This window comes from Pseudomonas sp. LAP_36 (genome assembly GCF_019456785.1).
Lineage (GTDB): Bacteria > Pseudomonadota > Gammaproteobacteria > Pseudomonadales > Pseudomonadaceae > Aquipseudomonas > Aquipseudomonas tritici.
Window position 1 is genome coordinate 1 of sequence record NZ_JAHZMS010000009.1, and the last position, 216,354, is coordinate 216,354.

196 protein-coding genes, 2 tRNA genes and 1 other RNA gene are annotated in these 216,354 nt (G+C 59.4%); 87 read left to right on the forward strand and 112 right to left on the reverse strand.

What is annotated here, in order from left to right; all coding sequences use genetic code 11:
- Window positions 1-90: 90 nt before the first annotated feature.
- The 9 genes from msrQ to mrcB form a co-directional block, all read right to left on the reverse strand.
- Window positions 91-711: a protein-methionine-sulfoxide reductase heme-binding subunit MsrQ gene (gene msrQ, locus JBO08_RS23485; RefSeq protein WP_065881619.1), complete on the reverse strand. Its 621-nt coding sequence runs from the start codon at window positions 709-711 to the stop codon at window positions 91-93.
- Window positions 711-1,724 carry a protein-methionine-sulfoxide reductase catalytic subunit MsrP gene (gene msrP, locus JBO08_RS23490; RefSeq protein WP_065875698.1) on the reverse strand — a complete coding sequence of 338 codons (1,014 nt, stop codon included), beginning with the start codon at window positions 1,722-1,724 and terminating at the stop codon, window positions 711-713. Before msrP ends, msrQ begins: the two co-directional genes overlap by 1 nt.
- Window positions 1,725-1,787: 63 nt before the next feature.
- Window positions 1,788-2,645 carry a CDP-diacylglycerol--serine O-phosphatidyltransferase gene (gene pssA, locus JBO08_RS23495; RefSeq protein ID WP_049711521.1) on the reverse strand — a complete coding sequence of 286 codons (858 nt, stop codon included), beginning with the start codon at window positions 2,643-2,645 and terminating at the stop codon, window positions 1,788-1,790.
- 143 nt (window positions 2,646-2,788) lie between these two features.
- Complete coding sequence (ilvC, locus tag JBO08_RS23500; protein ID WP_065875697.1) at window positions 2,789-3,805, reverse strand: ketol-acid reductoisomerase; 1,017 nt, start codon at window positions 3,803-3,805, stop codon at window positions 2,789-2,791.
- Between the two features lie 47 nt (window positions 3,806-3,852).
- Window positions 3,853-4,344 carry an acetolactate synthase small subunit gene (gene ilvN / locus JBO08_RS23505; RefSeq protein ID WP_003176102.1) on the reverse strand — a complete coding sequence of 164 codons (492 nt, stop codon included), beginning with the start codon at window positions 4,342-4,344 and terminating at the stop codon, window positions 3,853-3,855.
- Between the two features lie 2 nt (window positions 4,345-4,346).
- Window positions 4,347-6,071 carry an acetolactate synthase 3 large subunit gene (locus tag JBO08_RS23510; protein ID WP_065875700.1) on the reverse strand — a complete coding sequence of 575 codons (1,725 nt, stop codon included), beginning with the start codon at window positions 6,069-6,071 and terminating at the stop codon, window positions 4,347-4,349.
- A gap of 431 nt (window positions 6,072-6,502) precedes the next feature.
- A complete protein-coding gene (locus tag JBO08_RS23515; protein ID WP_065875696.1) occupies window positions 6,503-6,832 on the reverse strand; it encodes a YqcC family protein in 330 nt (109 codons plus the stop codon).
- On the reverse strand, window positions 6,832-7,566 hold the full coding sequence (locus tag JBO08_RS23520) for a tetratricopeptide repeat protein (protein WP_065881620.1): 735 nt from the start codon (window positions 7,564-7,566) through the stop codon (window positions 6,832-6,834). The genes JBO08_RS23515 and JBO08_RS23520 overlap by 1 nt, the downstream gene beginning before the upstream one ends.
- 16 nt (window positions 7,567-7,582) lie before the next feature.
- Window positions 7,583-9,907: a penicillin-binding protein 1B gene (mrcB, locus tag JBO08_RS23525; RefSeq protein ID WP_065881622.1), complete on the reverse strand. Its 2,325-nt coding sequence runs from the start codon at window positions 9,905-9,907 to the stop codon at window positions 7,583-7,585.
- A gap of 118 nt (window positions 9,908-10,025) precedes the next feature.
- Here mrcB and JBO08_RS23530 point away from each other — a divergent pair, with 118 nt between their 5' ends.
- From JBO08_RS23530 to JBO08_RS23540, 3 genes are all read left to right on the forward strand, one after another.
- A complete protein-coding gene (locus JBO08_RS23530) occupies window positions 10,026-11,582 on the forward strand; it encodes a bifunctional aminoglycoside phosphotransferase/ATP-binding protein (protein WP_220075005.1) in 1,557 nt (518 codons plus the stop codon).
- A gap of 92 nt (window positions 11,583-11,674) precedes the next feature.
- Entirely contained in the window at window positions 11,675-12,019 is a 345-nt protein-coding gene (locus tag JBO08_RS23535; RefSeq protein WP_065875692.1) for a pentapeptide repeat-containing protein, read from the forward strand.
- Window positions 12,020-12,212: 193 nt separating this feature from the next.
- The gene (locus JBO08_RS23540) at window positions 12,213-12,485 is read left to right on the forward strand and encodes a TfoX/Sxy family protein (RefSeq protein ID WP_010206563.1); all 273 of its coding nucleotides are present in this window, start codon (window positions 12,213-12,215) and stop codon (window positions 12,483-12,485) included.
- Between the two features lie 237 nt (window positions 12,486-12,722).
- On the opposite strand, the gene JBO08_RS23545 is transcribed toward JBO08_RS23540, so the two are convergent.
- From JBO08_RS23545 to JBO08_RS23555, 3 genes are read right to left on the reverse strand one after another with little or no spacing between them, the layout of a single operon-like run.
- Window positions 12,723-13,490 (reverse strand): heme ABC transporter ATP-binding protein, encoded by a 768-nt coding sequence (locus JBO08_RS23545; RefSeq protein WP_220075006.1) that lies wholly within the window; start codon window positions 13,488-13,490, stop codon window positions 12,723-12,725.
- Complete coding sequence (locus JBO08_RS23550) at window positions 13,490-14,527, reverse strand: iron ABC transporter permease (RefSeq protein WP_065875690.1); 1,038 nt, start codon at window positions 14,525-14,527, stop codon at window positions 13,490-13,492. Before JBO08_RS23550 ends, JBO08_RS23545 begins: the two co-directional genes overlap by 1 nt.
- Complete coding sequence (locus JBO08_RS23555; protein ID WP_220075007.1) at window positions 14,524-15,402, reverse strand: hemin ABC transporter substrate-binding protein; 879 nt, start codon at window positions 15,400-15,402, stop codon at window positions 14,524-14,526. The genes JBO08_RS23550 and JBO08_RS23555 overlap by 4 nt, the downstream gene beginning before the upstream one ends.
- A 156-nt stretch (window positions 15,403-15,558) precedes the next feature.
- Here JBO08_RS23555 and JBO08_RS23560 point away from each other — a divergent pair, with 156 nt between their 5' ends.
- On the forward strand, window positions 15,559-15,876 hold the full coding sequence (locus tag JBO08_RS23560) for a Rieske 2Fe-2S domain-containing protein (RefSeq protein WP_065875688.1): 318 nt from the start codon (window positions 15,559-15,561) through the stop codon (window positions 15,874-15,876).
- Here JBO08_RS23560 and sfsA read toward each other — a convergent pair.
- Both sfsA and JBO08_RS23570 read right to left on the reverse strand, forming a co-directional pair.
- The gene (gene sfsA / locus JBO08_RS23565; protein WP_065891111.1) at window positions 15,873-16,583 is read right to left on the reverse strand and encodes a DNA/RNA nuclease SfsA; all 711 of its coding nucleotides are present in this window, start codon (window positions 16,581-16,583) and stop codon (window positions 15,873-15,875) included. The genes JBO08_RS23560 and sfsA overlap by 4 nt on opposite strands.
- Entirely contained in the window at window positions 16,583-17,755 is a 1,173-nt protein-coding gene (locus tag JBO08_RS23570) for a pyridoxal phosphate-dependent aminotransferase (RefSeq protein ID WP_186753110.1), read from the reverse strand. Before JBO08_RS23570 ends, sfsA begins: the two co-directional genes overlap by 1 nt.
- Window positions 17,756-18,074: 319 nt before the next feature.
- Here JBO08_RS23570 and dksA point away from each other — a divergent pair, with 319 nt between their 5' ends.
- From dksA to JBO08_RS23640, 14 genes are all read left to right on the forward strand, one after another.
- Window positions 18,075-18,518: an RNA polymerase-binding protein DksA gene (gene dksA / locus JBO08_RS23575; RefSeq protein ID WP_025857127.1), complete on the forward strand. Its 444-nt coding sequence runs from the start codon at window positions 18,075-18,077 to the stop codon at window positions 18,516-18,518.
- An 83-nt stretch (window positions 18,519-18,601) separates the two neighbouring features.
- Entirely contained in the window at window positions 18,602-19,489 is an 888-nt protein-coding gene (gene gluQRS, locus JBO08_RS23580; RefSeq protein WP_065881637.1) for a tRNA glutamyl-Q(34) synthetase GluQRS, read from the forward strand.
- Window positions 19,490-19,551: 62 nt separating this feature from the next.
- Window positions 19,552-19,728 carry a hypothetical protein gene (locus JBO08_RS23585; protein WP_003176118.1) on the forward strand — a complete coding sequence of 59 codons (177 nt, stop codon included), beginning with the start codon at window positions 19,552-19,554 and terminating at the stop codon, window positions 19,726-19,728.
- Window positions 19,712-22,666, forward strand: coding sequence for a sensor histidine kinase (locus JBO08_RS23590; protein ID WP_175402993.1), 2,955 nt, complete (start codon window positions 19,712-19,714; stop codon window positions 22,664-22,666). Before JBO08_RS23585 ends, JBO08_RS23590 begins: the two co-directional genes overlap by 17 nt.
- A 22-nt stretch (window positions 22,667-22,688) precedes the next feature.
- Complete coding sequence (locus JBO08_RS23595; RefSeq protein WP_065875683.1) at window positions 22,689-24,119, forward strand: sigma-54 dependent transcriptional regulator; 1,431 nt, start codon at window positions 22,689-22,691, stop codon at window positions 24,117-24,119.
- A gap of 708 nt (window positions 24,120-24,827) precedes the next feature.
- Window positions 24,828-26,231, forward strand: a complete 1,404-nt coding sequence (locus JBO08_RS23600; RefSeq protein WP_065875682.1) for a polynucleotide adenylyltransferase PcnB — start codon at window positions 24,828-24,830, stop codon at window positions 26,229-26,231.
- 2 nt (window positions 26,232-26,233) lie between these two features.
- Window positions 26,234-26,719 carry a 2-amino-4-hydroxy-6-hydroxymethyldihydropteridine diphosphokinase gene (gene folK, locus JBO08_RS23605; RefSeq protein ID WP_065875681.1) on the forward strand — a complete coding sequence of 162 codons (486 nt, stop codon included), beginning with the start codon at window positions 26,234-26,236 and terminating at the stop codon, window positions 26,717-26,719.
- A gap of 365 nt (window positions 26,720-27,084) precedes the next feature.
- Window positions 27,085-27,885, forward strand: coding sequence for a 3-methyl-2-oxobutanoate hydroxymethyltransferase (panB, locus tag JBO08_RS23610; RefSeq protein ID WP_049711503.1), 801 nt, complete (start codon window positions 27,085-27,087; stop codon window positions 27,883-27,885).
- Window positions 27,882-28,733 (forward strand): pantoate--beta-alanine ligase, encoded by an 852-nt coding sequence (panC, locus tag JBO08_RS23615; RefSeq protein WP_065881639.1) that lies wholly within the window; start codon window positions 27,882-27,884, stop codon window positions 28,731-28,733. The genes panB and panC overlap by 4 nt, the downstream gene beginning before the upstream one ends.
- Before the next feature lie 225 nt (window positions 28,734-28,958).
- On the forward strand, window positions 28,959-30,623 hold the full coding sequence (pgi, locus tag JBO08_RS23620) for a glucose-6-phosphate isomerase (protein ID WP_065875678.1): 1,665 nt from the start codon (window positions 28,959-28,961) through the stop codon (window positions 30,621-30,623).
- 105 nt (window positions 30,624-30,728) lie between these two features.
- Complete coding sequence (gene acs / locus JBO08_RS23625; RefSeq protein ID WP_220075008.1) at window positions 30,729-32,666, forward strand: acetate--CoA ligase; 1,938 nt, start codon at window positions 30,729-30,731, stop codon at window positions 32,664-32,666.
- Between the two features lie 16 nt (window positions 32,667-32,682).
- Window positions 32,683-33,552 (forward strand): oxygenase MpaB family protein, encoded by an 870-nt coding sequence (locus JBO08_RS23630; protein WP_065875676.1) that lies wholly within the window; start codon window positions 32,683-32,685, stop codon window positions 33,550-33,552.
- A gap of 57 nt (window positions 33,553-33,609) precedes the next feature.
- The gene (locus JBO08_RS23635) at window positions 33,610-34,626 is read left to right on the forward strand and encodes a class I SAM-dependent rRNA methyltransferase (RefSeq protein ID WP_065875675.1); all 1,017 of its coding nucleotides are present in this window, start codon (window positions 33,610-33,612) and stop codon (window positions 34,624-34,626) included.
- An 87-nt stretch (window positions 34,627-34,713) separates the two neighbouring features.
- Window positions 34,714-37,644 (forward strand): DUF748 domain-containing protein, encoded by a 2,931-nt coding sequence (locus JBO08_RS23640; RefSeq protein WP_065875674.1) that lies wholly within the window; start codon window positions 34,714-34,716, stop codon window positions 37,642-37,644.
- A gap of 294 nt (window positions 37,645-37,938) precedes the next feature.
- Here the strand turns inward: JBO08_RS23640 and JBO08_RS23645 are convergent, their stop codons facing one another.
- The 16 genes from JBO08_RS23645 to rlmE all read right to left on the reverse strand — a co-directional run bounded on the left by JBO08_RS23645 (window position 37,939) and on the right by rlmE (window position 54,150).
- On the reverse strand, window positions 37,939-38,562 hold the full coding sequence (locus JBO08_RS23645; RefSeq protein WP_049711496.1) for a BON domain-containing protein: 624 nt from the start codon (window positions 38,560-38,562) through the stop codon (window positions 37,939-37,941).
- A 295-nt stretch (window positions 38,563-38,857) separates the two neighbouring features.
- Window positions 38,858-40,963 (reverse strand): polyribonucleotide nucleotidyltransferase, encoded by a 2,106-nt coding sequence (gene pnp, locus JBO08_RS23650; protein WP_057725022.1) that lies wholly within the window; start codon window positions 40,961-40,963, stop codon window positions 38,858-38,860.
- Window positions 40,964-41,157: 194 nt separating this feature from the next.
- Entirely contained in the window at window positions 41,158-41,427 is a 270-nt protein-coding gene (rpsO, locus tag JBO08_RS23655) for a 30S ribosomal protein S15 (RefSeq protein ID WP_003176135.1), read from the reverse strand.
- 115 nt (window positions 41,428-41,542) lie between these two features.
- Window positions 41,543-42,460: a tRNA pseudouridine(55) synthase TruB gene (truB, locus tag JBO08_RS23660; protein ID WP_016976825.1), complete on the reverse strand. Its 918-nt coding sequence runs from the start codon at window positions 42,458-42,460 to the stop codon at window positions 41,543-41,545.
- Between the two features lie 3 nt (window positions 42,461-42,463).
- Window positions 42,464-42,859 carry a 30S ribosome-binding factor RbfA gene (gene rbfA, locus JBO08_RS23665; protein ID WP_065875288.1) on the reverse strand — a complete coding sequence of 132 codons (396 nt, stop codon included), beginning with the start codon at window positions 42,857-42,859 and terminating at the stop codon, window positions 42,464-42,466.
- 159 nt (window positions 42,860-43,018) lie between these two features.
- Window positions 43,019-45,529 carry a translation initiation factor IF-2 gene (gene infB, locus JBO08_RS23670; protein WP_065881646.1) on the reverse strand — a complete coding sequence of 837 codons (2,511 nt, stop codon included), beginning with the start codon at window positions 45,527-45,529 and terminating at the stop codon, window positions 43,019-43,021.
- Between the two features lie 27 nt (window positions 45,530-45,556).
- Window positions 45,557-47,038 carry a transcription termination factor NusA gene (nusA, locus tag JBO08_RS23675; RefSeq protein WP_049711491.1) on the reverse strand — a complete coding sequence of 494 codons (1,482 nt, stop codon included), beginning with the start codon at window positions 47,036-47,038 and terminating at the stop codon, window positions 45,557-45,559.
- Window positions 47,039-47,085: 47 nt separating this feature from the next.
- Window positions 47,086-47,544 (reverse strand): ribosome maturation factor RimP, encoded by a 459-nt coding sequence (gene rimP / locus JBO08_RS23680; RefSeq protein ID WP_049713475.1) that lies wholly within the window; start codon window positions 47,542-47,544, stop codon window positions 47,086-47,088.
- A 140-nt stretch (window positions 47,545-47,684) separates the two neighbouring features.
- Window positions 47,685-47,761: transfer RNA gene (locus JBO08_RS23685), tRNA-Met, on the reverse strand.
- 96 nt (window positions 47,762-47,857) lie between these two features.
- Window positions 47,858-47,943 (reverse strand) — tRNA-Leu (locus tag JBO08_RS23690).
- A 21-nt stretch (window positions 47,944-47,964) separates the two neighbouring features.
- Complete coding sequence (gene secG, locus JBO08_RS23695; protein ID WP_083207073.1) at window positions 47,965-48,348, reverse strand: preprotein translocase subunit SecG; 384 nt, start codon at window positions 48,346-48,348, stop codon at window positions 47,965-47,967.
- Between the two features lie 4 nt (window positions 48,349-48,352).
- Window positions 48,353-49,108 (reverse strand): triose-phosphate isomerase, encoded by a 756-nt coding sequence (gene tpiA / locus JBO08_RS23700; RefSeq protein ID WP_003194193.1) that lies wholly within the window; start codon window positions 49,106-49,108, stop codon window positions 48,353-48,355.
- Window positions 49,109-49,174: 66 nt separating this feature from the next.
- The gene (gene glmM / locus JBO08_RS23705) at window positions 49,175-50,512 is read right to left on the reverse strand and encodes a phosphoglucosamine mutase (RefSeq protein ID WP_065875290.1); all 1,338 of its coding nucleotides are present in this window, start codon (window positions 50,510-50,512) and stop codon (window positions 49,175-49,177) included.
- Window positions 50,513-50,528: 16 nt separating this feature from the next.
- On the reverse strand, window positions 50,529-51,380 hold the full coding sequence (folP, locus tag JBO08_RS23710; RefSeq protein ID WP_065875291.1) for a dihydropteroate synthase: 852 nt from the start codon (window positions 51,378-51,380) through the stop codon (window positions 50,529-50,531).
- Between the two features lie 8 nt (window positions 51,381-51,388).
- A complete protein-coding gene (gene ftsH, locus JBO08_RS23715; protein ID WP_065875292.1) occupies window positions 51,389-53,299 on the reverse strand; it encodes an ATP-dependent zinc metalloprotease FtsH in 1,911 nt (636 codons plus the stop codon).
- Between the two features lie 200 nt (window positions 53,300-53,499).
- Complete coding sequence (gene rlmE, locus JBO08_RS23720; protein ID WP_032862906.1) at window positions 53,500-54,150, reverse strand: 23S rRNA (uridine(2552)-2'-O)-methyltransferase RlmE; 651 nt, start codon at window positions 54,148-54,150, stop codon at window positions 53,500-53,502.
- A 105-nt stretch (window positions 54,151-54,255) separates the two neighbouring features.
- Here rlmE and JBO08_RS23725 point away from each other — a divergent pair, with 105 nt between their 5' ends.
- Window positions 54,256-54,564: a YhbY family RNA-binding protein gene (locus JBO08_RS23725; protein ID WP_049711487.1), complete on the forward strand. Its 309-nt coding sequence runs from the start codon at window positions 54,256-54,258 to the stop codon at window positions 54,562-54,564.
- 10 nt (window positions 54,565-54,574) lie between these two features.
- Here JBO08_RS23725 and JBO08_RS23730 read toward each other — a convergent pair whose 3' ends face one another.
- The 8 genes from JBO08_RS23730 to grpE all read right to left on the reverse strand — a co-directional run bounded on the left by JBO08_RS23730 (window position 54,575) and on the right by grpE (window position 65,040).
- Complete coding sequence (locus JBO08_RS23730; protein ID WP_065875293.1) at window positions 54,575-54,979, reverse strand: MFS transporter; 405 nt, start codon at window positions 54,977-54,979, stop codon at window positions 54,575-54,577.
- Window positions 54,980-55,007: 28 nt separating this feature from the next.
- Window positions 55,008-55,484, reverse strand: coding sequence for a transcription elongation factor GreA (gene greA, locus JBO08_RS23735; RefSeq protein ID WP_049711485.1), 477 nt, complete (start codon window positions 55,482-55,484; stop codon window positions 55,008-55,010).
- On the reverse strand, window positions 55,481-58,702 hold the full coding sequence (gene carB / locus JBO08_RS23740; protein WP_045060049.1) for a carbamoyl-phosphate synthase large subunit: 3,222 nt from the start codon (window positions 58,700-58,702) through the stop codon (window positions 55,481-55,483). Before carB ends, greA begins: the two co-directional genes overlap by 4 nt.
- A gap of 105 nt (window positions 58,703-58,807) precedes the next feature.
- The gene (gene carA / locus JBO08_RS23745; protein WP_065881648.1) at window positions 58,808-59,944 is read right to left on the reverse strand and encodes a glutamine-hydrolyzing carbamoyl-phosphate synthase small subunit; all 1,137 of its coding nucleotides are present in this window, start codon (window positions 59,942-59,944) and stop codon (window positions 58,808-58,810) included.
- Between the two features lie 257 nt (window positions 59,945-60,201).
- Window positions 60,202-61,008, reverse strand: a complete 807-nt coding sequence (gene dapB / locus JBO08_RS23750; RefSeq protein ID WP_065875295.1) for a 4-hydroxy-tetrahydrodipicolinate reductase — start codon at window positions 61,006-61,008, stop codon at window positions 60,202-60,204.
- Between the two features lie 10 nt (window positions 61,009-61,018).
- Window positions 61,019-62,143 carry a molecular chaperone DnaJ gene (gene dnaJ, locus JBO08_RS23755; protein ID WP_049711482.1) on the reverse strand — a complete coding sequence of 375 codons (1,125 nt, stop codon included), beginning with the start codon at window positions 62,141-62,143 and terminating at the stop codon, window positions 61,019-61,021.
- A gap of 317 nt (window positions 62,144-62,460) precedes the next feature.
- Window positions 62,461-64,377 (reverse strand): molecular chaperone DnaK, encoded by a 1,917-nt coding sequence (dnaK, locus tag JBO08_RS23760; protein ID WP_065881650.1) that lies wholly within the window; start codon window positions 64,375-64,377, stop codon window positions 62,461-62,463.
- Window positions 64,378-64,479: 102 nt separating this feature from the next.
- Window positions 64,480-65,040, reverse strand: coding sequence for a nucleotide exchange factor GrpE (gene grpE, locus JBO08_RS23765; protein ID WP_049711480.1), 561 nt, complete (start codon window positions 65,038-65,040; stop codon window positions 64,480-64,482).
- A 254-nt stretch (window positions 65,041-65,294) separates the two neighbouring features.
- On the opposite strand from grpE, the gene recN reads away from it, so the two are divergent.
- Window positions 65,295-66,968, forward strand: a complete 1,674-nt coding sequence (gene recN / locus JBO08_RS23770) for a DNA repair protein RecN (RefSeq protein WP_065875297.1) — start codon at window positions 65,295-65,297, stop codon at window positions 66,966-66,968.
- Between the two features lie 86 nt (window positions 66,969-67,054).
- On the opposite strand, the gene fur is transcribed toward recN, so the two are convergent.
- Complete coding sequence (gene fur, locus JBO08_RS23775) at window positions 67,055-67,459, reverse strand: ferric iron uptake transcriptional regulator (RefSeq protein ID WP_003194220.1); 405 nt, start codon at window positions 67,457-67,459, stop codon at window positions 67,055-67,057.
- Between the two features lie 98 nt (window positions 67,460-67,557).
- On the opposite strand from fur, the gene JBO08_RS23780 reads away from it, so the two are divergent.
- On the forward strand, window positions 67,558-68,085 hold the full coding sequence (locus tag JBO08_RS23780; protein WP_065875298.1) for an outer membrane protein assembly factor BamE: 528 nt from the start codon (window positions 67,558-67,560) through the stop codon (window positions 68,083-68,085).
- 63 nt (window positions 68,086-68,148) lie between these two features.
- On the opposite strand, the gene JBO08_RS23785 is transcribed toward JBO08_RS23780, so the two are convergent.
- Window positions 68,149-68,451 (reverse strand): RnfH family protein, encoded by a 303-nt coding sequence (locus JBO08_RS23785; protein ID WP_220075009.1) that lies wholly within the window; start codon window positions 68,449-68,451, stop codon window positions 68,149-68,151.
- Window positions 68,444-68,878, reverse strand: coding sequence for a type II toxin-antitoxin system RatA family toxin (locus JBO08_RS23790; RefSeq protein WP_049711477.1), 435 nt, complete (start codon window positions 68,876-68,878; stop codon window positions 68,444-68,446). Before JBO08_RS23790 ends, JBO08_RS23785 begins: the two co-directional genes overlap by 8 nt.
- 168 nt (window positions 68,879-69,046) lie before the next feature.
- Between JBO08_RS23790 and smpB the strand changes: the two genes are divergently transcribed.
- Window positions 69,047-69,529, forward strand: a complete 483-nt coding sequence (gene smpB / locus JBO08_RS23795) for an SsrA-binding protein SmpB (protein ID WP_049711476.1) — start codon at window positions 69,047-69,049, stop codon at window positions 69,527-69,529.
- Between the two features lie 36 nt (window positions 69,530-69,565).
- On the opposite strand, the gene JBO08_RS23800 is transcribed toward smpB, so the two are convergent.
- Window positions 69,566-70,333, reverse strand: coding sequence for an FCD domain-containing protein (locus tag JBO08_RS23800; protein ID WP_049711475.1), 768 nt, complete (start codon window positions 70,331-70,333; stop codon window positions 69,566-69,568).
- Between the two features lie 251 nt (window positions 70,334-70,584).
- On the opposite strand from JBO08_RS23800, the gene JBO08_RS23805 reads away from it, so the two are divergent.
- The 5 genes from JBO08_RS23805 (at window position 70,585) to JBO08_RS23825 (ending at window position 76,828) form a co-directional block, all read left to right on the forward strand.
- The gene (locus JBO08_RS23805) at window positions 70,585-72,279 is read left to right on the forward strand and encodes a lactate permease LctP family transporter (protein ID WP_220075010.1); all 1,695 of its coding nucleotides are present in this window, start codon (window positions 70,585-70,587) and stop codon (window positions 72,277-72,279) included.
- Between the two features lie 70 nt (window positions 72,280-72,349).
- On the forward strand, window positions 72,350-75,160 hold the full coding sequence (locus JBO08_RS23810; RefSeq protein ID WP_220075011.1) for an FAD-binding and (Fe-S)-binding domain-containing protein: 2,811 nt from the start codon (window positions 72,350-72,352) through the stop codon (window positions 75,158-75,160).
- Window positions 75,161-75,311: 151 nt separating this feature from the next.
- Complete coding sequence (locus tag JBO08_RS23815) at window positions 75,312-75,590, forward strand: hypothetical protein (protein WP_033898249.1); 279 nt, start codon at window positions 75,312-75,314, stop codon at window positions 75,588-75,590.
- A 104-nt stretch (window positions 75,591-75,694) separates the two neighbouring features.
- Window positions 75,695-76,091, forward strand: a transfer-messenger RNA (tmRNA) gene (gene ssrA, locus JBO08_RS23820).
- 173 nt (window positions 76,092-76,264) lie between these two features.
- The gene (locus JBO08_RS23825; protein WP_258407162.1) at window positions 76,265-76,828 is read left to right on the forward strand and encodes an integrase arm-type DNA-binding domain-containing protein; all 564 of its coding nucleotides are present in this window, start codon (window positions 76,265-76,267) and stop codon (window positions 76,826-76,828) included.
- A gap of 720 nt (window positions 76,829-77,548) precedes the next feature.
- Here JBO08_RS23825 and mobI read toward each other — a convergent pair.
- Window positions 77,549-78,010, reverse strand: coding sequence for a conjugative transfer protein MobI(A/C) (gene mobI, locus JBO08_RS23830; RefSeq protein ID WP_220075012.1), 462 nt, complete (start codon window positions 78,008-78,010; stop codon window positions 77,549-77,551).
- Window positions 78,011-78,719: 709 nt separating this feature from the next.
- On the opposite strand from mobI, the gene JBO08_RS23835 reads away from it, so the two are divergent.
- The 4 genes from JBO08_RS23835 to JBO08_RS23850 all read left to right on the forward strand — a co-directional run bounded on the left by JBO08_RS23835 (window position 78,720) and on the right by JBO08_RS23850 (window position 80,907).
- On the forward strand, window positions 78,720-79,130 hold the full coding sequence (locus JBO08_RS23835; protein WP_220075013.1) for a hypothetical protein: 411 nt from the start codon (window positions 78,720-78,722) through the stop codon (window positions 79,128-79,130).
- 16 nt (window positions 79,131-79,146) lie between these two features.
- A complete protein-coding gene (locus tag JBO08_RS23840) occupies window positions 79,147-79,665 on the forward strand; it encodes a hypothetical protein (RefSeq protein WP_220075014.1) in 519 nt (172 codons plus the stop codon).
- A gap of 461 nt (window positions 79,666-80,126) precedes the next feature.
- Entirely contained in the window at window positions 80,127-80,378 is a 252-nt protein-coding gene (locus tag JBO08_RS23845) for a hypothetical protein (protein WP_220075015.1), read from the forward strand.
- A 205-nt stretch (window positions 80,379-80,583) separates the two neighbouring features.
- Window positions 80,584-80,907 (forward strand): low molecular weight protein tyrosine phosphatase family protein, encoded by a 324-nt coding sequence (locus tag JBO08_RS23850; protein WP_045792100.1) that lies wholly within the window; start codon window positions 80,584-80,586, stop codon window positions 80,905-80,907.
- A 709-nt stretch (window positions 80,908-81,616) separates the two neighbouring features.
- Here JBO08_RS23850 and JBO08_RS23855 read toward each other — a convergent pair.
- The 4 genes from JBO08_RS23855 to JBO08_RS23870 form a co-directional block, all read right to left on the reverse strand.
- A complete protein-coding gene (locus JBO08_RS23855; RefSeq protein WP_220075016.1) occupies window positions 81,617-82,075 on the reverse strand; it encodes a hypothetical protein in 459 nt (152 codons plus the stop codon).
- Window positions 82,068-82,370, reverse strand: coding sequence for a hypothetical protein (locus JBO08_RS23860; RefSeq protein WP_093121147.1), 303 nt, complete (start codon window positions 82,368-82,370; stop codon window positions 82,068-82,070). The genes JBO08_RS23855 and JBO08_RS23860 overlap by 8 nt, the downstream gene beginning before the upstream one ends.
- 224 nt (window positions 82,371-82,594) lie before the next feature.
- Entirely contained in the window at window positions 82,595-83,317 is a 723-nt protein-coding gene (locus JBO08_RS23865; protein ID WP_220075017.1) for a leucine-rich repeat domain-containing protein, read from the reverse strand.
- A gap of 154 nt (window positions 83,318-83,471) precedes the next feature.
- Window positions 83,472-83,852 (reverse strand): hypothetical protein, encoded by a 381-nt coding sequence (locus JBO08_RS23870; RefSeq protein WP_220075018.1) that lies wholly within the window; start codon window positions 83,850-83,852, stop codon window positions 83,472-83,474.
- 114 nt (window positions 83,853-83,966) lie between these two features.
- Between JBO08_RS23870 and JBO08_RS23875 the strand changes: the two genes are divergently transcribed.
- From JBO08_RS23875 to JBO08_RS23900, 6 genes are all read left to right on the forward strand, one after another.
- Entirely contained in the window at window positions 83,967-85,532 is a 1,566-nt protein-coding gene (locus JBO08_RS23875) for a recombinase family protein (RefSeq protein ID WP_220075019.1), read from the forward strand.
- Window positions 85,529-86,443, forward strand: a complete 915-nt coding sequence (locus JBO08_RS23880; protein ID WP_220075020.1) for a plasmid partitioning protein RepB C-terminal domain-containing protein — start codon at window positions 85,529-85,531, stop codon at window positions 86,441-86,443. The genes JBO08_RS23875 and JBO08_RS23880 overlap by 4 nt, the downstream gene beginning before the upstream one ends.
- Before the next feature lies 1 nt (window position 86,444).
- A complete protein-coding gene (locus tag JBO08_RS23885; protein ID WP_122681720.1) occupies window positions 86,445-87,350 on the forward strand; it encodes a plasmid partitioning protein RepB C-terminal domain-containing protein in 906 nt (301 codons plus the stop codon).
- A gap of 1,245 nt (window positions 87,351-88,595) precedes the next feature.
- Window positions 88,596-88,856: a DUF6124 family protein gene (locus JBO08_RS23890; RefSeq protein ID WP_065875326.1), complete on the forward strand. Its 261-nt coding sequence runs from the start codon at window positions 88,596-88,598 to the stop codon at window positions 88,854-88,856.
- A gap of 347 nt (window positions 88,857-89,203) precedes the next feature.
- A complete protein-coding gene (locus JBO08_RS23895) occupies window positions 89,204-89,713 on the forward strand; it encodes a hypothetical protein (RefSeq protein ID WP_220075021.1) in 510 nt (169 codons plus the stop codon).
- Between the two features lie 135 nt (window positions 89,714-89,848).
- On the forward strand, window positions 89,849-91,282 hold the full coding sequence (locus tag JBO08_RS23900) for a glycosyltransferase family 39 protein (protein WP_220075022.1): 1,434 nt from the start codon (window positions 89,849-89,851) through the stop codon (window positions 91,280-91,282).
- A gap of 14 nt (window positions 91,283-91,296) precedes the next feature.
- Here the strand turns inward: JBO08_RS23900 and JBO08_RS23905 are convergent, their stop codons facing one another.
- On the reverse strand, window positions 91,297-91,785 hold the full coding sequence (locus tag JBO08_RS23905; RefSeq protein ID WP_049711466.1) for a TIGR00645 family protein: 489 nt from the start codon (window positions 91,783-91,785) through the stop codon (window positions 91,297-91,299).
- A 165-nt stretch (window positions 91,786-91,950) separates the two neighbouring features.
- Between JBO08_RS23905 and JBO08_RS23910 the strand changes: the two genes are divergently transcribed.
- Entirely contained in the window at window positions 91,951-93,774 is a 1,824-nt protein-coding gene (locus tag JBO08_RS23910) for a hypothetical protein (protein ID WP_220075023.1), read from the forward strand.
- 3 nt (window positions 93,775-93,777) lie between these two features.
- Here JBO08_RS23910 and JBO08_RS23915 read toward each other — a convergent pair whose 3' ends face one another.
- A complete protein-coding gene (locus JBO08_RS23915; protein ID WP_049711465.1) occupies window positions 93,778-94,086 on the reverse strand; it encodes a hypothetical protein in 309 nt (102 codons plus the stop codon).
- 413 nt (window positions 94,087-94,499) lie between these two features.
- Window positions 94,500-96,938 carry a Lon protease family protein gene (locus tag JBO08_RS23920; RefSeq protein WP_065875329.1) on the reverse strand — a complete coding sequence of 813 codons (2,439 nt, stop codon included), beginning with the start codon at window positions 96,936-96,938 and terminating at the stop codon, window positions 94,500-94,502.
- 267 nt (window positions 96,939-97,205) lie between these two features.
- On the opposite strand from JBO08_RS23920, the gene JBO08_RS23925 reads away from it, so the two are divergent.
- The 4 genes from JBO08_RS23925 to JBO08_RS23940 all read left to right on the forward strand — a co-directional run bounded on the left by JBO08_RS23925 (window position 97,206) and on the right by JBO08_RS23940 (window position 100,812).
- Window positions 97,206-97,694 (forward strand): DUF3015 domain-containing protein, encoded by a 489-nt coding sequence (locus JBO08_RS23925; RefSeq protein WP_010206666.1) that lies wholly within the window; start codon window positions 97,206-97,208, stop codon window positions 97,692-97,694.
- A 92-nt stretch (window positions 97,695-97,786) separates the two neighbouring features.
- On the forward strand, window positions 97,787-99,640 hold the full coding sequence (locus JBO08_RS23930) for a DUF4105 domain-containing protein (protein ID WP_065881660.1): 1,854 nt from the start codon (window positions 97,787-97,789) through the stop codon (window positions 99,638-99,640).
- Between the two features lie 247 nt (window positions 99,641-99,887).
- On the forward strand, window positions 99,888-100,244 hold the full coding sequence (locus tag JBO08_RS23935; RefSeq protein WP_065875333.1) for a hypothetical protein: 357 nt from the start codon (window positions 99,888-99,890) through the stop codon (window positions 100,242-100,244).
- A 70-nt stretch (window positions 100,245-100,314) separates the two neighbouring features.
- Window positions 100,315-100,812, forward strand: coding sequence for a GreA/GreB family elongation factor (locus JBO08_RS23940; protein WP_065875334.1), 498 nt, complete (start codon window positions 100,315-100,317; stop codon window positions 100,810-100,812).
- Here the strand turns inward: JBO08_RS23940 and gdhA are convergent.
- Both gdhA and ettA read right to left on the reverse strand, forming a co-directional pair.
- The gene (gene gdhA, locus JBO08_RS23945) at window positions 100,809-102,146 is read right to left on the reverse strand and encodes an NADP-specific glutamate dehydrogenase (protein ID WP_220075024.1); all 1,338 of its coding nucleotides are present in this window, start codon (window positions 102,144-102,146) and stop codon (window positions 100,809-100,811) included. The two genes, JBO08_RS23940 and gdhA, sit on opposite strands and share 4 nt — an antisense overlap.
- Window positions 102,147-102,494: 348 nt before the next feature.
- Window positions 102,495-104,159, reverse strand: coding sequence for an energy-dependent translational throttle protein EttA (ettA, locus tag JBO08_RS23950; protein WP_049711458.1), 1,665 nt, complete (start codon window positions 104,157-104,159; stop codon window positions 102,495-102,497).
- Between the two features lie 160 nt (window positions 104,160-104,319).
- On the opposite strand from ettA, the gene JBO08_RS23955 reads away from it, so the two are divergent.
- The 3 genes from JBO08_RS23955 to glyA all read left to right on the forward strand — a co-directional run bounded on the left by JBO08_RS23955 (window position 104,320) and on the right by glyA (window position 110,383).
- Window positions 104,320-104,925 carry a LysE family translocator gene (locus tag JBO08_RS23955; RefSeq protein ID WP_065875336.1) on the forward strand — a complete coding sequence of 202 codons (606 nt, stop codon included), beginning with the start codon at window positions 104,320-104,322 and terminating at the stop codon, window positions 104,923-104,925.
- Window positions 104,926-105,046: 121 nt separating this feature from the next.
- Window positions 105,047-108,898: a bifunctional diguanylate cyclase/phosphodiesterase gene (locus tag JBO08_RS23960; protein ID WP_065891138.1), complete on the forward strand. Its 3,852-nt coding sequence runs from the start codon at window positions 105,047-105,049 to the stop codon at window positions 108,896-108,898.
- A gap of 231 nt (window positions 108,899-109,129) precedes the next feature.
- Entirely contained in the window at window positions 109,130-110,383 is a 1,254-nt protein-coding gene (glyA, locus tag JBO08_RS23965) for a serine hydroxymethyltransferase (protein ID WP_049711455.1), read from the forward strand.
- Between the two features lie 123 nt (window positions 110,384-110,506).
- Here the strand turns inward: glyA and yjiA are convergent, their stop codons facing one another.
- The 3 genes from yjiA to JBO08_RS23980 form a co-directional block, all read right to left on the reverse strand.
- Window positions 110,507-111,466 (reverse strand): GTPase, encoded by a 960-nt coding sequence (gene yjiA / locus JBO08_RS23970; RefSeq protein ID WP_065875338.1) that lies wholly within the window; start codon window positions 111,464-111,466, stop codon window positions 110,507-110,509.
- A 180-nt stretch (window positions 111,467-111,646) separates the two neighbouring features.
- Entirely contained in the window at window positions 111,647-111,844 is a 198-nt protein-coding gene (locus JBO08_RS23975) for a YbdD/YjiX family protein (RefSeq protein ID WP_003176208.1), read from the reverse strand.
- A 15-nt stretch (window positions 111,845-111,859) separates the two neighbouring features.
- Window positions 111,860-113,926, reverse strand: a complete 2,067-nt coding sequence (locus JBO08_RS23980; protein WP_057024512.1) for a carbon starvation CstA family protein — start codon at window positions 113,924-113,926, stop codon at window positions 111,860-111,862.
- Between the two features lie 174 nt (window positions 113,927-114,100).
- On the opposite strand from JBO08_RS23980, the gene JBO08_RS23985 reads away from it, so the two are divergent.
- Both JBO08_RS23985 and JBO08_RS23990 read left to right on the forward strand, forming a co-directional pair.
- Window positions 114,101-114,469 carry a PilZ domain-containing protein gene (locus tag JBO08_RS23985; RefSeq protein WP_065875339.1) on the forward strand — a complete coding sequence of 123 codons (369 nt, stop codon included), beginning with the start codon at window positions 114,101-114,103 and terminating at the stop codon, window positions 114,467-114,469.
- Between the two features lie 9 nt (window positions 114,470-114,478).
- On the forward strand, window positions 114,479-115,225 hold the full coding sequence (locus JBO08_RS23990; RefSeq protein ID WP_064053086.1) for a sulfite exporter TauE/SafE family protein: 747 nt from the start codon (window positions 114,479-114,481) through the stop codon (window positions 115,223-115,225).
- 27 nt (window positions 115,226-115,252) lie between these two features.
- Here the strand turns inward: JBO08_RS23990 and JBO08_RS23995 are convergent, their stop codons facing one another.
- The 4 genes from JBO08_RS23995 to katB are packed head-to-tail and all read right to left on the reverse strand — an operon-like array spanning window position 115,253 to window position 119,546.
- Complete coding sequence (locus tag JBO08_RS23995) at window positions 115,253-115,987, reverse strand: hypothetical protein (protein WP_065891140.1); 735 nt, start codon at window positions 115,985-115,987, stop codon at window positions 115,253-115,255.
- 16 nt (window positions 115,988-116,003) lie between these two features.
- On the reverse strand, window positions 116,004-117,371 hold the full coding sequence (radA, locus tag JBO08_RS24000) for a DNA repair protein RadA (protein WP_220075025.1): 1,368 nt from the start codon (window positions 117,369-117,371) through the stop codon (window positions 116,004-116,006).
- A gap of 35 nt (window positions 117,372-117,406) precedes the next feature.
- Complete coding sequence (locus JBO08_RS24005; RefSeq protein WP_065875342.1) at window positions 117,407-117,946, reverse strand: ankyrin repeat domain-containing protein; 540 nt, start codon at window positions 117,944-117,946, stop codon at window positions 117,407-117,409.
- Between the two features lie 58 nt (window positions 117,947-118,004).
- Window positions 118,005-119,546 carry a catalase KatB gene (gene katB / locus JBO08_RS24010; protein WP_065875343.1) on the reverse strand — a complete coding sequence of 514 codons (1,542 nt, stop codon included), beginning with the start codon at window positions 119,544-119,546 and terminating at the stop codon, window positions 118,005-118,007.
- A 287-nt stretch (window positions 119,547-119,833) separates the two neighbouring features.
- Here katB and mscL point away from each other — a divergent pair, with 287 nt between their 5' ends.
- Window positions 119,834-120,253, forward strand: a complete 420-nt coding sequence (mscL, locus tag JBO08_RS24015) for a large-conductance mechanosensitive channel protein MscL (RefSeq protein ID WP_065875344.1) — start codon at window positions 119,834-119,836, stop codon at window positions 120,251-120,253.
- 44 nt (window positions 120,254-120,297) lie between these two features.
- On the opposite strand, the gene JBO08_RS24020 is transcribed toward mscL, so the two are convergent.
- Complete coding sequence (locus JBO08_RS24020; RefSeq protein ID WP_065875345.1) at window positions 120,298-121,074, reverse strand: ferredoxin--NADP reductase; 777 nt, start codon at window positions 121,072-121,074, stop codon at window positions 120,298-120,300.
- Window positions 121,075-121,457: 383 nt separating this feature from the next.
- Between JBO08_RS24020 and JBO08_RS24025 the strand changes: the two genes are divergently transcribed.
- A complete protein-coding gene (locus JBO08_RS24025; RefSeq protein WP_065909825.1) occupies window positions 121,458-122,168 on the forward strand; it encodes a LuxR family transcriptional regulator in 711 nt (236 codons plus the stop codon).
- Between the two features lie 161 nt (window positions 122,169-122,329).
- Window positions 122,330-123,454 carry a methyltransferase gene (locus JBO08_RS24030; protein ID WP_065875347.1) on the forward strand — a complete coding sequence of 375 codons (1,125 nt, stop codon included), beginning with the start codon at window positions 122,330-122,332 and terminating at the stop codon, window positions 123,452-123,454.
- Window positions 123,455-123,522: 68 nt separating this feature from the next.
- Here the strand turns inward: JBO08_RS24030 and JBO08_RS24035 are convergent, their stop codons facing one another.
- Genes JBO08_RS24035 through JBO08_RS24045 form a run of 3 tightly spaced genes read right to left on the reverse strand, consistent with a single transcriptional unit; the run spans window position 123,523 to window position 126,151 of the window.
- On the reverse strand, window positions 123,523-123,690 hold the full coding sequence (locus tag JBO08_RS24035) for a DUF2474 domain-containing protein (RefSeq protein WP_010562540.1): 168 nt from the start codon (window positions 123,688-123,690) through the stop codon (window positions 123,523-123,525).
- Window positions 123,691-123,702: 12 nt separating this feature from the next.
- The gene (cydB, locus tag JBO08_RS24040; protein ID WP_065891144.1) at window positions 123,703-124,710 is read right to left on the reverse strand and encodes a cytochrome d ubiquinol oxidase subunit II; all 1,008 of its coding nucleotides are present in this window, start codon (window positions 124,708-124,710) and stop codon (window positions 123,703-123,705) included.
- Between the two features lies 1 nt (window position 124,711).
- Complete coding sequence (locus JBO08_RS24045) at window positions 124,712-126,151, reverse strand: cytochrome ubiquinol oxidase subunit I (protein ID WP_065880430.1); 1,440 nt, start codon at window positions 126,149-126,151, stop codon at window positions 124,712-124,714.
- 321 nt (window positions 126,152-126,472) lie between these two features.
- Between JBO08_RS24045 and JBO08_RS24050 the strand changes: the two genes are divergently transcribed.
- Window positions 126,473-127,711, forward strand: coding sequence for an MFS transporter (locus JBO08_RS24050; RefSeq protein WP_049711440.1), 1,239 nt, complete (start codon window positions 126,473-126,475; stop codon window positions 127,709-127,711).
- Window positions 127,712-127,785: 74 nt separating this feature from the next.
- On the opposite strand, the gene JBO08_RS24055 is transcribed toward JBO08_RS24050, so the two are convergent.
- The 4 genes from JBO08_RS24055 to JBO08_RS24070 form a co-directional block, all read right to left on the reverse strand.
- A complete protein-coding gene (locus JBO08_RS24055) occupies window positions 127,786-129,969 on the reverse strand; it encodes a xanthine dehydrogenase family protein molybdopterin-binding subunit (RefSeq protein ID WP_065945490.1) in 2,184 nt (727 codons plus the stop codon).
- On the reverse strand, window positions 129,966-130,955 hold the full coding sequence (locus tag JBO08_RS24060) for a xanthine dehydrogenase family protein subunit M (RefSeq protein WP_065880431.1): 990 nt from the start codon (window positions 130,953-130,955) through the stop codon (window positions 129,966-129,968). Before JBO08_RS24060 ends, JBO08_RS24055 begins: the two co-directional genes overlap by 4 nt.
- On the reverse strand, window positions 130,952-131,458 hold the full coding sequence (locus JBO08_RS24065) for a (2Fe-2S)-binding protein (RefSeq protein ID WP_065875353.1): 507 nt from the start codon (window positions 131,456-131,458) through the stop codon (window positions 130,952-130,954). Before JBO08_RS24065 ends, JBO08_RS24060 begins: the two co-directional genes overlap by 4 nt.
- 95 nt (window positions 131,459-131,553) lie before the next feature.
- A complete protein-coding gene (locus tag JBO08_RS24070; RefSeq protein ID WP_065875354.1) occupies window positions 131,554-132,000 on the reverse strand; it encodes a DUF4879 domain-containing protein in 447 nt (148 codons plus the stop codon).
- Between the two features lie 173 nt (window positions 132,001-132,173).
- Between JBO08_RS24070 and JBO08_RS24075 the strand changes: the two genes are divergently transcribed.
- Together JBO08_RS24075 and trmA are read left to right on the forward strand one after the other, a co-directional pair.
- Complete coding sequence (locus JBO08_RS24075) at window positions 132,174-133,469, forward strand: NCS2 family permease (RefSeq protein ID WP_034117796.1); 1,296 nt, start codon at window positions 132,174-132,176, stop codon at window positions 133,467-133,469.
- Window positions 133,466-134,545, forward strand: a complete 1,080-nt coding sequence (trmA, locus tag JBO08_RS24080) for a tRNA (uridine(54)-C5)-methyltransferase TrmA (protein ID WP_065875355.1) — start codon at window positions 133,466-133,468, stop codon at window positions 134,543-134,545. The genes JBO08_RS24075 and trmA overlap by 4 nt, the downstream gene beginning before the upstream one ends.
- Here the strand turns inward: trmA and JBO08_RS24085 are convergent.
- From JBO08_RS24085 to JBO08_RS24125, 9 genes are all read right to left on the reverse strand, one after another.
- Window positions 134,528-134,998, reverse strand: coding sequence for a DUF2442 domain-containing protein (locus JBO08_RS24085; RefSeq protein WP_065875356.1), 471 nt, complete (start codon window positions 134,996-134,998; stop codon window positions 134,528-134,530). The two genes, trmA and JBO08_RS24085, sit on opposite strands and share 18 nt — an antisense overlap.
- The gene (locus JBO08_RS24090) at window positions 134,995-135,423 is read right to left on the reverse strand and encodes a DUF4160 domain-containing protein (RefSeq protein WP_065945491.1); all 429 of its coding nucleotides are present in this window, start codon (window positions 135,421-135,423) and stop codon (window positions 134,995-134,997) included. Before JBO08_RS24090 ends, JBO08_RS24085 begins: the two co-directional genes overlap by 4 nt.
- A 135-nt stretch (window positions 135,424-135,558) precedes the next feature.
- Window positions 135,559-136,875: a TolC family outer membrane protein gene (locus tag JBO08_RS24095; protein WP_220075026.1), complete on the reverse strand. Its 1,317-nt coding sequence runs from the start codon at window positions 136,873-136,875 to the stop codon at window positions 135,559-135,561.
- Complete coding sequence (locus JBO08_RS24100) at window positions 136,872-138,197, reverse strand: HlyD family type I secretion periplasmic adaptor subunit (RefSeq protein WP_065945493.1); 1,326 nt, start codon at window positions 138,195-138,197, stop codon at window positions 136,872-136,874. Before JBO08_RS24100 ends, JBO08_RS24095 begins: the two co-directional genes overlap by 4 nt.
- Entirely contained in the window at window positions 138,194-139,930 is a 1,737-nt protein-coding gene (locus JBO08_RS24105; protein ID WP_065875360.1) for a type I secretion system permease/ATPase, read from the reverse strand. Before JBO08_RS24105 ends, JBO08_RS24100 begins: the two co-directional genes overlap by 4 nt.
- 173 nt (window positions 139,931-140,103) lie before the next feature.
- Window positions 140,104-140,727: a heme acquisition protein HasA gene (locus tag JBO08_RS24110; RefSeq protein WP_065875361.1), complete on the reverse strand. Its 624-nt coding sequence runs from the start codon at window positions 140,725-140,727 to the stop codon at window positions 140,104-140,106.
- 104 nt (window positions 140,728-140,831) lie between these two features.
- Entirely contained in the window at window positions 140,832-143,591 is a 2,760-nt protein-coding gene (locus tag JBO08_RS24115) for a TonB-dependent receptor (RefSeq protein WP_065880435.1), read from the reverse strand.
- 150 nt (window positions 143,592-143,741) lie between these two features.
- Window positions 143,742-144,740: a FecR family protein gene (locus tag JBO08_RS24120; RefSeq protein ID WP_220075027.1), complete on the reverse strand. Its 999-nt coding sequence runs from the start codon at window positions 144,738-144,740 to the stop codon at window positions 143,742-143,744.
- Window positions 144,741-144,803: 63 nt separating this feature from the next.
- The gene (locus JBO08_RS24125) at window positions 144,804-145,325 is read right to left on the reverse strand and encodes an RNA polymerase sigma factor (RefSeq protein WP_049711425.1); all 522 of its coding nucleotides are present in this window, start codon (window positions 145,323-145,325) and stop codon (window positions 144,804-144,806) included.
- A 206-nt stretch (window positions 145,326-145,531) separates the two neighbouring features.
- On the opposite strand from JBO08_RS24125, the gene aroQ reads away from it, so the two are divergent.
- Complete coding sequence (gene aroQ, locus JBO08_RS24130; RefSeq protein WP_065891154.1) at window positions 145,532-145,981, forward strand: type II 3-dehydroquinate dehydratase; 450 nt, start codon at window positions 145,532-145,534, stop codon at window positions 145,979-145,981.
- Window positions 145,978-146,832 carry a shikimate dehydrogenase gene (locus JBO08_RS24135; RefSeq protein WP_065891155.1) on the forward strand — a complete coding sequence of 285 codons (855 nt, stop codon included), beginning with the start codon at window positions 145,978-145,980 and terminating at the stop codon, window positions 146,830-146,832. The genes aroQ and JBO08_RS24135 overlap by 4 nt, the downstream gene beginning before the upstream one ends.
- Before the next feature lie 138 nt (window positions 146,833-146,970).
- On the opposite strand, the gene JBO08_RS24140 is transcribed toward JBO08_RS24135, so the two are convergent.
- Window positions 146,971-147,612, reverse strand: a complete 642-nt coding sequence (locus JBO08_RS24140) for a TetR/AcrR family transcriptional regulator (RefSeq protein ID WP_049711422.1) — start codon at window positions 147,610-147,612, stop codon at window positions 146,971-146,973.
- A gap of 77 nt (window positions 147,613-147,689) precedes the next feature.
- Window positions 147,690-149,591 carry a 3-dehydroshikimate dehydratase QuiC gene (gene quiC, locus JBO08_RS24145; RefSeq protein WP_220075028.1) on the reverse strand — a complete coding sequence of 634 codons (1,902 nt, stop codon included), beginning with the start codon at window positions 149,589-149,591 and terminating at the stop codon, window positions 147,690-147,692.
- A 210-nt stretch (window positions 149,592-149,801) separates the two neighbouring features.
- Between quiC and JBO08_RS24150 the strand changes: the two genes are divergently transcribed.
- On the forward strand, window positions 149,802-151,136 hold the full coding sequence (locus tag JBO08_RS24150; protein WP_065880390.1) for an MFS transporter: 1,335 nt from the start codon (window positions 149,802-149,804) through the stop codon (window positions 151,134-151,136).
- A gap of 1 nt (window position 151,137) precedes the next feature.
- On the opposite strand, the gene JBO08_RS24155 is transcribed toward JBO08_RS24150, so the two are convergent.
- On the reverse strand, window positions 151,138-152,016 hold the full coding sequence (locus JBO08_RS24155) for a DMT family transporter (protein WP_220075029.1): 879 nt from the start codon (window positions 152,014-152,016) through the stop codon (window positions 151,138-151,140).
- Window positions 152,017-152,215: 199 nt separating this feature from the next.
- Here JBO08_RS24155 and JBO08_RS24160 point away from each other — a divergent pair, with 199 nt between their 5' ends.
- The 3 genes from JBO08_RS24160 to JBO08_RS24170 are packed head-to-tail and all read left to right on the forward strand — an operon-like array spanning window position 152,216 to window position 154,537.
- Window positions 152,216-152,629, forward strand: a complete 414-nt coding sequence (locus tag JBO08_RS24160; RefSeq protein ID WP_220075030.1) for a membrane lipoprotein lipid attachment site-containing protein — start codon at window positions 152,216-152,218, stop codon at window positions 152,627-152,629.
- A gap of 45 nt (window positions 152,630-152,674) precedes the next feature.
- Window positions 152,675-153,562, forward strand: coding sequence for a neutral zinc metallopeptidase (locus JBO08_RS24165; RefSeq protein WP_220075031.1), 888 nt, complete (start codon window positions 152,675-152,677; stop codon window positions 153,560-153,562).
- Window positions 153,563-154,537 (forward strand): alpha/beta hydrolase, encoded by a 975-nt coding sequence (locus JBO08_RS24170; RefSeq protein ID WP_220075032.1) that lies wholly within the window; start codon window positions 153,563-153,565, stop codon window positions 154,535-154,537.
- 29 nt (window positions 154,538-154,566) lie between these two features.
- On the opposite strand, the gene JBO08_RS24175 is transcribed toward JBO08_RS24170, so the two are convergent.
- From JBO08_RS24175 to JBO08_RS24185, 3 genes are read right to left on the reverse strand one after another with little or no spacing between them, the layout of a single operon-like run.
- On the reverse strand, window positions 154,567-155,166 hold the full coding sequence (locus JBO08_RS24175) for an HAD family hydrolase (protein ID WP_065873647.1): 600 nt from the start codon (window positions 155,164-155,166) through the stop codon (window positions 154,567-154,569).
- Window positions 155,163-156,032 (reverse strand): acyl-CoA thioesterase II, encoded by an 870-nt coding sequence (tesB, locus tag JBO08_RS24180; RefSeq protein WP_065873648.1) that lies wholly within the window; start codon window positions 156,030-156,032, stop codon window positions 155,163-155,165. The genes JBO08_RS24175 and tesB overlap by 4 nt, the downstream gene beginning before the upstream one ends.
- A 41-nt stretch (window positions 156,033-156,073) precedes the next feature.
- Window positions 156,074-156,643 (reverse strand): GNAT family N-acetyltransferase, encoded by a 570-nt coding sequence (locus JBO08_RS24185; protein ID WP_065873649.1) that lies wholly within the window; start codon window positions 156,641-156,643, stop codon window positions 156,074-156,076.
- Window positions 156,644-156,718: 75 nt separating this feature from the next.
- Between JBO08_RS24185 and JBO08_RS24190 the strand changes: the two genes are divergently transcribed.
- Window positions 156,719-157,639 carry a histone deacetylase gene (locus JBO08_RS24190; protein WP_049711412.1) on the forward strand — a complete coding sequence of 307 codons (921 nt, stop codon included), beginning with the start codon at window positions 156,719-156,721 and terminating at the stop codon, window positions 157,637-157,639.
- Window positions 157,640-157,809: 170 nt separating this feature from the next.
- Entirely contained in the window at window positions 157,810-159,036 is a 1,227-nt protein-coding gene (locus JBO08_RS24195) for a TIGR03862 family flavoprotein (RefSeq protein WP_220075033.1), read from the forward strand.
- A gap of 121 nt (window positions 159,037-159,157) precedes the next feature.
- Here JBO08_RS24195 and JBO08_RS24200 read toward each other — a convergent pair whose 3' ends face one another.
- The gene (locus JBO08_RS24200; RefSeq protein ID WP_220075034.1) at window positions 159,158-160,492 is read right to left on the reverse strand and encodes a DEAD/DEAH box helicase; all 1,335 of its coding nucleotides are present in this window, start codon (window positions 160,490-160,492) and stop codon (window positions 159,158-159,160) included.
- Between the two features lie 48 nt (window positions 160,493-160,540).
- Complete coding sequence (gene yedA, locus JBO08_RS24205; protein WP_065945965.1) at window positions 160,541-161,437, reverse strand: drug/metabolite exporter YedA; 897 nt, start codon at window positions 161,435-161,437, stop codon at window positions 160,541-160,543.
- Between the two features lie 160 nt (window positions 161,438-161,597).
- Here yedA and JBO08_RS24210 point away from each other — a divergent pair, with 160 nt between their 5' ends.
- Window positions 161,598-162,059, forward strand: a complete 462-nt coding sequence (locus JBO08_RS24210; RefSeq protein ID WP_065880398.1) for an Lrp/AsnC family transcriptional regulator — start codon at window positions 161,598-161,600, stop codon at window positions 162,057-162,059.
- A 221-nt stretch (window positions 162,060-162,280) separates the two neighbouring features.
- Here JBO08_RS24210 and JBO08_RS24215 read toward each other — a convergent pair whose 3' ends face one another.
- From JBO08_RS24215 to JBO08_RS24225, 3 genes are all read right to left on the reverse strand, one after another.
- Complete coding sequence (locus tag JBO08_RS24215; RefSeq protein WP_065873654.1) at window positions 162,281-162,892, reverse strand: PolC-type DNA polymerase III; 612 nt, start codon at window positions 162,890-162,892, stop codon at window positions 162,281-162,283.
- Between the two features lie 41 nt (window positions 162,893-162,933).
- Window positions 162,934-163,410, reverse strand: a complete 477-nt coding sequence (locus JBO08_RS24220) for an NYN domain-containing protein (RefSeq protein ID WP_065873655.1) — start codon at window positions 163,408-163,410, stop codon at window positions 162,934-162,936.
- 117 nt (window positions 163,411-163,527) lie between these two features.
- A complete protein-coding gene (locus tag JBO08_RS24225) occupies window positions 163,528-164,295 on the reverse strand; it encodes a DUF2076 domain-containing protein (RefSeq protein WP_220075035.1) in 768 nt (255 codons plus the stop codon).
- A 178-nt stretch (window positions 164,296-164,473) separates the two neighbouring features.
- Between JBO08_RS24225 and JBO08_RS24230 the strand changes: the two genes are divergently transcribed.
- Together JBO08_RS24230 and JBO08_RS24235 are read left to right on the forward strand one after the other, a co-directional pair.
- Window positions 164,474-165,133 (forward strand): YciC family protein, encoded by a 660-nt coding sequence (locus tag JBO08_RS24230; protein WP_065873734.1) that lies wholly within the window; start codon window positions 164,474-164,476, stop codon window positions 165,131-165,133.
- A 40-nt stretch (window positions 165,134-165,173) separates the two neighbouring features.
- A complete protein-coding gene (locus JBO08_RS24235) occupies window positions 165,174-166,262 on the forward strand; it encodes an endonuclease/exonuclease/phosphatase family protein (RefSeq protein ID WP_065873657.1) in 1,089 nt (362 codons plus the stop codon).
- A gap of 27 nt (window positions 166,263-166,289) precedes the next feature.
- Here the strand turns inward: JBO08_RS24235 and hrpB are convergent, their stop codons facing one another.
- A complete protein-coding gene (gene hrpB, locus JBO08_RS24240) occupies window positions 166,290-168,797 on the reverse strand; it encodes an ATP-dependent helicase HrpB (protein ID WP_065880400.1) in 2,508 nt (835 codons plus the stop codon).
- Window positions 168,798-169,051: 254 nt separating this feature from the next.
- Here hrpB and JBO08_RS24245 point away from each other — a divergent pair, with 254 nt between their 5' ends.
- Window positions 169,052-169,471 carry a polyribonucleotide nucleotidyltransferase gene (locus JBO08_RS24245; RefSeq protein ID WP_065908926.1) on the forward strand — a complete coding sequence of 140 codons (420 nt, stop codon included), beginning with the start codon at window positions 169,052-169,054 and terminating at the stop codon, window positions 169,469-169,471.
- A gap of 15 nt (window positions 169,472-169,486) precedes the next feature.
- On the forward strand, window positions 169,487-170,380 hold the full coding sequence (locus JBO08_RS24250; protein WP_065873660.1) for a cation diffusion facilitator family transporter: 894 nt from the start codon (window positions 169,487-169,489) through the stop codon (window positions 170,378-170,380).
- Here JBO08_RS24250 and JBO08_RS24255 read toward each other — a convergent pair.
- Window positions 170,377-171,417, reverse strand: a complete 1,041-nt coding sequence (locus JBO08_RS24255) for a DUF6515 family protein (protein ID WP_065873661.1) — start codon at window positions 171,415-171,417, stop codon at window positions 170,377-170,379. The genes JBO08_RS24250 and JBO08_RS24255 overlap by 4 nt on opposite strands.
- Before the next feature lie 397 nt (window positions 171,418-171,814).
- On the opposite strand from JBO08_RS24255, the gene JBO08_RS24260 reads away from it, so the two are divergent.
- Window positions 171,815-172,294 carry an Lrp/AsnC family transcriptional regulator gene (locus tag JBO08_RS24260; protein WP_017735654.1) on the forward strand — a complete coding sequence of 160 codons (480 nt, stop codon included), beginning with the start codon at window positions 171,815-171,817 and terminating at the stop codon, window positions 172,292-172,294.
- Between the two features lie 107 nt (window positions 172,295-172,401).
- Window positions 172,402-172,611: a DUF2788 domain-containing protein gene (locus JBO08_RS24265; protein ID WP_025858220.1), complete on the forward strand. Its 210-nt coding sequence runs from the start codon at window positions 172,402-172,404 to the stop codon at window positions 172,609-172,611.
- On the opposite strand, the gene JBO08_RS24270 is transcribed toward JBO08_RS24265, so the two are convergent.
- The 4 genes from JBO08_RS24270 to JBO08_RS24285 all read right to left on the reverse strand — a co-directional run bounded on the left by JBO08_RS24270 (window position 172,606) and on the right by JBO08_RS24285 (window position 179,080).
- Complete coding sequence (locus JBO08_RS24270; protein WP_065880401.1) at window positions 172,606-173,241, reverse strand: pseudouridine synthase; 636 nt, start codon at window positions 173,239-173,241, stop codon at window positions 172,606-172,608. The two genes, JBO08_RS24265 and JBO08_RS24270, sit on opposite strands and share 6 nt — an antisense overlap.
- A 71-nt stretch (window positions 173,242-173,312) precedes the next feature.
- Window positions 173,313-174,785: an AMP nucleosidase gene (amn, locus tag JBO08_RS24275; RefSeq protein ID WP_175403026.1), complete on the reverse strand. Its 1,473-nt coding sequence runs from the start codon at window positions 174,783-174,785 to the stop codon at window positions 173,313-173,315.
- Window positions 174,786-174,966: 181 nt separating this feature from the next.
- Window positions 174,967-176,622 carry an acyl-CoA dehydrogenase family protein gene (locus JBO08_RS24280; RefSeq protein ID WP_220075036.1) on the reverse strand — a complete coding sequence of 552 codons (1,656 nt, stop codon included), beginning with the start codon at window positions 176,620-176,622 and terminating at the stop codon, window positions 174,967-174,969.
- A 67-nt stretch (window positions 176,623-176,689) separates the two neighbouring features.
- Window positions 176,690-179,080: a hybrid sensor histidine kinase/response regulator gene (locus JBO08_RS24285; protein WP_220075037.1), complete on the reverse strand. Its 2,391-nt coding sequence runs from the start codon at window positions 179,078-179,080 to the stop codon at window positions 176,690-176,692.
- A gap of 287 nt (window positions 179,081-179,367) precedes the next feature.
- Between JBO08_RS24285 and JBO08_RS24290 the strand changes: the two genes are divergently transcribed.
- From JBO08_RS24290 to JBO08_RS24305, 4 genes are all read left to right on the forward strand, one after another.
- Window positions 179,368-180,165: a hydroxymethylpyrimidine/phosphomethylpyrimidine kinase gene (locus JBO08_RS24290; RefSeq protein WP_065873665.1), complete on the forward strand. Its 798-nt coding sequence runs from the start codon at window positions 179,368-179,370 to the stop codon at window positions 180,163-180,165.
- A gap of 18 nt (window positions 180,166-180,183) precedes the next feature.
- A complete protein-coding gene (gene thiE, locus JBO08_RS24295) occupies window positions 180,184-180,807 on the forward strand; it encodes a thiamine phosphate synthase (RefSeq protein WP_065873666.1) in 624 nt (207 codons plus the stop codon).
- Between the two features lie 17 nt (window positions 180,808-180,824).
- The gene (gene hemL, locus JBO08_RS24300) at window positions 180,825-182,108 is read left to right on the forward strand and encodes a glutamate-1-semialdehyde 2,1-aminomutase (protein WP_049711390.1); all 1,284 of its coding nucleotides are present in this window, start codon (window positions 180,825-180,827) and stop codon (window positions 182,106-182,108) included.
- Window positions 182,109-182,333: 225 nt separating this feature from the next.
- Window positions 182,334-182,888: a tetratricopeptide repeat protein gene (locus JBO08_RS24305; RefSeq protein ID WP_049711389.1), complete on the forward strand. Its 555-nt coding sequence runs from the start codon at window positions 182,334-182,336 to the stop codon at window positions 182,886-182,888.
- 66 nt (window positions 182,889-182,954) lie between these two features.
- Here the strand turns inward: JBO08_RS24305 and JBO08_RS24310 are convergent, their stop codons facing one another.
- Window positions 182,955-183,281 carry a DUF1820 family protein gene (locus tag JBO08_RS24310; RefSeq protein ID WP_003236992.1) on the reverse strand — a complete coding sequence of 109 codons (327 nt, stop codon included), beginning with the start codon at window positions 183,279-183,281 and terminating at the stop codon, window positions 182,955-182,957.
- Between the two features lie 131 nt (window positions 183,282-183,412).
- On the opposite strand from JBO08_RS24310, the gene miaB reads away from it, so the two are divergent.
- From miaB to lnt, 5 genes are all read left to right on the forward strand, one after another.
- Entirely contained in the window at window positions 183,413-184,741 is a 1,329-nt protein-coding gene (miaB, locus tag JBO08_RS24315) for a tRNA (N6-isopentenyl adenosine(37)-C2)-methylthiotransferase MiaB (RefSeq protein WP_065873667.1), read from the forward strand.
- Window positions 184,742-184,972: 231 nt separating this feature from the next.
- Entirely contained in the window at window positions 184,973-185,977 is a 1,005-nt protein-coding gene (locus tag JBO08_RS24320; RefSeq protein ID WP_065873668.1) for a PhoH family protein, read from the forward strand.
- Window positions 185,970-186,428, forward strand: a complete 459-nt coding sequence (ybeY, locus tag JBO08_RS24325; protein ID WP_065873669.1) for an rRNA maturation RNase YbeY — start codon at window positions 185,970-185,972, stop codon at window positions 186,426-186,428. Before JBO08_RS24320 ends, ybeY begins: the two co-directional genes overlap by 8 nt.
- 41 nt (window positions 186,429-186,469) lie before the next feature.
- Entirely contained in the window at window positions 186,470-187,309 is an 840-nt protein-coding gene (locus JBO08_RS24330) for an HlyC/CorC family transporter (protein WP_065873670.1), read from the forward strand.
- Window positions 187,310-187,317: 8 nt separating this feature from the next.
- The gene (gene lnt, locus JBO08_RS24335) at window positions 187,318-188,841 is read left to right on the forward strand and encodes an apolipoprotein N-acyltransferase (RefSeq protein ID WP_220075038.1); all 1,524 of its coding nucleotides are present in this window, start codon (window positions 187,318-187,320) and stop codon (window positions 188,839-188,841) included.
- 67 nt (window positions 188,842-188,908) lie between these two features.
- Here the strand turns inward: lnt and JBO08_RS24340 are convergent, their stop codons facing one another.
- Together JBO08_RS24340 and JBO08_RS24345 are read right to left on the reverse strand one after the other, a co-directional pair.
- Window positions 188,909-189,670 (reverse strand): YdcF family protein, encoded by a 762-nt coding sequence (locus JBO08_RS24340; RefSeq protein WP_065880409.1) that lies wholly within the window; start codon window positions 189,668-189,670, stop codon window positions 188,909-188,911.
- 95 nt (window positions 189,671-189,765) lie between these two features.
- Window positions 189,766-190,083 carry a hypothetical protein gene (locus JBO08_RS24345; protein ID WP_220075039.1) on the reverse strand — a complete coding sequence of 106 codons (318 nt, stop codon included), beginning with the start codon at window positions 190,081-190,083 and terminating at the stop codon, window positions 189,766-189,768.
- Between the two features lie 262 nt (window positions 190,084-190,345).
- Here JBO08_RS24345 and leuS point away from each other — a divergent pair, with 262 nt between their 5' ends.
- From leuS to JBO08_RS24370, 5 genes are all read left to right on the forward strand, one after another.
- Entirely contained in the window at window positions 190,346-192,952 is a 2,607-nt protein-coding gene (leuS, locus tag JBO08_RS24350) for a leucine--tRNA ligase (protein WP_220075040.1), read from the forward strand.
- Between the two features lie 88 nt (window positions 192,953-193,040).
- The gene (gene lptE / locus JBO08_RS24355) at window positions 193,041-193,646 is read left to right on the forward strand and encodes an LPS assembly lipoprotein LptE (RefSeq protein WP_065873675.1); all 606 of its coding nucleotides are present in this window, start codon (window positions 193,041-193,043) and stop codon (window positions 193,644-193,646) included.
- A 39-nt stretch (window positions 193,647-193,685) separates the two neighbouring features.
- Window positions 193,686-194,723, forward strand: coding sequence for a DNA polymerase III subunit delta (holA, locus tag JBO08_RS24360; RefSeq protein WP_049711379.1), 1,038 nt, complete (start codon window positions 193,686-193,688; stop codon window positions 194,721-194,723).
- Between the two features lie 249 nt (window positions 194,724-194,972).
- The gene (gene arfA, locus JBO08_RS24365; protein ID WP_003176285.1) at window positions 194,973-195,137 is read left to right on the forward strand and encodes an alternative ribosome rescue factor ArfA; all 165 of its coding nucleotides are present in this window, start codon (window positions 194,973-194,975) and stop codon (window positions 195,135-195,137) included.
- Between the two features lie 61 nt (window positions 195,138-195,198).
- A complete protein-coding gene (locus JBO08_RS24370) occupies window positions 195,199-196,524 on the forward strand; it encodes a lytic murein transglycosylase (protein ID WP_065873676.1) in 1,326 nt (441 codons plus the stop codon).
- 125 nt (window positions 196,525-196,649) lie between these two features.
- Here the strand turns inward: JBO08_RS24370 and JBO08_RS24375 are convergent, their stop codons facing one another.
- The 13 genes from JBO08_RS24375 to JBO08_RS24435 all read right to left on the reverse strand — a co-directional run bounded on the left by JBO08_RS24375 (window position 196,650) and on the right by JBO08_RS24435 (window position 209,122).
- A complete protein-coding gene (locus tag JBO08_RS24375; RefSeq protein WP_065873677.1) occupies window positions 196,650-197,567 on the reverse strand; it encodes an LD-carboxypeptidase in 918 nt (305 codons plus the stop codon).
- Window positions 197,568-197,718: 151 nt separating this feature from the next.
- Window positions 197,719-198,720 (reverse strand): lipoyl synthase, encoded by a 1,002-nt coding sequence (gene lipA / locus JBO08_RS24380; protein ID WP_162490596.1) that lies wholly within the window; start codon window positions 198,718-198,720, stop codon window positions 197,719-197,721.
- Window positions 198,721-198,746: 26 nt separating this feature from the next.
- The gene (gene lipB / locus JBO08_RS24385) at window positions 198,747-199,394 is read right to left on the reverse strand and encodes a lipoyl(octanoyl) transferase LipB (protein ID WP_065891171.1); all 648 of its coding nucleotides are present in this window, start codon (window positions 199,392-199,394) and stop codon (window positions 198,747-198,749) included.
- Window positions 199,394-199,669, reverse strand: a complete 276-nt coding sequence (locus tag JBO08_RS24390; RefSeq protein ID WP_065880412.1) for a DUF493 domain-containing protein — start codon at window positions 199,667-199,669, stop codon at window positions 199,394-199,396. Before JBO08_RS24390 ends, lipB begins: the two co-directional genes overlap by 1 nt.
- Window positions 199,670-199,752: 83 nt before the next feature.
- Entirely contained in the window at window positions 199,753-200,910 is a 1,158-nt protein-coding gene (locus JBO08_RS24395; RefSeq protein ID WP_065873680.1) for a D-alanyl-D-alanine carboxypeptidase family protein, read from the reverse strand.
- 180 nt (window positions 200,911-201,090) lie between these two features.
- Entirely contained in the window at window positions 201,091-202,095 is a 1,005-nt protein-coding gene (locus JBO08_RS24400; RefSeq protein ID WP_065873681.1) for a septal ring lytic transglycosylase RlpA family protein, read from the reverse strand.
- Window positions 202,095-203,105 (reverse strand): lytic murein transglycosylase B, encoded by a 1,011-nt coding sequence (gene mltB, locus JBO08_RS24405; RefSeq protein ID WP_065880414.1) that lies wholly within the window; start codon window positions 203,103-203,105, stop codon window positions 202,095-202,097. The genes JBO08_RS24400 and mltB overlap by 1 nt, the downstream gene beginning before the upstream one ends.
- Before the next feature lie 17 nt (window positions 203,106-203,122).
- Window positions 203,123-204,226, reverse strand: a complete 1,104-nt coding sequence (gene rodA / locus JBO08_RS24410; protein ID WP_049713470.1) for a rod shape-determining protein RodA — start codon at window positions 204,224-204,226, stop codon at window positions 203,123-203,125.
- Window positions 204,227-204,257: 31 nt separating this feature from the next.
- Entirely contained in the window at window positions 204,258-206,156 is a 1,899-nt protein-coding gene (mrdA, locus tag JBO08_RS24415) for a penicillin-binding protein 2 (protein ID WP_065873683.1), read from the reverse strand.
- Between the two features lie 15 nt (window positions 206,157-206,171).
- The gene (rlmH, locus tag JBO08_RS24420; protein ID WP_003176297.1) at window positions 206,172-206,639 is read right to left on the reverse strand and encodes a 23S rRNA (pseudouridine(1915)-N(3))-methyltransferase RlmH; all 468 of its coding nucleotides are present in this window, start codon (window positions 206,637-206,639) and stop codon (window positions 206,172-206,174) included.
- A 9-nt stretch (window positions 206,640-206,648) separates the two neighbouring features.
- A complete protein-coding gene (gene rsfS, locus JBO08_RS24425) occupies window positions 206,649-207,143 on the reverse strand; it encodes a ribosome silencing factor (protein WP_003237041.1) in 495 nt (164 codons plus the stop codon).
- A 69-nt stretch (window positions 207,144-207,212) separates the two neighbouring features.
- On the reverse strand, window positions 207,213-207,857 hold the full coding sequence (gene nadD / locus JBO08_RS24430; RefSeq protein WP_049711370.1) for a nicotinate-nucleotide adenylyltransferase: 645 nt from the start codon (window positions 207,855-207,857) through the stop codon (window positions 207,213-207,215).
- Window positions 207,857-209,122 (reverse strand): glutamate-5-semialdehyde dehydrogenase, encoded by a 1,266-nt coding sequence (locus tag JBO08_RS24435; protein ID WP_065880415.1) that lies wholly within the window; start codon window positions 209,120-209,122, stop codon window positions 207,857-207,859. The genes nadD and JBO08_RS24435 overlap by 1 nt, the downstream gene beginning before the upstream one ends.
- A 174-nt stretch (window positions 209,123-209,296) precedes the next feature.
- Between JBO08_RS24435 and JBO08_RS24440 the strand changes: the two genes are divergently transcribed.
- Entirely contained in the window at window positions 209,297-209,983 is a 687-nt protein-coding gene (locus tag JBO08_RS24440) for a DNA-3-methyladenine glycosylase (RefSeq protein WP_065873735.1), read from the forward strand.
- 171 nt (window positions 209,984-210,154) lie between these two features.
- Window positions 210,155-211,471, forward strand: coding sequence for a bifunctional DedA family/phosphatase PAP2 family protein (locus JBO08_RS24445; protein WP_065873685.1), 1,317 nt, complete (start codon window positions 210,155-210,157; stop codon window positions 211,469-211,471).
- Here JBO08_RS24445 and JBO08_RS24450 read toward each other — a convergent pair.
- The 3 genes from JBO08_RS24450 to JBO08_RS24460 are packed head-to-tail and all read right to left on the reverse strand — an operon-like array spanning window position 211,468 to window position 213,147.
- Window positions 211,468-212,058 (reverse strand): LON peptidase substrate-binding domain-containing protein, encoded by a 591-nt coding sequence (locus JBO08_RS24450; RefSeq protein ID WP_065880416.1) that lies wholly within the window; start codon window positions 212,056-212,058, stop codon window positions 211,468-211,470. The two genes, JBO08_RS24445 and JBO08_RS24450, sit on opposite strands and share 4 nt — an antisense overlap.
- Before the next feature lie 22 nt (window positions 212,059-212,080).
- Complete coding sequence (locus JBO08_RS24455; protein ID WP_065873687.1) at window positions 212,081-212,797, reverse strand: LrgB family protein; 717 nt, start codon at window positions 212,795-212,797, stop codon at window positions 212,081-212,083.
- Window positions 212,794-213,147: a CidA/LrgA family protein gene (locus JBO08_RS24460; protein ID WP_065873688.1), complete on the reverse strand. Its 354-nt coding sequence runs from the start codon at window positions 213,145-213,147 to the stop codon at window positions 212,794-212,796. Before JBO08_RS24460 ends, JBO08_RS24455 begins: the two co-directional genes overlap by 4 nt.
- A 160-nt stretch (window positions 213,148-213,307) precedes the next feature.
- Between JBO08_RS24460 and JBO08_RS24465 the strand changes: the two genes are divergently transcribed.
- The 3 genes from JBO08_RS24465 (at window position 213,308) to JBO08_RS24475 (ending at window position 216,257) form a co-directional block, all read left to right on the forward strand.
- Entirely contained in the window at window positions 213,308-213,763 is a 456-nt protein-coding gene (locus JBO08_RS24465; protein WP_049711364.1) for a MaoC family dehydratase, read from the forward strand.
- A gap of 104 nt (window positions 213,764-213,867) precedes the next feature.
- Entirely contained in the window at window positions 213,868-215,586 is a 1,719-nt protein-coding gene (locus tag JBO08_RS24470) for a C13 family peptidase (protein ID WP_220075041.1), read from the forward strand.
- A gap of 29 nt (window positions 215,587-215,615) precedes the next feature.
- Window positions 215,616-216,257, forward strand: a complete 642-nt coding sequence (locus tag JBO08_RS24475; protein ID WP_049711362.1) for an oxidoreductase — start codon at window positions 215,616-215,618, stop codon at window positions 216,255-216,257.
- Window positions 216,258-216,354 lie beyond the last annotated feature (97 nt).

Genomic DNA, 216,354 nt, shown 5'->3' on the forward strand with positions numbered 1-216,354 from the left:
TAACTCTTTGTTTACCAAGGAGTTTTCCGTTTCGACTGCGCCGGAAGTGGGGCGAATTATAGACTTCCAGAATCTGCCGTCAACCCTTAATTACGCTTTTGTTGCAGAAAATGGTTTTTTCGCAATAAGGCGGGGGATCCGGCGCATTACAGGCGGTATTCGCAGCACTAAGAGCAACACACCTATAGAAGCATAGATAGCCCACTCCTTCAGATCAGCCCGCACAATCCACAGCATATGCAGCAAGCCGAGGCCAAGAATCACATACACCAGGCGATGCAGCTTCTTCCAACGACTCCCCAGCCGACGCTGACTATAACGATTCGACGTCACCGCCAATACCAACAGCAACAGGAACCCCAACGCCCCCACAATGATGTAAGGCCGCTTGCGCAATTCCACGCCCAACTGCGTCCAATCCAACCCCAGTACAAACACACAATAAGCAGCCAGATGGAGCACCACATAGGCAAAGCACCACAAACCCAACTGCCTCCGCACTGCTATCCACCCCGCCCAACCGCTAAGCTTCTGCAGCGGGGTCATCCCCAGCGTGATCAGCAACAAGATCAACGTACCCAGCCCCAGTCGATCGACCAGAACCTTGCCCGGATCAGGCCCGAGGGCGAAACCCCACGCCTCATACAGCCAATACAACGGCCATATCGCCGCAGCTATAAAGACGCCAATGCGCCAAACTGGATAGCGCATCAGTAGTTCTTCCGCAAATCCAGACCGGTATAAAGAGAAGCCACCTCATCGGAGTAGCCGTTGAACATCTGCGTTTCACGCACATTCGGACTGAACAGGCCGCTCGGCAGACGACGCTCCCGCGCCTGAGTCCAGCGAGGGTGGTCGACCGTTGGGTTCACATTCGCATAGAACCCATACTCATCCGCAGCGATGCTCTGCCAAGTGGTTTTCGGTTGCTCGCTCACGAGACTGATCCGCACAATGGACTTCACACTCTTGAAGCCATACTTCCAAGGCACAACCAAGCGTAGCGGCGCGCCGTTCTGGTTGGGCAATTCACGCCCATACATGCCAACAGCCAGGATCGCCAGCGGGTTCATCGCCTCATCCAGGCGCAACCCTTCTATATAAGGCCAATCGATCAAGCCGAAACTCGAACGCTGGCCCGGCATACTCTTGGAATCCTGAAGAGTTTCAAAGCGGATGTACTTGGCCTTGGAGGTTGGCTCAACCTGCTTGAGCAAGGCCGAGATCGGAAAGCCGATCCAGGGGATGACCATCGACCACGCCTCGACGCAGCGCAGACGGTAGATCCGTTCTTCCAATTGATACGGCTTCATAAAGTCTTCCAGGGCATATCGCCCCGGCTTGGCGACTTCGCCATCAATCACCACACTCCAGGGCTCGGTCTTGAGCGAGCCCGCATTCGCTGCGGGATCACCCTTGTCCGTACCAAACTCATAGAAGTTGTTGTAGTGAGTCGCATCCTTGAACGGCGTGATCGCTTCGTCCTTTACCGTAACTGCCTGCCATTGGGTACTCGGCAGCTTCTCGGCAAACCAGCTCGGCGCCCTGCCCGCTTCAACATCAGCATAACGTGAGGCTTCCTCAGCATTGGCCCAACGCGGCAAACTGCTGGCTGCGATGCCGGCAAGCGCACCACCAAGCAAGCTGCGGCGAGAAAGATAGAAAGATTCAGGAGTGACATCCGATTCATGGCAATCGGACGCTTTAGGCAACTTGATTAACATGGCAACTCCGCAGCGTTGGAGAACTGATGCACCAATAGACTGCGGAGTATGGGGGAAATTACATTAAGGCAATGTTTTGTCGCGGCGCAGATGCAACAGATACTGAACCGGGCCCGAAGCGGCGTAGACCAGGAACGCCAGCAACAGAATACGCGGAGGATCACTGAACACCACGGCGAACACCAGCACCACTGCCAGGATTGCCACGAAAGGCACGCGCCCCTTGAGGTCCAGCTCCTTGAAGCTGTTGTACTTGATGTTGCTGACCATCAGCATGCCGGCAGCAGCTACCATCAACGCCACCAGGAACGACATTTTCGAACCCTGAATGCCGTAATCACTGAACGCCCAGACAATACCTGCCACCACCCCCGCAGCCGCCGGGCTGGCAAGACCGATGAAATACCGCTTGTCAGCAGTCCCCACCTGAGTATTGAAGCGCGCCAGACGCAAAGCAGCGCCCGCAACATAGATGAAGGCGACCATCCAGCCAACCTTACCCATATCACCCAGCGCCCAGGCAAATGCCAGCAACGCGGGGGCTACACCAAACGCGACCATATCCGACAACGAGTCGTACTCGGCACCGAAGGCGCTTTGCGTGTTAGTCATGCGTGCCACACGACCATCAAGGCCGTCGAGCACCATGGCAACGAAAATGGCAATGGCAGCAAAACCGAAATACTTACTGGCACTCACCGCATCACCCGCCGCCAGCGCACTTTGGGCGCTCATGGAGTTGATGATGGAATAGAAGCCGGCAAACAGGTTTGCCGTAGTGAACAGGTTCGGCAAAAGATAGATGCCACGATGCCGGACCTTGCGACCTTCGGCGTCATGCCCTTCTTCGACATGCTCATCGATCGGCAGCAGGCTTTCGGCGTCAGAAGCCTGGTGTGGCTCTTCGGGACGTTCGCTCATGGACTTTACCTTGCAACGGTGTGAAAAAATTCGACAAATACTTGCGGCGAGTGTTCGCCCGCAAACGATGCAGCTTTATACCAGAACCAGCCCACAAACGAAAAAACGCGGCCTAGGCCGCGTTTTCCGTTGATGCGTACGACTTAGTTTTTGGCTTTGTCGACGATCTTGTTGGCACCGATCCACGGCATCATGGAGCGCAGTTGCTCGCCGATGATTTCGATACCGTGAGCGGCGTTGTTACGACGCTTGGCGGTCATCGAAGGGTAGCCGGTAGCGCCTTCGCTGATGAACATTTTGGCGTATTCGCCGTCCTGAATACGTTTCAGGGCGTTGCGCATGGCCTGACGGGACTCGGCGTTGATCACTTCCGGGCCAGTCACATACTCGCCGTACTCGGCGTTGTTGGAGATCGAGTAGTTCATGTTGGCGATACCGCCTTCGTACATGAGGTCAACGATCAGTTTCAGTTCGTGCAGGCATTCGAAGTAGGCCATTTCCGGAGCGTAGCCAGCTTCAACCAGGGTTTCGAAACCGGCTTTTACCAGTTCAACGGTACCGCCGCACAGAACAGCTTGTTCGCCGAACAGGTCGGTTTCAGTCTCGTCTTTGAAAGTGGTTTCGATGATGCCGGTACGACCACCGCCAACACCGGCAGCGTAGGACAGCGCAACGTCCTTGGCATTGCCCGAGGCGTCCTGGTAGATCGCGATCAGGTCAGGAATACCGCCGCCTTTGACGAACTCGGAACGCACGGTGTGGCCCGGGGCTTTCGGCGCGATCATGATCACGTCGAGGTCAGCGCGTGGCACTACCTGGTTGTAGTGAATCGCGAAGCCGTGGGAGAAGGCCAGGGTGGCGCCCTTCTTGATGTTCGGCTCGATTTCGTTCTTGTACAGCGCGGACTGGAACTCGTCCGGGGTCAGGATCATGACCAGGTCGGCAGCAGCAACGGCGGAAGCAACGTCAGTCACTTTCAGGCCATGGGCTTCAGCCTTGGCAACAGTGGCCGAGCCTTTGCGCAGGCCAACAGTCACGTCAACGCCGGAATCTTTCAGGTTGCACGCTTGTGCGTGACCCTGGGAGCCGTAGCCGATGATGGCGACTTTCTTGCCCTGGATGATCGACAGGTCACAATCTTTTTCGTAATAAACTTTCATGAGGTTCCTCTATATATCCAGGCCGTAAGGCCATTCACTAATTTGGGTTAAATGCTGAGTACTTTGTCGCCACGGGCAATCCCGGTGACACCACTGCGTACTGTTTCCAGAATCGAGGCCGTCCCGATCGATTGGATGAAGCTGTCCAGCTTGTCGCTTGTACCGGTCAGTTGAACGGTATAAACGCTGGCGCTCACATCGACGATCTGCCCGCGATAAATATCGGTAGTGCGCTTGATCTCGGCACGCTGGGCGCCGGTGGCCTTGACCTTGACCAGCATCAGCTCGCGCTCGATGTGGGCACTCTCCGACAGGTCGACCAGCTTGACCACTTCGATCAGCTTGTTGAGGTTCTTGGTGATCTGCTCGATCACCTCATCGTGGCCCACGGTGGTCAACGTCAGGCGCGACAGGGTCGGGTCTTCGGTCGGGGCCACGGTCAGGCTTTCGATGTTGTAGTTGCGTTGCGAAAACAGGCCGACAACACGAGACAGAGCGCCGGGTTCGTTCTCCAGAAGCAGGGAGATAATATGCCGCATGATTAAGTACGCTCCGTCTTGTTCAGCCACATGTCGCGCATAGAGCCGTCCTTGATCTGCATCGGGTAGACGTGCTCGCTGGTATCCACCTGAATATCGATGAACACCAGGCGGTCCTTCATGGCGAACGCCTCTTCCATCTTCGGCTTCAGATCTTTCAAGTCGGTGATGCGGATGCCAACGTGGCCATAGGCCTCAACCAATTTGACGAAATCTGGCAGCGACTCCATGTAGGAATGAGAGTGACGGCTACCGTAGCTCATGTCCTGCCACTGGCGAACCATGCCCAGCACACCGTTGTTCAAGCACACGATCTTCACCGGAAGGCCGTACTGCAGGCATGTCGACAGTTCCTGGATATTCATCTGGATGCTGCCTTCACCGGTGACGCATGCAACGTCAGCGTCCGGGAAACTCAGTTTCACGCCCATGGCCGCAGGGAAACCAAAGCCCATCGTGCCCAGGCCGCCGGAGTTGATCCAGCGGTTAGGCTTATCGAACTTGTAGTACTGCGCAGCGAACATCTGGTGCTGGCCCACGTCGGAGGTCACAAAGGCGTCGCCCTTGGTCACTTCGCACAGGGTCTCGATCACGGTTTGTGGCTTGATGATGCTGCCGTCGCCCTTGTCGTAAGGGAACAGGCCGCGATCACCGCGCCATTCGTCAATCTGCTTCCACCAACTGGCGACGGATTCCTTGTTCGGCGCTTCGCCGATGTCCTTGAGCGCGGCAACCATCTCGGTCAATACGCTTTCAACAGGACCTACGATCGGCACGTCGGCCTTGATGGTCTTGGAGATGGACGCCGGGTCGATGTCGATATGGATGATCTTGGCGTTCGGGCAGAATTTGCTCGCGCCGTTGATTACCCGGTCATCGAAACGTGCACCCACTGCAAGGATCACATCGGCATGGTGCATCGCCAGGTTGGCGGTGTAGCTGCCATGCATGCCGAGCATGCCGACGAACTGGCGATCCGTACCCGGGAATGCGCCGAGGCCCATCAAGGTGTTGGTCACCGGCAGGTTGAGCAGCTTGGCCAGTTCGGTCAGCGGTGCGGAACCGCCGCCCAGAATCACACCACCACCCGAGTACAACACGGGACGCTTGGCCGCCAGGAGCATTTCTGCTGCCTTGCGAATTTGCCCCGAGTGCCCACGAACGGCCGGGCTGTAGGAACGCAGCTTGGCTTTTTTCGGGAAGATATATTCGAATTTTTCCGCCGGATTGGTCATGTCCTTCGGGATATCGACCACGACAGGCCCCGGGCGACCGGACTGTGCGAGGTAGAAAGCCTTCTTCATGATTTCCGGAATTTCCGACGCATGCTTGATCATGAAGCTGTGTTTCACGATCGGCCGGGAGATACCGATCATGTCGGTTTCCTGGAATGCATCGGTACCGACCATGGTGCTTGCCACCTGGCCAGAAATGATCACCATCGGGATGGAGTCCATATAGGCAGTCGCGATGCCGGTAATGGCATTGGTTGCGCCTGGGCCGGATGTTACCAGTACCACGCCGGCTTTACCGGTGGCACGGGCATAACCGTCAGCCATATGGGTCGCGGCCTGTTCGTGGCGAACCAGGATGTGGGTAACAGCCGGCTCCTTGAACAGTGCGTCGTAGACATGCAGCAGAGCACCACCTGGGTACCCGTAGATATAGTCGACGCCTTCGTCACGCAAAAAGCGGACGAGCATCTCACCGCCAGATAAAAGCTCCACGTTGTTCACCTCTAAAACGCCAGAATACCGTCCGTTGAAAACCGACGGGTCTTAATAGGTTTACTTCTCAACAGAGCATGAGCGACGGTGGTCGCCGACTACGTCAGCACTGACTGAGCAAGTATTGGGATCGTCCCAAGTGTTGCGGGCTTTTCCCACCCAGCGCGAGGTAACGCGTTGCGGGTGTAACAGGTCGGCGCGGATGTGCGCCTCATGATCTGCTGAGCGGGCCTGCTTCTGGCAGTCCCGATACAGCGGACTTTGGATTCTTCTGTTTCAGCCCCTTCAAGTCAAGCAATAATTGCGCTTTTTTCCAACTAAGCGCATGAGAACGTAGGAGAAAGGGGTTTGAGGAGGGATAAAACTCGCCTGAATGTCGTCAAGCGGTAGAAATGTGCGCAAGACTGCCGGAAAACCCGGCAGTCAGGCAATTAACGAGCGTCGGCGATCAGTTGATCGAACTTTTTCAGCGCATTGCGCAAGCCGAGGCTTTCCAGCGGGCGGTCCGCGTAGACCATCTCCGCCATCTCCATGATCCCTGAAGCATTTGGCAATGGCAGGTCCTGCTCGAGGATCTGCTTCATGCGCACCAGGAAGATCCATTGCAGCCACTGGTGAAAGTCCAGGGTGTCTACCGAAAAGGGCTCAACGCTGCTGAGTGCCTCGACGCTGGGGGACATCTCGTCCCACCAGCCCTGCACGCGCAATTCGCGCTCAATCAGCAATAACTGTTCGGCAATTGCGGGAAAGCGTGCATCCATCAGAGGCTGACCTTGGCTTTCTGGCGAGCCTGGGCCGCGCCGGCTGCGTCACCTTGTGCGGCACGCGCGTCACCAATCAAGGCCCACAGACTGGCTTGCAGGTCTGGACGACCGTTAGCCAGGGTCAGGCCCCGACGGGCAAACTGCTCGGCTTGCGGTGCGTCGCCCTGGGCCATGCGTACTTGCGCCAGACGGTACAACACTTGAGGCTCGCGAGGTGCAACACGCTGGGCACGCTCAAGGCTGGACGACGCGCCATTCAAATCCCCCCCGGCCTGCTGTTGCTGGGCAGTGGTCAGCAGCGCCAGCACCGGGCCGTCCAATTGCTCATCAGCCGACAGGCCGCCACCGCTGGAGGATGACGGAATACCACTTGGCGTCGACGGCATGTTGTAGGTGCCTTGATTGATCGGCGCCGCTTGGACCGGCGTGGAGTCAATCGGGCCCGAGGTGCTTGGGCCCGGCGTCCAGGGCTCAGCACTGATCGGCGCCGATGCCGCTGCGCCGCCGCCTGGCACCATCACCACCACGCCGGAATCCTGTGGCATTGCCTGGGTCGTTGCCTGCGCAGGGCGCTGGGTCACGGTTTGACGGAACCCGCCATTGGCCGAAATCCGGTCGTTATTGGAGACGGCTGTGCTGGAGTCCACCACGGGAATGGAGCCGCGTTGGACGCTGGAGCAACCGCTGAGCAAAGCCAGAGCTGTAATAGCTGGAAACAACCATTTGTTCACTTGAAACCCTCTTTGCTTAATTCATCCAGCCCTTGACCCAATCCATCACCGATTCCGCGTCAGCAGGGGCACTGCCACCGCACGCGGCACCGGGTGGCGGTTCGCTGCCGCGAATATACGGCATCTGCACCGCGCCCGGACAATTGGCATCGGAGCCTTGACCCGTGTGCGGATCAATCCAGGCCTGCACGATGTTATCCGGCTGCGGCATGTTCAACGGCAGCGGGTCGGCCTTGCGCATGAAACTGGTCCAGACCTGCAGCGCACCGGTAGCACCGGTGAACGGGGTCTTGCCGTTATCGTCACGCCCCAGCCACACCACCGCCAGCACGTCCTGGCCGAAGCCGGCGAACCAACTGTCGCGCGAATCGTTACTGGTACCGGTCTTGCCCGCCAGCGTCAGGTTCGATGGCAGGACCTTATAGACAGAACTACCGGTACCTTCACGCATCACGCGCTGCATGGCGTTCTGAATCAGATAGATGGAGCCCGCATCAAAACGTTGCTGAATCTGGAACGGGTAACGCTTGAGCGGCTCGCCTTCGGCAGTCAACACGCTGCGGATCCCGCGCATCGGTGTATTGAAACCACCGTTGGCTAGGGTCTGGTACATGGTTGCGACTTCCATCGGGGTCATCGCGCCAGCGCCCAGCAGGATCGACGGAAAGGCCGGGAATTCACGGGTGACACCCAGTCGCGCGATGGTCTTGAGGACGTTCGGCACGCCGACTTCAAGGCCGAGGCGGGAAGTGGAGATGTTGTAGGAGTGCGCGATGCCTTGGTATAGGAACACCGTACCGTGGGAGCGACGGTCGAAGTTCTGTGGCGTCCACACCTGGCCATCAGCCCCCTTGACCGACAATGGATCATCCGACAGCCAACTGGTCAGCGTGTATTTGCTCGGCTTTTCCAAGGCGGTCAGGTAAACCGCAGGCTTGACCAGCGAACCGATTGGCCGTACCGCATCCAGCGCGCGGTTGAAACCGGCGAAGCTGGCCTGGCGACTGCCGATCATGGCCTGCACTTCACCGGTTTCCGGGTTGGTCACGACCATTGCCGCTTCGACTTCATCGGAGCCTTTACGCCCCGTGAGGCGCTTGAAGGTGTCATTGACGGACGCTTCGGCTTTCATCTGCAGGATCGGGTCGAAACTGGTGAAGATCCGCAGGCCCTCTTCGGTCAAGTCTTCGTCGCGGTAATCTTCACGCAGTTGGCGTTTGACCAGATCGATAAAGCCTGGGAAGGAGCTGTCCGCCAGCTTGCCGCGGGTTGTTACACCCAGTGGCATTTTCTTCGCCGCGGCGACTTGGTCCGCCGTCGCAACGCCCTGTTGCTCAAGCACATCGAGCACCAGGTTACGACGTTCCAGTGCGCGCTCAGGGTTACGACGCGGGTTGTAGTAGGAAGGCCCCTTGACCATGCCCACCAGCAGCGCAACCTGATGCAGCTTCAATTCGGAAAGCGGCTGGCCAAAGAAGAACTGGCTGGCCAAGCCAAAACCATGCACGGCGCGCTGGCCGTCTTGGCCGACGAACACCTCATTGAGGTACGCCTCTAGGATTTCCTGCTTGCTGTAGTGCAGCTCCAGCAACATCGCCATCATGGCTTCGGTGAGCTTGCGCGTCAGGCTGCGCTCATTGGTCAGGTAGAAGTTCTTGACCAATTGTTGCGTGAGCGTGCTGCCGCCCTGGGTCATCTTACCGCCAGAGGTGTTCACCCAAACCGCGCGGGCAATCGACTTCGGCGAGACGCCCCAGTGGTGGTAAAAATCGCGGTCTTCGACGGCAACCAGGGTTTCCAGCAGGTACGGCGGCACCTGATCAAGCTTGATCAGGATGCGATCTTCAAGGTTTTTCGGGTAAATGCCGCCGATCATCAGCGGTTCCAGTCGAACCACGGGCAGCTTCGAGCCATTGAGCGACGACAACTCGGCAACGTAATCGCCGGAAAAGCGCACGCGCACCGGCTGGGCTTTTTCCAGGCCTTCGTAGAACTGGAAGCCGCGGGTATTCAGGTCGACGGTGTTACCCGTGACGGCGGCCGCACCCGGACCGTTGCTCACGGGTTCGCGGCGGTAGCCCAAGGCATCGAGCTCGGTCAGGAAGTCATCCTTGCTCAGCTTCTGGCCGGTGAACAGTTCCAGTGGGCGCGCGTACACCTTGGCCGGAATGGTCCAGCGCTTGCCGGAGAATTTCTCCTGGACCACAGCGTCGAGGTACACCGCAAAGCCGGCGAGCACCACAAGGCCTACCAAGCCAAGCTTGAGCGCCCAGCCCAGCCAAGGGCGAAGGCCACGGGAGGGAGGTTTTTTACGGGAACGGGGAGATCGGGTTCGAGTCATGGCGGCGGATTATACGCACTTTATTGAGGATCAACATGAGCCGGACAGCGGTTTGCACGACCGGCCGCAGCAGCCATAATGCCCGCCATGTTTTTCCCCAGACTCTGAAGGATCGCCCGTGAGCCAGTCCCTGATCGCCGCCCTGCAAAACCCGGCTTTATACCCCCATCCGGTTGAAGCGTTCCAAGTCATCGAGACCCATATTTCCTGGGTCGTACTGACCGGTTCCTACGCTTATAAACTGAAGAAGCCGATGAACTTCGGCTTTCTGGATTTCACCGACCTGGAAAAGCGCGGCCACTTCTGCCGGGAAGAACTGCGCCTTAACCAGCGCCTGACAGACGATTTGTATCTTGAAGTGTTGCCGATCACCGGCACTGCCGAAGCCCCGCAACTGGGTGGCGATGGCCCGGTGATCGAGTACGCGCTGAAAATGCGTCAGTTCCCACAAAGCCAATTGCTCAGTACCCTGCAAGCCAACGGCGAACTGACCAGCGCGCACATTGATGAGATGGCCAAGCAGATCGCGCACTTCCACCTCACCGCGCCGACAGTCCCGCAAGAACACCCTGCCGGCACCCCGGACGAAGTGATGGCACCGGTTCGCCAGAACTTCGATCAGATCCGCCCGTTCCTCAGCGACAAGGCTGACCTGGCTCAACTGGACGCGCTGCACGCCTGGGCCGAAAGCAGCTTCGAGCGCCTCAAGCCGCTGTTCGCCCAGCGCAAGCTGGAGGGTTTTACCCGCGAATGCCACGGTGATATTCACTTGGGTAACGCAACCCTGATCGATGGCCACGTGGTGATCTTCGACTGCATCGAGTTCAACGAGCCTTTCCGCTTTACCGACGTGTACGCCGACACCGCCTTCCTGGCCATGGACTTGGAAGACCGTGGCCTCAAGTCCCTGGCGCGTCGCTTCATCAGCCAGTACCTGGAGCTGACCGGTGATTATCACGGCCTGGAAGTCCTGAACTTCTATAAAGCCTACCGAGCGCTGGTACGCGCCAAGGTTTCACTGTTCAGCATGCCGAGCGAAGCCAGCCCAGTGCAGCGCGCGACGACCCTGCGCCAATACCGCAACTATGCCAACCTGGCGGAAAGCTACAGCACCATTCCGTCGCGCTTCCTGGCAATTACCCATGGTGTTTCGGCCGTAGGCAAAAGCCATGTTGCCATGCGCCTGGTCGAAGCCTTGGGCGCTGTGCGCCTGCGTTCGGATGTGGAGCGCAAGCGCCTGTTCGGCGAGCAACATGTGGAAAACACGCCTCAGGCCGGCATCTATGCAGCCGATGCCAGCGCGGCGACCTACGCGCGCTTGAATGAAATCGCCGACACCGTCCTTCGCGCAGGTTACCCAGTGGTGCTGGATGCGACCTTCCTTAAGCGCGAACAACGTGATGCAGCTGCCAAGATTGCTGAAGCCACCGGTGCACCCTTCCTGATCCTGGATTGCAATGCGCCTCAGGCCGTTATCTCAAACTGGTTGGCGCAACGTCAGGCAGATAAAAACGATCCTTCCGACGCGACATTGACGGTTATCGAAGAACAGCACGCCAATCGCGACCCGCTGACAGCCGAGGAACTGCTCCTCAGCAAACGCGTCGAAACCAACGAAAGCGGGACCCTGGATGCCTTGGTCGCGCATATTCGCCAACACTTGCCAGGCTTGTAAGAAAAATTTCTTGGTCGTGTCGTCTGCCAAGTCGCACGACCAAGCAATAGTGGCACTATAATGGCGTCATAAATCCAACAGGAGTCGCCTTCATGAGTCAGCCCAAGCTTCTTGATACTCCGCTTTACTCGCTCCTGCATAAAGATGATGTCCGAGGATTTAACGAGGAACGCCCAAAAGACGGGGTCATCGATATGCGCGGTGGCGACTTCCGTGGGTTGGACCTGCGTGAGCTTAACGCCGCTGGCGTGGATTTTACCGACGCGTATTTCCGCTCCGCCGATTTGCGTGGCCTGGACTTGCGTGACTGCCCACTGGAAGGAGCGAGCCTGGCCCATGCGCAGATTTCCGGTACTTACTTCCCGCCAGAACTCACTGCCGATGAGATCCTCATGTCGGTCAATTTCGGCACCCGCCTACGCTACCGCACCCGCTAAAACCCGCTGCCTCTACCCCGGTTTCGCATAGTCGAACCGGGGACTTCCCGCCTGCATGATCTAGTCATTCTCATACGTCTTTAGGCCGTTTCCGACTAAAGAACTACGCTTTTCCTACTGAGCGCTACACTCCTGCTCAGGCTTGCCTGGTCACGATACCCACCGAACCATTCGGCCGTCGCAAGGAGGCTTGATGAACGATGAGCTGCAACACCTGAAAAACCTCGGCAAGACGTCAGCACAGTGGCTGCACGCAGTGGGCATCCACAGTGCGTCCGACTTGCGTCGCCTGGGTGCGGTCGATGCTTACCGAGCCGTGCGGACGCGCGGGTTCCGCGCGTCAAAAGTGCTGCTGTATGCCATCGAAGGGGCATTGATGGATGTGCACTGGAACGACATTCCTGCGGAGCGCAAGGAAGCATTGAACCGTCAATTGGATGCTCTGTCGGCACGCCAGAAAAATTAGCTCGACCACAAAACCCAACATTTACAGGCATTGCGAACATACGTTTGAGAAAACGCGGAAGACATGCAAAAACAAATGTTGACTCTCAAATGAGAATCGTTATGATTATCACAACTGGTCGCGAGATCAGCCGATAACTGAAAGACCATTGGTTCGGACTCTCAGATTATCTCCTCATCAGGCTAATCACGGTTATTTGACCCGGCTCTTGCCGGGTCTTTTTTTGCCTGTCAAAACCTAGCGCGCAATAATCAACGGATGCCCACGTTCCGGATGGGGTTGCACGAGCACATCCAGACCAAACACCGCTTTCAGCGGCTCAGGCTGCATCACCTGCGCCGGTGTATCCAAGGCATGGGGACGCCCCGCCTCGAGCAACAGAATTCGATCACAGTAACGCGCCGCCAGGTTCAGGTCATGAAGGATCACCAGCACCGCAACCCCTCGATCGGCAAAGGTCCGAATGGCCTGCAAGGTCGTATGTTGGTGCAAAGGGTCGAGCATTGACGTCGGCTCATCCAGCAGCAACGTCTGCCCTGCTTCACCTGGCCATAACTGCGCTAGCACGCGCGCCAGGTGCACGCGTTGACGCTCACCGCCAGACAACGCCAGGTAGCTGCGACCGCTCAAGTGTCCGACATCTGCCGCCTGCAAGGCTGCCTCGATAATCTGGTCGTCGCGCACTCGGCCAGTTTGATGTGGCAAGCGCCCCATGCCGACAACCTCTTCGACGCGGAACGCAAAGTCCAGCGTCGAAGCCTGCGGCAATACCGCCAGGCGCTGCGCCCGCTGCGCGCCACTCCATTCGCTCAACGGGCGTTGATCCAGCCACACCTTGCCCTGATCGGGATGCAGTTCACCGCACAACGCGCCTAGCAACGTGCTTTTACCCGCGCCATTTGGGCCCAATACGCCAAGCACCTCGCCCGGCAATAAATCGAGGGTGACATCCGCCAACACAATTTTACGCCCGCGACAGATCTGCAAGTCTTCCACACGCAGCATCAGGCACGCCCCCGCAACAACAGGTAAAGAAAAAACGGAGCGCCGATAAACGCAGTGACGATGCCGATCGGCAGTTCAGCCGGCGCCAAGGCAAGGCGCGCTACCAGATCGGCAAACAGCAGCAAGCTTGCACCCGCCAATACGGAAGCTGGCAACAGCACCCGATGATCCGGCCCCGCCAGCAATCGCACCAAATGCGGCACCACCAGGCCCACGAAGCCAATCATGCCTGCTGCGGCCACCGCAGCGCCCACCCCCAAAGCCGTGCAGAAGACCAGCTCACGCTTAAGCCTTTCCACATCAATCCCAAGGTGATTGGCTTCTGACTCGCCGAGCAGCAATGCATTCAGCGCCTTCGCTCGGCGCGGCAACCACAGCGCCACACCCGCGCTCACCAGCAACAGCGGCCATAACCTGGAATAGCTGGCGCCGTTAAGGCTCCCTAGGTTCCAGAATGTCAGGGTGCGCAAGGTGGCGTCATCGGCCAGGTAGGTAAACAGGCCCACCGCAGAGCCGGCGAGGGCTGTAAGGGCAATGCCGGCAAGCAGCATCGTCGCGACATTGGTTTGGCCGTTGCGCCGCCCCAGTCGATAGACCAATGCGGTGACGCCCAGCCCGCCGAGGAATGCGCACAGCGATAACAAGTACGGCCCGAATGCATCCGGCAAACCGCCAAAAAACGAAGCACCGACAATCGCCACTGCAGCCCCCAACGCCGCACCGCTGGAAACCCCGACTAATCCAGGATCAGCCAGAGGGTTGCGGAACAATCCCTGCATCGCCACTCCCGACAAAGCCAACACGCCGCCGACCGCCAACCCCAGCAGCGTACGCGGCAAACGGATCTGCCCCAGGATCAGCTCAGCCTGCTCCAGCCCCTGTGCCTCAATAGGCAGCCCCATCAGTCGCAACGCGGCGTTGAGCGTATCCAGCAATGGCAAGCTGACCGGCCCCAATGCCAGCGAGAGCCAGATAGCCAATACACACAACAGCGCCAGCCCAATAAAGAGCGTCTTCGGTTTAACCAACGTGGTCATGGGGCAGGCTTAGCATGGGACGGATAAAACCCGGCAGACAGCTCTGCCAGGCTTTTCGGCAGGCGCGGCCCAAGCCCGCCGACCAGCAAGGTGGTGTCCACCTCAAACACCCGCCCACTCTTAGCCGCCGGAGTGGAAGCCAGGATCGGATTCTCTTTGAATAGCGCCGCACGCGCCGCATCACCACTCAGGGCACGGTCAGCAAATACCAGCACATCCGGGCTCAACCCCGCCAACGACTCCACCGAAAAAGGTTTGTAACCACTATGGGTCGCCAGATTGCGCCCGCCCGCCTGTTGCAACATCCAATCAGCCGCCGTGTCTTTGCCCGCGATCAGCGGCTTGCCGCCTGCATGCCCGAGCAGCAGCAATACACCTGGCGCGTTTTGGGTGGACTGAGCCTTGGCGACCCAACGCTTTTGCTGGTTCAGCGCCTGCTCATATCCGGCAAACAATTCGGAGGCCTTGGCGTCATTACCCAACAACTTGCCCAAGTGCTGAAGATTGCCTTTTAACGCAAGCAAGTCAGGCTGCGCCGAGAACATCTCCACCTGCACGCCCGCGCTACGAATCTGCGCCAGCACGGGCGGTGGGCCCATTTCTTCAGTCCCCACCAGCACCTGCGGGCGCAAACTCAGGATGCCTTCAGCCGACAACTGTCGCTGGTAGCCAATGCTCGGCAACGCCCTGAGGGACTCGGGATGTTGACTGGTGGTATCGACCCCCACCAGTTTTGCCTCACCGCCCAGGGCCGTCACCCATTCCGACAGCGCCCCACCGGCACTTACCCAGCGTTGTGGCAGTTCAGAGGCTTGGGCCCCATGGTTGACCAGCAGTCCGACAACAAGCGCGATAGCGCTGGCACTCAGGCGCATAACAGGGTTTCCTTCCAGGGGCAGGGCCGCTCAAGCACTCATCAATGTGACAGAAAACGCTTGCCCACCATCGTAATGAGCGCCCGTACAGCAAACGGGCGAAGCCGGCATTTGATAATTGTTTGCATTTGAACGTCAAGGCACTTAAGGACTGAAATGAAGTTTCTCTGCTCCTCCGACACCCTCGCGCCAGACAGCAGCCTCGGTTTTGACATCGACGGCTGCAAGCTGTTGGCCGTGCGCCGAGACGGCGTGCCCTACTTCTATATCAACCGCTGCCCCCATCGCGGCGTTCCACTGGAATGGCAACCCGATCAGTTTCTCGACTCCAGCGCCAGCCTGATCCAATGCGCCACCCACGGCGCTCTGTTCCTGATCGAAAGCGGCGAGTGCATCGCCGGCCCTTGCGCCGGCCAAAGCCTCACCCCCCTGCCTGGCCGCGAAGACGCCCAGGGCCTTTGGGTGGAACTCTAGTCGAGCAGCACGTCCAACCGTCGGTCTACACAGATTTCTTCTGATGTAACCCGCACGCCATAGGCCAGCACTTCCACCCCCGCCGCCTTGGCTTCACGTAGCGCAGAGGCGTAACCGGCGTCGATCTCCACGGCCGGGCGCACTGCATCAATCCCCGAGAGATTGACGCAATACAACTGCACTGCCCGCACGCCCTCGCGCGCCAGATGGGCCAGTTCGCGCAAATGCTTGGCGCCGCGCTGGGTCACCGCATCGGGAAAAGCGGCAACCGAGGAACCATCAAAGCCCAGGGTCACGCTTTTGACTTCAACGTAGGCCGCGCCGTCGGCATACTCCAGGCGAAAGTCGATACGGCTTTTCTCCTGACCGTAGGGTACTTCGCGCTTCAAGGCGGTGAAGCCATTGAGTTCGGTAATTACCCCTGCACGCAATGCCTCCTCGACCAACTGATTAGCGCGTGCCGTGTTCACGCACGCCAGACGGCCCTGGGGTGTCTCGGCGATTTCCCAGGTGCCGGGCAACTTGCGTTTAGGGTCATTGGAGCGACTGAACCAGACCTGCCCGCCTTCGACCATGCAATTGAGCATCGAGCCGGTGTTAGGGCAGTGAATGGTCAGCAACTCGCCGCTAACGGTTTCGATATCGGTGAGAAAACGCTTGTAGCGGCGAATCAGCCGCGCTTCTTCGAGGGGAGGATTAAAGCGCATCAGCCTTGCCAACTCCGCAAGCCACGTGCGATCCGTTCCACTGCTTCCTGTAGCCGATCGAGGTTTTGCGTGTAGGCAAAGCGCACATGGTGGCCGGCCTGGTAGCGGCCAAAATCCAAGCCTGGCGTAAACGCCACATGCTCGGTTTCGAGGAAGTGGCGACAGAATGCGAAGGCATCACCGCCGAACGCGCTGATATCGGCATACAAATAGAATGCGCCTTCCGGCTCGACGGCAATACCAAATCCCAGCTCGCGTAACGCTGGCAGCAAGAAGTCGCGACGGCGACCAAATTCGGCCCGGCGCTCTTCCAGAATGTTCAGGGTTTGTGGGGTGAAGCAGGCCAGCGCCGCGTGCTGCGCCATGCTTGGCGCACTGATGTAGAGGTTTTGCGCCAGTTTCTCCAATTCACCCACAGCGTCGGGCGGCGCAACCAACCAACCCAGGCGCCAGCCGGTCATGCCGAAATACTTCGAAAAACTATTCAGGACGAAAGCATCATCGTCGACTTCCAGCACGCTGGCTGCGTCCGTGCCGTAGGTCAGGCCATGGTAAATCTCATCCACCACCAGATGGCCGTTGCGCGCTTTGATTGCGCCGGAAAGGCCGGCCAATTCGTCGCGGGTCAGGATCGTGCCGGTCGGGTTGGCTGGCGACGCTACCAGCGCGCCCACACTGTCCTGGTCCCAGTGCTTGGCTACCAAGTCGGCGGTCAACTGATAGCGCAACTCGGGGCCAACCGGCACCAGTTGCGCCGCGCCCTCCACCAATCGCAGGAAGTGGCGATTGCAGGGGTAGCCTGGGTCTGCGAGCAACCAATGCTTGCCCGGGTCCACCAAAAGGCTGCTGGCCAGCAACAAGGCGCCGGAACCACCAGGGGTGATCAAAATGCGCTGGGGGTCAACGTTCAGCCCATAGCGCAGCTGATAGAAACCGCTGATGGCTTCGCGCAGTTCCGGCAGGCCGCGTGCCGCGGTGTAGCGGGTCTTGCCATTGGCCAATGCTGCCTGGCCGGCCTGGATGATCGGCTCGGCGGTGGTGAAGTCCGGCTCGCCGATTTCCAAGTGAATCACGTCATGCCCGGCGGCTTGCAGCTCATTGGCCCGCGCCAGCAATGCCATGACATGAAAAGGTTCGATGGCGCGACTGCGCGCACTGTAGGGCTGAGCCATTAGCCTTCCTTAACGGTAGGGACAAAATCTGGATTTTACCGAACCCACGCCGTAAAACATGTTCTATTGCCTGCCCGGCGGCCTGTACGGATCGGGCAAGCGCCTGCAAAACGACTAAAATCAACATTCGAGGCAACCCATGCCCAGCAATGGCGGGCTGATGTAGTTTGCAACCCCTTTGCCATGGGCCTCGACAACCGGGAGTGGCGCACCCCGAATCTATCTGGTAAGTTCGCCCGCTTGCAGCCGCAGGGCCGGCAGGTGTCGGTGACGTTGCAATCCTGCGCAATGGATTAGAAGAGTGAGAGGCGGTCTATTCATGTCCACCCAAGCAAAGCAACAGCAGACTCAAGGCCTCAACGGCTTCGAACCTTACGTAGAGAAGAAAGGTGAGGAGTACATGGGCGAGCCCATGCGCGAGCACTTCACCAAAATCCTGAACAAGTGGAAACAGGACTTGATGCAGGAGGTCGACCGCACCGTTGACCATATGAAGGACGAAGCAGCCAACTTCCCTGATCCGGCCGACCGTGCGAGCCAGGAAGAAGAATTCGCCCTTGAACTGCGCGCCCGTGATCGCGAGCGCAAATTGATCAAGAAGATCGACAAGACGCTGCAGCTGATCAAGGACGAAGAATACGGCTGGTGCGAATCCTGCGGTGTCGAGATCGGTATCCGTCGCCTGGAAGCCCGCCCAACCGCGGACCTCTGCGTAGACTGCAAGACCTTGGCCGAAATCAAGGAAAAACAGGTCGGCAAGTAATCCCGCCGAGCTGAACGAATGGGGCGTGCAAACGCCCCATTTTTGTTTCTGGCGTTTACCGAATTTCCAGTAGTATCCGGCCCATGACAGCCTCTACTTATATCGGGCGTTTCGCCCCCACGCCCAGTGGCCATTTGCATTTCGGCTCGCTGGTCGCTGCTCTCGCCTCCTACCTTGATGCCCGCGCCAATAACGGCCGCTGGTTGATGCGTATGGAAGACCTCGACCCTCCCCGTGAAGAGCCCGGCGCCCAAGCCGCGATCCTGCACGCCCTGGAAAGCTACGGCTTTGAATGGGACGGTGAACAGGTCCGGCAAAGCGAGCGGCACGAAGCCTACGCCAAAGTGCTGAACGACATGTTCAACCACGGCCTGGCCTACGCCTGCACCTGCTCACGCAAACAACTGGAACCCTACAACGGGATCTACCCAGGCCTGTGTCGCAATGCCGGCCACGATCAGCAGGACGCCGCCATCCGCTTGCGTGTCCCTGAGCTTGCGTACCACTTTACCGACCGCGTTCAGGGCGAATTCCGACAGCACCTGGGACGCGATGTAGGCGACTTCGTCATCCGTCGCCGTGACGGCCTTTATGCCTATCAACTCGCCGTGGTGCTCGACGATGCCTGGCAAGGTGTTACCGACATCGTGCGCGGCGCTGACCTGCTCGACTCCACGCCACGCCAACTCTACTTGCAAGAGTTGCTCGGCCTGCGCCAACCGCGCTACCTGCACGTGCCGCTGATCATCCAGCCGGACGGTAACAAGCTGGGCAAATCCTATCGTTCCCCACCGTTGACGCCCGACCAGGCCACGCCTTTGCTACTGAGAGCCCTGCGCGCCCTCGGCCAGCAACCCGGCGCCGAACTGCTGCACGCCAGCCCACGGGAACTGCTGGATTGGGGCATTTCACACTGGGATGCGACAAAGATCCCGCGCACACTCACGCTGGCCGAAGCGCAATTGAGCTGAAGGCGCTTGCAGCTTGCCAAGCATCCGTTACCATCGCCGCAGTTTTTCAATCAGAGGCCAACATGTACATCTATCGATTGGTCCTGCTGCTGGTCGTCGGGATCTACCTGTTTTCTCCCGCCATCATGGATTGGTGGATCGACGCCACGGGCGCCTGGTATCGCCCTTATTTGCTGTGGCTGATTCTGATCGTCGTGACTTTCATCCTGCAGAGCCAAAAAGATGCCGATGAGCTTTAGCCTCACCCAGATGCTGCTGATCAGCGCCGCCTATCTGGCCGCGTTGTTCGGCGTCGCCTGGATCAGTGAGCGCGGAATGATTCCGCGGGCGATCATTCGCCATCCATTGACCTACACCTTGTCCCTGGGCGTGTATGCCAGTGCCTGGGCGTTTTACGGCACCGTCGGCCTGGCTTATCAATACGGTTATGGCTTTCTTTCCAGCTATCTCGGGGTGTCCGGCGCGTTTCTGCTGGCGCCGGTGTTGCTGTACCCGATCCTGAAGATCACCCGCACTTATCAGTTGTCATCCCTGGCCGACCTGTTCGCCTTCCGCTTTCGCAGCACCTGGGCCGGCGCGCTGACCACCATCTTCATGTTGATCGGTGTATTGCCGTTGCTGGCCCTGCAAATCCAGGCCGTGGCCGATTCCATCAGCATCCTCACCCGCGAGCCTGTGCAACATAGAGTCGCCCTGGCGTTCTGCGCGCTGATCAGCCTGTTCACGATTTTCTTCGGCTCGCGCCATATTGCCACCCGTGAGAAACACGAAGGCCTTGTGTTTGCGATTGCCTTCGAGTCGGTGATCAAGCTGATCGCCATTGGCGGCGTAGGCCTCTATGCGCTGTACGGTGTGTTCGACGGCCCGCAACAGTTGGAGTTGTGGCTGCTGCAAAACCAGACCGCCCTCGCCGCCCTGCACACGCCCCTGCAGGAAGGCCCATGGCGCACGCTGCTGCTGGTGTTCTTCGCCTCGGCGATCGTGATGCCGCACATGTACCACATGACCTTCACCGAAAACCTCAACCCGCGCTCGCTGGTCAGCGCCAGCTGGGGTTTGCCGCTGTTCCTGCTGTTGATGAGCCTGGCAGTGCCGCTGATCCTGTGGGCGGGTCTGAAACTGGGGGCAACTACCAACCCGGAATACTTCACCCTCGGCATCGGCATTGCCGCCAACAGCCCGGCGTTGGCACTGTTGGCTTATGTCGGCGGTTTGTCAGCGGCCAGCGGGTTGATCATCGTCACGACCCTGGCGCTTTCGGGCATGGCACTCAACCATTTGGTATTGCCGCTTTACCAGCCGCCGGCCGAAGGCAACATCTACCGCTGGCTGAAATGGACGCGCCGCGCGCTGATTGTTGCGATCATCATGGCCGGATACGGTTTCTACCTGCTGCTGGGCGCCGGGCAAGACCTGGCCAACCTGGGTATCGTTGCATTTGTCGCCACCTTGCAGTTCCTGCCGGGTGTGCTGTCGGTACTGTACTGGCCGACCGCCAATCGCCGTGGGTTTATCGCCGGCTTGTTGGCGGGGATCCTGGTGTGGGTCGTGACCATGCTGCTACCGCTGGTCGGCAACCTGCAGGGCTTCTACATCCCGCTGCTCAACATGATTTACGTGCTGGATGACACCAGTTGGCACATGGCGGCGATTGCGTCCTTGGCCGCCAACGTCTTGATGTTCACCCTGATCTCGCTGTTCACCAACGCCAGCCCGGAAGAAACCAGCGCCGCCGAAGCCTGTGCGGTGGATAACGTGCGTCGCCCGCAACGGCGTGAATTGCATGCGGCCTCGCCCCAGGAGTTCGCCACGCAACTGGCCAAGCCGTTGGGCGCCAAGGCGGCGCAAAAGGAAGTCGAACAGGCGCTGCGCGATCTCTACCTGCCGTTCGACGAACGCCGCCCCTACGCGCTGCGTCGTTTACGTGATCGCATCGAAGCCAACCTGTCGGGGCTGATGGGGCCGAGCGTGGCTCAGGACATGGTGGAAACCTTCCTGCCCTATAAGGCTGGCGGCGAAAACTATGTCACCGAAGACATCCATTTCATCGAGAGCCGACTGGAGGATTACCACTCCCGCCTCACCGGTCTCGCCGCCGAACTCGACGCCCTGCGCCGCTACCACCGCCAGACCCTGCAGGAACTGCCGATGGGCGTGTGTTCCCTGGCCAAGGATCAAGAGATCCTGATGTGGAACAAGGCCATGGAAGAGCTCACGGGCATCCCTGCACAACGCGTCGTCGGTTCACGCCTCAATACCCTGGGCGAGCCCTGGAAAGAACTGCTGCAAGGCTTCATCAATCTGCCCGACGAACACTTGCACAAGCAGCACTTGGCCCTCGACGGCCAGACACGCTGGCTCAACCTGCACAAGGCCGCCATCGACGAACCCCTCGCCCCCGGTAACAGCGGCCTGGTGTTGCTGGTGGAAGACCTGACCGAAACCCAGATGCTCGAAGACAAGCTGGTGCACTCCGAGCGCCTGGCCAGTATTGGTCGACTGGCAGCGGGGGTGGCCCATGAAATCGGTAATCCGATCACCGGTATCGCGTGCCTGGCGCAGAACCTGCGGGAAGAGCGCGAAGAAGACGGCGAAATTACCGAGATCAGCGGGCAAATCCTCGAACAGACCAAGCGCGTCTCGCGGATCGTGCAGTCGCTGATGAGCTTCGCCCACGCGGGCGGCCATCAGAACCAGGACGAAGCCGTGTGCCTGGCCGAGGTGGCGCAGGATGCCATAGGCTTGCTCGCCTTGAACCGGCGTAATTTCGAAGTACAGTTTTTCAACTTGTGCGACCCGGACCACTGGGTAGACGGCGACTCACAACGCCTGGCCCAAGTGCTGATCAACCTGCTGTCCAACGCCCGCGATGCGACCCCAGCCGGCAGCGCGGTACGCGTCAAGACCGAGGCTTTCGAACATACGGTCGATCTGATCGTCGAAGATGAAGGTAGCGGTATTCCACAGAACATCATGGACCGATTGTTCGAACCCTTCTTCACCACCAAGGACCCAGGTGAAGGTACCGGTCTGGGCCTTGCACTGGTCTATTCCATCGTTGAAGAGCATTATGGACAAATCACCATCGACAGCCCGGCTGACACAGAAAGCCAACGCGGCACCCGTATTCGGGTGACCTTGCCGCGTCATGTCGAAGCGACGTCCGCTGTGAACTGAGACCGTCGAGAGAATTGAATCAATGCCGCACATTTTGATCGTCGAAGACGAAACCATTATCCGCTCTGCCTTGCGTCGCCTGCTTGAACGAAATCAGTACCAGGTCAGCGAAGCCGGCTCGGTGCAGGAAGCCCAGGAGCGATTCAGCATTCCCACGTTCGACCTGATTGTCAGTGACCTGCGCCTGCCTGGCGCACCTGGCACCGAGTTGATCAAGCTCGGCCAAGGCACCCCGGTGCTGATCATGACCAGCTACGCCAGCCTGCGTTCGGCGGTGGACTCCATGAAGATGGGCGCGGTGGACTACATCGCCAAGCCGTTCGACCATGACGAAATGCTTCAGGCGGTGGCGCGTATCTTGCGCGACCGTCAGTCGGTCAGCAGCGCGCCTGCCGAACAGCGTCCCGCCGGCAAAGCTGCCGACAAGCCAGGGGTTGATAACAGCAATGGCGAAATCGGCATCATCGGTTCGTGCCCGCCCATGCAGGATCTGTACAGCAAGATCCGCAAAGTCGCGCCGACTGACTCCAATGTATTGATCCAAGGCGAATCAGGCACCGGTAAAGAACTGGTGGCCCGCGCCCTGCACAATCTGTCCAAGCGTGCCAAGGCGCCGATGATTTCGGTGAACTGCGCGGCGATCCCCGAATCCCTGATCGAGTCCGAACTGTTCGGTCACGAGAAAGGCGCGTTCACCGGCGCCAGCGCCGGGCGTGCGGGCCTGGTGGAAGCGGCGGACGGTGGCACCTTGTTCCTCGATGAAATCGGCGAACTGCCATTGGAAGCCCAGGCGCGTTTGCTGCGCGTGCTACAGGAAGGTGAGATTCGCCGTGTTGGTTCGGTGCAATCGCAAAAGGTCGACGTGCGCCTGATTGCGGCCACCCACCGTGACCTGAAAAGCCTGGCCAAGATCGGCCAGTTCCGTGAAGACCTGTATTACCGCCTGCACGTGATCGCCCTCAAGCTGCCGGCCCTGCGTGAACGCGGCGCCGACGTCAACGAGATCGCCAGCGCGTTCCTGCTGCGCCAGAGCGCACGCATCAACCGTACCGACCTGAAGTTTGCGCCGGATGCCGAGCAGGCGATTCGGCATTACTCGTGGCCGGGTAACGTGCGGGAACTGGAAAATGCGGTCGAGCGCGCGGTTATTCTGTCGGAAAGCCCGGAAATTTCCGCTGAGCTGCTGGGCATCGATATCGAGCTGAGCGACTTGGAAGACGACGATTTCATCGGCCTGGCCCCGCAACAGGGCGGCGGTAGCAATACCAGCCATGAGCCGACGGAAGATTTGTCACTGGAAGATTACTTCCAGCATTTTGTCCTCGAGCATCAGGACCATATGACCGAGACCGAGCTGGCACGCAAACTGGGCGTGAGCCGCAAGTGCCTGTGGGAACGCCGCCAGCGCCTGGGCATTCCACGGCGCAAGACCGGTGTGGCCAGCGAGAGTTGAGGGTGCGCCCCCACAGGTAACACCCTCAGATGTGAAAAAACTGTTACCGCGGATATTTCCCGTAACAAAAGCCGGGGCTTACGGTAACGAAGCCCCGGCTTTTTTTGGTCCGTCAAAAGCCCGAAACCACCTCAACCCCCCGGTTTTGCTAGGCGGCGCAAAAGTTGGCACGCACCCTGCTATATGCTTAGTACAAAAACAATAACAAGCTTAGTACAAGACAATAAAAATAAGACGAATCGACTCACGCATAACAAAAACAACACGGCGGAGGCGCAGCTAACTGATTCTTTTGGAGAGGCGTTGCATTTGGGGCTTGCCCCGCAACCAGGCCGAGAACAACAAAAACTGCCCTAAGGCAGAGCCTGAACTGGTTGGATCGTAGATCAGCAACACAGCGACCAAAGCAATCCGTTTGCTCTTGACTCCCGATTGGGAGTGTCATGAAGGTGAAGCTTCATGGCGAGGGCGATCAACAAAAACAAGAAGCCCGCAACCAATAATAAAAATAGAGCACGCAACTACTTCTGGGGGAGCTTCGGCTCCCCTTGTAGTTTCTGCGAATTGGCCTTCCAGCAACCTCTTGAAGCTTTTGGCTTGGGGCTTGCAGCTTGTTCCTACACCATCCCCTGACTAAATGCTAGAATCCCGGCCCATCATGCGGTCATTCTTCGTTATGGCCGAACATTCCTTCAAACAGTGCATCCCATGCTGAAGAAGTTGTTCCAGTCATTCCGTTCTCCCTTGCGTCGTACGCAACACATTCGCAGCACGCCTGAAGTGCTTAACAGCAATCAGCATTCATTGCAGCGCGCTCAATTCAGCCGTTATGCAGTGAACATCGTCGAACGTTTGCAGAACGCCGGCTACCAGGCTTATCTGGTGGGTGGCTGCGTACGTGACATGCTGCTCAATATCACGCCGAAAGACTTCGACGTCGCCACCAGCGCCACGCCTGAGCAAGTGCGTGCCGAATTCCGCAACGCGCGGATCATCGGCCGGCGCTTCAAGCTGGTGCATATCCACTTCGGTCGCGAAATCATCGAAGTGGCGACGTTCCGTGCAGGCCACCCGCAAAACGATGAAGAGGAAGACACCAATCAATCTTCCCGCAACGAAAGCGGGCGCATCTTGCGCGACAACGTCTATGGCACCCTGGAAGAAGACGCGCAGCGCCGCGACTTCACCATCAACGCCTTGTATTACGACCCGGTCAGCGAGCGCATCCTCGATTACGCCAATGGCGTACACGATATTCGCAATAACCTGATCCGCCTGATCGGCGACCCGGTGCAACGCTACCAGGAAGACCCGGTGCGCATGCTGCGGGCCGTGCGTTTCGCCGCCAAGCTGAACTTCGGCATCGAGAAACACACCGCCGCGCCGATTCGCGAACTGGCACCGATGCTGCGGGAGATTCCCTCGGCACGCCTGTTCGAGGAAGTGCTCAAGCTGTTCCTCTCGGGCTACGCCGCCGACACCTTTGAAATGCTGGTGGACCTGCAGTTGTTCGACCCATTGTTCCCGGCCAGCGCCGAGGCTTTGGAACACAACCCGACGTACACCCACACCTTGATCAGCGAAGCGCTGATCAACACCGACCTGCGTATCAAACAGAACAAGCCGGTCACACCGGCGTTCCTGTTTGCCGCCTTGCTGTGGCCAGCCCTGCCAAAACGCGTACTGCGCCTGCAGGACCGTGGCATGCCGCCGATTCCAGCCATGCAGGAAGCCGCGCATGAGTTGATCGTCGAGCAGTGCCAACGCATCGCCATCCCCAAACGCTTCACCCTGCCGATCCGCGAGATCTGGGACATGCAGGAGCGCCTGCCACGTCGCAGCGGCAAACGCGCCGATCTGTTGCTGGATAACCCGCGCTTCCGCGCCGGCTACGACTTCCTGCTGCTGCGCGAAAGCGCCGGCGAGCAGACCGACGGCCTGGGCGAATGGTGGACCGACTACCAGGACGCCAATGACAGCGAGCGCCGCGACATGATTCGTGACCTCGGCAGCAAAGGCGATGGCGAAGGCGCTGGCCCTAAGAAGCGTCGCCGCAGCAGTACCAAACGCAAGCGCAGTTCGGCTGACGCCTCGGGCGCTGCGGGCGAATAAACGTGGAACGTATCTACATCGGCATGGGCAGCAATCTGGCTGCCCCGGATCAGCAATTGCGCAGCGCTATCGAAGCGCTGGCACAATTGCCAGGCACCACCGTTGCTGGCGTCTCCGCCTTTTATCAAAGTGACTCCCTGCTCCCAGGCCAACCGCGCTACACCAATGCCGTTGCTGCCTTGGACAGCAGCCTTGCGCCCCTCGAACTGCTGGATGCGCTGCAAGCCATCGAGAACGATCAAGGCCGCGAACGCCGTGAGCGTTGGGGCCCGCGCACGCTCGACCTGGACATCCTGCTGTTTGGCGATCGCCTGATCGACGAGCCGCGCCTCAAGGTGCCGCACTATCAAATGCACCTGCGGGCGTTTGTGCTGTATCCACTGGCCGAACTCGCGCCCGCCGAATTGCAGTTACCCAACGGCCAGACGCTCAGCGACTTGCTGGCAGCCTGCCCGTTTGTCGGCCTGGAACGCCTGCCCCAAGACTGACGCGGTCAATGTGGGAGCTGGCTTGCCTGCGATAGCATCACCTCGGTTTCACTGAAAGAACGAGGCGTCTGCATCGCAGGCAAGCCAGCTCCCACATTTTGATCTCATGTAGCTTGAAAACGTCTCTCCACTTGCTGAATCGCGTCAGTAACAGCGGTAACACAGCCATCGTAACAATGCGGTAACACATCCAATTGACTTCCCGTGCCCTCCTCACGACTATAGGCGTCCCGCTGCCGCCAACCCGGCGCTAAAGGGCGCAATCCAGGCCTTATAAGCACTGCTCTCAAGACAGTGCGCCTGAATAAACGAAGACTCACGCGCGTTACTCGCTGTTTCCAAGCGCCTGAACGAGGACCCTTTTCATGCCAGACATTACCCTGACCACCTTGCAGAGCCTCAAGCTCAAGGGTGAAAAAATCACCATGCTGACCTGCTATGACGCCACATTCGCCCACGCCAGCTGCCAGGCCGGGGTTGAAGTGTTGCTGGTGGGCGACTCCCTGGGCATGGTTCTTCAAGGGAATGACAGCACCCTGCCCGTCACCACCGATGAATTGGCGTACCACACGGCCAGCGTCAAGCGCGGCAACGACGGCGCGTTTATCATCGCCGACCTGCCGTTCATGGGTTACGCGACGCTCGAACAGACTTTCCAGAATGCCGGCAAGTTGATGCAAGCCGGTGCGCACATGATCAAAGTTGAAGGTGCGGTGTGGCTTGCCGAATCGATCCGCCTACTGGCAGAGCGTGGTGTGCCGGTGTGCGCACACATGGGCCTGACCCCACAGTCGGTGAACCTCCTCGGCGGTTACAAGGTACAGGGCCGCAATGAGGCGCAGGCACGGCAGATGCGTGCCGATGCAATCGCCCTGGAACAAGCAGGCGCGGCAATGATCCTGCTCGAGTGCGTGCCGAGCGAACTGGCCGCCGAAATCACCCAGGCCGTCAAAGTGCCAGTCATCGGTATCGGCGCGGGCTCCGCAACCGATGGCCAGGTGCTGGTGTTACACGACATGCTCGGCCTGTCGATCACCGGCCGCGTGCCGAAATTCGTTAAGAATTTCATGATTGGCCAGGCCAGTATCCACGACGCGTTGAGCGCCTATGTTGCTGAAGTCAAAGGCGTGACGTTCCCTGGCGCCGAACACGGATTCTCTGCATGAACACCGTAAAAACCGTACGCGAATTGCGTGCTGCCGTGACTCACGCACGCAGCGCCGGCAAGCGCATAGGCTTCGTGCCGACCATGGGCAACTTGCACAGCGGTCACGCCACCCTGGTGACCAAGGCAGCCCAGCAGGCGGACTTCGTGGTCGCCAGCATCTTCGTCAACCCGCTGCAATTCGGCGCCGGTGAAGACCTGGACAAATACCCGCGCACCTTGGCTGCCGACCAGGAAAAGCTGCTGCAAGCTGGCTGCAATCTATTGTTCGCACCTACCGTCGAAGAAATGTACCCCGGCGGCATGACCGGCCAAACTCGCGTCAGCGTGCCGCAACTGTCCGAAGGCCTGTGCGGCGCCAGCCGCCCGGGGCATTTCGAAGGTGTAGCGACGGTGGTCAGCAAACTGTTCAACATGGTCCAGCCGGATATGGCCGTATTTGGCCAGAAGGATTACCAGCAACTCGCCGTAATCCGCGCCATGGTCCATGACCTGAACATGCCGATCCAGATCGTCGGCGAACCCACCGTGCGCGCCGACGACGGCCTTGCGCTGTCGTCACGCAATGGCTACCTCACCGACGAGCAACGCGCTATTGCGCCGGTGCTGTATCGCTGCCTCAGCCAGATCGCTGCTGCGATCAAAGCCGGTGACCACGACTTCGCGACGTTGCGCGCCGAACAGGTCCAGCACATCGAAACCGCCGGGTTGCGCCTGGACTACCTCGAAGTACGCCAAGGTGTGCATCTGCGCCCGGCCACTGCCGAGGATCGGGATATCGTCATTCTGGTGGCCGCCTACCTGGGCGCCACTCGCCTCATCGACAACCTGCATCTGACCCTCGACTGACCCCTTGCAGTTGCCCTTCTCCCTGCGTCAATAAAAAGTGCCGGTGCAAAAAAGTACCGGCATAAGCGCAGACAAAGCCAAGACATATCGACACGCTAGGTTTAATGTAATCGACCTGCGCTATGGTTAGCGCTGTCCCGAACCCATTCCTTGATGAAAGACTGGACGTTCCGGGCTCAGAAGTGTCCTAAAGGCAGTCCCCGTAATAAAAGGAAACCCGCAGCGATGGCGTACTACCGCACTCCTCATGACGTTACCGCTCTGCCCGCCTGGCAAGCGCTCAATCAACACCGCCAAGCCATGCAGGATTTCAGCATGCGCGAAGCGTTCAATGCCGATCCTCAGCGTTTTTCCCAGTTCACCTTGAGCAGCTGCGGACTTTTCCTCGATTACTCGAAAAACCTGATCACCAGCGAAACCCGCGACCTGCTGGTGTCCCTGGCGAAGGAAGTGAATCTCAAAGGCGCGATCGATGCGCTGTACGCGGGCGAGCCAGTCAATTCCTCCGAAGGCCGCCCTGCCCTGCACACCGCCCTGCGCCGCCCAGTGGGTGACAAGCTGTCGGTCAACGGCGTGAACATCATGCCGGACGTGCACAAGGTGCTGAACCAGATCACTGACCTGGTCGGCCGCATCCACGACGGTTTGTGGCGTGGCTACACCGAGAAGCCGATCACCGACGTCGTGAACATCGGTATCGGTGGCTCGTTCCTCGGCCCGGAGCTGGTTTCCGAGGCGCTGTTGTCTTATGCCCATAAAGGCGTGCGCTGCCATTACCTGGCAAACATCGACGGCAGCGAGTTCCATGAGCTGACCATGAAGCTGCGCGCCGAGACCACCCTGTTTATCGTCTCGTCGAAATCCTTCAACACCCTGGAAACCCTGAAAAACGCCCAGGCCGCCCGCGCCTGGTACCTGGCCCAGGGTGGCTCGGAAGCCGAGCTGTATCGCCACTTCATCGCCGTGTCGAGCAACAATGCGGCTGCCGTGGCTTTCGGCATCCGCGAAGAAAATATCTTCCCGATGTGGGACTGGGTCGGCGGCCGTTACTCGCTGTGGTCGGCCATCGGTTTGCCCATTGCCCTGGCCATCGGCATGTCCAACTTCAAGGAACTGCTGTCCGGTGCCTACACCATGGACCAGCATTTCCAGAACGCGCCATTCGAAGCCAACATGCCGGTGCTGCTGGGCTTGCTGGGCGTGTGGTACGGCAACTTCTGGGGTGCGCAGAGCCATGCGATCCTGCCGTACGACCACTACCTGCGTAACATCACCAAGCACTTGCAACAGTTGGACATGGAATCCAACGGCAAGAGCGTGCGCCAGGACGGCACCCCCGTGTCTACCGATACCGGCCCGGTGATCTGGGGCGGCGTGGGCTGCAACGGTCAGCATGCTTACCACCAGTTGCTGCACCAAGGGACCCAACTGATCCCGGCCGACTTCATCGTGCCGATCGTCAGCTTCAACCCGGTGTCCGACCACCATCAGTGGTTGTATGCCAACTGCTTGTCCCAGAGCCAGGCGCTGATGCTCGGCAAGACCCGCAGCGAAGCCGAAGCCGAGTTGCGCGACAAGGGCATCTCGGAAGAAGAAGTGCAGAAGCTTGCCCCGCACAAGGTGATCCCGGGCAACCGTCCGAGCAACACCCTTGTGGTCGAGCGTATCAGCCCGCGCCGCTTGGGCGCGCTGGTTGCCATGTATGAGCACAAAGTGTTCGTGCAGAGCGTGATCTGGGGTATCAACGCCTTCGACCAATGGGGTGTGGAACTTGGCAAAGAGCTGGGCAAGGGCGTCTACAACCGCCTGACCGGTGCCGAGGAAACCCTGGCTGACGATGCGTCGACCCAGGGCCTGATCAACTACTTCCGTGGTCGTCACCGCGGCTGATTCAGGTATTGCAGGGCCAACGTCCGTTTGGAGGTTGGCCTTGAACCCTCCTCCTGCTGGGTGCATCTTTATGACTTGTGGCTAAAACAAGAATAAGGATCGCTCATGTTCGATATCAGCACGTTCCCCACCGCCGATGCCGTCCGCCGGGCTGCGCAACTCAGTCAAGAGGACTATCAGCGCCTCTATCGCCAATCCATCGATCAACCGGACACGTTCTGGGCTGAACAGGCCAAAGGCTTTCTCGACTGGATAACCCCTTGGCACACCGTTCAACGCTCAGACATCAAAACCGGTGCTGCGCAATGGTTTGCCGGCGGCCAGTTGAACGTCAGCTACAACTGCATCGACCGCCACCTGGCGCAACGCGCCGATCAGCCGGCCTTCATCTGGGAAGGCGATGATCCGACAAAATCTTCCAAAATCACGTACCGCCAACTGCACCAGAACGTCAGCCGCCTGGCCAATGTGCTGAGAAGCCGCGGCGTGAAGAAAGGCGACCGGGTGTGCATCTACATGCCGATGATCCCGGAAGCAGCCTACGCCATGCTCGCCTGCACGCGGATTGGCGCGGTGCATTCCGTGGTGTTTGGTGGTTTCTCGCCGGACGCCCTGCGCGACCGTATTCTCGACGCAGACTGCCGCACCGTGATCACCGCTGACGAAGGCGTGCGCGGCGGTAAGCCAGTGGCGCTAAAACAGAATGTCGACAAAGCCCTGGCCAACTGCCCGAACGTCAGTACGGTGCTGGTGGTGGAACGCACGGGTGCGACCGTTAACTGGATCGAAGGCCGCGACCTCAAGTATCAACAGGCTCTGGATGCCGCAAGCGGCGACTGCCCGCCCGAGCCGATGGACGCCGAAGACCCGCTGTTCATCCTTTACACCTCCGGCAGCACCGGTAAACCCAAGGGCGTTCTGCACACCACGGGTGGTTACCTGCTGCAAGCGGCGATGACCTTCAAATACGTGCTCGACTACCGCGATGGCGAGGTGTTCTGGTGCACCGCCGATGTGGGCTGGGTCACCGGCCACAGTTACATCGTGTACGGCCCGCTGGCCAATGGCGCGACCTCGCTGATGTTCGAAGGCGTGCCAAGCTACCCGGACAGCTCGCGCTTCTGGCAGGTGATCGACAAGCACAAGGTCAACATCTTCTACACCGCGCCCACTGCCTTGCGCGCGCTGATGCGCGAAGGGCACGGCCCGCTGGAAAACACGTCCCGCGCCAGCCTGCGCTTACTGGGCAGCGTCGGCGAACCGATCAACCCGGAAGCCTGGGACTGGTACTTCAACGCGGTGGGCGAACAGCGCTGCCCGATTGTGGATACCTGGTGGCAGACCGAAACCGGCGGCATCATGCTCAGCCCCTTGGTCAGCGCCCAGCGGATCAAACCCGGCTGTGCGACCCAGCCGATGTTCGGTGTACAACCCGTATTGCTTGACGAGCACGGCAAGGAATTCAGCGGCGCCGGCAGCGGTGTGCTGGCGATCAAAGCCAGCTGGCCCGGGCAGATCCGCAGTGTGTACGGCGATCCGCAGCGCATGATCGACACCTATTTCAACCCCTACCCCGGTTATTACTTCACCGGCGACGGCGCGCGGCGCGATGAAGACGGCGATTACTGGATCACCGGGCGTATCGATGACGTGATCAACGTGTCTGGCCACCGCATCGGCACCGCCGAGGTGGAGAGCGCGCTGGTCCTGCATGACCTGGTGGCCGAAGCCGCCGTGGTGGGTTACCCCCACGACGTCAAAGGCCAGGGCATTTATGCGTTTGTCACGCCCATGAACGGCGTGGAACCCGACGATGCGCTGAAAAAGCACCTGCTGGATTTGGTCAGCAAGGAAATCGGCAGCTTTGCCAAGCCCGAACTGATCCAATGGGCACCGGCCTTGCCGAAAACCCGTTCCGGCAAGATCATGCGCAGGATTTTGCGCAAGATCGCCTGCAACGAACTCGACAGCCTCGGTGATACCTCGACCCTGGCCGACCCGAGCGTCGTAGAGGGTTTGATCGACAAACGCCTGAACCGATAGGAAGCCCCGAGTCGCCATGGAATTTATCCGCAGCCGTATCGAAAACCAGCTGATGAGCCTGACCGGCTTGTCGCTGGGCCAGTTGGACCTGGAAAACCCCAAGGGCGACCCCGGTCTGTTCGGGCCCGACTCGGTGAGTTGGCACGTACATGGCGATTTCAGCAGCATGCTTATCGGCGGCATCAGTGCCTTGATGTTGCAAGCTTTGCACCCACTGGCCCTGGCGGGCGTGTGGGACCATTCTAATTTTCGCCAGGACATGCTCGGGCGGTTGCGGCGTACCTCGCAGTTCATCTCGGGCACCACCTTTGGCTCGCGAAAAGATGCCGAATGGCTGATCGAGAAAGTCCGCACCATTCACCTGCAGGTGGTCGGCCATGCGCCGGACGGGCGACCTTATGCGGCCAGCGACCCGGAGCTGCTGACTTGGGTGCATGTCGCGGAGGTCAGTAACTTCTTGGCCGCCCACCTTCGCTACCGCAACCCGCACCTTTCAGGTCGAGACCAGGACCGTTACTACAGTGAAATTGCCTTGGTGGCCGAGCGTCTGGGCGCGCAGGATGTTCCGCATTCCCGGCAGGAAGTGTCGGATTATCTGGCACGCATCCGTCCGCAGTTGCTGTGCGATGACCGCAGCCGGGAAGTGTTGCGCCTGCTGCTGAATGCGCCCTCCCCCAGTACGCTTGCCAAGCCCTTTGGCGCCTTGATGATGCGGGCCGGGATCGACCTGCTGCCAGACTGGGCCAGCGCCATGCTCGGTCAGCACCAGAGTCCGCTGCAACGCCAAATGATCCGTGCCGGGGTCAAACGCAGTGCGCCGATGCTGCGTTGGGCGATGCGCAATGGTTCGGTGCAACGGGCCCATCGGCGGATGGGGTTGATGTAGGCGACGGCGCATAACTGTTAAACTTCGCGCCCTCATTTCCCCAGCAAGGCGCGCTCCATGTCTTCCTTGAATCAGGCGCTGCGCGCCGCCCTCGATCATCGCCAAGACCTGATCAGCGAACTGCACGCCCAAGACACCGACTGCTACCGGCTGTTCCACGGCAGCCAGGAAGGCGCCGGCGGCCTGACCATCGACCGCTACGGCCCTCAGCTGCTGGTGCAGAGCTTTCACCAATCCCTGGAAACGGCAGACCTGCTGGACCTGCATCAACAGATCAACCAGTACTTGGGCCTGGAATTGCTACTGGTCTACAACGACCGCTCCCGTGGCAATTCGCGCATTGACCGCGAAGACACGGTGTATCGTGCCGAACCTGCTGCACTGGAAGACCTGGTGGGTCACGAGTGGGGGCTCAATTACCGCGTACGCGGGCGGCATGCCGGGCAGGATCCGCTGCTGTTCCTCGACCTGCGCAACACCCGGGGCTGGGTCAAGGAACACAGTGCCGGTAAAAGCGTGCTGAACCTGTTCGCCTACACCTGCGGCGTCGGCCTGAGCGCGGCCGCCGGTGGTGCCCGCGAGGTGTGTAACCTGGACTTCGCCGAGGGCAACCTCGCAGTCGGGCGCGAAAATGGCCTGCTGAACCCACAATTGCCGACCATGCAATTCGTGCAATCCGACTACTTCCCGGCGATCCGCCAACTGGCGGGCCTGCCGATCACCCAGCGTCGCGGGCAGAAACTGCCGAGCTATCCGCGCCTGGAGCAACGTCAATACGACTTGGTATTGCTGGACCCTCCCGCCTGGGCCAAGAGCGCGTTCGGCACCGTCGACCTGCTGCGCGACTATCAAAGCCTGCTCAAACCCGCGTTGCTTGCCACCGCTGACAACGGCGTGCTGATCTGCTGCAACAACCTGGCAAAGGTCAGCATGGAGGATTGGCGCGAACAGGTGCTGCGTTGTGCGGAAAAGGCCGGGCGCCCGGTGCGTGACTGGACAATCATGACGCCCGGTGCGGACTTTCCCTCACAGGATCAACAGCCACCGCTGAAAACCCTGATACTCCAACTGTAAGACGTTTCCCAAAGGCCCTGCGCTTCGGAACCGAAAACCCGTGCCATACTCCAAGGCACTCTTGTTTGATATAGATGGCGCCGCCCCATGCCCAAAGGATTGATTCGCGCCGCTGGCGCTTTGTTGACCGCCCTTGCCCTTTACAGCTTGCTGGGCTTTTTGATTCTCCCCGGTATCGCGCTTCGCATTGCCAACCAGCAACTGGCCAATTACGCCACGGTGCCAGCACGGCTCGAGCGAATAGAGCTCAACCCGTTCAGCCTGGAAGTGACGGCATGGGGGCTCAAAATAGGCGAGCCTGGCAAAGAACAAGTGGGTTTCGAACGCCTCTACGCCAACCTGCAAATCGACAGTCTATGGACCCGAGCCCTGCACCTGGCTGATGTGCAATTGGACAAGCCCAAGACCGAGTTGCTGTTCGACAAGTCCGGCAAGTTGAATCTGGCGCAGTTGTTCAAGCTGCCCGCCAGCGAGCCCGCCCCGGCCGATCCGGATGCCAAGCCTTTCCCGCTGCGTGTCGACGGCATCAAATTGTCGGGCGGCTATGTGCACTTTCAAGACTTGCGCCCCAGCGAGCCTATCGAGTTTCTATACGACTCACTCGACTTCGAGCTAAAAAACCTCAGCACCCTGCCGGAAGACAATGCCGACATGACGCTGGTCGCGGCGGGGCCTGACGGTGGGAGAATCGATTGGAAAGGTAATTTCAGCCTGGTGCCGATTACCTCCGAAGGTACGCTGAAGGTCACCGATGGCAAGATGAAAGCCTGGTGGCCCTATGTACGTGATGCGTTGCCCCTGGTGCTGGAAGACGGTGTGCTCAACTTCAGCACCGAATACACGTTCAGCCTGGCCAAAGAGACTGAACTGAACCTGACCAACACCGCCGCCAGCATCGCGCCATTTGCCATCAAGGCACCGGACGGCCGCCCGTTGGTGCGCCTGGAGCGCTTGGACGTCAGCGAGACCACGGTGGACCTGGCCAAGCAGCAGGTAATCGTCGGTAAGATCCGCAGCAACAAGCTGGAAACCTGGGCGGCCCTTGAGGCCGATGGGCAACTGGACTGGCAGAAACTGTTCGCCAGCCAACCCAGTAAACCCGCCAAGGCGCCGGAGCCTGCCAGCGCTCCGGCCACTGCCGACTCGCCAAAAGCCGAACCTGCGGCGCCGAGCAAACCGTGGCAGGTGCTGCTCAAGGATGTGCAACTACGCAACTATCAAGTGCACTTGGCCGACCGTCAAGCCAAACCGGCGGTAGCGCTGGAACTGGGGCCGTTGAACGTCGATGTGCAGAACTTCGATAGCCTCAACCAGAACCCGTTCACCTTGAAGCTCGACACGGGGCTGGGCAAGCAAGGCAAAATCCAGGCGACCGGCGAGGTCAACCTCAACCCAGTCAGCGCCAAGCTGAAGGTCAATACCCAGGACATCGACCTGCGGGTCGCCCAGTCCTACATCAGTCCGTTCATCCGCCTGGAACTGCGTAGCGGCATGCTCGGCAGCAATCTCGATGTGAACCTGAAAGGCACCGCCCCTCTGAAGTTGCAGGTCACCGGTCGGGCGCAGGTCGACCAACTGCACACCCTCGACACACTCAAAACGCGCGATTTCCTCAAATGGCAGCGTCTGGTACTCGAAGGCGTGAACTATCAGCACGGCGACAGCCTGTCGATCGACAAGGTCAACCTGCTGCAACCGTATGCGCGCTTCATGATCAATGATGACCGCACCACCAACATCGACGACCTGCTGATTCCACAGCCGGCCGACAGTGGTGCCAAGTCGGCAGCCAAACCGGCCAGCAAAGATAAGCCCCTTGGCATTCGTATCGGCCAGATTGCGATCAACGACGGCTCCGCCAACTTTGCCGACTTCAGCCTCACACCTAACTTCGCCACGGCGATTCAACAACTCAACGGACAAATCGGCACTATCGACAGCCGACAGGCCAAACCGGCCAGCGTCGACATCAAGGGTAAGGTGGACCGCTACGCGCCCGTTACCATCAAAGGCAGCGTGAATCCGTTTGATCCAATGGCAGCGCTGGACATCGCCACCAGCTTCAAGCGCGTCGAACTGACTAACCTGACGCCCTACTCTGGCAAATTCGCCGGCTTCCGTATCCGCAAGGGCCGACTCAACCTTGACCTGCACTACGTGATCACCAAGGGCCAATTGAAGGCCGAAAACAAAGTGGTGGTCGAGCAATTGCAACTGGGCGAGAAGGTCGACAGCACTGATGCGGTGGACTTGCCGATTCGCCTGGCGATTGCGCTACTCAAGGACAGTGACGGCAAAATCACCATTGAGTTGCCGGTGACGGGCGATTTGAACAATCCACAATTCAGCGTAATGCCGATCGTTTGGCAAACCCTGCGCAATCTCGTGGTCCGCGCGGCGACGGCGCCCTTCAAGTTTATCGGTGGGCTGGTGACCGGTGGGGGCTCGGAAGACCTCGGTAATGTCTCGTTCGGCCCGGGTTCCAGCGAGCTGAACAAAGACGCCGAAGGCGCCTTGAACACGCTGGCCAAGGCGCTTAAAGAGCGACCTGCCCTGCGCCTGGAAATCGAAGGCACGGCCGCTGCCAGCAGTGACGGGCCGCTCCTCGCCGCGCAGCGCCTGGAACGCGAATACCAATACAACTACTACAAGATGCTGCAACGCCGTGGTGACAAGGTTCCGGCCCAGGCGTCCTTGCTGGAAGTACCGGAAAGTGAAAAAGCACCGTTGCTGGAAGGCATCTACCGCACCCGTCTGAAACAGCAGCCGCCGGCGGAGTGGAAAGACCTCAGCCGCGATGAACGTACCGCCAAGCTGAAGGACGGCGTGATCAAATTCTGGAGTGGCAGTGATGTGTTGCTGCGCCAGTTGGGCCAAGACCGCGCAAGCACTATCAAGGATTACCTGGTAGACAAAGGACAGTTGGAAGATGACCGGGTGTACTTCATCGATGCCAACCTGGGGCAGGCAGAGAAGGATGGTCGAGTGGTGACACCGATGCATCTGGATGCTGAGTAACCGGGCAGCCATACACATCTGAAAGTGAGAGCGGGCTTGCTCGCGAATACGGTGTATCAGCAGCTTATAAGTTGACTTACACTCCGTATTCGCGAGCAAGCCCGCTCCCACATTTGTTCTTCATAAGCCTACAGAATGTATTCCGAGCCAGAATAGAACAGGCCCCGACACAAGTGCCGGGGCCTGTAATGACCACATCCGTGTGGTCGGTCGCATGAACTTGTGAAGGTGCGTTGAGTGTATATCTAGCTCACTCGCCGCCGCCGGCGCCTAGTTCAGGCGAATTCTGGAGCGTTACTCTGCTTTTAGGCCATCAGCCGATACAGCTTTAACGCCTTTGATTTTCTTGGTGATCGCTACAGCTGTGTCTTTCTGCGCTTCAGTCACAGCAGTAGTCGACGACAGCGAGACCACACCTTGGTTGGTTTCGACTTTGATGTCGGTACCAGGAATGCCTTTCTCGGTGACCAGATCAGCTTTCACTTTGGTGGTGATCCAAGTATCGGAGGTTGCACCTTTAGCATCAGCAGCGGCGACCTTGGTTTTGTCGACGTTGTCAGCTTTGTATGCGCCACCTGCGTGCAGGCTGTCAGCAGAAACAGCTTTCACACCTTTGATTTTCTTGGTGATGGCGACTGCGGTCGCTTTTTGCGAGGCAGAGATCTTCACGTCGGAGGACAGGGTAACCACGCCGTTGTTGGTTTCAACTTTGATGTCCGAACCAGGAATACCTTTTTCTGTCAGCAGGTCGGCTTTCACTTTGGTGGTGATCCAAGTGTCCGAAGTAGCTTCCTTGGCCTGGGTCACTTCACCGGCCGCCAGAGTCATAGGGGCCTGGGAAGGTTGGGCGAAGGCAGCGTTAGCCATGGCCAGGGTCAGAGCGGTAGCAGTTGCGGTAGCGAGAGCGAACTTCTTCATACGAGTAACTCCTGTTTTATTAAAAGACTGCAGTGTGTGAACCTTGATGCTGCAGCGCTAACAGGGTTGTTGCAGGCACTGTGCCAACTCTCCGCATCAAATTAAACCCTTATAAATCAACAGCTTAATAAAATTGCTAATTTTCGGAATCGTGCAACTTGCATGAACATGAGCTTGCCTGCATGCAAGTTGCGGGTTTTAGATATAACTAAGCGACTGATTTTTAGACATTTTCTTATAGGCATAAAAAAAGGACTCCGAAGAGTCCCTTTTTCAGCGTACAGCTTTGGGGTAATTAAACGCCCGAAGCCTTGGCTGCTGCTACGTCCTTGATGGAGAGCTTGATACGGCCGCGGTTGTCCACGTCCAGTACCAGTACTTCCACTTCCTGGCCTTCTTTCAGAATGTCGGTCACTTTCTCAACGCGGGCGTCGCTCAGCATGGAGATGTGAACCAGACCGTCTTTGCCCGGCAGGATGTTAACGAATGCGCCGAAGTCGACGATGCGCTCAACCTTACCGACGTAGATCTTGCCGATCTCGGCTTCCGCAGTGATGCCCAGAACGCGCTGACGCGCCGCTTCTGCAGCTTCCTTGGTTTCGCCGAAGATCTTGATCGAGCCGTCGTCTTCGATGTCGATCGAAGCCTTGGTCTCTTCGCAGATCGCACGAATGGTCGCGCCACCTTTACCGATAACATCACGGATTTTGTCGGTGTCGATTTTCATCGCGATCATGGTCGGAGCATTTTCCGACAGTTCGGTACGGGACTGACCAATGATCTGGTTCATCTGGCCGAGGATGTTCAGGCGCGCTTCCAGGGCTTGGCCCAGAGCGATTTCCATGATCTCTTCGGTGATGCCTTTGATCTTGATGTCCATCTGCAGCGCGGTAACACCTTTGGCGGTACCGGCCACTTTGAAGTCCATGTCGCCCAGGTGGTCTTCGTCACCCAGGATGTCGGTCAGGATGGCGAACTTCTCGCCTTCTTTAACCAGGCCCATGGCGATACCGGCAACCGGTGCCTTCATCGGCACACCAGCGTCCATCAGCGCCAGGGAAGCACCGCAGACCGAAGCCATGGAGCTGGAACCGTTGGACTCAGTAATTTCCGACACAACGCGGATGGTATACGGGAACACGTCAGCAGCAGGCAGCATGGCGGCGATCGAACGACGAGCCAGACGGCCGTGACCGATTTCGCGACGACCAGCGCCACCCATGCGACCACACTCGCCCACCGAAAACGGAGGGAAGTTGTAGTGCAGCATGAACGGGTCTTTTTTCTCGCCTTCCAGGGTGTCCAGCAGCTGCGCGTCACGGGCAGTACCCAGGGTCGCAACGACCAGAGCCTGAGTTTCACCACGGGTGAACAGGGCCGAACCGTGAGTCTTAGGCAGAACGCCGACTTCGATGTTCAGCGGACGTACAGTGCGGGTGTCGCGACCGTCGATACGTGGCTTGCCGTTAACGATGTTTTCGCGAACGGTGCGGTATTCGATTTCACCGAAGGCAGCTTTGACTTCGCTGGAAGAAGGCTGGCCTTCTTCACCGGACAGCTTGGCAACAACCTGATCCTTCAACTCACCCAGGCGAGCGTAACGGTCGGCCTTGACGGTGATGGCGTATGCCTGGGAGATCGCGTCGCCGAACTCGGCACGGATAGCGCCCAACAATGCGGTAGCTTCAGGCTGTGGAGCCCAAGCCCAGGTTGGTTTGGCAGCTTCGGCAGCCAATTCTTTAACAGCGTTGATCACAACCTGGAACTCGTCGTGAGCAAACAGCACGGCGCCCAGCATCTGGTCTTCGGTCAGCTCTTTGGCTTCCGATTCAACCATCAACACGGCTTCCGAGGTACCGGCTACGACCATGTCCAGGCTCGAAGCTTTCTGTTGCTCGTAAGTCGGGTTCAGCAGGTAACCGGTGCTTTCGTGGAAGGCAACGCGGGCAGCGCCGATCGGGCCATCGAAAGGAATACCCGAAATAGCCAGGGCAGCAGAGGTACCGATCATCGCAGCGATGTCCGGATCGGTCTTCTTGCTGGTGGAAACGACGGTGCAGACAACCTGCACTTCGTTCATGAAGCCTTCTGGGAACAGCGGACGGATCGGACGGTCGATCAGTCGGGAAGTCAGGGTTTCTTTCTCGGAAGGACGGCCTTCACGCTTGAAGAAACCGCCAGGGATCTTACCGGCAGCGTAAGTCTTTTCCTGGTAGTGAACGGAAAGAGGGAAGAAGCCTTTGCTCGGGTCAGCGGTCTTGGCGCCAACAACGGTCACCAGAACGGTAACGTCGTCGTCAACGGTAACCAGCACTGCGCCGGAGGCTTGACGGGCGATACGGCCTGTCTCGAGGGTAACGGTCGACTGACCGAACTGGAATTTTTTGATAACCGGGTTCACGGTGTCCTACCTTCTTTGTGGCTCTTGGGGAACTTGTCTTCTTGCGAAATTCTTGGGCAATGTCGGGAATCGGCCCGACCCTCGTCCAGGGTAAAACGTGTATCCAGATAAAACTTGAGGCTGGGAGCCTGCCATGGGCCAGCGGGAATCCCACTGACACACGGCAGACAACCAACCTCTAGCGCAATCGCTTATTAGCGACGCAGACCCAGGCGACCGATCAGAGCCTGATAGCGACCCAGATCCTTGCCTTTCAGGTAGTCCAGCAGCTTACGGCGCTGGTTTACCATGCGGATCAGACCACGACGGGAGTGGTGGTCTTTACCGTTGGCCTTGAAGTGACCTTGCAGCTTGTTGATGTTGTGGGTCAGCAGTGCAACTTGCACTTCTGGCGAACCAGTGTCACCAACAGCTTGCTGATAGTCAGCTACGATTTGTGCTTTTTCTTGAACGTCGAGAGCCATGAGGCAATCCTTTTTTCAGGAAACCACCCAAAGGGCAGTTTCAACAGGCCAGGGACAAATCCCTGTATCTAAAAATGAGTGTTGACCATGCCTGTTAACAGCCACACTCGTTCGGTCATTCTGACCGAATCAGTCGACGCGGCGCGATGCGCCCGTCTTCGCTCACTTCACCGATACCGATAAAGCGACCGTTATGATCCTGCACCCGCACCATACCGAACTTCGGGGCATCCGGGGCACGTACCGGTTGGCCGTTGAGCCAGTAGAACGCGCTGTGCTCCGAGAAGTGCAGCAATGGCCAATCCAGCAAGCCGCTGTCTGAAGGCATCAGGAAGCGATCAACCGCTTCGTTGCCACCTTCAGCATGCACCGCTTCCAACTCTTCCAGCGTGACCGTCTGGGCCAGGCTGAAAGGACCGGCCTGGGTGCGTCGCAATTCTGCAACGTACGCGCCGCAACCGAGCTTTTCACCAATATCTTCCACCAGGGTACGGATATAGGTGCCTTTGCTGCAGTCCACGGCCAAGCGGGCGGTGTCGCCTTCACAGGCGAGCAATTCCAAGCGCGCAATAGTAACAGAACGCGGTTCTCGCTCCACTACTTCGCCGGCACGTGCCAGCTTGTAAAGAGGCTGCCCATCGCGCTTGAGCGCCGAGTACATCGGCGGTATCTGACTGATTTGCCCACGAAAACCGGGTAGAGCAGCTTCAATATCAGCACGACCAACGGTCACGTCGCGAACCTGCAAAACATCACCTTCGGCGTCGGCCGTGGTGGTGGTCTTGCCCAGTTGCATCAGGGTTTCATAACCCTTGTCGGAATCGAGCAGGTATTGCGAGAACTTCGTCGCCTCGCCAAAGCACAGCGGCAACACGCCGGTGGCCAAGGGGTCTAGGCTGCCGGTGTGCCCGGCCTTCTCGGCATTGAGCAGCCAGCGGACCTTCTGCAACGCGGCATTGGAGGTAAAGCCAATGGGTTTGTCGAGCAGAATGATGCCGCTGACATTGCGACGTATACGTTTGACCTGAGCCACCGCTTACTCCTTGGCGTCTTCAGGTGTGGAGGGGCGCTGGCTGTCTTCAGCCACGGCGCGCTCGATCAGAGCCGACAGGTGCGCACCACGCACGACACTTTCGTCGTAGTGGAAGTGCAACTGAGGAACGCTGCGCAGCTTCATCTCACGGGCCAACTGCATGCGCAGGAAACCCGCTGCCGAGTTGAGCACCTTGATGCTTTGTGCGATTTCTTCGCTGTTGTCCTGCCCCATCACAGTGATGAAGATCTTGGCGTGACCCACGTCACGGCTCACTTCAACGGCGGTGATGGTGACCAGACCAACGCGAGGGTCTTTGACTTCGCGACGGATCAGCTGGGCCAGCTCGCGCTGCATCTGATCGCCGATACGCTGGGTACGGCTGTATTCTTTTGCCATGTCTTGTTACCTGTTACTGCCACACGGTGAAACCCGTGGGGTCTGAAAGCGGCAAACGCCCGGCCTGACAAAAGCCAGACCGGGCGTTGCGTTTAGAGTCCGGACACAGCGCGGGACATTTGCATGCCCACACGCCGCGTGGCTCCTGAAGTGCGCGAGTTAGAGGCTGCGAGCAACCTGGACCTTCTCGTAAACTTCGATCTTGTCGCCAGGCTTAACGTCATTGTAGCTCTTGACGCCGATACCGCATTCCATGCCGGCACGCACTTCGGAAGCGTCATCCTTGAAGCGGCGCAGGGATTCCAGCTCGCCTTCAAAGATAACGATGTCTTCACGCAGTACACGGATTGGACGGTTACGGTGCACAACACCTTCGATAACCATGCAACCGGCGATCGCGCCGAATTTCGGCGAGCGGAACACATCACGCACCTCGGCCACACCCAGGATGTTCTCCCGGACATCGCTGCCAAGCATGCCGGTAAGCGCCTTCTTGACGTCTTCGATGATGTCGTAGATGACGTTGTAGTAACGCATGTCCAGGCCTTCCTGCTCGACGATCTTGCGAGCGCCAGCATCGGCACGCACGTTGAAACCGAACAGTACAGCGTTGGAAGCCAGTGCCAGGTTGGCGTCGGATTCGGTGATACCACCAACACCGCCACCGACAACGCGCACTTGCACTTCGTCGTTACCCAGGCCGTTCAAGGCGCCGTTCAACGCTTCGAGGGAGCCACGGACGTCAGATTTGAGGACGATGTTGAGCGTCTTCTTCTCTGCCTGGCCCATGTTTTCGAAGATGTTTTCCAGCTTGCCGGCGTGAGCACGAGCCAGTTTGACTTCGCGGAACTTGCCTTGACGGAACAGAGCCACTTCACGGGCTTTCTTCTCGTCCGACAGCACGCTCATCTCGTCGCCAGCGTCCGGAGTACCGTCCAGGCCGAGGATCTCGACAGGGATGGAAGGACCGGCTTCTTTGATTGGCTTGCCGTTCTCATCGAGCATGGCACGTACACGGCCATAGTTCGAACCGACCAGCACCATGTCGCCTTGGCGCAGGGTACCGTCTTGAACCAGAACAGTTGCAACCGGGCCACGACCTTTGTCGAGACGCGATTCAACCACAACACCGCGACCTGGGGCCGATGGGGTTGCTTTCAGTTCGAGTACTTCAGCTTGCAGCAGAACAGCTTCGAGCAGCTCGTCTACACCGGTACCGACTTTCGCCGAGACCGAAACGAACGGCGTATCACCGCCCCACTCTTCGGAAGTCACACCGTGAACCGACAGTTCGCTACGGATGCGATCGAGATCGGCGCCCGGCTTGTCGATTTTGTTCACGGCAACAACCAGTGGAACACCCGCAGCCTTGGCGTGCTGGACAGCTTCAATGGTCTGCGGCATCACGCCGTCGTCCGCTGCAACTACCAGGATCACGATGTCAGTCGCCTTGGCACCACGGGCACGCATTGCGGTAAACGCGGCGTGACCAGGGGTGTCGAGGAAAGTGACCATGCCGCGTTCGGTTTCAACGTGGTACGCACCGATGTGCTGGGTGATACCACCGGCTTCGCCAGCAGCTACCTTGGCACGACGGATATAGTCGAGCAGGGAAGTTTTACCATGGTCAACGTGGCCCATTACGGTCACAACTGGCGCACGGGAGAACGTCTCACCTTCAAACTTCAGGGACTCGGCCAGGGAATCTTCCAGGGCGGTGTCGCTGACCAGGGTCACTTTGTGGCCCAGTTCTTCGGCTACCAGTTGAGCAGTTTCCTGATCAAGCACCTGGTTGATGGTCGCTGGGGTGCCCAGTTTGAACATGAACTTGATGATTTCAGCAGCCTTGACCGACATCTGATTGGCGAGATCGCCAACAGAGATGGTCTCGCCGATCTGCACATCACGCACGACAGGGCCGGTTGGGCTCTGGAAACCGTGAGCGTTGCGTTTTTTCAGCTTGGCCTTGCCGCGACCACCACGACGGAAGCTATCGCTTTCCTCGTCGGTAGTACGTGGGGCAACGCGTGGCGCAGGCGCTTTCTCTTTGACCGAGGCACGATGCGGAGCATTTTTGCGCTCGCCATCACCGCCGCCGCCGCGACGATTGTTATCGTCAGCACGTGGCTTGTCCGGACGGCGAGGCTCTTCGCGCTTGCGGGCATCAGCAGCAGGTGCTGGTGCCGCAGCAACCGGAGCGGCTTCACGCACAGCTTCTACTGGCGCGCTAGGCGCGGAGACCGCTTCAGTAGTCGCAGGCTGGCGACGCGCTTCTTCTTCGGTGCGACGCTTGGCTTCTTCTTCAGCCTTCTGACGAGCAGCATTTTCTACTGCGCGACGTTCTTCCAGATCGCGTTTGCGCTCGGCTTCGATTTCTTCCGGGCTGCGTTGTACGAAGACTTTCTTCTTGCGTACTTCAACGCTGATGCTCTTGCTACCCGCAACACGCAGTGTGCTGGTGGTTTTGCGCTGCAATGTAATCTTGCGCGGTTCTTCCACTTTCGCCTTGTGGCTGCTCTTCAAGTGAGTCAGCAAAGACTGCTTCTCACTATCGCTCACACCTTCATCGGCGGCGGTGTGCGGCAGACCTGCCTCACGCATCTGCTGCAACAGGCGCTCTACCGGTGTTTTGACCTCATCGGCCAGTTGTTTCACCGTGACTTGCGTCATGCACTTCTCTCCTCAGGCCGCGCCTAGTTACTCGAACCAATGGGCTCGGGCGGCCATGATCAACTTGCCGGCACGATCTTCGTCAATGCCGTCGATGTCGAGCAGATCGTCAATAGACTGCTCGGCCAGGTCTTCGCGGGTAATTACGCCGCGCACCGCCAGTTCCATCGCCAAATCCTTGTCCATACCCTCAAGCGAGAGCAGGTCTTCGGCCGGATGGGCGTCTGCCAGCTTTTCCTCAGTAGCGATGGCTTTAGTCAACAAACGATCCTTGGCCCGAGCGCGAAGCTCGTTGACGGTGTCTTCGTCAAAGCCGTCGATGTTGAGCATTTCTTCCAACGGTACGTAGGCAATCTCTTCCAGGCTGGTGAAGCCTTCATCTACCAGCACCTGTGCCAGGTCTTCATCGACTTCGAGCTCTTCGATAAAGTTGCGCAGGATGTCACCGGTTTCTGCTTGCTGCTTAGCCTGGATGTCCGATTCGGTCATCACATTCAGGGTCCAACCGGTCAGTTGGCTGGCCAGACGCACGTTCTGACCACCACGACCAATGGCCTGAGCCAGGTTGTCTGCGCCGACGGCGATGTCCATTGCATGGGCATCCTCGTCAACGATAATTGCCGCCACTTCAGCCGGCGACATTGCGTTGATCACGAACTGAGCCGGGTTATCGTCCCACAGCACGATATCCACACGCTCACCGCCCAATTCGCCAGACACTGCCTGGACGCGCGAACCGCGCATACCAATGCAAGCACCTTGCGGATCAATACGCTTGTCCTTGGAACGGACCGCGATCTTGGCGCGCGAACCCGGGTCGCGGGACGCAGCCATGACTTCGATCAGGCCTTCGGCAATTTCCGGCACCTCGATACGGAACAGCTCGATCAGCATTTCCGGCGCGGTACGCGACAGGATCAACTGAGGACCGCGGTTCTCGGTGCGGATTTCCTTGAGCAGCGCACGCAGACGCACGCCGACACGGAAGGTTTCGCGAGAGATGATGTCTTCACGGGCCAGCAACGCTTCAGCGTTGTTGCCCAGGTCAACGATCACGTTGTCGCGGGTGACTTTCTTCACGGTACCGGAGATGATTTCACCCAGGCGCTCGCGATAAGCGTCAACAACTTGAGCGCGCTCGGCTTCGCGAACCTTCTGCACGATGACCTGCTTGGCGGTCTGTGCAGCAATACGGCCGAACTCGATCGATTCGATCTTTTCTTCTACGACATCACCGACATTGGCGCCAGGGTGCGTTTCGGCAACCTTGCTCGGCCAGGTTTCGATGGCCGGATCATCAAGATCGGCTTCTTCGACGACCGTCCAGCGACGGAAAGTCTCATAGGCACCGGTGTGGCGGTTGATTTCCACACGCAGATCTACTTCGTCTTCAAAACGCTTTTTGGTAGCAGTGGCCAGGGCCAGCTCCAGCGCTTCAAAAATCACGTTTGCCGGTACGCCCTTTTCATTGGATACCGACTCAACAACCAGCAGTACTTCTTTGCTCATCGTACGCCTCGCCTTTCGCAAGCCATTGGATCCGCGGGATCCGCGTCTCAGCCAAAACTGGGAATAATGTTGGCCTTGTCGATCATATCGATCGGCAACAGGAACTCATGGTCTTCCACTTGCACCACAACGTCCTGCTCTTCTACACCGCGCAGAAGGCCCTGAAAATTGCGTCGCCCTTCGAATGGGGATCGCAGCTTGATCTTCACTTGTTCACCGGCAAATTTTGCAAACTGATCAATAGTGAACAGTGGGCGTTCCATGCCTGGCGAGGAAACTTCGAGGGTGTATTCAACGGCAATTGGATCTTCAACATCCAGCACACCGCTGATCTGACGGCTGACAATGGCACAATCGTCCACCAGCACGCCGCCCTCTTTATCGATATAAACGCGCAACATTGAGTGGCGACCTTGAGCCGAAAACTCAATACCCCAGCATTCATAGCCTAGGGCCACGACCACCGGGGCCAGCAAGGCCTGCAACTCTTCTAGCTTGCTCGACACCTGAACCCCCTCGTGCATGTATGTGCATGCTGTGCAAAATAAAAAAATGGGCGAAACGCCCATCCTTGAAACGCCGTCGAACAGCGGCGTTGAAAGTGTCCAGCTAACAAAAAGCCCCTTAAAAGGGGCTCCGCTAAAACTGGTTGCGGGGGCCGGATTTGAACCGACGACCTTCGGGTTATGAGCCCGACGAGCTACCAGACTGCTCCACCCCGCGACAAAGCTGGGGCGGAAGTATACGACTGATCCCCAACAGGGTCAATGTAACCTTCCACCTACAAGAAAGCCCGCAACAGCGGGCTTTCCTGATAATTGGTACCGAGAAGGGGACTCGAACCCCTACACCCTATGGGCACAACCACCTCAAGGTTGCGTGTCTACCAATTCCACCACCTCGGCAATACAGCGTTTACAACCTTCTTACTTCTGCTCTTGAGCTGGAGGCACGTCAGTCGCTGGAGTAGCCGACTTTTGCTCTTGAAGCACCGGGACATCATCAGAAGCCGGTTTTGCTTTTGGTACTTCCAACACTGCTGGGTTTGGCAAACCTACTTGAGTCAGCACATGAGCTTTCTCTTTAGCAAAGTAACCTAACCCTAAGCTGGTTATGAAGAAACCGGCGGCAAGTATAGCAGTAAACTTACTAAGAAAGGTAGAGGTACCTTGGCTTCCGAATACAGTATTTGAAGCACCTGCACCGAAAGACGCACCAGCATCTGCACCTTTACCCTGTTGCAGCAAAACCAGGGCAACTACGCCCAAGGCAGCCAACAGATGAAAAACGACTACGACTGTTTCCAGCATTTTTTCAGTTTCCCGCGGCGCGACAAATCGCACCGAACTCATCTGCATTCAGGGAAGCTCCACCAATGAGCCCCCCATCGATATCCGGCATGCCGAACAGTTCGACCGCATTGGCCGCCTTCACGCTGCCGCCGTATAGAAGACGCACACCTTGTGCGACTTCAGAATTCTCTGCCGCCAACTGCGCGCGGATGGCTGCGTGCACATCCTGCGCCTGTTGCGGTGTAGCAGTCAGCCCGGTACCAATGGCCCAGACCGGCTCGTAAGCAATTACCGCTTTTGCAAACGCACCAACACCCAGCTCCTCGATGATGCTGCCCAGCTGACGCGAGACAACTTCAAGAGTCTTGCCCGATTCGCGCTGCTCCAGGGTTTCCCCTATGCACAACACTGGAATCAAGCCACAAGCCTGTGCTGCGGCGAACTTGCGGTTGAGTGTCCCATCACGCTCGCCCATCATCTGACGGCGTTCGGAGTGCCCAACAAGCACATAGGAACAACCCGCATCGACCAACTGACTCGGCGAAATCTCACCGGTCAACGCACCTTGCATCGGTTCCACCGCAGAGTTCTGCGCGCCGACCTGAATCGACTTACCTTTCAAGCCATCAACCACTTGGTTGATATGCAGGCAAGGTGGAAAAACCGCAACATCAACACCGCTAGGCAAGGCCAGGTGACGAAGGCCGTTGATCAGCTCAGCGACACTGGCGCGGGTACCGTGCATCTTCCAGTTACCAGCTACCATAGTGCGACGCATGCTGTACCTCGTCGGTCAAAGTGGGCGCAGATGTTACCCAACCACATCATCACTGGCAAGCCGAATTCAGGCGCAAACTTCAGTTACCAGTTTTGCCAGGTCTTCGGCATGGCCGCGAACCTGTGTTTCGTCGTCACCTTCAACCATGACGCGCACCAGAGGCTCTGTGCCGGACTTGCGCAACAACACACGGCCACGCCCCGCCATCGCCAGAGTCACGCGCTCGCACGCCTCCTTGACAGCAGGGTGATCGATCGGGTTTTCGCCACCGGCAAAACGCACATTGAGCAGCACTTGCGGACATTTACGCAGCGCCTGACGCGCCTGGGCGAGGCTCTCTTCGCGACGACGCAATGACAGCAGCACCTGCAGCGCAGCAATAATCGCATCGCCTGTGGTGGTGTGCTGGAAGCAGACAACGTGCCCGGAATTCTCGCCCCCCACCAGCCAATTACGCTCAAGCAGTTCGGCGATCACATAGCGGTCACCGACATTGGCGCGCACGAATGGAATCCCCAGGTCTGCCAAGGCCAGCTCAAGCCCCAAATTACTCATCAGTGTGCCGACAACGCCGCCTTGCAGCTTGTTACGCTCATGCAGGTCGCGTGCAATGATGAACAACAGATCATCACCATCAACAATGGCACCCGTGTGATCCACCATCAGAACGCGGTCGCCATCACCATCGAAGGCAATACCCAAGTCGGCATGCTCGGCAAGGACGGCCGCCTGCAACTGCCCCATATGAGTAGAGCCGCAGTTATCGTTGATGTTCAAGCCGTTCGGCTGGGCCGACAGAACCGTCACGTCCGCACCCAATTCCTTGAATACGCTGGGCGCTACTTTGTAGGTAGCACCATGAGCGCAGTCGACCACAATTTTGAGGCCGGCGAAATTGGTACTGCTCGGCACACTGCTCTTGCAGAATTCGATATAGCGGCCAGAGGCGTCGTTGATTCGCGACACCTTGCCCAGCTTGCTGGAATCAACCACCGTCATCGGCGCGTCCAGCAGCTCTTCAATCATCAACTCGATCTCGTCCGGCAGCTTGGTGCCCTGGCCCGAGAAGAACTTGATGCCGTTATCATCATGGGGGTTGTGCGAGGCACTGATCACGATACCGGCTTCAGCGTGAAAGGTACGCGTCAGGTAGGCGATCGCTGGCGTCGGCATAGGCCCCAGCAGCATTACATCGGCACCCGCGGCGGACAGACCTGCTTCCAATGCGGACTCAAACATGTAACCCGAAATACGGGTGTCCTTGCCGACCAGGATGCGGCACGCGCCCATACTGCGGAACGCCATACCCGCCGCCCAACCCAGCTTGAGCATGAAGTCAGGGGTAATTGGAAATTCGCCGACCCGACCACGGATACCGTCGGTGCCAAAGTATTTTTTAGTCATAAGTGCTCCATCATTCTTATTCGGCTGATTCTACCGCAGCAATCATACGCACCACATCCACGGTCTGGGCGACATCATGCACGCGCAAGATGCGTGCACCCTTGGTTATCGCGAGCGCTGCCAGTGCAAGACCACCGTACAACCGCTCGCCCACCGGACGATTCAGCGCCAGCCCGATCATGCTCTTGCGCGAAACACCGACCAACAGCGGCCGACCAAGTGCGTGCAGGGATTCCATATGCTTGAACAGGCTTAAATTGTGTTGCAGGGTCTTAGCGAAGCCAAAGCCGGGATCGAGGATGATCTTTTCAGCCGCAATCCCTACGGCAGCGCATTGAGCAATCCGCTCAGCGAGAAAACCACTCACTTCACCAACAAGATCATCATAGTGAGGACTGTCCTGCATATTGCCGGGCTCACCCAGCATATGCATCAGACACACCGGCAAACCGCTAGCCGCGGCAGCATCCAATGCGCCATCTCGCTGAAGAGAGCGTACATCGTTGATCAGCCCGGCGCCCAGGCGCGCAGTCTCGCGCATCACGGCAGGGGTCGACGTATCAACCGAGATGATCACATCCAACTCTCGGGAAATGCGCTCAACGATGGGCGCCACCCTCTCCAGCTCCTCCAGGGGAGAAACTACGCGAGCACCGGGGCGAGTAGACTCACCGCCGACATCAATAAGGGTTGCCCCTGCCGCCACCATTGCCTCTGCGTGACGCAGCGCGGCATCAAGCTGGCTGAAGCGGCCACCATCGGAAAAAGAGTCGGGGGTTACATTAAGAATGCCCATAACGTGTGTATGGGCCAAATCAAGAACCCGGCTGCCGCAAGGCAACCGGGTGGAGGACACAACAGAAGTCATTTCAAACCTTAGACGTCAGCTGCCGGGCCGCCGATTGGTGTTTCAGGGCGCTCATTCTGAACCACAGGCGGAGTGCCTGAAGTACCCGAACCACCTTCCCAATCGCGAGGCTCGCGCGGTGCGCGACCCGCCATGATGTCGTCAATCTGGTCGGCATCAATGGTCTCGTACTTCATCAGCGCATCAGCCATTGCATCCAGCTTGTCGCGATTGTCGGTCAGGATCTGCTTGGCCGTGCCGTAGCATTGGTCAATGATACTGCGCACCTCGGAGTCGATCAGCTTAGCCGTCTCACCGGAGAAGCTGGCGCTTTGACCACCACCGCCACGCCCCAGGAATACCTCGCCCTCTTCCTCGGCATACATCAAAGGACCGAGTTTTTCAGAGAGGCCCCACTTGGTGACCATGTTCCGTGCAATCTGGCTGGCACGCATGATGTCGTTGGATGCGCCAGTGGTCACACCGTCGAAGCCCAGCGTCATCTCTTCAGCAATTCGGCCACCGTACAGCGAGCAGATCTGGCTGATCAGTGCGCGCTTGGAAAGGCTGTAACGATCCTCTTCCGGCAGGAACATGGTGACACCCAGCGCCCGACCACGAGGAATGATCGACACTTTGTAGACCGGGTCGTGCTCAGGCACAACGCGACCGACAATGGCGTGACCGGCTTCGTGATAAGCAGTGTTCTGCTTCTCTTTTTCCGACATGACCATGGATTTGCGCTCGGCACCCATCATGATCTTGTCTTTCGCCAGTTCGAACTCTTTCATTTCAACGATGCGCTTGCCGGTACGGGCAGCGAACAGCGAAGCCTCGTTGACCAGGTTAGCCAAGTCAGCACCGGAGAAACCTGGAGTACCACGGGCAATCACGGCCGGAGCCACATCATCACCCATTGGCACTTTGCGCATGTGTACTTTCAGGATCTGTTCGCGGCCACGGATATCCGGCAAGCCGACCACGACTTGACGGTCGAAACGACCAGGACGCAGCAGCGCAGGGTCCAGCACGTCAGGCCGGTTGGTTGCAGCGATGACGATGATGCCGTCATTCATTTCAAAGCCGTCCATCTCAACCAGCAACTGGTTGAGGGTCTGCTCACGCTCATCATGACCACCGCCCATGCCGGCACCACGATGGCGACCAACGGCGTCGATTTCATCGATGAAGATGATGCAAGGCGCGTGCTTCTTGGCTTGTTCGAACATGTCGCGAACACGGCTTGCACCGACACCAACAAACATCTCTACGAAGTCAGAACCGGAAATAGTGAAGAACGGCACCTTGGCTTCGCCGGCAATCGCCTTGGCCAGCAAGGTTTTACCAGTACCCGGAGGACCGACCATCAGCACGCCGCGCGGAATACGACCACCCAGGCGCTGGAACTTGCCTGGATCGCGCAGGAACTCGACCAGCTCACCCACTTCCTCCTTGGCCTCGTCGCAACCGGCAACGTCAGCCAGGGTGGTTTTCACCTGGTCTTCGGAGAGCAGGCGCGCCTTGCTCTTGCCGAAGCTCATCGGCCCGCCCTTGCCTCCCGCACCGCCTTGCATCTGGCGCATGAAGAACATGAACACAGCGATGATCACCAGAATCGGGAAGCTCGCCACCAGAAGTTGGGTCCAGATGCTTTGCTGCTCAGGCTGCTTGCCCTCAACAACGACCTTGTTATCCACCAGATCGCCGATCAGACCGTTGTCCTGAATGGCCGGACGAATGGTCTTGAAGCTGTCGCCATCGACGCGCTTACCGGTAATCACGTAGCCATCAACCGCTACGCGCTCGACCTTGCCATCCTTAACTTGCTGGATGAAGTCGGAATAGTTGAGGGTCTGCGGCTCGTTAGGGCTGGAGAAGTTGTTCATCACCGTCACAAGGACAGCCGCGATGATCAACCACAGGATCAGATTCTTTGCCATATCGTTCAATTAACTACCCTCTGAAGCAAGCTCCGCTACTGGCGCGCGCTTCGCATGATATTCACCGGCCTAACTTACTACATTACCTACAACTCTTGCAGGCGCCGTCTGTAACCCTTTGTGAAACTTTGACTACACAATATTCGTAAAGCTTCGTGACGAAAGCGATATAAAAAAACCTATCGCCCTCCTCGAATTTCTCAAAAACGCTCTTCACTCGCAGCACCTTCAACACCGCGGAAGCCGCGGCACAGCAAATACTGCTCCCTCGACCTGTCGCGGGAAGAGTCAGGCTTACGCGTTTGCACCTTGTCGAACAACTTGCGGATGTTCTTGTGGTACTCGTCAAAACCTTCGCCCTGGAAGACCTTCACCAGAAAATCACCACCAGGCCGCAGAACCCGACCCGCCAAATCCAGCGCGAGCTCACAAAGGAACATCGCGCGCGGCATATCAACGGCCGGTAATCCACTCATATTGGGGGCCATGTCGGAAATCACAAGGTCTACCTGCGAATTTCCCACAGCCTCAAGGATCTGTGCGAGCACGGCGTCCTGGGTGAAGTCCCCATGAACAAAGGTCACATCCGGGATACTGTCCATTTCCAGGATATCGGAAGCGATCAAGCGACCCTGCCCACCAATCAGACGACTGGTCACCTGGGACCACCCGCCAGGGGCTGCACCCAGATCAATAACGCTCATGCCGGGACGTATCAACTTATCCTTGTCCTGGATCTCCAACAGCTTGTAGCTGGCCCGGGAACGGTAGCCGTCCTTTTGCGCCTTTTTGACGTAAGGATCGTTGAAATGTTCTTGTAGCCACTTAAGACTGGTTTTGGAACGGGCCACGGGCCACCTCGAAAATAAAACGGGTCGTGATTAACTGGGCGGTCCCGGACTCGCTCGGGTAAACTGGCCGCCGCTTTTTACAAGATCAGACGCAGGGGTCAGATTATGCCGCTCACTCAAGAGCAGAAGAAACAGTACAAATCCATTGGCCACCATCTGAAACCAGTTTTGATTGTGGCAGATAACGGTTTGACTGAGGGTGTGTTAGCCGAATTCGAACGCGCACTGAACGATCACGAACTGATCAAGATCAAGGTCAACATCCTTGATCGCGAAGCGCGCCTGGCCGCCATTGCAGAACTGTGCAAGGTGGGCAAAGCGGACCTGGTCCAGGTCATCGGCAAGATGGCGCTGCTGTATCGCAAGAACTTCAGCGCCAACAAGCAACTGTCGAACGTTCATCGCTTCAAGTAAACAACAAGGGTCACGGGCGTGCTTCGCGCGCCCCGCCACTCCATCCTGGTGCAGGCTGTATAACCAGCACCAGGCCGGAGAACCCTAGCACGAGATAGCTGAACAGCTGCCAGCGCAACGCTTCCGGCAGCCAGACATGCACAATGCAATACATTGCACACGCATACAGCGCCATCAACAGCAGTTGCCCGCGAATATCCCGCCACAAACTCCCCAAGCCTTCGGCCTTGACCAGCACCAACGCCTGGAGCGTCACGCACGCCGCCGCGAAACCCACCAGCAACGCACTGAGCAATCCATCGATTTCATCGATCAGCAACGGTGCCAGGCCAATCAGGCCCAGCGCCGGTAACACACCGATGTGCAACAACCACAGGCCGCCTACCCAAAGCATCTGGGAGAGCTGCCAAAGCATGGCGCCCGCATAGAGCGGGCGCCGTCTTTCAGATGTGACGAACTTCAACAATCTCGTACTCGATCACGCCGCTTGGCGTTTTCACAGCCACCACATCACCCTCTTCCTTGGCAATCAAGGCGCGGGCGAGCGGAGAACCAACGGAGATCTTGCCGAGTTTGAAGTCAGCTTCGTCTTCACCCACGATGTGGTAGACAACGCGCTCATCCGTCTCGACATTGGCGATTTCCACGGTGGTGCCGAAAATCACCTTGCCGGTATGTGGAATGGTCGTCACGTCGATGATTACCGCATTCTGCATACGGCCTTCGATGTCACGGATCCGTGCCTCGACCATACCTTGCTGCTCGCGAGCAGCGTGGTATTCGGCATTTTCCTTCAAGTCACCCAGCTCGCGAGCGGTGCCGATATCCTGGCTCAGCTTCGGGCGGACGACTTTGGTCAGATGGGCGTGTTCCTCTTCCAGGGCCTTGGCGCCCTGGACGGTCATTGGGTATTTGGTCATGCCTTCAATCCTGCGTGTAGATCTTGCAAGCGACGCACGGTCTTTTCCGGACCGAACTTGAGCGCTTCACAGATGGCTTCGCCAGCAGCAATGGTGGTGGTGCAGTAGATCTTGTGCTGCAAAGCGTTACGACGAATGGAATAGGAGTCCGCGATCGACTGGCGACCTTCGGTGGTGTTGATGATCAGGGTGACTTCGTCATTCTTGATCATGTCGACCACGTGCGGACGGCCTTCCGTCACCTTGTTCACGCGACGCACTTTCAGGCCGGCAGCTTCGATCAGCTTGGCGGTCCCGGCGGTGGCCACGACTTCGAAGCCCAAGTTGATCAAATCACGGGCCACGCCCGCAACCAGCGGCTTATCGTCATCGCGCACGCTGATGAACGCAGTACCGCCGGTCGGCAGCACTTCGCTGGCACCCATTTGGGCTTTAGCAAACGCCTCGCCGAAGGTATCGCCCACGCCCATCACTTCACCGGTGGACTTCATCTCTGGGCCCAGGATCGGGTCCACACCAGGGAATTTGGCGAATGGGAACACCGCCTCTTTCACGCTGTAGAAGTTCGGAATGATTTCCTTGGTGAAGCCGATTTCCTTCAGGGTCTTACCGGCCATCACGCGGGCAGCGATCATAGCCAGGGACACACCGATGCACTTGGAAACAAACGGTACGGTACGCGAAGCGCGCGGGTTGACTTCGATGACGTAGATGTCTTCGCCTTGCAGCGCCAACTGTACGTTCATCAGGCCGACCACGCCCAGTTCCAGGGCCATTTTCTTGACCTGTTCGCGCATCTCGTCCTGGATGTGCGCAGGCAGCGAGTACGGAGGCAGCGAGCAAGCGGAGTCACCGGAGTGAACGCCAGCCTGTTCGATGTGCTGCATGATCGCGCCGATCACTACGTCAGTGCCGTCGCAGACTGCGTCCACGTCCATTTCGATGGCGCAGTTGAGGAAGTGGTCGAGCAGCACCGGGCTGTCATTGGACACTTTCACCGCATCACGCAGGTAGCGCTTGAGCTCTTCTTCTTCGTAGACAATTTCCATCGCACGACCGCCCAACACGTAGGACGGACGCACCACCAGCGGGTAGCCGATCTTGCTGGCTGCGCGAATGGCTTCGTCTTCGCTGCGCACGGTGGCGTTTGGCGGCTGACGCAGGTTCAGGCGCTCAACCATTTGCTGGAAGCGCTCGCGGTCTTCGGCACGGTCGATGGCGTCCGGGCTGGTGCCGATGATTGGCACGCCGGCTTCTTCCAGGGCACGCGCCAGTTTCAGCGGGGTCTGGCCGCCGTACTGGACGATTACACCCTTAGGCTTCTCAACCCGGCAGATTTCCAGCACGTCTTCCAAGGTCACTGGTTCGAAGTACAAGCGATCGGAAGTGTCGTAGTCGGTGGAAACAGTTTCCGGGTTGCAGTTGACCATGATGGTCTCGTAACCGTCTTCGCGCAGGGCCAGTGCCGCGTGTACGCAGCAGTAGTCGAACTCGATGCCCTGACCGATACGGTTTGGACCGCCGCCCAGGATCATGATCTTGTCGCGGCCCGAAGGCGCGGCTTCGCACTCTTCCTCGTAAGTCGAGTACATGTAGGCGGTGTCGGTGGCGAACTCGGCTGCGCAGGTATCAACGCGCTTATAGACCGGGAAGATCTCCAACTTGTGACGGTGACGACGCAGCGCTTTCTCGGTTACGCCCAGCAGCTTGGCCAGACGCATGTCGGAGAAGCCTTTGCGCTTGAGCTTGAACATCAAGTCGCGGTCGATGCTGGCCAGACCCAGGGTCTTGACCTTCTCTTCCTCTTTGATCAGATCTTCGATCTGCACCAGGAACCACGGGTCGATCATGTTCATGCCGAAGATGTCTTCGACCGACAGACCGGCGCGGAAGGCGTCAGCCACATACCAGATGCGCTCGGCGCCCGGCACGGTCAGTTCGCGCTTGAGGATGCTCATGCTTTCTGGATTGCTCAGGTCGAGCTTCTCGTCCAGGCCGCAAACGCCCACTTCCAGGCCGCGCAGAGCTTTCTGCAGGGATTCCTGGAAAGTCCGGCCGATGGCCATGACTTCACCCACCGACTTCATTTGAGTGGTCAGGCGCGCGTCGGCTTTCGGGAACTTCTCGAAGGCGAAGCGTGGCAGCTTGGTCACGACGTAGTCGATCGACGGCTCGAAGGAAGCCGGGGTAGCGCCACCGGTGATTTCGTTCTGCAGCTCGTCCAGGGTGTAGCCGATCGCCAGCTTGGCGGCGATACGCGCGATCGGGAAACCGGTGGCTTTCGAGGCCAGCGCCGAGGAACGGGATACCCGCGGGTTCATCTCGATGACGACCATGCGACCCGTGTCCGGGCAGATGCCGAACTGGACGTTGGAGCCACCGGTTTCCACGCCGATCTCGCGCAATACCGCCAAGGAGGCGTTACGCATGATCTGGTATTCCTTGTCCGTCAGGGTCTGTGCCGGCGCAACAGTGATCGAGTCACCGGTGTGCACGCCCATCGGGTCAAAGTTTTCAATGGAGCAGACGATGATGCAGTTGTCCTTCTTATCGCGGACAACCTCCATCTCGTACTCTTTCCAACCGATCAGGGATTCGTCGATCAGCAGCTCTTTGGTCGGCGACAGGTCCAGGCCACGGGCGCAGATTTCTTCGAATTCTTCGCGGTTGTAAGCGATACCGCCACCAGTGCCGCCCATGGTGAAGGACGGACGGATGATGCACGGAAAGCCCAGCTTCTCGAGCACTGCGTTAGCTTCTTCCATGCTGTGGGCGATGCCCGAGCGCGGGCAGTCCAAGCCGATGGATTTCATTGCCTTGTCAAAGCGCGAACGGTCTTCTGCTTTGTCGATGGTGTCGGCATTCGCGCCGATCATCTCTACGCCGAACTTTTCCAGGACGCCTTCGCGCTCCAGGTCCAGTGCGCAGTTCAGAGCAGTCTGGCCGCCCATGGTCGGCAGCAGCGCGTCCGGACGCTCCTTCTCGATGATCTTGGCAACGGTCTGCCACTTGATCGGCTCGATGTAGGTGGCGTCGGCCATGTCCGGGTCGGTCATGATGGTGGCCGGGTTGGAGTTCACCAGGATGACGCGGTAGCCCTCCTCGCGCAGGGCTTTACAGGCCTGGGCGCCGGAGTAGTCGAATTCGCAGGCCTGGCCGATCACGATCGGGCCAGCGCCGAGAATCAGGATGCTTTTTATGTCTGTACGTTTTGGCATGGGTTTGTCACTCAAATCCGCAGGTCAGTCGGCAAGCCGTCTTGAACAATCTTTAGAGAGGCTGCGGGGGCCGCCGGAGTTAGGGGCCGCCCGCAGACCGCTCAGTCAGCGTCGCTTGGCCATCTCATTGATGAAACGGTCGAACAGCGGCGCTACGTCGTTCGGGCCCGGGCTGGCTTCAGGGTGGCCCTGGAAGCTGAACGCGCTCTTGTCGGTGCGCTCGATGCCTTGCAGGGAACCGTCGAACAGCGACTTGTGAATGGCGCGGACATTAGCCGGCAAGGTCGCTTCATCCACCGCAAAGCCGTGGTTCTGGCTGGTGATCATCACGACCCCAGTGTCCAGGTCTTGAACGGGGTGGTTGGCACCGTGGTGGCCGTGGCCCATTTTCAGGGTCTTGGCGCCGGAGGCCAGTGCCAGCAGCTGGTGGCCGAGGCAGATGCCGAACACCGGAATTTCGGTCTCCAGCACTTCCTTGATGGCCTGGATGGCGTAGTCGCATGGCTCAGGGTCACCCGGGCCGTTGGACAAGAACACGCCGTCTGGCTGCAGAGCCAATACGTCGCTGGCCGGAGTTTGCGCCGGCACCACTGTCACGCGGCAACCACGCTCGACCAACATGCGCAGGATGTTGTACTTGACGCCGTAATCATAGGCGACAACGTGATATGGCAGCTCAGCGGCATCGATAGTCGCGTGACTGTCGGTCTTCAAGTCCCAGACAGTAGAGCGCCACTCGTACTTCTCTTTAACGCTGACGACTTTCGCCAGGTCCATGCCTTTCAGGCCAGGGAAACCTTGCGCTGCGGCAATCGCCGCCTCTTCGGAGATATTGTCACCGACCATGATGCAGCCGTTCTGCGAGCCTTTTTCACGCAGGATGCGTGTCAGGCGGCGCGTATCGATACCAGCGATCGCCACAACGTTGTTGGCTTTCAGGTAGTCGGACAGCGACATCGTGTTACGCCAGTTGCTCGCAACCAGTGGCAGGTCACGAATCACCAGACCGGCCGACCAGACACGATCAGACTCGACATCTTCCGGTGTAGTACCGGTGTTGCCGACGTGCGGATAGGTCAGGGTAACGATCTGTTGGGCGTAGGAAGGATCGGTAAGGATTTCCTGATAGCCGGTCATGGCAGTGTTAAACACCACCTCTCCAACGGTCTGACCGTCGGCTCCAATGGCTTCGCCGCGAAAAATGCTGCCATCAGCAAGGGCGAGTATGGCTGGCTTAGTCAAGAAGACCTCCCGTAAATAAAGCCTGAAAGGGCGATCGCAGGTGTAAAAAAGCGGAGTGACGTATGGACACGTCACCCCGCTCATTCACTGAATTATTCTGCGCGCTTTTAGTGAACACACTAAAGCTGTAGCTTACAGAAAAAGGCTTTTTTGGTCCACCGCTAATGAGCCTTAAAGGCAGGGGAATGCGACAGCACGTCGCCTAGCGGGTAAAAACGGGGCCCAAGCATAAGCTTGAGGCCCTATTTTAGCGACTATTAGTGCAGATCCAGCACATCGCGCATGTCGTAGAGACCTGGCTCGCGCCCTTCCAACCACAGCGCAGCACGTACCGCGCCCTTGGCAAAGGTCATCCGACTGGATGCCTTGTGCGTGATTTCCAGGCGCTCGCCTTCAGTGGCGAACAACACAGTGTGATCACCGACCACGTCGCCCCCGCGCACAGTCGCAAAGCCGATGGTGTCACGCGCACGCGCACCGGTGTGGCCTTCACGCCCGTACACCGCCACTTTCGACAAGTCTCGGCCCAGCGCATCGGCGATCGCTTCACCCATGCGCAATGCAGTACCCGAAGGCGCGTCGATCTTGTGGCGGTGATGGGTCTCGATGATCTCGATATCCGCTTCATCACCCAGCACGCGCGCCGCCAGGTCCAGCAACTTGAGCGACAGATTCACACCGACACTGAAGTTCGCCGCGAAGACGACCGGAATATCCTTCCCCGCCTCCACCAGTAACTGCTTCTGCTCAGCCGTCAAACCGGTGGTGCCAATCACCATGGCCTTGCCCGCCTTGCGGCAGAACGCCAGGTTTTTCAGCATCACGTCCGGCAGCGTAAAGTCGATCAGTACGTCGAACTCATCAGCCACCTGCTCCAAATGGCCGGACAGCGAAACACCGATACGCCCCAGAGAAGCCAACTCACCGGCATCCGCACCGATCAACGTGCTGCCCGGGCGCACAATCGCCGCGGTCAGCCCGGAGGCCGGCGAGCGCTGTTGCACCGCTTCAACCAGCGTCTTGCCCATGCGCCCGGCAGCGCCCATTACGGCTATACGTCGCATATTCAATTCCTTACAGGTCGCCGAAGAAGCGCTTCACGCCATCGAAAAAGCCCGTGGTTTTCGGCGAGTGTGAGTCATCGCCTTCCAGCGAGCTGCGGAACTCTTCAAGCAATTCGCGCTGACGACGCCCCAGATTGACCGGCGTTTCAACCGCCACACGACACATCAGGTCGCCCGCTCCACCACCGCGCACCGGCGCAACGCCTTTGCCACGAATACGGAACTGCTTGCCGGTCTGCGTGCCCTCAGGAATCTTGAGCTTGACCCGACCGTCCAGCGTCGGGATTTCCAGCTCGCCACCCAAGGCTGCGTCGACAAAGCTGATCGGCACTTCACAGAACAGGTGCTTGCCGTCGCGCTGGAAAATCGAGTGCTCGCGCACGTTGATTACCACGTACAGGTCGCCCGTAGGTCCGCCTTGAGCACCCGCCTCGCCTTCGCCCGACAGGCGAATGCGGTCACCGGTATCCACGCCAGCCGGCACCTTTACCGACAGTGTCTTGTACTCTTCGACACGCCCTTCGCCGTGGCAGGAATCGCACGGATCAGAAATGATCTTGCCCTGGCCATGGCAGCGCGGGCAGGTCTGCTGCACCGAAAAGAAGCCCTGCTGCATACGAACCTGGCCGATACCACCACACGTCGGGCAGGTGATCGGCGAGGAGCCCTTCTTGGCACCCGAACCATCGCACGGCTTGCAGTTGACCAGCGTCGGCACGCGAATATTGACGCTGGTGCCGCGCACGGCTTCTTCCAGGTTCAATTCCAGCGTGTAGCGCAAATCGCTGCCACGCTGGGCGCCGCCACGCTGACCACCCCGACCACCGCCGAAGAAGTCGCTGAATACATCGCCGAAAATGTCGGAGAAGTTCTGACCGCCAAAACCAGCACCGCCGCCACCCATGCTCGGGTCGACACCGGCATGGCCATACTGATCGTAGGCCGCACGCTTGTTGGGGTCAGACAGGCATTCGTAGGCCTCATTGGCCTCTTTGAACATCTCTTCGGATTCTTTGCTATCCGGATTACGGTCCGGGTGATGCTTCATCGCCAGGCGACGGTAGGCCTTCTTCAGGTCCGCCTCGCTGGAGCCGCGCTCCACACCCAACACTTCGTAATAGTCACGCTTTGCCATAAGTCTTTGCACTCTTAAGGACGTTCGGCCAGACCCTCCTGAGCCCCGCCAAACTCGTTGAGCCCCAATACAGGCCCGGACCCAACTCACGTCAATTCAACGATCCTGGTCATTACTACTTTTAGCCAGGGACCCGGCCAAAAATGCGGTAGTTATTGCTCGGAAAGCAGGAGCATTCCCGATCACACCGCCAGCATCCGAACGCTGTCGCATGCTGTAAAAATTCGCCTACCCCAGACACGCCAACGCGGGAGCAAGCTCCCGCGCGGCGACATCCTACCAGTCACCGCTTAAAAGCGGTCAACCGGGCGACCAAGTTACTTCTGGTCTTTAACTTCTTCAAACTCGGCATCGACAACATCGTCGTGCTTGGCTTCAGGCTCTGCCTGTTGCGCTGCACCGTCAGCTGGCTGACCTTGTTCGGCATACATTTTCTGAGCCACTGGCGCGGAGACTTTGGACAGCTCTTCGATCTTGGCTTCGATAGCAGCCTTGTCGTCGCCTTTAACGGCGGCTTCCAGGGCAACTACGGCAGCTTCGATTGCGGCCTTCTCTTCAGCCGTCACTTTATCGCCAGCATCAGCGACCATTTTGCGTGTCGAGTGAACCAGTGCATCACCTTGGTTGCGTGCACCAGCCAGTTCAGCAAACTTGGCATCCGCATCAGCGTTGGCTTCAGCATCACGAATCATCTGTTGAATTTCTTCATCAGACAGACCGGAGTTGGCCTTGATGGTGATCTTCTGCTCTTTGCCGGTCGCCTTGTCTTTCGCGCCAACGTGCAGGATACCGTTGGCATCGATGTCGAAGGTCACTTCGATCTGTGGCACGCCACGGGGTGCTGGTGGAATCTCAGCCAGGTCGAACTTGCCCAGGGACTTGTTCTGAGCCGCTTGCTTACGCTCACCTTGCAGCACGTGAATGGTCACAGCACCTTGATTGTCGTCGGCAGTCGAGAACACTTGGGATTTCTTGGTAGGAATCGTGGTGTTTTTCTCGATCAGCGCGGTCATCACGCCGCCCATGGTTTCGATACCCAGGGTCAGCGGGCTGACGTCCAGCAGCAGCACGTCTTTCACGTCACCGGCCAATACCGCGCCTTGGATAGCAGCACCCATGGCAACTGCTTCGTCCGGGTTCACGTCTTTACGTGCTTCTTTACCGAAGAACTCAGTAACTTTCTGCTGCACCAACGGCATACGGGTCTGGCCACCGACCAGGATCACGTCGTTGATGGAGCCAACGTCGATACCAGCATCTTTCAAGGCGATGCGGCAAGGTTCGATGGTGCGCTGAACCAGGTCTTCAACCAGTGCTTCCAACTTGGCGCGAGAGATCTTCACGTTCAAGTGCTTAGGACCGGTGGCATCTGCAGTGATGTACGGCAGGTTCACGTCAGTCGACATGCTCGAGGACAGCTCGATCTTGGCCTTCTCAGCAGCTTCTTTCAGGCGCTGCATGGCCAGCGGGTCACCCTTGAGGTTCATGCCGCTTTCTTTCTTGAATTCGTCAACGAGGTAGTCGATCAGACGAATATCGAAGTCTTCACCGCCCAGGAAAGTGTCACCATTGGTGGCCAACACTTCAAACTGGTGCTCGCCGTCAACTTCAGCGATCTCGATGACCGAAACGTCAAAAGTACCGCCACCCAGGTCATAAACGATCACGGTGTGATCGCCTTTGGCCTTGTCCATACCGTAAGCGAGAGCCGCTGCGGTAGGTTCGTTGATGATGCGTTTTACGTCCAGGCCCGCGATGCGGCCGGCGTCTTTGGTCGCCTGACGCTGGCTGTCGTTGAAGTAGGCCGGAACGGTGATCACCGCCTCAGTCACTGCTTCACCGAGGTAATCTTCGGCAGTCTTTTTCATCTTTTTCAAGACTTCAGCCGAGATCTGCGGTGCAGACATCTTGTTGCCATTTACTTCAACCCAGGCGTCACCGTTGTCAGCCTTGGCGATTTTGTAAGGCACCATCTTGATGTCTTTCTGTACGACTTCTTCGTCGAACTTACGACCGATCAGACGCTTCACCGCGTACAGCGTGTTGTGCGGGTTGGTCACAGCCTGGCGCTTGGCCGACTGACCAACCAGGATCTCGCCATCATTTGCATAAGCAATGATCGACGGCGTAGTACGCGCGCCTTCGGCGTTTTCGATAACTTTAGCTTTGCCGTTTTCCATGACGGAGACACAGGAGTTGGTGGTCCCCAGGTCGATACCGATAATTTTGCCCATGATTTACTCTCCCGAAACTTGAATTTGGTTGCCGCAGCAGTGGTGGCTAACTGCGGTAGCACTTAAACGCTTGACTTATAGATGGGGGCCTTACGGCGTATTTCAAGCCTGCTCATCAATAGAAGGCGAAACCGGTGCAGGCGCCTTGCTCACCACAACCATCGCCGGGCGCAGCAAGCGACCGTTGAGCTGATATCCCTTCTGGAACACTTTCAACACGCTATTAGGCTCCAGGTCATGGCTTTCCTGCATGGCCATGGCTTGGTGATGTTCAGCGTTGAACGGTTCACCGCCCATTGGATCGATGGCTTCCAACTGATAACGCTTCAGGGTGTCCTGGAACATTTTCAGGGTCAGCTCGATCCCTTCGCGCATCGGGCGGATGTTTTCGTCGTCCGGGTTGGACAACTCAAGGCCACGCTCCAGGCTGTCAATGATCGGCAGCAAATCACTGGCGAACTTCTCCAGTGCGAATTTGTGAGCCTTTTCTACATCCTGCTCGGCACGGCGGCGGACGTTCTGCAGATCGGCGGCAACACGCAAAGACTGGTCCTGCGCAGCAGCCAATTGCTCTTCGAGCACTTGCACGCGAGTTGCCAGCTCATCGCCGACAGCCGAATTGGCGTCTGGAGTTTGCGTATCCTGCGTCTGTTCGTCAGCCATAGTTTTCTCCTTTCAAAATCATGCGCGAACTCAACTCGCGCTTCTGTTCCGGTATATGGGGTCACAATTTCCAGGTTCAAGGGCGAAGGCGTTACCAAAAGTCTTTCGACTGACCTTCATCAATTCCTGCTCACTAATTCCTGGCAGCGCTTAAAAAGACGCTGACTCAAGCAAATCGAGCTAAGCGTCAGGATTGTCAGCGCCAAACAAAACACTGTATAAATAACCAGACCTAAAGCCTGGGAGCGGCCAACATGCTCGTGCACCTGTCCGTACATAACTACGCCATCGTTGAACACCTGGATCTCGAATTGGATCGCGGGATGAGCGTAATCACAGGCGAAACCGGCGCCGGCAAGTCGATCATGCTAGACGCCCTGGGCCTTACCCTGGGTGATCGCGCCGACAGCGGCGTGGTTCGCCCCGGTGCGGACAAGGCCGACATCCTTGCCACCTTCGACCTGGCAGACATACCCGAGGCGGAAGCCTGGCTGGCCGAGCGCGACCTTAATAATGAAGGTCCGTGCATCCTGCGCCGGGTCATCACGGCGGAAGGCCGTTCACGTGGCTATATCAACGGCACACCTTGCCCGTTGGGCGACTTGAAAGCCCTGGGCGAGTTGCTGATAGATATCCACAGCCAACACGAACACCAGTCCCTGCTGAAAACCGACACCCATCGCCGCCTGCTCGACGAATACGCTGGCGCGACAGACCTTGCCCGCCAGGTGCAACTTGCCGCTCAACGCTGGCGCCAGACTCGCCAAGAGCTGGAGCGGCTCTCCAATTCCGGCGATGAACAACGCGCTCGTCATCAGTTGCTCAGTTACCAACTCGAAGAGCTGGAAAGCCTGGGCCTGGGCGAGAACGAACTAGAGCAGCTTGAGCAAGAACATAAGAACCTCACCAACGCAGAAACCCTGCTGGGTATCTGCCGGCAGGTGGTGGAACAATGTAGCGAGAGCGATTCCGGCAATGTGCTCAATGCACTGACTGCCAGCCTCAATCGCTTGTCGAGCGTGAACAACGCGTCCGGGTCGCTGAGTGAGGCCACTACCCTGCTCACCAGTGCACAGATTCAAGTAGAAGAAGCGGTAGGCGAACTGAACCGTTTCCTGGATCATTTCGATGCCGACCCGGCACGCCTGCAGGAAATAGAAGAACGCCTGGACACCATTTATACCCTGGCGCGCAAACATCGAATCCAGCCCACCGAAGTAGCGACGATGCAGCAGAAGCTACTGGATGAAATCGAGACCCTGAACGCCAACGATGAATCTATCGAGCGCCTGGGTGACGAGCTCGCTTCTTTCGCCCGTCATTACCAAGAGAAAGCGCGCGAACTGAGCGACCTGCGCCAACAAGCAGCCACTGGCCTGGCCAGCGCAGTGGAGTTGGAAATCCAGCGCCTGGGTATGCCCGGCGGACGCTTCACTATTGAATTGCGCACCAACGCCAGCAACGAACTGCAGCCCCACGGCCTGGAACAGGTGGAACTACTGGTCAGCGCCAACCCTGGACAGCCGCTCAAAGCACTGGCAAAAGTGGCATCTGGTGGCGAGCTGTCGCGGATCAGCCTGGCGATTCAGGTAATTACCGCGCAAACCTCTCGGGTGCCAACCCTGGTATTCGATGAAGTCGATGTGGGCATTGGCGGGCCGACGGCGGAAATTGTTGGCCAGTTGTTGCGGCGCCTGGGGGATCGAGGCCAAGTGCTAACGGTCACTCACTTGCCGCAAGTCGCGGCCCAAGGGCACCAGCATTTGTTTGTGCATAAGGTACGCGGCAGTGATGCAACACACACAGCAGTGTCCAAGCTGAATAAGTCGGAGCGCGTGGAAGAAGTCGCGCGCATGCTCGGTGGTATCGATTTGACCAAGGAGTCTTTGGCGCACGCGAAGAAGATGGTCGTGGCGACTAAGGCCTAAGCAGACAATTTTCTCCATTATAGAAAGCACGAAGGCGACCCTGAGGTCGCCTTCGATCGTTTTGCAGCGTCAATCTGCAGCGCTTGTTACTTTTTCTTACGGATGTACAGGACCAGATTATGGTCAACCAAATCGAATCCATGCTCCTCAGCAATCTTATGCTGCAGGGCCTCGATCTCAGGGCTGGTGAACTCGATAACCTCATTGGTATCCAGGTCAACCATGTGGTCGTGATGACCACCGTCAGCCAATTCGAACACTGCATGACCGCCGTCGAAATTATGACGAACCACCAGCCCTGCGGCTTCAAACTGGGTCAGCACACGGTAAACCGTGGCCAGGCCAACGTCCTCGTTAGACTCCATCAGTGCCTTGTAGACATCCTCGGCACTCATGTGGCGCTGCTCAGCAGAATCGAGCATTTGTAGAATCTTGACTCGTGGCAGAGTCACTTTAAGACCGGCTTTGCGTAGTTCGCTATTTTCAACCATGGTTAGCTTTCTCGCGGATGCTGCTTCGCAGCTTCTCTTAATACGGGTATGATCGGCGTTTACGTTGTCCCAGCCAAGATAGTGGAAGTCGCCCACCGATGCAAAACACCAAGCTCTTGCTAACCAGTTTCACCTTTGTGGGACTGCTCGCACTCGCCGGTTGTTCATTCCCCGGGGTTTACAAAATCGACATCCAGCAGGGCAATGTCGTCACGCAGGACATGATAGACCAGTTACGCCCCGGAATGACCCGACGGCAAGTACGGTTTATCATGGGTAACCCCCTGCTGACCGACACTTTCCACGCCGATCGCTGGGATTATCTCTACAGCCTGCAACCAGGTGGCGGTGAACGCCAGCAGGAGCGTGTCAGTGTCATCTTCAATGGCAATGACCAGCTTGTCAGCCTGTCCGGTGACTTCATGCCCGGCGTAAGCCGTGATGAAGCCCTGCTCGGCAAGGATAACGGCACTAACGTGACCGCACCTGCACAGGAAGACGAGAAGCCGAAGTCTGAAGTACCGGCTAAGCCTGGATCTTTGCTCGACAAGATCCAGAAAGACGTCGACGGCGTGGAAACTGTTCCCGTCCCGACGCCGCAGCCTCTGGACACCAGCCCGCAGTAAGTTTGCGGCGCCCAACAAAAAGCCCGGCATGCCGGGCTTTTTGCTGCCTGCCATTTGGAGGGCTTACGAGTTCTGCTGCTTGGCCAAAGCAGCCTTGGCTGCGCGCAGCCGGCGCACCTCTTTCGGGTCCGCCAGCAGCGGCCGGTAAATCTCAATACGATCACCCGCCTGCACGGCACGCACTTGCGCGTCCGCGACCACCTTGCCGAATTTCCCCAAAGGGCAATCAGCCAGATCCAGCTCCGGAAACTGCGCGGCAATACCTGACGCCTGCACCGCCGAGCGCACGCTGGTGCCCTCCGGCACTGTCACCAACAGCAAAACCTGGCGATCCACGGCGGCATACACCACTTCAATCTCAACCATGCAGTTGCTTGGCTCGCTGACAGAATGCATCCACCAAGGTATTGGCCGCTTGGTTGAATAGAGGCCCCAACGTCGCCCGCACGATAGGCCCGGCGTAATCAAAGGAAAGATCCAGGCTGATTTTGCAGGCCTTATCGGTCAGCGCCTTGAATACCCAGACGCCATGCAACTGGGTAAACGGCCCTTCCTGCAAATTCATTTCGATGGATTTCCCGGGCACCAGCACATTACGCGTTACAAAGTGCTGACTGAGGCCGCCCTTCGCGACCCCAACGCTGGCGACCATGTGCTCATCGCTGCCCTCCAGCACTTCGGCCGTCGAGCACCAGGGCAAGAATTCCGGGTAACGCGCCACGTCGTTGACCAGGTCATAAAGCGCTTGTGCCGGATAAGGCAGCAGCGCCGAACGTTGAATATGCGTCGTCATGTGTGCGTTATTTCCACAGCTGAGCGGCAAACATCGCGAAGGAACAGCCCGATCCGCGAAAGAAAAAAACCAGAGAACTGCCCGCATTGTCCGGGATTCGTCCAACACGCTCAAGCACGCAGGTTGACCGTAGCCGACACGCTCGCAACTCCCTATAATGCCGCCCCTATGGCTAAACAAAAGAAACACCCCACAGGGACCATCGCGCAAAATAAAAAGGCGCGACACGATTACTTCATCGAACATCGGTTCGAGGCTGGTCTGGTCCTGGCCGGCTGGGAAGTAAAGAGTCTGCGTGCCAGCAAGCTGCAACTGGTCGACAGTTATGTGCTGCTCAAGGATGGCGAGGCGTGGCTGCTCGGCAGTCATATCACCCCGCTGACCACCGCGAGCACCCACGTGATTGCCGACCCGGTACGCACGCGCAAATTGTTGCTCAACGCTCGCGAACTGGAAAAGCTCGCCTCCGCCGTACAGCAGAAGGGCTACGCCTGCATCTGCCTGTCCTGGTACTGGAGCAAGCACCTGGTCAAGTGCGAGATCGCCTTGGGCAAAGGCAAGAAGGAATACGACAAGCGTGATACCGAGCGCGAGCGCGATTCCAATCGCGAATTGCATCGTGCTGTGCGTAACAAGGGCAAGGAAGACTGATCCTTGCTGCGGTGTAGCCCTGGGAACTTCCCTCGGCTACATTCCCTTGCGCCGCTCCGCACGCGCCACACGCTGAACCTCCTGACGCACCTCCTCCAACACTTCCTGCACATACAGCAGGTGACGTGTGGAAACTTCTCGCGCCTGCTCGGCCCGCCCCTCGATGATTGCCAGGTACAGATCCCGATGCTGACTGATCAACATGTCACGGGTTTCCGTACGCTGCTGGTACATGCCGCCAATGTTGGTCACCACGTTACGCTTGAGCAAGTCGAACAGCCCGCGAATGGTGTGCAGTAGCACGGCGTTGTGGCTGGCCTCAGCGATAGCCAGGTGAAACCGCGCATCCGCCGCGCCCTCCTCCACTCGACTCGCTTCATCAGAGCGGGTGTAGCAATCCTGCAGCGCTTCGAAAGCTGCGGTAAGACGTTCGCGGTCGACTTCGGTGGCGCGCAGCGCTGCGTAATAGGCACAAGAGGCTTCAAGGGTCTGGCGAAACTCCAACAGATCACGCTGAGCTTCGGGATTGTTTTCCAGCAGGTGCAGCAGCGGATCACTGAAAGTCGAGCCCAATGACTCGGCCACGTAGTTACCCCCGCCCTGACGGCTGACGAGCAAACCTTTGGCAGACAATTTCTGGATCGCCTCCCGCAAGGAAGGGCGCGAGACGCCAAATTGCTCAGCCAACGCCCGTTCGGCCGGCAAGCGCTCGCCGGACTTTAGCGTGCCCTCGAGGATCATGCCCTCAAGCTGCTCGACGATATCGTCAGACAAACGGCGCTGACGCACCTGATCAAACCCCATAACTCATTCTCCACCATCCCGACCACTCGCCGGGGCCTCTATTCTGGCCTATCGAAGCGCTTGCAGCACCTATCAGAACGCCCTCGTTTCAACCGATCAGAACACCCTGTGCGCAGACCTACGACCAAAGTTTCGCGAGCGGCAAATTGACACACCCCTGCCAAGGCTTTTACTCTAGCCAACAGCGATTGTAAATTGGTATTACCAATTACCCAAGCTGACTAAACAACAACAATCAGGGGCCACCCCATATGCAAACCTGGCAACAGCTTTACAGCCCACTCGGCAGCCTCGGCCTGTCCGCACTGGCGGCCGTTATTCCGATCGTATTCTTCTTTCTGGCCCTGGCCGTGTTTCGTCTCAAAGGCCACGTAGCCGGCAGCATCACCTTGGCGCTGTCGATCCTGGTGGCGATCTTTGCCTTCCAGATGCCGGTGGACATGGCACTGGCCGCCGCCGGTTACGGTTTTGCCTATGGCCTTTGGCCTATCGCGTGGATCATTGTCGCGGCCGTGTTCCTGTACAAACTGACCGTCAAGAGCGGCCAGTTCGAAGTCATTCGCAGCTCAGTCCTATCGATCACCGACGACCAACGCCTGCAAGTGCTGCTAATCGGCTTTTGCTTCGGCGCATTTCTGGAAGGTGCCGCCGGTTTCGGCGCTCCCGTGGCAATCACCGCGGCACTGCTCGTCGGCCTGGGCTTCAATCCACTGTACGCCGCTGGCCTGTGCCTGATTGCCAACACCGCCCCCGTGGCCTTCGGTGCACTCGGCATCCCGATCATCGTTGCAGGTCAAGTGACTGGCATCGATGCGTTCAAAATCGGCGCCATGACTGGCCGTCAGCTGCCCCTGCTGTCGCTGTTCGTGCCGCTCTGGCTGGTGTTCATGATGGACGGCTTGCGCGGCGTGCGTGAAACCTGGCCGGCCGCACTGGTAGCGGGCTTGAGCTTTGCCATCACCCAGTACTTCACTTCCAACTTCATCGGCCCGGAACTGCCGGACATCACCTCCGCGCTCGCCAGCCTGATTTCCCTGACCCTGTTCCTGAAAGTCTGGCAACCCAAGCGCACAGCAGGTGCACAGATTGCCGGCGCGACTTCAAGCGCAGCGGTCACCGCCAGCGCCGGCGGTTTTGGTCTGCCACGTAACACGGTTGTCTCGCCCTACAGCCTGGGGCAAATTTTCAAGGCCTGGTCACCGTTCCTTATTCTGACGGTGCTGGTCACTATCTGGACCCTCAAGCCGTTCAAAGCCATGTTCGCCGCTGGCGGCTCGATGTATAGCTGGGTGTTCAACTTCGCGATCCCGCACCTGGACCAACTGGTGATCAAAGTTGCGCCGATTGTGACCAACCCCACTGCAATTCCGGCGGTGTTCAAGCTGGACCCCATCTCGGCGACCGGCACAGCGATTTTCTTCTCTGCGCTGATCTCGATGCTGGTGCTGAAGATCAATCTAAAAACTGGTCTTACCACTTTAAAAGAGACCTTCTACGAACTGCGCTGGCCAATCCTGTCCATTGGCATGGTGCTGGCCTTCGCTTTTGTCACCAACTACTCCGGCATGTCTTCGACCATGGCGCTGGTATTGGCGGGCACAGGTGCAGCCTTCCCATTCTTCTCGCCATTCCTCGGGTGGCTGGGCGTTTTCCTGACAGGCTCCGACACGTCGTCCAACGCCTTGTTCAGCTCGCTGCAAGCCACCACCGCGCATCAGATCGGTGTCAACGACACACTGTTGGTCGCCGCGAATACCAGTGGCGGTGTGACTGGCAAAATGATCTCGCCACAATCGATTGCCGTGGCCTGCGCCGCCACGGGTTTGGTGGGCAAGGAATCCGACCTGTTCCGCTTTACCCTCAAGCACAGCCTGTTCTTTGCGACGATCGTCGGGTTGATCACCCTGGCTCAGGCCTACTGGTTCACCGGTATGCTGGTGCATTAAGGCCGGTACGTACTAGGGTAAGAATTGACGCCGGAGACCCATTCCGGCGTCTGCTATTTCTGGAGGACCGATGAGCCTGCCTGCTGCTTTTCTGAGCGACGTCGCACAACTGATCCCGAAAGATCGGCGTTTCGACGATCCACTTTCCACCCTCGCTTTCGGCACCGACGCGAGTTTTTACCGACTGATCCCACAGCTGGTGATCCGCGTGGAGTCGGAAGACGAGGTGGTGGCGCTGTTGCAATTTGCCCAACGCGACCGTGTGGCCGTCACCTTCCGCGCAGCCGGCACCAGCCTTTCGGGCCAAGCCATCAGCGACTCCGTGCTGATCGTGCTGGGGGACAATTGGAACGGCCGCGAAGTTCGTGGGCAGGGCACCCAAATTCGCCTGCAACCTGGCGTGATCGGCGCCCAGGCCAATGCGTGGCTGGCGCCTTTTGGGCGCAAGATCGGGCCGGATCCGGCGTCGATCAATGCCTGCAAGATCGGCGGCATCGTCGCCAACAACGCCAGCGGCATGTGCTGCGGCACGGCGCAGAACACCTATCACACCTTGGCAGGCATCCGCTTGGTACTGGCTGACGGCAGCCGACTGGACACCGAAGACGCGGCCAGCGTGGCGGCGTTTCGCGAACAACACGGCACGCTGCTGGAACGCCTGGCTGCATTGGGTCGCGAGACGCGGGCAAACGCTGAATTGGCGGCAAAAATCCGCCACAAATACCGTCTGAAAAATACCACCGGGCTGTCACTTAATGCCCTGGTTGATTTCGATGAGCCGTTGGATATCCTCAGCCATCTGCTCGTGGGCTCCGAGGGTACGCTTGGATTTATCAGTGCGGTCACCTATGACACGGTGGTTGATCATCCGAACAAAGCCTCGGCATTGATTGTGTTTCCGGATGTCGAGACCTGCTGCAACGCGGTGACCGCCCTCAAGACCCAACCGGTCTCGGCCGTCGAGCTATTGGATCGACGCAGCATGCGCTCGGTACAAGACAAGCCGGGCATGCCCGCCTTCGTACAATACCTATCGGAAAATGCCTGCGCACTGTTGATCGAATCTCGCGCAGCGTCGCCGTCTTTGTTGCATGAGCAATTGGCGCTGATCATGGCCTCACTGGCCGATTTCCCTGTGGAGAAACAGGTCGATTTCACCGAAGACCCGGTAGAAAATGCGCGCCTGTGGGCCATTCGCAAAGACACCTTTCCCGCTGTCGGCGCCGTACGCAAAACCGGCACCACGGTGATCATCGAAGACGTCACCTTTCCGGTCGAGCAACTGGCAATCGGCGTCAACCGCTTGATCGAACTGTTCGACAAACATCACTACGACGAAGCGATACTTTTCGGACACGCACTGGAAGGCAATCTGCACTTCGTGTTCACTCAAGGCTTCAACAGCGCGGAAGAAATCACACGCTACCAAGCGTTCATGGACGACGTGGCGCAACTGGTGGCGGTGGAGTTTGGTGGTTCGTTGAAAGCTGAACACGGTACCGGCCGCAACATGGCGCCGTTCGTTGAGTTGGAGTGGGGCAGCGACGCCTACCAATTGATGTGGCAACTCAAGCGGCTACTCGACCCCAACGGCATCCTCAATCCGGACGTGGTGCTCAGCGAAGACCCGCAAATCCACCTCAAACACCTCAAGCCGCTACCCGCCGCTGACGAGCTTGTGGATAAGTGCATCGAGTGCGGCTTCTGCGAGCCGGTGTGCCCGTCGAAAGGCCTGACCTTGAGTCCACGCCAACGCATCGTGATCTGGCGCGATATCCAGGCGAAGAAACGAGCTGGCGTCGACACCACCGAGCTGGAAGCCGCCTACCACTATCAAGGCATCGACACCTGCGCCGCCACCGGGCTTTGCGCTCAACGCTGCCCCGTGGGAATCAATACCGGCGACCTGGTGAAAAAACTGCGCAGCCGTGACGCCGACCGTACGAAAACGGCCGAATGGCTCGCCACTCATTTCGCCACTGCACTACAAGGCGCGCGCTTTACCCTGCATGTGGCCAATGGCGCGCGCATGCTGCTGGGCGCACCTCGCCTGGCGAAGCTGTCGGCCAGCGTGACCAAGCTGTCCAAGGGACAGATTCCGCAGTGGACAAACGCCATGCCGCAGCCGGAGAAATCCATCCGCTTCAGCCCGGCGGTCACTGACGAGCGGCCACGGGTGGTCTACTTGGCCGCCTGCGTCTCACGCGCCATGGGCCCGGCGGCGGGAGATAAAGAACAGATGTCGTTGTACGACAAAACCCGCAGCCTCTTGGAAAAGGCCGGTTACCAAGTCGTCTTCCCCGACAATCAGGACAACCTGTGCTGCGGCCAGCCCTTTGCCTCCAAAGGCTACGTTGAACAGGCCGAACACAAGCGCCAGGAATTGATCGGCGCCCTGCTCCACGCCAGCCGCGGCGGGCTCGACCCGATTTACTGCGACACCAGTCCGTGCACCTTGCGTCTGGTGCAGGATCTGGCTGAAACACGGCTGGATCTTTACGATCCTGTGCGTTTTATCCGCACTCACTTGATGGATCGCCTCGATTTCACACCACAGGCAGCCCCCATCGCCGTGCACGTCACCTGCAGCACCCAGCATCTGGGCGAGAGCCAGGCGCTGATCGACCTGGCCCGGCGTTGCTCCAACACCGTGGTCATCCCGGAAGGCATTCATTGCTGCGGGTTTGCTGGCGATAAGGGTTTCACCACGCCGGAACTCAACGCCCACTCACTGCGCACCCTCAAGGACGCGGTGCAATATTGCAGCGAAGGCATTTCCACCAGCCGCACCTGCGAGATCGGCCTAAGCCAGCATGGCGGCATTGATTATCACGGGCTGGTCTACCTGGTGGACCGTGTTACACAGGCCCGCGCCCACTGATCCTGCAAAAATGAGCCTGCAAAAAAACAGAACCCTGGCGCGCCAGCGTAGTCATCTGCATAGGCCTCGACAAACGAGGCTCATCACTGATGTCGCTGGCAGCCGTTCAACGCCAGCAGCGTCGAGCCCCTTTTGCGCAAGGAGATACCCTATGAAGCGTTCCGCTCTTGCTGGCTTGTTCATTACCGCTGCGATGCTGGCGTCCCCTGCTTTCGCGGCAGGTGATAAAGACCTGTGCCAGATCAACCTGGACAAAATCAACAACGGTAAAGCGCTGCTCGCCACCGACACCAGTGGCAAAAGCGGCGAAATAGACACTGCCGTGTCCTCGGCCAAAGCCGCCCACGCCGCAGGTGATGACAAGAAGTGCATCGAAATCACCTCCAAGGCCCTGCAAGACCTGCAGAACAGCGAAAAAGGCGGCCAATAGGCAGCACCGTCAGGGACGACCAACCTTCGGGTTGGCCTTCCGTGACGGTTTGGCGTACACTGCACAGGCTTGTCACTCACTAAGAAACAACGAGTTACAAGCACGGGGCCGTTTAGGATTCGACGCCGGTCGCGAAACTTTAGGTGCATGCCGAGTTGGTAACAGAACTCGTAAATCCACTGTTGCAACTTCTTATAGTTGCCAATGACGAAAACTACGGCCAGGAATTCGCTCTCGCTGCGTAAGCAGCCTTAGCCCTGAGCTTCTGGTACCTTCGGGTCCAGCAATCACCAGGGGATGTCTGTAAACCCAAAGTGATTGTCATATAGAACAGAATCGCCGTGCAGTACGTTGTGGACGAAGCGGCTAAAACTTACACAACTCGCCCAAAGCACCCTGCCCTTCGGGTCGCTGAGGGTTAACTTAATAGAAACGGCTACGCATGTAGTACCGACAGCGGAGTACTGGCGGACGGGGGTTCAAATCCCCCCGGCTCCACCAATTTGTCTTCCCAGGAAGACCCAGAAAAGCCGTAAAGCCTAGAGAAATCAAAGCTTTACGGCTTTTTTCTTGCCCGCGTTTTCCCACCTGCTCCCAGGGCATCCCACGGTTGACGGGGGCATATATGGGGGCATAAAACGCTCATCAGCTCGCTCGGAGAGGATGTGCCCCCAATGCCCCTGAAAGACACCAACTGCCGCAACGCCAAGCCCCAGGACAAGCCCTATCGGCTATACGACGAACAGGGTCTGTACCTTGAAGTGCAGCCCAACGGAGGCCGCTACTGGCGCTTGAAATACCGTTTTCTGGGAAAGGAAAAACGTCTGGCGCTTGGTGTTTATCCTGAGGTCGGCCTACAGGAGGCCCGTCGCAAACGTGATGACGCTCGTGTCCAGCTTGCAAACGGACAAGATCCTTCGCTGCAAAGACGCATGGCCAAGGTGGTCAGCCAACTCGATCACCAACACACCTTTGAATCGGTCGCTAAGCAATGGCTCACCATTCGCGAATCATCCTGGGATCCGGAGTACACCCGCACGGTGTGGCAGCGCCTTGAGCTCAATGCCTACCCCTGGCTGGGAAAACTTCCGATCAGCAGCATCAGCACACCCATGCTGGTCGAAAACCTGCAGCGCATCATCAAGCGCGGTGCTCGCGAGACGGCGCGTCGTGTCGCCCAGATCTACAAACAGATTTTCGAGTTCGCCGAAGCTGCCGGTATTTCGTCGCCTCGGTAACGGGCTGTACTTCCCACCTATTGCACCAAACGGTCGTGTTTACGCTGTACCTCTTGGGCAGGAAACCCAGGTAGAAATTTTCTGCCTGACCCCAGTAGGCATCATGGGCGCGGGCATCCTATCGCACTGGTCAGAAATCGTTGGTTTTTACTACAACGACGAATCATGGGAGATCATCCCGCGCAATTACTCGGGACGAGGAATGCGCTTCCGCAGAGGCATATCCTGCATCATGGTGATCGCAGGCAACGAGGCTCTTACGACCCACATCCAGGGCTACCCAATCCCCATCTGCGTAATGAACCGCATTGCATTCGAACAGCAGCGAGGCAGTAAGGGTAGCGCGTTACCGTCACCACCCGCTGCGCGACACAGGTACCGGCTGGACCGGCACCTACCAATGTTTATTTTATGAAAGTGAAGCCTTTCACTACTAATACAGATCAAAGCTGACCGGCTGACTTGGTCGTAAGCGTCACTGCTAATAGCAAACCCGGCCTCCGCCCCCGCCTGCATGGGCCTGATGGCCGACAGCGGGTAGATTTAGCGCCCTACACTGCTTATAGCCCGAACCCGTCGCCTCCCCTGATCAAGCGCAGCAATATATCTCGCCGTAGCTCACTGCTGATACGAGAAAGCCCCGCCAGACCAAGCTGCACGGGGCTTTCGGGATTTACATCGGGTCAAATCTGTTCGGCACTGCTTATAGGTACTCAGCCGCTACCCTCCCGAATAGAGGTCGCCATGATTAAGCGCTTGGTATCTAGACAGCTTCTTCTCATAAGCGACCAACGTCCGACGTAGCTGACGATTGTCGCTCGCAACTCTGCGAATCTCGGCAAGCCGCCCCTCAACTTGCAGAACGAGGTGACGGTATGGGTATTCAACAAACTCAAACGAGGAAGCCGGGTATTTATGTTTGCCATTCCCCTTGGCAATAGTCAGGGGCGCGAATTTGTTTTTTTGTCCTTGCAGCGGCACCAGTTTGCACCAGTAGATCGAATACGCATTCGGGCTCACCTGCTTGATTGATACGCCGGCCACAACAGATTTGACCCCGGTCTTTTTGTACAGCTTCATGGACGCATCCACATAGCTTGCTACCAAGCATCTCGCGTCCGCAAGCAGCTGCTCGTACTGCTGATCCAGCAGGGTGACTATCGTTTGTGCTTCTTTACTCATGGCCAAGGCTCTCCTCGCTGTAAGAGCCAAAATGGTGACCGATCGATGAGCACGCGGAATTCGATTTCAGACCGTTCTACCGTCGGAAATCTACCGAAAGTGGGTAGTCTGGCTCAGGCTGTCATCCTACCTAGCGCCAGATGATCGACGGATGACGACATGTCAGTCGCAGAAAAATATAACGTACAAAGGATGCACAATAGATGACGACGGCAGCCTTGAGCTGAGCGGGACAATATCTACATGTTCGAAGTAGATGATAGTGTGCGGACGTGTATACCTGCCTAGCTGCAACTGGCCGATTTATACCAGTTACTAAGGGCAGAAATCGGCCAAAAGCGGGCATCGAGCACTGACCTATAGAGCCGATGGCTCATCTCCACCAACTGTTCCTCATTCATAATCTGGAAATGCCGCAGGCGACAGCAAAATCTGCCTGCTATACGGACCATAACAAGACGTTGACTGCGCAGTGGCAGTGTGATATCAAATCGCCCGATCATTTTATGAATTGTTTAGCTCTTCAATGGGAATATTATTGAAGAGATGAAAATTGAGACGGTCGCAAACTGCGATCCTAAATATAATAATAGTGAGGTCAGCATGTTGCTTTTCATTAAAATCAGCAGTTTCGATCATCGATGTCCATCTTTAAATCCCGTATGAGCGTTATTTCCGACTTTAACGTTGTCTGAGTTGGCAGGAAGCCATGAAAAAACTTTTCTATCTTGTAAGTGTACTCGCCTTTGCAGTTCAGATATCAGGATGCTCACAAAAAGTTGTGGCTCGTGGAGCGGAGGGGCTTGCTAATGATGCAAGCGCCTACTTCAAGTCCGATAATGATTGGTCTTGGGGCGGATTATCAACCACCGTGATTGCTATATATCCAGTCGTGGGAAAACCTGTGTTAGAGCCCAATTCTCTTGTGGATTACGGTCAAATAAAAGTGGCTCCTGGGACATACGGTGTAGCATTAAGAATCAATTATGGATACGGCATAGCCTTTCCCTTGGTTAGAGTCGAAGCCAAACCTGGCAAGACCTATCTATTCACAGCCAAACCTGTGATGGACGGAGCCGCGGTCAAAGCTGAGTATAAAGAAACAAATACCTTTGATTAAATCCAAGGAGGGGAGCATGAGGTTAAATTTATCATTTCTTAGTTTGTTATTGCTCGTCGGAACAGCAGGGTGTGTGTCTCAGAATATTCCAATAGTCGAGGACAGTAGCGAGTCTTCAACTAAGGTTCGTTTTGTTTCGCCGCGAGAGATGGGGTGGATTAACCTATACCCCGAGACAGACTGCAACAACGGTGCACTTGTGGTTTCTGACAATCCCGTCGACAACTTTATAGAGTCACTGCGCGCGCGAGAGCCCAAAAGAATTGGAATGATTGATTCTCCCGATCCGAACTCGCGAGAGGCAGCAGAATACTCGTTCAAAGGAGGTCAAACGATCAACATTGCTGTTACCCATTTCCCAGGGCGCTGCCTTGGCGGTTTAAGCTTTCGCACTGAACCTGGGTCGCAATATGAAGTTGCCCTAGTGAGCAATACATCGAACGGCTGCAAATTCGAGATCAGCAAACTAAGCATTCTCGATGGCGCGCCGCATCGGGAGCCCGTAAAAAAAATAGCACCACTGATTTGCAAGTAGCGTGCGATGTTTGATGGGGACACTGGGCAGCTTTATTTATTGGATAGATTTTCTGTCATTTCGGAAGCGTTTGCTCATGATTAACCCGTTCTGGGTGATGAATTAGGCCGGGGTTGTTCGTCGCGCATACCTTCGAGCATCGACAACTGATCATGATGCAACCTAAGCGCTCCAATCCATCGCGTCGGACAAGGGGGGTGGCATCTCGGCCTATATCGCGGTCGAAGGCTCTTTCGTGATCGACTGCTGCCCCTGACGACAGGCAGCTAATGGCCAAAAGCGGACGCTTATCGGTGCATAATCGAACTAAGTGCCGTCGGCGCCATAAAATTAATGTCTGACCAGTATTTTGCGCACCTAGAAGAAGCACGCGGAAGGGGTTCAACCTGAGGCAGGCTTTTAGTGATATTTTTAATACTCGGCCAATTTGAAACCCAAAGCAATTAACCGCAGGAAAGAGTATGTCCGACATACCCATGATTAAATCGACGGAAGTGTTCTCTCGCCTTAGCGCATTTCATCCCAGTATCGAAGTTTGGCCAGATAGCGAGTTTTCGAATGATGGTTATGCTTACTACTGGTTGGTGGCGCACAGCGATGGCGCGCCCCGTATGCTTTCCTATGTCCGCTGCAAAGACGGTGGCTGCGAGCAGCGCACCTATGATGTTGAGGGCGATGATCTTTGGATCCCAGCTGGAACGGCCGTGACCTGACAATTCATTCAAGCCGACACCGCTTCGCGGCTTGGCTTAATTCTCAGGTGTTAGGGACTGCTTTTGGCCGATAGCAGCTCTTGTTGTCAGGCAATAATCGGCCAGAATGGACACATTTTTTCATTCCCAGAAGCTACGCAGTCAGTATATCAACGTGTCCGAACCTGAGCGTCGGATCTCCGGAACAATTTGGAGCTAACCCACTTTGAATGTGTTGTTCATCTGCGGAAAAAACCGCCTACGTAGTCCGACCGCCGAGCACCTTTTTGCTGATTGGTCGGGAGTTGAGACAGCATCGGCTGGTGTCAATAACGATGCGGATGTACCTGTAAGCCAGGAGCTTCTAAGGTGGGCCGATCTCATTTTTGTTATGGAGCAAATCCATCGAAAAAAGCTGACTGCTCGCTTCACCTCGGAGTTGGCGAATAAACGTATCATCTGTCTGAATATTTCGGATGATTACGAATACATGGCACCTGCTTTGATCAAACTGCTGGAAGCGAGAATCGGGCGTTATTTATTCTCCTGATGTTATGTCCGCCTGTGGGCTGTCTCCACCTGATCAGTCGACTGACCGCTTTTGGCCGATTGGTGCCTTCACGAGCGGCAGCTATGGGTCGATAGCTACCGTACGCAACTGAACGCTTCCGCCCCAAAAAAGCGGTCCCTAATCGCCGAATAAACGCTAAGAAACCTGATCACCTATCACTATGATGGATGCTCCGAAGATTACGTGAGATAGCCGGGTAACCTCAGTCAATGCTCGTAATGGGGCAGGCAAATCGAATAGTTTCAGTGGATTCTGGGGACGGTATTGCAGCTCATACCCCCTCAACGCCTGGCGTGAATCGCGATGAACGTCCGACCAGTCGTAAGCAAAGAACCCACGTTTAGCAAATTCAACGAAAGCGTTTGCACCAGCCCCAACAGTGGCCCGATCTACATCGGACACTTTCGGCAAGGAAAGGACAAATTCTTCGGAGTTTTCGACGGAGGGTATCGCGGAATCAGGAACTGGTCCGGGGCCACCTGTAGTGAAGAGCGCAACCTGTCCGAGGGCGTCGGTAGCGACCCATCCAACGTCAAAGTCCTGAAGAACGAAGGGAGCCATCATTTGCACCTACTTTTGAAGAGGGGACGAGTTGATTTCCCAACTCTGCTTACCAGCCCAGAGAGCGTAAAAGTGCGTAGACAAACTCTCAAAGCGGGAAGAAATTCGAAGGATTTATTTTTCCAGCTTAAAGATCTGCTTCTGGCCGATATCCGCTACCACCCTGAAACTCACGCACTATCTGCACAACCAGCGGCTTCACATATTTCTCAATGGTATCAATCTCCGGCAGATCATCATGGCGCACCCACTCTCCCTGATCAAAGGCCTGATAAAGCGAGAAAGCAGGCTGCGGCATGTCATTGGTCATGCCCACATCAACGATGGCAGCGATGAGCCCGTTCATGACGCCATCGCAGAACTCGTAAGTCAAAGCCCCTGCCAAGTAGCCTTCAGCAACCGCTATGGATAGCTCGTTCAGCAGATTGCTGGGGGCCACGCCGAATTCCTCGCAGGTGGCAGCAAGATCATTCAACGTTAAACCGTAGGCTTCGGCTTCAACCAAAAGCTTATTGCGTTGGTTCTTTGGCAACATCCCGTCCACGGTTCCCTTCCACGTTGCGGATGTCGTACCCGTGTCACTCATAATACTTCCCAGCCAGCAAAATGGCCGCACAGCGATGCCAAACATTGGGTATCGACCTATCCTCTTGGGCAAGTCGGGAACTGGCGTCTGCCCACGAAGCTGCCGCATCAAAAAACGCGTCAACGGACACATTTTCCCAGCCAAGAGCACTTGGCCCATAGACCGATGAAGGCGATGTCTTTTCAATTAAACGCCCGCTGGCGAAATCTACACCGAGGGCTTCGATAAATCGTATGAACGACGGTTCATCTCTGACGTGCGCCAACAACTCATGAAGATCTACAGGGCTATGCATAGGTTTCCTGGAAGCACTTAATGATTGATCACATGCTGCTGCACTGCATCGTGAACGGTCAACTCGGCTATCCAGGCTTTCAGGCCGGGGATGTGATGCGCAGTGACCGCTTCTGGCCGTTTTCTGCCTGTCCCGACCGACAGAAAACGACCCGAAGCGGACAGTCTTGCACTAGTGAAAAATGGTCCAAAACGAGCAATAGAACCGTCTAGCAAATGAAGTTGTCATGCATCGTGCATCATCTGTTCGAACTGGCGAGTGAGCTTTTCAAATCGCGGTGCATCACACGCTGGACAAAGGAAAGGCATTCTTCGTCCCGTAAACATAGACGTCAGACTACTGCACTTCATACAACGCAGATGTGTTTTTACGTATGCAGTTAGAGGCTCGGCGAGCTGCTTGTTCAATCGGCTTGCGAGAAAAGCGACCTGAGATCGATCGAACTGGTTCGTCAAGCTCAAGTGGCGTAGATGCGTACAGCGAACGAGGCTAGTGATGTCATCGACCTCGAACTTCGCATTGGCCAGTGAAAGTCTGGTGAGCTTGGAGATACGAGTAACAGGCTCGATGGATTCAAGGCGGAGAGGCGAGCCTCCACCCTGGCTACCGGACAGACGCAGCTCTGCCAGCTCGCTTAGCTTCTCAAGCCCGTCGAGTTGCCGCAGCCTTGGAAAGTCTCCAATTGCCAGATACGTCAAACCACTCAGTCCGGAAACGGGTTCCAGTGTTTCAATTTTTTTCGCCCATTCCAGCGTCAAACGCCGTGTATTAGTTAACCTATCAATTCCCTCAAGTGAAGCAAGCTTAAGATTGTAAAGGCGTAGTTCATTTGCTTTGCACCGAGAGAGCACCGTCGGCCATATATTTGCTGAAACGTTCCGTAGATCGAGTTCGTCCCTTTCAGAAAGTTCTTGTTCAGAAAACTGGCCATCCAAACATAGCATCATGTCTCACATCCTTATAAGTTGTTCCGTGAGGCGAAACGGGAAGCCTCCCCAAGGCTTAGGGCGCCGAAGCTATCGAGTGGCAGCAAGGCTGTCCAGCGGCTCCTATTGGCCGATTGCTGCCTGTCGTGAGGGGCAGCAAGCGGCCGTCGGGTGTCTACGAAAGCCGGGGCGAATCATTGAGCCAGGGCGGCTCATCCGCCACCGACAAACAACAGTCAATTGCAATCACTGCTCGCATTAGATCATTCCTCAATGATGGAAGCGTAGCGCTTATTACTGAGCTGTTTCGCTTGGACATATTTAGGAAAGTTGCCAATGCGGCGTCGGAGTGCTGAACCAGACGGGCTAGATGCTCACCACGAGGGCCACAAGTCCCTTTCAGCCAGTTTTTAGCAGTACGTTCGTTTGCATTCGTCCACTTCATCAATGTCTTGACGGCCTGGTGCGTGGAGCCCAACTCACTTTGTAATGCTGCCGCAAGTCCCGACGCATAGTCTTGTTTGTCCGGAAAAATTTTGCCTTTTTTAGGAATCATTTTTCCCCCTCAAATCCTCTATGGTTGAAAGACACCGCTTGCTTAAGTAGCAAGTAGATTGAATGCGTCCCGATGGCGCACTCCCAGTGTGGATGCACGCAGGGGCTATTGCGTATGCGTAGTGGTAAAAGTGCTAAATCAGAACACTCACGCCGAGAACCAGGTTTGGCAGCGGCGTATGTCCGGATGTCCACAGAGCATCAACAGTACTCAACTGAAAACCAGCTCGACACCATCAAGGTTTACGCAGCCGCACACTCTCTCGAAATCGTCAAAATTTATACCGACGCAGGAAAAAGCGGCCTTCGCCTCGAAGGGCGGGACGCGTTAATTCAACTGTTCAGAGATGTTGAAAGCGATGTTCTCGGTTTTTCGACCATTCTCGTCTACGACGTCAGCCGCTGGGGGCGCTTTCAAGATCCGGACTTGGCCGCCAGCTTCGAGGTCCGTTGCAGACAGGCAGGTGTTTCGGTTCACTACTGCGCGGAGCAATTTTCCAATGATGGCTCGCCCGTATCTAATATAGTCAAAAGTCTGAAGCGCATGATGGCGGGCGAGTACAGCCGGGAATTGTCTGTCAAAGTCTTTGCGGGCCAATCCCGCCTCATACAGCTAGGCTTTCGGCAAGGGGGAATAGCGGGCTACGGGCTTAGGCGTCAATTGGTGGACGCTGCTGGCAACCCTAAAGCAGAACTAGCGCTTGGCGAACACAAAAGCATCCAAACCGACCGTGTGAGACTTATTCCCGGACCACTGGAGGAAGTTGCAACTGTTCATTGGATCTATCAGCGTTTTGTTGAAGCGGGTTACTCAGAGGCCGAGATAGCCCAACAACTGAATAGTCGAGGACTTCAGAATGACCTAGCCAGGCCTTGGACCAAAGGGGGAGTTCATCAAATCCTGACCAACGAAAAATACATCGGCAACAATGTCTGGAACCGGTCCTCCTTCAAACTTAAACAAGAACATGTGAGGAATGATCCCGAACAATGGATACGCGCTGACGGTGTCTTTCCCCCTTTAGTTGACAACATACTATTCGCCGCAGCCCAAGAAATCATCCAGTCGCGCAGCTACCGCATGTCCGACGCCGAAATGTTGGAGAGGCTTAAAAGGCTGTACGAGAAAGCGGGTTATTTATCCGGCATGATCATCAACGAGTCTGACGACTGCCCTTCCACCACAGCCTATACATCCCGATTTGGCAGTCTCCTGCGTACCTACTCGCGCATAGGCTATACCCCTTCGCGGGACTACAGCTATGTCGCCGCCAATCATCAGCTTCGGTTGATGCATCCTCTCCTGCTGGCTCGAACCGTAGAGCATATTCAGCAAGTCGGAGGAAGAGTTGCAATCGACCCAACCAGCGACCTGCTTCTAGTCAACGAAGAGCTTTTGATTTCTCTAGTCCTGTGTCGCTGCCGGCGCGCTGACTCGGGCACGAATCGCTGGAAAATACGCTTCGATCTTGGTCTTTCACCTGATATCACCGTTGCCGTTCGAATGGAGCCAGGGGAAGAAATCGCCCGCGATTACTACATCCTGCCTACCCTTGATATTCAACAACCCAATATTCGTCTGAGCGAGTCAAACGCCTCCAATCTGGAAATCTATCGTTACGACAGCCTTGAAGCACTCGCGCAACTTTCTCGTCGAACGGTCGTGGGGAGAGCCGCATGAATATGCCGCACCATCCTCGTAGCCCACTACATGTTGGGGAAGCAACGACTATCCTAATGGTCAGCCTGGATCGTATCCGCGTCCTCAATCCTCGCGCGCGTAATAAACAAGTGTTTGCCAAACTTGTCGAAAACATTTCGAACCTAGGCCTGAAACGACCGATTACGGTTACCCCAAGCAGCGACCAAGACAACTCTGATTTTTTCGAACTAGTGTGCGGGCAAGGTCGATACGAAGCCTTTTGCGCCTTGGGCGAGCGCGAAATTCCCTGTGTCGTCGTCAGTGCCAGTGAAGCCGACCGGTTTCTAATCAGCCTGGTCGAAAACTTGGCCCGCCGTAAGCACACGAACAAGGACCTGCTCTACTCTATTCAAATTCTGTCTGATCGCGGATACACCACCAAACAAATCAGCATGAAGACCAGTCTGGATCCCACTTACATCAACGCAATCCTTCTACTTTTACGTCAAGGAGAAGAGCGGCTCATCTCAGCAGTCGAAAAAGGCTGGTTACCCATCACACTTGCGACAATGGTGGCTAGGTCGAGTGATACGGAAGTACAGGTCGCGATGGTGGAAGCTTATGAAACGGGCCTCTTGAAGGGAGAACAGCTGATTAAGGTGAGACGCCTGATAGATAGGCGTCGATTTTCAGGAAAAAACTACGGTCAAAAGCGATCAGCCGCCGAGCAATCGACGACGCCTCAAAAACTTTTGAGTACTTATCAGACCGAAGTCAGGCGCCAACGAGTCATGCTCAAAAAGGCCGATATCAATGAGCAGCGAGTATTGATCATCGTTACTGCTATGCGCCGACTGCTGGCCGACGACTATTTCTGCACCCTACTACGCAGCGAAAATATCGCAGACATGCCTAAGTCGCTGGCTGACCGTATTCAAGGAGAGGTGTGATATGGGCCAAGTGAAACAAGGCTTTGAACGGCAGATCATCCCAATCCCCGTTGACCGAATCCTTCCGACCCGATCTTTGGACAAAGATATAGAACAGACAAAAAAATACTTAACTATCCTAACTTCGATTAGGGAGTTGGGCGTTATTGAGCCGCTGGCAGTGCATCGACAGCAGACCAATGTGGAGGGGACCGCAGCTTTCGTGTTGCTAGACGGCCATCTACGCCTGCATGCACTTAAAGCGCTGGGCGCCACTGAGGCACTGTGCTTACTCTCAATTGATGACGAAGGTTTCACATACAACCGGCAGATCAACCGCCTAACGCCTGTGCAAGAGCACAAGATGATTCTCACCGCTGTGCGTAAAGGCATTTCCCCCGCCTTGATAGCAAAGGTTCTGGGTATCAATGTCGAGAGAATCCATGATCGACAGCGCATGCTTGATGGAATCGCGCCCGAAGTAGTAGAAATGCTTAAAGTCAAAATGGTCAGCCAAGGAGTATTTCGCACACTGAGAAAAATGAAACCCATGCGCCAAATCGAAACCGTGGAGCTCATGGTATCCGCCAATTGCTTTACCCAAACTTACGCCGAAATGGTACTTGCAGCTTCACGGCCGGACATGTTGATCGAAAAAAAATCCAAGCTGTCCGCAGAGGTCAGCGTCGAGGAGCTGGCGAGGATGGAACGCGAGATGGAAAAGCTCTTTCACGATTACAAGGTCGTGGAGGACACGCTGGGGGAGACCATGCTGTTTTTAGTCGTTGCCAAGGGTTATCTCGCTCGTCTGCTGCGCAATGAAACCATATCGGGCTACTTAAAGCGTTGCCACAGCGAACTTCTAGATGAACTAACCGCAATCATGGAGGCAGTTAGCTCCGACGCAAGGAAGCCTGAGAGAGAGTGACGAACCGACCTGGCGAGAAGATAGAAAGCTGGACCAACCACAGGAACTTGCCAATTACTTGGCAATATTCAGGACATTTTCTGATAGCTCGGGATAAACCTAGAGCATATGTCAGCAATTCCATACCTACTGTCTCAATGACTCCACTGGGCTGGTTGCCGGCTGGCATTCCTGGACAGAAATCTCTTGTCAGCAGTCTACAAACCAATTGTAAAACCGATATCCCGCAGCCACCGACACGGCGCAGGTTCCAAGGGCCAGTAGAGGCCATCGTCCCTCAACACCTAGCCACCACTGCACCTTGAACAAAAGCGCCCCCACAAAAACACAGGCTAGAATCCCCAAAGCCAGGCCAGCCAGCGCAAACATCCGTGCCTCTAACCTTGGTTTTCCACCGTGCCAGTTCTCACTCAGGCAAAAAGGACAATGATTCGACGAGGGTGAATAGCTCCAGAAATCACGGCTATATGTGGATCTCGGAACCATTGCTTTGCCACAGTTATAACAGGTAACCATTGAGTGTCTCATGCCGCACCTCAGATCAAATCAACGTAGATGAACCCAAGGTGCATCACCGCGAAAGAAACCCAAGAACGTGATCAGAAAGCTACCGTTCGCTCAGACCACCAGAGAACCGATTACTTTGCTACACGCGACAAGCTTCATCTAATGCCAAAATTGACTCGCATTGCGCTGCCGCAGAACGCTAATTCAGGACGCCAGTTCAACTCCCTTAATACCGCTCATCGGAAATTGCTCACAGGGGGCATTTATGGGGGCACACACAGAAATAATTTAAAAAATACCTTTTAAAAACATAGCGTTACTGATAAAAATTTGATCCCCCCGGCTCCACCACTTCGAAGCATCGACAAAACCCGCCTAGTGCGGGTTTTGTTGTTTTTGGGTCTCTGAAATCACCGCCAAACCGCGCTTCGGATTTTTCCTTCAAGATGTCGCGCCCTTGGTGAACTGGTTCCACTCCACCTACCCGGCTAACCTCTCCACGTCGCTGCAAAATCAGCGACCGGGTTTAGCAGCTCGGTTAATATCAAGGCCTGCAAAGCCACCATCCGTTCAAGCGATGCTTTCAGCATCCGCTGGTTCGCATTATGGCGGCTGTGCGTGGGGCACTTTCGGGTGCGCTGGGTTCCTTGATTCCTGGTCTGCTAACCCGCGTACGGTCGCCACCCTTTTCGTTTAGCAGCGATGTCTGGCGACTCCACTAATCAAGGAGATTCAGCCATGAAAAAAATCACCCCAAATCCCCCAACCACCCTCTTCACCATCGCGCCAAACATCGATCCCGAAACACTGCTGATCCAAGCCAGCGAAACCCTTGCATCGCTGGACGCAATCATCACAGACCTGGCCTTCGAACTCGACGGATTAACCCGTCAAAAACTCTTGGGTAGCCAGCAACTGGTGGTGCTGGGCGGATTACTCATCGAGCGTGTGCTCGTCACGCTGGCTTCCACCGCTGACGCGCAACCGTTCCCGACGTAACCTCAGTAGCAAATCAAAAAAGCCGAGTCGCGTGCAGGCTGACGCCGCTGAAAACGGTCCAACAACTCACCCTGGCAATCACCACTTCACACTGAGCTCAGGCTTTCACGCCCCTTTCACACTTGAGCGTCTATGGTAATCCCAGCTCCTTGTGAATATCCCTTTCAAGCCCGCTTCTCCCCATCGCGGGCTTTTCTTTGTCTGCGATTTGCCATCGTCTCATTTCCCCGGCTCACGCTCTCAGCGCACCCCCCAAGGGGCACATCCATTACAATTCAATGCTGCACTACTGCCCTGTCTCCGAAAGACACCAGCGGCAGGCTCCGACTACAAGGACGAACGTCGCATTGAACAAAAACTCCTATGCCTACCTGATACCAACCACCATTGGCCTGCTACTCCTCATCGCGCTGATTCTGGTCTGGACATTCATTATCTGGCCGTCTGCACATTTCAACCCGGTAGCTGAAAAGATCGCCCTGATCTCATCGCCAGCGCTGGCAATCATCTTGATGGTGTGGGGGTGGCATACCAGGAACTCCAGATTCCTGCGCAAAAAACCGCTGGATCGATTAAAAGTCTTTTTCGGCTTGCTCATCGCCAGTGGCTTGGTGATGGATGCGCTGCTATCGGTGGTTATTCTGCTTACGAGCACGGTATTCAGCAGCTATGTGACTTCGTACGAATATGCAGCGGGAGGCAGGCATAATTGCGCAGGCATCCGGGTATTCGATACGGAAGTGAACAAACAGATTAAAATTTGCCGTACCAGCTACTACGGTGAACAGGGTTGGGTAAGGGTGGAAAAACGTAGTGGACCGTTGGGAATTGTTGTAATAGACACCACGCGCCTGTGACTTCCTATACCGCCCAACAGGCGCCCCTCACTATTCTCCCATCTGTTCACGAAACGTTCAGAAACACAGACGGATACTAGCCAACTGCAATGACCGTTCCCCCGAACGGTCCTCCTGCCTTGGTAGCCACAACCCATGACGCGTCCCGCTCCCCTATTACTCCTGCTTGCTGGTCTGTTGTTCTTCTTCGCCCTGGGTAACCACGAGCTGCAAGGCTCCACCGAAGCGCGCGTCGCCGGCATCGCCATGGCCATGCACCTGGACAATAACTGGGTGGTGCCCCAGTTGTTTCGTGAACCCTTTCTGGAAAAACCGCCCCTGAGCCTGTGGATCGATGCCGGGGCCATTCGCCTGTTTGGCGGCACCACCTGGGCCGTGCGCCTGGCCTCGGCATTTGCCGGGTTGTTCAGCGTGATGCTGCTCTACGCAATGCTGCGCCGGTTCGGACGGCCGCAGACGCTGGCGTTCAGCGCGGCGTTGATCCTGGCAACCATGGCCAGTTACTGGAGCAATGTGCGCGGCGTGGGTGAGGATTCGTTGCTCAGCCTGGGCGTGACCACCGCGCTGCTGGCGTTTTACCAAGCCGTGCGGCCCGAGCACCAAGGTTCAAACACAGCCGCTTGGGCACTGTTTACCGCTGGCATGGTGATCGCCACGCTCAGCAAAGGCGTGCTGGGCCTGGCGATGCCGGGCATTGTGATTTTTGTGTACCTGGCCAGCACCAGCCTGATGGACAAGCGCCTACGCCTCGGCGACTGGCTCAAGCCGGCGCTGTTTACCTTGTTGGCGCTTGTGCCACTGCTGATCTGGCTGGGCTTTCTGTTCCATCGCGGCGGTATGCAGGCGGTGGGCGAAGTGCTGTGGACCAACAGCGTCGGGCGTTTCAGCGGCTCGTTTGTCGAGGCAGGGCACTATGAGCCGATGTATTACTACATCGCAAAACTGCCTCAAGCGTTCTTGCCCTGGAACATCCTGGTGTACCTGGGCCTGTGGCATTTCCGTAAAAGCCTGGTGCGCAACCGCTACCGGCTGTTTTTCAGTGTCTGGCTGGTGGCGCAGTTCACCCTGCTGACGCTGGCGTCCAGCAAGCGCACGGTGTACCTGATGGCACTGACGCCGGCCGCCGCCGTGTTGGCGGCAGAATATGCGCGGGTACTGCTGGGCTGGCTGAAAAACCACAAGCCCGCGCTGTATAAACACCATAGAACACTGGTTGGCAGCGTTTTCACCCTGGCCGTGGCCTGCTACCTGGCAGCCGCCTTCTGGTTCGCGCCCAAGGCCGACGTGCGCCAATCGTTCGTGCCGGTGATCAGCCAGATCCAGGCGCTCAAAGACGAAGGCAAAGAAGTCGTGCTGTTTCAGCCCAATGAACGCATCGCCGGGGCCAGCGTGTTCTATCTGCGGGGCTACCTGCCCATCCTGCAAACCGAGGCCGAGTTGCACGATTACCTCGCCGCCAAGCCCGGCAACATTGCGTTGCTGGACCATACCAACGGTTTGAGCACGCCGGTGAGGGTCGCCAAGGAGATGTCGATCAATCGCCAGCCTTACTATTTCGTGGAACAGTAAGGCCGGCGCACACATCAGTGCTTGGTGAGTTTGTCCAGGTAGCCCATGGCGAACGCCGACACCACAAAGGTCATGTGGATGATCACGTACCACATCAAATGCTCCGGATCGACGTTCTTGGCGTCCATGAAGATGCGCAGCAGGTGGATGGACGAGATCGCCACGATGGAGGCCGCGACTTTCATCTTCAGCGACGAAGAGTCCATGGTGCCGAGCCAGTTGAGCTTTTCTTTGTTTTCATCGATATCCAGCTGCGAGACGAAGTTCTCGTAGCCGGAAATCATCACCATCACCAGCAAGCCACCGACCAGCGCCATGTCGATCAACGACAACAGCAGCAGGATCACCTCAGATTCCAGCATGGTAAAAACCGTGGGAATGACGTGGATGATTTCCTGGAAGAACTTCAGCGCCAGGATCAGCAAGCCCAGGGACAACCCCAGGTAGATGGGCGCCAACAGCCAGCGTGAGGCGTACATAGTATTTTCGATAAAGCGTTCCATGGGATCTCACACAGCGTGGCTAAAAATGGTGGCGAGTATACCAGCGGTTACAAAACACCTGTAACCACGAGAAAACTGACCTGGGCGGCATCTGTAAGAGAATTTTTCTGCTAGTGTCGAGCCCAATAAAAATCGGCTCGATGATGTCGGACAGGAAAAACTCAGATGATGGATGTGCGATCCCCTTTGGCCAATCTCGGCCTGTGCGCGGCATTGCTGCTGGCCGGCGGCTGCTCCCCCAGCGACGAGCAGAAGCAGGCCACCCTCGAAGAGAAAACCGCACAATTCGAACACTCCCTCGACAGCATCCAAGACCCCAAGCTGCGCGACGCCGTTGCCGAACTTGGCGGTTCACTGCTGTTACTGGAACGGGCACGGGCCAAGCTTGCCACCAAGCCCATCGAAGCCGAATACGGCGAAGACAGCCTGGCCCTGCTCAGGCACTACCCCACGCCCCAGGCGCTGGTGGACACCTACATCAATGGCCTGTTCGTGCTGCGTAAAACCTCACACTCCGACTATTTGACGGACTTGCAGCCGGTCTTCCCGTTTAATTTCAGTGTCCCGGACCCATTCCCCTTTCCCCATGGCCTGGAATGGAAGTCCGTGACCTTGAGCAACAACAAGGTCATCCCCTTTCAGCCGGAATGGTCGGAAACCGATCCGGGCATCCAACTGAGCCCCAGCAGTTCCAACCTGACCAACCCCGACGACTTGACGGTGACCTACCCGTTTATCGACGGCATCGAAACCGAAAACAAGAGCCAGCCGCAACCCGTCAACCTAAAGGGCACCATTGAAGTGGTTGCGCCGGGCAAGGTGTTGACGTTTGATTTGTCGAAAAAGGACGTCGGCCACAAGCGTACCGAAGGCAATATCACCCTCAACCTGCTGCTCCTGGAGAAAAACTACGCGGAGATCGAGCTGATCAACAGCCAACCACTGGCACCGGAAGTGGGTGACGAGTCGCCCAACCCACTGCTGGTACAGGCGCGAGACAGCACTGGGCAATTCCTCACACGCTCGGGCTCGATCAACGAAAGCAGCGCGCAGGTGGCGTTCTACGAGAAGCAACTGGCCGAAATGCGAAAGCAGAAAGTCTGGTCGGAGGCATTCGAAAAACAGCTTACCGATGAACAAAAAGCCTTCGAACACAAGCAGAGCAGCCATTACGCCAAGGTGTATTTCAATGGCGTGATCGACAACCTGCAGGTCAACGTACTGGATTTCTCCACCGCTACGCTTACCCGCAAAGACCTCGACCTGCCCGTGCTGCGTTTTGACAAGAACAGCCTGCAGCAAACCGTACAGGCCTTGCCGATGCCGGTCACCGTGTACGACGACGGCGCCGCCAGTTGGCTCAAAGACGCAAGCATGACCGAAGACCAGCTGAAAAAAAGCGTCACCATCAGCCAGTCGGTCGAGGACGCCAGTGCCGCACACATCGTGTTTGACCACCCGTTCACCTTCAATGACGACTTGGTGGGCAGTGAGCGCAACAGCAGCGAATCGCCGGTGACCTTCTTTACCGCCGACGAAAAGGGCGAACGCGGGGAGCCGATCGAATTGCCGACTGAGGCCTTCGAACTGAACCCGGCGCGCGGCACCCTCACCTATGACCTCAACCTGTTTCCGGAAAACCCGGCGTTTGTGGTGGGCTCGATTCCACTGTTCCTGGCGACCATCGAAAAAGCCGACATTGAGGTAGGCAAGCTCCCCAAAGGGCTGTCGCTCAAGGACAACGCGCTGGTCGTGGACCAGAAGGAATTCCCTGCCGACAGCTGGCGCTTCTACGCCAAGGACGCCAGCGGCAACTACCTCAAGGAAATCCTGGGAGTGAGCCACCGCGCCGAGGAATACGGCACGGCGCTGTTTGACGTGCATTATTTCTACGGCCAGCCTACGTCCCTGGAAAGCTACCAACGCACCGACCTCAGCACCGTGCAGTACGGCTTTGAAGTCAAGCTGGACAAGCCCGAGAGCAAATAGCACTCAGTGCTGGGTATCACCATTGAGCTGTCGCAGATGGGCCTGCATGTGCAGGCTCCAGATCTGCGGATCGCCCGCCTGCTCATAGCCATGCAGGGTCAGGCTATCAACGATGGATTCCAGAATGTTCTCCGCCACGAAGGGGCCGTGAAACGGGCCCTGGGACTTGATAGTGGAGGGTTGTTCGCCGGTCATTCCGGCGGCAAACAACAACGTCCACATGCCGTTATCGCCCGCGAGAGGGCGAATGGAACATTCGATACGGGTGACCAGGCCAAAGCACTGGCGGGTGAGGCAAAGGTTGCGCGGCATGGCGGCGACCCTCGTTAGATCGGTGTTCAACCTGCGCCTGGGGCGAGGCTGTCTCTATCCAGCGACTCCTGTGGATATCCCTTGAACACAGAATAGAAGAAAACCGCGACAAACCAAGGCTGTAGGGACCAACGGCGCTGGCCCCTCAACCTAAGTCAAATTTATGGCGGTTTCGTAATTTCTCCGAATACACCACCGTCAATGTGGGAGCTGGCTTGCCTGCGATGACTGACGTCCAGGCAACATCTCCGTTAACGGGTAGACCGCTATCGCAGCATAAGTATCTACACATCTTCAAAGTGAAATTGCGTAGCAGAGGGCACCCTCAAGATGTGTAGATACCTATGGCTATCGCAGCGGTGCGGCGACCCGACAAGCCAGCTCCCACACTTGACCGCATCACGACAAAAAAATCAGGTGGGTTTGGCTTCCGCCAACGCCTGCTGTGCCAACTCCTTCTCCGCCTCCTTCAAGTCTTCCTCGCTGATCATCTCGGCAATCGCGCGCAAGCGCTCTACCACGCGCGCATTGACCGTGCCTTCAGGGAACTGCCCTTCCGCATCCGGCTCACCGGCATCCTCACCCACCAGTAGGCTCAAGGCCTCATCCGCCTGGCGCACGGCATAGATGTGGAACTGCCCGGCGCGCACCGCCTGCAGCACCTTCTCATCAAGCATCAGCGTGGCGACGTTGGCTTGCGGAATGATCGCCCCTTGCTCGCCGGTCAGCCCGCGTGCTTCACAGAGGCGGAAGAAACCTTCGATCTTCTCGTTGACCCCGCCCACCGCCTGCACTTCACCAAACTGATTGATCGAACCGGTGATGGCAAAGCACTGTTTGAGCGGCGTCTTCGACAAGGCCGAGATCAAGGTGCACGCCTCGCCCAGGGACGCACTGTCGCCGTCCACGTAGCCGTAGGATTGCTCCAGCGCGATGCTGGCCGAGATCGCCAGCGGGAATTCCTGGGCATAACGGCTACCCAGGTAACCGGTGAGGATCATCACCCCCTTGGAGTGAATCGGCTGGCCGAGGTTAACCTCACGCTCGATGTCTACAATGCCGCTGCCGCCCGGGTACACCGTGGCGGAAATCCGCGCCGGCACGCCGAACGCCGAGTCACCGACCTCCAGCACCGTCAGCCCGTTGCACTTGCCTACGGCCGCGCCTGCGGTGTCGATCAGGATGACCCCGGCCAGCATGTCGTCGAGAATCCGTGCCGACACGCGCCCGGTGCGCGTGGCCTTAGCCTTGAGTGCGCGCTCGATATGACCGGCGTCGGTCATTTCGTCGCCCGCCAGGTGGCGAATGAAATCCGCTTCGCTGACCAGCTGGAACAAATCACCAATGCGCGCCGACAAGCGCCCCTGGTGTTCCGCCAAGCGTGCGCTGTAAGTGGCCAGCCGTGCCACCGCATCCGAGGTCAGCGGCGCCATGCCTTCTTCCGATGTGCGGGTTTTGAGCAATTGGGCGAACTGCTCCAGGCTCTCATCGACCATCGGGATGTCTTCGTCGAAATCCACCAGCACCCGGAACATCTCCTGGAAATCCGGATCGGCGTCCTGCAACGCGTAGTACAGCTGGCGGGAACCAATGATGATGACCTTGACCTGCAGCGGGATCATCTGCGGGTTGAGGGTCACCGTAGCCAGGCGGCCCAACTCGCCCAACGGCGATTCCATCTTCAGCTTGCGCGACTGCAGGGAGCGCTTGAGGGCGTCCCAGACAAACGGTTCGCTGAGCATTTTTTCGGCTTCAAGAATCAGGAAACCGCCATTGGCGCGGTGCAAGGCGCCCGGACGTAATTGGCGATAGGTGGTGTAGAGCGCGCCCTGGTCGGTGCTGTATTCGATACGGCCGAACAGGTTGTCGTAAGTCGGGTGCGGTTCAAATACCACCGGTGCGCCACCGTTGACCGGATGGCCCACCACCAGGCTTGGGCAGTACTGCTCTTCAAGCAGCTTGCGCGCCTGGGCGTCGGTCTTGGCGTCGTCCACCAGTTGCTCGACTACGGTTTTGAGCAGGTACACCTGCATGGCTTGCAGATAACCGCAGACAGCGGCGTTTTCCGCGTACTTTTCCGACAGCGGTGCGAGCAAAGGCTGCAGGGCCAGCGTGATGGTTTCTTCGTTGAACTGGCGCAGTTGGTTATTGGACTCACGTTTCCACTGCGGCAGGCTGGCCAGTTCCTCATTGAGACGTTCTTCCAGCTCGGAAATATCCGTGTGGAAACGCTCGCGATCGGCTTCCGGTAGCTGCGAGAACTCGGCCTCGTCCAGCGCTTTGCCATCGAGCATCGGGGTAAAGGCGATGTTGGAGCTGTCGCGGTACAGCGCTACGTCTTTTTCCAGTGCCAGGCGTTCGATTACGTCCAGGGCCTTGTCGTAGCGCTGGTTGAAGGCGCGGTCGATGGCGCTTTTGCGCTGCTGGTACGTCGGGTGCTCGAAGACCGCCGGGAAGGTGGCGACCAGGTTGTCGACCAAGCCGTTGATATCGGCAATAAACGCCGCCGCTCCGCCGCCTGGTAATTCCAGGGCGCGGGGTTCGCGAGGCTCATCGAAATTATTCACATAGACCCAATCTGCCGGGGTCTGCAGGCGTTTGCCTTCGGCTTTCAGGTAACGTTTGACGAACGAAAAGCGGCCGGTGCCGGGCTCGCCCATGACAAACACGTTGTAACCGGGGCGTGGCATGGCCACACCGAACTGCAGTGCTTCAACCGCACGTTCCTGGCCAAGCACACCGCGAAAGGGCTCCAGATCATTGGTGGTCGAGAAGCTGAACTGTTCAGCGGAGAAAGGGCGAGTCAGCGCTTCGGGCGCTAGACGCAAGCTGGCAGCAACAGGATCAGGCATCGGGCTTCCTTACATCAGGCGGGGCAGATAACGGCATTCTGGCTCCCGGTTACGCGCTCTGGCAAGGCGCGCTTGAGGGAAAGCATAGACGCGGGATGCGTCCCGCAAAAATAGTGCGACATCGCGAATTGTTTTATAAAAATACACGGAACCCTTAGAACGTGCCTAAACTCCAAACTGCGCGGGTTGGACTAATAACCGACCCCTAGGGCGCGTTGACGTGCCTGAACCCTTGTCCATTGGTTTGCACACAAAGAGAACAAAGCTATGAAACGGATCCTTCTCGGTACTCTCTTCACCGTCGTCTCCCTCAATGCAATGGCAGAAGCACCAGGTGGCCCGAACTGCGGTTGGGGCAACATGTTGTTTGAAGGCCAGCGCGGTACTCCAGCTCACTTCCTGGCCTCCACCACCAACGGTACTTCGGGTAACGCCACCTTCGGCATGACCTCGGGCACCAACGGTTGCAGCACCAACAGCGCCCTGAGCTATGGCGGCAAGTCCTGGATTGCCATGAATGGCATGATGAACGAGCTGTCCGAAGACATGGCCAAGGGTAACGGCGAAGCGCTGACTACCTACGCTGTGGTACTGGGTGTTGCACCGGAAGATCGCGAGCACTTTGCTGCCGTGACTCACGAGCACTTCCAGCAAATCTTCAGCAAGGCTGACGTGACTGCTGATGACGTGCACAACAACACCATTGCTGTACTGAAAAGTGATGCCCGTCTGGCGAAATACGCTACCCAGGCTTAAGCTCGACCTGCCCGCGCCTTTCGAGGCGCGGGTTTTATTTTTTCGACCTGTCCCCCCTTGGGTCTTTTTTTATTTCGACTTAAGTAGCCCCCATGCTCAAACGCCTCGCTTGCCTGGCTCTCTTCGCCTGCGCCCCGCTGCACGCGGCACCGCACCTCGATGATCAACGTTTGCAGCAATTGGCCAATGACCCCTTCTGGTTATCCCTGGGTCACTACGAAGCCGGCAAGATCAGCGGCTGGCGCAGTTATGTCAGCGAGAAAAAGTTTTTCCTCGCACCTGACGGCGCCCATCACCCGGATGCGGAACTCAAGGCCACCGTCGACGCCCTTTACGCGCCGGCCAGCCTGGGTGAAAAACATGCCCAGTGCGTGTACCCCGCACGAACCCGCTGGCTCAAGGATCAGTTGCAACTTACTGACCTGCCTGCCGTGGACTGCAAAGAATTCAAGCAGTGGTTCAAGGACGTCGCCCCCCATAGTGCGGTGATGATCTTCCCGGCGGCCTACCTCAACAGCCCCTCGTCGATGTTCGGCCACACCCTGCTGCGCATCGACCAGGCCGACGTGCAAAGCAACAACACTGCCCTGCTCAGCTACGCGATCAACTTCGGCGCCTATATCGAGGGCTCCGACAACAGCATTCTCTACGCCTGGAAAGGCTTGATGGGGGGTTACCCCGGCCTGTTCGCCCTGGTGCCCTACCAGGAAAAACTCTCCGAGTACCGTAGCCTCGAGAACCGCGACCTGTGGGAATACCGCCTCAACCTCACCCAGGTCGAGACCGAACGCATGGTCGAGCACGTGTGGGAGCTCAAGCAGATCCAGTTCGACTACTTCTTCTTTGACGAAAACTGCTCCTATCGCCTGCTGGAACTGCTGCAAGTGGCGCGCCCTGGCCTACGCCTGACCGAGCAATTTCCGCTGACCGCCATCCCGACCGACACGGTCAAGGCCGTGAAAGAGGCCGGTCTGGTAGAAAAGATCGACTACCGCCCTTCCCGCGAACGCGAACTGCTGGAGCGCGCCAAACCACTCGACAGCGACGAGCAGCAATGGGTATTGAAGGTCAGCGACGACCAGAAACAATTGCAGGAGCCTGCCTTCAAAGCCCTGCCCCGCGAGCGCCAGGCCCTGATCATCGACGCCGCTTACCGCCTGGGCCGCTACCGCGCCAATGGCCTGGAGCGCGACACCGCCCGCTCCCAGCGCAGCTTCGAACTGCTGCGCGCGATCAATCAGAACCCTGCGCCCGACCTTAAAATCGTACCGCCCGGCCTGCCGGAAAACGGCCATGAATCGCGCACCTGGCAAGCCGGCATCGGCACCCGTGGCGACAAAGCTTTTGGCGAATACGGCCTGCGCATGGCCTACCACGACCTCAACGACAACGCTGAAGGCTTCCCCCTCGGCGCGCAGATCGAAATCCTGCAAATGAAACTGCGCCAGTACGAGGGCAACCACTGGCAACTGCAGCAACTGGACCTGGCCACCATCCGCTCCCTGACCCCGCGCAATGCGCTGTTGCAACCCTGGTCATGGCAAGTCACCGGCGGTCTGGAGCGCGTGCCTGGCAAACACGACGACGAAACCCTGGTCGCCCACGTCAACGGCGGCGCCGGCGGCACCTGGCAACTGCGCGACGACATGCTCGGCTTCGCCCTTGGCACCGTACGCGTGGAACACAACAACGACTTCAACGAAGCCATCTCCCCCGCAGCCGGTTTCAATACCGGGGTGTTGTGGAGGAATCCGCTGGGTAATTTGAGTTTGGAAGCCAAGGGTGATTTCTTCACCAATGGCGAAGTGCGGCGCAGCATCAGCTTGAACCAGCAGTGGGAGCTGTCACGCAACCTGGGGCTGCGGTTGAGTGCACAGCGCGAGTACAGCCACCTTTCCACGCCGGTCAACGAAGTGATGCTTGAAGTGAAGTGGTATCACTACTAATCAAAGCCTGACGAAGATCAAAATGTGGGAGCGGGCTTGCTCGCGAATGCGGTGTATCAGTCACTGGAAACTTGGCTGAGCCACCGCTTTCGCGAGCAAGCCCGCTCCCACATTTGGTGTTGTGTTTAGCCAAACACCATCGTGCGGTCCGCACTTACAACACCTTTCTCACTCTCCCTTCACACCTCCCTGACAAATCCCGCTCTAGACTCTCCCTATCAGCCGTGAAACGGCCAGGGAGTACGCCATGTGGCGGTCTGCGTTATTGCTGTGTGCGGTGGTGTGGCTGGCGGGTTGCCAAACGACCCATCAGGATTTACTGGCCAAGGGTTATCCACCGGCCTTTGCCGACGGTTTTGACGATGGCTGCAGCAGTGGTCGCCAGGCTGCCGGAGTGATCACCGGGGAGTTTCGCAAAAATGTGCCGCGTTACCTGAAGGATCGGCAATACGCCGAAGGCTGGGAGGATGGCTTTCGACAGTGCAAGGCCATGCGTGAAAACGAAGAGTTGCGCGACTACAGGGACAATCACTGGGATGACCGAGAGCGGGCCTGGCAGCACGAGAAAGACCGCGACGCCGCCAGGGCCTATCGCTCGCAATAGGTCGCTTTCAGACATCCATCGAAACTAATGCGCGGCGAACATGGCCCAAACTCCATAGAGGGAGAACACCATGAGCCGAGCTTTTGTAAACGAGGACAATGCTGCCGCCCAGGCTGATCAGCCGGTGGAGCGTCAGGTCAGTGAGCAGCCCAACCGTCTGACTGCGCAGGGTTTGGCGCAATTGCAGGCCAAGGTTGCGCAGTTGCAGCAGGAACACAGCGCTGAATCCGCCAAGGGCGAGCGCGCTGACAAACAACGCCAGGCCGACCTTGAACGGGATTTGCGTTACTTCAATCAACGGGTGCAGAGCGCCCAAGTGGTCGCACCGGCCACTTCCAGCGATAAGGTGCAGATCGGCAGTTGGGTGACGTTCGCCAATGAGCAGGACGAGCAGCAGCGCATTCAGTTGGTCGGTGAAGATCAGGCGGACGCCAACGCGGGCTTGATCAACTGGGGTTCGCCCCTGGGCCGCGCATTGCTGGGCGCCCAGGTGGGTGACGAGGTGCTGTGGCTGCGCCCCGTCGGCGATCAGTTGATCGAAGTGCTGCTGATTGAGCCCGAGGCTTAGACGATGCCTTGAGCCAGCATCGCGTCGGCGACTTTGACGAAACCCGCGATATTCGCGCCTTTCACGTAGTTGACCCGACCGTTTTCTTCGCCGTAATGCACGCAGGCATGGTGGATCGACTGCATGATGGCGTGCAGCTTGCTGTCCACTTCGCCCGCCGTCCACAGCAGGCGCATGGCGTTCTGCGACATTTCCAGGCCACTGACCGCGACGCCGCCGGCGTTGGAGGCTTTGCCCGGTGCGAACAGAATGCCCGCCTCGATAAAGATATCCACAGCCTCCAGCGTGGTCGGCATATTGGCGCCTTCGGCCACGCAGAGGCAGCCGTTGCGCAGCAGGGTGCGCGCAGCATCGGCATTGAGTTCGTTCTGAGTGGCGCAGGGCAGCGCAATGTCGCAGGCCAATTCCCACGGGGTTTGACCCTTGCGAAACTCCAGGCCAAAACGCTCGGCCAATTCGCTGATGCGGCCGCGTTGCACGTTTTTCAGCTCAAGCAAGGCCGACCATTGCTCCTCGGTCAAACCGCTTTCGGCGTACAGGGTGCCTTCGGAATCGGACAGGGAAATCACCTTGCCGCCCAGGTCCATGACCTTGCGCGCCGCGTATTGCGCCACGTTGCCGGAGCCGGACACCGCCACACGCTTGCCCTCGACACGCTGGTTATTGCGCTTGAGCATTTCTTCGGCGAAGTACACGCAACCGAAGCCGGTGGCTTCCGGGCGAATCAGGCTGCCGCCGTAGGTCATGCCCTTGCCGGTCAACACCGAAGTGAATTGGTTGCTCAGGCGCTTGTACTGACCAAACAAGAAGCCGATTTCACGGGCGCCCACGCCGATATCGCCGGCCGGCACGTCCACGTCTGCGCCGATATGGCGGTACAGCTCGCTCATGAAGGATTGGCAGAAGCGCATGACCTCAGCATCGCTCTTGCCCTTGGGATCAAAGTCCGAGCCGCCCTTGCCGCCGCCCATAGGCAGCGAGGTCAGCGAGTTCTTGAAGGTCTGCTCGAAGGCGAGGAATTTCAGCACACCCAGGTTCACCGACGGGTGGAAGCGCAGGCCGCCTTTATAAGGGCCAATGGCGCTGTTCATCTGGATACGGAAACCGCGATTGACCTGGACCTTGCCATGATCATCCACCCACGACACCCGGAAGGTAATCGCGCGTTCCGGCTCGCAGATGCGCTCCAGGATGCCCGATGCCAGGTAGTGAGGGTTGACTTCAAGAAACGGCCACAGGCTGCGTAGGACTTCTTCTACTGCCTGGTGGAATTCGGGCTGGTCTGGGTCGCGTTTCTTGAGGCGAGCGAGGAAGGATTCGACGGATTCGATCATGAAAAGTCTCGGCAGATTTTTAGTTGTTAACAGAGATTGAGCCGGACTTTATCAATTCGTTTCGCACTGCGACAGGGCAAAATGTCGCCTTTATGAATTTAAATGGTGCACTTGATATAAATAACTACATTATTTCGCCCCCAAATGGGGATTTCAGCTCAAACCATGCACCAATAGGTAGTCGGGCATCGCAGGCAAGCCAGCTCCCACATTGATTCGAGTACATCCGCATCAGCGCGGTCAAGTGTGGGAGCAGGCTTGCCTGCGATGAGATCACCTCGGTCACCCTGAAAAGCACGCAAAAAAAACGGAGCCCTAAGGCTCCGCTCTTTCAAAACACCGACCCAATCAGGCCAGTTTCTTGTGGCGCACACGGTGCGGCTGGGCAGCAGCATCGCCCAAACGCTTCTTACGGTCCGCTTCGTACTCGGTGTAGTTACCTTCGAAGAACACCGCCTGGGAGTCATCTTCGTACGCCAGGATGTGAGTCGCGACGCGGTCAAGGAACCACCGATCGTGAGAGATCACAATGGCGGCGCCAGGGAAGTCCAACAGCGCTTCTTCCAGGGAACGCAAGGTTTCAACGTCGAGGTCGTTGGACGGTTCGTCGAGCAACAGCACGTTGCCGCCCTCTTTCAGGGTCAGGGCCAAGTGCAAGCGACCGCGCTCACCGCCGGACAGGTCCTTGACGAACTTCTGCTGATCGCCGCCCTTGAAGTTGAAACGGCCCACGTAGGTACGCGACGGGATCTCATAGTTGCCGATACGGATCTGGTCGGAACCGTCGGAAATCTGCTGGAACACCGTCTTGCTGCCGTCGAGGTCTTCGCGGCTCTGGTCCACGCAGGCCAACTGCACGGTTTCACCGACTTCGATAGTGCCAGAATCCGGCGTTTCCTTGCCCATCAGCATGCGGAACAGCGTGGACTTACCCGCACCGTTACCACCAATAACACCGACGATCGCGCCTTTTGGCATGGAGAACGACAGGTTGTCGATCAGCACACGGTCGCCATAGCCTTTGGATACGTTCTTGAACTCGATGACCTTGTCACCCAGGCGCGGGCCGGCCGGGATGTAGATCTCGTTGGTTTCGCTGCGCTTCTGGAATTCCTGCGATTGCATTTCTTCGAAGCGTTGCAGACGCGCCTTGGATTTGGACTGACGCGCCTTCGCGCCTTTACGCACCCACTCCAGTTCTTCCTTCATGGCTTTTTCATGGGCCGATTGCTGCTTGGATTCGGCAGCCAGACGGTCGGACTTGGCTTCCAGCCAACCGGAGTAGTTGCCCTCGTAAGGGATACCGGCGCCACGGTCGAGCTCGAGGATCCAGCCGGCCACGTTGTCCAGGAAGTACCGGTCGTGCGTGATCGCAACCACGGTGCCCGGGAAATCATGAAGGAAATGCTCCAGCCAGGCGACGGAATCGGCGTCCAAGTGGTTGGTCGGTTCGTCGAGCAGCAGCATGTCAGGGGCCGACAGCAGCAGGCGGCACAGGGCCACACGGCGCTTTTCACCACCGGACAGGAATTCGACCTTGGCGTCCCATGCCGGCAGACGCAACGCGTCGGCGGCAACTTCCAGCTGACGCTCCAGGTTGTGACCGTCGCTGGCCTGCAGGATGGCTTCGAGCTTGGCTTGTTCGGCCGCCAGTTTGTCGAAGTCGGCGTCTTCTTCAGCGTACGCGGCGTAAACCTCGTCGAGGCGCGCCTGGGCGTTTTTGATCACGCTGACGGCTTCTTCAACCACTTCGCGAACGGTCTTGGTCGGGTCCAGGATCGGCTCTTGCGGCAGGTAGCCGATGTTCAGATCGGGCATCGGGCGGGCTTCGCCTTCGAACTCGGTGTCGACGCCGGCCATGATTTTCAACAGCGTGGACTTACCCGAACCGTTGAGGCCGAGCACGCCGATCTTGGCGCCAGGGAAAAAGGACAGCGAAATATTTTTCAGGATTTCCCGCTTCGGAGGGACAACTTTCCCCAGCCGATGCATGGTGAAGACGTATTGAGCCAAAATGTGGACCTCATGAAAAAGTGAGAACAGGCCTACGTAGCGTCATGGCGCTGTACATAGCATTGCGAATCCTCAAGGTTAACCTAAGTGGCCGAGCGTATCGAAATCTATCTGTTAGATTAGCCGCCCAACCCCTCAGAGGTTCCAGGAGACCCCCTTCATGCTTGGCGTCATTTCTGCACTCGGCTTGCTGCTATTAATGCCGGGCCCCACCAACACACTGCTATTGCGCTCGGGAATACTCACGGGGTTCAGGCGCGCCTGGCCGCTGAGCCTGCTGGAGTGCCTGGCGTACCTGACGCAGATATCCTTCTGGGGCTACCTGCTCAGCCATATAGGCGACAGCGTGCCTTGGGGGCTGAAGCTCGTGCAGTTCGCTTCGGTCTGTTACCTGATCAGGACTTCCTACCTGCTGTGGTGCCACCCCGACGAAACACTCAAGTCTGCACCTGAAGCACGCGTATCCAGGCTGCATTTCTTTCTGCTGACGCTGATCAACCCCAAGGGTTTGCTGATCGTTTCGTTCATCGTCCCCGTGCAGACGTTTATCGACCTGACGTTATATGTGCAGTTCGTCGCACAGTTCACAGCCGTGGTGGTACCGGTGGGGTGCGCATGGGTACTGTTCGGCGCCCGCATCAGACATGGCGGATACGCCTGGCTGACGCCGCACGCCATCAACCGCACGGCCTCTGTGGTTATCGGCGTCTTCACGCTCGCCATCCTGACCCGCCTGGCCGACAGCCTGATCCACACAGGTGCCTGACTTGAGTCCTGCCAGGCGGGGCTGGCACTTTGCCACAAGTCAGGGCATGCTAGCCGCCCTCCGGGCGTCCGGCTTATAGTGCACGTCGCGCGCCAGTCCAGCCAAACCGCAGGATCACAGCTTGTCCAAAGTCACGCCGCCTACTCCCCTGCGCGCCGCTCATATAGCGCCGGGAGCGCCCCTGCACGGCACCCTCAAAGGCGCATTGGCGACGCTCGTCCTCATGCTGCTCGCCTTATTGTTCTGGCAACTGCTTGACCAGTTGCAGCAAAACCAGAAGAACCAGCAGCAATACACCATCGACTACAGTGCCGACCTGGCCGAACAGATCAGCCTGAACATGGCCCTGAGCGCAAAAATCGCTCTTAACCTACTCCCGATGGTCGAGCCACCGCGCGACAGCGAACAGCAACAGGCCTTGATGCGCACTTTGCAGCGCTCGCTGCCGGAGCTGCGCAGCGTCGCCCTGCTCGCCCCCAGCGGCGCGATGATCAGTGACAGCGCCACTGACAGCCAGGATGGCGCCTGGCTTGAAGAGCTGGTGCAGCGCAGCCACTCCCAGTCCTATTACCTGAGCAACAGCAACGACGGCACCCTCATCTATCTGCTATTGCACCAGCCCAGCGGCGGTTCAAGGATGTACTGGGCATTGCGCCTGGCGCCCAACTACCTGGCCAACCTCACCCCCCAGGACGGCCAGGGCCAACGCCCGATGTGGGTCATCGAGAATCGCGTCAACCACCGCGTCATCAGCCGGGACAGCGGCATGCCGGCCCAGTGGGCCAGCGCCCTCACACCGGACGAACTGAATAAAAGCGTACTGGTCACGCCCCTGAGCAAGAGCGACTGGCAATTGCGTGGGCTGTTCGACCGCACCGCCGTGTTGGAGCAACTGTTGCCGGCGTTTATCGGCAAATGCCTGTTGGGCCTGGCGTTCTCGCTGATCCCGGTGATCGTGCTGTTGAACATGCGTCGCCGCCAGCGCCAAGTGCATGAAGGCCGGCGGCGCTACCAGGACATTTTCGAAGGCACCGGCGTGGCCCTGTGCGTGCTTGACTTGTCGGGCCTGAACGGTTTCTTCGACAAGACCCGATTGCAGACCCGTGAGCAATTGCACGACTGGCTGCAGGCCAACCCCGACGAGCGCCAGCGACTGCTCAAGGAGTTGCGCATCACCGAGGTCAACCAGGTGGCGGTGCGCCTGTTGAACGTGGGCTCCTGCGAGGAGGCTTGGGGACGCCTGATCGATGACTGCCCGCGCAATGCCACGTCCATCGGTTACCAGATACTTGATGCTGTCCTGACCCAACAGAGCCAGTTGGAGCTGGAAATCCAGCTCAAGGACGTGGCCGGCAACGAGCAATACCTGTGGCTGGTGATGCGCCTGCCCGAGCAACAAGACGACTTCAAGGCAGTGATCCTCAGTATCAGCGATATCACCAGCCGCAAGCTGATCGAGCTGTCGCTGGTCGAACGGGAAAGCTTCTGGTCAGACGTGGTCCGCACCGTGCCCGACCACCTGTATGTGCAGGATGTGATCAGCCAGCGCATGATTTTCAGCAACCACCATTTGGGCCACACTCTCGGCTACAACAAGGCCGAACTGCAGCAAATGGGCGAGTACTTCTGGGAAATCCTGCTGCACCCCGAGGACGCCGAGCATTACCATGATTTGCGCCAGCAGCAGCGCAATGTCGGCTACACCACGCAGTTGCACTGCCAACTGCGCTTCCGTCATCGCGATAACCAGTGGCGCCGTTTTGATATCCGTGAACAAGCCCTGGCCCGCGAAGAGACCGCGCAGATCAGCCGGATCATCGGCGTGGCCAAGGACATCACCGACCAGATCGAAGCCAGTGAATCCCTGCGCGACAGCGAACAGCGCTACCGCATGCTGGCCGAAAGCATCAGCGACGTGATCTGCTCCACCGACAGCCAATTGGCCCTCAACTATGTCAGCCCATCGGTCAATGCCGTGCTGGGCTATGACGTGGATTGGGTGTTCAAGAACGGCTGGCAGTCGATCATTGCCAACCCGCAGCAACTGACCGGCATTTATAGCCTGATGGAGCAGGTCAGCCGCGCGCTGGGCGATCCCGAGGCACTGAACAAGCTGCGTGATGACATTCAAACCCAGTTGTTCCTGTTCGACTGCCTGCGCGCCGACGGTCGCAAAGTGCCGATTGAGTTGCGCCTGGTGCTGGTGTGGGACGAACACGGCGCCTTTGAAGGCATCCTTGGTGTGGGTCGCGACATCAGCCAGCAGCGCCGCGCCGAGAAAGACCTGCGCATGGCGGCCACGGTATTCGAGCACTCCACGTCGGCGATCCTGATCACCGACCCGGCGGGGTATATCGTGCAGGCCAACGAGGCGTTCAGCCGGGTCAGCGGCTATGCGGTCAGCGATGTGCTCGATCAATTGCCCAACATGCTCACCGTCGACGAACAGCAGGAAGCCCACCTGCGCTACGTGCTCAAGCAACTGCATCAGCACAGCACCTGGGAGGGCGAAGTGTGGCTCAAGCGCCGCAATGGCGAGCATTACCCGGCGTGGGTCGGCATCACTGCCGTGTTTGACGATGAGGGCGACCTAGCCAGCTACGTGTGCTTTTTCAGTGATATCAGCGAGCGCAAGGCCAGCGAACAGCGCATCCACCGCCTGGCCTACTATGACGCCCTGACCCACCTGCCCAACCGCACGCTGTTCCAGGATCGCCTGCACACCGCGTTGCAGTCGGCCGAACGGCAGAAGTCGTGGGTGGTGCTGATGTTCCTCGACCTCGACCGCTTCAAACCGATCAACGACTCCCTGGGTCACGCCGCCGGCGACCGCATGCTTAAGGAAATGGCTACGCGCCTGCTGGGTTGCGTGGCCGAAGACGACACCGTGGCGCGCATGGGTGGCGACGAGTTCACGTTGCTCCTGCAGCCACGGGTCAACCGTGAAATGGCGCTGAACCGCGCGATCCATGTGGCCGAGCAGATCCTCGCCAGCCTGGTAAAACCCTTTGTATTGGAAGGCCGAGAATTCTTTGTGACCGCCAGTATCGGCATCGCCCTCAGCCCGCAGGACGGTAACGAGCTGAGCCAGTTGATGAAAAACGCCGACACCGCGATGTATCACGCCAAGGAGCGCGGCAAGAACAATTTCCAGTTCTACCAGTCGGACATGAACGCCAGCGCCCTGGAGCGCCTGGAGCTGGAAAGCGATTTGCGCCACGCCCTGGAACAGGACGAATTCGTGCTCTATTACCAGCCGCAGTTCAGCGGCGACGGCAAGCGCCTGACGGGCGCCGAGGCCCTGCTGCGCTGGCGCCACCCGCGTCGCGGGCTGGTGCCGCCGGGGGACTTCATCCCGGTGCTGGAAGAGTTGGGCCTGGTGGTGGACGTCGGCGACTGGGTGATCAGCGAAGCCTGTCGCCAACTCAAGACCTGGCACCAGAACAAGGTGCGCGTGCCGAAAGTCTCGGTGAATATCTCCGCGCGGCAGTTCTCCGACGGCCAGTTGGGCACGCGCATTGCCACTATCCTCAAGGACACTGGCTTGCCGCCGGCGTGCCTGGAGCTGGAGCTGACCGAAAGTATCCTGATGCGCGAAGTCAACGAGGCCATGCATATTCTCGACAGCCTGAAAAACCTGGGCCTGAGCATTGCGGTGGACGACTTCGGCACGGGTTATTCGTCACTCAACTACCTCAAGCAATTCCCTATCGACGTGCTGAAGATCGACCGCACCTTTGTCGACGGCCTGCCGTCAGGCGAGCAGGATGCACAGATCGCCCGGGCCATTATCGCCATGGCCCACAGCCTGAACCTGGCAGTGATCGCTGAAGGCGTGGAAACCCATGAGCAACTGGACTTCCTGCGTGAGCATGGCTGCGATGAAGTGCAGGGCTACCTGTTTGGGCGGCCGATGCCGGCGCATCGGTTTGAGGCGCAGTTCAGTAACGACGCCCTCTTCATGTTCGACTGAGTTTGTGTGGTGGGGCTGATGGCCTCATCGCAGGCAAGCCAGCTCCCACCTTTGAATGGGTTCACACATCAAAATGTGGGAGTCGGGCTTGCCCGCGATAGGGCCGGCACTGGCACCGCTTATCCCTAAGTGAATCCCGCTTGTCCGCGACATGATGTCCTTTCATATGCCATCTAAAACCCATTGGGTTAGAATGCCCTCCTTTTCTGCCCCCGATCCTTGAGGACCGCCATGTTCAGCCGTGATTTGACTATTGCCAAGTACGACGCCGATCTCTTTGCCGCCATGGAGCAAGAAGCCGTGCGCCAGGAAGAGCACATTGAGCTGATCGCTTCGGAAAACTACACCAGCCCTGCGGTGATGGAGGCTCAAGGTTCGGTTCTGACCAACAAGTACGCCGAAGGCTACCCAGGCAAGCGCTACTACGGTGGTTGCGAGTACGTTGACGTGGTTGAGCAGTTGGCCATCGACCGTGCAAAAGAACTGTTCGGCGCCGATTACGCCAACGTCCAGCCGCACGCCGGTTCCCAAGCCAACAGCGCCGTGTACCTGGCCCTGCTGCAAGGTGGCGACACCATCCTGGGCATGAGCCTGGCCCACGGCGGTCACCTGACCCACGGCGCCAGCGTTTCGTCCTCCGGCAAGCTGTACAACGCCGTTCAATACGGTATCGATGCCAACGGCCTGATCGACTACGACGAAGTCGAGCGCCTGGCGGTCGAGCACAAGCCAAAAATGATCGTGGCCGGTTTCTCTGCCTACTCGCAGATCCTGGATTTCCCGCGCTTCCGCGAAATCGCTGACAAAGTGGGCGCGTACCTGTTCGTTGACATGGCTCACGTAGCCGGTCTGGTCGCCGCGGGCGTCTACCCGAACCCAGTGCCTTACGCTGACGTGGTCACCACCACCACCCACAAGACCCTGCGCGGTCCACGTGGCGGCCTGATCCTGGCGCGCGCTAACGCCGAGATCGAAAAGAAGCTGAACTCTGCCGTATTCCCTGGCGCCCAAGGTGGCCCGCTGGAGCACGTGATCGCCGCCAAGGCAATCTGCTTCAAGGAAGCGCTGCAGCCTGAGTTCAAGACCTATCAACAACAAGTCGTGAAGAACGCCAAGGCCATGGCTGAAGTGTTTATCGCGCGCGGCTTTGACGTGGTGTCCGGCGGCACTGAAAACCACCTGTTCCTGCTGTCGCTGATCAAGCAGGACATTTCCGGTAAAGATGCTGACGCTGCCCTCGGCAAAGCCTTCATCACCGTGAACAAGAACTCCGTACCGAACGACCCACGTTCGCCGTTCGTCACCTCCGGCCTGCGCTTCGGCACTCCGGCGGTGACCACTCGCGGCTTCAAGGAAGCAGAGTGCAAGGAACTGGCTGGCTGGATCTGCGACATCCTGGCTGACCTGAACAACGAAGCCGTGATCGACGCGGTACGTGAGAAGGTCAAGGCCATCTGCAAAAAGCTGCCGGTGTACGGCGCTTGATAGCAGTTGCTTGAATAAGAAGCCCGGCTGAAGAGCCGGGCTTTTTTATGCCAATTCAAATGTGAAATACGGTCAATTGTGGGAGCTGGCTTGCCTGCTCCCACAGTTGGGCTGCGTTTCAAGTCAGGGTTGGTAGACCTTGGCAAAACCGTCGCGAATCTTCTGTTCCGGCAACTCATCGGCAATAAACACAATCACACTCTCCCGTGCCTCGCCTTCGGCCCACTCGGTATCCCAGTCGAAACCGTAGAGCTTCAACACGCCCTGGAACACCATGCGTCGATCTTCCCCGGCAATGTTCAGCACGCCCTTGTAGCGCAGCAATTGCTTGCCGTGGTCTTCCAACAGTTCGTTCATGAACTCACTGAGGCGGTCGATATCCAGCGGCTGGTCAGTGCGCAGCACCAGGCTGGAAATGCGGTCGATGGACGGCGCGGCGCTCACCGGGCGCAGGCTCATGCCAGCATTGAGGTTGAAGCCACGCACGTCGAGCAGTTCAGCCAAGTCGATATTGCCATGGTCCACCACGCGGATCGGCGCACGGCGGTTGATGCGGGTGAGGCGTTCGCTGAGCGCGTCGAAGGTGGCGTCATCCACCAGGTCGCGCTTGCTGACCAGCAGGCGGTCGGCAAAACCGATCTGGGCCTGGGCGATGGTCTGGGTCAGGTGGTGCTCGGCGTGGGCGGCGTCCACCAGGGTGATGATGCCGTCGAGGATGTAGCGCTCGCGCAGTTCCTCGTCGATGAAAAACGTCTGGGCCACCGGCGCCGGATCGGCCAGGCCGGTCGTCTCGATCACCAGGCGATCAAACGCGATCTCGCCGCTGTCCAGACGTTCGAGCAGCAAGTAGAGGGCTTTGGTCAGGTCGGTGTGGATGGTGCAGCACACGCAGCCATTGGACAGGGTCATGACTTGCACCGGTTCTGCGCCCAAGAGCTGGGTGTCGATACCGGCATCGCTGAATTCGTTTTCAATCACGGCGATTTTCAACCCGTGCTCGGCCTTGAGCAGGTGGCGCAGCAGGGTGGTCTTGCCGGCGCCGAGGAAGCCGCTGAGGATGGTGACGGGGATGGGAGAGGACAAAGAAAATTCTCCTGAAGGAACACAAAAACAAATGTGGGAGCGGGCTTATGTGGGAGCTGGCTTGCCTGCGATGCAAACACCTCGGTGTATCAGTTACACCGCAGTGATGCTATCGCAGGCAAGCCAGCTCCCACACAAACCTGCTCCCACAGGGGATCACCGCCAGCCCGAATTATCGGGTCAGCAGCACTTAGGCCCACCCTTGCCACCGTAACGGGCTTCCTGGCGCTCCCGAAAGAACGCCTTGTAGTCCATCATCGGTTTGTCCGGGTGCTTGGTTTGCATATGCTCGACGTACGTGTCGTAGTCGGGCATGCCGACCATCAGGCGCGCGGCCTGACCGAGGTATTTACCGAGGCGACTGATGTCATTGAACATGGCTGCAATCCTCTATTACGCGTCCGGTACAGCCTGGAACGGGGCTTCTTTATCCGTACGTTCTTTGTTACCCCAGGCGGCGACGCCGACTTTGAGCGCATAGAACAGGATGCTGAACACCACGAACAGGAACAGCGCCGTCAGCGTTGCGTTGGTGTAGGCGTTCCAGATCACGTGCTGCATCTGGTCGATGTTCTTGGCCGGAGCCAGGATCTGGCCGTTGGCCAGGGCATCGCTGTACTTCTTGGCCAGCGACAGGAAGCCGATCGCAGGGTTCGCGTCGAACAGCTTGATGAAGCCCGCCGTGGTGGTGCAGATCAGCAGCCAGACGGCTGGCAGCATGGTCACCCAGATGTAGCGTTGGCGTTTCATTTTGATCAGCACAACGGTTGCCAGCATCAGCGCGATACCCGCCAGCATCTGGTTGGAGATACCGAACAGCGGCCACAAGGTGTTGATGCCGCCCAATGGATCGATCACGCCTTGGTACAGCAGGTAACCCCACATGGCCACGCAACCAGCGGTCGCGATCAGGTTGGCCGTCCAGGACTCGGTGCGTTTGAGCGCCGGCACGAAGGAACCCAACAGGTCTTGCAGCATGAAGCGACCGGCACGGGTACCGGCGTCCACCGCCGTCAGGATGAACAGCGCTTCGAACAGGATCGCAAAGTGGTACCAGAACGCCATGGTGTTTTCACCCGGCAGCACACTGTGCAGGATCTGCGCGATCCCCACCGCTAGCGTCGGTGCACCACCGGCACGCGCCAGGATGGTGGTTTCACCGATGTCATGGGCGACGGCAGACAGCGCCTCAGGCGTGATCGCAAAGCCCCAGCTGCTGACGGTCTGCGCCACGGTGACCACGTCCGTGCCGACAATCGCGGCCGGGCTGTTCATGGCGAAGTACACGCCAGGTTCGATCACCGACGCGGCAACCATGGCCATGATGGCCACGAACGACTCCATCAGCATGCCGCCGTAACCGATGTAGCGGGCATGGCTTTCACTGGCCAACAGTTTGGGCGTAGTGCCCGACGAGATCAGTGCGTGGAAACCCGATACCGCGCCGCAGGCAATGGTAATGAACAGGAATGGGAACAGACCGCCCTTCCATACCGGACCGGTGCCATCGATGAACTGGGTCAACGCCGGCATTTTCAGGTCGGGCATGGTCACCAGGATGCCAATTGCCAAGGCAATGATGGTGCCGATTTTCAAGAAGGTCGACAGGTAGTCGCGTGGCGCGAGGATCAGCCACACCGGCAGTACCGCCGCGACGAAGCCGTAGCCGATCAGCATCCAGGTGATCTGTATACCGGTGAAGGTGAAGGCCTTGGCCCAGACCGGGTCAGCGGCAATCTGCCCGCCCAGCCAGATCGAGCCCAGCAGCAACAGCACGCCGATGATCGAAATTTCACCAATGCGGCCCGGGCGGATGTAGCGCATGTAGATGCCCATGAACATCGCGATCGGGATGGTCGCCATCACCGTGAAGATGCCCCACGGGCTCTCGGCCAGGGCCTTGACCACGATCAGCGCCAGCACCGCAAGGATGATGATCATGATCAGGAAGCAGCCGAACAGCGCGATGGTCCCAGGGATGCGGCCCATCTCTTCGCGGACCATGTCCCCCAGGGAGCGGCCGTTGCGACGAGTGGACAGGAACAGGATCATGAAGTCCTGCACGGCACCGGCCAGCACCACGCCGGCAATCAGCCAGAGCGTGCCAGGCAGGTAGCCCATTTGCGCCGCCAGTACCGGGCCGACCAATGGGCCTGCACCGGCAATCGCCGCAAAGTGGTGACCGAAAAGGATGTGTTTGTTGGTCGGCACATAGTCCAGACCATCATTATTGACCACTGCGGGGGTGGCCCGCCGTGGATCGAGTTGCATCACGTTATTAGCGATGAACAGGCTGTAGTAACGGTACGCAACCAGATAGATGGCCACCGCAGCGACCACAATCCACAAGGCGTTGATCGCCTCGCCGCGGCGCAAGGCCACTACGCCCAGGGCGCACGCTCCTACAATTGCCAGCACCAGCCAGGGTAGATGGCGTAGCAGGCTATTATTATTTTTCATTTTTATATTCCAGCCAGGGTGGACAGAAAGGACAGCCATCCGGAGTTTAGCGCTACTGGCCTTAAAGGCCACCCCCCTACGTTGGTCTAGAGCCTTCTAAGGGTAAAAAAAGCAGAAATAACGGCCCGATGATGGCGCAGGGCTACAATCCTTCTAACCACAGAGGGTTTCACCATGACCGAGCAGCCGTCTGACCGCCGTCGTTTTCGCCGGATCGCCTTTGATGCCAAGACCGAACTTCGGCAAAACGGGCGCGAATGGCCAGTGCAATTAGTAGATTTGTCGCTAAAGGGCCTGTTGGTGCAACGGCCCGAAGACTGGAAGGGCAATAAGGCGCTGCCGTTCGATGTCGACATACGCCTGGATCCCAAGGCGCATATAAAAATGCAAGTGCGACTGACCCATGAGGATCATGGGCAACTGGGCTTTGTGTGCAAAGACATCGATCTGGAGTCGATCAGCCACTTGCGGCGGCTGATCGAGTTGAATCTGGGCGACCAGGAAGAGTTGGAGCGAGAGCTGGGTGCTTTGCTGGAGGTATGAACCGCCATTATGGTTGAGCATGAATGGCTGACAGGCGCTGGATTGGTGCTGCTGGGTGTTATAACGGGTTTTATCGGAACCAATACGGGAGGCAGCGTATTTCTAACCGTTCCAGTGATGATCTGGCTTGGGATACCCCCTCAGTCTTCGATAGCAACCGCTCGCCTGGCTTCGGTAGGCACTATGTTCGCCGGCTTGAGGCACTTTCATAACAGTGGAAAAGTGGATTACAGGCTAGCGGCCCCCGCGGCGGCACTTGGGTTGGCCGGCGCCTTGATCGGTGCAAGCCTGCTCGTGCAAATAGACCCCGCGCTGCTGCATAAAATCATTGGCGGCCTGACGCTACTATTGGTGGCACTTTCACTCATCAGGAAGCCTCATTCACCGAAGGCCACCCCCTCATCGCTCAGACGCTTTTGCGGCTATGTACTGTTTGTTCCCGTGGGCATGATTGGCGGTTTATTTGGCGGACAAGCCAAGTTATCAACTTATTTGTATATTATTTTTTTTAAAAAAACGATCAGTGAATCAATTGGTACTCGGAAAGTCGGAGGTCTCATCCTCTCAGTTGGCTCGTTAATAATATTCGGTATCAGCGGCATCATTAATTGGCAGTACGGATGTTGCCTGATCATAGGCACGCTGGTGGGCGCCAATGCGGGCGCCAAGTTTGCTCTACAGAAAGGCGATAAGTGGATGGAGAGCGCTTTCAATGTCGTCGTCGTTGCCTTGGCGTTGAAAATGCTCTTCTGGTAGCGGTTCTCTCACGGGAAAAACGACAGTTCAGGGAAATGCCGTACGCGTGGGGAAGTCGCTTTCCGTGTCCCAGTAACCCGCTTTCTGGCTCACCGCGACCTGCCACTGCCCATCCACAAAACGATAGGTTTGGTAGCGGGTGGCAAAATCATCCTCGCCATCACCGTCCATAAATGAAGAAACTTGCAGCAGCTCATCCGCGCCACCTTTGACCGGCGATGCAACCCGCCACGCGGCCTTGCCGGTCTGGGCCAAGGTCAGCGTCTTGAACTTGCCGTCAGCGTCCTTGTAACTCATAGGCTCAAGTTTTTGCTTGGCCGGCAGCAGCACTTGAGTTGCCGGGCCACTGTAACTCCCCATTGGCGCGGTCTGATCAATGATCAGAAAATACACCGCGTCCGGTAGGCCTTTGAGCGGGGCTTTCTTGACCTCGGCCAAGGGATAACCGAGGTCGTCGTGCGCGACTAAATCCCCCGACGCCGACAGCAATCGCACCTGGGCTCCGAGCAGCGGGTTTTCTACCAGGTCACCGGGTTCGTCGAACGAATCCTCATCCAGGCCACTGCCCCAACTGTCCTTGTGCATCTGGGCGCTGATGCGTTGATCTTCGAGTACCTGCAAGACGCTGCCGTCTTGTGTCACCAGTTTTTGGGCCAGGCGGTAACCGGCCGGCAGCTTGGCCGTGTCGGCCCACGCCATCGCAGGCAACCCGGCCAAGGCGATAAACAAGGCGATAACACCCCACCTACTCGATCGTTGCATTGCATCCATCCTTGATCTATTCGAAAAGTGCATCCAACGCCTGCTCCAAGCGCGTCACCCCAATAATCTGTATCCCCGGCGGCGACTCCTTCGGCGCATTACCCTTGGGCACGATGGCGCGCTTGAAGCCGTGCTTGGCTGCTTCCTTGAGGCGCTCCTGGCCGCTGGGCACCGGGCGTACTTCGCCCGATAGGCCGACTTCACCAAACACCAGCAAGTCATGCGGCAACGGCCGATTACGCAGGCTGGACATCACCGCCGCCATCAACGCCAGGTCAGACGCGGTCTCCAGCACCTTGACCCCACCCACGACGTTCAGGAATACATCCTGGTCATGGGTCGGAATGCCGCCGTGTCGGTGCAACACCGCGAGCAGCATGGCCAGGCGGTTTTGATCCAGACCCAAGGTCACACGGCGCGGGTTGGCCAGATGACTGTCATCCACCAGCGCTTGCACTTCCACCAGCATCGGGCGAGTGCCTTCCCACGTTGCCATTACCACACTGCCTGGGACTTCTTCCTGAGCGCGAGTCAGAAAAATCGCCGACGGGTTGGAGACTTCTTTCAGCCCCCGGTCTGTCATGGCGAACACGCCCAACTCGTTTACCGCACCAAAACGGTTCTTCACCGCCCGCAGCAAACGCAGGCGGCCGTCGGATTCGCCTTCGAAATACAGCACAGTGTCGACCATATGCTCCAACACCCGTGGCCCGGCCAGCGCGCCTTCTTTGGTCACATGGCCCACGAGGAAGATCGCCGTGCCGCTTTGCTTGGCATAACGCACCAGCAGCGCCGCGCTCTCGCGCACCTGGGACACACCGCCCGGCGCTGATTGCAGTTGCTCGGTGAAAATCGTCTGGATCGAGTCGATCACCATGACCTTGGGCTTTTCGATACGCGCCGTGGCAATGATGCTTTCGATGCTGGTTTCGGTCATGACCCGCAGTTGATCCTGGGGCAAACCCAGGCGACGGGCGCGCATGGCGACTTGCTGCTGGGATTCTTCGCCAGTGACGTACAGCGCCGGCATGCGACTGGCGATGCTGCACAGGGTTTGCAGCAGGATCGTCGATTTACCGATACCCGGATCGCCGCCGATCAGCACCACCGAGCCGTCCACAAGACCACCACCCAATACCCGGTCGAGCTCGCCGGAAGCGGTGGAGAAACGCGGAATTTCTTCAACGCTGACTTCGGCCAACGTCTTGATCTGCGCCTGTTGCCCGGTCCAGCCGGCACGGCCGGTGGGGGCCGCCGCGCCGCCGCTTTCGATCATGGTTTCAGTCAGGGTGTTCCACGCACCGCATTCGCTGCACTGGCCGGCCCACTTGGGAAAGGTCGCGCCGCACTCCGTGCAGCCGTACATGCGCTTGGCCTTTGCCATTTGAGAACCTCCAACCGAAAAACCGCGATGATAGCTCAGCGCGGCGCCGGGGTCCGGATTTCACCGCTGGCCAATCGTGAAGCACTGTTGCCGATCGGGTCTTCGGCATTGAGGTCGGCGCCTTTGGCTTTCAGCTCATCCAACAGCTCGACGCGCTTGAACAGCCCGGCATACATGGCCGCCGTCTGCCCGGCGCCATTGCGCTGGTCGGGGTTGCAGTCGGTGGCCAGCAGGCGTTGGGCAATTTTCAGTTCGCCCTTGAAGATCGCGCCCATCAGCGCTGTGTTGCCGCGTTTGTCCTGCACGCAGGCGTCGGCACCGGCGTTGAGCAAGCGCTCCACGAACGGGCCCTGACCGTGGTACGCGGCGAGGATCAACGCGGTGTAGCCCTTGTCATCCTGGGTGTTGAGGCTATAGCCGGAGTCGATAAAGGTATTGAGCATGTCGAGGTCGCCACGACGCGCGGCGTCGAAGTAGTAATCCTGCAACTGGGCCTTGAGCGCGACCGGGTCGGGCGACTCGGCGTGGGCGACAAAGGCCAGCATGGCCATCAGCAGACCGATAGAAATTCGCATGGGTGTTCTCCTGCCAAGGGTCGACGCCCGTCTCTGGGCGCCGACCATAACCAACGGATCAGTCAGTCAGTTTTTCCGCCAGCGCCTTCACGCGCGCCAGGTCCCCCTTGGCAACCTTGGCTACGCCAGTGCCGTACTCCGGGTCGGCTTTGTAAAGGAACGACAGGATGATGTGCTTGCTTTCATCATCGGTGGTTGCCAGCGAGCCGCCGAAGTTCTCGATCAGGTCCTGACGCTCTTTTTTATTGAAGGAGCGGTACAGATCACCGGCCTGCTTGAAGTTCTGCTCACGCTGGATCTTCGTCTGCTGGGTGCTGCCCGACAGGGCCGATTGGCTGTAGCGCGCGGTTTGCGGCTCTTCCCGAGGCTCCAGGCGGCTTGGCTGGTAGTTCACGCCGCTGGTGGTTTTGCCGAAATTCAGTGCGCCGTCCTGATTGCCATTGTTGACGGTCACGCGTGGCGCGTTGATCGGCAGTTGCAGGGCATTGGCGCCCAGGCGGTACATCTGGGTGTCAGCATAGGAAAACACCCGGCCTTGCAGCAGGCGGTCTTCCGACGGTTCGATGCCCGGAACCAGGTTGGCCGGGGCCATAGCCACCTGCTCGGTTTCCTGGAAGACGTTGGCCGGGTTGCGGTTGAGTACCATCTGCCCGACTTTGCGCTCGGGCACATTCGGCCAGATCTTGGTGGCGTCCAGTGGGTCGAAGTCGAACTTGGCCAGGTCTTCAGGCTTGAGCACCTGCACGTACAGGTCCCACTTGGGGAAGTCGCCCTTGTTGATATGCGTGACCAGGTCGTTGGTCATGTGGCTGTAGTCACGGCCCTGCACTTCGGTGACTTGCTTGGGATCAAGGTTCTTGATGCCTTGCAGGCTCTTCCAGTGGAATTTGACGTAGTGCACTTCGCCCTTGGCGTTGATCAGCTTGTAGGCGTGCACGCCGTTGCCATCCATTTCCCGATAGCTGGCCGGGGTGCCGGAGTCGGAGTACAGCTCGGTCAGCGTGCGCGTGGACTCGGGCACGTGGGAGAAGAAGTCAAAGCGACGGGAGTCGTCATCGAGGTTGGTGCGCGGGTCAGGTTTGAACGCGTGGACCATGTCCGGGAACTTGATGGCATCGCGGATAAAGAACGTCGGGAAGTTGTTGCCCACCAGGTCCCAGTTGCCGTCGGCGGTGTAGAACTTGGTGGCGAAACCGCGCGGGTCGCGCAGGGTTTCCGGGGAATGGTTGCCGTGTACCACGGCGGAGAAGCGCACGAATACCGGTGTGGTTTCGCCCGCCGCGAATACCTTGGCCTTGGTCAAGTCGCTGAGGTTATCGGTGACCGTGAAGGTACCGTGGGCGCCGGTGCCACGGGCGTGTACCACGCGCTCCGGGATGCGTTCGCGGTCGAAGCGTTGCAGCTTCTGGATCAGTTGCACGTCTTGCAGCAGTACCGGGCCGTTGGCGCCGGCGGTCTGCGAGTTCTGGTTGTCACCCACCGCCGCACCGTTATCGCGGGTCAAGTTGGCGGCTTGCACAGAGAGGGACAGCAGGCTGGCGGTCACCAGTACCAGCGCGGTTCGCGCTGTAACAGGCCCGCGGCTCATTGGGGTTTTCATCAAGGTTTCCTCTGGTTTTTTTAATGCACATTCAGTTGTGCTTGCCAGAGGCTAGTGACCCGAGCGTCAGAAGATAAATAGAAAAGACGTACCAACCCGATTGATAAAATAATCTGGTAAGCACCTGATTTGGCGCGTATTTCGCGCGCAATTGATGGCACTTTGCAAACTATTTGCGATTTAATGTGTCGATAAAAACTAACAGTGTTAACGGTTGTGTCAGGCAAGCCCGCTATGACTGACTTACACTGAGCCCCACCCTTCTCATCTGTAACAAGGAATAACCTATGGGCGTGATCAGTGAGTTCAAGGCCTTCGCGGTCAAAGGTAATGTGGTCGACATGGCCGTCGGTATCATCATCGGCGCCGCCTTCGGCAAAATTGTTTCCTCCTTTGTAGGCGACGTGGTGATGCCGCCGCTCGGTCTGTTGATCGGGGGTGTGGACTTCGGCGATCTGGCGGTAACGCTCAAGGCGGCACAGGGTGACGCGCCGGCGGTGGTGCTGGCCTACGGCAAGTTCATCCAGAGCGTGGTCGATTTCCTGATCGTCGCGTTTGCGATTTTCATGGGCGTGAAGGTGATCAACCGCCTTAAACGCGAAGAAGCCAAGGCGCCCAGCCTGCCACCGGTGCCTACCAAGGAAGAAGTGTTGCTGGGTGAGATCCGCGACCTGCTCAAGGCACAGAACGACAAGCCACTTCAGTAAATACCGGTTTGAAAAAAAGGCGCCTGCTTGAGGCGCCTTTTTTATTACCAGTAGTTTTCTACCGCCACCTGACCAGGGCGACGGCTCAGGCTCAGATTCATATCGCGCTGCTTGAGCAACTGCCGCGTGTCATCAACCATCTGCGGGTTGCCGCAGATCAGCACACGGGAGTGCTCCGGGGCCAGCTCGACGCCGGCCGCGCGTTCCAGTTCGCCATTTTCAATCAGCGTCGTGATGCGCCCATTCAGCGCGCCTGGGTGTTGTTCACGGGTCACGATAGGAATGTAGGTGAGCTTGTGCGCGTATTCGGCCAGGTACTCGCGCTCGCCCAGTTCCTTGATCAGCGCCTGATAGGCCAGCTCCTTCGCTTCGCGGGCGCTGTACACGAGGAGGATGCGCTCGAATTTCTCCCACACCTCGAAGTCCTGCAGGATCGACAAAAACGGCGCCACCCCGGTGCCAGTGCCCAGCATCCACAAATCGCGACCATCGACGAAACGGTTCAACGTCAGGAATCCGGTGGCCTGGCGTTCCACCATCAAGGTATCGCCCACCCGCAGGCGACTCAGCTCACTGGTGAACTCACCGCCCGGGACAACGATCGAGAAAAAATCCAAGTGCTCATCAAACGGCGAGGACACTAAGGAATAGGCGCGCCAGACGGTGCTGCCATCCGCCTTGGTCACCCCCACGCGTACGAATTGGCCGGCAGTGAACCGGAAACCGGGATCGCGGGTGGTGCGCAGGGTAAACAGGCTGGGGGTCAGCGATTGCACATCGAGCAAGGTCTGGCGGGTGAATTTCTCAGCGCTGGCCGTCATGGGGGCCTCCGTTCAACAGGTGCCCTAGTGTCCCTCAAAGTGGCGCATGGAAACACCTATGGTTGGTAGTGGTATCGCGCGATGCGTGCAGTAGTGGCTATCCAATTGCACCGCCAATCAATTTGCTATTAGCCTTTCAACCCTGTCTATAAACACGTTGTTAGCTGATCGTTACACCGCCTTTAAACGCCTAATAAACCGTGACATTCAGACGGCCCGCGGCCAACGCCAGCAGGTTCCTTTGCAGAAAAATTCTTAAAGACCTGCGCGCCAAAACGAAATTTTCCTCTCGATATGTAGCCGTTGTCCTACACTCATTTTCGTGCAGCGTTGGGGGTCCAGGACGTACCTCAAGGCACGGAGAATTCCATGGAGTAATACCAATGATTAACTGGCGCAACACACGGCTTCCCAAACTGGAAGGCGAAGATGAGGTCACCAGCGTGTTTGAAATGGTGGGCATCAGAACGCTAGAGCTCGGCTTCCAACACTGTTCCTTCAAGATGAGCGCTAACCTGCCAAAAAACCAAGTCAATCCGATTGAATTCACCAACTACCCAAATGAATGGAAAACAGTCTATGACCAGGCGAGCTTCTTTGGCGTAGACCCGGTGGTGAAGCATTGCAGGGAGAACCCGCTGCCCATTGTCTGGAAGGAAGAAACCTTTAAAGACGTACCCAGCCTTTGGTCATTGGCGCAGACGTTAGGCGTGCACATGGCGCTGACCATAACCGTCCATGATTTCCGGGGCATGTTCAGCATGTTGACCCTGAGCCGTGGTAAAGGCGCAATCACGCCGGAAGAGCTCTACGAAAAATCCGGGCTGATGCTGTGGTTATGTCACGCGATGCATACAGTTCTGGCGCATAAATACGCCGACAAACCCAGCACCCACCCCGCCAGCCTATTGACCCCGCGTGAAACGGAAGTGCTCATGTGGTCCGGCAAGGGCAAGACCGCAGCGGACATCGCCGCCATCCTTTGTTTATCAGAACGCACTGTAGGCTTTCATGTCTGCAGTTGCCTGAAAAAACTGGGGGTCAACAACAAGATCGCCGCCGTGCTCCGCGCCGCGCAAGACGGGATTATTTAACCCGCCAACAATCACCGCATGTAATCCCGCTGAAAAAAAAGTAACATTTGCGGCCAATTCTGAGTGTTGAGCAGCCCCCCCGGGAGGCCGCCCGTGGTTCACTCAGACGTCTCGGCTGGCCACTGCCGAACACTTATCGTTTACCCAGAGCCTCCCCCGCCATGCCCCTGCTCGAAAGCCCCTTCGCCCAGCTCGATCTGATCCGCCAGCCAGAGCAACATAATGATCCGCTGCAAGCCTTCGATGCGGCAGACGAGTACCTGCTCAATCATCTGGCCGAACAGCAGCCGACGACTGATACACGCGTATTGGTGCTCAATGACAGCTTCGGCGCCCTGGCCGCCAGCCTACAAGGCCACGTGCAGGTAACCTCCAGCGGCGACTCATTCCTGGCAGCCCAGGGCCTGGAGAAAAACCTGGTGCGCAACAGCAAGGCGTTTGACGCTGTGCCGTTCATCCCGGCCAGCCAGGCCCCGGCCGGGCCTTTTGACCGCGTACTGATCCGCGTGCCGAAAACCCTGGCCCTGCTCGAAGAGCAACTGATCCGCCTGCAAGGCCAACTTGCGCCAGGCGCCGAAGTGATTGCCGGGGCGATGATCAAGCACTTGCCACGGGCGGCGGGCGAGTTGCTGGAGCGCTACATCGGGCCGATGCACGCATCGCTGGCGGTCAAGAAAGCGCGATTGCTGATCGCCACTGTTGAAGATCGTCCCGCGGCTGTCTCGCCGTATCCGACCCGCTACACCCTGGACGCGCCAGCCATCGAGTTGCTGAACCACGCCAACGTGTTCTGCCGCGAAAGCCTAGACATCGGCACCCGTGCGTTCCTGCCGCACCTGCCGAAAAACCTGGGCAGCGCGCGGGTGGCAGACCTGGGGTGTGGCAACGGCGTACTGGCGATTGCCAGCGCGCTGCAAAACCCCGAGGCGCAATACACCCTGGTGGACGAGTCCTATATGGCCGTGCAGTCGGCGGCCGATAACTGGCAAGCAGCGCTCGGTGAGCGCGACGTCATCGTACGCGCCGCCGATGGCTTGGCCGGCCAGGCGCCCGATTCGCTGGACGTGGTGCTGTGCAACCCGCCGTTCCACCAGCAACAGGTGGTCGGTGACTTCCTCGCCTGGCGTATGTTCCAGCAGGCGCGTGAAGCACTGGTAGTCGGCGGCGCCCTCTATATAGTCGGCAACCGCCACCTGGGTTATCACACCAAGCTGGCACGCTTGTTCCGGGGCGTCGAGCAAATCGCCACCACGCCGAAATTCGTGATCCTCAAAGCGCGCAAATAAAAAAGGCCCCGCCACTGCGAGCAGAGGCGGGGCCAAAAAACCGTGCCGCAAGGCAACGGGATGGGATGTCAGTGGGTGGTCAAGCCAGCCGCGTTCATGAACATGCGCATAAGGCTCGCCACGACGAACAAGGCCAGCACGCTGCCAGTCCAGATCATCGCCAGCCACCCCAGGCGCCGCCACAACGGCTGTTTCTCGGCCTGTTCAATCTCGTGCAACGTAGGCTTGCCAGACATGAGACGACCCTCCTAGTGATAACCGTCTTCGTGGGTGACCTTGCCGCGGAACACGTAGTAGCTCCAGAAGGTGTAGCCCAGGATGAACGGGATGATGAATAACGTGCCCACCAGCATGAAGCCCTGGCTTTGCGGCGGCGCGGCAGCGTCCCAGATCGACACCGATGGCGGAATGATGTTCGGCCACAGGCTGATACCCAGGCCGCTGTATCCCAGGAAGATCAGCACCAGTGTCAGCAGGAACGGCGTGTAGTGCGCGTTGCGTGCCACGGCGCGGAACAGACCGTACATGGTCACCAGCACCAGGATCGGCACTGGCAGGAACCAGAACAGGTTTGGCAGGGTGAACCAGCGCGAGGCAATTTCCGGGTGCGTCAGCGGCGTCCAGATACTCACGATGCCGATCACGGCCAGCACCACGAACGCCAGGGGCCGCGCCAGGTTGTGCATCTTCTCCTGCAACGGGCCTTCGGTCTTCATGATCAGCCAGGTGCAACCGAGCAACGCATAGGCCACGATCAACGCCACACCGCAGAACATCGTGAACGGCGTGGCCCAGTCCAGCGAACCGCCGGCGAACTGGCGATTCACCACCGGGATGCCATCGATAAACGCCCCCAGCGCCACGCCTTGGAAGAACGTTGCAGCCAACGAGCCGCCGATAAACGCCTTGTCCCACAGGTGACGCTTTTGGTCTTTGGCCTTGAAGCGGAACTCGAACGCGACCCCGCGAAAGATCAGCCCGATCAGCATCAGGATCAGCGGCAGGTACAGCGCCGACAACACCACCGAATAGGCCAACGGGAACGCGCCGAACAGTGCCGCGCCGCCCAATACCAACCAGGTTTCGTTACCGTCCCAGACCGGCGCCACGGTGTTCATCATCACATCACGGTCGGTCTTGCCTGGGATAAACGGAAACAGGATGCCGATACCCAGGTCGAAGCCGTCCATGACCACGTACATCATGATGCCGAAGATGATGATCACGGCCCAGATCAGCGGAAGATCAATACCCATCTCAATTCCCCTTGTGCTGGATGTCGTCGTGCTCATTGTCGGTGCCGTCATCGGCAGCAGACAAAGGACGTGCCGGCGTACGTTTCTGGCCAGGGCCGCCGTGGGTTGGCTCGGTCACGTCATGGGCCACAGGGCCTTTGCGCACCAAACGCATCATGTAGCCAAGGCCCGCACCAAACAGCGCGAAGTACACCACCACGAACAACACCAGGGTAATGGTCATCTGCGCCAGGCTATGCCCGGACGAAGCATCCGCTGTGCGCATCAAGCCGTAGACCACCCACGGCTGGCGGCCGATCTCGGTGGTGAACCAACCCGCAAGGATCGCAATCAGGCCGGATGGGCCCATCCACAACGCCAGGTACAGGAACGGTTTGGACGTGTACATCTTGTCGCCCCGGCGCAGCCATAGGCTGAACAGGCCGGTGAAGATCATCAGGAAGCCCAGGCCGACCATGACCCGGAACGACCAGAACACGATGGTCGAATTAGGACGATCTTCCGGAGGGAAGTCCTTGAGTGCAGGCACCTGTTTATCCAGAGAGTGGGTCAGGATCAGGCTGCCCAGGTACGGAATTTCCACCGCGTATTTGGTTTTTTCGGCCTTCATGTCGGGCCAGCCAAACAGGATCAGCGGTGTCGGTTCGTTGCCTTTGTTTTCCCAGTGGCCTTCAATCGCGGCGATTTTCGCCGGCTGGTGCTTCAAGGTATTGAGGCCATGGAAGTCGCCGATCACCGCCTGGATCGGCGCAACGATCAGGGCCATCCACATCGCCATCGAGAGCATTTTGCGGATCGCCGGATTGTCCTTGCCGCGCAACAAGTGCCAGGCCGCCGAGGAGCCGACAAAAAACGCGGTGGCCACGAAGGCCGCCGTGGCCATGTGCGCCAGGCGATAAGGGAACGACGGGTTGAAGACCACGGCGAACCAATCGGTTGGGATCACGCGGCCGTCAATGATTTCAAAGCCCTGGGGCGTCTGCATCCAGCTGTTGGACGACAGGATCCAGAAGGTCGAAATCAACGTACCCACGGCCACCATCACGGTGGAGAAAAAGTGCAGGTTGCGCCCGACCTTGTTCCAACCGAATAACATCACGCCGAGGAAACCGGCCTCGAGGAAGAAGGCCGTGAGCACTTCGTAGGTCAGAAGCGGCCCGGTAACGGCGCCGGCAAAGTCCGAGAAGCGGCTCCAGTTGGTGCCGAACTGGTAGGCCATCACCAAGCCGGACACCACGCCCATGCCGAAGTTGACGGCAAAGATCTTCGACCAGAAGTGGTAGAGGTCACGGTAAGTGTCGTTGTGGGTCTTGAGCCACAAGCCTTCCAGCACCGCAAGGTAACTGGCCAGGCCGATGGTGATCGCCGGGAACAGGATATGGAATGAGATGGTGAACGCGAACTGGATTCGGGCGAGATCTAGCGCCTCCAAACCGAACATAAGTTTTCCTCTTTCAGGTAATACCGAATGCCGGCCGGCGGCCTGCAATCACTGCCCCCATCGATATGGAGTACGCCGAATTTCAATTCGTTTCTTTTTTTGTCCAATCACGCTGGGATGCTTGCCTGGCCTGCCGCCTTGCACTGACGCTGCGAAGGCATTGACCTGGATCAAGCATTGCTAAAAGAGTAGTCCCATTTTTGCGGTTGGCCTGTGTGGTCTTTTGCCGCGTGACAGACTGCCTCAGCTCAGTTCTTGCAACTATCTGTTACAACTTAATGATAATCTCGGCGCTTCCTCCGGCCTTGACCCGAATTCCCGATGCCTAGCGAACCTGCGTTGCTGTTACGTCACCACCGCCCTTTCATCGCGTTCTGGCTGGCACGGATCTTCACCGCCAGCGGCTTCCAGATGCTCACCGTGGCCATCGGCTGGAACCTCTACCAACTGACGGGCAATGTGCTGGACCTGGGTTTGGTCGGCTTGGTGGAATTCGTGCCGCGCGTGCTGTTCATGCTGCACACCGGGCATGTGGCCGACCGCTATGAGCGACGCAAGGTCGCCGCCATCTGCCAGACCGTGCAGGCGCTGATTGCGCTGTCCCTGGCCATCGGTGGCCTGACCGGCAACGTAACCCGCGAGATGATCTTTATCCTCGCCTTCCTGCTCGGCGCCGCGCGCTCATTTGAAATGCCCACCACCCAGGCGATGCTCCCGAGCCTTGTGCCCGCCGCACTGTTCCCACGGGCCGTGGCCTCATCGCAGTCGGCCCAGCAGTTGGCGACCATTGTCGCCCCGGCCCTTGGCGGTTTGCTCTACGCCTTCGGCAGCGTGTGGGTGTATGGCCCCACGGTGGTGCTGTACCTGATCGCGTGCGTGCTGACCCTGAATTTGCCCGCGCGCCAAACGCCGCTAAACAAAGCCAAGGCGACCATGGACTCTCTGCTTGCCGGCATCCGCTTTATCCGCAGCCGCCCGGATATTCTCGGTGCCATCTCCCTCGACTTGTTCGCCGTGCTGCTGGGCGGTGCCACCGCGCTGCTGCCAGTGTTCGCCAAGGACATCTTGCTGACCGGCGCCTGGGGCCTGGGCCTGTTGCGTTCGGCACCGGCGGTGGGCGCGTTATTGATGTCGTTATGGTTGGCGCGGTTCGCGGTGGACCGGCATGTGGGGCGAGTGATGTTCACCGCCGTCGGCGTATTCGGCGTGGCGACCATCGCGTTCGGCCTGTCTACCTCGTTCTGGTTTTCCCTGGCGGTGCTGGTGGTGCTGGGTGCGGCGGACATGATCAGCATGGTGATCCGCGCCTCGTTCGTGCAACTGGAGACACCGGATGAAATGCGCGGGCGGGTCAGTGCGGTCAACGGGTTGTTTATCGGCGCGTCGAATCAGTTGGGCGAGTTTGAATCGGGCATCACCGCCCACTGGTTCGGCACCGTGCCTGCCGTGGTCATGGGCGGGATCGGTACGCTGGTGGTGACGGGGGTGTGGATCAAGCTGTTCCCGACCCTGGCGAATCGGGATCGGATGCATGTGCCGGTGGAAGAGCCCAAGGTTTAAGCCACACCGCAAAACACTGTGGGAGCTGGCCCGCCAGCTCCCACACTTGATCTTCAGTGGCTTGGAGATTGGCGTCAAAGCACTTTGTCCAAGGTGATCGGAAACTCCCGCACTCGCTTCCCCGTAGCGTGATAAATCGCATTCGCCACCGCCGCCGCCACACCCACAATACCGATCTCACCAACCCCCTTGGACCCGAGGGCATTGACGATCTCGTCGTGTTCTTCGACAAACACCACGTCAATCTCGCCGATATCAGCGTTGACCGGGATGTGGTACTCCGCCAGGCTATGGTTCATGTAACGCCCCAATTGATGGTCGATCTGGGTTTCTTCGTGCAGGGCCATGCCAATACCCCATACCACCCCGCCGAGGATCTGGCTGCGCGCCATCTTCGGGTTGACCACGCGCCCGGCGGCAATCGCGCTGACCACCCGGCTGACGTTGATCGTGCCCAGGTCTTCGTCCACGCGCACCTCGACAAATACTGCCGAATGGGTGGCAGTAGCAAACCCCTCGCGCTGCTTGTCGGGCTCGCTGTCGACCTGCACCTCCAACACGTCTTCGCCACTGTCCTTGACCAACTGCGCCAACGACACACTGACGTCACCCGTATGCAGTTGGCCGTCTTCAAAGCGTACGGCCTCGGCCTCCTTGAATACCGGATACGTCTGCCGGGCAACGGCCAACAGCTTGGCGTTCAACGCTTCGCAGGCCTGCTGCACAGCCGTGCCGACGGAGGACACCGTAAACGACCCGCCCTGCAGCGGCGCAGTGGGCAACGATGAATCCCCCAACAGAAAGTCCACGTCCTCAACCGCCACGCCACTGGCCTGGGCCGCGATCTGGGTCATCACCGTGTAGGTGCCCGTGCCGATATCGGTGGTGGCGCTGCTGACGGTCAGTTTGCCCTTGGCATCAATACGCGCCTTGGCGCTGGCCTTCATCTGCATCGCCTCCCACACGCCGCCGGCCATGCCCCAGCCGATCAACTGGCGGCCGTCGCGCATGCTGCGCGGTTCCGGGTTGCGTTGGTGCCAGCCGAAACGCTCGGCACCTTCGCCGTAACACTCGCGCAGGGCTTTGCTCGACCAGGGCTTGTCTTCGTTCTGATTGCGTTCGGCATAGTTGATCAGCCGCAGTTGCACCGGGTCCATCCCCAATGCGCTGGCCAATTCGTCCATGGCGCACTCCAGGCCGATCACCCCGAGGGCCGCCCCAGGTGCACGCATGTCCAGCGGCGTGAATACATCCAGTGGCACCAACTTATAAGTCAGCTGCACGTTATCGCAGTGGTAGAGCATGCCGCTCCATTCCACCACGTGCTCACTGAAATCCTCGAAGCGCGACGTCTGGCCAATCGCGGTGTGCCCCAGTGCCAGCAGGCGGCCGTTGGCGGCGGCGCCCAGCTGCAAACGCTGCAAGGTGCGTGGGCGGTAGCCGAAGGTGAACATCTGCTGACGCGTCAGCGTGACCCGCACCGAGCGCTTGAGTGCCAGGGACGCCATCACCGCCAGCGGCAATTGGTACTGCGGGCGCAGGCCGGAGCCAAAGGCGCCGCCGACAAATGCCGCGAAGATACGCACCTGGCTTTTATCCAGGCCGAAGACTTTTTGCACATAGGCCTGGCAGTTCTGCGGGCCTTGGGTCTTGTCGTGGATGTGCAGCGTGCCGTCCGGCTGAAACAGCACGGTGCTGGCGTGGGGCTCCATCGGGTTGTGGTGTTCGATAGGGGTGCTGTAGTGCAGATCCAGGCTGACGGCAGCGCCGGTCCATTCGGCCTGGAAGTTGCCGCGCGGCTTGGGCGGCGTCTGCGGCGACGCGTACGCCTGTTCCTGCAAGGCCAGCAAGTCGGTTTCAAAGGCTTCGGTTTCGTACTCGATCTCCACCAGGGAGCCGGCATGTCGCGCCAGCTCGAGGTTATCGGCGATCACCAGCGCCAGTGGCTGGCCGCTGTACAGTACCCGATCGTTGTACAGCGGGCGAAACGGCGAGCCGTCGGCGGCATCATCGTCCTGGAAAGCATCATCGTAGCTGGCGATTTTTGGCCGATTGAGGTGATGGAGAACCTCCACCACACCCGGCAGCGCCAGCGCCTTGGTCGCGTCGATACGCAGCACCCGGCCCTTGGCCACGGTGCTCGACACTACGCTGCCATGCAGCAGGCCTTCTTCGGGAAACTCACCGGCATACCGCGCCTTGCCTGTGACCTTGAGCAGACCGTCAACGCGGTCCAAGGGTTTGCCGATAGCACTCATGGGCGTTCTCCTGCGACAGCGGCGTCGCTCAGGGCGCGAATAATCCCCCGGCGTGCCAGCTTGATCTTGAAGCCGTTGTGTTGCAGCGGCTCGGCGTCTTGCAACAGGGCATCGGCGGCGTGACTGAAGGTTTCGCGGCTAACAACCTGGCCGATCAGTGCGGCTTCCACCGCGCGGTCACGCCAGGGTTTGTGGGCCACGCCACCCAGGGCCAGGCGCGCGTCGATGATGGTGTCGCCGTCCAGCTCAAGCGCGGCAGCCACAGACACCAGGGCGAACGCATAGGAGGCACGGTCGCGGATTTTCAGGTAATTGCTATGGTTTGCCAGATGATCGGCGGGCAGTTCGATGGCGGTGATCAGCTCATCGTCGGCCAATTGGTTGTCCCGTTGCGGCGCATCACCCGGCAGGCGATGAAAGTCGGCGAACTCAATGACCCGCGAACCGCCGCGCCCCTCTACATGCACCCTCGCCTCCAGCGCTGCCAAAGCGACGCACATGTCGGAGGGATGGGTCGCGACGCACTGTTCACTGGCGCCGAGGATCGCGTGAATACGGTTCAAACCGGTGCGTGCCGGGCAGCCACTGCCGGGCTCACGCTTATTGCACGGCACGGTCGCGTCATAGAAGTAGTAGCAACGGGTGCGCTGCAACAGGTTGCCGCCGGTACTGGCCATGTTGCGCAGTTGCGGAGAGGCGCCGGCCAGGATGGCCTGGGACAGCAGCGGGTAACGCTGTTCGATCAGCGGGTGCCAGGCCAGGTCGGCGTTGCTCACCAACGCGCCGATCAGCAGACCGCCACCGGCAGTCTCCTGAATGTCATTCAGGGGCAATCCGGTGATATCGATGAGATGCTCGGGGCGGCTGATGTTTTCTTTCATCAGGTCCAGCAGGTTGGTGCCACCGGCAATAAAGCGCGACGCGGCGCTGCTCAGATGAACCGCTTCTTTCACATCCGCAGGCTTGCTGTAGTGGAAGGGATTCATTGTTCACCTCCCACTACGTCTTCAATGGCATCGCGAATATTGCTGTAGGCCCCACAGCGGCACAGGTTACCGCTCATCAGCTCTTGGATTTGCGCCGTGTCGTGGGCGCGGCCTTCATTGGCCAGGCCGACGGCCGAGCAGATCTGGCCAGGGGTGCAGTAACCGCATTGGAAGGCATCGTGTTTGATAAACGCCTGCTGCATCGGGTGCAGTTGGTCGCCGTTGGCCAGGCCTTCGATGGTGGTGAGTTCGGCACCGTCGCACATCACCGCCAGCGTCAGGCAGGCATTGATCCGTTTGCCATCGCGCAAGACGGTGCAGGCGCCGCATTGGCCGTGGTCGCAGCCTTTTTTGCTGCCGACCAGGTCCAGTTGCTCGCGCAGCAGGTCCAACAGCGTGGTCCAAGGCAACACGTCCAGCTGGCGGTCCTGGCCGTTGAGGCGCAGGCGTATCGGGTGGCTGACGAACGGCTGGGCCGCCGCGCCATTGGGGGTCGCGCTCATAAACACCTCACGGGTTGGTGTACATCCGCGGCGTTAGAAAAGTCGCCGTCTCAGGGGTACGACTTCTCGTGGTTTTGAGCGTTCAAGAAGATTGATCAGCGGATATTGAGCAGGGTTTTCAGGGTATTTCGCGGGGGGTTGATCGAGGCGTTGCTGTATTCGAACCAGCCTTGGGCTTGGACATTCAGGTCAAACACATAGATGTAGCCCATCAAAGTGCCAGCCCCGCTGCAGGCCTCGCTGATGTTGCCGACCTGGCATACCGGCGTGCGCTGGCCGTTCAACACCGCGCCATTAAAGAGGCCAACCGGGTTATTGCCCAGGCCGACTTCCATCACAGAAACCCTGGTGGGCCCGCGGTGTTCACACATTTGGGTAGTGCTTACACGTTCCGGAATGGTCTCGCTGCACTTTGCCGACTCGACCTTGAACACACGCACTTCGCTCAAGGGCGGTGCAGTCGCGCCCCACGCCGGTGCTGCGCCGAGCAACAGGCTGATACAGGGGATCAGGGCTAGACTCCACGGGTTAGCGTTTTTCATGCTGCGGGTGACCTTCGTTTAAACGTCGGCGCAGTATGCCTCAAGGCCTCGGCTGCTGGTATGATGCGCCGCTTTTTCCGATCCTCTCTGAAACCAAAGGCGCTTGGCGCAGTTTGTGCTTTGACTTAGAGGTCAACAAATCACGACGCCACAGAGCGTCACAGGGAGCAGGCATGCTGGAAAAGCTGTTTCAACTCAAGGCACACAACACCAACGTGCGCACCGAGATCCTCGCGGGCATCACGACATTCCTGGCCATGGCCTACATCCTGTTCGTGAACCCGAGCATCCTCGGCGAGACCGGCATGGACAAGGGCGCGGTGTTCGTTGCGACCTGCCTGGCGGCGGCCATCGGTTCGACCGTGATGGGCCTGATCGCCAACTACCCGATCGCACTCGCGCCGGGCATGGGCCTCAACGCCTTCTTTACCTACACCGTGGTCCTGCACATGGGCCATACCTGGCAGGTTGCGCTGGGTGCGGTGTTTATCTCGGCGGTGCTGTTCTTCCTGCTGTCGATCTTTCGTATCCGTGAGTGGATCATCAACAGTATTCCCCTGCCCCTGCGCTCGGCGATTGCCGCGGGTATCGGCCTGTTCCTGGCGCTGATTGCGCTGCACAACGCCGGGATTGTGGTTGCCAACCCGGCCACGCTGGTTGGCCTGGGTGACTTGAAGCAACCGGCTCCAATCCTCGCCACCCTGGGTTTCGTGCTGATCGTTGCGCTGGAGGCCCTGGCGGTACGCGGAGCCGTGCTGATTGGCATCCTGGCAGTGACCATCGTGTCGATCCTGCTGGGCGTCACCCCGTTCGGCGGCGTGACCTCAATGCCGCCGTCCCTGGCCCCGACTTTCCTTCAGTTGGATATTAAAGGCGCGCTGGATATCGGCCTGGTGAGCGTGATCTTCGCGTTCCTGTTCGTCGACCTGTTCGATAACTCCGGCACCCTGATCGGCGTCGCCAAGCGCGCGGGCCTGATGGGCAAGGACGGCCACATGCCGAAAATGGGTCGCGCACTGATCGCCGACAGCACCGCCGCCATGGCCGGTTCGCTGCTGGGTACGTCGACGACTACCAGCTACATCGAATCGGCTGCCGGCGTGAGCGCGGGTGGCCGCACCGGTTTGACCGCCATCGTAGTAGCGATCCTGTTCCTGCTGGCGCTGTTCTTCTCGCCACTGGCCGCCAGCGTTCCCGCCTTTGCCACCGCACCCGCGTTGCTGTTCGTGGCCGTGCTGATGACCTCCGGCCTGGCCGAAATCGACTGGGACGACATTACCGTTGCAGCGCCGGTGGTGATCACCGCCCTGGCGATGCCCTTCACTTACTCCATTGCCAACGGCATCGCCTTCGGTTTCATCGCCTGGACCGCCATCAAGCTGCTTTCGGGCCGCTACCGTGAGCTGAACCCGGCGCTGGTGATTCTGTCGATTCTGTTTGTGATCAAGCTGGGCTGGTTCAACGCATGACTTTTGACGCCGCACGCTACACCGCTCAACTACAAGACAAGGTCACGCGCTTGCGTGACCTGCTGGCACCGTTCGATGCACCGCAGCCACAGGTCTTCGACTCGCCCCTGCAGAACTTCCGCCTGCGCGCGGAGTTCCGCCTGTGGCGCGAAGGCGGTGAGCGCCACTACGCGATGTTTTCCCAGGACGACAAGCGCACGCCGATCCTGATCGAAGAATTCCCTATCGCAAGCCTGCGTATCAACCAGTTGATGCCGCAACTCAAGGCCGCCTGGCAAGCCAGCGCCGCCCTGAGCCACAAGCTGTTCCAGGTGGAGTTCCTCACCACCCTGGCCGGCGACGCGATGATTACTCTGTGCTATCACCGCCCGCTGGACGAGCATTGGCACGCTGCCGCGAACCAGCTGGCTGCCGACTTGAACGTCAGCATCATCGGCCGCTCGAAGGGCAAGCGCGATGTGATCGGCCATGATTACGTGGTGGAAAAACTCGACGTTGGCGGGCGCACCTTCAGCTACCGCCAACCCGAAGGTGCCTTCACCCAACCCAACGGCACGGTGAACCAGAAGATGCTCAACTGGGCATACGAAGCCTTGGGTGACCGCCCGGATGATTTGCTTGAGCTGTACTGCGGCAACGGCAACTTCACCCTGCCCTTGGCAACCCGCGTGCGCAAAGTGCTGGCCACCGAGATCAGCAAGACCTCAGTGAATGCAGCCCTGAGCAACCTCGATGAAAACGCAGTGGATAACGTCACCCTGGTGCGACTCTCCGCTGAGGAACTCACCGAAGCCCTTAACGAAGTGCGCCCGTTCCGCCGCCTGCACGGCATCGACCTGAAGAGCTATGAGTTCGGCAGCGTGTTCGTCGACCCACCGCGCGCCGGCATGGACCCGGACACCTGCGAACTGACCCGACGCTTCGACAATATCCTGTACATCTCCTGCAACCCGGAGACGTTGGCGGCGAACATCGCGCAACTGCATGACACGCACCGCATTACCCAATGCGCGCTGTTTGACCAGTTCCCGTGGACGCACCATATGGAATCCGGGGTGTTACTGACTCGGCGGTAGTTCAACGTCCTCAGGTTCCTTCTTGCGTGGCCGCCCGCCCTTCTTGCCATTGGCTCGGGCGGCGGCAGATTTGGCGGCGCTGCTTTTGCGACCGTTGCGCGAGGCAACCAAACTGGTGGCTAGGTCCATCAGCGGTTTGCTGGTGGCGATCAGGCCCGTGACCGAAACATCCAAGTCCTGGGCCTCACAGCACAGCGCCTTTCCGCCAAAGCCGACTTCAAGTTGCTCAAAGTCCTCCAAGGAAAACCCCGCGAACTCGGGCAGGCCAGCCACCGGCAGTACAACGCGACTGCCGTCGCTGAAGCCGATGGAAATGCAGTTGTCCTCATAACGCACAGAGCTGGCGCGGGCATAAAGGTGCCGTGTCTTACGCCCTCGGGCTATCGCCTTTTCGACATCGGCCTCAGTGAGCGGTTTATAGGGGACAACTTTGGCTTTTACGATTTGCTTCATAGTTCAATCTCCACAAAACCCGGTGCCCTGACCAGATTCAAAATTGTTTTCTGCCCAACGACATCGTGCCGGGCACGCGCGATCACATAAACACCCGGCTGAATGATCAGCCCAGGCAACACCTCGCGGGCCTCCCAATCCCAGGAGTGATTCTCCAGGCAGACCGTTTGCAGGTATTCCCACCAGATCCTGCGTGCCCGCGCCAGGTAATGCCGCTGCATGATCGCCTCGCGTATTTCTTTCAAAACCGCCAGGGGTGGCTGCCGCCGCTCAGGCTCGACATCCCACAACTCAACATCCCCATCCAGAAAACTGAAACTAAAACGCGCATCCCATCCGTTCCCCCTCACATGCACATGGGGCGGGCAATGCTCATCCCTGATAAACACCGAAATCACATATCCCTTGTAAGCGCCTACTTTCATCGTAACCCATCCGTTAGGTTATTTTCCGCCAGGTAACAATTTTCCCGTGCCACCCGACAACCGGCTTCATATTCCCGAAGCTGTTTCACAGATTAGTAACCACAAAAAACCCGGCGAATACCGGGTTGTAACCACTCATGCCGACGGCTGGAAATACCCCGCCAGCGCGCGCAAATCCTGCTCACTCAGCAACCCCGCGTAATACTTCAGCTGAATCCTCGCCAGCAGATACGCATGCCGCGCATTCGCCAAATCGCGACGGGCGGTGAAGAGTTGTTGCTCGGCGTCGAGTACATCAAGGTTGACCCGCTCACCGCCGGTGACGCTCTTTTTAGTCGCGGTAACCAGGGCGGTGGCGGAGCTGACGGCCATTTCATAGGCACGCACTTTGGCCGCGCCGCTGGTATTGAGGTTGAACTGCTTACGCAACTCCACCAGTGTCGCCGAGGTTTGCGCGTCCAGCTCATACTGGGCCTGGGACAGCTGGTTCGCCGCCTGGCGGGTGGAAGCCGACACCCCGCCGCCGGCAAACAGTGGCAGGCTGACCTGAATGCCGACACTGTTGGTGTCGTACTTTTGGTTGTAGCTGCTTTCCGAGTCAGAGCTGGTCTGGCGACTGGTGGCGTACAGGCTGACCTTGGGCAGGTGGCCTGCACGTTTGCGCTCCACTTCATAGGACGCCACGTCCAGGGCGTGGTGCTGGGATTTAAGCTCAGGGTTATTAGCCATGGCCATTTCGCGCCAGGTTTCGAAACGGTTCGGCTCCAGGGGCGGGATATCGAATTGGCGGGTCAGCGGCGCCAGCTGTTCGATCTGTAAAGGTTGGCCGACGATGGCTTCCAGCTCGCGCAAGGCGCTGTCCTGAGCGTCCTGGGCTTCGATTTCTTCAGCCTGCGCCAGGCTCAGGCGCGCCTGGGTTTCCAGCACATCCGTGCGTGTGCCTTCGCCGCCCTTGGGCAGGCGATCATTGAGTTGCAAGCGCTCGGCAAACGCGCGTTTCTGCGCCCGGCTCAACTCAATGCGCTCCTGCGCCAGCAACGCCTGGCTGTAAGCGCTGAGCACGCGCACGGCCAGTTCCTGGCTCTTTCCGCGAAAGCGCTCGTCAGCCATCAACGCCTGGGCGGTGCCCTGGCGAAAACGCGCATAGGCCTCGTAATCCAGTAATGGCTGCTGCAAGGTCAGGGTCGATGCATAGCTGCGGTAGTCACGGTCGCTGGTGACATCACCCGCCGTCACTTCAGACTCATTGCGCGAGTTGTTATAGCTCCACGACAAGTTGGGCAACAACGCCGCACGGCCGATCACGCGATTCTCTTCACCGGCTTCACGTTCCTGTATGGCCGCCTGAAAAGTCGGATCATTGCGCAGGGCCAAGTCGTAGGCATCCAGTAAACCCAAGGCATGTGCCGCCGAGGTACAACCGAAACACAAGGTAAACAGCAGCGCCTTCATTCTTCCACCAGGGCCATATGGGTCCGGTCCAGCAGGGGTTTGAACAGGTAGTTGAGCATCGAGCGCTCACCGGTCTTGACGAAGGTTTCCACCGGCATGCCAGGGCGTATCCGTGCACCGTCGAGCTGCTGCATGCCGGCCGCGCTGACCTGGGCGCGCAGTGTGTAATACGGTTCGTCGGTGCGCTCATCGACCTGGCGGTCGGCAGAAACCAGCGTCACCTCGCCGGCCACCCGTGGCGTGGTGGACTGGTTGAATGCCGAGAACAGCAACTCCACCGGCAAGCCCGGATGCACCTTGTCGACCATCTGCACTGGCACCCGCGCTTCGACCAGCAACGGTTCGCCTTGCGGCACGATGTCCATCAGTGCCTGGCCGGGCTTGATCACGCCGCCTTCGGTGTACACGTCCAACCCCACCACCACACCAGAGGCGGGGGCGCGTACCAGGCTGTTGGCCAGTTCGAACTCGGCCGAGGCCAGGCGATTGCGCAGGTCGTCGCTGCGGGTGCGGGTCTCGGCCAACTGGCCGCGCAGGTCTTTCTGGAAGTCTTCGCCGAGCTGGCGAATGCGCAAGCGCAGCTCGAGGACCTGGCGTTGCAATTGGCCGATACGGCCGTAGTCCTCGGCGATGGCGCCATCGATTTGTGAGTACAGGCGTTCGCTGTCGAGCAGGCGGTTGCGCGGAATGTAGCCGTCACGTGCCAACTCGCGCAGGCCTTGCAGTTGCTCATTCAACGCCGCGCGCTGCTGGACCTTGCTCGCTTGCGAATCCCGCGTACCGCGCAACTGCGCCTCGGCCCCGGCGATGGTTTCGCGCAGGCCTTGTTGCTCGGTTGCCAAGGCCTGGGCGCGGCTATTGAACAGCTGCCGTTGCAGGTTCAGGGTGCTCGCCGCCTCAGGATCGTTGAGCAGTTCAAGGCCGAAGGTGATCGCCGACAACCCTTCGCTTTCGGCACTCAAGCGCGCTTCGCTGGCCAGGGACGCCAAATACTGGCTGCGCAGGGACTGCATCTGTCCGCGCAACGGGGTTTCCTTCAAGCGCAGCAGCACTTGGCCCGCGTTGACCACATCACCGTCGCGCACCTCGATACGTTCAACGATGCCACCGGCCGGGTGCTGCACGGTCTTGCGATGGCCTGAGACCATGACCTTGCCCGGGACCGCCACGCCTTTATCGAGTGGCGCCAATGCCGCCCAACCGAGGAACCCGGCAAAACCGCCGAGTACCAACAGCCAGCCCAGGCGTGAGTATTTTTTGTCATCCAGCGCCAGCACGTTGTTTGGGGCGTCGCCGATCAACACAGGTTTGCTCTGGCTCATGCCTGTTTTCCTTCACCGAGGCGGTAGCTCATGCTCATGGTCGACACCGGCTTGTTCGCTGCCGGTTTCTGCCGTGCCTCCAACACCCGCGCCGTCGGCCCGTAGGCCTGCAATTGGCCTTCCTTGAGGATCAGCAATTGATCAGTCAGGCTCAGCACATTGGGCTTGTGGGTGATCAGGACCACAGTGCGGCGCTGTTGCTTGAGCTGGGCGATGGCCTGGAGCAAGGCCTGCTCGCCCACTTCGTCGAGGTTCGCGTTGGGTTCGTCCAGCACGATCAGCGCGGGCAGACCGTACAGCGCACGGGCCAGCGCGACGCGTTGCTTCTGGCCACCGGACAAGCCCGCGCCGCCCTCGCCCAGTTGCGTCTCGTAGCCTTGGGGCAGTTGCAGGATCAGCTCATGCACGCCGGCCATTTGCGCGGCAGCCAGAACCTTCTCCGCGTCAACCTCGGCAAACCGCGCGATGTTTTCCGCGAGGCTGCCGGCAAACAATTGGATGTCTTGCGGCAGGTAACCGATGTGCGGCCCCAACTGCTGTTTGTCCCACAAAGCCAGGTCGGCGCCGTCCAGCCGCACCTTGCCGGCCAAGGGTGCCCAGGCGCCCACCAGTATTCGGGCCAAGGTGGATTTACCGCAGCCCGACGGCCCGATCACCCCCAGCACGTCGCCCGCCGCCAAGTTAAAACCCAGGTTGGCCAGCGCCGGCCGACGGCTGCCGGGCGCGCAGGCGCTGATTTGCTCCACGCTCAGTTGGCCTTTGGGCACCGGCAGGCTCATGCGTTCCGGCCGTGCGGGATTCGCCTCCAGCATCTGTGACAGCCGATCAAACGCCAGGCGCGCCGAGCCCCACTGTTTCCACACGCCAATCAACTGGTCGATCGGGCTGAGCACGCGGCCCATCAGAATCGAGCCGGCAATCATCATCCCCGGCGTGATATCGCCCTGCACCGCCAGCAAGGCGCCCAGGCCCAGCACCAAAGACTGCAATGCCAGGCGCACGCCCTTGGACCAGGCGGTGACGGTCGCGGTCTTTTCGCTGGCCAGGTTCTGCTGCGCCAGGAACGCCTGATGCTGGCCGAACCAACGCCCGCGCAACGTAGCGAGCATGCCCATGGCTTCGATGGTGTCGGCATTGCGCAGGTTGGCCGTGGCCTGCTGGCTGGCACTGATGGACAGTTGGCTGGCCAGGGCCATCGGCGCCTGGCTGACGTGATGGTTGACCCACGCCAGCACAATCAACACCACCGCCCCTACCAGCGCCAGCAGGCCGAGCCAGGGGTGAAACAGGAAGATCACCAACAGGTACACCGGAAACCACGGCGCATCAAAAAACGCGAACAACGCCTGGCCGGTAGCGAACTGGCGCAGGGTGGTCAGGTCATGCAGCGCCTGCCCCGCCGCCTGGGTGCCGCCCTTGAGTTGCGCTTCGAACGCAGCGTCGTACACCCGCTGGTTCAAGCGCATGTCCATCTGCGTGCCGAGGCGGATCACCACCTGGCTGCGCACCCATTCCAACGCGCCCATCAGGCCGAACAGGCCGAGGATCATCAGCGTCAGCATCAACAGGGTCATCTGATTGCCCGAGGCCAACACCCGGTCGTACACCTGCAGCATGTAAAGCGCCGGGGCGAGCATCAGCAGGTTGATCACCGCCGAGAACAGGCCGATGTTGAAGAAGCCACTTTTATAGGCCGCGAGGGCGGCCAGGGTTTCGTTGCCGGCGTGGCGCATCTGGGGATTCTCACGGGGTTGGGCGCGCAGCGTCGCCGCGTTGACAGGCGATACGACGCTGCGCAGAATTCGGCACCACTGTCGCCCGAAGAATTAGAAGGCTTAGGCGACAGCGGTGTAATGCGGCGAATGGGAGAGCGATCTTCCATTCGCTTTTTTCATGCAGCAGAGGTTCAGGCCGCGAGGGCCCAGTCCTGCGCAGCGTCTTGCACGCCCACCAGCGCCACGTCGGTGGTGGCAGCGGTGGCCGCGTGTGCAGCCAGCCCGGCGCTGACTTCGTCAAAGGTGCTGGCGGTGGACAGACCGAAATCGTCCAGCAGGTCGTTGAGCACGGTTTCCAGTGCCGACGTGTTGCCTTGCATCAAGCCGTAGATCACGCTCTGCACTTCGTTGCCGGTGCGGCCTGCGCCTTCGGCGGCAAACAGGTCGAGGCCGTTGAACGCCACCTTGTAGGCACTCAGGTCAAAATCGCTGCCTGCGCCGCCGGTCAGGCCCGTGCCCAGCTCGACGTTATCCAGGTTGCCCCACAGGTAGTGGTTCAGGTTGCTGCTGGCCGGCAAGGCCGGGTTGAACACATAGTGCAGGCCGTTGCTGGTGTTGCTGTCGGCGATAAACGCGTAGTCGGAGTTGTTGGCGCCATGCGTCGAATACTGATCGCCACTGAAGGTGCCGTTGCTGAAACCGCCGGTGTTACCGGTGCCATGGCCTGCGGTGGCGAAACCTATGGCCCAGTCCGTCAGGTAGTCGGACAGCGACGTAGTGCCCAGGTACGACTCGTAACTAACAGAAATAGTCATCACTAAACCTCGTTATAAACAGCGCTATTGATCAGTACGCAGGTGCGCACTTTTTGCCCAACCCTGGGCAAAACCGTGGGTGGATCCAGTGCCTGCGCACAGGATCAGAATGTGTATTCGAGCATTCCGCTCAGCGTGCGCCCGCGCGCCAGGCTCAGGTTGTTGGCATCGCCCATGGCGACGAAATACGCCTCGTCCGTGGCGTTCTCCAACGCCAGCGCGATATTCAATTGATCGGTCATCCAGTAACTGGCGTAGAGGTCATACACGGTGTACTTGGGCCACATGGCCTGGTCGATGAACTGGTAACCCTGGTTATTCAGGTTTTCCCCATTACCGGAGCTGTAGCGAACACGAACGCCGGTATCCAGGCGCTTCTCCAGGAAGCGTGCCCCCACCGTCACCGACCCTCGATCCGCCGGTGTATAAGTGGCGTTGCCCATGATTCGGCCGCAGCTTTCCTTGCTGTTGGCGACGTCGTCATCCAGCACTTCATATTTAGTGACAGGCCTTCGCCCAATCGTGCCGTTGGGGCGCACGTACGTCTCGATCACGGTGGTTGACGGCCCGTTCTTCTTCGCACCGCCCATGTAATAGTTCTTCGAGCAGAACTCATTCGTGCCGATCATGTGGGTGTAGCTGAGGTTGGTGTAAGCCCGGCCCATGTCGTAGTTGAATTGGTACTCAAGGCCTCTGAACCGGGTGTCATTGAGGTTATTGGTATACGCCATGATCCCGTTGAAACCGCCCACGGAGGTTTCCGGCAAACTCACGCTGGTATTGAGGAAGGTGAAGTTCTTAATCTTGGTGTCGAAGTACGCCACCTTGATGCCCAGTCGGTCGTCATTGAAAAACAACGACTCCTTGAACACGTTCATCCCCACTTCCCAATCGCGGGACTCTTCGGGCTTGAGGTAGGGGTTGGGAAACACGCGCTCACCCGAACCGCCACCGTGCGGGCGGCCGCTCATGAAGGTTTCCGTCACGGCCGGCGGGCGCCAACCCTTGCCCCAGCGGGTATACAGTTGCAGCCAGTCGAGCCCCGGCTTGATGCCGATACCAAAGGTCGGAGAGAACTGCCCCTGCTCACGATCAATATCGAAAATGTCCTCGACGCGCTTGGCGCCTACCGAACTTGAGTAAAAACGGTCGCGCTTCCAGAGCGTCATCCCCGTAACGCCCTCCAGCCGATAACGGTCGTAACGCAGGCCGGCATCCACGGTCATCCAATCGTCATAGTCGTATTGGAGGGTGTTGAACAGGCTAGCGATGGTGCGTTTGCCTTCCGGGTCTGCACTGGGGGTGTAGGGCAATGAACCGCTGGCGACCGTATTGCTCGACTCGACCTTGTTGGTGCTGGGCTTGAACCTGTCTTGATACATCTCCAGGCCATAGCTCCAACTCAAGTGCCCTACGCGGCCCAGGTCAAAGCGCGACGTGTTTTCGCCTTGCAGGCCCCAAGTGTCGGTCTGGAAATGGTCGGTGTAGCCCGGGGTGTAGTTGCCAGAACTCACGGACGCCGTATTGGGTGCGTTGGCGCGATCCAGTTGGGTGGTGACGAAATACAGCTTGGCCTTGAAATCTATCAGCGGGTTATCCGGGCTGTAGCTGTAGTCCAGCGCGACGTTTTTTGCGTTGAGGTTGTTTTTGCTGGTACGCAGGTAGTAGGTGCTCTGAAGGTCATCGGCGATGTAGCCCCAGGCATCGTTACTGTCAGCGTCGCTTTCCAGGTAGCTCAACTGCACACGCTGATCGTTGGGCAGGTTCAGGCCAAGCTTGACGATCTGCGAGCGGGTCACGCTGCCGGTGTCGCCGACTTCGCTGTTCAACCAGTCGTCAAAGGCTACCGGGGCGTACTTTCTGGCCCGCATGTTAGTGCCCAGGTTATCCGCGTTGCGCTTGCCGCCACGGTAGTTACCGAAGTGGCGCTCGCTGTACCCCAGCATGACATCGCCGCGCTCATCACCGAAGGCAAACACGCCACTGCCGTTGAAGTCGGTGCCGTTGCCCAGTTCACCGATGCCGCTGCCAGCGCGAACTCGCCCGCCGTATTCTTTGCCGTCCTTGAGAAACTCGCTGGCATCCAACGTCTTGAACGACGCAATACCGCCCAACACCGCCGCACCGCCCTGCCCCGACTGGCTGCCCTTGTCGATCTGGATGCTGGAGACGAACTCCGGATCGATCAGCATTGTGCCGTTGCGTTGCTGGTGGCCGTTGACGTTGAAGTTCTGGCGCATGCCGTCGATGTTCATGTTGACGCGACCGTAGTCCTGCACGCCGCGAATATTCACCGACAGCCCAGGGTCGCGCTGGTTGACGGCGGTGTAGACCCCGGCGGTTTCTTCAAGCATGTCGGCGGCGTGACGGGGCGGGCGTTTATCGATCATGTCACGGCTGATCACGGCCACGGACTTTGGGCTCTGGTACACCCAGTCGCTGGCCTGGCCGTGGGTGTTGCCAGTAATGGTGGTGGTACCCACCGTCATGGCGCCGTCATGGTCGTCGCTGACGCGGCTGAGGGTGACCTGGCGGTCGCTGGTGAAGCGGTATTCCACGGGCGCAGCGCCAAGCAAACGGCCCAGCCCTTCCTGCACGCTGAAACGGCCCTTGAGTGCGGTGCTGTTCAAGCCGCGCAGGCGCTGGCTATCAAACAGCACTTGCAAGCCGGCTTGGTCGGCAAAGGCCAGTACGGCGACGCCCAGAGGTTGCGCAGGAACATCGAACATCAACACGGCGGGCTGGGCGGCATTACCTGCCTGCGGCTGCGCGGCATACACGGGTGCCGTTACCGCGAACAGGCCCAAGTGAATGGCCAGGGCTAACCGGCTACCGGTGGTGCGCCCCTTGTTGAGTGCTGACATTTCTGTTGTTCCCTGCGCTGAGCGTTTTTGTTTGTGAGAATGCTTCTCACCTAGCAAGACGTGCGGCACGCAGGAAGTCAGTAAGACTTTTCGAAAGTTTTTTAAGGAGGGGGGCGTTCGGCGGGTGGGAGAAGGCCTCCCACCGGGTATTCAATAGATCAGGCTGAGGCCTGCCAGGTCCAAGCGTTGCACTTGCAGTTCCTGGGTGAGGGTGGCGAGGGCAGTGTCGAGCATGTCGAGGCGAAACACGCCGCTGACTTCGCGATCGCCCAGTTGCGCGTCTGTCAGCACGATGCGGCCAGGGCGGTAGCGGTTGAGTTGCTCGATGACGTTCGCCAGGGGCTGGCGATCAAAAATCAACACGCCGCGTCGCCAACTGGTGGCGCGCTCCACATCGAATTGATCCAGGGGCACGATGCCTTCCTGAGGGCTGTAGCGTGCGGCCTGGCCTTCCTTGAGCACTCTGTCGGCCGCGCCTTTTTTCGGCGTGGCTTGCAGGGAAACCTCGACACTGTGCTGCAACATGCCGACCCAGGCCTGGCTATCGCCCTCGCGCTCCACCACAAACCGCGTGCCCAGGGCCCGGGTTTGCCCCCCGGCGCTCTGCACCACGAAGGGCCGGTTTTCCCCGCCCACCATCGGCGCCACGTCAAAAATCGCCGCGCCCTGGATCAGGCTGATGCGCCGTTGTACGCCGTCATAGTCCAGGCGGATGGCACTGGCGGAATCCAACTCGACCTTGCTGCCATCGGCCAGGTGCACGGTGCGCATTTCGCCTTTCTGGGTGATGTAATCGGCTTGCATGCGCAGCAACATGTCCGGGCCCCGCACCCAGCCGACGCCCGCCGCCACCACAACCAGCGCGACGACCGCCGCGCGTTGCCATGGCCTGCGCCGCGTGGAGCGGCGCACCGGCAGCGTGGCTGCGGAGGGCCGCTGGCGACGCACCGGTTCTTCCTTATGCACCTCGCCCAATGCCGCCCACGTCTGTTCGGCAAAACGCAGTGCCGCTTCGTGGCGACTGTCGCAGGCGATCCAATGCCGCAGCTCGGCCTGCTCCTGGTCGGTCAGGGCACCGGCGTGCAAGCGCACCGCCCACTCGGCGGCCGCCTCGGTAATGCTGTGCTGTTGCGGACCCTGGCTATTCACGTGTGAATCTCGAATTTTTCGTTATATAACGCTGTGACGTCTGACCTGGCGTATTTCAGTAACTCATTCGTCGGATGGCACGCCCTCGCCGTCCTGCAAACGCTGCATCACGTAGGCCAAGGCCTTGGCCAGGTGCTTTTGCACGGAGCTGTCAGAGATGTCCAGGTGCCGCGCGACCTGGGCGTGGGTCATGCCTTCGATGCGGTTGAGACGGAAAATCTGCTGGGTGCGCTCCGGCAACTCCGCCAGTGCCTGCTTCAATGCCTGTCGCTGTTGCTGCGCCATTGCCTGAGCCTCCAACCCGGCCACTTCATCTTCAATCTCAGCCAGCGCCTCATGGGGCACGGAGTCTGTCTTGCGCCGCGCTTCCTGGCGAATATGGTCGATCAGCAGATTGCTCGCCGTCCGATAGAGATAGCCCTGGGAGTTGTCGATGCGCTCGCCGGCCGGTTTTTCCGCCAGGCGCAGGAAGCTCTCCTGCACCAGGTCTGCGGCCAACTGCGGGTCCCGTACCTTGCGCGCCAGATACCCGCGCAGGGTATCGGCGTGCTTGAGAAACAGGCCTTTGAGATCCACGTCCGACAAACCGACTCCCTGGAATGTTAAGGAAACAGGCGGCATCTTAAGCGTTGTCGAGAATGATTTTCAATTGATATCTAATCTGATTCAACCGTACGAAAGGTCTGATTAACGGTTCGATTATCGAACATATCCGCCGCCATCAATTGACCAAATTAACTAACCAGTACATTTTATCCACACAACTAACAAGAACTGTGGAGAAACCCTCAATGCCGCCCATCGTGCTGGTGCTCAACGGCCCCAACCTCAACCTGCTCGGCACCCGCGAGCCCGCCACTTACGGCCATGAAACCCTCGCCGACGTCGCGGCGCTGTGTGGCCGCAGCGCCGAACAGCTCGGGCTGAAAATCGAATTTCGCCAGACCAACCACGAAGGCGAATTGCTCGACTGGATCCACGGCGCCCGCGCCCGTTGCGCTGGCATCGTGATCAACCCGGCGGCCTGGACCCACACCTCTGTAGCCATTCGCGATGCGCTGGTAGCCAGTGAAGTGCCGGTAATCGAGGTGCACCTGTCCAACGTGCATGCCCGTGAAGCGTTCCGCCACCACTCCTTTGTGTCGCCCATCGCCAAGGCGGTGCTGGCGGGGTTCGGCAGCCATGGCTACCACCTGGCCCTGGAACATTTCAGCCATCTGCTCAAAGGGGCGGTCCGATGAAACCGCACATCCTCGCTGGCCTGATCGGCGCCGGCATCCAGGCTTCCCGCACACCGGCCCTGCACGAACAGGAAGGTGATGCCCAAGGCCTGCGCTACCTGTATCGCTTGATCGACCTTGAGCCCTTGCACTTGGACATCAACGCCCTGCCCGACCTGCTGCACGCCGCCGAGCTGATGCACTTCACCGGGCTGAACATTACCTACCCCTGCAAGCAGGCGATCCTGCCGCTGCTCGATGAACTGTCCGACGAGGCCCGTGGCATCGGTGCGGTCAATACAGTGGTGTTCAAGGACGGCAAACGCATCGGCCACAACACCGATTGCCTGGGGTTCGCCGAAGGATTTCGACGCAACTTGAATGACGTGGCGCGCCAACGTGTGGTGCAGATGGGCGCTGGCGGTGCGGGCGCAGCGGTGGCCCACGCGCTGTTGGCGGAAGGTGTGGAGCAGTTGAGCATTTTCGACGTGGACGCCAATCGCGCCCGCGACCTTGTGGATAACCTCACGCAACGTTTCGGTGCTGGCCGGGCCCAGGTCGGCAACCACTTGGAGAACGCGATGGCCGAGGCCGACGGCGTGGTCAATACCACGCCGATGGGCATGGCCAAGCTGCCCGGCACACCGGTGCCGGCCGCTCTGTTGCGCACTGAGTTATGGGTCGCGGAAATCGTGTATTTCCCACTCGAGACCGAGCTGCTGCGCGACGCCCGCGCCTTGGGCTGCCGCACGCTGGATGGCGGCAACATGGCGGTGTTTCAGGCGGTGAAGGCGTTTGAGTTGTTCAGTGGGGAGGTGCCGGATGCAGACCGGATGTTGGCGCACTTCCAGAGCATGAACATTTCACTGTAGTAACCGAATCCAAATGTGGGAGCGGGCTTGCTCGCGAAGGCGGTGTGTCAGTCACTCAATGTGTTAACTGATCCACCGCATTCGCGAGCAAGCCCGCTCCCACAGGGATTGCATTTCAGCCTTGAGAGTCGCGCGCACTCAAGCCTGCAAATAGCGCATCACCGAGTCACAAATCATGTCCCGATGCCGCTGTTTAATCGCTTCATCCGACAACTCAATCTGAAAGATCTCGCTGAACGTATGGCGGTTGGACACACGGTAAAAGCTGAACGAGTTGATCAGCAAATGCACATCCAGCGGCTCCAGCCCCTCGCGAAACACCCCCATCTCGGCCCCGCGACGCAACGTCGCGCCCAGCGCTTCGAGAATGTTGCTGTTCATCGCCTTGATCGCATCCGAGCGCTTCACGTACTCGGCATTGTGGATATTTTCGATGCTGACAATGCGCACGAAATCCACGTTCTGGTCGTGGTGATCAAAGGTGAATTCCACCAGCCGACGGATCGCCTCGCGCGGTTCCAGCGCGGTGAGGTTCATCTGGGTTTCGGTGGTGCGAATGTCGCCGTAGAGCTTTTCCAGCACCTCGACGTACAACTGCTCCTTGCTGCCGAAGTAGTAATAGATCATGCGCTTGGAGGTGTGGATGCGCTCGGCGATTGCATCCACGCGAGCGCCGGAAAGGCCCTGCTGGACAAACTCCACAATGGCTTCCTGGAGTATGTTCTCGCGGGTCTTTTCCGGGTTGTTCTTACGACTCTTGCGGGGTGCCTCGGAGGTCATGGTGCGCTCACGGCCAGTGTTGTGCAGGCCGTGATTATGGGCCGCGATGCTGCCTGAAAGAAAGCGCCGGCCTGCCGTTATAAACGCGCCTGGCGAACCGCACCGCTGCGCGATTTGGCCATTGCCGCCAAGCGCACCGCCACATTGGCCGCACCGTAGCCGGCATAGCCGTTCTTGCGTTGGATGATCTCGAAGAAAAACCGCCCTTCAAAGGGTTCGGTGTACACGTGAAACAACTCACCGCCCTGAGCGTCGCGGTCGTACAGCACGTTGTAATACGCCAGCTCGCTGAGGAACTCCTCGTCAAAGTCGAAACGTGCCGCCAGGTCATCGTAATAGTTGAGCGGGATATCCAGCAGCGGCACCCCCGCCTCCTTGGCGCGGCTCACTTCGGCGAAAATATCTGCGCAATCGAAGGCAATGTGGTGCACGCCCGAGCCGCGATAGCTCGACAGGGCATGGGAAATGGCGGTATTGCGGTTCTCGGAGATGTTCAGCGGCAGGCGAATCGAGCTGCACCGGCTGCGCAATGCGCGGCTTTTCACCAGGCCGTAAGGATCGGGCAGCACCACTTCATCATCGGCCTCGAAATCCAGCAGGCTCTTGTAGAACAGCACCCAACTGTCGAGGCTGTCGGCCGGCAGGGCCATCGCCATATGGTCAATGCGCAACAGGCCGCCGCTGGTGGTCGAAGCGGTTTGCAGGTTGAAGTCGGTGTCGTACAGCGTGCCTTCGCTGGGGTCCACAAGGTAAATCAGGCTGCCATCCGGTGCGCGCACCGCCGCCAACTCCAGCTCGTTGGGCCCGACCAGGCCGCGATACGGCTGGCCCTTGTAGGCCACCGCGCGCTCCAGCGCCTTGGCGCTGTCCTTGACCCGGATCGCGGTGGCACACAACGACGGCCCGTGGGCCTCGAAAAAGTTGTGGGCAAAAGAATAGGGTTCGCAGTTGAGGATCAGGTTGATATCACCCTGGCGCAGCAGGCTCACGCTCTTGGAGCGATGCTGCCCGGCCTTGACGAAGCCCAGGCGTTCCAGCCAGTGCGTCAGCTTGGCGCCGAGGCTTTCATCGACAGCGAATTCGAGGAATTCGATACCGTCGTATTCGCTGGCGGCCGGGGTATCAAACAAAATCTCGACCGGTTGCGCCGGTGCTTCCTGCTTCAGGCGTTCGCGGGTTTTCTCCTCCAGGTACAGCAAGGAGCGCAGGCCATCCGCCGCATTAGCACGGGTGGGCGCGGCGCGGAAGCCGTCGTTGAAGATTTCCAGGGACAGGGGCCCGGTGTAGCCACTCTTGATGATCGGCGCGAGGAACCCCGCTAGGTCGAATTCGCCCTGGCCGGGGAAGCAGCGGAAATGTCGGCTCCATTCCAGGACGTCCATGGCCAGGATTGGCGCGTCGGCCATTTGTACAAAAAAGATCTTGTCGCCGGGGATCTCGGCAATGGCACTCGGGTCGCCGTTCAGGGACAGGGTGTGGAAGCTGTCGAGCAGTACGCCCAAGTTTGGGTGATCAACCTGACGCACCAGGTTCCACACCTGTTGCCACGTGTTCACATGCTTGCCCCAGGCCAGGGCTTCATAGCCGATGCGCAGGCCTCGGCGGCCGGCGTGTTCGGCCAACAGGCTCAGGTCATCGAGTAAAATGCGCTCGTCACCTACACAGTCGGCCGACGCATTGCTGCACACTAGCACCAGGTCGGTGCCCAGCTCTTGCATCAAGTCGAACTTACGCTCGGCGCGTTCCAGGTTGCGCGCCAGCCTGTCACGGCGGCAACCTTCAAAGTCGCGAAACGGCTGGAATAAGGTGATGGCAATGCCGAGGTCGGCGCACATCTGCCTGACTTCACGGGAGCTGCCGTCGTAGTACAACAAGTCGTTCTCGAAGATTTCGACCCCATCAAACCCGGCGGCGGCAATGGCTTCGAGCTTTTCCGGCAGGGTGCCGCTCAAGGAAACAGTGGCGATGGAACGTTGCATGGGCGACTCCCGGCAATTGTTGTTTGCAGCAAATTATTCGCCCCCAGCCTACACGCAGCAATTAAAATGTACGAACCGGTTAGTTTTTGGTGCGATTATCGAACACTATGCCGGTTTGGCGAATTGACGATTTTTTAGCCACTGCGCACCATCGATGACGCAACAGACCCAGAACACACCATAAAAATTTCAAAAAACGGGTACGACCTCATGCCTCTGCAAAATTCCGCCCTGGCCGCGCGCCCAGGCACCCCGCACGCCGGCATCGGCGACAAGATCCGCGGCGCCGTGGCCGTGGGCAAAACGCGCTGGGGCATGTTGGCCCTGGTGTTTTTCGCCACCACCCTGAACTACATCGACCGCGCCGCGCTGGGCGTCATGCAGCCGATCCTCGCCAAAGAGATGAGTTGGACGGCGATGGACTACGCCAACATCAACTTCTGGTTCCAGGTCGGCTACGCCATCGGCTTTGTGCTGCAGGGCCGACTGATCGACCGCGTGGGCGTGAAACGCGTGTTCTTCTGCGCGGTATTGCTGTGGAGCCTGGCGACGGGCGCCCACGGCCTGGCCACTTCGGCGGTCGGCTTTATGGTGTGCCGCTTCATCCTCGGGCTGACCGAAGCCGCCAACTACCCGGCGTGCGTCAAAACCACGCGCCTGTGGTTCCCGGCCGGTGAGCGTGCGGTGGCGACCGGTATCTTCAACGCCGGCACCAACGTGGGCGCGATGATGACACCGATGCTGTTGCCGTTGATCCTGCACGTGTGGGGCTGGCAGGCAGCGTTCCTGTGCATGGCGTCACTGGGCGCGATCTGGCTAGTGTTCTGGGGTTTGAAGTACTACAACCCGGAAGACCATCCGACGGTTAAACAATCCGAATTGGACTACGTGCAACGGGAAGTCGAACCGGAACAACCCGGCGTACCCTTCAGCCGCATCCTGCGCATGCGCGGCACCTGGGCCTTCGCCATCGCCTATGCGCTGACCGCGCCAGTGTTCTGGTTCTACCTGTACTGGCTGCCGCCGTTCCTGAACCAGCAATACAACCTGGGCATCAACGTCACCCAGATGGGCATCCCGCTGATCATCATTTACCTGACCGCCGACTTCGGCAGCGTGGGAGGCGGGATTCTGTCGTCGTTCCTGATCGGCCGTGGCATGAACTCGATCAAGGCGCGGCTGCTGTCGATGCTGCTGTTTGCCTGCTGCATCGTCGGCGTGATCATGGCTGCCGGCTCCAGCCAGCTGTGGGTCGCCGTGTTTGCCATCTCCCTGGCGATTGGCGCGCATCAGGCCTGGACTGCCAACATCTGGAGCCTGGTGATGGACTACACGCCCAAGCACATGATGAGCACGGTGTTTGGTTTCGGCGGCATGTGCGCGGCCATCGGCGGCATGTTCATGACTCAGATCGTCGGCCACATCCTTACCGTGACCAACAATAACTACACCGTGTTGTTCACGCTGATCCCGGCGATGTACTTCATTGCGCTGACCTGGATGTACTTCATGGCGCCGCGCAAGATTCCTACCGTAGACGTCTGATCTACCTGCGCCGCTGCTGCCAGGCAGCGGCCAGCCCGCTCATGCAGATCACCCCGATGCCGACCACCGTGGTCAAGTCGGGGCTATGGTTGAACACCAGCCAGCCCAACAACCCCGCGAATACGATCTGGCAATAGCCGAACGGCGCCAACAAGGCCGGCGCCGCGAAGCGGAACGCCTGGGTCAGCATCAAGTGCGCAGTCATCCCGCAGGTACCCAGGGCCAGCATCAACACGCCATGCCACAGCGTCGGGACCTGCCAGAAGAACGGCACCATCGCACTCATCACCAAGGTATTGCACAGGCCGGCGAAAAAGTTGCTGGTGGTGGGGGTGTCGAATTTACTCAGGATGCGCGTGAGCAGTTGGTAGAAGCAGAAGAACAGCGCCGAACACAGCGGCAGCAATACGGCCGGGGTAAACAGCTCGCCGCCGGGGTGGATAATGATCAGCACGCCGACAAACCCGCAGATGACCGCCAGCCACTGGCCGCGCGTCACGTGCTCGCCGAGCAGAGGCACCGAGAGCGCCGTCACCAGGATCGGCGCGAGGAAGTTCACCGCCGTGGCTTCCGCCAGCGGGATGTAATGCAGCGCCGCAGTGAAAAACAGGCTGGTGCCCAGCAGGCACAGCGCCCGCACCACCTGCATCCCCGGTCGTTTACTGCGCAATACACGCAGGCCTGATTGCGGCAGGAAGATGCCGGCCATCAACAAGGTATGCACCAGGTAACGCGCCCACACCACCATCACGACGGGGTAGAACCCCGCCAGGTATTTGGACAAGGCGTCGTGGCTGGAGAACAGGAACGTCGCCAGCACAATCAGCAGGATGCCCTTGAAAGGATGGTTGACGCCGGATAGAGGAGTACTGACGGTCATTGAATTCTCTTGCGTGACGGGCTGAACACGGAGCACTGAATGAAATAGCGCTCAACCCGGTAATCTAGCAGCCGGGCCGGAGTCTGCCCCAAGAGCATAACCAAACACCGTGCGAACAGCGCACTAAATCACGGGATTCGAGTCCAACGCTGCACGTTGATTGCCGTGTTGCACACTTTTTAACCAAGGCCCTGCCGCTATGAAAAAAACCTTCTTTGTTCTGTCTGCCCTTGCCCTGCTCACCGCTTGCAATCAGGAAGCAAAGGAAGCACCCAAACCTGCCCCGGCTTCGGTGCAGGCCACCCTGGTGCCAGAGACCCCGCCCACCGACAAATGGGTCGGCAAGTGGATCGGCGTCGAAGGCCTCAACCTGACCATCGCCAAGGACGACAGCATTGGCCGTGGTCATTACATCCTCACCATGCAATACGGCCTGGACGCCGATGACTCGGGCACCTTCAAGGGTGAAGCCGCCGAAGACGGCATCGCCTTCACCCGCCCCGACGGTCCACAGCTATTGCGGGCTGGCGACGGTGCCGCCACCGGGCTGAAATGGCTCGCGGATAAAAAGGACTGCCTGATTGTCGATACCGGCGAAGGCTATTGCCGCTAATAACGACCATAATCAAACACTGTCATCACCCAGAGGATTGCCCACATGCTATGGAAAAAAGGCCGACGCAGCGACAACGTGGTGGATGCCCGCAGTGACGGCGGCGGCGATGGGGGCGGCATGCGCTTTGGTGGCGGCAAAGGCCTGAGCCTGACGGCGATTGTGCTGATCGTCGGCATCGGCTGGCTGACCGGCCAGGACCCGATGCAGATCCTCGGTCAGTTGACCGGCCAGATGGAACAGGCACCGTCAGTGAGCACCCAATCGCGCCAGGCGCCGCCGGCCAACGATGAGCAAGCCGATTTTGTGCGGGCCGTCCTGGGCGATACCGAAGACACCTGGGGCCAGGTGTTCCAGGAAAACGGGTTGGCCTACAAGAATCCGAAACTGATCCTGTTCCGTGGCCGGGTGAATTCGGCCTGCGGTGGCGCCACCTCGGCCAGCGGTCCGTTTTATTGCCCGGCTGACCAGCAGGTGTACCTGGACCTGGAGTTTTTCCGGGAAATGTCGCAACGTTTCCAGGCCGCCGGCGACTTTGCCCAGGCGTATGTGATCGCCCACGAAGTCGGGCACCACGTGCAGACGTTGCTCGGCATCTCGTCGAAAATCCAGGCCGCGCGCCAACAGGGCCGGCAAATGGAAGGCGACGGAGGCCTGCTGGTCCGTCAGGAACTGCAAGCCGACTGCTTCGCCGGGGTGTGGGCCAACCGTGCGCAAAAGCGCTTGAACTGGCTGGAGCCCGGCGACATTGAAGAAGCGCTGAATGCGGCCAACGCGATTGGCGACGACCGCTTGCAGCAACAGGGTCAGGGCCGTGTAGTACCGGACTCGTTTACCCACGGCACCTCGGCACAGCGGGTACGCTGGTTCAAGACTGGCTTCGCCCAGGGCCAGATCAATCAATGCGATACGTTTACGGCCAAGAGTCTCTAGATGAATAAACGATTGGGATTGCTGCTGGGGTTGATGTTGACCTGCTTTACCACCTTGGCCGCCGAACATGGCGTCAAAGTCGTCAGTCCCGATCGTTTTCATCTGGATGCCGGTGACCTCAGCCTCGGCTTGAGCCAGGACTGGCGCCAGCCGCTGCCCCAGGTCACCCGTGCGTTGATCATCGTGCATGGTCGCCTGCGTAACGCGCAGACTTACCTGCAAAGCGGTGAAGACGCCGCCGAACACGCAGGCCAAGCTGCCCATACACTGGTGATAGCGCCGCAGTTTCTGAATGAGTTCGACGTGAAGCGCAACCACCTGGACAACCAGGTACTGCGCTGGAAGGGCAATGATTGGATGGCCGGCGAGTCCTCGACCGGCCCTGGCCAGGTCAGCTCGTACGGCGCCCTCGACCAGATCATCAAGCACCTGGGCAATCGCACGCTGTTCCCGGCGCTGAAAGAAATTGTGGTGGCTGGCCACTCCGGCGGCGGCCAAGTGGTGCAGCGTTTCGCCCTCACCGGGCACGAACACCCTACCCTCCTGACCGAAGGCATCCGCTTGCGCTATGTGGTGGCCAATCCGTCTTCCTACGCCTACTTCAGCCCACAGCGCCCGCTGAAGTTCGACGCGGCCAACTGCCCAGGCTTCGACGACTGGAAATATGGCATGCAACACTTGCCGGCCTACGCCAAGGGCCAGAGTGCCGAACAGCTTGAGCGGGTTTACGTGTCACGCAACGTTACCTATCTACTGGGCCAGCAGGACACCGACCCAAACCACCCAGCACTGGATAAAAGCTGTGAAGCCGAGACCCAAGGCGCGTATCGCCTGATTCGCGGGCACAACTATTTTGACTACCTCCAGCAGCGGCATCCGCAGTTGGGCCACAGGTTGGTGGAAGTGCCTGGAGTGGGGCATAACGGGGATGGGATGTTTACGTCGCCGGAGGGCCAGAAGGTACTGTTCCAATAACCCCCCCTGAAGAAGCCCACATTTGATCTCTATTGTCTGGGCTGGATCATCCGGCGCAGCGCCGCGCAATCCTCGGCATGCCAATCCGCCAACTCCGGCCACGGGTTTTCCGGCACGTTAACCAACACCGTCCGCGCACCTGCCGCTCGGCCACAATCCAGGTCGAAGCGGTAATCGCCGACCATCACCATCTCGCTCGGCGCGACATCCCAGGCTACCGCCAGTTTCAGCAAACCACCCGGGTCCGGCTTCGGCGGCGCATCATCACGCCCCAGCACATCCTCGATGGCAAAACAGTCCGCCAGGCCGATCGCCTCCAACGTAACGTGGGCCAACTCCTGCGCATTGCGGGTCAGGATGCCCAGCCGATAACCCCGCCCGGCCAGTTCGCGCACCAACTCAACCGCGCCATCTGCGGCGACCGAACCCAGCGCCAACTCGCGCTCATGCTCCAGCAGCCAGGCATGCTTGGCCGCCGCCTCATCCGCGGGCAACGCCGCCAGATGCGTGAGAATATCGTCCTCGGGCGGGATCTCCAGGGCCACGCGAATGGCCGCAAAATCATGCACGGCCACCGTCAGCGTGCCATCCATGTCGAACACCCAGTGCTTAACGTCCGCCAGGCTCATGCCCAGTCCTTGCGATGACGAATCAAGCCTTCCTGGGTCACCGAGGCCACCAGTTGCCCGGCGCGGTTGTACACGCTGCCCCGGGAGAACCCACGGGAATTGCCGGCCCACGGGCTGTCCATGGCGTACAGCAACCAGTCATCGGCGCGCAGGTCAGCGTGAAACCACAGCGCATGGTCGAGGCTGGCGACCTGCATGTCTTTCTGCCACACGGTCTTGCCATGGGGCAGCAACGAGGTGGTCAACAGGCCGAAGTCAGAGGCGTAGGCCAGCAGGTACTTATGCAGCGCCGGCGCGTCGGCCAACGCGCCGTCGGCACGAAACCACACGTACTTGACCGGGTCGGATGGCTGCGGGTTGAACGGGTCTTTTTCGGTGACCGGGCGCACTTCGATCGGCTTGGGGCACAGCAACTTGTCGCGCATATGCTCGGGGATCAAGTGCGCACGCTGTTTGGTCAGCTCAAGCTCGGACGGCAAGTTTTCCGGGCCGACCACTACGGGCATGGTGGTCTGATGGTCGAAGCCTTGTTCGTCGTACTGGAACGAGGTGGTACAGGTGAAGATCGGGTGGCCCTTCTGAATCGCCGTCACCCGGCGTGTGCTGAAACTGCCGCCGTCGCGCACGCGGTCCACCGAATACACCACCGGCAACGCCGCATCACCAGGACGCAGGAAGTAACCATGCAGGGAATGCACGTGCCGCGCTTCTTCTACGGTCTGGCTCGCGGCCGACAGCGATTGGCCGAGCACCTGGCCGCCGAACAGTTGGCGAAAACCCAGGTCCTGGCTGCGGCCGCGAAAGAGGTTTTCCTCGATCGGCTCCAGGGTCAGCAAGTCCACCAGATCTTCCAATACTTGGCTCATAGAGCAACTCCTACAACAATCGATAGGGCATTCCGGGCTGCTTATCCGTGCAGCGTGTCCAACCATTGGGCGCGGGTGATGCGATACAAAACATGATGGCGCAGCGGGTCATCGGCTGCGACCTTGGGGTGTTCAAAATCTGCCTGGGGATCGTAATGCATACCGATGGCCTGCATGACTTTTTGTGATGGCAGATTGGATTCCGTGGTGAAGGCAATGATTTCGTCCAGCTGCAAGCGGTCGAAACCGCAGCGCAGTGCTGTCCAAGCCGCCTCGCTGGCGTAACCCAGACCCCAGTGTTCGCGGGCCAGGCGCCAGCCGATCTCCACAGCCGGGGTGAACCCTGCCTCAAAGCTGACATGCTGCAGCCCGGTCAAGCCGATGAATTCGCCGGTGTCTTTGCGCTCCAAGGCCCAGAAACCGAAGCCATATTCGGCAAAGTGACCGCGAATACGGCCAATCAGCGCGGCGCTTTCCAGGTGGCTCAATTTAGCCGGGAAATAGCGCATCACCTGCGAGTCGGCGCACATGCGCGCAAACTCCAGCAGGTCGCTGTCGCGCCATTGGCGCAGCACCAGCCGTGCGCTTTCCAATTCGAGTATCGGCTCCATGGGTCCCCTCCCTTGCCATGTGCTTGAGTGTACAGCGCTGGTAAGATCCGTCGCAGGTTCCCGTCAGAAAATCCCATGCCTTTGCCATTGATCTACCACGATGACTACAGCCCCGAGTTCCCGGCGGACCATCGCTTCCCCATGGACAAATTCCGCCTGTTGCGCGACCACCTGGTAGACAGCGGCCTGACCGAGGACAGCCAACTGCTGCGCCCGCCACTGTGCCCACCGCAGATTCTGGCCCTGGCCCATGACGCTGGGTATATCGAGCGCTATATGAGCGGCGAGTTGTCCCGCGAAGACCAACGGCGCCTCGGCCTGCCTTGGAGCGAAGCCTTGGCCCGGCGCACCGTGCGTGCAGTCGGCGGCTCTATCCTGGCGGCGGAACAGGCGTTGGAACACGGCCTGGCCTGCCACCTGGCCGGTGGCACCCATCACGCGCATTACGATTACCCGGCCGGTTTTTGCATCTTCAATGACCTGGCCGTGATCAGCCATTACCTGCTGGCCAGCGGCCGGGTCAACCGCGTGCTGATCTTCGACTGCGACGTGCACCAGGGTGACGGCACCGCGCGCATCCTCCACGACACGCCGGACGCCATCACCGTGTCGCTGCACTGTGAAAAGAACTTCCCGGCGCGCAAAGCCCAGAGCGACTGGGACATTCCGCTGCCGATGGGCATGGGCGATGCCGATTACCTCAAGGTGGTGGACGACGCCCTTAACTACCTGTTGCCGCTCTATCAACCGGACTTGGTGTTGTACGACGCGGGCGTCGATGTACATAAAGACGACGCCCTCGGTTACCTCAAGCTGACAGACCAAGGCGTCGCCGCCCGCGACGAAAGCGTCATGCGCCACTGCCTGGGCCGCGACATCCCGGTGATGGGCGTGATCGGCGGCGGCTACAGCAAGGACCGCCCGGCCCTCGCCCGCCGCCACGGCATCCTCCACCACAGTGCGCAACGGGTGTGGACGTCATCAGGTTGTCATTGAACCGTGGGCGTTACCCACAATGCCTGTGGAACCACCTGTGGATAACTTGAGCGTAAGCACCTGAAAGCCAGAAGCGGTCTGGCCTGTAGGAAGTTGTACATTTTTTGATCAGGCAGTTGCGCCGTCCTCGGGTAGAATGCTCGGCCTATTCAGCGACCGTAGCCCAGCCCATGCCTCAGACCCCTGCTCTTCACGTTGCCATTATCGGCGGCGGCCCTACCGGGCTGATGGCTGCTGAAGTCTTGAGCCAGGCAGGCGTGCGCGTGGACCTGTACGACGGCATGCCCTCGGTGGGGCGCAAGTTCCTGCTGGCCGGCGTGGGCGGCATGAACATCACCCATTCCGAGGCGTACCCGGCGTTCCTGTCACGTTACGCCGAGCGCGCGCCGCATATGGCGCCCTTGTTGCGTGGGTTTGGTGCCGAAGCGTTGTGCGAATGGATTCATGGCTTGGGCATCGAAACCTTTGTCGGCACCTCCGGCCGCGTATTTCCTACGGATATGAAAGCCGCCCCACTGCTGCGCGCCTGGCTCAAGCGCCTGCGCGATCAGGGCGTGGTTATCCACACCCGCCATCGCTGGACCGGATGGAATGCAGAGGGTGATTTACTTATCCACAGCCCGGAGGGCGAGAAAGTTGTTCACAGCGATGCCGTGCTGCTGGCCCTCGGCGGCGGCAGTTGGTCGCGCCTGGGTTCCGACGGTGCCTGGCTCAAGCTGCTGGACGACAAAGGCGTGCCTTGCGCCCCCCTGCAACCCAGCAATTGCGGCTTCGAGGTATCGGCCTGGAGCGAATTGATGGTCAGTAAATTCGCCGGTGCGCCGTTGAAAAACGTCGCCATCGGCTTGGGGGATGACAAGCCTCGGTTAGGGGAATGTGTGGTCACTGCCACCGGCATTGAGGGCAGTTTGATCTACGCACTGTCGGCGCCGATTCGCGAAGCGATCAACCGCGACGGTTCGGCCACGGTGCACATCGACCTGTTGCCGAGCAAACCGCTGGATAAGGTCCAGGCTGCCTTGGCCAAGCCACGTGGCTCGCGCTCGATGAGCAAGCATTTGCACAGTCAGTTGGGGTTGGATGGGGTGAAAGCGGCGCTGTTGCGTGAGTTGGCACCGGCAGAGCACTTCAACGATCCGGCGCAACTGGCGGTGGCTATCAAGGCGCTGCCGTTGACGCTGGTGAAGACGCGACCGATGGATGAGGCGATCAGCACGGCAGGCGGCGTGCCGTTTGAGGCGTTGGATGAGCGCTTGATGCTCAAGCAATTGCCGGGGGTGTTTTGTGCGGGGGAGATGCTGGATTGGGAAGCGCCGACGGGGGGCTACCTACTGACGGGATGCTTTGCCAGCGGGCAGGCGGCTGGGCGTGGCATGTTGGAATGGCTTAACCGCTGAGATGTGTGGTGAATCTAGAGCCGCCATCGCAGGCAAGCCAGCGCCCACATTTTGATGTGTGAACACCGTCAAATGTGGGAGCTGGCTTGCCTGCGATGAGGCCATCAGCAACGCCGCAAAATCACTTCTTCTTACGCGGCCCAGTATTAAACACAGGCACCTTGCGCACCGGCTTGATCGAAGGCTCCACCGGCGCCGCATCCCCACTGTCCACCCACTTACCCAGGTTGCGCTTACCGCCACCCCCCGACGTTTTAGGCTTCTTCGGTTTTTTCGGCTTCTTCACCACTTGCCCGCTGGCATCGGTGTCCGGCACGCGGTGCTCCGGTTCGAAATCCTGCTCCATATGCCGGTTCAGCGTCTGACGCGTCAGCATCTCAATGGCCGACAGCATGTTCACTTCATCGGCGCACACCAGGGAAATCGCTTCACCGTTATTGCCCGCACGCCCGGTGCGGCCGATGCGGTGAATGTAATCCTCGGCCACAATCGGCAGGTCAAAGTTGACCACCAGCGGCAGGTCTTCGATGTCCAGGCCACGGGCCGCCACATCGGTAGCCACCAGGATCTGCACATCACTCGATTTAAAACGGTCCAGCGCACGTTGACGGGTGGCTTGCGGCTTGTCGCCATGGATGCCGTCGGCATTGATGCCCAGGCCTTGCAACTTATCCACCAGCGCATCCACGCCGTTACGGGTCTTGGCGAACACCAGCACCTGCTTCCAACGGCCTTTGCGCATCAGGTGCACAAACAGCTCAGCCTTACGCTTCTTGTCCACCGGCACCACCCATTGCTTCACGGTGTTGGCGGCGACGTTGCGCGGGCTGACTTCGATGGTCAGCGGGTCGTTGAGCATCTGACCGGCCAGCGTGCGGATCTCGTCGGAAAAGGTGGCGGAGAACAGCAGGGTCTGGCGCTTTTTCGGCAGCATGCGATAAATGTTGGCAAGCTCTTCGGAGAAGCCCAGGTCGAGCATGCGGTCGGCTTCATCCAGCACCAGGGTTTGCAGCTGGTTGAGTTTCAGCGCGTTCTGGCGGAACAGGTCAATCAGGCGGCCAGGCGTAGCGACCAGGATGTCGACGCCTTTGCGCAGCTTCATCATCTGCGGGTTGATGCTCACGCCGCCGTACACGGCGTAAGTGGTCAGCGGCAGGTTTTGCGCGTACTCGGCAACGCTGGCGTGAACCTGTTCGGCGAGCTCGCGGGTTGGGCACAGGATCAGCGCACGCGCCGAGTTGGCAGCGACTTTCGGCCCTTCCATCGTCAACAGTTGCAGCAGCGGCACGGCGAAACCGGCGGTCTTGCCGGTGCCGGTCTGGGCCGCGGCCATCAGGTCGCGACCGGCCAGCACCGCCGGAATGGCTTGCGCCTGCACCGGCGTCGGGGTCTGGTAGCCAAGCGTCTCAAGGGCGCGCAGCAAGGGTTCGATCAGGCCAAGGGTGGCGAAAGTCATGTATTTACCGTAGGAAAAATTCAGCGCAAGGGCGTAATGCGCCGCAGTTTACCTTATTTCCGGCCTCGGCTTGCGCCACTGGGGCAGGCTGATCAATAGCACCGCGCTGATAATCACCAACATGGCCAGGGCTTCTTCCATGCCGATGGTCTCGCCCACGAATACGATCCCCAACAACACCGCCACCGCCGGGTTGACGTAGGCATAGCTGGTAGCCGCCGCCGGGCGTACATGCTTGAGCAGGTACATATAAGCGTTAAAGGCGATGATCGAACCGAATACAGCCAGATAAGCCAGGGCCAGCCAACCTTCCAGCGGTGGCATAGCCTGCAGGCGTTCACCGGTCAACGCGCTGCCGATCAACAACGTGACGCCGGCCACCAACATTTCTGCGGCACTGGCCATGGCCCCTTGAGGCAGCGGCAAGCGCCGGCTCCACACCGAACCAAATGCCCACGAAGCGGCAGCAAATAACAACAAGGCAGCGCCCGTTGGGCTCGATTGCAACGTGCTGCCCATGTTGAGCATGGCGATGCCGATAATCCCCAGGACCACCCCGGCCCATTCCAGTCGGGTATTACGCGCGCCCCAGAAATAGCCACAGAGCAAGGTGAACAACGGCACCGTTGCCACGGCCAGTGCGGCAACGCCGGACGACACACCCGAGTGTTCGGCCAACGTCACCGCGCCGTTGCCGAAAGTCAGCAGCAAAATGCCGATTTTGGCGGCGGCCTTCCACTGCTCCCAAGTCGGCGCCGGCGCCCCGCTCCAGCGTAAATAGCCATACATCGCCGCGCCCGCCAGCAAAAAGCGAATCCCACCCAACATCAACGGCGGCCAGTACTCCACACCAATCCGGATCACTAGGTAGGTAGACCCCCAGATCACATACAACGCAAAAAAGGCGGCGATCAACGGTAAGGGAAAGCGACGTGGGCCAGGCATTGGGCAGCTCTATGGCAGATGTAGGGAGGCTTATTCTAAAAAAGCAGGTCGATAAACATAAGTTACAAAACCTGTTTAAACCGCCCATACACTTTTCAAAGCATGGTAATCAGCGCTATAAGCCATGCTTTCGAAAGCCACGCGTTACCGGAGCCTTATCATGGACAAATACGACCGCCTGCTCCTCAGCGCCCTGCTCGAAGACGGCCGCGCCTCCTACGCGCAACTCGCCCGCAAGGTAAACCTCTCCGCCCCCGCCGTCGCTGAGCGAGTGGCGAAGCTTGAGGCCAGTGGCGTGATCACCGGTTATCAGGCCAAGGTGGACCTGTCCAAAGTCGGCTTGCCAATTCAATGCGTGATGGAGTTGCGGCTGACTAACCACGGCAGCCAAAAGACCTACGACGCCTTGGCGCAGATCCCTGAGCTGACCGAGTGCCATCGGGTAACGGGTGATCCGTGCGTGATCATGCAAGCGGCAGTGGGCACCATGCCGGAGCTGGAAAACCTGATTAATCGGGTGGCGAAGTTCGGGTTCAGCAAGACCTCGATCATTTTGTCGAGCGCGATAGAGCGGCGGGTGCCGTTGGGGCAGTTGGAGGGGGTCGGGAAGAGTGGCGGCTGACCCACCGCCATCGCGGGCAAGCCCGGCTCCCACAATGAACCGAGTTACCTGGACTGCACGCGGTCAACCACGGGGTGGTGGATCGGGCGCTGTAGTGAGCGGGCTTGCCCCGCGCTGGGCTGCGAAGCAGCCCCAATAAGGCCGCCGCGATTTTTCAGTTAGCACTCGGTGCCAGGTTTTGGGGCCCAGCGCGGGGCAAGCCCGCTCACTACAAAGGCGGATCAGAACCCGCGATGTTTCTTCAGGTGCTCATTGATCTTCGCCGCCGGCACTTTTTGCAAGGTGCACAGCAACTCATGGGACAGTTCGCGCAGGCCGTGGGTGCCGCGCAGTTGCTGGGCCAGGTGCGCGGTCAGGTTGGCGGCCATCTCCGCATCCGCCATCGCCCGGTGAGCCTTGCCGGTGTGGGGCAGTTGGGCGAAGGCGTTGAGCGTGCCGAGTTTGTGGTTGGGCGCGGTGGGCATCAACCGGCGAGCCAGCAGTAGCGAACAAGCAAATTTCTGCAGGCGGGTGCGGCGGATCAAGCCCAGTTCGTAGTCCCAGAACTTCTGGTCGAACGCGGCATTGTGCGCCATCAAGGGCGTGGTGCCGACGAATTCATTGACTTCATTCATAACCCGCTCAGCCGGCGGTGCGCTGCGCAGCATGGCGTTGCTGATGCCGGTGAGTTGTTCGATAAAACCGGGGACGCGTACCCCGGCGTTCATCAGGCTCTGGTAGCGGTCCACGATCTGGCCGCGTTCCAGGATAACCACGGCGATTTCCGTAGCGCGGCAGTGGCTGCTCGGGGTGATGCCGGTGGTTTCAAAGTCGATGACCGCTATACGTTCCAACCTGTTCCAACTCCGTCTAACAATGTATTAAGCCGCAGCGCTTATTTGAGCAGCAACGCGCCTTCGATGGGTACGTAGCGACTGGCAGCGCGGATCAGTGAGTTGGCCGTCAGCCCCGGCACGCCGTAAGCCACGGCTTCAACGCCGTGCTTGTGGATGATGCGGTCGAGCAGCATGTCGAAATCACCGTCGCCGGAGGCCAGCACGATTTCGTCGACGTGGTCGGCGGCGTCCATGATGTCGAGGGTGATGCCCACGTCCCAGTCGCCCTTGGCCGAGCCGTCGCTGCGCTGGATGTAGGGTTTGAGTTTTACCGTAAAGCCCAGGTTGCGCAGGATCTGCTGGAATTGCTGCTGCTTGCTGTCGCCGCGGTCGATGGCGTACGCATAGGCCTCGACAATCTGCCCCCGCGAGCTGATGTCAGCCCACAGGGCGGCGTAGTTGAAGTGGCAACCATAGGCCTGGCGGACGGTGTAGTAGAGGTTTTGCACATCGGCGAACACTGCAATTTTCTTCACCGCACTTCCTCATGACAGCCAGGCGCCAGCGCCCGGAAAGGCTGCCAGTATGCCAGCCGCGAGAACGTTTCCGGGAAAAATCAGACCGGGGCGACGAAGCACCCCGGTCAAGGTGCGTCAGACGAAGGAATCGTCGTCGCCGAAGGAAGAAGAATCGTCGGAGTAATCGCTGTCGGCAAAGCTGTCCGAGGCGTTGTCGTTGCCCCAGTTGTCATTGCCGGCAAACTTCTGGTCATCGTTGCCCCAGTTGCCGCTGTCACTGGCAGGCGCGGGCTCTTCGCGGATGATTTCCTCGACGACTTGCGGCTGTTGCGAGCTGTGGTTGAACAGGCTGCTGATGCCCTCTGCCAACATCACACCACCGGCCACACCGGCAGCAGTTTTCAACGCGCCACCGAGGAAACCACTGCCCATTGGAGCGGCTGGCGCTTGCTGTGGCTGTTGATAATTCTGCTGCGGGGCGCCGTAGTTTTGCTGCGACGCAGGCTGGCCAAAGAAAGGCCGCGCCGGTTCACGCCAGCCGCCGCCGGAAGAGGCCGGCGCGCTCTGTGCCGGTTGCGAATCACGTGAACCGCCTCCGCCAAAGATGCTCGACAAGAAACCACCGCCACCCGAAGCGGTGGGTTGCGCGGATTTGGCCCGTTGCAACTCCTCCTGCAATTGCTGGATTTGCTGCGCCTGTTGTTTGTTCTGCGCGTCGAGTGTCTTGAGCGCGTGTTCCTGCACCAGGATCGACTGGGTCATGTAATACCCGGCCGCCGGTTGGCGAGTCATGTGCTCCTTGATCCGCGCTTCGGCCTGGGCGTCGCGGGGGGCTGAGTCCGTTTCGGCTTGCTGCAACCGTGAAAACAGTCCATCGATCAGGGTTTGCTCTTCGCTGTTCATGGCGACCTCGTTAGATTGCCGGTAGAAAAATCGTGGTCTCGCCTTTAATCAGGCGCTGTCTCAGTTATGGGGGTGTTACGAGTTGTTTCAATGGTCTTTACTCAAGGTTTACGTTTGCGTACCGCCAGCCTTGATCGGTTAAAGTGTTGCCCTTGCTTTCAGGCCTGCGATGAACTTGATGAATCCGTTAGACGTATTGCGCGACTCCTTGCGTTTCACCCGACACAACCTGGGCGCCATCGTCCAGCTATGTTTGCCGCTGGTGATTCTCGAAGCCCTGCTGCAACAGGTGCTCAACCACATGGTCGGCCCGGACGCGTTCCCCGGTTACAGCGTGGTGGTGGGGTTGCTGGTCTACCCGCTGTACACCGGCGCGTTGATTCTGTTCCTGGATGCCCGCACCCGTGGCGAGTCGCCGCGCACCCAGGACGTATGGGCCATGGCCCTGACCCTGTGGCCGCGCTTCGCCCTGCTGACGGCCATGAGCACGCTGCTGATTCTGCTGGGGCTGTCGCTGTATTTCCTGCCGGGCCTGTGGCTGATGGTGGTGCTGGCGTTCGCCGAATACTTGCTGGTGCTGCGCGGCATGCCGGCGCTGGAGGCCATGAAGGAAAGCTTCCGCCTGACCCGTGGGCATTTCTGGCGAATCCTGGTGTGCCTGCTGTGCGTGATGACACCGTTGTGGCTGCTCAAAGGCGCCAGCGTGGCAGCCTATCCAGAACCGGCGCCGCTGCTGGGCCTATTGATGGACAGCGCCCACAGCTTCCTTCAACTGTTTACCAGCGTGGTGCTGTTCCGTTTATTCATGTTGATCGGTGGCGATGCCGACGCGCGGTGATATGCTCCGCACCACTCTTGAAACGCTATAAGCCGAGCCGATGACCCGTTTATTGCGCATCACCCTGCTGGGCCTGCTGATCGTCGCGGGCCTGCTGACGGCCTTGATCTACAGCTTGACCTGGCGCCCCGAGGCCAAGGAAACCCTGCCGGTGAGCTGCGTCGCCCCGCGTGCGCCGACCTTGCTGCCGGGGCAGGCGCTCAAGGTCATGACCTGGAACGTGCAATACCTGGCCGGCAAGAACTACGTGTTCTGGTACGACACCGCCGACGGCAGCGGCCCCGATGATCGCCCCACGGTTGAAGACATGGCCGCCAGCCTCGACGAAGTGGCGCGGGTGATTCGCGACGAACAACCCGACATCCTGCTGCTGCAGGAACTCGACGAAAACGCCAAGCCTTCCCACTACCAAGACCAGCTCGCCCTTTTGCAGGAACGCCTGGTCGACCTCTACCCGTGCAGTGCCCAGACGTTCGACTGGAAAGCCGACTTTGTGCCAAACCTGCATATCTTCGGCAGTGTCGGCCGCAAATTGGCGACCCTCAGCCGCTACCAGATCGAACACGCCGAACGCCTGCAATTGCCGGCATCCGAGGCCAATATCCTCAGCCGCCAGTTCCAACCCAAGCCGGCCTTGCTGCTGACCTACCTGCCGCTCAGCGACGGCGGCCAACTGGCAGTGATCAACACGCGCCTGGACGGCGATGCCCCCGGACGCAGCGCGGTGCAGGAGCAAGTAAACACCACGGTCAAACTGCTGGACAGACTCGAAGGCCGTGGCACACCCTGGCTGATCGGCGGGGATTTCAACCTGCTGCCCCTGGGTCAATTCCTGCGTTTGGACGCCGGTAAGCGCGGGCAATATTCGCCGGACAGCGAGCTGCATATGCTGTGGGACAAATACCCGATGATCCCCAGCAACAGCCAATCCAGCGGCATCGACCGTGAGAAATGGCTGACGCACTTCCCGAATGACCCGAGCGTGGACGGCCCAGATCGCACGTTGGATTACCTGTTCTACAGCCCACGGATCAAGCGGGTGGAAGCCAAGGTGCGCCAGGAAGACACGCTGCGCATCTCCAATCATTTGCCGGTGATCGCACGCTTCCTGCTGCCCGCCGCGCAATAACCCACACCACATAGATAGCTGTTGCGCCTACTTTCGCGGTTTGATCCGTGCCGTCGCCTCGGCCACCAACGGATCATCCGGCCAGTAATGTTTCGGATACCGCCCCTTCAAATCCTTCTTCACGTCGGCGTAGGTACTGCGCCAGAAGTTCGCCAGGTCCTGGGTCACCTGTACCGGCCGCCGCGCCGGGGACAGCAGGTGCAACTTCACCACCTGACGCCCGCCGGCAATGCGCGGGGTGTCCGCCAGCCCGAACAATTCCTGCAAACGCACTGCCAGAATCGGCGGGTGTTCGCTGTAGTCCAAGCGCACTGACGAACCCGACGGCACTTTCACATGCTGCGGAGCCAGTTCATCGAGGCGCTGTGGCAGCGGCCACGGCAGCAGGTTGTGCAGGTAGCTGGCGATATCCAGGTTGGCGAAATGACTCAGGCGCGAGACTTTGCCCAAGTACGGCATCAGCCAGTGTTCAAGGCTGGCGAGCAAGGCGCTGTCACTGATGTCGGGCCATTCGCTGGTTTTGCCGGCGTCGAGTTGGCGCAGCAGCATGACGCGAGCCTGCCATTGCCGTAGCTCAGGCGTCCACGGCAGCAGTTCAAGGCCTTTGCGGCGCACCAGGTTGACCAGCGCCTGGCTGCGCGCGGATTCGTCGAGGCCGGTCAGTGGTTCGCGGCTGAGCACCAGTTCGCCGACTTTGCGTTGGCGTTCGGCGCGCAGGACGCCTTCGCGCTCGTCCCAATCCAATTGGTCGACATTGCGCACTTGCTCGGCCAGCACCGTGTCGAACAGCGCCGGATCAAAATCCGCTGCCAGGTAGATGCGTTCTTCACGCTGGCCCTGGCGGCTGCCCAGGTCGGCGATCACCAGCCAGGGTTGCTTCATCAGGCTGTCGGCCTCGGCGAACAACGCGGCACGGCCATTGGCCAGACGGTATTCGGCGCCACCGGGACGGCGTTGCTGGGCGACGCGGTCCGGGTAGGCCAGGGCGAGCAAGGCGCCGAGCCAGCGCGGGTGATCGGGATCGACCACCGGTTGCGTGGCCTTGCCTCTCAGGTAGCCGCGATATTGCCGGGCCAGTTGCTTGGCGCGCTGTACGCCGCCTTGCGTGCCACGCGCACGTTCTTCGCCGGACAACAGCGCCAGGCGGCTGTGCAAATCCGCGCCGCCACCGCGCAAGATGTCGCGCTCACCCAGCAGGGCGGCAACATCACACGCCGTCGCCGCGAGCCCCAAGTCCTGCCCGCGCAAGAGTAAATGGGCAATACGTGGATGAGCAGGCAACTCGGCCATCTTCTGGCCGTGCGCGGTGAGTGTGCCTTCATTCATGGCGCCGAGGCGCATCAGCAAGTCCTGCGCCTGGGCATACGCAGCGGTCGGCGGTACATCCAGCCACACCAGTTGTGTAGGCGTCACACCCCAACGCGCCAACTGCAAGGCCAAACCCGCCAGGTCGGCGGCGAGGATCTCCGCGCTGCCGTAAGCAGCCAGGCCTTCATGCTGGTCCTCGGACCACAAGCGATAACACACACCAGGTTCCAGGCGCCCTGCCCGGCCAGCCCGTTGCGTGGCGCTGGCGCGGGAGATGCGCTGGGTGTCGAGGCGGGTCATGCCGCTGCCCGGGTCGAAGCGCGGCACGCGGGCCAAGCCGGCGTCGATCACCACGCGCACGCCATTGATGGTCAGGCTGGTCTCGGCGATGTTGGTCGCCAGCACGACCTTGCGTTTGCCAGCGGGCGCGGGATCGATAGCAGCGCGCTGGGCGTTCAAATCCAGTTCGCCATGCAGTGGGCACAGCAGCACATCGGTACGATCACCCAGGGCGTCGGCCAGTTGTTGATTGACCCGCCGAATCTCCGCCTGCCCCGGCAAGAACACCAGCACGCTGCCGGTTTCGTCATGCAGGGCTTCAAGGATGGTCTGCACCAGGCGCGGCTCGATAAATTCACCCGCCTGATACGGCCGCCCCCAACGCATCTGCACCGGGAACATGCGCCCTTCACTGCGCAGGATCGGCGCGTTGTCCAGTAGGCTGGCGAGGCGTTCGCCTTCGAGGGTGGCGGACATCAGCAGGATTTTCAGCGGCTGCTCATCGCGAAACAGGTCGCGGCCGTTCAGGCTCAGGGCCAACGCCAGGTCGGCGTCGAGACTGCGCTCGTGGAACTCGTCGAAAATCAGCAGGCCCACGCCGTCCAACGCCGGGTCGTCCTGCAGGCGGCGAGTGAGAATGCCTTCGGTGACCACTTCGATGCGCGTGTTGGGGCCGACTTTGCTGTCCAGCCGAATGCGATAACCGACGGTTTCACCGACTTTTTCACCCAGCTCGCTGGCCAAGCGCTCGGCAGCGGCGCGGGCGGCCAGGCGACGCGGTTCGAGCATCAGGATGGTTTGCCCGGCCAGCCATGGCTCATTCAACAAGGCCAAGGGCACGCGGGTGGTTTTACCGGCGCCGGGCGGCGCTTCCAGCACGGCTTCATGGCGATTCGCCAAGGCGTCACGCAGGGCGGGTAAAACATCATCAATCGGCAACGAATTCATACTGGCTCCAAAGCAGAGCGGCGAGTATAACGGCGAACTGCCGGATGCCGACGCTGGTCTCAAAGACACAACCCGATCCTAATGGGAACACGGTTGAATGTGGGAGCGGGCTTGCTCGCGAATGCGGTGGATCAGTCAGCAGATGTATTAACTGAAAGACCGCATTCGCGAGCAAGCCCGCTCCCACATTTGAACATCGTCGCCTGGTAGATCTGGCTTATAGTCACCTTTCAATCGTGTTCAGGAGATTTTTTATGCGTATCGCTTCCCGTGTCATTGGCGGTGTCCTCGCCGTCACCCTGCTGAGCCAACTGACGGCTTGCGGATCGATCTTCTACCCGGACCGCCGCGGCCAGATCGACGGCAAGATCGACCCGACGATTGCCGTGCTCGATGCCGTGGGCCTGCTGTTCTACGTAATCCCAGGCCTGATCGCCTTTGGTGTGGACTTCGCCACCGGCGCCATCTACTTCGAACCGGGCAAGACCGCCCAAGTCGCCCCGGAAAAACTCCACGAAGCCATCGGCGCCGACGGCAAGGTCGACAATGCCAAGCTGCAAAGCATCATTCAGAAAGAAACCGGCCGCACCCTGCCGCTGGACGACCCGCGCATGATCCAGTTCAAAGGCAGCGTGCAACAGCTCGCCAGCCTGGGCCTGCAATCCGCTGCGTAAGGAGTCGAGCCGTCTATGACCAGCAGTCCCGAACACGCCAGGCTCTTGCGCCTGGCCACCCGCGCTTCGGTGGGTGTGGCCTGTGCGTTGATTATCACCAAGGCCATCGCCTGGTGGTTCAGCGGCTCGGTGAGCATGCTCGCCGGGTTGACCGACTCGCTGCTGGACGGCGTGACCTCGCTGTTGAATTTGCTCGCGGTGCATTACGCGCTGCGCCCGGCCGATGACGATCACCGTTATGGGCATGGCAAGGCAGAATCGCTGGCGGGCATGGCGCAAGCGCTGTTTATCGGCGGCAGTGCGGTGCTGATCGCGTTCCAGGCCTACGAGCGGCTGCAGCACCCGGAACCGGTGGGCGCGCCATGGTTGAGCATTGGTGTGATCGTGTTTTCCCTGGCGTTGACCGTCGCCTTATTAATGCTGCAACACCGGGTGATCCGCGAAACCGGCTCCAACGCCGTGCGCGCGGATTCGCTGCACTACCGCTCAGACCTGATGCTCAATGGGAGCATCCTGGTGGCGCTGGTGCTGGCGGGTTTTGGCTACCATCAAGTGGACGCCTGGTTCGGCCTGGGCATCGCTGCCTACATCTTGTGGAGCGCAATCCAGATCGCTCGGGAAAGTTTTGCGGTGTTGATGGATGAAGAGCTGCCGCCGGACGTCAGCCAGCACATGTTGGAACTGGCCCGTGGCGTACCGGGGGTGTTGGGTGCACATGATCTGCGCACGCGGATTTCCGGCAGCCACTGGTTTGTGCAGTTGCACCTGGAGCTGCCGGGGGAGTTGACGCTGTCAGTCGCCCACGGGATCAGCGATCAGGCCGCCGATGCCATTCACAAGGCTTACCCGCGCGCCGAAGTGCTGGTGCACGCCGACCCGCGGGAAGTAGTCACGGGCAATAAAACCTAGTACTGCACCTGATAGCCGCGACTGCTCAGGCAGTTGCCCTGGGCCTGGCGGTAGGTTTGCACCACCGCCGGGTCGGGGGCGTAGGTCACTTGCTGCGGATCGAAACCGCTTTGCTGCACGGCCCAGCGATAACAGTCATAACCGTCCTGCTGCACCTGGGCCGGTGACTGGCCGTTGGTGGGATACGCCACCACGTCATAGCCATTGCCTTGCGGCGTGGGCTGCGGCGCCGGCACGGCAGTCGGCGGTTGCACCACCACATACTGCTGGGAGCTGCTTTCGTAGGTGTAATAAGAGCCCGCCGCAAGAAAGAACAGCGCACTGCCTATCCACACTTCACGTGCATAGTCGGGCAGGTAATGCACCCGGATACCGTACGGCGGCGTCACCACCACATAGCGCGGGCCTTGCGGGCGGTACCAGTAGCCACCGGAATAGAAGTAATCCTGACCACGGTAAGGCACGCGGTAGTTGCGGTCGGGGAAGCGGTCGATCACGTAGCCAGGGCGATGCTGCGGCCCTGGGCCCCAGCCGTTGCCATGGCCGTCGGGGCGACCGGGCCAGCGGTTATCGCCCGGACGTGAGCCTGGGCCGCCGGCCTCCCAGTGCTGGTTACCGTCATTGCGTCGAGGGATGTCGCGGTAGTAGCCCTGGCGCGGCTCCTGGGTCTGGCGCACGGTGTCCGGGCGACTCTGGATCGGCAGGTTATTCGAGGGCTGCGGCACCGGCCGCCCCTGCTCGTTACCCTGGGGACGCCCCTGCCATTGGCCGCTACCGTTCTGACCACCGCGATCAAAATGCTGATTCTGCGGGCGTGGCTGATTGTTTTCCGGCCGAGGCTGATTGTTCTGCGGACGCGGTGGGTTATTCTGCGGCCGCGGCTGTTCATTACCCCCAGGCCGTCCGCCCTCCGGCCCTCTTTCATGCTGACCACCGCCTTCACCGCGCGGCGCGTTATCACGCTCGTCGGCCACTGCCTGGGCGCCAACGGTGACCATCAGCAAACCAACACCTGCCAAACGCCAGATGCGCTTCATGCTATTCCTCACTGCGGATTAGGGCCTGTCCATGAGACTGGAAAAGCGAGGCCCGGTTCTTGGACAGGTTATCAGCAGGCAAAAGAAAAGGGGTGACCCGTCGGCCACCCCTTGAGAACTTCGTCCTGGCTCAACGCTTTTGGCGTTGGCTCACCTCACGCCGTCTTGTGGACAGTGTGCAGCCTGGAGGCCGGCTCAACCCTGCTGGGGTGGCGGCCGCAACGGGCCTGATTGGGCGCGCTGCTGTGGACTGTTGTCCAGGCGGTGATTCTGTTGATAAAGATACAGGCGAGCGCCCGACAGATGATTGCGAAGATTGCGTCAATAAACAGTGCTTGCGCAATTTTTAACCCTTCATAGATAATTCACCGCAATAGTTACGACAAAGGCCAACCCAATGAGCAAGCTTGACCGATACGACCTGAGTATTTTGGCGGAATTGCAGCGCGATGCGAGGATCTCCAACCAGGAGTTGGCCGAACGTATCGGCTTGTCGCCTTCGCCGTGCTCGCGCCGGGTCAAGCAGTTGGAAGACGACGGCTACATCGCCCGCCAGGTCGCTTTGCTCGACCGCAAGATGCTCGGCCTGAGCCTGACGGCCTATGTGCTGATCGGCATGGACCGCCACACCCCCGAGCGTTTCGAGAATTTCGAAGCGGCCATTCGCACATTGCCCCAAGTATTGGAATGCAGTTTGGTGACGGGGATGGATGCTGACTATCAGTTGAAGGTGGTGGTACCGGATATGGATCACTACCAGAAGTTGCTGCTGGGGCATCTGACGCGCATTGATGGGGTGACCAGCGTGCGGTCGAGCTTTGTGCTGAACCAGGTGCTCAACAGCACCGAACTGCCGCTGACCCACCTGCGTACCTGAGACCAATGAAGCTCCCACATTGACCGCGACCGACTCAGGTCAATGTTGCGTCTGTAACGCTGCCGTATACTTCCCGCCTGCCCTGCTGGAAAGCCCTAATGAACAACATCGATCCCGCCCTGTTTGAAGAATGGATGATGACCGGCCTGGTCACCCTCCTGATCATTTTCATGGGCTTTATCGTCTGGGACCTGGCGAAGAAATCCAAGGCCGGGCGCTTTGGCTCGTTCATCCTGTTCTTCGTGCTGGGCCTGGGCGTGGCCGCGTTCATCATCAAGAGCGTGGTCATCGGCCTGATCGAGTCCGGCGCCTTATAAGCGCGCCGGCACTTCCTTCCACTGGCCTTGATCCAGGCCTTCAATTGTCCAATCGCCAATTCGCACACGTACCAGCCGCAAGGTGGGCAACCCCACGGCGGCGGTCATGCGCCGCACCTGACGGTTGCGCCCTTCTCGAATCACCAACTCCAACCAATGGGTCGGCACGCTTTTACGAAAGCGCACCGGCGGGTTGCGCGGCCATAACTCGGGCTCGTCCAACTGCCGTGCTTCGGCGGGCAAGGTCTTGCCGTCGTTGAGCTCGACGCCGTCACGCAGCCGTTGCAGTTGTTCTTCGGTTGGCTCGCCTTCCACCTGTACCCAGTAGGTTTTCGCCAGTTTGTGCTTGGGGTCGGCAATCCGCGCCTGGAGTTGGCCATCGTTGGTCAGCAGCAACAGGCCTTCACTGTCACGGTCCAGGCGACCGGCCGGGTAGATGCCGGGGATGTCGATAAAGTCCTTGAGGGTCGCGCGCCCGCCTTCGTCGCTGAACTGGGTCAGCACGTCGAACGGTTTATTGAACAGGATCAACTTCGGCTCGGCCGGCGGTGCCTTGGCGACACGACGGGCTGCGGAATGCGGAGTTTTCACGCCGGAGCGGCGCGAATCGGGACGGGTGGGACGGGACATGGCAAAGGAACATCTAACGGTCAGGACCGACAATGCTAGTGGCCTGACCGTTAAATGACCATCCCAACCGCTTAGCGGAACGGCGGTTCGTCGAAGCTGCGCAGTTTGCGCGAGTGCAGCGAGTTGAGCTCGGTGCGCAGCAGGTCCACGGCTTCGATGCCGATCTTCAAGTGCTGGCTGACCGCGCGCTCATAGAACGCGTTGGCCGAACCCGGCAGTTTGATCTCGCTGTGCAGCGGCTTATCGGACACGCACAGCAAGGTGCCGTAAGGCACACGCAAGCGGTAGCCTTGCGCCGCGATGGTACCGCTTTCCATGTCCACGGCCACCGCGCGAGACAGGTTGATCAATGGGCGTTCCTGGGCCCAGCGCAGCTCCCAGTTACGGTCGTCATAGGTCAACACGGTGCCGGTGCGCAGGCGTTTTTTCAGCTCTTCGCCTTTTTCGCCGGTGACGTTGGCCGCCGCTTGCTGCAAGGCCATCTGCACTTCGGCCAGGGCCGGGATCGGAATATTCGGCGGCACTACGCGGTCGAGAATCCCGTCGCGGCGCATATAGGCGTGGGCCAGTACGTAATCGCCGATGGTCTGGGATTGGCGCAGGCCGCCGCAGTGGCCGATCATCAGCCAGCAATGCGGGCGCAGCACGGCCAAATGGTCGGTGATGTTCTTGGCGTTGGACGGGCCGACGCCGATGTTCACCAAGGTCACGCCGTGGCCGTCGCTGGCCTGCAAGTGATAGGCCGGCATTTGATAACGATGCCACACAACGCCTGCGGCAATCGCCGACGCTTCACCGTGGTCCATGCTCTTGTCGATAACCACGTTGCCCGGCAGCACCATCCGGATAAACCGTGGGTCGCTGCGCAGTTGCTCCAGGCCATGCACGATGAACTGGTCGACATAACGGTGGTAGTTGGTCAGCAGGATCCACGGTTGCACATGGCGCCAGTCGCTACCGGTGTAATGCACCAGGCGGCGCAGGGAAAAGTCAACGCGGGCCGCATCGAACAGCGCCAGCGGCAGCGGGTCGGTATTTTCCCAGTCGTACAGGCCATCGGCGATGCCATCGGTGGCAGCCGACAGGTCAGTGCTGGGGAACACGCGGGCCAGGGTCGCGGCGGTCACGCCGGAGCCGGCCAGTTCGTCGCCCTGCTCCACCACGTACGGGTACGGGATGTTCTGCTGGCTGACGCCCACTTCCACCGTCACGGTGAAGTCGTGCATCAGCGGCACCAATTGCTCCAGGAGGTACTTACGGAAGGCCGCAGGATGGGTGACGGTAACACTGTAGGTCCCCGGCAACTGGACCTTGGCGTACGCCCGAGTGGTCTGTGGGACTTCGCCGTGGCAGTGGTAGGTCAGGCGCAGTTCCGGGTAACGAAACAGCGCACGTTGTTCGGCATCGGGTTCGACGCGGTCTTTGAGGTACTGCTTGAGGGCTTGATTGAGCGCGCCGGTAGCGCGCTCATGCAGGGCCGCCAGACGATCCACGGCTTCTTCAGCGGTTTGAACGACAACAAAAGCTTCGGTCACGGTAAGCATCCTGTGTTCTGACTTGCAGGCCTTTATCTTGCCTGTATCCCAGGCTCACTGAAACACCGGAATTGGAATGGGATCAATAATGTGGGAGCGGGCTTGCTCGCGAATGCGGCGGGTCAGCTACTGAATAGGTGACTGATACACCGCATTCGCGAGCAAGCCCGCTCCCACATTTTGACCGTGTCTAGTCAGAGGCGTTAGGGGTCGAACGAGCAACAATCGCTTCCACATCCACACCACGCGGCAGAGTCCCGTAGACCCGACCGGACGATTCGCCCAACCGGCTGGCAATAAACCCATCACTCACCGCCGCATTCCCCGCCTCCAGCAACAACTTGGCCTGCAACGCCACGGCGATATCCTCCGTCAACTGCCGCGCACGGTACTGGATATCCTGAGTGTCCATAAACGCCGACTTCAGCTGTTCAATATGCCGCGCCAGTGGCTTATCCCCGTGCCCGTCCCCGAGCTCGATAAACAGCGCCTCCAGCACTCCCGGCTCTTTCGACAACGCCCGCAGCACGTCCAGGCACTGAACGTTGCCGGAACCTTCCCACGTCGAATTCACCGGGGCCTCACGGTACAGGCGCGGCAGGATGCTGTCCTCCACATACCCGGCGCCGCCCATGCACTCGGCGGCTTCGTTGATCATGGCCGGGGGGCGCTTGCAGATCCAATACTTGCCCACCGCCGTCACCAGCCGGGCGAACTTGGCTTCCTGCTCGTCACCCAGATTATCCAGGGCCTTGCCCATGCGCATGCTCAGGGCCAGCGCGGATTCACTTTCCAGCGCCAGGTCCGCCAGCACGTTTTGCATCAGCGGTTGCTCGCTGAGTACGCGGCCACCCACCGAACGATGGGCACAATGATGGCTGGCCTGGGTCAGCGCCTGGCGCATCAGGGCGCTGGAGCCAACCATGCAATCGAAGCGGGTCATGGCGACCATCTCGATGATGGTCGGCACGCCGCGGCCTTCTTCGCCGATCATCCAGGCCAGGGCGCCACGGAACTCCACTTCGCTGGAAGCATTGGAGCAGTTGCCGAGTTTGTTTTTCAGGCGTTGGATGTAGAACTCGTTGCGCGTGTCATCCGGGCGGTGTCGGGGCAGTAGGAAGCAGGACAGGCCCTTGTCGGTTTGCGCCAGCGTGAGGAACGCATCGCACATCGGCGCCGAGCAGAACCACTTGTGACCTACCAGTTCATAGGCTTGCCCCGGACCGCCCGAGCCGACCGGGTAAGCGCGGGTGGTATTGGCGCGCACGTCGGTGCCGCCCTGTTTCTCGGTCATGGCCATGCCGATAGTGGCGCCGGCCTTGTGGGCGATGCCGACATTGCGCGGGTCGTATTGAGTGCTAAGGATTTTTGGCAGCCAAAGATCAGCCAACTCTGGCTGCATACGCAGCGCTGGCACACAGGCGAAGGTCATGGTCAGTGGGCAGCCGGTACCGGCTTCGGCCTGGCTGTGCAGGTAGGTCATGGCGGCGCGGGCTACATGGGCGCCGGACTGCGGGTGCGCCCAAGGCAGCGACGGCAGGCCGTGCTCGACGGCGGTGCGCATCAGTTCGTGGTAAGCCGGGTGAAATTCCACCAGGTCGATGCGATGGCCATAACGGTCATGGCTGCTGAATATCGGTTTGTTCTGATTGGCCAGAAACCCGGCTTCCATCAGCGGCCCGCCGGCCAGCGCGCCATAGGCATCGATACGCGGCTCTGCCCAGCCGGCGCCAAAGCGGCGTGACCATTCTTGCAGGGGCAAGTCAATGCGATACAGGTTAGTGCCGTCCAGGGACGGGGGCTGGTTGGTGACGTCGTGGGTCTCGGCAAACTGATGCAGGTTCATGACGGGCCTCCTGGAAAAGGCCACGTTCAGTTGGGGCCTGAATTTCAGTTAAGCACCGTCATCCGCCTTAAAAAAGGGGCATACCCGCCGAAAGCCCGGCGCTTTCGCCCTCAACTGGGCACAACAATCGACGCTCCAACACCGCTTGCAATGCCTCGAAACGCACCGGCTTGACCAGCCGATCGGAGACACCGATGCCATGGCAATGCTCGCGCTCAGACACATTCAGCGACGCACTCAAGGCGATCACCGGCAATTCACCGCAGCCAGGCAGTGCACGAATCTGACAGCACAAAGAGAAACCACCTTCGGGAAGGTCCAACAGTACCGCGTCGAAATCCCCGGCCTGCAAAGCCGCCAACGCGTTCAGGCCGCTGTCCACGCTTTTCACCCGGTAGCCCAGCTTAAGCAGCATGCCGCGCACCACTAATTGGCCGACGCTGTTGTCATCCACCAGCAGCACCGCGCACTCCTGAGGCGCGCGTTGCCGGCCTGGCATTGGTTTGAACTCAGGCGGCACTGGGCTGACCTCCACCTCCAGCTGGAAGCGGCTGCCTTTGCTCGGTTCGGAATGATGAGTGAGGCGCCCGCCCAGCAGCTCGATCAGTTGCCGACAGATCGCCAAACCGATACCCATGCCGCCATATTCACGGGTGGTGGAGCCATCGAGCTGGAAGAACCGCTGGTACAGCGTGGCCTCATCTAGGAAGGCAAAGCCGATGCCGGTGTCGGTGACGATAAAGCTCAGGCGCAAAGCGCCCTCACTGTGCGGCACGCCGACCACACGCAGGCGGACCGAGCCTTCGTGGGTGAATTTGAAGGCGTTGTCCAGCAGGCAATCCAGGCACTGCAGCAGTTTGTCGGCGTCGCCCACCACGCGGTCCGGCAGTTCATCCGCCACGTCGATGGAAAACGCCAGGCCTTTGCTCTGGGCGCTGGCGTTGAACTGCTGGCGCAAGGTCTCGAGCGTCCCGCGCAGGCTGAACACCTGCGGCTGGGCACTCAGGCGCCCGGCCTGCAATTCAGTCAGGGTGAGGATGCCGTTGACCATGCGCATCATGTCCCGCGCCGAACCGGCGGCCGTTTGCTGGTACTGCGCCAGGTCAGCGTCCAACGGCACGGTTTGCATCAGTTCAAGGGAGCCGATCACGCCGTTCATGGGCGTGCGCAGTTCGTGAGTGAGGGTAGCGAGGAACTCATCCTTGAGTCGGTTACTGCGGGCCAATTGCTGGTTGAGCACTTCGAGCTTCTGGCTGGCATCGAACAGGATCTGCGCCTGTTGCTCACGCATGGAGTTGATACGGTCGGCCAGGGCCAGGGACAACAACGCCACTTCAATCGCCGAGCCGATCTGGCTGGCGTACATGGTCAGGAACACATTGGGCAGGTAGCCCAGCACCATCAGCGTATTCACCACCCCGCCCAGCAGGAACGCCGACCAGGCGATGATGAAATAGCGCGCCACTCGCTGGCCGCAATACCAGGCCTTGATGGCGGCAACAAAGATGGTCACGGTAAATACCAGCGCCAGACCAGTGGCCAGGCGCAGCGCCAGGGCGTAGCTGGTCATCAACGACAGCAGCATCACCACTGCGCCGCAGGCCACCAGCGCCAGCAGCAGGCGGTTGATCCAGCGACTGTGCTGGGCGGTGTGCAAGAAGCTGCGCGCAAACAGGCTGCCGAAGAGCGCCGCCGAGCCAATCAGGAACGGCGTCGCCGCATTCGCCCACCAAGGGTTGTTTGGCCAGAAATACTCCACCGCCGCGCCGTTGACCGACAGTTGGTACATGCCGAACGAAGCAATATAGAAGATGTAATAGAGGTAGCTGGTGTCGCGCACGCTGAGGTAGATGAACAGGTTGTAGACCAGCATCCCCAACAACACGCCATAGATCAGGCCTAACACATACAAGCGCAGCGGCTGTTGTTCCAGGTAGGCGGTGCTGGACCAGAGCGTCAATGGCGCCTGGATCGAGCCCTCGCTTTGCAGGCGCAGGTAGACAGTTTTCGCCTGCCCAGGGGCGAAGTCGACGTTGAACAGGTAATTGTTCTGGCGAATTTCACGGGAAGAATAGGGCAGCGCGTCCCCCGTGCGCCCGGCCAGGCGATAGGTGCCGGTGCTGTCGGGCAAATACAGCTCAAGATGGTCGAGCGGCGGGTACGCCAGCTCCAGCAACCAGGTGCGTTGCGCTTCGGGATGGGTGGGCAGGTAATGCAGATTGACCTTGAGCCAGAATACCGAGCGTGAGTAGCCGGCGTTGAGTGTGTCTTTATCGTGGGGCTTGAATAGCGTGGCGGCGGAAGGCGCGCTCACATCAGCAATGGTCAGGGCATCGGTCGGGTCTTCGAGCACTTGCATGGCCCGGCCCAGCGGCAGGCTTCGCGTGTCTTGGTTGAACTCGACGGCGTTGGCGAGCAGCGGCAGCCCGCACAACAGTAAAATCAGCAAATAGCGCATAGTGCCCCAGCGTGGCCTGTCCGGTTATGTCAAAAAGCCCCCCATCCTTTTGAGAAGACGTACACCGGCAATACAGTTAGTCGTTTGGATCCACTCTAGCATAGCCGCTAAAGGCCATTGGACACCATTGAAATAAAATTTTGAAAGGCTCTAGAACAAGGGTTTTAGCGCGTTTCACCGTAAGTAGCGGATACTAGCAAACAGCCATAAACGCTGATGATTGCGTACAAAATTCAGCCATCGCCAGACGGCCCCGGCAAAAGCGTTTGGTGGTAAGCTCGCGCACCATGAATATCTACAGCTCTCGCCCCGTTGTCCTCTGTCTCTCCGGCCATGATCCCAGTGGTGGCGCCGGCTTGCAGGCAGATATTGAAGCCCTGCTCGCCCAGGGCTGCCATGCGGCCCCGGCCGTCACCGCCCTGACCGTGCAGAACACCGTCAACGTCAGCGATTTCCGCGTGCTCGACCGCGAGTGGGTGCTGGCCCAGGCCAATGCCGTGCTCGGCGATTCCGAGGTGGCAGCGGTCAAGCTGGGCATGCTCGGTTCCACTGCGATGGTCGACACCGTGGTCGAACTGCTGCAGGCGCACCCGCACCTGCCGGTAGTGTGCGACCCGGTGCTGCGCGCCGGTGGCGGTGGCAGCCTGGGCAAGGACGAGGTCGGTTACGCGATGCGCGAGCGGCTGCTGCCGTTGTCGCTGATCGCCACGCCAAACTTGCCCGAAGCGCGCATCCTTGCAGAATTGCCTGAAGGCACGGCGGACGAATGCGCCGAGAAGCTGCTGCCGTACATCAAGCACCTGCTGATCACTGGCGGCCATGGCGATGAGCACGAAGTGCACAACCGTCTCTATAGCCGTGAAGGCACGCGCCAGACCTTTACCTGCCAGCGCCTGCCCGGCAGTTACCATGGTTCGGGCTGCACGCTGGCCAGTGCATTGGCCGGCCGGATCGCCCAGGGCGAAGGCTTGGTCAGCGCCGTGCAATCGGCCCTCAGCTACACTTGGCGCACACTGCGTGACGCCGAACAACTCGGCCAGGGCCAGTTTGTACCGCGCCGGTTGCCGCTGGATTTCTGCTCTTAACACCAAGGGGCATGCCCGATGAAACTACGTGGCCTTTACGCCATTACCGACAGCCAACTGTTGGCCGGCAAATTCCTCGCCTACGTCGAAGCGGCGTTGGACGGTGGCGTGACCCTGCTGCAGTACCGCGACAAAAGCAGCGACGAAGCCCGGCGCCTGCGTGAAGCGGAAAAGCTGCGGGAGCTGTGCTCGCGCTACAAGACCCAACTGATCATCAACGATGACGCTGAATTGGCCGCGCGCCTCGGCGTCGGCGTGCACCTGGGCCAGACCGACGGCCCACTGACCCCGGCCCGTGCGCTGCTCGGTTCCAAGGCCATCATCGGCTCGACCTGTCACAGCCAGATCGAACTGGCCGAGCAGGCCGCCAAGGAAGGCGCCAGCTACGTCGCCTTCGGCCGCTTCTTCAACTCCAACACCAAGCCCGGCGCGCCGGCGGCCACCGTCGAGATGCTGGCCCAGGCGCGCGCACGCTTGCACGTGCCAATCTGCGTGATCGGCGGTATCACCCTGGAGAACGCCGAACCGCTGGTGGCCCACGGGGCCGACCTGCTGGCGGTGGTGCACGGCCTGTTTGGCGCCGACAGCACCCAGGAAGTCACGCGTCGCGCCCGCGCGTTCAACGCCCTTCTTAAGATTTGATTTCAGAGAGCCCAACCATGTCCCGTTCCGAAACGCTGTTTGCCAATGCCCAGAAACATATCCCCGGCGGTGTGAACTCCCCCGTGCGTGCGTTCAAAAGCGTGGGCGGCACGCCGTTGTTCTTCAAGCATGCCGAAGGCGCCTACGTCACCGACGAAGATGACAAGCGCTACGTTGACTACGTCGGCTCCTGGGGCCCGATGATCCTCGGCCACAGCCACCCGGACGTACTGGACGCGGTGCGCAAGCAACTGGAACACGGCCTGTCCTACGGCGCACCGACCGCCATGGAAACCGAGATGGCCGATCTGGTGTGCGCCATCGTGCCGTCGATGGAAATGGTGCGCATGGTCAGCTCCGGCACCGAAGCCACCATGAGCGCGATCCGCCTGGCCCGTGGTTTCACCGGCCGCGACAGCATCATCAAGTTCGAAGGCTGCTACCACGGCCACTCCGACAGCCTGCTGGTGAAAGCCGGTTCCGGCCTGCTGACCCAAGGCGTGCCAAGCTCGGCCGGCGTACCGGCAGCCTTTGCCAAACACACCCTGACCCTGCCGTTCAACGACATCGCCGCCGTCGAGCAGATGCTCAATGAAGTGGGCCAGGACGTGGCCTGCATCATCGTCGAACCGGTGGCCGGCAACATGAACTGCGTACCACCTGCGCCAGGCTTCCTTGAAGGCCTGCGCGAGCAGTGCGACAAGCACGGCGTGGTGCTGATTTTCGACGAAGTGATGACCGGTTTCCGTGTGGCCCTTGGTGGCGCGCAGGCGCACTACGGCGTAACGCCAGACCTGAGCACCTTCGGCAAGATCATCGGTGGCGGCATGCCAGTGGGCTGCTTTGGCGGCAAGCGCGAAATCATGCAGCACATCGCGCCGCTGGGCCCGGTGTACCAGGCAGGCACCTTGTCAGGTAACCCACTGGCCATGGCCGCCGGCCTGACCACCTTGCGCCTGATCAGCCGCCCGGGTTTCCACGCCGAGCTGACCGACTACACCACCCGCCTGCTCGACGGCCTGCAACAACGCGCCGACGCCGCCGGTATCCCGTTTGTAACAACGCAAGCGGGCGGCATGTTCGGCCTGTACTTCAGCGGCGCCGACGATATCGTCACGTTTGATGACGTGATGGGCAGCGACGCGGATCTGTTCAAGCGCTTCTTCCACCTGATGCTGGAAGGCGGCGTGTACCTGGCGCCCAGCGCGTTCGAAGCCGGCTTCACCTCGATCGCCCATGGCGAAGCCGAACTGAAGCTGACCCTCGACGCCGCTGAACGCGCCTTCGCCGCACTGAAATAATTGGCCGTAAAAATCAGGCACCGCACAAACGGTGTCTGATTTGCTACTTTGCTTACAGAGATTTCCGAGTTTTTTCGAGAAATCACCTGCAATCCGGCAGATAACTTGCCCAACCAGCAGAAAAACGAGTAAAGACTTTGTAAGCAGAGGCCTGCTTATTTCATAATGCGCGCTTATTGGATCCCCCGAGGGTCCGCGTGCCCCGTCAGAGGTAAGTCGATTCCCATGAAACGCACCGGCCGCACCCTGGTTCTGGGCTGCCTGTTGCTCCTTCAGCCGCTGCTGGCACATGCACAAGCAGGCGGCAACTCGTTGTTAATCCCAGCGATGGGTCGTTGCACCCTCAATACCCAGCCAGACAGCCAGGCCGAAGCGCTGAGCGCGTGCCAGAAACAGGCCGAGGACGGGGATGCACAGGCGCAATACGAGTTGGGTGAGTACTTCCACGACAGCAAAAACCCCGCCCGCGACCTCAACAAGGCCTTGAGCTACTTCGAGAAAGCCTCGTTGCAGGGCCACGCCCAGGCGCAGTTCCAACTGGGCAACATGTTCTTCAAAGGCGAAGGTGTGCCGGCCAATAACGTCCAGGCGTATATCGTGCTGAAAATGGCGGCGGTCAACGGTGCGGAAGATGCGCTGGATACGGCCGACGAAGTCGCCGAGCACATGCAGCGTGATGAATTGGAAGTGGCGACCCAGGTGCTGGGGCAGATTTTCCGCAATTACCTGCAGGAATTGCAGAGCGCGGATGGGCGTTCGCCCTTTTCACCCCTGCCCTGAATTCATCTAAACCCTTCTATCGCTATCGCAGGCAAGCCAGCGATGGGCGCGACGCGGTCTGAAGACTTATTTCTCAGGCATCGGCATCGGAAACGGCATGACATTGCTCACGCCCCGTGCTTCGCTGATTTTCGGCGTGCCCAGGCGCTCGACTTCATCGATGCGCACAATCGAATGCATCGGCACAAAACTGCGCACCACGCCTTCGAACTGAGCCTTGAGCTTTTCTTCGCCCGGGTCGACGACCAACTGGGTGCGCTCGCCAAAGACGAACTCTTCCACCTCCAGGAAACCCCACAGATCGCTCTGATAGATCTGCTTGGCGTACATTTCGAACACCTGGCCCTGGTTGAGGAAAATCACCTTATAGATTGGAGCTTCACGTTTGGTCATGGTGGGCGAACAACACATCGGGGATATAAAAGAGGGCGCGAACTATAGCATGGCACCCGATGCACAACGCTAGGAACCAATGGGCATGCCCCCTATAATGCGCGGTTCTTTACCACCAGTTGACGATTACCATGGCCAAGAAGCTTTATATCGAAACCCACGGTTGCCAGATGAACGAGTACGACAGCTCGCGCATGGTCGACCTGCTGGGCGAACACCAGGCCCTGGAAGTCACCGCCCGCGCCGAAGATGCCGACGTGATCCTGCTTAATACCTGCTCGATCCGCGAACGGGCCCAGGACCGTGTGTACTCACAACTGGGCCGCTGGCGTGAATTGAAACTGGCCAACCCGGACATGGTGATCGCCGTCGGCGGTTGCGTGGCCAGCCAGGAAGGCGCCGCGATCCGCGACCGCGCGCCCTATGTCGACGTGGTCTTCGGCCCACAGACCCTGCACCGCCTGCCGGAAATGATCGACGCGGCGCGCATCACCAAGCTGCCGCAGGTCGACGTATCCTTCCCGGAGATCGAAAAATTCGACCATTTGCCCGAGCCCCGTATCGATGGGCCAAGCGCCTACGTGTCGGTGATGGAAGGCTGCAGCAAGTACTGTACGTTCTGCGTAGTGCCCTACACCCGAGGTGAAGAAGTCAGCCGGCCGTTTGACGATGTCATGTCGGAAATCATCCACCTGGCCGAAAACGGCGTGCGCGAAGTGACGCTGCTGGGCCAGAACGTCAACGGCTATCGCGGCCTGACCCACGACGGCCGCCTGGCCGACCTGGCAGAGTTGATCCGCGTGGTCGCCGCCGTGGACGGAATCGAGCGTATTCGCTACACCACCTCGCACCCGCTGGAGTTTTCCGACAGCCTGATCCAGGCTCACGCCGAGGTGCCGGAGCTGGTCAAACACCTGCACCTGCCGGTGCAATCGGGCTCGGACCGCATCCTGTCGGCGATGAAGCGCAACCATACGGCGCTGGAATACAAATCCAAACTGCGCAAATTGCGCGCGGCGGTGCCGGGTATCTGCATCAGTTCGGACTTTATCGTTGGCTTCCCCGGTGAAACCGAGAAAGACTTCGAGCAGACCATGAAGCTGATCGAGGATGTCGGTTTCGACTTCTCCTACTCGTTCGTCTATAGCCAGCGCCCCGGCACCCCGGCGGCCGACTTGCTGGACGAAACCCCGGAAGCGCTGAAAAAAGAGCGCTTGAACGCGCTGCAACACCGCTTGAACCAACAGGGTTTCGAGATCAGCCGACAAATGGTCGGTTCGACCCAGCGGATCCTGGTCACCGACTACTCGAAAAAAGACCCGGGTGAGCTGCAAGGGCGTACTGAGAACAACCGAATCGTAAATTTCCGTTGCGACAATCCGACCTTGATCGGCCAGTTTGCCGAGGTGCACATTGATGCGGCGCAGCCCCATTCGTTGCGTGGTTCTTTGATCAACTGACAATCCCAGGATAAATGAAGATCAAATGTGGGAGCTGGCTTGCCTGCGATAGCGATGTAACAGGCGACATCTCTTTTGAATGTGCAGGCCCCATCGCAGGCAAGCCAGCTCCCACAGTAGTTATTTGTAGTTCTTGAGAGTGAGGCCAGTCCATTTAAGTGCTTTCGCACACAGGCGGCTGGCGTTATTCTCTATTTCACCTCAACAGCCAAAGGGCGGCTAAAAGCGACCTTGAACGCACCCATAGCAGAACCCCATCGTTTTCTCCTCGAGCCCTTTGAGGCTCGCCGTTTCGCCAACCTGTGCGGACAGTTCGACGAGCACCTGCGCCTGATCGAACAACGCCTGGGCATCGAGATCCGCAACCGCGGCAATCAGTTCGAGCTCATTGGCGAGGCCCACTACACCAAGTCTGCAGAAAACCTGCTGCGTCGGCTCTACCGCGAAACCAAGGGTAGCGAGCTGTCGCCGGAAACCGTGCACCTGTATTTGCAGGAATCGGCTGTGGAAGATTTGGCCAACAACCCCGTGGCCGAAGCCAGCGTGGCCCTGCGTACCAAAAAAGGCATGATTCGCCCAAAGGGCCTGAATCAGCAGAAGTACGTCAAGGCAATCCTCGGTAACGACATCAACTTCGGCATCGGCCCTGCGGGTACCGGCAAGACCTACCTGGCCGTGGCCTGCGCGGTCGACGCACTGGAGCGCGAGCAAGTGCGCCGCATCCTGCTGGTGCGCCCGGCGGTCGAGGCTGGCGAGAAGCTCGGTTTCCTGCCCGGCGACCTGGCGCAGAAGATCGACCCGTACCTGCGCCCGCTCTACGACGCGCTTTACGAGATGCTCGGCTTTGAATACGTGGCCAAGCTGATCGAACGCCAAGTGATTGAGATCGCCCCGCTGGCCTACATGCGCGGCCGCACCTTGAGCAACAGCTTCATCATCCTCGACGAAAGCCAGAACACCACGGTCGAGCAAATGAAGATGTTCCTGACCCGCATCGGGTTCGGTTCCACGGCCATTATCACCGGCGACATTACCCAGGTTGACCTGCCCAAGGGCACCAAGTCGGGCCTGAGCCATGTGATTGAAGTGCTCAAAGACGTGCCGGGCATCAGTTTCACGCATTTCTCGCCCAAGGACGTAGTGCGCCACCCGCTGGTGCAGCGCATTGTCGAAGCCTACGAGCGCTTCGAACACCGTGACGATGGTTTGTCCAAGGACACTCGCCGCGATGCTTGAGCTAGACCTGCAGCTGGCTACCGAAGCGCCCGCGCCCAGCGAAGAACAGTTCCGCCAATGGTGTGCGCTGGCCCTGCGCCAGCGCACCGCTGATTCGGAACTGACCATTCGCCTGGTCGACGAGCCCGAAGGCCGCGAACTGAACCACACCTGGCGCCAGAAGGATTACGCGACCAACGTACTGTCCTTCCCCGCCGACGTACCTGATGAACTGCTGGATATCCCGTTACTGGGCGACCTGGTCATCTGTGTCGAGGTGGTGGAGCGCGAGGCCAAGGAACAAGGCAAGGAACTTGAAGCCCATTGGGCCCATCTAGTCATCCACGGCTGCTTGCATCTCTTGGGTTACGACCATATAGACGATGACGAAGCCTGCGAGATGGAAACACTGGAACAAACGTTGCTTGCAGAACTGGGTCATCCAGACCCGTATGCAGACGACGAAGTTTAAAAACACTCAATTGTCACACTAAAGGATTCAGAGTAATCGCTATGAGCGAAGACCGATCGAGCAACGGGCAGAAGTCATGGCTGGGTAAAATTACCCAGGCTTTTGCCCACGAGCCGAAAAACCGCCAGGAGCTGCTTGAGCTGCTGCGCGAGGCCCATCAGAACAAGTTGCTGGACAGCGAAGCGCTGGCTATCGTCGAGGGCGCCATTCAGGTGGCTGACCTGCAAGTACGCGACATCATGGTCCCGCGCTCGCAGATGATCAGCATCAAGGCAACCCAGACCCCACGGGAATTCCTCCCGGCCGTGATCGACTCGGCGCACTCGCGCTACCCGGTGATCGGTGAAAGCCATGACGACGTCATGGGTGTCCTGCTGGCCAAGGACCTGCTGCCGTTGATCCTCAAGGAGAACGGTGACAGCTTCAACATCAAGGACCTGCTGCGTCCGGCCACCTTTGTGCCTGAATCCAAGCGCCTGAACGTGCTGCTGCGGGAATTCCGCGCCAACCACAATCACATGGCCATTGTGATCGACGAATACGGCGGCGTCGCTGGCCTGGTCACCATTGAAGACGTGCTGGAACAGATCGTCGGCGACATCGAAGACGAACACGACGTTGAAGAAGACAGCTACATCAAGCCGCTGCCCAGCGGTGATTTCCTGATCAAGGCGCTGACGCCGATCGAGAATTTCAACGAGTTCTTCGACAGCGAATTCTCCGACGATGAGTTCGACACCGTGGGTGGCCTGGTGATGAGTGCGTTCGGGCATCTGCCAAAACGTAACGAAACCACCGAGATCGGCGCTTATCGCTTCCGTATCCTGAATGCGGACAGCCGTCGTATCCACCTGATCCGCCTGACACCTATTGCCCGCTAAGGACTGACATGCGCCGTTTGATCGCACCCGGCTGGCCCGGTAATTTGCTGGCCGTGGTGGCCGGCGCCATCACCACCCTGGCGCTGGCGCCGTTCGATCTGTGGCCATTTGCACTGGTAGCGGTCGGGTTGTTCTATCTAGGGCTGCGGGATCTGAGCCCCCGCCAGGCGCTTGGCCGTGGCTGGTGCTTCGGCTTTGGCCTGTTTGGCGCTGGCACCAGTTGGATTTACTACAGCATCCACCATTTCGGCGGCGCTTCGGTGTTGCTGGCTGGCTTCTTGATGCTGCTGTTTACCGCGGCCATCGCCTGGTTCTTCGCCCTGCCCGCCTGGCTGTGGGCGCGCTGGTTGCGCCGCAATGAAGCGCCGTTGGCGGATGCGCTCACGTTCGCGGCGTTGTGGGTCGGCCAGGAAGCATTTCGCGGCTGGTTCCTCACCGGTTTCCCGTGGTTGTACTCCGGTTACAGCCAACTCGACGGCCCCCTGACTGGCTTGGCACCCGTGGGCGGCATGTGGCTGATTTCCTTTGCCCTGGCACTGACGGCAGCCCTGCTGTGCAACCTGCCGCGCCTGCTGGCCGGCAAGCGCAATGCCTTTATCGGCGCTGGCTTGGTGCTGCTGGTAGCGCCGTGGGTGATCGGCCTGGCCCTCAAGCATCACGCCTGGACCAGCCCGTCTGGGGCGCCACTGAGCGTCGCAGCCATTCAGGGCAATGTCGAACAAAGCATGAAGTGGGACCCGGAACAGCTCAATGCGCAGCTTGCGCTGTACCGCGACATGAGTTTGAGCTCAAAGCGTGTGGACCTGCTGGTATGGCCGGAGACGGCGGTGCCGGTGCTCAAGGAGTCTGTCGAAGGCTACCTGGGCATGATGGGCAAGTTCGCCGCCGACCGGCACACTGCGCTGATTACCGGTGTACCGATCCGCCAGGAAGTGCACCACCAGAAGCGCTACTTCAACGGCATCACCGTGGTGGGCGAAGGTGACGGCACCTACCTCAAGCAGAAGCTCGTGCCGTTTGGCGAATACGTCCCGCTGCAGGACATGCTGCGCGGCCTGATCGCCTTCTTTGACCTGCCGATGTCGGACTTCGCCCGTGGTCCTGCCGATCAGGCGATGCTACAGGCCAAGGGCTATCAGATTGCGCCCTTCATTTGCTACGAAGTGGTGTACCCGGAGTTCGCCGCCGGCCTCTCGGCTCAGAGTGATCTGCTGCTGACCATCAGCAACGACACCTGGTTCGGTCGCTCCATCGGCCCTTTGCAACACCTGCAAATGGCGCAGATGCGTGCGCTTGAAGCCGGCCGCTGGATGATCCGTGCCACCAACAATGGCGTGACCGGCCTGATCAACCCGTATGGGCAGATCACCGTGCAGATCCCGCAATTCGAGCGCGGCATTCTCTACGGTGAAGTAGTGCCGATGCACAACCTCACGCCGTACCTGCAATGGCGCTCGTGGCCGTTGATTATTGTGTGCCTTGGGCTGTTTGGCTGGGCGCTGCTGGCCGGTCGCATGTCCAAAACCGTCTAACAGACAAACGTAAAGCAGTGTGGGAGCTGGCTTGCCAGCTCCCATGATTGACCTGCGGTGTGGCGAGTTACCGATAAAACAACCGGTAACCTACCTGCCCCACCGCTTCATTGATCAACTGCCCGCTCTGCCACACCGACTTGAACTCCGGCATCCAACCACCCAGCGGCCTGGCATTGTCTACGCCCAGGAACCCCACTGGCGCAGGCACTACCGTGAAGCCAGCCTTCTCAAAACTCCACACCGCACGCGGCATGTGCCAGGCCTGAGTTACAACCACTACGCGCTTGACGCCCTCGGGTAGCAGAATCTCAGCACTCATCTGCGCATTTTCCCACGTAGTGCGGCTGTGCTCTTCCTTCCAGCGCACCGTCACACCGAAGTCATCCCTCATCGACACCGACATCAACTCTGCCTCGCTGGGCGGGGTGCCATAATGCAGGCCGCCAGCGGTCAACACCGGCAACCCGGAGGCCTTGGCCAATCGTGCGGCATACCGCTGACGCTCCAGGCCGATACCGGTTGGCTGGTCGGCGCCCCAGGCCGGGTCGCCGCGCTCGCGCCCTGAACCCAACACCACAATAGCGTCGGCGCGCTGAGCCAGTGTCGACCAGTCTTCCCGCGCCAGCGGCGGCTCGGTTTCCAGGGCCCGTGCGCCCCACTCCACCATCACCGGCAGGCTGATCAGCCACATGCCGCCAAAACCCAGGGCAAAGCAGCAACCCGCCAAGCGTGGCCGGCTGCGACGAAACCACCAGGCAAGCGCTAGCAGCAGCAAGAGAATGCCGGGCGGCAGGAGCAATTGTTTAATGAAATAACGAATAGGCATCGGGCATCTCCATAGATGCCCGAAGCCTAAGGTGTAACGGGGTTTAGCGACAATCCTTACAGTGCAGCGCGATGATGCGTTCAGGGGGGAATGAACTACTTGTAGCGGGCGGACCGGAGCTTTTCCGGGCCACGACCGGCCGACAAGTCCTTGAGCCACACCACCTTGGCTGGGTGCGTAGGCTCCCATGCTGGCGGGTTTGCCACCCAGGGAGGCGCACTGCGCCCATTGCGTTCCAAATAGGCCTCGATCAGTTCCAGCTCTGCGCGGCTCAAACCACGCAGTTCCAACTCAACAGGCCGCTCATCACGCAATCGGCCTGCTGTTCTCGCCGCATCCAATGCACGACCCAATCGGTCGATCAGTCCTTCGTAGATATCCGGTTTCGATACGATTCGCTGCGATTCAACCATCCCCTCACCTCATTGAAGATATGACTCACTCCCCAATAAACAGCGTAGCCCCCATGGCTGCCCCTGCCTGCCGCCGCGACAGACGGCCCTGCGTGCGCAATCAGGGTTTCCCTCGATAGAGTGGGGTCATGTATGCTACGGCGCTTCCTGTAACTCCACTTCCCGCAGGGTTTGGGCACGGACGCGCCGCTTTTTGGTGTCGATCAACCTGAACGTTGCACCGAAGAGGATTAGGCCACCCCTATTCAGTTCAAAAGTAGCCATGCACGAACAATATCAGCCCCGTGAAATAGAAAACGCCGCCCAAACCTTCTGGGACGAGCAAAAGTCCTTTGAAGTCAGTGAACAGCCAGGCAAGGAGACTTTCTATTGCCTATCGATGTTCCCTTACCCCAGCGGCAAGCTACACATGGGGCACGTGCGCAACTACACCATCGGTGACGTGATTTCCCGCTACCAGCGCATGCAAGGCAAGAACGTCCTGCAACCCATGGGTTGGGACGCCTTCGGCATGCCGGCGGAAAACGCCGCGATGAAAAACAACGTGGCCCCTGCCAAGTGGACCTACGAAAACATCGCCTACATGAAGAACCAGCTGCGCAGCCTGGGCTTGGCGGTGGATTGGTCCCGCGAAGTGACCACCTGCAAGCCGGACTACTACCGCTGGGAACAATGGCTGTTCACCCGCCTGTTCGAAAAAGGCGTGATCTACAAAAAGAGCGGCACCGTGAACTGGGACCCGATCGACCAGACCGTGTTGGCCAACGAACAGGTGATCGACGGTCGCGGCTGGCGCTCCGGCGCGCTGATCGAAAAGCGCGAAATCCCGATGTACTACTTCAAGATCACCGCCTACGCGGATGAACTCTTGTCGAGCCTCGACGACCTGCCGGGCTGGCCTGAACAGGTCAAGACCATGCAACGCAACTGGATCGGCAAGTCCAAGGGCATGGAAGTGCAGTTCCCGTACAACGTCGATTCGATCGGCGCAGCGGGCGCGCTCAAAGTGTTTACTACCCGTCCGGATACCCTGATGGGCGCGACTTACGTCGCCGTGGCCGCCGAACACCCGCTGGCCACCCAGGCAGCCCAGAACAACCCTGAGCTGCAGGCGTTCATCGCCGAATGCAAAGGCGGCAGCGTGGCCGAAGCTGACGTCGCCACCCAGGAGAAAAAAGGCCTGCCGACTGGGCTGTTCGTCGAGCACCCACTCACCGGTGAAAAGCTGCCGGTCTGGGTCGCCAACTATGTGCTGATGCACTACGGTGATGGCGCCGTAATGGCTGTGCCGGCCCACGACGAGCGCGATTTCGAATTCGCCACCAAGTACAGCCTGCCGATCAAATCCGTGGTGCGCACCAGCTCGGGCGACACCAACCCGGCCCCGTGGCAAGACGCCTACGGCGAGCACGGTGAACTGATCAACTCCGGCGAATTTGATGGCCTGGACTTCCAGGGCGCGTTCGACGCGATCGAAGTCGCGCTGATCAAGAAGAACCTCGGCGCCTCGCGCACCCAGTTCCGCCTGCGCGACTGGGGCATCAGCCGCCAGCGCTACTGGGGCTGCCCGATCCCGATCATCCACTGCGAAAGCTGTGGCGATGTGCCGGTACCGGAAGACCAACTGCCGGTCGTGTTGCCGGAAGACGTGGTGCCTGATGGCGCCGGCTCGCCATTGGCGCGCATGCCTGAGTTCTACGAATGCAGTTGCCCGAAATGCGGCCAGCCTGCCAAGCGTGAAACCGACACCATGGACACCTTCGTCGAGTCCTCGTGGTACTACGCACGCTACGCCTCGCCGCACTATGAAGGCGGCCTGGTCGAAAAATCCGCGGCGGACCATTGGCTGCCGGTGGACCAGTACATCGGCGGTATCGAACACGCCATCCTTCACCTGCTGTACGCGCGCTTCTTCCACAAGCTGATGCGCGACGAAGGCCTGGTGAGTTCGGATGAGCCGTTCAAGAACCTGCTGACCCAAGGCATGGTGGTCGCCGAGACTTACTACCGCCGTGAAGCCAACGGCGCCTACACCTGGTTCAACCCGGCCGACGTCGAGCTTGAGCGCGACAGCAAAGCCAAGGTCATCAGCGCCAAGCTGATCGCCGACGGCCTGCCGGTGGAAATCGGTGGCACCGAGAAGATGGCCAAGTCGAAAAACAACGGCGTTGACCCACAGTCAATGATCGACCAGTTCGGCGCCGACACCTGCCGCCTGTTCATGATGTTCGCCTCGCCGCCTGACATGAGCGCCGAATGGTCCGACTCTGGCGTCGAAGGCTCGCACCGTTTCCTCAAGCGCGTCTGGCGCCTGGCGCATGCCCACATCAGCCAGGGCTTGCCGGGCAAACTGGACGTAGCGGCGTTGAGCGACGAGCAGAAACTCATTCGCCGCAGCACCCACCTGGCCATCAAGCAAGCCAGCCAGGACGTGGGCCAGCACCACAAATTCAACACCGCCATCGCCCAGGTGATGACGCTGATGAACGTGCTGGAAAAAGCGCCGCAAGCCACTGAACAGGATCGCGCGCTGGTACAGGAAGGCCTGGAAACGGTCACCCTGCTGCTGGCCCCGATCACGCCGCACATCAGCCACGACCTGTGGAACCGCCTGGGCCACAGCGGCGCCGTCATCGACGCGCGCTGGCCGGTGCAGGATGACAGCGCCCTGGTACAGGACACGCTGCAACTGGTGATCCAGGTCAACGGTAAACTGCGTGGCCAGATCGACATGCCGGCCAGTGCCAGCCGTGAAGACGTCGAAGCGGCTGCCCGCATCAACGAAAACGTGCTGCGTTTTACCGAAGGCTTGACGATCCGCAAAGTGATCGTAGTGCCTGGCAAACTGGTCAATATCGTCGCTAGCTAATCGGATCGGGCGCAGGGCTTGAGCCCTGCGCCGAACAAAGCCTTCAGGGCCTCGATAAGGCCCACATGGTTTCAAGGGGAGCAACAAAATGATCAAACGCAATTTGCTGGTTATGGGCCTTGCCGTGCTGCTGAGCGCTTGCGGCTTCCAGCTGCGCGGTACCGGCACCCACGAAATGGCGATCAAGGAACTGGACGTCAGTGCCCGCGACGCCTACAGCGAAACAGTGACCCAGCTGCGTCAGGTCCTGGAAAACAGTGGCGTTCACGTCTACACCGGCGCGACCTACAAGCTGTTCCTGGCCAATGAAAAACAAACCCAGCGCAACCTCAGCTATGCCAGCGCCGGGCGTGCCTCCGATATCGAACTGAGCACCGTGCTCAGCTTTGAGGTCCAGGGCCGCGACCACCTGCCATTGATGGGTGACGACATCCAGATCCAGAAAATCGTCAGCCACGACGGCAACAACCTGGTGGGTTCGGACTCCGAAATCAATCAGGTGCGCAAGGAGATGCGTCGCGAGTTGGTCCAGCGCATGGTGCTGCGCCTGTCGATGATCACCCCGGAACAACTTGAGACCTTGCAGCAACAAGCTGACAACAAGGCCAAGGCCGACGCCGACGCGCTGAAAGCCGCCAAAGAGTACGAAGACAACACGCCGAAACAATCGCCTGTTGAAGTACCTGTCGAGTAAGCCAGACGGGGCGCCCCAGGCGCCCCGTTTACCCTGCCTATGAAACTCGCCCCCGCTCAACTCGCCAAACACCTGCAAGGTGGCCTTGCGCCTGTCTACATCGTCAGCGGTGATGACCCGCTGCTGTGCCAGGAAGCCGCCGACGCCATCCGCACCGCTGCACGCCAGCAAGGTTTCGATGAACGCCAGGTCTTCAGCGCCGACGCCAGTTTCGACTGGGGCACGTTGCTGCAAGCCGGCGCGAGCATGTCGCTGTTTGCCGAAAAGCGCCTGCTGGAACTGCGCCTGCCTTCGGGCAAGCCAGGGGATAAGGGTGCCGCCGCCTTCATTGAGTACTGTTCACGACCTGCCGAAGACACGGTCTTGCTGATCAGCCTGCCCAAGCTTGACGGCAGCGCGCAGAAAACCAAGTGGGGCAAGGCTCTGGTTGAAGGGGCTCAGACCCAGTTCATCCAGATCTGGCCAGTGGACAGCAACCAGTTGCCGCAATGGATTCGCCAACGCCTGTCCCAATCGGGGCTGTCGGCGACCCAGGATGCGGTGGAGCTGATCGCCGCCCGGGTCGAAGGCAACTTGCTTGCCGCCGCCCAAGAGATCGAAAAGCTCAAGCTGATGGCCGAAGACGGGCAAATCACCGTTGAGACCGTCCAGGGCGCCGTGGCCGACAGTGCACGCTTTGATGTGTTCGGGCTGGTGGATGCCATCCTCAATGGCGAACCCGCCCATGCCCTGCGCATGCTTGAAGGCTTGCGCGGCGAAGGTGTGGAGCCGCCGGTGATTCTCTGGGCCCTGGCCCGGGAACTGCGGGTGCTGGCCAACATCGCCCTGCAATACAGCCAGGGCACGCCGTTGGACAAAGCGTTCAGCCAAGCCCGGCCACCGGTCTGGGACAAGCGCAAACCCTTGATGAGCAAGGCCCTGCAACGACACTCGGCACAACGCTGGGCGCAGCTTTTGCTGGAAGCGCAGCGCATTGATGCGCAGATCAAGGGCCAGGCGGCCGGCTCGCCGTGGATGAGCTTGAGCCGGTTGTCGTTGTTGATGGCCGGCCAGCGCCTGACACTGCCTGCTGAGTAACCATTTTTAAGAACAACGCAAAACCAATGTGGGAGCGGCGGTTCGACGGTTCGACTTGCTCGCGAATGCGGTGTATCAGTCACCTGATTTATTGACTGGTACACCGCATTCGCGAGCAAGCCCGCTCCCACAGTTTGACTGTGCACACCTTCAGATTTCGAGGTTTCCTACACATCGCCGGGCTTTACAGCAGCACAACTTCGGCAGATGATCTGCACCGCTTCATCCCACCTATCAAGAGTACAAACCATGAGCAAAAAGCCATCCAAGCATGGCCCCAACAAGGCCAAATCCATCATCGCCCAGCCACTGTTCCGCAGCCGTCAGGAACGCGCCGGCAAGGGCAAAGGCAGCTACCGCCGCGAAGCCTTCCAGTCTAATAGCTGGGAGGCTTCTTACTTTCTGGCTGCCTGAAGGCAAGCGCCCCTCTGGCATGATAAGGTCTGCACCTGATTTGTAATCTCTGGACCTGTGCATGCCCTCTAGTCTTCCCCGTCGTTGGCACCTTCGCCAACTGATCGCTGCCTCCAGCCTCATTCTGCTAGTCGCCTGCGCGGAGAAACCGACCGCCGCCGACGCTCAACCACTGCCAAAGTTACAGACCGCCCCCGTGGTAGCGCCCGCTGTCGTGGCCCCGCTGGCTGTGGACAATCTTGATATCCAACCGACCCAGACCTTTGCCGAATGGCAGGCTGGCTTTCGCGTGCAAGCCCTGCAGGCCGGCATCACCGAAGCCGTGTTTGACAACGCATTCGCCAACGTCACCCCTGATATGGCGGTAATCCGCGCCGACCGCAGCCAGCCGGAATTTTCCCGCCCCGTGTGGGAATACCTCGACGGCGCCCTTTCGCCGGTACGCGTGCGTAATGGCCAGGCATTGTTGATCAAGTACGCCGATATCCTGCAAAGCATCGAGCAACGTTATGGCGTCGACCGTCAGGCGTTGGTGTCGGTGTGGGGCATGGAAAGCAATTTCGGCCAGTTCCAGGGCAATAACTCGGTGATTCGCTCCCTGGCGACGCTGGCCTATGAAGGCCGTCGCCCAGCATTCGCCCAGGCGCAACTGCTGGCGGCGCTGCAGATCATCCAGCATGGCGACATCCAGGCCGACCAGATGAAAGGCTCCTGGGCCGGCGCCATGGGCCAGACCCAATTTATCCCGACCACCTACAACACCCACGCCGTCGACTTCGATGGCGACGGTCGCCGCGACATCTGGAACAGCCCATCGGACGCCCTCGCCTCCACCGCACACTACCTGCAAAGCTCCGGCTGGCAGAAAGGCCAGCCGTGGGGCTTTGAGGTGAAACAACTGCCGGCGAACTTCGATTACGCCCTGGCCGATGGTGGCATTCGCAAGACGGTCGCCGAATGGCTGAAACTCGGTATCCAACTGCCACCGGGCGCCAGCATGCCGCCCAACGTCGACCAACTGTCCGCCGCCCTGCTGCTGCCGGCGGGCTACCGTGGCCCGGCGTTCCTGGTGCTGGATAACTTCCGCGCAATCCTCAAGTACAACAACTCGTCGTCCTACGCGCTGGCGGTTGGCCTGTTGTCGGAAAGATTCGGTGGCGGTGGTGTGATTCGTGGTGACTGGCCGAAGGATGAGCTGCCGTTGAGCCGCTCCCAGCGTATCGATTTGCAGACAGCGCTGAGTGCCAACGGTTATGACGCGGGGAACCCGGACGGGATCATCGGCGCCAATACGCGCAAGGCGATTCGTGCGGCGCAGCAAGCGCTGGGCTGGCCGGCGGATGGGTATCCGACGGTGAAGCTGCTGGAATCGTTGCAGAACCGGTAGATCTGCTTATGGCTACTACCGCTTTCGCGAGCAAGCCCGCTCCCACATTTAACCGCGTACACCCTTTGGAATACGGTCGAATGTGGGAGCTGGCTTGCCTGCGAAGACGGCTTCACAGGCAACAACTATCTAACGACTACATCCTGCTCCAACACCACCCTCTTCTCCCCCGCATCCAGCCTGACCAACGCGCCCATCGGCAACGTCAGGTTCGGATCACAATGCCCACTGCGCCAGCCGGACAATACCGGAATGCACAGCGGTTCAAAGGTCTGCTTGAGCAGCCGCTCCAACGCATCCTTGTCCACACCCGCCACATCCCCCACCAGCACACCCGCAACCTGGGCCAGCTTGCCCGCCAGGCGCAGGTGCGTGAGCAGACGGTCGATGCGGTAGATCGGCTCGTTGACGTCTTCGATAAACAAGATGATGCCCTCGGCATCCATCTCGTAGGGCGTGCCCATGACAGCCGCGATCATCGACAGGTTGCCGCCGAGCAAACGCCCACAGGCGATGCCCGGTTCAATCGTCGTCAGCGGGTAAGCCACCGGGTGCATCAACTCGCTACCAGTACTCAGTTGGCCGCGCAGCAGGCTGAACAGCGAGGATTCGGTGGGCTGTTGCTTATCGCCCAGCAGATCGGCATTGAGCATCGGCCCGTGGAAGGTCACGAAGCCGGCGTAGCGGCTGATCGCCAGGTGTAGAGCGGTGATGTCGCTATAACCTACGAACGGCTTGGGATTGGCGCGTAGCAGGTCGAAATCCAGGCTATCAAGCAGACGCGGCGTGCCGTAGCCGCCGCGCAGGCAGAAGATGGCGTCGATTTCAGGGTCGGCGAAGGCTTTATGGAGATCGTTGAGGCGGACTGTATCGCTGCCGGCCAGGTAGCCGTCGCGCTCATAGACGCCAGGAAGGATTCGCAGGTCGTAGCCGCGGGCGCGCATCCATTGGCCGGCCTTTTCGACGTCCAGCGTGGCGGGGCCGGCGGGGGCGATCAGGGCGATGGTGCCCTCTGGGCGCAAGGCAGGTACGGCAATGCTCATCCACAATTCTCCTTGGCTGACGCGAAACGAAATGTGGGAGCGGGCTTGCTCGCGAAAGCGCAGTGTCAGTCAATAAATCAGGTGACTGAAACACCGCCTTCGCGAGCAAGCCCGCTCCCACATTGGATCAGCGGTGTTGCCCAAATCTGTATTACGAAACCAGGCTAGCCTTGACCAGCTTGGCTTGCTCGTCCGCATGGTACGACGAACGCACCAGCGGCCCCGACGCGACGTTCTTGAAGCCCATCTTGTAACCTTCCTCGGCGAACCAGGCGAAGGTGTCCGGGTGCACGAAACGCTGCACCGGCAAGTGGCTGCGGGACGGTTGCAGGTACTGGCCCAGGGTCAGCATGTCGATGTCGTGTTCGCGCATGCGCTGCATGACTTCGATCACTTCTTCGTCAGTCTCGCCCAGGCCCAGCATCAGGCCGGATTTGGTCGGGATGTGCGGCATCATTTGCTTGAATTTCTGCAGCAGGGTCAGCGACCACTGGTAGTCCGAACCCGGGCGCGCGGCCTTGTACAGGCGCGGCACGGTTTCCAGGTTGTGGTTGAACACATCCGGCGGCTCGGCAGCGGTGATTTCCAGCGCCACGTCCATACGGCCACGGTAGTCCGGCACCAGGGTTTCGAGCATGACGTTTGGCGACAACTTGCGGATTTCGCGGATGCAGTCGGCAAAGTGCTGGGCACCGCCGTCACGCAGGTCGTCGCGGTCAACCGAGGTGATCACCACGTACTTGAGCTTAAGGTCGGCAATGGCAATGGCCAGGCTTTCCGGCTCGTTGACGTCCAGTGGCTTCGGACGGCCGTGGCCCACGTCGCAGAACGGGCAACGACGGGTGCAGATGTCACCCATGATCATGAAGGTGGCGGTGCCGCCAGAGAAGCACTCGCCCAGGTTCGGGCAGGAGGCTTCTTCGCACACGCTGTGCAGCTTGTGTTTGCGCAGCAGGGCCTTGATACGGTCGACTTCCGGCGAAACCGGGATGCGCACGCGGATCCAGTCAGGCTTCTTCGGCAGTTCGGTGGTCGGAATGATCTTCACCGGGATGCGTGCAACCTTCTCGGCGCCGCGCAGCTTGACGCCGGCTTCCACCTTGGCACGCGGGGCCGGGGCCGCACGGTCGGTAACGTCCACCGTCGGGATCATGGTTTGCACTGCATCAGTAGTCATAATCAGTCGATTCCGCCCGTAAGGGTCGTCTGCTCAGCATAGTCGAGGTGTTTGACGAGCTGCTCACGCAGCCGGGCACTTACCTCGGCAAATTTAATCGGTGTGGCGTGGTCGCTCAATTGGGTCATCGCCAGCCCGGCGTAGCCGCACGGGTTGATCCGTCGAAACGGCGCCAGGTCCATGTCCACATTCAGGGCCAGGCCATGAAAGGAGCAACCGTGGCGAATTCGCAAACCGAGGGACGCGATTTTCGCGCCATCCACATACACACCGGGTGCATCGGGCTTGGCCGCAGCGGTCACGCCGTAACTGGCCAACAGCTCGATCAGGCAAGCCTCCATGCGGCTCACCAGGTCGCGTACGCCAAAGCCAAGCTTGCGTACGTCCAGCAGCAGATAAGCCACCAGCTGACCGGGACCATGGTAAGTCACTTGGCCACCTCGGTCGACCTGCACCACCGGAATATCCCCCGGCAGCAGCAAGTGCTCGGCCTTGCCGGCTTGGCCCTGGGTGAACACCGGCGGGTGCTCCACCAGCCAGATTTCATCCGGGGCCGAGCTGCCGCGCTCATTGGTGAAGCGCTGCATGGCGTGCCAGACGGGCTCGTAGTCCATCCGGCCGAGCTCGCGAAAGCCCAGGACCTGTGACATCACAACACCATGTGCACGAAGCCAGTGGCCCGCAGTTCACTGTTGATGTCGTAGAGCTGGTCTTGACCGGTCGCAACGATGTGCAACTGGATCGTGGTGTATTTGCCTGTGGAGCTGGAACGCTCGTCCACACGCTGGTCATTGATCGTCGCGTGCTTGCGCACAATCTCGAGGATCAAGTCTTTGCGGCCTACGCCGGTGTCGCTGATGATCTTGATGGGATAGTCCACCACCGGGAATTCGATCTTTGGCGCCTTTACTTCGGTATCGGTCATGGCGTAACGGCCTCGTAAGCGTAAGCCTTGGCGACAACAAAGCCCCGCGTCGGATCAACGCGGGGCTTTGCGGATGCACACTATCAGTTGAACAAGCCGTAGAAGAATAGACGGATGCTATCCCACACGCGGCGGAAGATACCACCTTCGTCGACGGCGTCCAGGGCGATCAGGTCGGCGCTGTGCACCACCTTGTCGTCCAGCTTCACTTCGACTTTACCGATCACATCGCCCTTGGCGATTGGCGCAACCAATTGCGGGTTCATGGTCATGCTGGCAGCGAGCTTTTTCAGCTGGCCTTTAGGCATGGTCAGGGTCAGGTCTTCAGCCAGGCCGGCCTTGACTTGGGAGGTAGCGCCCTTCCAAACCGGCGCGGTCGCCAGCTCAGCACCCTTCTGGTAGAAGGTCTGGGTTTCGAAGAAGCGGAAACCGTAGGTCAGCAGTTTTTGCGTCTCGGCCGCACGGGCCTGCTCGCTGTTGGTGCCGAAGACCACGGCGATCAGGCGTTGGCCGTCACGTACAGCAGACGACACCATGCAGTAGCCGGCTTCGTCAGTGTGGCCGGTTTTCAGACCGTCAACGGTCTTGTCGCGCCACAGCAGCAGGTTGCGGTTAGGTTGCTTGATGTTGTTCCAGTAGAACTCTTTCTGGGAGTAGATCGCGTAGTGCACCGGGTCGACACGAATGATCGCGCGCGCCAGGATCGCCATGTCGTGGGCCGACGAGTAGTGCTCTGGGTTCGGCAGGCCGGTCGGGTTCATGAAGTGGCTGTTGGTCATGCCCAGGTCAGTCACCGTCTTGTTCATCATGTCGGCGAACGCGTCTTCGCTGCCGGCGATGTGCTCGGCCAGGGCGACGCTGGCGTCGTTACCGGACTGGATGATGATGCCGTGCAGCAGGTCGCTCACAGTCACCTGCGAACCGACCTTGATGAACATCCGCGAGCCGCCGGTACGCCAGGCGTTTTCGCTGACGGTCACCGGATCGTTCTCGCCGATCTGGCCGCGACGGATTTCCAGGGTCGCGATGTAGGCGGTCATCAGTTTGGTCAGGCTGGCCGGTGGCAGGCGCTGGTCACCGTTGCTCTCGACCAGCACGTTGCCACTGGCGGCATCCATGAGAACCCAGGACTTGGCGGCCAGTTGCGGGGAAGCCGGCACCATTTCAACGGCCCAGGCGGCCGGGGTGATGATCAGCGAAAGAAGCAGGCACGTGCGTTTGGCTAAGGTGGTGATGTTCATCCGTCTCTCGAAATTGCTTATGGAAACTTGCCCTCGCGGGCAAAACTTATTCAGACAGCCCGTTGCCAGACTGTCGCGTATTCGGTTGCCCGCTCACCCCTTGCCCCTGGGTTTTTATTGTCAAACGAGCCAACAACCACAGCCCTGACCCGCGCACGAGCCAGAACCATCAATTCTCTATTATTCGGCGGTAACCACACTGGGTTGCCCCAGGTTGGCCATGCGCACGCTGTTCTGAACTTGCGCGACTTCGCTCGGCGAGCCTATCGGCCCCATCCGTACGCGATGCAGGGTCTGCTGGTTACGCACGATGGAGCTGATGAACACCGGCGCGTTGACCATGCCGCTCAGCTTGGACCTTAACAGTTCTGCCGCATCCGGGTTGGCGAAAGCGCCGACCTGCAGGTATTGCCCGCCCGCTGCGGCAGCGCCTGGCGCAGCCCTGGGTACGACGACGGTGTCCGGAGCATGCTGCTGCGGCGGCGGCGTCCACTGCTCGATCTTGCCCGTTGAGGCAGTCACTTGCGGTTGCTGGGTTTGCGGTTCATTGAGCATCAACGGCGCTGGCTTGCCACGCTGGGCCCAATACTGCGCAGGGTCGATACCTTCGACTTTCACACGCGCGGTACCGGTTTCGGCGTAGCCGAGTTTCTTCGCGGCGGCGTAGGACAAGTCGATGATGCGGTCCGAATAGAACGGCCCGCGGTCGTTGACCCGCAGGATCACCGTGCGGTTGTTGTCCAGGTTGGTCACGCGTACATAGCTGGGCAGCGGCAGGGTCTTGTGGGCCGCGCTCATGCCGTACAGGTCATACACTTCGCCGTTGGCGGTGTTCTGGCCATGGAATTTGGTGCCATACCAGGACGCTGTACCCGATTGGACGTACGTCTTGGATTCCTGCAGCGGGAAGTAATTCTTGCCCAGCACGGTATACGGGTTGGCCTTGTAAGGCCCGGTGTGCAGGGTCGGCGTGGCGTCCGGGATCTTCGATACATCGACGTCCCACCACGGCGCGCCGTCTTTGTGTGCGCGGTTGATGTCCAGGCCCGGCTGGGCACGGACGACTGCGCCGCCGGACTTTTGCGCCGGCGCGCGGCTGTTGGTGGTGGAACAACTGACGACCAGCAGGGACAACGCGGCGAACGCCACCAGCTTGAGCGGTTGATTGAACGGCGATGCCCGCATTACTTGTTGCCCCGTGCTTGGACCAGCATGTCTGACAGCTGATGCACGGCCATGGCGTACATCACACTGCGGTTATAACGCGTGATTGCGTAGAAATTCTTCAGGCCCATCCAGTATTCCGGACCGTTTTCGCCTTCAAGGCGGAACGCCGTGACCGGCATATCAGCAGGCAGCGCATTCTGACTCGACCAGCCCAGCGCCTGCAACTCCCCGACCGTCTTGGCCGGCTCAATGCCTTGGGTCAGGCCTTCGTCGGCGCGGTCCCCCGTGACATCGGCGCGGATCACCACCGGTTCGCCGCCCACCCAGCCATGACGCTTGAAGTAGCTGGCCACACTGCCGATGGCATCGTCCGGATTGCTCCAGATATTGATATGCCCATCGCCGTCAAAGTCCACGGCATAGGCGCGGAAGCTGCTCGGCATGAACTGCGGCAAGCCCATCGCCCCCGCGTAGGAACCTTTGAGGCTCAGCGGGTCGACCTGCTCTTCGCGGGCCAGCAGCAGGAATTCGCGCAGCTCCTTGCGGAAGAAGTCGGCGCGCGGCGGGTAATCGAAGCCCAGGGTCGACAAGGCGTCGATCACCCGGTAACTGCCAGTATTGCGCCCGTAAAAGGTTTCGATGCCAATGATCGCGACAATGACCTGGGCCGGCACACCGTATTCCTGCTCGGCGCGGGCCAGCACTGCCTCATGCTGACGCCAGAAGTCCACACCCCGCGCCACGCGGGCGTCGGTGAGGAACATCGGGCGATATTCCTTCCACTGCTTCACGCGTTCGGCAGGGCGAGAAATGGCGTCGAGGATCGCCTGTTTTTTCTGGGCCTCGCGGAACACGCCCATCAGTTGCTCACCGGCGAAACCATAGTCGCGGGTCATTTCACCGACAAACTCGGCGACCTGGGGTGAACCATCGTAGTCACCGGCCTGCGCCTCTTGCGTTGCGCCCAGCAGCCCAATCAGGCCCATCCAGGACGCATGCCGAGTCGCCCAGCCGCGCATTACTTGCATTGACATCTTCACCTTATTCAAACCTGTGCGATCCATTTGCGATGCGTATGAATCGACATCAAAACCCCAAACGCTGACATCAATGTCACCAGCGAAGTTCCGCCGTAGCTAATGAACGGCAACGGCACCCCAACCACCGGCAACAGGCCACTGACCATACCGATGTTGACGAAAACGTAAACAAAAAAAGTCATGGTCAGGGCGCCGGCCAGCAATTTGCCGAACAACGTCTGCGCCTGCGCGGTGATCACCAGGCCGCGACCAATCAACAGCAAATAGATCAGCAGCAGCGCGCAAATGCCCACCAGGCCGAACTCTTCGCCCATTACCGCAATGATGAAGTCGGTGTGGCTCTCGGGCAAAAAGTCCAAGTGCGACTGAGTGCCCAGCAACCACCCCTTACCAAATACACCGCCGGAACCGATGGCGGCCTTCGACTGGATGATGTTCCAGCCGGTGCCGAGCGGGTCGCTTTCAGGGTCGAGGAAGGTCAGGATTCGCTGCTTCTGGTAGTCATGCATAAAGAAGAACCACATGGCCACGGCCACGGGCACGGCGGCAGCCAGCACGCTGAGGATCCAGCGCCAGCGCAAGCCGCCCATGAACAGCACGAAGGCACCGCCCGCCAGGATCAGCAGTGAGGTGCCGAGGTCGGGCTGGCGCACGATCAGCACAAACGGCACGCCAATCAGGATCAGGCTGATCCCCACGTGTTTGAGCTGCGGCGGCAAGGTGCGCTTGGACAAGTACCAGGCGATGGTCGCGGGCATCAGAATCTTCATGAATTCCGACGGCTGGAAGCGAATCACCCCCGGAATGTTGATCCAGCGCGTCGCGCCCATGGCGTTGTGGCCCATCACGTCCACTACCACCAGCAGCAGCACCCCGGCGACGTAGCCCAGCGGCACCCACCGCGCCATGAACCGTGGCTCAAGCTGGGCGATCACGACCATCGACAACAGGCCCAGGCCGAACGACGACGCTTGCTTGATCAGCAGGTCCCAGTTCTTGCCGCTGGCCGAGTACAGGACGAACAGGCTGCCGGCAGCCAGGGTCAAGAGGAGGATCAGCAACGGGCCATCAATGTGCATGCGTTGCAGCAACGTCGCACGGCGACGCATCACGTCCTCGCTGGAGAGGATGCGGTCAAAATTACTCTTCACGGGCCGTAACCTCGGTGCTTGAAGGGGGGCCGCCATATTCGGGCTTGAGCCTGCCGTCGTCGGCCAACAGCCAGGCGTCCATGATCTGGCGCACCACCGGGGCCGCGACGCCGGAGCCGGATTCGCCGTTTTCGACCATCACCGCCACCACGATTTTCGGATCGTCCGCCGGCGCGAAGCCGACAAACAAGGCGTGGTCACGGTGGCGCTCCTGAACCTTGGAGCGGTCATATTTCTCGCCTTGCTTGATCGCCACCACCTGCGCGGTACCGCTCTTGCCGGCAATGCGGTATTGCGCGCCAATGGCCGCTTTGCGCGCAGTACCGCGGGCGCCGTGCATCACTTGCTGCATGCCGTGATTGACCTTGGTCCAGTCCGACGGGTCACGCAGCACAATGTCGGGGATCGGGTTGTCATCCACCGGCTTTTCGCCTTCGATGGTCCGGGCCAGGTGCGGACGGTTCCAGATGCCTTTGTTGGCCACCAGCGCCGTGGCCTGCGCCAGCTGCAGCGGCGTGGCCTGCATGTAGCCCTGGCCGATGCCGAGGATCAACGTCTCGCCCGGGAACCACGCCTGGCGGCGGGTTGCGCGCTTCCACTCGCGCGACGGCATCAAGCCCGGGGACTCTTCGAACATGTCCAGGGAGACTTTCTGACCGAGGCCGAACTTGCCCATATAGGTGGATAGGCGATCAATCCCCAGCTTGTGGGCCAGGTCGTAAAAATAGGTGTCGTTGGAGCGCATGATCGCGGTGTCCAAGTCGACATAGCCGTCACCGGTGCGGTTCCAGTTACGGTATTTGTGATCGTAGTTGGGCAGCATGTAGTAGCCAGGGTCATAGACTCGGCTGGAGGCCGTGACCACGCCCGCGTCCAGACCCGCAATCGCCACCGCCGGCTTGATTGTCGAACCCGGCGGGTACAGGCCGCGCAATACGCGGTTGAATAGCGGCCGGTCAATGGAATCGCGCAACTCGGCGTAAGCCTTGAAGCTGATGCCCGTCACAAACAAGTTGGGGTCGAAGCTTGGCTGGCTGACCATCGCCAGCACTTCACCGGTTTTCGGGTCCAGCGCGACTACCGCGCCACGGCGACCGCCCAGGGCCATCTCGGCGGCTTCCTGCAACTTGATGTCCAGGCTCAGGACGATGTCCTTGCCCGGCACCGGGTCGGTGCGCTTGAGTACCCGCAGCACACGGCCGCGAGCGTTGGTCTCGACTTCTTCGTAACCCACCTGGCCGTGCAGTTCTGGCTCGTAGAAACGCTCGATGCCTGTCTTGCCGATATGGTGGGTGCCGCTGTAATTGACCGGATCGAGGCTTTTCAGCTCTTTCTCGTTGATTCGCCCCATGTAGCCGACAGAGTGCGCAAAATGCGGCCCCTGCGGGTAGTGCCGCACCAACTGCGCCACCACTTCCACACCCGGCAGACGGAACTGGTTCACCGCGATCCGGGCGATCTGCTCTTCGGTCAGCTCAAACAGGATCGGCACCGGCTCGAATGGCCGGCGCCCCTGCTTCATGCGCTTTTCGAAGATCACGCGGTCTTCCGGGGTCAACTGCAGCACCTCGACGATCACATCGAGGATCTGCTGCCAATCACCGGAACGTTCGCGGGTCATGCTCAGGCTGAAGCTGGGCCGGTTATCCGCGACCACCACGCCATTGCGGTCGAAAATCAGCCCACGGGTCGGCGGAATCGGCTGCACATGCACCCGGTTGTTTTCCGACAGCGTGGAGTGATAGTCGTACTGGATCACCTGCAGGAAATACAGGCGCGCAATCAGCACCCCGATCAGCCCCACCACCATAAAAGCGCCGAACACGACCCGAGCGCGTACGAGACGTGCGTCTTTCTCGTGGTCCTTGATGCGGATCGGCTGGGTCATCGAAAGAGGCGCAGATTATTTGTGATAAGGGTGCCCGGACAGAACTGTCCAGGCGCGATACAGCTGTTCACCGATCAGGATTCTTACCAACGGGTGCGGCAGCGTCAGCGCTGACAACGACCAACGCTGGTCCGCCCGCGCACAGACTTCCGGCGCCAGCCCTTCGGGGCCGCCCACCATGAAGTTGACCGTACGCGAATCCAGGCGCCAGCGATCCAGTTCCACCGCCAATTGCTCGGTGCTCCAGGGTTTGCCGTGCACTTCGAGGGTGACGATGCGCTCGTTGGGGCCGACCTTGGCCAACATGGCTTCGCCTTCCTGACGGATAAAGCGCGCCACGTCGGCATTCTTGCCCCGGGTATTCAGCGGTATTTCCACCAGTTCAAGCGACAGCTCAGCGGGCAGACGCTTGGCATACTCGTGCCAGCCTTCTTCCACCCACTTGGGCATGCGTGAACCGACAGCGATCAGACGCAGGCGCACAGCCGTTCCTTATTCCTGGTCTTTGTTCAGCTTGTCGAAGTGCGCGTGGCCCACTTCCGGGCTGTGGTGCTTGCCATCGGCGGCACGGCTCTGCTCGGCGCCTTTCCACAGACGTTCCAGGTCGTAGAACTGGCGAGCGTTGGAGGTCATCATGTGTACGATCACGTCGTCCATGTCCAACAGCACCCAGTCGCTGTCGCCCTTGCCTTCTTCACCCAGCGGCTTGACGCCTTGTGCTTTGACGGCTTCGCGAACCTTGTCCAGCATCGCGCCGATCTGGCGGTTGGAGGTACCGGTGGCGATGATCATGTAGTCGGTGATGCTCTGCTTGTCGCGCACGTCCAGCACTTGGATGTCCTGGGCCTTGACGTCTTCCAGGGCCGCCACGGCGACTTTTACCAGCTCTTCGCCAGCCAGCTCAGGGCCAACGTGGGCTTCTACTGGCAGCGGGGCGCTTTTGAAGGTGCCTTTGCGCTTAACTTTGCTTACGTCTTTGTTCGTCATATAAAACTCGTTTTGCTCGTATGTACGGGCGCTCGCTGTACGACTGTGCGTACGTTCAAGCGCGCCTTTTCAGTTCGACGCACGGTAAAGCCCGTGCGCATCGATGTAGGCCAGGACCGCGTCAGGCACCAGGAAACGTACCGACTTACCGCTGGCCAGCAGTTGACGGATCTGGGTGGCGGACACCGCAAGCGGGGTCTGCCAGACGAATGCAATATTCCCGTTCGGCCCGGTCAGGGCCAAGGGGTCACTTACCGACCGCGCGGCCAGCAGGTTGCGCAAGGCATCCGGCGGTTCGCTGTCGGCATCCGGGCGTTGCAAAACCAGGATGTGGCAATGCTGGAGGAGTTCCTCCCAGCGATGCCAAGAGGGCAGGCCGCAAAAAGCGTCCCAGCCCAAAAGCAGAAACAACTGGTCATCCGCGGCCAACTCGGCGCGCATCAGCTCCAGGGTGTCAACAGTGTAGGACGGTTTATCGCGCTTGAGCTCATGGTCGTCCACCACCAGCGGCGAGATACCTTCCACGGCCAGGCGCACCATTTCCAGGCGCTGCTGCGGCGACACCTGCGGCGTATCGCGATGCGGCGGCCGGGCGTTGGGCATCACCCGCAACTCGTCCAGCGCAAGGGCATCCGCGACTTCCAGGGCGCTGCGCAAATGGCCGATGTGCACGGGGTCGAAGGTACCGCCGAGCAGCCCGATGCGTTTAGCCATCAAGTGCGCACATGACCGTCGCCGAACACCACGTACTTCTCGCTGGTCAGGCCTTCCAGCCCAACCGGGCCACGGGCGTGCAGCTTATCAGTGGAAATACCGATCTCCGCCCCCAGGCCATATTCGAAGCCGTCGGCAAAACGCGTCGAGGCGTTGATCATCACCGAAGCGGAATCCACTTCGTTGAGGAAACGCCGCGCATCGCTGAAATGCTCGGAAACAATGGCGTCGGTGTGCTTGGAACCGTAGGTGTTGATGTGCTCGATGGCCTCGTCCAGGTCATCGACGATCTTGATCGACAGGATCGGCGCCGTGTATTCGGTGTACCAATCCAGCTCGGTCGCTTCGATCACGTCCGCGCCCAGCAGCGCTCGGGTACGCACACAACCACGCAGTTCCACGCCCTTGTCGCGGTAGATGGCAGCCAGCGGCGGCAGCACGCGCTCGGCAATGCCGACGTGCACCAGCAGGGTTTCCATGGTGTTGCACGGGGCGTAGCGGTGAGTCTTGGCGTTGTCGGCGATGCGGATCGCCTTGTCGATGTCGGCGGCGATGTCGATGTACACGTGGCACACGCCGTCCAGGTGCTTGATGACTGGCACCTTGGCATCGCGGCTGACGCGCTCGATCAGGCTCTTGCCACCACGTGGCACGATCACGTCGACAAATTCCGGCATGGTGATCAGCGCGCCCACGGCGGCACGGTCGGTGGTTTCCACCACTTGCACCACTTCGGCAGGCAACTCGGCCACGGCCAAGCCCTGCTGAATGCACGCTGCAATGGCACGGTTGGAATTGATCGCCTCGGAACCGCCACGCAGGATGGTGGCGTTGCCGGACTTGAGGCACAGGCTCGCGGCGTCGATGGTCACGTTCGGACGCGACTCATAAATGATGCCGATCACGCCCAGCGGCACGCGCATCTTGCCGACCTGGATGCCGGACGGCAGGTAACGCATGTCGCGGATTTCGCCGATGGGGTCAGGCAGCTTGGCCACCTGACGCAAACCTTCGATCATGTCGTCGATACGTGCCGGGGTCAGCGCCAGGCGGTCCAGCAGGGCTGGCTCCAGGCCATTGGCGCGGCCGTTGGCCAGGTCCAGTTCGTTGGCAGTGGCGAGCTCGGAGCGCGAAGCATCCAGAGCGTCGGCGGCAGCCAACAGGGCACGGTTCTTCTGCGCAGTGCTCGCACGGGCGATCAACCGCGAGGCCTGACGGGCAGCGCGACCCAGGCGGGTCATGTAGTCAAGAACGGACTCAGTCATGGTCAGGGAGTCTTGGCAGGGAGGAAAGCGGCAGATTATAGCTGTGACGCCGCCCGACTGACAGCGGTGAGGGGCGGATGGTCGAAATGAACTGTAAAAATCTGGGGTTCAGCGGTAATTAAGGTGGGAGTTGTTATGATTCCGTCACATTTAGCCGTATTTACCCTGACTGCCATGCCCAGCTCATCACCCCTACTCCCCGCCAGCCCCCTGCCCGACAGCTTCTTCGACCGCGATGCGCAAATTCTTGCGCAAGCATTGCTCGGAAAAGTCATCCGCCATCGTGTCGGCGAAACCTGGCTTTCGGCACGAATTATTGAAACCGAAGCCTATTACGTGGCCGAAAAAGGCAGTCACGCTTCATTGGGCTACACAGAAAAGCGTAAGGCATTGTTTCTGGATGGTGGTCATATCTACATGTACTACGCCCGTGGTGGCGATTCCCTGAACTTCAGCGCTCATGGACCGGGCAATGCCGTGTTGATCAAATCGGCGTATCCGTGGGTCGACGCGTTGTCCGGCCCTGAAAGCCTGGCGCAGATGCTGTTGAACAACCCGAATGCCGACGGCAGCCCGCGCGCCGCTCAAAAGCTGTGCGCTGGCCAGACCTTACTGTGTAAAGCCTTGGGGCTGAAAGTGCCGATGTGGGATGCCAAGCGCTTCGATCAGGAGTTGCTCTACGTCGAGGATGTGGGCCAGGCGCCGACTCAGATCATCCAAACCACCCGCCTGGGCATTCCCAGCGGCCGTGATGAACACTTGATGTACCGCTTTGTGGATGCCGGCTATGCGCCTTATTGCACACGGAACCCGCTGCGCCGGGGCCAGGTCGAAGGTCGCGATTATTTTTTGATTGATTGAACACAAAAACCGGCAGCACAGCAGATCCCATGTGGGAGCTGGCTTGCCTGCGATCGCGGCGGATCAGGCAACTGAAATGTTTGCCTAAACACCGTCATCGCAGGCAAGCCTGCTCCCACAGTTTGATCTCTAGTGTTTGGGGTTATGGATTACATAGATGGAGTGGATTGTATGGGCCAATGGCTCGATAGCATTACCGGCTGGTTGACCCTCAACCCCGAATGGCTGGCGGTGGCGGTGTTTATCGTCGCCTGCGTGGAGTGTCTGGCCATCGCCGGGCTGATCGTGCCTGGCACGGTATTGTTGTTTGCTATTGCCGCACTCGCCGGCAGCGGCGCGCTGTCCCTGAGTGAAACCTTGCTGCTGGGTTTCCTGGGCGGTCTGCTCGGTGACGGGGTTTCCTACTTTCTGGGTCGACATTTCCACCAGAACATCCGGCGCTTGCCCGGCTTGCGTCACCACCCTGAATGGATGAACGGCGCTGAAACCTACTTCCACAAGTACGGCATTGCCAGCCTGCTGGTCGGACGCTTCATCGGCCCATTGCGCCCTATGCTGCCGATGGTGGCGGGCATGTGCGACATGCCATTTCCGCGCTTTGCGGTGGTGAGCATCGTGGCGGCAGCGGGCTGGTCGGTGGCCTATCTGCTGCCGGGATGGGCGACCGGCGCCGCCTTCCGCTTGCCTCTGCCCGAGGGGTTCTGGCCTGAGGCCGCAGTGGTCGCAGGATGCCTGGCCGTACTGATCGGGCTGAGCTTGAACAGCAGCTTGCGCGGCCATCGTCGCGCTACCTTGTGGATTGGTTGCGCCAGCCTGGTGCTGTTGATCGCGCTGTTTATCGGCTACCACTCTCTGGACAACTTCGACCATGGCCTGACCGCCCTGGTGCAGGAGCATCGCAGCCCTTGGCTGGATGAAGTGATGGTGCGCATCACCCAACTGGGTGAATTCAAGAAGATGTTTTTCGCCAGCGCCGTGTTCACCGGCCTGCTGCTATTGGCACGCCAATGGCGCCATGCGGTGTTTGTCGGCGTAACGCTGGCCGGAGCGGCGGTGATCAACACCGGGACCAAGCTGTTTTTCGCTCGCGGACGGCCAGAAATCCTGACAGACCCTTTGACCAGCTTCAGCATGCCCAGCGGCCATGCGTCCGGCGCGTTCGCGTTTTTCCTGGCCCTGGCGATCCTGGCCGGTCGCGGGCAACCCACACGGCTGCGCCTGACCTGGATGCTGCTGGGCTGTATTCCGGCTGCATTTATTGCGCTGTCGCGGGTCTACCTCGGCGCCCATTGGCCCACGGACATCCTGGCCGGCACACTGCTGGCGATGACGGTGTGTGCGTTCAGCCTGGCCATCAGCGAGTACCGAAGCCCGCTGCCCGCCATGTCACAAAAAACCTGGTGGCTGCTGTTGCCGGCGCTGATTGCGGTGCTGAGTTTCATCGCACTCACCGGCACGCCGCATGCTCTGCTGCGCTACGCCTATTAAGTGAACAGCTCACCCTGCAACTCATCGAGCAGCATCTGGATCGCATCCAGGCGCTGCTGCGGGTCGTCGAGTTGCAGCAGGTCGATCTTGTCGGCGTCGGTGAAGGGCAGCAGATACGCCAACTGATTGCCCAAGGCTTGCTGCCCCTCGGCGTGCGCATCCATGTCCAGCGAAGCAACCAAGGGGTGCTCGGCCAACGCCTGCAGCAGCGCCAGCAGGTCGGCGTCCTCTTCTTCCAGCGGTTGGTCTGGCAGTTCTTCGAGCCATTGCACGTCGGCCACCAGCAATTGGTCTCTCTGCACGCCCGCATCCCGTACGCGGAACCTGCGGCCGCCTTCGACTCGAATCCCCAGCAGGCCGTTGTCCTGCTGCTTGAAGTCGCGAATCAGCGCTTCACAGCCGATCAGCGCGTAGCCGTCCGGCGCCATGCCCACTTCCCTGCCGTCGAGGATGCACACCACGCCGAAGCTTTCGCCCTTTTTCATGCAGCGGCTGATCATGTCCAAGTAGCGCGCCTCGAACAGTTGCAGGTCGAGGGTGCAGCCAGGGAACAGCACGGTATTGAGCGGGAACAGCGCCAGACTCATAAAAGGTTTCCTTAAACCCGATTTAAACGATCACCGACACAGCCAGCGGCAGGAACACCGCCGTGGCTACGCCCATCAGACTCATGGCCAGCGCCGCAAAGGCGCCGCACTCTTCGCTTTCCTGCAGGGCCACCGAAGTGCCGACGGCGTGGGCAGTCATGCCCAGGGCCATGCCACGCGCTTCGGGGCTGTACACGCCCAAGCGTGAAAGCAGTGACGGGCCGACCATCGCCCCCACCACCCCGGTGATCAGCACAAACACCGCCGCCAACGCCGCCACGCCGCCGATCTGCTCGGCCACCAGCATGGCAATCGGCGAGGTCACCGACTTGGGCGCCATGGTCATCAACATCATGTGCTCGGCGCCAAACCACCAGCCCAGCAGCACACACAGGCCGGTGGCCAACACCCCGCCTACCACCAGCGTAGTAAAAATCGGCCAGAACAATTGGCGAATCCGTCGCAGGTTCAAATACAGCGGCACGGCCAGCGCCACCGTCGCCGGGCCGAGCAGGATGCCCATGATCTCGGTGCTCTTGCGGTATTCGGCGTAGCTCAGGCCACAGGAGAGCAACACGCCGATCACCAACAGCATGGAGACCAGCACCGGTTGCAGGAAGACCCAGCGGGTTTTCTCGAACCCTGCCAACACCAGTTGATAGGCACCGAGGGTGATGCCAATGCCGAACAAGGGGTGATGAATCACCGCCGTCCACGCGCCCTGCCAGTCGAAGGTCATTGGTCCTTCTCCTTGCGCTTGACCATCTGCTGCATCAGCACGCCGACAAACGCCATGGCGGTCACCAGCGACAATACCAGCGCGCCGACAATCGCCCAGAAATCAGCGGCAATGTCCTTGGCATACACCATTACCCCCACAGCCGGCGGCACCAGCAGTAACGGCAGGTAACGCAACAGGCTGCTGGCCGCCAGGCTCAGGGGCTCGCCGACTTCGCCGCGCCACACCAGGTAACCCAGCATCAGCAACAGGCCGATGATCGGCCCCGGCAGTACCGGCAGCAGCAAATGATTGAGTGCCGTGCCGATCAATTGAAACAGCACCAACCATGTCAGACCGCGTAACAGCATCCGTTTTCTCCCCCCTCAAAACGTATCGGCATTATAAGCATGCCCGCCGTATGCTCAGGCATTCGCCAAAAGCATGGTGGGTTGACCCGACCTGTTGCCCATGATGATCTACATTGAAGTTCGCCTACTGATAAAAACCGATGAACCAAGGAGAGACGCAATGCCCTATGTACCCGTAGCGCAGCTCAACGATTATGTCGGCAAGGAACTGGGACGTTCCGAATGGCTCACCATCGACCAGGCGCGCATCAACCTGTTCGCAGAGGCCACTGGCGATCATCAGTTCATCCACGTCGACCCGGTCAAGGCCGCGCAAACACCGTTCGGCAGCACCATCGCCCACGGTTTCCTGTCGTTGTCGCTGATGCCCAAGCTGATGGAAGACATCCTGATCATGCCTGAAGGCCTGAAGATGGCAGTCAACTATGGCCTGGACAGCGTGCGCTTTATCCAGCCGGTGAAGGTTAATTCCAAGGTGCGCCTGAACGTGACCCTGACCGACGTCACCGAGAAAAAGCCTGGCCAATGGCTGTTCAAGGCCACGGCCACCCTGGAAATCGAAGGCCAGGAAAAACCCGCCTACATTGCCGAGTCGCTGTCACTCTGCTTCGTGTAAGCCTTGCCTGTGGTGGGGGGTAAAACCTCACCACAGTGTATGTAAATTTATGTATGAAACTCGCGGCTGCGGCATACTCGGCGCTCAATTACCCGGATCCCGCTATGCGCCCACTCGCTCCCCTTGCCCTTGCCCTGTTGCTCACCGCTTGCGGAGACGGCGAATCGCTGTTTCCGCCCGATGCGCGCCTGCCCGACGGCGGCCGTTACCGGGGCGATGTGGTCAATGGTTTGCTGCAAGGCCAGGGCCGTGTGGACTACCCCAATGGCAGCTGGTACGCCGGCCAGTTCGACAAAGGTCAATGGCACGGCCAGGGCGAATGGCATGGCAGCAATGGCGAAGTCTATAAAGGTCAGTTCAAACAGGGTCTGTTCGACGGCCAGGGCAGCCTGACCACGGCGGGCAGCCACTATGTGGGCGGTTTCAAGAATGGGCGACGCAACGGCGAAGGCACCCTCAAAGAGGGGCAGATGACCTATCGCGGTGAATTCAAGGACGACCAGTATTCCGGCCTCGGTCGCCTGGAACTGGCCGACGGCAGCCAGTACCAGGGCCAGTTTGCCCACGGCAAGCCGAATGGCGAAGGCCAGCGCAACGATGACAGTGGCAACCAGTTCAGCGGCCATTTCGTCGATGGCCAACTGGAAGGCAACGGCACGTTCAACAGCGCCGACGGCGACATCTATGTCGGCCAGTTCAAACAGAACCAGCTCAACGGCAAGGGCCGCTATGAGAACGCCGACGGCGACGTGTGGATCGGCCAGTTCAAGGAAGGTGCGCTCAGCGGCAAGGGCGAATTGATTGGCGTCGATGGCAGCCACTATGTGGGTCAGTTCAGCGACTGGCGCTTTACCGGTGAAGGGCGCCTGAACCTCACCGACGGCAGCTTCTATATCGGCGGCTTCGACAGCGACAGCTATCAAGGCAAAGGCACCCTCGTCCTCACCGATGGCACCGTACAGGCCGGCACGTGGGTCAATGGCATGCGCGTGCGTGATGCCGACGGCAAATTATTGCCCGACCCACTGGAAATCGGTGTGCTGGCCCAGGGCCGCCTGCTGGATACCGCCCTCGCCGAAGTGCCCGCCTCCACGCCCGCCGTGGAGCTGTACACCCTGGCTGTGGCCGGTGACGGCAAACAGAGCGTGTTCCTGCGCGAGGCCGATTACGTCAGTAACCTGCTCGCAACGCGTTTCGGCGCGCGTGGGCAGATTCGCCTGGTCAATCACCGCGACCACATCGCCGACCGCCCACTGGCCACCCGCGAAAGCCTGCGTCGCGCCGTGCAAACCCTGGCCGAACGCACCGGGCCGGAAGACTTGGTGTTTATCTACATGACCAGCCACGGCACCCACGAACACGAACTGGTGCTGGACCAACCGCGCATGGAGCTGGCGGACCTGCCTGCCGATGAACTGGCCGCCGTGATGGCGCCGTTGAAGAACCGCGACAAGATCGTGGTGATTTCCGCCTGCTACTCCGGCGGCTTCATCCCGGCACTGAAAGATGAGCGCACGCTGATCATGACCGCCTCGCGGGCCGACCGTGTGTCCTTCGGTTGTTCCGAGGAAGCCGACTTCACCTACTTCGGCGACGCCCTCTTCGCCCAAGCCTTCAACCAGACCGACGACCTGCAGCAAGCCTTCAAGCTGGCGCAACTGCATGTGGCCGAGCGCGAGCAGGCGGACAGCTTCGAAGCCTCCGAGCCGCAGATCTGGGCTCCCAAGGGCGTCATCGCCCATTGGCAATTATTACGTAAGCAGCAGGCACGAAAGGCGCTCGAAAGCGTCTCAATGAATAGCAAGGAAGCCAAAGGCAACTAAGCTGTAACGTGTAACAAGGGGGAAACACCATGTACCTGACTCCGCAGCATATCTTGCTCGCTGGCGCCTCTGGCCTCACCGGCGAACACCTGCTCGACCGCCTGCTCAACGAACCCACCGTGACCCGCGTGCTGGCACCCACCCGCAAGCCACTGGCCGAACACCCGCACCTGGAAAACCCGGTGGGCGACCCGGCGGTGTTCCTGCCGCAACTGAGCGGCCAGGTGGATATCGCCTTCTGCTGCCTGGGCACCACCATCAAACAAGCGGGCTCCGAAGCCGCCTTCCGCGCGGTCGACCTGGACATGGTCGTGGCTTTCGCCAAACGCGCGCGGGAACTGGGCGCGCGGCACCTGATCGTGATCAGCGCGATTGGCGCCGACCCGAAATCTTCGATCTTCTACAACCGCGTCAAAGGTGAAATGGAAGAGGCGCTGAAGGCCCAGGATTGGCCACAACTGACCATCGTGCGCCCTTCGCTGTTACTCGGGGAAAGGCTGGAGCCGCGCTTGGCCGAACAACTGGCCGGACCGTTGTCGCGACTGATTCCGGGCAAATACCGCGGCATTGAAGTGTGCGAACTGGCCCGCGCCATGTGGCGCCTGGCGCTGGAAGAGCAGGATGGGGTGCGAGTGGTGGAGTCAGATGAGTTGCGCAAGCTAGGCAAGTAGTTCTGCGGTGAACACAAGGGCCTCATCGCGGCATAGGTATCTACACATCTTGAGGGAGCCCTCTGCGTAGCAGCTGTCGAGCCCCGGCGAGGCTGCG

What these genes read in the sequence shown, in the direction of transcription:
- msrQ (WP_065881619.1), bottom strand. Translation starts at nt 711, where the DNA reads ATGCGCTATCCAGTTTGGCGCATTGGCGTCTTTATAGCTGCGGCGATA.
- msrP (WP_065875698.1), bottom strand. Translation starts at nt 1,724, where the DNA reads ATGTTAATCAAGTTGCCTAAAGCGTCCGATTGCCATGAATCGGATGTC.
- pssA (WP_049711521.1), bottom strand. Translation starts at nt 2,645, where the DNA reads ATGAGCGAACGTCCCGAAGAGCCACACCAGGCTTCTGACGCCGAAAGC.
- ilvC (WP_065875697.1), bottom strand. Translation starts at nt 3,805, where the DNA reads ATGAAAGTTTATTACGAAAAAGATTGTGACCTGTCGATCATCCAGGGC.
- ilvN (WP_003176102.1), bottom strand. Translation starts at nt 4,344, where the DNA reads ATGCGGCATATTATCTCCCTGCTTCTGGAGAACGAACCCGGCGCTCTG.
- JBO08_RS23515 (WP_065875696.1), bottom strand. Translation starts at nt 6,832, where the DNA reads ATGGATGCACGCTTTCCCGCAATTGCCGAACAGTTATTGCTGATTGAG.
- mrcB (WP_065881622.1), bottom strand. Translation starts at nt 9,907, where the DNA reads ATGACTCGAACCCGATCTCCCCGTTCCCGTAAAAAACCTCCCTCCCGT.
- JBO08_RS23535 (WP_065875692.1), top strand. Translation starts at nt 11,675, where the DNA reads ATGAGTCAGCCCAAGCTTCTTGATACTCCGCTTTACTCGCTCCTGCAT.
- JBO08_RS23540 (WP_010206563.1), top strand. Translation starts at nt 12,213, where the DNA reads ATGAACGATGAGCTGCAACACCTGAAAAACCTCGGCAAGACGTCAGCA.
- JBO08_RS23545 (WP_220075006.1), bottom strand. Translation starts at nt 13,490, where the DNA reads ATGCTGCGTGTGGAAGACTTGCAGATCTGTCGCGGGCGTAAAATTGTG.
- JBO08_RS23550 (WP_065875690.1), bottom strand. Translation starts at nt 14,527, where the DNA reads ATGACCACGTTGGTTAAACCGAAGACGCTCTTTATTGGGCTGGCGCTG.
- JBO08_RS23555 (WP_220075007.1), bottom strand. Translation starts at nt 15,402, where the DNA reads ATGCGCCTGAGTGCCAGCGCTATCGCGCTTGTTGTCGGACTGCTGGTC.
- JBO08_RS23560 (WP_065875688.1), top strand. Translation starts at nt 15,559, where the DNA reads ATGAAGTTTCTCTGCTCCTCCGACACCCTCGCGCCAGACAGCAGCCTC.
- sfsA (WP_065891111.1), bottom strand. Translation starts at nt 16,583, where the DNA reads ATGCGCTTTAATCCTCCCCTCGAAGAAGCGCGGCTGATTCGCCGCTAC.
- JBO08_RS23570 (WP_186753110.1), bottom strand. Translation starts at nt 17,755, where the DNA reads ATGGCTCAGCCCTACAGTGCGCGCAGTCGCGCCATCGAACCTTTTCAT.
- dksA (WP_025857127.1), top strand. Translation starts at nt 18,075, where the DNA reads ATGTCCACCCAAGCAAAGCAACAGCAGACTCAAGGCCTCAACGGCTTC.
- gluQRS (WP_065881637.1), top strand. Translation starts at nt 18,602, where the DNA reads ATGACAGCCTCTACTTATATCGGGCGTTTCGCCCCCACGCCCAGTGGC.
- JBO08_RS23585 (WP_003176118.1), top strand. Translation starts at nt 19,552, where the DNA reads ATGTACATCTATCGATTGGTCCTGCTGCTGGTCGTCGGGATCTACCTG.
- JBO08_RS23590 (WP_175402993.1), top strand. Translation starts at nt 19,712, where the DNA reads ATGCCGATGAGCTTTAGCCTCACCCAGATGCTGCTGATCAGCGCCGCC.
- JBO08_RS23595 (WP_065875683.1), top strand. Translation starts at nt 22,689, where the DNA reads ATGCCGCACATTTTGATCGTCGAAGACGAAACCATTATCCGCTCTGCC.
- JBO08_RS23600 (WP_065875682.1), top strand. Translation starts at nt 24,828, where the DNA reads ATGCTGAAGAAGTTGTTCCAGTCATTCCGTTCTCCCTTGCGTCGTACG.
- panB (WP_049711503.1), top strand. Translation starts at nt 27,085, where the DNA reads ATGCCAGACATTACCCTGACCACCTTGCAGAGCCTCAAGCTCAAGGGT.
- panC (WP_065881639.1), top strand. Translation starts at nt 27,882, where the DNA reads ATGAACACCGTAAAAACCGTACGCGAATTGCGTGCTGCCGTGACTCAC.
- pgi (WP_065875678.1), top strand. Translation starts at nt 28,959, where the DNA reads ATGGCGTACTACCGCACTCCTCATGACGTTACCGCTCTGCCCGCCTGG.
- acs (WP_220075008.1), top strand. Translation starts at nt 30,729, where the DNA reads ATGTTCGATATCAGCACGTTCCCCACCGCCGATGCCGTCCGCCGGGCT.
- JBO08_RS23630 (WP_065875676.1), top strand. Translation starts at nt 32,683, where the DNA reads ATGGAATTTATCCGCAGCCGTATCGAAAACCAGCTGATGAGCCTGACC.
- JBO08_RS23635 (WP_065875675.1), top strand. Translation starts at nt 33,610, where the DNA reads ATGTCTTCCTTGAATCAGGCGCTGCGCGCCGCCCTCGATCATCGCCAA.
- JBO08_RS23640 (WP_065875674.1), top strand. Translation starts at nt 34,714, where the DNA reads ATGCCCAAAGGATTGATTCGCGCCGCTGGCGCTTTGTTGACCGCCCTT.
- JBO08_RS23645 (WP_049711496.1), bottom strand. Translation starts at nt 38,562, where the DNA reads ATGAAGAAGTTCGCTCTCGCTACCGCAACTGCTACCGCTCTGACCCTG.
- rpsO (WP_003176135.1), bottom strand. Translation starts at nt 41,427, where the DNA reads ATGGCTCTCGACGTTCAAGAAAAAGCACAAATCGTAGCTGACTATCAG.
- rbfA (WP_065875288.1), bottom strand. Translation starts at nt 42,859, where the DNA reads ATGGCAAAAGAATACAGCCGTACCCAGCGTATCGGCGATCAGATGCAG.
- infB (WP_065881646.1), bottom strand. Translation starts at nt 45,529, where the DNA reads ATGACGCAAGTCACGGTGAAACAACTGGCCGATGAGGTCAAAACACCG.
- nusA (WP_049711491.1), bottom strand. Translation starts at nt 47,038, where the DNA reads ATGAGCAAAGAAGTACTGCTGGTTGTTGAGTCGGTATCCAATGAAAAG.
- secG (WP_083207073.1), bottom strand. Translation starts at nt 48,348, where the DNA reads ATGCTGGAAACAGTCGTAGTCGTTTTTCATCTGTTGGCTGCCTTGGGC.
- tpiA (WP_003194193.1), bottom strand. Translation starts at nt 49,108, where the DNA reads ATGCGTCGCACTATGGTAGCTGGTAACTGGAAGATGCACGGTACCCGC.
- glmM (WP_065875290.1), bottom strand. Translation starts at nt 50,512, where the DNA reads ATGACTAAAAAATACTTTGGCACCGACGGTATCCGTGGTCGGGTCGGC.
- folP (WP_065875291.1), bottom strand. Translation starts at nt 51,380, where the DNA reads ATGACTTCTGTTGTGTCCTCCACCCGGTTGCCTTGCGGCAGCCGGGTT.
- ftsH (WP_065875292.1), bottom strand. Translation starts at nt 53,299, where the DNA reads ATGGCAAAGAATCTGATCCTGTGGTTGATCATCGCGGCTGTCCTTGTG.
- JBO08_RS23725 (WP_049711487.1), top strand. Translation starts at nt 54,256, where the DNA reads ATGCCGCTCACTCAAGAGCAGAAGAAACAGTACAAATCCATTGGCCAC.
- JBO08_RS23730 (WP_065875293.1), bottom strand. Translation starts at nt 54,979, where the DNA reads ATGCTTTGGCAGCTCTCCCAGATGCTTTGGGTAGGCGGCCTGTGGTTG.
- greA (WP_049711485.1), bottom strand. Translation starts at nt 55,484, where the DNA reads ATGACCAAATACCCAATGACCGTCCAGGGCGCCAAGGCCCTGGAAGAG.
- carB (WP_045060049.1), bottom strand. Translation starts at nt 58,702, where the DNA reads ATGCCAAAACGTACAGACATAAAAAGCATCCTGATTCTCGGCGCTGGC.
- dapB (WP_065875295.1), bottom strand. Translation starts at nt 61,008, where the DNA reads ATGCGACGTATAGCCGTAATGGGCGCTGCCGGGCGCATGGGCAAGACG.
- dnaJ (WP_049711482.1), bottom strand. Translation starts at nt 62,143, where the DNA reads ATGGCAAAGCGTGACTATTACGAAGTGTTGGGTGTGGAGCGCGGCTCC.
- dnaK (WP_065881650.1), bottom strand. Translation starts at nt 64,377, where the DNA reads ATGGGCAAAATTATCGGTATCGACCTGGGGACCACCAACTCCTGTGTC.
- grpE (WP_049711480.1), bottom strand. Translation starts at nt 65,040, where the DNA reads ATGGCTGACGAACAGACGCAGGATACGCAAACTCCAGACGCCAATTCG.
- recN (WP_065875297.1), top strand. Translation starts at nt 65,295, where the DNA reads ATGCTCGTGCACCTGTCCGTACATAACTACGCCATCGTTGAACACCTG.
- fur (WP_003194220.1), bottom strand. Translation starts at nt 67,459, where the DNA reads ATGGTTGAAAATAGCGAACTACGCAAAGCCGGTCTTAAAGTGACTCTG.
- JBO08_RS23780 (WP_065875298.1), top strand. Translation starts at nt 67,558, where the DNA reads ATGCAAAACACCAAGCTCTTGCTAACCAGTTTCACCTTTGTGGGACTG.
- JBO08_RS23785 (WP_220075009.1), bottom strand. Translation starts at nt 68,451, where the DNA reads ATGGTTGAGATTGAAGTGGTGTATGCCGCCGTGGATCGCCAGGTTTTG.
- JBO08_RS23790 (WP_049711477.1), bottom strand. Translation starts at nt 68,878, where the DNA reads ATGACGACGCATATTCAACGTTCGGCGCTGCTGCCTTATCCGGCACAA.
- smpB (WP_049711476.1), top strand. Translation starts at nt 69,047, where the DNA reads ATGGCTAAACAAAAGAAACACCCCACAGGGACCATCGCGCAAAATAAA.
- JBO08_RS23800 (WP_049711475.1), bottom strand. Translation starts at nt 70,333, where the DNA reads ATGGGGTTTGATCAGGTGCGTCAGCGCCGTTTGTCTGACGATATCGTC.
- JBO08_RS23805 (WP_220075010.1), top strand. Translation starts at nt 70,585, where the DNA reads ATGCAAACCTGGCAACAGCTTTACAGCCCACTCGGCAGCCTCGGCCTG.
- JBO08_RS23810 (WP_220075011.1), top strand. Translation starts at nt 72,350, where the DNA reads ATGAGCCTGCCTGCTGCTTTTCTGAGCGACGTCGCACAACTGATCCCG.
- JBO08_RS23815 (WP_033898249.1), top strand. Translation starts at nt 75,312, where the DNA reads ATGAAGCGTTCCGCTCTTGCTGGCTTGTTCATTACCGCTGCGATGCTG.
- JBO08_RS23825 (WP_258407162.1), top strand. Translation starts at nt 76,265, where the DNA reads ATGCCCCTGAAAGACACCAACTGCCGCAACGCCAAGCCCCAGGACAAG.
- mobI (WP_220075012.1), bottom strand. Translation starts at nt 78,010, where the DNA reads ATGAGTAAAGAAGCACAAACGATAGTCACCCTGCTGGATCAGCAGTAC.
- JBO08_RS23835 (WP_220075013.1), top strand. Translation starts at nt 78,720, where the DNA reads ATGAAAAAACTTTTCTATCTTGTAAGTGTACTCGCCTTTGCAGTTCAG.
- JBO08_RS23840 (WP_220075014.1), top strand. Translation starts at nt 79,147, where the DNA reads ATGAGGTTAAATTTATCATTTCTTAGTTTGTTATTGCTCGTCGGAACA.
- JBO08_RS23845 (WP_220075015.1), top strand. Translation starts at nt 80,127, where the DNA reads ATGTCCGACATACCCATGATTAAATCGACGGAAGTGTTCTCTCGCCTT.
- JBO08_RS23855 (WP_220075016.1), bottom strand. Translation starts at nt 82,075, where the DNA reads ATGAGTGACACGGGTACGACATCCGCAACGTGGAAGGGAACCGTGGAC.
- JBO08_RS23860 (WP_093121147.1), bottom strand. Translation starts at nt 82,370, where the DNA reads ATGCATAGCCCTGTAGATCTTCATGAGTTGTTGGCGCACGTCAGAGAT.
- JBO08_RS23865 (WP_220075017.1), bottom strand. Translation starts at nt 83,317, where the DNA reads ATGATGCTATGTTTGGATGGCCAGTTTTCTGAACAAGAACTTTCTGAA.
- JBO08_RS23870 (WP_220075018.1), bottom strand. Translation starts at nt 83,852, where the DNA reads ATGATTCCTAAAAAAGGCAAAATTTTTCCGGACAAACAAGACTATGCG.
- JBO08_RS23875 (WP_220075019.1), top strand. Translation starts at nt 83,967, where the DNA reads ATGCGTAGTGGTAAAAGTGCTAAATCAGAACACTCACGCCGAGAACCA.
- JBO08_RS23880 (WP_220075020.1), top strand. Translation starts at nt 85,529, where the DNA reads ATGAATATGCCGCACCATCCTCGTAGCCCACTACATGTTGGGGAAGCA.
- JBO08_RS23885 (WP_122681720.1), top strand. Translation starts at nt 86,445, where the DNA reads ATGGGCCAAGTGAAACAAGGCTTTGAACGGCAGATCATCCCAATCCCC.
- JBO08_RS23890 (WP_065875326.1), top strand. Translation starts at nt 88,596, where the DNA reads ATGAAAAAAATCACCCCAAATCCCCCAACCACCCTCTTCACCATCGCG.
- JBO08_RS23900 (WP_220075022.1), top strand. Translation starts at nt 89,849, where the DNA reads ATGACGCGTCCCGCTCCCCTATTACTCCTGCTTGCTGGTCTGTTGTTC.
- JBO08_RS23905 (WP_049711466.1), bottom strand. Translation starts at nt 91,785, where the DNA reads ATGGAACGCTTTATCGAAAATACTATGTACGCCTCACGCTGGCTGTTG.
- JBO08_RS23910 (WP_220075023.1), top strand. Translation starts at nt 91,951, where the DNA reads ATGATGGATGTGCGATCCCCTTTGGCCAATCTCGGCCTGTGCGCGGCA.
- JBO08_RS23915 (WP_049711465.1), bottom strand. Translation starts at nt 94,086, where the DNA reads ATGCCGCGCAACCTTTGCCTCACCCGCCAGTGCTTTGGCCTGGTCACC.
- JBO08_RS23920 (WP_065875329.1), bottom strand. Translation starts at nt 96,938, where the DNA reads ATGCCTGATCCTGTTGCTGCCAGCTTGCGTCTAGCGCCCGAAGCGCTG.
- JBO08_RS23925 (WP_010206666.1), top strand. Translation starts at nt 97,206, where the DNA reads ATGAAACGGATCCTTCTCGGTACTCTCTTCACCGTCGTCTCCCTCAAT.
- JBO08_RS23930 (WP_065881660.1), top strand. Translation starts at nt 97,787, where the DNA reads ATGCTCAAACGCCTCGCTTGCCTGGCTCTCTTCGCCTGCGCCCCGCTG.
- JBO08_RS23935 (WP_065875333.1), top strand. Translation starts at nt 99,888, where the DNA reads ATGTGGCGGTCTGCGTTATTGCTGTGTGCGGTGGTGTGGCTGGCGGGT.
- JBO08_RS23940 (WP_065875334.1), top strand. Translation starts at nt 100,315, where the DNA reads ATGAGCCGAGCTTTTGTAAACGAGGACAATGCTGCCGCCCAGGCTGAT.
- gdhA (WP_220075024.1), bottom strand. Translation starts at nt 102,146, where the DNA reads ATGATCGAATCCGTCGAATCCTTCCTCGCTCGCCTCAAGAAACGCGAC.
- JBO08_RS23955 (WP_065875336.1), top strand. Translation starts at nt 104,320, where the DNA reads ATGCTTGGCGTCATTTCTGCACTCGGCTTGCTGCTATTAATGCCGGGC.
- glyA (WP_049711455.1), top strand. Translation starts at nt 109,130, where the DNA reads ATGTTCAGCCGTGATTTGACTATTGCCAAGTACGACGCCGATCTCTTT.
- JBO08_RS23975 (WP_003176208.1), bottom strand. Translation starts at nt 111,844, where the DNA reads ATGTTCAATGACATCAGTCGCCTCGGTAAATACCTCGGTCAGGCCGCG.
- JBO08_RS23980 (WP_057024512.1), bottom strand. Translation starts at nt 113,926, where the DNA reads ATGAAAAATAATAATAGCCTGCTACGCCATCTACCCTGGCTGGTGCTG.
- JBO08_RS23985 (WP_065875339.1), top strand. Translation starts at nt 114,101, where the DNA reads ATGACCGAGCAGCCGTCTGACCGCCGTCGTTTTCGCCGGATCGCCTTT.
- JBO08_RS23990 (WP_064053086.1), top strand. Translation starts at nt 114,479, where the DNA reads ATGGTTGAGCATGAATGGCTGACAGGCGCTGGATTGGTGCTGCTGGGT.
- JBO08_RS23995 (WP_065891140.1), bottom strand. Translation starts at nt 115,987, where the DNA reads ATGCAACGATCGAGTAGGTGGGGTGTTATCGCCTTGTTTATCGCCTTG.
- radA (WP_220075025.1), bottom strand. Translation starts at nt 117,371, where the DNA reads ATGGCAAAGGCCAAGCGCATGTACGGCTGCACGGAGTGCGGCGCGACC.
- JBO08_RS24005 (WP_065875342.1), bottom strand. Translation starts at nt 117,946, where the DNA reads ATGCGAATTTCTATCGGTCTGCTGATGGCCATGCTGGCCTTTGTCGCC.
- katB (WP_065875343.1), bottom strand. Translation starts at nt 119,546, where the DNA reads ATGAAAACCCCAATGAGCCGCGGGCCTGTTACAGCGCGAACCGCGCTG.
- mscL (WP_065875344.1), top strand. Translation starts at nt 119,834, where the DNA reads ATGGGCGTGATCAGTGAGTTCAAGGCCTTCGCGGTCAAAGGTAATGTG.
- JBO08_RS24020 (WP_065875345.1), bottom strand. Translation starts at nt 121,074, where the DNA reads ATGACGGCCAGCGCTGAGAAATTCACCCGCCAGACCTTGCTCGATGTG.
- JBO08_RS24025 (WP_065909825.1), top strand. Translation starts at nt 121,458, where the DNA reads ATGATTAACTGGCGCAACACACGGCTTCCCAAACTGGAAGGCGAAGAT.
- JBO08_RS24030 (WP_065875347.1), top strand. Translation starts at nt 122,330, where the DNA reads ATGCCCCTGCTCGAAAGCCCCTTCGCCCAGCTCGATCTGATCCGCCAG.
- JBO08_RS24035 (WP_010562540.1), bottom strand. Translation starts at nt 123,690, where the DNA reads ATGTCTGGCAAGCCTACGTTGCACGAGATTGAACAGGCCGAGAAACAG.
- cydB (WP_065891144.1), bottom strand. Translation starts at nt 124,710, where the DNA reads ATGGGTATTGATCTTCCGCTGATCTGGGCCGTGATCATCATCTTCGGC.
- JBO08_RS24045 (WP_065880430.1), bottom strand. Translation starts at nt 126,151, where the DNA reads ATGTTCGGTTTGGAGGCGCTAGATCTCGCCCGAATCCAGTTCGCGTTC.
- JBO08_RS24050 (WP_049711440.1), top strand. Translation starts at nt 126,473, where the DNA reads ATGCCTAGCGAACCTGCGTTGCTGTTACGTCACCACCGCCCTTTCATC.
- JBO08_RS24055 (WP_065945490.1), bottom strand. Translation starts at nt 129,969, where the DNA reads ATGAGTGCTATCGGCAAACCCTTGGACCGCGTTGACGGTCTGCTCAAG.
- JBO08_RS24060 (WP_065880431.1), bottom strand. Translation starts at nt 130,955, where the DNA reads ATGAATCCCTTCCACTACAGCAAGCCTGCGGATGTGAAAGAAGCGGTT.
- JBO08_RS24065 (WP_065875353.1), bottom strand. Translation starts at nt 131,458, where the DNA reads ATGAGCGCGACCCCCAATGGCGCGGCGGCCCAGCCGTTCGTCAGCCAC.
- JBO08_RS24070 (WP_065875354.1), bottom strand. Translation starts at nt 132,000, where the DNA reads ATGAAAAACGCTAACCCGTGGAGTCTAGCCCTGATCCCCTGTATCAGC.
- JBO08_RS24075 (WP_034117796.1), top strand. Translation starts at nt 132,174, where the DNA reads ATGCTGGAAAAGCTGTTTCAACTCAAGGCACACAACACCAACGTGCGC.
- trmA (WP_065875355.1), top strand. Translation starts at nt 133,466, where the DNA reads ATGACTTTTGACGCCGCACGCTACACCGCTCAACTACAAGACAAGGTC.
- JBO08_RS24085 (WP_065875356.1), bottom strand. Translation starts at nt 134,998, where the DNA reads ATGAAGCAAATCGTAAAAGCCAAAGTTGTCCCCTATAAACCGCTCACT.
- JBO08_RS24090 (WP_065945491.1), bottom strand. Translation starts at nt 135,423, where the DNA reads ATGAAAGTAGGCGCTTACAAGGGATATGTGATTTCGGTGTTTATCAGG.
- JBO08_RS24095 (WP_220075026.1), bottom strand. Translation starts at nt 136,875, where the DNA reads ATGAAGGCGCTGCTGTTTACCTTGTGTTTCGGTTGTACCTCGGCGGCA.
- JBO08_RS24100 (WP_065945493.1), bottom strand. Translation starts at nt 138,197, where the DNA reads ATGAGCCAGAGCAAACCTGTGTTGATCGGCGACGCCCCAAACAACGTG.
- JBO08_RS24105 (WP_065875360.1), bottom strand. Translation starts at nt 139,930, where the DNA reads ATGCGCCACGCCGGCAACGAAACCCTGGCCGCCCTCGCGGCCTATAAA.
- JBO08_RS24110 (WP_065875361.1), bottom strand. Translation starts at nt 140,727, where the DNA reads ATGACTATTTCTGTTAGTTACGAGTCGTACCTGGGCACTACGTCGCTG.
- JBO08_RS24115 (WP_065880435.1), bottom strand. Translation starts at nt 143,591, where the DNA reads ATGTCAGCACTCAACAAGGGGCGCACCACCGGTAGCCGGTTAGCCCTG.
- aroQ (WP_065891154.1), top strand. Translation starts at nt 145,532, where the DNA reads ATGCCGCCCATCGTGCTGGTGCTCAACGGCCCCAACCTCAACCTGCTC.
- JBO08_RS24135 (WP_065891155.1), top strand. Translation starts at nt 145,978, where the DNA reads ATGAAACCGCACATCCTCGCTGGCCTGATCGGCGCCGGCATCCAGGCT.
- JBO08_RS24140 (WP_049711422.1), bottom strand. Translation starts at nt 147,612, where the DNA reads ATGACCTCCGAGGCACCCCGCAAGAGTCGTAAGAACAACCCGGAAAAG.
- quiC (WP_220075028.1), bottom strand. Translation starts at nt 149,591, where the DNA reads ATGCAACGTTCCATCGCCACTGTTTCCTTGAGCGGCACCCTGCCGGAA.
- JBO08_RS24150 (WP_065880390.1), top strand. Translation starts at nt 149,802, where the DNA reads ATGCCTCTGCAAAATTCCGCCCTGGCCGCGCGCCCAGGCACCCCGCAC.
- JBO08_RS24155 (WP_220075029.1), bottom strand. Translation starts at nt 152,016, where the DNA reads ATGACCGTCAGTACTCCTCTATCCGGCGTCAACCATCCTTTCAAGGGC.
- JBO08_RS24160 (WP_220075030.1), top strand. Translation starts at nt 152,216, where the DNA reads ATGAAAAAAACCTTCTTTGTTCTGTCTGCCCTTGCCCTGCTCACCGCT.
- JBO08_RS24165 (WP_220075031.1), top strand. Translation starts at nt 152,675, where the DNA reads ATGCTATGGAAAAAAGGCCGACGCAGCGACAACGTGGTGGATGCCCGC.
- JBO08_RS24170 (WP_220075032.1), top strand. Translation starts at nt 153,563, where the DNA reads ATGAATAAACGATTGGGATTGCTGCTGGGGTTGATGTTGACCTGCTTT.
- JBO08_RS24175 (WP_065873647.1), bottom strand. Translation starts at nt 155,166, where the DNA reads ATGAGCCTGGCGGACGTTAAGCACTGGGTGTTCGACATGGATGGCACG.
- tesB (WP_065873648.1), bottom strand. Translation starts at nt 156,032, where the DNA reads ATGAGCCAAGTATTGGAAGATCTGGTGGACTTGCTGACCCTGGAGCCG.
- JBO08_RS24185 (WP_065873649.1), bottom strand. Translation starts at nt 156,643, where the DNA reads ATGGAGCCGATACTCGAATTGGAAAGCGCACGGCTGGTGCTGCGCCAA.
- JBO08_RS24190 (WP_049711412.1), top strand. Translation starts at nt 156,719, where the DNA reads ATGCCTTTGCCATTGATCTACCACGATGACTACAGCCCCGAGTTCCCG.
- JBO08_RS24195 (WP_220075033.1), top strand. Translation starts at nt 157,810, where the DNA reads ATGCCTCAGACCCCTGCTCTTCACGTTGCCATTATCGGCGGCGGCCCT.
- JBO08_RS24200 (WP_220075034.1), bottom strand. Translation starts at nt 160,492, where the DNA reads ATGACTTTCGCCACCCTTGGCCTGATCGAACCCTTGCTGCGCGCCCTT.
- yedA (WP_065945965.1), bottom strand. Translation starts at nt 161,437, where the DNA reads ATGCCTGGCCCACGTCGCTTTCCCTTACCGTTGATCGCCGCCTTTTTT.
- JBO08_RS24210 (WP_065880398.1), top strand. Translation starts at nt 161,598, where the DNA reads ATGGACAAATACGACCGCCTGCTCCTCAGCGCCCTGCTCGAAGACGGC.
- JBO08_RS24225 (WP_220075035.1), bottom strand. Translation starts at nt 164,295, where the DNA reads ATGAACAGCGAAGAGCAAACCCTGATCGATGGACTGTTTTCACGGTTG.
- JBO08_RS24230 (WP_065873734.1), top strand. Translation starts at nt 164,474, where the DNA reads ATGAATCCGTTAGACGTATTGCGCGACTCCTTGCGTTTCACCCGACAC.
- JBO08_RS24235 (WP_065873657.1), top strand. Translation starts at nt 165,174, where the DNA reads ATGACCCGTTTATTGCGCATCACCCTGCTGGGCCTGCTGATCGTCGCG.
- hrpB (WP_065880400.1), bottom strand. Translation starts at nt 168,797, where the DNA reads ATGAATTCGTTGCCGATTGATGATGTTTTACCCGCCCTGCGTGACGCC.
- JBO08_RS24245 (WP_065908926.1), top strand. Translation starts at nt 169,052, where the DNA reads ATGCGTATCGCTTCCCGTGTCATTGGCGGTGTCCTCGCCGTCACCCTG.
- JBO08_RS24250 (WP_065873660.1), top strand. Translation starts at nt 169,487, where the DNA reads ATGACCAGCAGTCCCGAACACGCCAGGCTCTTGCGCCTGGCCACCCGC.
- JBO08_RS24255 (WP_065873661.1), bottom strand. Translation starts at nt 171,417, where the DNA reads ATGAAGCGCATCTGGCGTTTGGCAGGTGTTGGTTTGCTGATGGTCACC.
- JBO08_RS24260 (WP_017735654.1), top strand. Translation starts at nt 171,815, where the DNA reads ATGAGCAAGCTTGACCGATACGACCTGAGTATTTTGGCGGAATTGCAG.
- JBO08_RS24270 (WP_065880401.1), bottom strand. Translation starts at nt 173,241, where the DNA reads ATGTCCCGTCCCACCCGTCCCGATTCGCGCCGCTCCGGCGTGAAAACT.
- amn (WP_175403026.1), bottom strand. Translation starts at nt 174,785, where the DNA reads ATGCTTACCGTGACCGAAGCTTTTGTTGTCGTTCAAACCGCTGAAGAA.
- JBO08_RS24280 (WP_220075036.1), bottom strand. Translation starts at nt 176,622, where the DNA reads ATGAACCTGCATCAGTTTGCCGAGACCCACGACGTCACCAACCAGCCC.
- JBO08_RS24285 (WP_220075037.1), bottom strand. Translation starts at nt 179,080, where the DNA reads ATGCGCTATTTGCTGATTTTACTGTTGTGCGGGCTGCCGCTGCTCGCC.
- JBO08_RS24290 (WP_065873665.1), top strand. Translation starts at nt 179,368, where the DNA reads ATGAATATCTACAGCTCTCGCCCCGTTGTCCTCTGTCTCTCCGGCCAT.
- thiE (WP_065873666.1), top strand. Translation starts at nt 180,184, where the DNA reads ATGAAACTACGTGGCCTTTACGCCATTACCGACAGCCAACTGTTGGCC.
- hemL (WP_049711390.1), top strand. Translation starts at nt 180,825, where the DNA reads ATGTCCCGTTCCGAAACGCTGTTTGCCAATGCCCAGAAACATATCCCC.
- JBO08_RS24305 (WP_049711389.1), top strand. Translation starts at nt 182,334, where the DNA reads ATGAAACGCACCGGCCGCACCCTGGTTCTGGGCTGCCTGTTGCTCCTT.
- JBO08_RS24310 (WP_003236992.1), bottom strand. Translation starts at nt 183,281, where the DNA reads ATGACCAAACGTGAAGCTCCAATCTATAAGGTGATTTTCCTCAACCAG.
- miaB (WP_065873667.1), top strand. Translation starts at nt 183,413, where the DNA reads ATGGCCAAGAAGCTTTATATCGAAACCCACGGTTGCCAGATGAACGAG.
- ybeY (WP_065873669.1), top strand. Translation starts at nt 185,970, where the DNA reads ATGCTTGAGCTAGACCTGCAGCTGGCTACCGAAGCGCCCGCGCCCAGC.
- JBO08_RS24330 (WP_065873670.1), top strand. Translation starts at nt 186,470, where the DNA reads ATGAGCGAAGACCGATCGAGCAACGGGCAGAAGTCATGGCTGGGTAAA.
- lnt (WP_220075038.1), top strand. Translation starts at nt 187,318, where the DNA reads ATGCGCCGTTTGATCGCACCCGGCTGGCCCGGTAATTTGCTGGCCGTG.
- JBO08_RS24340 (WP_065880409.1), bottom strand. Translation starts at nt 189,670, where the DNA reads ATGCCTATTCGTTATTTCATTAAACAATTGCTCCTGCCGCCCGGCATT.
- JBO08_RS24345 (WP_220075039.1), bottom strand. Translation starts at nt 190,083, where the DNA reads ATGGTTGAATCGCAGCGAATCGTATCGAAACCGGATATCTACGAAGGA.
- leuS (WP_220075040.1), top strand. Translation starts at nt 190,346, where the DNA reads ATGCACGAACAATATCAGCCCCGTGAAATAGAAAACGCCGCCCAAACC.
- lptE (WP_065873675.1), top strand. Translation starts at nt 193,041, where the DNA reads ATGATCAAACGCAATTTGCTGGTTATGGGCCTTGCCGTGCTGCTGAGC.
- holA (WP_049711379.1), top strand. Translation starts at nt 193,686, where the DNA reads ATGAAACTCGCCCCCGCTCAACTCGCCAAACACCTGCAAGGTGGCCTT.
- arfA (WP_003176285.1), top strand. Translation starts at nt 194,973, where the DNA reads ATGAGCAAAAAGCCATCCAAGCATGGCCCCAACAAGGCCAAATCCATC.
- JBO08_RS24370 (WP_065873676.1), top strand. Translation starts at nt 195,199, where the DNA reads ATGCCCTCTAGTCTTCCCCGTCGTTGGCACCTTCGCCAACTGATCGCT.
- JBO08_RS24375 (WP_065873677.1), bottom strand. Translation starts at nt 197,567, where the DNA reads ATGAGCATTGCCGTACCTGCCTTGCGCCCAGAGGGCACCATCGCCCTG.
- lipA (WP_162490596.1), bottom strand. Translation starts at nt 198,720, where the DNA reads ATGATCCCGACGGTGGACGTTACCGACCGTGCGGCCCCGGCCCCGCGT.
- lipB (WP_065891171.1), bottom strand. Translation starts at nt 199,394, where the DNA reads ATGTCACAGGTCCTGGGCTTTCGCGAGCTCGGCCGGATGGACTACGAG.
- JBO08_RS24390 (WP_065880412.1), bottom strand. Translation starts at nt 199,669, where the DNA reads ATGACCGATACCGAAGTAAAGGCGCCAAAGATCGAATTCCCGGTGGTG.
- JBO08_RS24395 (WP_065873680.1), bottom strand. Translation starts at nt 200,910, where the DNA reads ATGAACATCACCACCTTAGCCAAACGCACGTGCCTGCTTCTTTCGCTG.
- JBO08_RS24400 (WP_065873681.1), bottom strand. Translation starts at nt 202,095, where the DNA reads ATGCGGGCATCGCCGTTCAATCAACCGCTCAAGCTGGTGGCGTTCGCC.
- mltB (WP_065880414.1), bottom strand. Translation starts at nt 203,105, where the DNA reads ATGCAAGTAATGCGCGGCTGGGCGACTCGGCATGCGTCCTGGATGGGC.
- rodA (WP_049713470.1), bottom strand. Translation starts at nt 204,226, where the DNA reads ATGCGTCGCCGTGCGACGTTGCTGCAACGCATGCACATTGATGGCCCG.
- mrdA (WP_065873683.1), bottom strand. Translation starts at nt 206,156, where the DNA reads ATGACCCAGCCGATCCGCATCAAGGACCACGAGAAAGACGCACGTCTC.
- rsfS (WP_003237041.1), bottom strand. Translation starts at nt 207,143, where the DNA reads ATGACGAACAAAGACGTAAGCAAAGTTAAGCGCAAAGGCACCTTCAAA.
- nadD (WP_049711370.1), bottom strand. Translation starts at nt 207,857, where the DNA reads ATGGCTAAACGCATCGGGCTGCTCGGCGGTACCTTCGACCCCGTGCAC.
- JBO08_RS24435 (WP_065880415.1), bottom strand. Translation starts at nt 209,122, where the DNA reads ATGACTGAGTCCGTTCTTGACTACATGACCCGCCTGGGTCGCGCTGCC.
- JBO08_RS24440 (WP_065873735.1), top strand. Translation starts at nt 209,297, where the DNA reads ATGCCCAGCTCATCACCCCTACTCCCCGCCAGCCCCCTGCCCGACAGC.
- JBO08_RS24445 (WP_065873685.1), top strand. Translation starts at nt 210,155, where the DNA reads ATGGGCCAATGGCTCGATAGCATTACCGGCTGGTTGACCCTCAACCCC.
- JBO08_RS24450 (WP_065880416.1), bottom strand. Translation starts at nt 212,058, where the DNA reads ATGAGTCTGGCGCTGTTCCCGCTCAATACCGTGCTGTTCCCTGGCTGC.
- JBO08_RS24455 (WP_065873687.1), bottom strand. Translation starts at nt 212,797, where the DNA reads ATGACCTTCGACTGGCAGGGCGCGTGGACGGCGGTGATTCATCACCCC.
- JBO08_RS24460 (WP_065873688.1), bottom strand. Translation starts at nt 213,147, where the DNA reads ATGCTGTTACGCGGTCTGACATGGTTGGTGCTGTTTCAATTGATCGGC.
- JBO08_RS24465 (WP_049711364.1), top strand. Translation starts at nt 213,308, where the DNA reads ATGCCCTATGTACCCGTAGCGCAGCTCAACGATTATGTCGGCAAGGAA.
- JBO08_RS24470 (WP_220075041.1), top strand. Translation starts at nt 213,868, where the DNA reads ATGCGCCCACTCGCTCCCCTTGCCCTTGCCCTGTTGCTCACCGCTTGC.
- JBO08_RS24475 (WP_049711362.1), top strand. Translation starts at nt 215,616, where the DNA reads ATGTACCTGACTCCGCAGCATATCTTGCTCGCTGGCGCCTCTGGCCTC.